General features: G+C 61.3%; 222 protein-coding genes and 1 riboswitch (1 of these 223 running past the window's edge). Of the genes, 118 read left to right on the top strand and 104 right to left on the bottom strand.

The window, feature by feature from the left end; translation table 11 throughout:
* From OOZ53_RS06410 to OOZ53_RS06395, 4 genes are all read left to right on the top strand, one after another.
* Positions 1 to 635 carry the 3' portion of an ABC transporter substrate-binding protein gene (locus tag OOZ53_RS06410; RefSeq protein ID WP_271088527.1) on the top strand. The gene continues 391 nt to the left of window position 1, outside the view, so only the last 635 of its 1,026 coding nucleotides appear in the window; its start codon lies beyond the left edge, outside the window; it ends in the stop codon at positions 633 to 635.
* Between the two features lie 92 nt (positions 636 to 727).
* Positions 728 to 2,263 (top strand): sugar ABC transporter ATP-binding protein, encoded by a 1,536-nt coding sequence (locus tag OOZ53_RS06405; protein WP_271088526.1) that lies wholly within the window; start codon positions 728 to 730, stop codon positions 2,261 to 2,263.
* A complete protein-coding gene (locus OOZ53_RS06400; RefSeq protein WP_271088525.1) occupies positions 2,260 to 3,234 on the top strand; it encodes an ABC transporter permease in 975 nt (324 codons plus the stop codon). Before OOZ53_RS06405 ends, OOZ53_RS06400 begins: the two co-directional genes overlap by 4 nt.
* Positions 3,231 to 4,211 (top strand): ABC transporter permease, encoded by a 981-nt coding sequence (locus OOZ53_RS06395; RefSeq protein WP_271088524.1) that lies wholly within the window; start codon positions 3,231 to 3,233, stop codon positions 4,209 to 4,211. The genes OOZ53_RS06400 and OOZ53_RS06395 overlap by 4 nt, the downstream gene beginning before the upstream one ends.
* A 3-nt stretch (positions 4,212 to 4,214) precedes the next feature.
* Here OOZ53_RS06395 and OOZ53_RS06390 read toward each other — a convergent pair whose 3' ends face one another.
* The gene (locus OOZ53_RS06390; RefSeq protein ID WP_271088523.1) at positions 4,215 to 5,312 is read right to left on the bottom strand and encodes a hypothetical protein; all 1,098 of its coding nucleotides are present in this window, start codon (positions 5,310 to 5,312) and stop codon (positions 4,215 to 4,217) included.
* Positions 5,309 to 6,331 carry a LacI family DNA-binding transcriptional regulator gene (locus OOZ53_RS06385; protein WP_271088522.1) on the bottom strand — a complete coding sequence of 341 codons (1,023 nt, stop codon included), beginning with the start codon at positions 6,329 to 6,331 and terminating at the stop codon, positions 5,309 to 5,311. The genes OOZ53_RS06390 and OOZ53_RS06385 overlap by 4 nt, the downstream gene beginning before the upstream one ends.
* A gap of 198 nt (positions 6,332 to 6,529) precedes the next feature.
* Here OOZ53_RS06385 and OOZ53_RS06380 point away from each other — a divergent pair, with 198 nt between their 5' ends.
* Genes OOZ53_RS06380 through OOZ53_RS06360 form a run of 5 tightly spaced genes read left to right on the top strand, consistent with a single transcriptional unit; the run spans position 6,530 to position 11,419 of the window.
* Positions 6,530 to 7,609, top strand: coding sequence for a fatty acid desaturase family protein (locus OOZ53_RS06380; RefSeq protein WP_271088521.1), 1,080 nt, complete (start codon positions 6,530 to 6,532; stop codon positions 7,607 to 7,609).
* Between the two features lie 28 nt (positions 7,610 to 7,637).
* Positions 7,638 to 7,955, top strand: coding sequence for a MocE family 2Fe-2S type ferredoxin (locus OOZ53_RS06375; RefSeq protein ID WP_271088520.1), 318 nt, complete (start codon positions 7,638 to 7,640; stop codon positions 7,953 to 7,955).
* 3 nt (positions 7,956 to 7,958) lie between these two features.
* The gene (locus OOZ53_RS06370; protein WP_271088519.1) at positions 7,959 to 9,179 is read left to right on the top strand and encodes an NAD(P)/FAD-dependent oxidoreductase; all 1,221 of its coding nucleotides are present in this window, start codon (positions 7,959 to 7,961) and stop codon (positions 9,177 to 9,179) included.
* A 51-nt stretch (positions 9,180 to 9,230) separates the two neighbouring features.
* Complete coding sequence (locus OOZ53_RS06365; protein ID WP_271088518.1) at positions 9,231 to 10,307, top strand: Gfo/Idh/MocA family protein; 1,077 nt, start codon at positions 9,231 to 9,233, stop codon at positions 10,305 to 10,307.
* Positions 10,304 to 11,419, top strand: a complete 1,116-nt coding sequence (locus tag OOZ53_RS06360) for a Gfo/Idh/MocA family protein (RefSeq protein ID WP_271088517.1) — start codon at positions 10,304 to 10,306, stop codon at positions 11,417 to 11,419. Before OOZ53_RS06365 ends, OOZ53_RS06360 begins: the two co-directional genes overlap by 4 nt.
* A 334-nt stretch (positions 11,420 to 11,753) precedes the next feature.
* On the opposite strand, the gene OOZ53_RS06355 is transcribed toward OOZ53_RS06360, so the two are convergent.
* Complete coding sequence (locus OOZ53_RS06355; protein WP_271088516.1) at positions 11,754 to 12,722, bottom strand: hypothetical protein; 969 nt, start codon at positions 12,720 to 12,722, stop codon at positions 11,754 to 11,756.
* Between OOZ53_RS06355 and OOZ53_RS06350 the strand changes: the two genes are divergently transcribed.
* Entirely contained in the window at positions 12,721 to 13,845 is a 1,125-nt protein-coding gene (locus OOZ53_RS06350; RefSeq protein ID WP_271088515.1) for a hypothetical protein, read from the top strand. The two genes, OOZ53_RS06355 and OOZ53_RS06350, sit on opposite strands and share 2 nt — an antisense overlap.
* A gap of 7 nt (positions 13,846 to 13,852) precedes the next feature.
* Here OOZ53_RS06350 and OOZ53_RS06345 read toward each other — a convergent pair whose 3' ends face one another.
* The 6 genes from OOZ53_RS06345 to OOZ53_RS06315 form a co-directional block, all read right to left on the bottom strand.
* Positions 13,853 to 14,356 (bottom strand): hypothetical protein, encoded by a 504-nt coding sequence (locus OOZ53_RS06345; RefSeq protein WP_271088514.1) that lies wholly within the window; start codon positions 14,354 to 14,356, stop codon positions 13,853 to 13,855.
* A gap of 489 nt (positions 14,357 to 14,845) precedes the next feature.
* Positions 14,846 to 16,435, bottom strand: coding sequence for an ATP-dependent DNA ligase (locus tag OOZ53_RS06340; RefSeq protein WP_271088513.1), 1,590 nt, complete (start codon positions 16,433 to 16,435; stop codon positions 14,846 to 14,848).
* The gene (locus OOZ53_RS06335) at positions 16,432 to 17,451 is read right to left on the bottom strand and encodes a ligase-associated DNA damage response exonuclease (RefSeq protein WP_271088512.1); all 1,020 of its coding nucleotides are present in this window, start codon (positions 17,449 to 17,451) and stop codon (positions 16,432 to 16,434) included. Before OOZ53_RS06335 ends, OOZ53_RS06340 begins: the two co-directional genes overlap by 4 nt.
* Before the next feature lie 117 nt (positions 17,452 to 17,568).
* Positions 17,569 to 18,633, bottom strand: a complete 1,065-nt coding sequence (locus tag OOZ53_RS26495) for a cupin domain-containing protein (RefSeq protein WP_333780588.1) — start codon at positions 18,631 to 18,633, stop codon at positions 17,569 to 17,571.
* Positions 18,634 to 18,721: 88 nt separating this feature from the next.
* Positions 18,722 to 19,429, bottom strand: coding sequence for a type 1 glutamine amidotransferase (locus tag OOZ53_RS06320; protein WP_271088511.1), 708 nt, complete (start codon positions 19,427 to 19,429; stop codon positions 18,722 to 18,724).
* Positions 19,430 to 19,436: 7 nt separating this feature from the next.
* Positions 19,437 to 20,102, bottom strand: coding sequence for a GntR family transcriptional regulator (locus OOZ53_RS06315; RefSeq protein WP_271088510.1), 666 nt, complete (start codon positions 20,100 to 20,102; stop codon positions 19,437 to 19,439).
* Between the two features lie 161 nt (positions 20,103 to 20,263).
* On the opposite strand from OOZ53_RS06315, the gene OOZ53_RS06310 reads away from it, so the two are divergent.
* From OOZ53_RS06310 to OOZ53_RS06290, 5 genes are all read left to right on the top strand, one after another.
* Positions 20,264 to 21,208, top strand: coding sequence for a class II glutamine amidotransferase domain-containing protein (locus OOZ53_RS06310; RefSeq protein ID WP_271088509.1), 945 nt, complete (start codon positions 20,264 to 20,266; stop codon positions 21,206 to 21,208).
* Complete coding sequence (locus tag OOZ53_RS06305; RefSeq protein WP_271088508.1) at positions 21,205 to 21,897, top strand: GltB/FmdC/FwdC-like GXGXG domain-containing protein; 693 nt, start codon at positions 21,205 to 21,207, stop codon at positions 21,895 to 21,897. Before OOZ53_RS06310 ends, OOZ53_RS06305 begins: the two co-directional genes overlap by 4 nt.
* Positions 21,882 to 23,303, top strand: a complete 1,422-nt coding sequence (locus OOZ53_RS06300) for an FMN-binding glutamate synthase family protein (RefSeq protein ID WP_271088507.1) — start codon at positions 21,882 to 21,884, stop codon at positions 23,301 to 23,303. Before OOZ53_RS06305 ends, OOZ53_RS06300 begins: the two co-directional genes overlap by 16 nt.
* Before the next feature lie 173 nt (positions 23,304 to 23,476).
* On the top strand, positions 23,477 to 23,962 hold the full coding sequence (locus tag OOZ53_RS06295) for a flavodoxin family protein (RefSeq protein WP_271088506.1): 486 nt from the start codon (positions 23,477 to 23,479) through the stop codon (positions 23,960 to 23,962).
* Positions 23,963 to 24,006: 44 nt separating this feature from the next.
* Positions 24,007 to 24,708, top strand: coding sequence for a glutathione S-transferase (locus tag OOZ53_RS06290; RefSeq protein WP_271088505.1), 702 nt, complete (start codon positions 24,007 to 24,009; stop codon positions 24,706 to 24,708).
* On the opposite strand, the gene OOZ53_RS06285 is transcribed toward OOZ53_RS06290, so the two are convergent.
* Both OOZ53_RS06285 and OOZ53_RS06280 read right to left on the bottom strand, forming a co-directional pair.
* A complete protein-coding gene (locus tag OOZ53_RS06285) occupies positions 24,705 to 25,859 on the bottom strand; it encodes a 6-phosphofructokinase (RefSeq protein WP_271088504.1) in 1,155 nt (384 codons plus the stop codon). The two genes, OOZ53_RS06290 and OOZ53_RS06285, sit on opposite strands and share 4 nt — an antisense overlap.
* 175 nt (positions 25,860 to 26,034) lie before the next feature.
* Positions 26,035 to 27,123: a class I SAM-dependent methyltransferase gene (locus OOZ53_RS06280; RefSeq protein ID WP_271088503.1), complete on the bottom strand. Its 1,089-nt coding sequence runs from the start codon at positions 27,121 to 27,123 to the stop codon at positions 26,035 to 26,037.
* Between the two features lie 193 nt (positions 27,124 to 27,316).
* On the opposite strand from OOZ53_RS06280, the gene OOZ53_RS06275 reads away from it, so the two are divergent.
* The 3 genes from OOZ53_RS06275 (at position 27,317) to OOZ53_RS06265 (ending at position 29,512) form a co-directional block, all read left to right on the top strand.
* Entirely contained in the window at positions 27,317 to 28,057 is a 741-nt protein-coding gene (locus OOZ53_RS06275) for a helix-turn-helix domain-containing protein (protein ID WP_271088502.1), read from the top strand.
* A 69-nt stretch (positions 28,058 to 28,126) separates the two neighbouring features.
* Entirely contained in the window at positions 28,127 to 28,507 is a 381-nt protein-coding gene (locus OOZ53_RS06270; protein WP_271088501.1) for a VOC family protein, read from the top strand.
* A 171-nt stretch (positions 28,508 to 28,678) separates the two neighbouring features.
* Positions 28,679 to 29,512: a class I SAM-dependent methyltransferase gene (locus tag OOZ53_RS06265; RefSeq protein ID WP_271088500.1), complete on the top strand. Its 834-nt coding sequence runs from the start codon at positions 28,679 to 28,681 to the stop codon at positions 29,510 to 29,512.
* Between the two features lie 23 nt (positions 29,513 to 29,535).
* On the opposite strand, the gene OOZ53_RS06260 is transcribed toward OOZ53_RS06265, so the two are convergent.
* The 4 genes from OOZ53_RS06260 to OOZ53_RS06245 all read right to left on the bottom strand — a co-directional run bounded on the left by OOZ53_RS06260 (position 29,536) and on the right by OOZ53_RS06245 (position 34,030).
* Positions 29,536 to 30,597 (bottom strand): NAD-dependent epimerase/dehydratase family protein, encoded by a 1,062-nt coding sequence (locus OOZ53_RS06260; protein WP_271088498.1) that lies wholly within the window; start codon positions 30,595 to 30,597, stop codon positions 29,536 to 29,538.
* Between the two features lie 124 nt (positions 30,598 to 30,721).
* On the bottom strand, positions 30,722 to 31,672 hold the full coding sequence (locus OOZ53_RS06255; protein ID WP_271088496.1) for an SDR family NAD(P)-dependent oxidoreductase: 951 nt from the start codon (positions 31,670 to 31,672) through the stop codon (positions 30,722 to 30,724).
* Between the two features lie 95 nt (positions 31,673 to 31,767).
* Entirely contained in the window at positions 31,768 to 32,748 is a 981-nt protein-coding gene (locus OOZ53_RS06250) for an AraC family transcriptional regulator (protein WP_271088494.1), read from the bottom strand.
* A 145-nt stretch (positions 32,749 to 32,893) separates the two neighbouring features.
* A complete protein-coding gene (locus OOZ53_RS06245; protein WP_271088493.1) occupies positions 32,894 to 34,030 on the bottom strand; it encodes an FAD-dependent oxidoreductase in 1,137 nt (378 codons plus the stop codon).
* 90 nt (positions 34,031 to 34,120) lie between these two features.
* On the opposite strand from OOZ53_RS06245, the gene OOZ53_RS06240 reads away from it, so the two are divergent.
* The 13 genes from OOZ53_RS06240 (at position 34,121) to OOZ53_RS06180 (ending at position 45,589) form a co-directional block, all read left to right on the top strand.
* Complete coding sequence (locus OOZ53_RS06240) at positions 34,121 to 35,416, top strand: glutamine synthetase family protein (RefSeq protein WP_271088492.1); 1,296 nt, start codon at positions 34,121 to 34,123, stop codon at positions 35,414 to 35,416.
* A gap of 3 nt (positions 35,417 to 35,419) precedes the next feature.
* On the top strand, positions 35,420 to 35,728 hold the full coding sequence (locus OOZ53_RS06235) for a EutN/CcmL family microcompartment protein (protein WP_271088491.1): 309 nt from the start codon (positions 35,420 to 35,422) through the stop codon (positions 35,726 to 35,728).
* Between the two features lies 1 nt (position 35,729).
* A complete protein-coding gene (locus tag OOZ53_RS06230) occupies positions 35,730 to 36,038 on the top strand; it encodes a BMC domain-containing protein (protein WP_271088488.1) in 309 nt (102 codons plus the stop codon).
* A gap of 45 nt (positions 36,039 to 36,083) precedes the next feature.
* Entirely contained in the window at positions 36,084 to 37,271 is a 1,188-nt protein-coding gene (locus OOZ53_RS06225; protein ID WP_271088487.1) for a hypothetical protein, read from the top strand.
* Positions 37,271 to 38,650, top strand: coding sequence for an aldehyde dehydrogenase family protein (locus tag OOZ53_RS06220; RefSeq protein ID WP_271088486.1), 1,380 nt, complete (start codon positions 37,271 to 37,273; stop codon positions 38,648 to 38,650). The genes OOZ53_RS06225 and OOZ53_RS06220 overlap by 1 nt, the downstream gene beginning before the upstream one ends.
* Positions 38,647 to 39,279, top strand: coding sequence for a BMC domain-containing protein (locus OOZ53_RS06215; RefSeq protein WP_271088485.1), 633 nt, complete (start codon positions 38,647 to 38,649; stop codon positions 39,277 to 39,279). The genes OOZ53_RS06220 and OOZ53_RS06215 overlap by 4 nt, the downstream gene beginning before the upstream one ends.
* The gene (locus OOZ53_RS06210) at positions 39,279 to 40,469 is read left to right on the top strand and encodes a malate dehydrogenase (protein ID WP_271088484.1); all 1,191 of its coding nucleotides are present in this window, start codon (positions 39,279 to 39,281) and stop codon (positions 40,467 to 40,469) included. The genes OOZ53_RS06215 and OOZ53_RS06210 overlap by 1 nt, the downstream gene beginning before the upstream one ends.
* A gap of 5 nt (positions 40,470 to 40,474) precedes the next feature.
* Positions 40,475 to 40,888: a Rid family hydrolase gene (locus OOZ53_RS06205; protein ID WP_271088483.1), complete on the top strand. Its 414-nt coding sequence runs from the start codon at positions 40,475 to 40,477 to the stop codon at positions 40,886 to 40,888.
* Positions 40,889 to 40,990: 102 nt separating this feature from the next.
* Positions 40,991 to 42,280: an ABC transporter substrate-binding protein gene (locus tag OOZ53_RS06200; RefSeq protein ID WP_271088482.1), complete on the top strand. Its 1,290-nt coding sequence runs from the start codon at positions 40,991 to 40,993 to the stop codon at positions 42,278 to 42,280.
* Between the two features lie 66 nt (positions 42,281 to 42,346).
* The gene (locus tag OOZ53_RS06195) at positions 42,347 to 43,198 is read left to right on the top strand and encodes a branched-chain amino acid ABC transporter permease (RefSeq protein WP_271088481.1); all 852 of its coding nucleotides are present in this window, start codon (positions 42,347 to 42,349) and stop codon (positions 43,196 to 43,198) included.
* A 1-nt stretch (position 43,199) separates the two neighbouring features.
* Positions 43,200 to 44,156: a branched-chain amino acid ABC transporter permease gene (locus tag OOZ53_RS06190; protein ID WP_271088480.1), complete on the top strand. Its 957-nt coding sequence runs from the start codon at positions 43,200 to 43,202 to the stop codon at positions 44,154 to 44,156.
* Positions 44,153 to 44,884 carry an ABC transporter ATP-binding protein gene (locus OOZ53_RS06185; RefSeq protein WP_271088479.1) on the top strand — a complete coding sequence of 244 codons (732 nt, stop codon included), beginning with the start codon at positions 44,153 to 44,155 and terminating at the stop codon, positions 44,882 to 44,884. Before OOZ53_RS06190 ends, OOZ53_RS06185 begins: the two co-directional genes overlap by 4 nt.
* Entirely contained in the window at positions 44,885 to 45,589 is a 705-nt protein-coding gene (locus OOZ53_RS06180; RefSeq protein ID WP_271088478.1) for an ABC transporter ATP-binding protein, read from the top strand.
* 12 nt (positions 45,590 to 45,601) lie between these two features.
* On the opposite strand, the gene OOZ53_RS06175 is transcribed toward OOZ53_RS06180, so the two are convergent.
* The 8 genes from OOZ53_RS06175 to OOZ53_RS06140 form a co-directional block, all read right to left on the bottom strand.
* Positions 45,602 to 46,582 (bottom strand): response regulator transcription factor, encoded by a 981-nt coding sequence (locus tag OOZ53_RS06175; RefSeq protein WP_271088477.1) that lies wholly within the window; start codon positions 46,580 to 46,582, stop codon positions 45,602 to 45,604.
* A 203-nt stretch (positions 46,583 to 46,785) separates the two neighbouring features.
* Positions 46,786 to 49,095 (bottom strand): N,N-dimethylformamidase beta subunit family domain-containing protein, encoded by a 2,310-nt coding sequence (locus OOZ53_RS06170; protein WP_271088476.1) that lies wholly within the window; start codon positions 49,093 to 49,095, stop codon positions 46,786 to 46,788.
* Between the two features lie 4 nt (positions 49,096 to 49,099).
* On the bottom strand, positions 49,100 to 50,620 hold the full coding sequence (locus OOZ53_RS06165; protein WP_271088475.1) for a branched-chain amino acid ABC transporter permease: 1,521 nt from the start codon (positions 50,618 to 50,620) through the stop codon (positions 49,100 to 49,102).
* A 4-nt stretch (positions 50,621 to 50,624) separates the two neighbouring features.
* A complete protein-coding gene (locus OOZ53_RS06160) occupies positions 50,625 to 51,554 on the bottom strand; it encodes a branched-chain amino acid ABC transporter permease (protein ID WP_271088474.1) in 930 nt (309 codons plus the stop codon).
* Positions 51,555 to 51,562: 8 nt separating this feature from the next.
* Positions 51,563 to 52,261 carry an ABC transporter ATP-binding protein gene (locus tag OOZ53_RS06155; protein ID WP_271088473.1) on the bottom strand — a complete coding sequence of 233 codons (699 nt, stop codon included), beginning with the start codon at positions 52,259 to 52,261 and terminating at the stop codon, positions 51,563 to 51,565.
* The gene (locus OOZ53_RS06150; RefSeq protein WP_271088472.1) at positions 52,254 to 52,991 is read right to left on the bottom strand and encodes an ABC transporter ATP-binding protein; all 738 of its coding nucleotides are present in this window, start codon (positions 52,989 to 52,991) and stop codon (positions 52,254 to 52,256) included. The genes OOZ53_RS06155 and OOZ53_RS06150 overlap by 8 nt, the downstream gene beginning before the upstream one ends.
* Before the next feature lie 5 nt (positions 52,992 to 52,996).
* Positions 52,997 to 54,256, bottom strand: a complete 1,260-nt coding sequence (locus OOZ53_RS06145) for an ABC transporter substrate-binding protein (RefSeq protein WP_271088471.1) — start codon at positions 54,254 to 54,256, stop codon at positions 52,997 to 52,999.
* A 169-nt stretch (positions 54,257 to 54,425) separates the two neighbouring features.
* Positions 54,426 to 55,028: a TetR/AcrR family transcriptional regulator gene (locus tag OOZ53_RS06140; protein ID WP_271088470.1), complete on the bottom strand. Its 603-nt coding sequence runs from the start codon at positions 55,026 to 55,028 to the stop codon at positions 54,426 to 54,428.
* A gap of 158 nt (positions 55,029 to 55,186) precedes the next feature.
* On the opposite strand from OOZ53_RS06140, the gene OOZ53_RS06135 reads away from it, so the two are divergent.
* From OOZ53_RS06135 to OOZ53_RS06095, 9 genes are all read left to right on the top strand, one after another.
* Positions 55,187 to 56,368, top strand: coding sequence for an efflux RND transporter periplasmic adaptor subunit (locus tag OOZ53_RS06135; protein WP_271088469.1), 1,182 nt, complete (start codon positions 55,187 to 55,189; stop codon positions 56,366 to 56,368).
* A gap of 3 nt (positions 56,369 to 56,371) precedes the next feature.
* Positions 56,372 to 59,497 (top strand): efflux RND transporter permease subunit, encoded by a 3,126-nt coding sequence (locus OOZ53_RS06130; RefSeq protein ID WP_271088468.1) that lies wholly within the window; start codon positions 56,372 to 56,374, stop codon positions 59,495 to 59,497.
* Positions 59,498 to 59,647: 150 nt separating this feature from the next.
* Positions 59,648 to 60,751, top strand: coding sequence for a hypothetical protein (locus OOZ53_RS06125; protein WP_271088467.1), 1,104 nt, complete (start codon positions 59,648 to 59,650; stop codon positions 60,749 to 60,751).
* Between the two features lie 227 nt (positions 60,752 to 60,978).
* Entirely contained in the window at positions 60,979 to 61,986 is a 1,008-nt protein-coding gene (locus OOZ53_RS06120; protein WP_271088466.1) for a zinc-binding dehydrogenase, read from the top strand.
* Positions 61,987 to 62,233: 247 nt separating this feature from the next.
* Positions 62,234 to 64,204: an asparagine synthase (glutamine-hydrolyzing) gene (asnB, locus tag OOZ53_RS06115; RefSeq protein ID WP_271088465.1), complete on the top strand. Its 1,971-nt coding sequence runs from the start codon at positions 62,234 to 62,236 to the stop codon at positions 64,202 to 64,204.
* A gap of 16 nt (positions 64,205 to 64,220) precedes the next feature.
* On the top strand, positions 64,221 to 64,484 hold the full coding sequence (locus OOZ53_RS06110; RefSeq protein WP_271088464.1) for an acyl carrier protein: 264 nt from the start codon (positions 64,221 to 64,223) through the stop codon (positions 64,482 to 64,484).
* A 35-nt stretch (positions 64,485 to 64,519) separates the two neighbouring features.
* A complete protein-coding gene (locus OOZ53_RS06105; RefSeq protein WP_271088751.1) occupies positions 64,520 to 66,070 on the top strand; it encodes a class I adenylate-forming enzyme family protein in 1,551 nt (516 codons plus the stop codon).
* Positions 66,071 to 66,072: 2 nt separating this feature from the next.
* Positions 66,073 to 67,089 (top strand): NAD(+) synthase, encoded by a 1,017-nt coding sequence (gene nadE / locus OOZ53_RS06100; RefSeq protein ID WP_271088463.1) that lies wholly within the window; start codon positions 66,073 to 66,075, stop codon positions 67,087 to 67,089.
* A 6-nt stretch (positions 67,090 to 67,095) separates the two neighbouring features.
* Positions 67,096 to 68,160, top strand: coding sequence for a polysaccharide deacetylase family protein (locus OOZ53_RS06095; RefSeq protein ID WP_271088462.1), 1,065 nt, complete (start codon positions 67,096 to 67,098; stop codon positions 68,158 to 68,160).
* Between the two features lie 12 nt (positions 68,161 to 68,172).
* Here the strand turns inward: OOZ53_RS06095 and OOZ53_RS06090 are convergent, their stop codons facing one another.
* Positions 68,173 to 69,144, bottom strand: coding sequence for a VOC family protein (locus tag OOZ53_RS06090; protein ID WP_271088749.1), 972 nt, complete (start codon positions 69,142 to 69,144; stop codon positions 68,173 to 68,175).
* Positions 69,145 to 69,335: 191 nt separating this feature from the next.
* Between OOZ53_RS06090 and OOZ53_RS06085 the strand changes: the two genes are divergently transcribed.
* The 5 genes from OOZ53_RS06085 (at position 69,336) to OOZ53_RS06065 (ending at position 74,080) form a co-directional block, all read left to right on the top strand.
* A complete protein-coding gene (locus OOZ53_RS06085) occupies positions 69,336 to 70,619 on the top strand; it encodes an aconitase X catalytic domain-containing protein (RefSeq protein WP_271088461.1) in 1,284 nt (427 codons plus the stop codon).
* Between the two features lies 1 nt (position 70,620).
* A complete protein-coding gene (locus OOZ53_RS06080) occupies positions 70,621 to 71,052 on the top strand; it encodes an aconitase X swivel domain-containing protein (RefSeq protein ID WP_271088460.1) in 432 nt (143 codons plus the stop codon).
* A 158-nt stretch (positions 71,053 to 71,210) separates the two neighbouring features.
* Positions 71,211 to 72,047 (top strand): hypothetical protein, encoded by an 837-nt coding sequence (locus OOZ53_RS06075; protein WP_271088459.1) that lies wholly within the window; start codon positions 71,211 to 71,213, stop codon positions 72,045 to 72,047.
* 4 nt (positions 72,048 to 72,051) lie between these two features.
* A complete protein-coding gene (locus OOZ53_RS06070; protein ID WP_271088458.1) occupies positions 72,052 to 72,795 on the top strand; it encodes a sulfotransferase-like domain-containing protein in 744 nt (247 codons plus the stop codon).
* 22 nt (positions 72,796 to 72,817) lie between these two features.
* Positions 72,818 to 74,080 carry a Coenzyme F420 hydrogenase/dehydrogenase, beta subunit C-terminal domain gene (locus OOZ53_RS06065; protein WP_271088457.1) on the top strand — a complete coding sequence of 421 codons (1,263 nt, stop codon included), beginning with the start codon at positions 72,818 to 72,820 and terminating at the stop codon, positions 74,078 to 74,080.
* Here the strand turns inward: OOZ53_RS06065 and OOZ53_RS06060 are convergent.
* Positions 74,077 to 75,000 (bottom strand): LysR family transcriptional regulator, encoded by a 924-nt coding sequence (locus OOZ53_RS06060; RefSeq protein WP_271088748.1) that lies wholly within the window; start codon positions 74,998 to 75,000, stop codon positions 74,077 to 74,079. The genes OOZ53_RS06065 and OOZ53_RS06060 overlap by 4 nt on opposite strands.
* A gap of 463 nt (positions 75,001 to 75,463) precedes the next feature.
* On the opposite strand from OOZ53_RS06060, the gene OOZ53_RS06055 reads away from it, so the two are divergent.
* Both OOZ53_RS06055 and OOZ53_RS06050 read left to right on the top strand, forming a co-directional pair.
* Positions 75,464 to 75,889 carry an antitoxin Xre-like helix-turn-helix domain-containing protein gene (locus tag OOZ53_RS06055; protein ID WP_271088456.1) on the top strand — a complete coding sequence of 142 codons (426 nt, stop codon included), beginning with the start codon at positions 75,464 to 75,466 and terminating at the stop codon, positions 75,887 to 75,889.
* Entirely contained in the window at positions 75,886 to 76,566 is a 681-nt protein-coding gene (locus OOZ53_RS06050) for an RES family NAD+ phosphorylase (RefSeq protein ID WP_271088455.1), read from the top strand. Before OOZ53_RS06055 ends, OOZ53_RS06050 begins: the two co-directional genes overlap by 4 nt.
* Positions 76,567 to 76,582: 16 nt before the next feature.
* Here OOZ53_RS06050 and OOZ53_RS06045 read toward each other — a convergent pair whose 3' ends face one another.
* Both OOZ53_RS06045 and OOZ53_RS06040 read right to left on the bottom strand, forming a co-directional pair.
* Complete coding sequence (locus OOZ53_RS06045) at positions 76,583 to 77,674, bottom strand: formylglycine-generating enzyme family protein (RefSeq protein WP_271088454.1); 1,092 nt, start codon at positions 77,672 to 77,674, stop codon at positions 76,583 to 76,585.
* An 86-nt stretch (positions 77,675 to 77,760) separates the two neighbouring features.
* Positions 77,761 to 79,125: a CoA transferase gene (locus tag OOZ53_RS06040; protein ID WP_271088453.1), complete on the bottom strand. Its 1,365-nt coding sequence runs from the start codon at positions 79,123 to 79,125 to the stop codon at positions 77,761 to 77,763.
* A gap of 77 nt (positions 79,126 to 79,202) precedes the next feature.
* On the opposite strand from OOZ53_RS06040, the gene OOZ53_RS06035 reads away from it, so the two are divergent.
* From OOZ53_RS06035 to OOZ53_RS06015, 5 genes are all read left to right on the top strand, one after another.
* Entirely contained in the window at positions 79,203 to 80,345 is a 1,143-nt protein-coding gene (locus OOZ53_RS06035; protein WP_271088452.1) for a citrate synthase family protein, read from the top strand.
* A gap of 135 nt (positions 80,346 to 80,480) precedes the next feature.
* A complete protein-coding gene (locus OOZ53_RS06030) occupies positions 80,481 to 80,921 on the top strand; it encodes a Spy/CpxP family protein refolding chaperone (protein ID WP_271088451.1) in 441 nt (146 codons plus the stop codon).
* Between the two features lie 123 nt (positions 80,922 to 81,044).
* On the top strand, positions 81,045 to 81,647 hold the full coding sequence (locus OOZ53_RS06025; RefSeq protein WP_271088450.1) for a Spy/CpxP family protein refolding chaperone: 603 nt from the start codon (positions 81,045 to 81,047) through the stop codon (positions 81,645 to 81,647).
* Positions 81,648 to 81,672: 25 nt separating this feature from the next.
* Complete coding sequence (locus tag OOZ53_RS06020; RefSeq protein ID WP_271088449.1) at positions 81,673 to 82,359, top strand: response regulator; 687 nt, start codon at positions 81,673 to 81,675, stop codon at positions 82,357 to 82,359.
* 34 nt (positions 82,360 to 82,393) lie between these two features.
* Complete coding sequence (locus OOZ53_RS06015) at positions 82,394 to 83,665, top strand: sensor histidine kinase (protein WP_271088448.1); 1,272 nt, start codon at positions 82,394 to 82,396, stop codon at positions 83,663 to 83,665.
* 84 nt (positions 83,666 to 83,749) lie between these two features.
* Here OOZ53_RS06015 and OOZ53_RS06010 read toward each other — a convergent pair whose 3' ends face one another.
* Genes OOZ53_RS06010 through OOZ53_RS06000 form a run of 3 tightly spaced genes read right to left on the bottom strand, consistent with a single transcriptional unit; the run spans position 83,750 to position 85,246 of the window.
* The gene (locus OOZ53_RS06010; protein WP_271088447.1) at positions 83,750 to 84,460 is read right to left on the bottom strand and encodes a DUF899 domain-containing protein; all 711 of its coding nucleotides are present in this window, start codon (positions 84,458 to 84,460) and stop codon (positions 83,750 to 83,752) included.
* Positions 84,461 to 84,471: 11 nt separating this feature from the next.
* Positions 84,472 to 84,918 (bottom strand): SRPBCC family protein, encoded by a 447-nt coding sequence (locus tag OOZ53_RS06005; protein ID WP_271088446.1) that lies wholly within the window; start codon positions 84,916 to 84,918, stop codon positions 84,472 to 84,474.
* Positions 84,902 to 85,246 (bottom strand): ArsR/SmtB family transcription factor, encoded by a 345-nt coding sequence (locus OOZ53_RS06000; protein WP_271088445.1) that lies wholly within the window; start codon positions 85,244 to 85,246, stop codon positions 84,902 to 84,904. The genes OOZ53_RS06005 and OOZ53_RS06000 overlap by 17 nt, the downstream gene beginning before the upstream one ends.
* 150 nt (positions 85,247 to 85,396) lie before the next feature.
* On the opposite strand from OOZ53_RS06000, the gene OOZ53_RS05995 reads away from it, so the two are divergent.
* The gene (locus OOZ53_RS05995) at positions 85,397 to 86,602 is read left to right on the top strand and encodes a YbfB/YjiJ family MFS transporter (protein WP_271088444.1); all 1,206 of its coding nucleotides are present in this window, start codon (positions 85,397 to 85,399) and stop codon (positions 86,600 to 86,602) included.
* Between the two features lie 121 nt (positions 86,603 to 86,723).
* Entirely contained in the window at positions 86,724 to 88,010 is a 1,287-nt protein-coding gene (gene sbmA / locus OOZ53_RS05990) for a peptide antibiotic transporter SbmA (protein WP_271088443.1), read from the top strand.
* A 16-nt stretch (positions 88,011 to 88,026) separates the two neighbouring features.
* On the opposite strand, the gene OOZ53_RS05985 is transcribed toward sbmA, so the two are convergent.
* Both OOZ53_RS05985 and OOZ53_RS05980 read right to left on the bottom strand, forming a co-directional pair.
* Positions 88,027 to 89,013, bottom strand: coding sequence for a polysaccharide deacetylase family protein (locus OOZ53_RS05985; RefSeq protein ID WP_271088442.1), 987 nt, complete (start codon positions 89,011 to 89,013; stop codon positions 88,027 to 88,029).
* A gap of 133 nt (positions 89,014 to 89,146) precedes the next feature.
* Positions 89,147 to 89,479, bottom strand: coding sequence for a TraR/DksA family transcriptional regulator (locus tag OOZ53_RS05980; protein WP_271088441.1), 333 nt, complete (start codon positions 89,477 to 89,479; stop codon positions 89,147 to 89,149).
* Between the two features lie 154 nt (positions 89,480 to 89,633).
* Here OOZ53_RS05980 and OOZ53_RS05975 point away from each other — a divergent pair, with 154 nt between their 5' ends.
* From OOZ53_RS05975 to OOZ53_RS05925, 11 genes are all read left to right on the top strand, one after another.
* Positions 89,634 to 90,218 (top strand): NnrU family protein, encoded by a 585-nt coding sequence (locus OOZ53_RS05975; RefSeq protein ID WP_271088440.1) that lies wholly within the window; start codon positions 89,634 to 89,636, stop codon positions 90,216 to 90,218.
* Between the two features lie 141 nt (positions 90,219 to 90,359).
* On the top strand, positions 90,360 to 91,034 hold the full coding sequence (locus tag OOZ53_RS05970; protein ID WP_271088439.1) for a tetratricopeptide repeat protein: 675 nt from the start codon (positions 90,360 to 90,362) through the stop codon (positions 91,032 to 91,034).
* Positions 91,035 to 91,073: 39 nt separating this feature from the next.
* Entirely contained in the window at positions 91,074 to 92,483 is a 1,410-nt protein-coding gene (gene der, locus OOZ53_RS05965) for a ribosome biogenesis GTPase Der (protein WP_271088438.1), read from the top strand.
* A gap of 155 nt (positions 92,484 to 92,638) precedes the next feature.
* Positions 92,639 to 93,814, top strand: a complete 1,176-nt coding sequence (locus tag OOZ53_RS05960) for a cell wall hydrolase (protein WP_425499114.1) — start codon at positions 92,639 to 92,641, stop codon at positions 93,812 to 93,814.
* 134 nt (positions 93,815 to 93,948) lie between these two features.
* Positions 93,949 to 94,614 carry a class I SAM-dependent methyltransferase gene (locus OOZ53_RS05955; RefSeq protein WP_271088437.1) on the top strand — a complete coding sequence of 222 codons (666 nt, stop codon included), beginning with the start codon at positions 93,949 to 93,951 and terminating at the stop codon, positions 94,612 to 94,614.
* Positions 94,615 to 94,895: 281 nt separating this feature from the next.
* Positions 94,896 to 95,303 carry an AtpZ/AtpI family protein gene (locus OOZ53_RS05950; protein WP_271088436.1) on the top strand — a complete coding sequence of 136 codons (408 nt, stop codon included), beginning with the start codon at positions 94,896 to 94,898 and terminating at the stop codon, positions 95,301 to 95,303.
* Between the two features lie 29 nt (positions 95,304 to 95,332).
* The gene (locus OOZ53_RS05945) at positions 95,333 to 96,082 is read left to right on the top strand and encodes a F0F1 ATP synthase subunit A (protein WP_271088435.1); all 750 of its coding nucleotides are present in this window, start codon (positions 95,333 to 95,335) and stop codon (positions 96,080 to 96,082) included.
* 66 nt (positions 96,083 to 96,148) lie between these two features.
* Positions 96,149 to 96,376, top strand: a complete 228-nt coding sequence (locus tag OOZ53_RS05940; RefSeq protein WP_131569648.1) for a F0F1 ATP synthase subunit C — start codon at positions 96,149 to 96,151, stop codon at positions 96,374 to 96,376.
* A 141-nt stretch (positions 96,377 to 96,517) separates the two neighbouring features.
* Positions 96,518 to 97,072, top strand: coding sequence for a F0F1 ATP synthase subunit B (locus tag OOZ53_RS05935; protein ID WP_271088434.1), 555 nt, complete (start codon positions 96,518 to 96,520; stop codon positions 97,070 to 97,072).
* Entirely contained in the window at positions 97,072 to 97,551 is a 480-nt protein-coding gene (locus tag OOZ53_RS05930) for a F0F1 ATP synthase subunit B (protein ID WP_271088433.1), read from the top strand. The genes OOZ53_RS05935 and OOZ53_RS05930 overlap by 1 nt, the downstream gene beginning before the upstream one ends.
* Positions 97,552 to 97,665: 114 nt before the next feature.
* Positions 97,666 to 97,831: riboswitch (FMN riboswitch) on the top strand.
* 95 nt (positions 97,832 to 97,926) lie between these two features.
* Positions 97,927 to 98,838, top strand: a complete 912-nt coding sequence (locus tag OOZ53_RS05925) for a DMT family transporter (RefSeq protein WP_271088744.1) — start codon at positions 97,927 to 97,929, stop codon at positions 98,836 to 98,838.
* A 9-nt stretch (positions 98,839 to 98,847) separates the two neighbouring features.
* On the opposite strand, the gene OOZ53_RS05920 is transcribed toward OOZ53_RS05925, so the two are convergent.
* Both OOZ53_RS05920 and OOZ53_RS05915 read right to left on the bottom strand, forming a co-directional pair.
* Positions 98,848 to 99,540 carry a ribonuclease HII gene (locus tag OOZ53_RS05920; RefSeq protein ID WP_271088432.1) on the bottom strand — a complete coding sequence of 231 codons (693 nt, stop codon included), beginning with the start codon at positions 99,538 to 99,540 and terminating at the stop codon, positions 98,848 to 98,850.
* Positions 99,541 to 99,744: 204 nt separating this feature from the next.
* Positions 99,745 to 100,902, bottom strand: a complete 1,158-nt coding sequence (locus tag OOZ53_RS05915) for a PA0069 family radical SAM protein (protein ID WP_271088431.1) — start codon at positions 100,900 to 100,902, stop codon at positions 99,745 to 99,747.
* Between the two features lie 173 nt (positions 100,903 to 101,075).
* On the opposite strand from OOZ53_RS05915, the gene OOZ53_RS05910 reads away from it, so the two are divergent.
* Positions 101,076 to 101,858 carry a crotonase/enoyl-CoA hydratase family protein gene (locus OOZ53_RS05910; RefSeq protein WP_271088743.1) on the top strand — a complete coding sequence of 261 codons (783 nt, stop codon included), beginning with the start codon at positions 101,076 to 101,078 and terminating at the stop codon, positions 101,856 to 101,858.
* Positions 101,859 to 101,861: 3 nt separating this feature from the next.
* Positions 101,862 to 102,665: an alpha/beta hydrolase gene (locus OOZ53_RS05905; protein ID WP_271088430.1), complete on the top strand. Its 804-nt coding sequence runs from the start codon at positions 101,862 to 101,864 to the stop codon at positions 102,663 to 102,665.
* A gap of 40 nt (positions 102,666 to 102,705) precedes the next feature.
* Here OOZ53_RS05905 and moaB read toward each other — a convergent pair whose 3' ends face one another.
* The 4 genes from moaB to OOZ53_RS05885 all read right to left on the bottom strand — a co-directional run bounded on the left by moaB (position 102,706) and on the right by OOZ53_RS05885 (position 107,309).
* Positions 102,706 to 103,251: a molybdenum cofactor biosynthesis protein B gene (gene moaB, locus OOZ53_RS05900; RefSeq protein WP_271088429.1), complete on the bottom strand. Its 546-nt coding sequence runs from the start codon at positions 103,249 to 103,251 to the stop codon at positions 102,706 to 102,708.
* The gene (locus OOZ53_RS05895) at positions 103,251 to 104,144 is read right to left on the bottom strand and encodes a 4-(cytidine 5'-diphospho)-2-C-methyl-D-erythritol kinase (RefSeq protein WP_271088427.1); all 894 of its coding nucleotides are present in this window, start codon (positions 104,142 to 104,144) and stop codon (positions 103,251 to 103,253) included. Before OOZ53_RS05895 ends, moaB begins: the two co-directional genes overlap by 1 nt.
* A gap of 38 nt (positions 104,145 to 104,182) precedes the next feature.
* Positions 104,183 to 106,180, bottom strand: coding sequence for a tetratricopeptide repeat protein (locus tag OOZ53_RS05890; protein ID WP_271088425.1), 1,998 nt, complete (start codon positions 106,178 to 106,180; stop codon positions 104,183 to 104,185).
* Between the two features lie 112 nt (positions 106,181 to 106,292).
* Positions 106,293 to 107,309 carry a polyprenyl synthetase family protein gene (locus OOZ53_RS05885; protein WP_271088423.1) on the bottom strand — a complete coding sequence of 339 codons (1,017 nt, stop codon included), beginning with the start codon at positions 107,307 to 107,309 and terminating at the stop codon, positions 106,293 to 106,295.
* A 235-nt stretch (positions 107,310 to 107,544) separates the two neighbouring features.
* Here OOZ53_RS05885 and OOZ53_RS05880 point away from each other — a divergent pair, with 235 nt between their 5' ends.
* From OOZ53_RS05880 to glyS, 6 genes are all read left to right on the top strand, one after another.
* Positions 107,545 to 107,775 (top strand): putative signal transducing protein, encoded by a 231-nt coding sequence (locus OOZ53_RS05880; protein ID WP_271088742.1) that lies wholly within the window; start codon positions 107,545 to 107,547, stop codon positions 107,773 to 107,775.
* A 14-nt stretch (positions 107,776 to 107,789) separates the two neighbouring features.
* A complete protein-coding gene (locus tag OOZ53_RS05875) occupies positions 107,790 to 108,608 on the top strand; it encodes a tRNA1(Val) (adenine(37)-N6)-methyltransferase (RefSeq protein WP_271088421.1) in 819 nt (272 codons plus the stop codon).
* 69 nt (positions 108,609 to 108,677) lie between these two features.
* Positions 108,678 to 109,538 (top strand): S49 family peptidase, encoded by an 861-nt coding sequence (locus OOZ53_RS05870; RefSeq protein ID WP_271088420.1) that lies wholly within the window; start codon positions 108,678 to 108,680, stop codon positions 109,536 to 109,538.
* 29 nt (positions 109,539 to 109,567) lie between these two features.
* The gene (locus OOZ53_RS05865) at positions 109,568 to 109,765 is read left to right on the top strand and encodes a hypothetical protein (RefSeq protein WP_271088419.1); all 198 of its coding nucleotides are present in this window, start codon (positions 109,568 to 109,570) and stop codon (positions 109,763 to 109,765) included.
* Between the two features lie 133 nt (positions 109,766 to 109,898).
* Positions 109,899 to 110,825 (top strand): glycine--tRNA ligase subunit alpha, encoded by a 927-nt coding sequence (locus tag OOZ53_RS05860; protein WP_271088740.1) that lies wholly within the window; start codon positions 109,899 to 109,901, stop codon positions 110,823 to 110,825.
* A gap of 38 nt (positions 110,826 to 110,863) precedes the next feature.
* Positions 110,864 to 112,981 carry a glycine--tRNA ligase subunit beta gene (glyS, locus tag OOZ53_RS05855; RefSeq protein ID WP_271088418.1) on the top strand — a complete coding sequence of 706 codons (2,118 nt, stop codon included), beginning with the start codon at positions 110,864 to 110,866 and terminating at the stop codon, positions 112,979 to 112,981.
* A gap of 93 nt (positions 112,982 to 113,074) precedes the next feature.
* On the opposite strand, the gene OOZ53_RS05850 is transcribed toward glyS, so the two are convergent.
* The 3 genes from OOZ53_RS05850 to OOZ53_RS05840 all read right to left on the bottom strand — a co-directional run bounded on the left by OOZ53_RS05850 (position 113,075) and on the right by OOZ53_RS05840 (position 116,159).
* Positions 113,075 to 113,680, bottom strand: a complete 606-nt coding sequence (locus OOZ53_RS05850) for a plant virulence effector HPE1-like domain-containing protein (RefSeq protein WP_271088416.1) — start codon at positions 113,678 to 113,680, stop codon at positions 113,075 to 113,077.
* 102 nt (positions 113,681 to 113,782) lie between these two features.
* A complete protein-coding gene (gene purD, locus OOZ53_RS05845; protein WP_271088414.1) occupies positions 113,783 to 115,057 on the bottom strand; it encodes a phosphoribosylamine--glycine ligase in 1,275 nt (424 codons plus the stop codon).
* 103 nt (positions 115,058 to 115,160) lie between these two features.
* On the bottom strand, positions 115,161 to 116,159 hold the full coding sequence (locus OOZ53_RS05840) for a helix-turn-helix domain-containing protein (protein WP_271088413.1): 999 nt from the start codon (positions 116,157 to 116,159) through the stop codon (positions 115,161 to 115,163).
* Positions 116,160 to 116,272: 113 nt separating this feature from the next.
* Here OOZ53_RS05840 and OOZ53_RS05835 point away from each other — a divergent pair, with 113 nt between their 5' ends.
* Together OOZ53_RS05835 and ubiA are read left to right on the top strand one after the other, a co-directional pair.
* Positions 116,273 to 117,283 (top strand): alpha/beta fold hydrolase, encoded by a 1,011-nt coding sequence (locus tag OOZ53_RS05835; RefSeq protein ID WP_271088412.1) that lies wholly within the window; start codon positions 116,273 to 116,275, stop codon positions 117,281 to 117,283.
* A gap of 128 nt (positions 117,284 to 117,411) precedes the next feature.
* Positions 117,412 to 118,371, top strand: a complete 960-nt coding sequence (gene ubiA, locus OOZ53_RS05830) for a 4-hydroxybenzoate octaprenyltransferase (RefSeq protein ID WP_271088411.1) — start codon at positions 117,412 to 117,414, stop codon at positions 118,369 to 118,371.
* Between the two features lie 30 nt (positions 118,372 to 118,401).
* On the opposite strand, the gene OOZ53_RS05825 is transcribed toward ubiA, so the two are convergent.
* Positions 118,402 to 118,734: an HPF/RaiA family ribosome-associated protein gene (locus tag OOZ53_RS05825; RefSeq protein ID WP_271088410.1), complete on the bottom strand. Its 333-nt coding sequence runs from the start codon at positions 118,732 to 118,734 to the stop codon at positions 118,402 to 118,404.
* A gap of 224 nt (positions 118,735 to 118,958) precedes the next feature.
* Here OOZ53_RS05825 and OOZ53_RS05820 point away from each other — a divergent pair, with 224 nt between their 5' ends.
* From OOZ53_RS05820 to OOZ53_RS05810, 3 genes are all read left to right on the top strand, one after another.
* Entirely contained in the window at positions 118,959 to 119,366 is a 408-nt protein-coding gene (locus OOZ53_RS05820) for a DUF3775 domain-containing protein (RefSeq protein ID WP_271088408.1), read from the top strand.
* Between the two features lie 155 nt (positions 119,367 to 119,521).
* On the top strand, positions 119,522 to 120,298 hold the full coding sequence (locus tag OOZ53_RS05815) for an ABC transporter ATP-binding protein (protein ID WP_271088406.1): 777 nt from the start codon (positions 119,522 to 119,524) through the stop codon (positions 120,296 to 120,298).
* Positions 120,298 to 121,824, top strand: coding sequence for a permease (locus OOZ53_RS05810; protein WP_271088405.1), 1,527 nt, complete (start codon positions 120,298 to 120,300; stop codon positions 121,822 to 121,824). The genes OOZ53_RS05815 and OOZ53_RS05810 overlap by 1 nt, the downstream gene beginning before the upstream one ends.
* A 94-nt stretch (positions 121,825 to 121,918) precedes the next feature.
* Here OOZ53_RS05810 and OOZ53_RS05805 read toward each other — a convergent pair whose 3' ends face one another.
* The 3 genes from OOZ53_RS05805 to OOZ53_RS05795 all read right to left on the bottom strand — a co-directional run bounded on the left by OOZ53_RS05805 (position 121,919) and on the right by OOZ53_RS05795 (position 125,079).
* A complete protein-coding gene (locus OOZ53_RS05805; protein WP_271088404.1) occupies positions 121,919 to 122,485 on the bottom strand; it encodes a DUF6101 family protein in 567 nt (188 codons plus the stop codon).
* Positions 122,486 to 122,694: 209 nt separating this feature from the next.
* Positions 122,695 to 124,119, bottom strand: coding sequence for an FAD-binding oxidoreductase (locus tag OOZ53_RS05800; protein ID WP_271088402.1), 1,425 nt, complete (start codon positions 124,117 to 124,119; stop codon positions 122,695 to 122,697).
* A gap of 189 nt (positions 124,120 to 124,308) precedes the next feature.
* Positions 124,309 to 125,079: a nuclear transport factor 2 family protein gene (locus OOZ53_RS05795; RefSeq protein WP_271088401.1), complete on the bottom strand. Its 771-nt coding sequence runs from the start codon at positions 125,077 to 125,079 to the stop codon at positions 124,309 to 124,311.
* Between the two features lie 185 nt (positions 125,080 to 125,264).
* Here OOZ53_RS05795 and OOZ53_RS05790 point away from each other — a divergent pair, with 185 nt between their 5' ends.
* Positions 125,265 to 125,642, top strand: a complete 378-nt coding sequence (locus OOZ53_RS05790; protein WP_271088400.1) for a winged helix-turn-helix transcriptional regulator — start codon at positions 125,265 to 125,267, stop codon at positions 125,640 to 125,642.
* A 127-nt stretch (positions 125,643 to 125,769) separates the two neighbouring features.
* Here OOZ53_RS05790 and OOZ53_RS05785 read toward each other — a convergent pair whose 3' ends face one another.
* Positions 125,770 to 126,663, bottom strand: a complete 894-nt coding sequence (locus tag OOZ53_RS05785) for a LysR family transcriptional regulator (RefSeq protein WP_271088399.1) — start codon at positions 126,661 to 126,663, stop codon at positions 125,770 to 125,772.
* 94 nt (positions 126,664 to 126,757) lie between these two features.
* Here OOZ53_RS05785 and OOZ53_RS05780 point away from each other — a divergent pair, with 94 nt between their 5' ends.
* Positions 126,758 to 127,705, top strand: coding sequence for a DMT family transporter (locus tag OOZ53_RS05780; protein WP_271088398.1), 948 nt, complete (start codon positions 126,758 to 126,760; stop codon positions 127,703 to 127,705).
* Positions 127,706 to 127,867: 162 nt separating this feature from the next.
* Here OOZ53_RS05780 and OOZ53_RS05775 read toward each other — a convergent pair whose 3' ends face one another.
* Positions 127,868 to 128,413, bottom strand: coding sequence for a helix-turn-helix transcriptional regulator (locus OOZ53_RS05775; RefSeq protein ID WP_271088397.1), 546 nt, complete (start codon positions 128,411 to 128,413; stop codon positions 127,868 to 127,870).
* Positions 128,414 to 128,554: 141 nt separating this feature from the next.
* On the opposite strand from OOZ53_RS05775, the gene OOZ53_RS05770 reads away from it, so the two are divergent.
* Entirely contained in the window at positions 128,555 to 130,072 is a 1,518-nt protein-coding gene (locus OOZ53_RS05770; RefSeq protein WP_271088396.1) for a multicopper oxidase domain-containing protein, read from the top strand.
* A 125-nt stretch (positions 130,073 to 130,197) separates the two neighbouring features.
* Here OOZ53_RS05770 and OOZ53_RS05765 read toward each other — a convergent pair whose 3' ends face one another.
* The gene (locus OOZ53_RS05765; RefSeq protein WP_271088395.1) at positions 130,198 to 130,542 is read right to left on the bottom strand and encodes an antibiotic biosynthesis monooxygenase family protein; all 345 of its coding nucleotides are present in this window, start codon (positions 130,540 to 130,542) and stop codon (positions 130,198 to 130,200) included.
* Between the two features lie 35 nt (positions 130,543 to 130,577).
* A complete protein-coding gene (locus OOZ53_RS05760; protein WP_271088394.1) occupies positions 130,578 to 131,369 on the bottom strand; it encodes a crotonase/enoyl-CoA hydratase family protein in 792 nt (263 codons plus the stop codon).
* Positions 131,370 to 131,469: 100 nt separating this feature from the next.
* Here OOZ53_RS05760 and OOZ53_RS05755 point away from each other — a divergent pair, with 100 nt between their 5' ends.
* The 5 genes from OOZ53_RS05755 to OOZ53_RS05735 all read left to right on the top strand — a co-directional run bounded on the left by OOZ53_RS05755 (position 131,470) and on the right by OOZ53_RS05735 (position 137,546).
* Positions 131,470 to 132,057 (top strand): TetR/AcrR family transcriptional regulator, encoded by a 588-nt coding sequence (locus OOZ53_RS05755; RefSeq protein WP_271088393.1) that lies wholly within the window; start codon positions 131,470 to 131,472, stop codon positions 132,055 to 132,057.
* Positions 132,058 to 132,235: 178 nt separating this feature from the next.
* On the top strand, positions 132,236 to 134,029 hold the full coding sequence (locus OOZ53_RS05750; RefSeq protein WP_271088392.1) for an FAD-dependent oxidoreductase: 1,794 nt from the start codon (positions 132,236 to 132,238) through the stop codon (positions 134,027 to 134,029).
* A complete protein-coding gene (locus OOZ53_RS05745; RefSeq protein WP_271088391.1) occupies positions 134,026 to 135,906 on the top strand; it encodes a 2-oxoacid:acceptor oxidoreductase subunit alpha in 1,881 nt (626 codons plus the stop codon). The genes OOZ53_RS05750 and OOZ53_RS05745 overlap by 4 nt, the downstream gene beginning before the upstream one ends.
* Positions 135,906 to 136,955: a 2-oxoacid:ferredoxin oxidoreductase subunit beta gene (locus OOZ53_RS05740; protein ID WP_271088389.1), complete on the top strand. Its 1,050-nt coding sequence runs from the start codon at positions 135,906 to 135,908 to the stop codon at positions 136,953 to 136,955. The genes OOZ53_RS05745 and OOZ53_RS05740 overlap by 1 nt, the downstream gene beginning before the upstream one ends.
* Positions 136,956 to 137,180: 225 nt before the next feature.
* Entirely contained in the window at positions 137,181 to 137,546 is a 366-nt protein-coding gene (locus OOZ53_RS05735) for a hypothetical protein (RefSeq protein WP_271088388.1), read from the top strand.
* Between the two features lie 173 nt (positions 137,547 to 137,719).
* Here OOZ53_RS05735 and OOZ53_RS05730 read toward each other — a convergent pair whose 3' ends face one another.
* On the bottom strand, positions 137,720 to 138,691 hold the full coding sequence (locus OOZ53_RS05730) for an L-threonylcarbamoyladenylate synthase (protein WP_271088385.1): 972 nt from the start codon (positions 138,689 to 138,691) through the stop codon (positions 137,720 to 137,722).
* Between the two features lie 213 nt (positions 138,692 to 138,904).
* Between OOZ53_RS05730 and OOZ53_RS05725 the strand changes: the two genes are divergently transcribed.
* Together OOZ53_RS05725 and OOZ53_RS05720 are read left to right on the top strand one after the other, a co-directional pair.
* A complete protein-coding gene (locus OOZ53_RS05725; protein ID WP_271088383.1) occupies positions 138,905 to 140,695 on the top strand; it encodes an acyl-CoA dehydrogenase family protein in 1,791 nt (596 codons plus the stop codon).
* A 14-nt stretch (positions 140,696 to 140,709) separates the two neighbouring features.
* Positions 140,710 to 141,483 carry a crotonase/enoyl-CoA hydratase family protein gene (locus OOZ53_RS05720; RefSeq protein ID WP_271088382.1) on the top strand — a complete coding sequence of 258 codons (774 nt, stop codon included), beginning with the start codon at positions 140,710 to 140,712 and terminating at the stop codon, positions 141,481 to 141,483.
* A gap of 3 nt (positions 141,484 to 141,486) precedes the next feature.
* Here the strand turns inward: OOZ53_RS05720 and OOZ53_RS05715 are convergent, their stop codons facing one another.
* The 12 genes from OOZ53_RS05715 to OOZ53_RS05660 form a co-directional block, all read right to left on the bottom strand.
* Positions 141,487 to 142,728, bottom strand: a complete 1,242-nt coding sequence (locus OOZ53_RS05715) for a class I SAM-dependent RNA methyltransferase (protein ID WP_271088380.1) — start codon at positions 142,726 to 142,728, stop codon at positions 141,487 to 141,489.
* Positions 142,725 to 143,489 carry a TlyA family RNA methyltransferase gene (locus OOZ53_RS05710; protein ID WP_271088378.1) on the bottom strand — a complete coding sequence of 255 codons (765 nt, stop codon included), beginning with the start codon at positions 143,487 to 143,489 and terminating at the stop codon, positions 142,725 to 142,727. The genes OOZ53_RS05715 and OOZ53_RS05710 overlap by 4 nt, the downstream gene beginning before the upstream one ends.
* A gap of 47 nt (positions 143,490 to 143,536) precedes the next feature.
* Positions 143,537 to 143,824, bottom strand: coding sequence for a hypothetical protein (locus tag OOZ53_RS05705; RefSeq protein ID WP_271088376.1), 288 nt, complete (start codon positions 143,822 to 143,824; stop codon positions 143,537 to 143,539).
* A 108-nt stretch (positions 143,825 to 143,932) separates the two neighbouring features.
* A complete protein-coding gene (dxs, locus tag OOZ53_RS05700; protein ID WP_271088375.1) occupies positions 143,933 to 145,855 on the bottom strand; it encodes a 1-deoxy-D-xylulose-5-phosphate synthase in 1,923 nt (640 codons plus the stop codon).
* Between the two features lie 158 nt (positions 145,856 to 146,013).
* Entirely contained in the window at positions 146,014 to 146,271 is a 258-nt protein-coding gene (locus tag OOZ53_RS05695; RefSeq protein ID WP_271088372.1) for an exodeoxyribonuclease VII small subunit, read from the bottom strand.
* A 2-nt stretch (positions 146,272 to 146,273) separates the two neighbouring features.
* Positions 146,274 to 147,200, bottom strand: a complete 927-nt coding sequence (locus OOZ53_RS05690; RefSeq protein ID WP_271088371.1) for a histone deacetylase family protein — start codon at positions 147,198 to 147,200, stop codon at positions 146,274 to 146,276.
* A gap of 58 nt (positions 147,201 to 147,258) precedes the next feature.
* Entirely contained in the window at positions 147,259 to 148,365 is a 1,107-nt protein-coding gene (ribB, locus tag OOZ53_RS05685; protein ID WP_271088370.1) for a 3,4-dihydroxy-2-butanone-4-phosphate synthase, read from the bottom strand.
* A gap of 21 nt (positions 148,366 to 148,386) precedes the next feature.
* Entirely contained in the window at positions 148,387 to 149,481 is a 1,095-nt protein-coding gene (aroC, locus tag OOZ53_RS05680) for a chorismate synthase (protein ID WP_271088369.1), read from the bottom strand.
* A 143-nt stretch (positions 149,482 to 149,624) separates the two neighbouring features.
* Entirely contained in the window at positions 149,625 to 150,239 is a 615-nt protein-coding gene (locus tag OOZ53_RS05675) for a histidine phosphatase family protein (protein ID WP_271088367.1), read from the bottom strand.
* A 32-nt stretch (positions 150,240 to 150,271) separates the two neighbouring features.
* Entirely contained in the window at positions 150,272 to 151,090 is an 819-nt protein-coding gene (gene fabI, locus OOZ53_RS05670) for an enoyl-ACP reductase FabI (RefSeq protein ID WP_271088366.1), read from the bottom strand.
* 139 nt (positions 151,091 to 151,229) lie between these two features.
* On the bottom strand, positions 151,230 to 152,222 hold the full coding sequence (locus OOZ53_RS05665) for a DnaJ C-terminal domain-containing protein (RefSeq protein ID WP_271088365.1): 993 nt from the start codon (positions 152,220 to 152,222) through the stop codon (positions 151,230 to 151,232).
* A 140-nt stretch (positions 152,223 to 152,362) separates the two neighbouring features.
* Positions 152,363 to 152,761, bottom strand: a complete 399-nt coding sequence (locus tag OOZ53_RS05660) for an RT0821/Lpp0805 family surface protein (protein ID WP_271088364.1) — start codon at positions 152,759 to 152,761, stop codon at positions 152,363 to 152,365.
* 105 nt (positions 152,762 to 152,866) lie between these two features.
* Between OOZ53_RS05660 and pdxH the strand changes: the two genes are divergently transcribed.
* Positions 152,867 to 153,490 carry a pyridoxamine 5'-phosphate oxidase gene (pdxH, locus tag OOZ53_RS05655; RefSeq protein WP_271088363.1) on the top strand — a complete coding sequence of 208 codons (624 nt, stop codon included), beginning with the start codon at positions 152,867 to 152,869 and terminating at the stop codon, positions 153,488 to 153,490.
* A gap of 21 nt (positions 153,491 to 153,511) precedes the next feature.
* On the opposite strand, the gene tldD is transcribed toward pdxH, so the two are convergent.
* Complete coding sequence (gene tldD / locus OOZ53_RS05650) at positions 153,512 to 154,927, bottom strand: metalloprotease TldD (RefSeq protein WP_271088362.1); 1,416 nt, start codon at positions 154,925 to 154,927, stop codon at positions 153,512 to 153,514.
* Between the two features lie 127 nt (positions 154,928 to 155,054).
* Here tldD and OOZ53_RS05645 point away from each other — a divergent pair, with 127 nt between their 5' ends.
* A complete protein-coding gene (locus OOZ53_RS05645) occupies positions 155,055 to 155,513 on the top strand; it encodes a DUF1801 domain-containing protein (RefSeq protein ID WP_271088361.1) in 459 nt (152 codons plus the stop codon).
* A gap of 15 nt (positions 155,514 to 155,528) precedes the next feature.
* Here the strand turns inward: OOZ53_RS05645 and OOZ53_RS05640 are convergent, their stop codons facing one another.
* Positions 155,529 to 155,990, bottom strand: a complete 462-nt coding sequence (locus OOZ53_RS05640) for an invasion associated locus B family protein (protein WP_425499116.1) — start codon at positions 155,988 to 155,990, stop codon at positions 155,529 to 155,531.
* A 422-nt stretch (positions 155,991 to 156,412) separates the two neighbouring features.
* Between OOZ53_RS05640 and coxB the strand changes: the two genes are divergently transcribed.
* The 11 genes from coxB to rnhA all read left to right on the top strand — a co-directional run bounded on the left by coxB (position 156,413) and on the right by rnhA (position 165,447).
* Entirely contained in the window at positions 156,413 to 157,303 is an 891-nt protein-coding gene (gene coxB, locus OOZ53_RS05635; RefSeq protein ID WP_271088359.1) for a cytochrome c oxidase subunit II, read from the top strand.
* A gap of 4 nt (positions 157,304 to 157,307) precedes the next feature.
* Positions 157,308 to 158,963: a cytochrome c oxidase subunit I gene (gene ctaD, locus OOZ53_RS05630; RefSeq protein ID WP_271088358.1), complete on the top strand. Its 1,656-nt coding sequence runs from the start codon at positions 157,308 to 157,310 to the stop codon at positions 158,961 to 158,963.
* A gap of 71 nt (positions 158,964 to 159,034) precedes the next feature.
* Positions 159,035 to 159,970: a heme o synthase gene (locus OOZ53_RS05625; RefSeq protein WP_271088357.1), complete on the top strand. Its 936-nt coding sequence runs from the start codon at positions 159,035 to 159,037 to the stop codon at positions 159,968 to 159,970.
* 2 nt (positions 159,971 to 159,972) lie between these two features.
* Positions 159,973 to 160,125 (top strand): hypothetical protein, encoded by a 153-nt coding sequence (locus OOZ53_RS05620; RefSeq protein ID WP_271088764.1) that lies wholly within the window; start codon positions 159,973 to 159,975, stop codon positions 160,123 to 160,125.
* A gap of 11 nt (positions 160,126 to 160,136) precedes the next feature.
* On the top strand, positions 160,137 to 160,736 hold the full coding sequence (locus tag OOZ53_RS05615; protein WP_271088356.1) for a cytochrome c oxidase assembly protein: 600 nt from the start codon (positions 160,137 to 160,139) through the stop codon (positions 160,734 to 160,736).
* 56 nt (positions 160,737 to 160,792) lie between these two features.
* Positions 160,793 to 161,671 (top strand): cytochrome c oxidase subunit 3, encoded by an 879-nt coding sequence (locus tag OOZ53_RS05610; RefSeq protein WP_271088355.1) that lies wholly within the window; start codon positions 160,793 to 160,795, stop codon positions 161,669 to 161,671.
* Positions 161,672 to 161,743: 72 nt separating this feature from the next.
* Positions 161,744 to 162,130 (top strand): DUF983 domain-containing protein, encoded by a 387-nt coding sequence (locus OOZ53_RS05605; RefSeq protein WP_271088354.1) that lies wholly within the window; start codon positions 161,744 to 161,746, stop codon positions 162,128 to 162,130.
* Positions 162,123 to 162,887, top strand: a complete 765-nt coding sequence (locus OOZ53_RS05600) for an SURF1 family protein (protein ID WP_271088353.1) — start codon at positions 162,123 to 162,125, stop codon at positions 162,885 to 162,887. Before OOZ53_RS05605 ends, OOZ53_RS05600 begins: the two co-directional genes overlap by 8 nt.
* 75 nt (positions 162,888 to 162,962) lie before the next feature.
* Positions 162,963 to 163,982 (top strand): 4-hydroxy-3-methylbut-2-enyl diphosphate reductase, encoded by a 1,020-nt coding sequence (gene ispH, locus OOZ53_RS05595; protein WP_271088352.1) that lies wholly within the window; start codon positions 162,963 to 162,965, stop codon positions 163,980 to 163,982.
* Between the two features lie 44 nt (positions 163,983 to 164,026).
* Positions 164,027 to 165,010, top strand: coding sequence for a homoserine kinase (locus tag OOZ53_RS05590; protein WP_271088351.1), 984 nt, complete (start codon positions 164,027 to 164,029; stop codon positions 165,008 to 165,010).
* Entirely contained in the window at positions 165,007 to 165,447 is a 441-nt protein-coding gene (gene rnhA / locus OOZ53_RS05585; RefSeq protein ID WP_271088350.1) for a ribonuclease HI, read from the top strand. The genes OOZ53_RS05590 and rnhA overlap by 4 nt, the downstream gene beginning before the upstream one ends.
* Positions 165,448 to 165,472: 25 nt before the next feature.
* Here rnhA and OOZ53_RS05580 read toward each other — a convergent pair whose 3' ends face one another.
* Complete coding sequence (locus OOZ53_RS05580; RefSeq protein WP_271088349.1) at positions 165,473 to 165,958, bottom strand: peroxiredoxin; 486 nt, start codon at positions 165,956 to 165,958, stop codon at positions 165,473 to 165,475.
* A 172-nt stretch (positions 165,959 to 166,130) separates the two neighbouring features.
* A complete protein-coding gene (locus tag OOZ53_RS05575; RefSeq protein WP_271088348.1) occupies positions 166,131 to 166,964 on the bottom strand; it encodes a protein-disulfide reductase DsbD domain-containing protein in 834 nt (277 codons plus the stop codon).
* Between the two features lie 268 nt (positions 166,965 to 167,232).
* Between OOZ53_RS05575 and OOZ53_RS05570 the strand changes: the two genes are divergently transcribed.
* Positions 167,233 to 167,844, top strand: coding sequence for a YqgE/AlgH family protein (locus OOZ53_RS05570; RefSeq protein WP_271088347.1), 612 nt, complete (start codon positions 167,233 to 167,235; stop codon positions 167,842 to 167,844).
* 12 nt (positions 167,845 to 167,856) lie between these two features.
* On the opposite strand, the gene OOZ53_RS05565 is transcribed toward OOZ53_RS05570, so the two are convergent.
* From OOZ53_RS05565 to thrC, 4 genes are read right to left on the bottom strand one after another with little or no spacing between them, the layout of a single operon-like run.
* Positions 167,857 to 170,754, bottom strand: a complete 2,898-nt coding sequence (locus tag OOZ53_RS05565) for an EAL domain-containing protein (protein WP_271088346.1) — start codon at positions 170,752 to 170,754, stop codon at positions 167,857 to 167,859.
* An 8-nt stretch (positions 170,755 to 170,762) separates the two neighbouring features.
* Positions 170,763 to 171,398 (bottom strand): GNAT family N-acetyltransferase, encoded by a 636-nt coding sequence (locus OOZ53_RS05560; protein WP_271088739.1) that lies wholly within the window; start codon positions 171,396 to 171,398, stop codon positions 170,763 to 170,765.
* Positions 171,398 to 172,693 carry a M16 family metallopeptidase gene (locus OOZ53_RS05555; RefSeq protein ID WP_271088345.1) on the bottom strand — a complete coding sequence of 432 codons (1,296 nt, stop codon included), beginning with the start codon at positions 172,691 to 172,693 and terminating at the stop codon, positions 171,398 to 171,400. Before OOZ53_RS05555 ends, OOZ53_RS05560 begins: the two co-directional genes overlap by 1 nt.
* A 14-nt stretch (positions 172,694 to 172,707) precedes the next feature.
* Positions 172,708 to 174,105: a threonine synthase gene (gene thrC / locus OOZ53_RS05550; RefSeq protein WP_271088344.1), complete on the bottom strand. Its 1,398-nt coding sequence runs from the start codon at positions 174,103 to 174,105 to the stop codon at positions 172,708 to 172,710.
* Positions 174,106 to 174,277: 172 nt separating this feature from the next.
* On the opposite strand from thrC, the gene OOZ53_RS05545 reads away from it, so the two are divergent.
* Both OOZ53_RS05545 and OOZ53_RS05540 read left to right on the top strand, forming a co-directional pair.
* Complete coding sequence (locus OOZ53_RS05545) at positions 174,278 to 174,859, top strand: hypothetical protein (protein WP_271088343.1); 582 nt, start codon at positions 174,278 to 174,280, stop codon at positions 174,857 to 174,859.
* Positions 174,860 to 174,949: 90 nt separating this feature from the next.
* Positions 174,950 to 176,068, top strand: a complete 1,119-nt coding sequence (locus OOZ53_RS05540) for a calcium:cation antiporter (protein ID WP_271088342.1) — start codon at positions 174,950 to 174,952, stop codon at positions 176,066 to 176,068.
* Positions 176,069 to 176,084: 16 nt separating this feature from the next.
* Here the strand turns inward: OOZ53_RS05540 and OOZ53_RS05535 are convergent, their stop codons facing one another.
* Complete coding sequence (locus tag OOZ53_RS05535) at positions 176,085 to 176,774, bottom strand: HAD family hydrolase (protein ID WP_271088341.1); 690 nt, start codon at positions 176,772 to 176,774, stop codon at positions 176,085 to 176,087.
* Positions 176,775 to 176,929: 155 nt separating this feature from the next.
* Between OOZ53_RS05535 and OOZ53_RS05530 the strand changes: the two genes are divergently transcribed.
* Entirely contained in the window at positions 176,930 to 178,066 is a 1,137-nt protein-coding gene (locus tag OOZ53_RS05530; RefSeq protein ID WP_271088340.1) for a site-specific DNA-methyltransferase, read from the top strand.
* Positions 178,067 to 178,093: 27 nt separating this feature from the next.
* On the opposite strand, the gene OOZ53_RS05525 is transcribed toward OOZ53_RS05530, so the two are convergent.
* On the bottom strand, positions 178,094 to 178,711 hold the full coding sequence (locus tag OOZ53_RS05525; RefSeq protein ID WP_271088339.1) for an HAD family hydrolase: 618 nt from the start codon (positions 178,709 to 178,711) through the stop codon (positions 178,094 to 178,096).
* The gene (gene mutY / locus OOZ53_RS05520; RefSeq protein ID WP_271088338.1) at positions 178,708 to 179,805 is read right to left on the bottom strand and encodes an A/G-specific adenine glycosylase; all 1,098 of its coding nucleotides are present in this window, start codon (positions 179,803 to 179,805) and stop codon (positions 178,708 to 178,710) included. Before mutY ends, OOZ53_RS05525 begins: the two co-directional genes overlap by 4 nt.
* Before the next feature lie 110 nt (positions 179,806 to 179,915).
* Here mutY and OOZ53_RS05515 point away from each other — a divergent pair, with 110 nt between their 5' ends.
* The 5 genes from OOZ53_RS05515 (at position 179,916) to OOZ53_RS05495 (ending at position 188,189) form a co-directional block, all read left to right on the top strand.
* On the top strand, positions 179,916 to 180,410 hold the full coding sequence (locus tag OOZ53_RS05515; protein WP_271088337.1) for a DUF721 domain-containing protein: 495 nt from the start codon (positions 179,916 to 179,918) through the stop codon (positions 180,408 to 180,410).
* A gap of 110 nt (positions 180,411 to 180,520) precedes the next feature.
* Positions 180,521 to 181,267, top strand: a complete 747-nt coding sequence (locus OOZ53_RS05510) for a DsbA family protein (RefSeq protein WP_271088336.1) — start codon at positions 180,521 to 180,523, stop codon at positions 181,265 to 181,267.
* 91 nt (positions 181,268 to 181,358) lie between these two features.
* Positions 181,359 to 184,823, top strand: a complete 3,465-nt coding sequence (gene smc, locus OOZ53_RS05505; protein ID WP_271088335.1) for a chromosome segregation protein SMC — start codon at positions 181,359 to 181,361, stop codon at positions 184,821 to 184,823.
* 121 nt (positions 184,824 to 184,944) lie between these two features.
* Positions 184,945 to 187,605, top strand: a complete 2,661-nt coding sequence (gene ppdK, locus OOZ53_RS05500; RefSeq protein WP_271088334.1) for a pyruvate, phosphate dikinase — start codon at positions 184,945 to 184,947, stop codon at positions 187,603 to 187,605.
* Positions 187,606 to 187,712: 107 nt separating this feature from the next.
* Positions 187,713 to 188,189, top strand: a complete 477-nt coding sequence (locus OOZ53_RS05495) for a tetratricopeptide repeat protein (protein WP_271088332.1) — start codon at positions 187,713 to 187,715, stop codon at positions 188,187 to 188,189.
* 91 nt (positions 188,190 to 188,280) lie between these two features.
* Here the strand turns inward: OOZ53_RS05495 and OOZ53_RS05490 are convergent, their stop codons facing one another.
* Complete coding sequence (locus tag OOZ53_RS05490) at positions 188,281 to 188,712, bottom strand: GFA family protein (protein WP_271088331.1); 432 nt, start codon at positions 188,710 to 188,712, stop codon at positions 188,281 to 188,283.
* Between the two features lie 202 nt (positions 188,713 to 188,914).
* The gene (locus OOZ53_RS05485) at positions 188,915 to 189,835 is read right to left on the bottom strand and encodes a PLP-dependent cysteine synthase family protein (RefSeq protein ID WP_271088330.1); all 921 of its coding nucleotides are present in this window, start codon (positions 189,833 to 189,835) and stop codon (positions 188,915 to 188,917) included.
* A 116-nt stretch (positions 189,836 to 189,951) separates the two neighbouring features.
* Here OOZ53_RS05485 and OOZ53_RS05480 point away from each other — a divergent pair, with 116 nt between their 5' ends.
* The gene (locus OOZ53_RS05480; protein WP_271088329.1) at positions 189,952 to 190,329 is read left to right on the top strand and encodes a winged helix-turn-helix transcriptional regulator; all 378 of its coding nucleotides are present in this window, start codon (positions 189,952 to 189,954) and stop codon (positions 190,327 to 190,329) included.
* Positions 190,330 to 190,378: 49 nt separating this feature from the next.
* Here OOZ53_RS05480 and OOZ53_RS05475 read toward each other — a convergent pair whose 3' ends face one another.
* The 5 genes from OOZ53_RS05475 to OOZ53_RS05455 all read right to left on the bottom strand — a co-directional run bounded on the left by OOZ53_RS05475 (position 190,379) and on the right by OOZ53_RS05455 (position 194,565).
* On the bottom strand, positions 190,379 to 190,984 hold the full coding sequence (locus OOZ53_RS05475) for an ATP-dependent Clp protease proteolytic subunit (RefSeq protein WP_271088328.1): 606 nt from the start codon (positions 190,982 to 190,984) through the stop codon (positions 190,379 to 190,381).
* Between the two features lie 42 nt (positions 190,985 to 191,026).
* Complete coding sequence (locus tag OOZ53_RS05470; protein WP_271088327.1) at positions 191,027 to 191,386, bottom strand: SRPBCC family protein; 360 nt, start codon at positions 191,384 to 191,386, stop codon at positions 191,027 to 191,029.
* A complete protein-coding gene (locus OOZ53_RS05465; RefSeq protein WP_271088326.1) occupies positions 191,383 to 191,697 on the bottom strand; it encodes an ArsR/SmtB family transcription factor in 315 nt (104 codons plus the stop codon). Before OOZ53_RS05465 ends, OOZ53_RS05470 begins: the two co-directional genes overlap by 4 nt.
* An 80-nt stretch (positions 191,698 to 191,777) precedes the next feature.
* Positions 191,778 to 193,082 (bottom strand): adenylate/guanylate cyclase domain-containing protein, encoded by a 1,305-nt coding sequence (locus tag OOZ53_RS05460; protein ID WP_271088325.1) that lies wholly within the window; start codon positions 193,080 to 193,082, stop codon positions 191,778 to 191,780.
* A gap of 100 nt (positions 193,083 to 193,182) precedes the next feature.
* Entirely contained in the window at positions 193,183 to 194,565 is a 1,383-nt protein-coding gene (locus OOZ53_RS05455) for an aminotransferase (protein ID WP_271088324.1), read from the bottom strand.
* Between the two features lie 171 nt (positions 194,566 to 194,736).
* On the opposite strand from OOZ53_RS05455, the gene OOZ53_RS05450 reads away from it, so the two are divergent.
* The gene (locus OOZ53_RS05450; protein WP_271088323.1) at positions 194,737 to 195,681 is read left to right on the top strand and encodes a DUF1499 domain-containing protein; all 945 of its coding nucleotides are present in this window, start codon (positions 194,737 to 194,739) and stop codon (positions 195,679 to 195,681) included.
* Position 195,682: 1 nt separating this feature from the next.
* Here OOZ53_RS05450 and OOZ53_RS05445 read toward each other — a convergent pair whose 3' ends face one another.
* The 10 genes from OOZ53_RS05445 to OOZ53_RS05400 form a co-directional block, all read right to left on the bottom strand.
* Positions 195,683 to 196,591, bottom strand: coding sequence for an MBL fold metallo-hydrolase (locus OOZ53_RS05445; protein ID WP_271088322.1), 909 nt, complete (start codon positions 196,589 to 196,591; stop codon positions 195,683 to 195,685).
* A gap of 30 nt (positions 196,592 to 196,621) precedes the next feature.
* Entirely contained in the window at positions 196,622 to 197,596 is a 975-nt protein-coding gene (locus OOZ53_RS05440; protein WP_271088321.1) for a KpsF/GutQ family sugar-phosphate isomerase, read from the bottom strand.
* Positions 197,597 to 198,463: a 3-deoxy-8-phosphooctulonate synthase gene (gene kdsA / locus OOZ53_RS05435; RefSeq protein WP_425499113.1), complete on the bottom strand. Its 867-nt coding sequence runs from the start codon at positions 198,461 to 198,463 to the stop codon at positions 197,597 to 197,599. It abuts the gene before it with no gap.
* A 104-nt stretch (positions 198,464 to 198,567) separates the two neighbouring features.
* A complete protein-coding gene (locus OOZ53_RS05430) occupies positions 198,568 to 199,686 on the bottom strand; it encodes an NAD(P)/FAD-dependent oxidoreductase (RefSeq protein ID WP_271088319.1) in 1,119 nt (372 codons plus the stop codon).
* 335 nt (positions 199,687 to 200,021) lie between these two features.
* Positions 200,022 to 200,711 carry a hypothetical protein gene (locus tag OOZ53_RS05425; RefSeq protein ID WP_271088318.1) on the bottom strand — a complete coding sequence of 230 codons (690 nt, stop codon included), beginning with the start codon at positions 200,709 to 200,711 and terminating at the stop codon, positions 200,022 to 200,024.
* Positions 200,712 to 201,127: 416 nt separating this feature from the next.
* Positions 201,128 to 202,444 (bottom strand): DUF6161 domain-containing protein, encoded by a 1,317-nt coding sequence (locus tag OOZ53_RS05420; protein WP_271088317.1) that lies wholly within the window; start codon positions 202,442 to 202,444, stop codon positions 201,128 to 201,130.
* 227 nt (positions 202,445 to 202,671) lie between these two features.
* Positions 202,672 to 203,268, bottom strand: a complete 597-nt coding sequence (locus OOZ53_RS05415; protein ID WP_271088316.1) for an FAD-dependent oxidoreductase — start codon at positions 203,266 to 203,268, stop codon at positions 202,672 to 202,674.
* 5 nt (positions 203,269 to 203,273) lie between these two features.
* Positions 203,274 to 203,975 (bottom strand): NAD(P)/FAD-dependent oxidoreductase, encoded by a 702-nt coding sequence (locus OOZ53_RS05410; RefSeq protein WP_271088315.1) that lies wholly within the window; start codon positions 203,973 to 203,975, stop codon positions 203,274 to 203,276.
* Between the two features lie 16 nt (positions 203,976 to 203,991).
* Positions 203,992 to 205,539 (bottom strand): trimethylamine methyltransferase family protein, encoded by a 1,548-nt coding sequence (locus OOZ53_RS05405; RefSeq protein ID WP_271088314.1) that lies wholly within the window; start codon positions 205,537 to 205,539, stop codon positions 203,992 to 203,994.
* Complete coding sequence (locus tag OOZ53_RS05400; RefSeq protein WP_271088313.1) at positions 205,536 to 207,956, bottom strand: GcvT family protein; 2,421 nt, start codon at positions 207,954 to 207,956, stop codon at positions 205,536 to 205,538. Before OOZ53_RS05400 ends, OOZ53_RS05405 begins: the two co-directional genes overlap by 4 nt.
* A 93-nt stretch (positions 207,957 to 208,049) precedes the next feature.
* Between OOZ53_RS05400 and OOZ53_RS05395 the strand changes: the two genes are divergently transcribed.
* Entirely contained in the window at positions 208,050 to 208,724 is a 675-nt protein-coding gene (locus OOZ53_RS05395; protein WP_271088312.1) for a TetR/AcrR family transcriptional regulator, read from the top strand.
* Between the two features lie 257 nt (positions 208,725 to 208,981).
* Positions 208,982 to 209,164, top strand: coding sequence for a hypothetical protein (locus OOZ53_RS05390; RefSeq protein ID WP_271088311.1), 183 nt, complete (start codon positions 208,982 to 208,984; stop codon positions 209,162 to 209,164).
* A 34-nt stretch (positions 209,165 to 209,198) separates the two neighbouring features.
* Here the strand turns inward: OOZ53_RS05390 and OOZ53_RS05385 are convergent, their stop codons facing one another.
* Positions 209,199 to 209,642, bottom strand: coding sequence for an acyl-CoA thioesterase (locus tag OOZ53_RS05385; RefSeq protein ID WP_271088310.1), 444 nt, complete (start codon positions 209,640 to 209,642; stop codon positions 209,199 to 209,201).
* Between the two features lie 81 nt (positions 209,643 to 209,723).
* Here OOZ53_RS05385 and OOZ53_RS05380 point away from each other — a divergent pair, with 81 nt between their 5' ends.
* Positions 209,724 to 210,272: a histidine phosphatase family protein gene (locus tag OOZ53_RS05380; RefSeq protein ID WP_271088309.1), complete on the top strand. Its 549-nt coding sequence runs from the start codon at positions 209,724 to 209,726 to the stop codon at positions 210,270 to 210,272.
* 11 nt (positions 210,273 to 210,283) lie between these two features.
* Here the strand turns inward: OOZ53_RS05380 and OOZ53_RS05375 are convergent, their stop codons facing one another.
* The 7 genes from OOZ53_RS05375 to OOZ53_RS05345 are packed head-to-tail and all read right to left on the bottom strand — an operon-like array spanning position 210,284 to position 216,587.
* Entirely contained in the window at positions 210,284 to 211,060 is a 777-nt protein-coding gene (locus tag OOZ53_RS05375; protein ID WP_333780587.1) for an HpcH/HpaI aldolase/citrate lyase family protein, read from the bottom strand.
* Positions 211,061 to 211,077: 17 nt separating this feature from the next.
* Complete coding sequence (hpaH, locus tag OOZ53_RS05370; RefSeq protein WP_271088308.1) at positions 211,078 to 211,884, bottom strand: 2-oxo-hept-4-ene-1,7-dioate hydratase; 807 nt, start codon at positions 211,882 to 211,884, stop codon at positions 211,078 to 211,080.
* Positions 211,881 to 212,744, bottom strand: coding sequence for a fumarylacetoacetate hydrolase family protein (locus OOZ53_RS05365; protein WP_271088307.1), 864 nt, complete (start codon positions 212,742 to 212,744; stop codon positions 211,881 to 211,883). The genes hpaH and OOZ53_RS05365 overlap by 4 nt, the downstream gene beginning before the upstream one ends.
* A 30-nt stretch (positions 212,745 to 212,774) precedes the next feature.
* Entirely contained in the window at positions 212,775 to 213,755 is a 981-nt protein-coding gene (gene hpaD / locus OOZ53_RS05360; protein ID WP_271088306.1) for a 3,4-dihydroxyphenylacetate 2,3-dioxygenase, read from the bottom strand.
* A 29-nt stretch (positions 213,756 to 213,784) separates the two neighbouring features.
* Positions 213,785 to 214,639, bottom strand: a complete 855-nt coding sequence (gene hpaD, locus OOZ53_RS05355) for a 3,4-dihydroxyphenylacetate 2,3-dioxygenase (protein WP_271088305.1) — start codon at positions 214,637 to 214,639, stop codon at positions 213,785 to 213,787.
* Positions 214,640 to 214,667: 28 nt separating this feature from the next.
* Positions 214,668 to 216,185 carry a 5-carboxymethyl-2-hydroxymuconate semialdehyde dehydrogenase gene (gene hpaE / locus OOZ53_RS05350; RefSeq protein WP_271088304.1) on the bottom strand — a complete coding sequence of 506 codons (1,518 nt, stop codon included), beginning with the start codon at positions 216,183 to 216,185 and terminating at the stop codon, positions 214,668 to 214,670.
* A gap of 12 nt (positions 216,186 to 216,197) precedes the next feature.
* Entirely contained in the window at positions 216,198 to 216,587 is a 390-nt protein-coding gene (locus OOZ53_RS05345; RefSeq protein ID WP_271088303.1) for a 5-carboxymethyl-2-hydroxymuconate isomerase, read from the bottom strand.
* A gap of 147 nt (positions 216,588 to 216,734) precedes the next feature.
* Here OOZ53_RS05345 and hpaR point away from each other — a divergent pair, with 147 nt between their 5' ends.
* Positions 216,735 to 217,172 (top strand): homoprotocatechuate degradation operon regulator HpaR, encoded by a 438-nt coding sequence (gene hpaR, locus OOZ53_RS05340; RefSeq protein WP_271088302.1) that lies wholly within the window; start codon positions 216,735 to 216,737, stop codon positions 217,170 to 217,172.
* 41 nt (positions 217,173 to 217,213) lie between these two features.
* Here the strand turns inward: hpaR and OOZ53_RS05335 are convergent, their stop codons facing one another.
* Complete coding sequence (locus OOZ53_RS05335) at positions 217,214 to 218,053, bottom strand: nuclear transport factor 2 family protein (RefSeq protein ID WP_271088301.1); 840 nt, start codon at positions 218,051 to 218,053, stop codon at positions 217,214 to 217,216.
* A 117-nt stretch (positions 218,054 to 218,170) separates the two neighbouring features.
* Here OOZ53_RS05335 and OOZ53_RS05330 point away from each other — a divergent pair, with 117 nt between their 5' ends.
* Positions 218,171 to 219,064, top strand: coding sequence for a LysR family transcriptional regulator (locus tag OOZ53_RS05330; RefSeq protein WP_271088300.1), 894 nt, complete (start codon positions 218,171 to 218,173; stop codon positions 219,062 to 219,064).
* A 122-nt stretch (positions 219,065 to 219,186) separates the two neighbouring features.
* A complete protein-coding gene (locus OOZ53_RS05325) occupies positions 219,187 to 220,329 on the top strand; it encodes a hypothetical protein (RefSeq protein ID WP_271088299.1) in 1,143 nt (380 codons plus the stop codon).
* Between the two features lie 174 nt (positions 220,330 to 220,503).
* Here the strand turns inward: OOZ53_RS05325 and OOZ53_RS05320 are convergent, their stop codons facing one another.
* From OOZ53_RS05320 to OOZ53_RS05300, 5 genes are all read right to left on the bottom strand, one after another.
* Positions 220,504 to 221,127 carry a glutathione S-transferase family protein gene (locus tag OOZ53_RS05320; protein ID WP_271088298.1) on the bottom strand — a complete coding sequence of 208 codons (624 nt, stop codon included), beginning with the start codon at positions 221,125 to 221,127 and terminating at the stop codon, positions 220,504 to 220,506.
* A 131-nt stretch (positions 221,128 to 221,258) separates the two neighbouring features.
* Positions 221,259 to 223,286 (bottom strand): methyl-accepting chemotaxis protein, encoded by a 2,028-nt coding sequence (locus tag OOZ53_RS05315; RefSeq protein ID WP_271088297.1) that lies wholly within the window; start codon positions 223,284 to 223,286, stop codon positions 221,259 to 221,261.
* A 638-nt stretch (positions 223,287 to 223,924) separates the two neighbouring features.
* Positions 223,925 to 224,110, bottom strand: a complete 186-nt coding sequence (locus tag OOZ53_RS05310; protein WP_271088296.1) for a hypothetical protein — start codon at positions 224,108 to 224,110, stop codon at positions 223,925 to 223,927.
* Positions 224,111 to 224,226: 116 nt separating this feature from the next.
* A complete protein-coding gene (locus tag OOZ53_RS05305; protein ID WP_271088295.1) occupies positions 224,227 to 224,532 on the bottom strand; it encodes a PepSY domain-containing protein in 306 nt (101 codons plus the stop codon).
* Between the two features lie 13 nt (positions 224,533 to 224,545).
* On the bottom strand, positions 224,546 to 225,175 hold the full coding sequence (locus tag OOZ53_RS05300; RefSeq protein ID WP_271088294.1) for a protein-methionine-sulfoxide reductase heme-binding subunit MsrQ: 630 nt from the start codon (positions 225,173 to 225,175) through the stop codon (positions 224,546 to 224,548).
* Positions 225,176 to 225,425: the final 250 nt, after the last annotated feature.

Below are 225,425 nucleotides of genomic sequence, written 5' to 3'. Positions count from 1 at the left end.
AAGAATACGCCTATCTCGGCGCCAAGTGGCTGTTCGAGGAAATCGGCGGCAAGGGCAGTGTTGTCTATATGCGCGGTGCCGCCGGTGCTGCGGCGGACGATGACCGCGACAAGGGCTTCAAGCGGGCACTGGCGGAATATCCGGACGTGAAGGTCGCGCATGAGGTCTTCACCGGCTGGCAGCAGGATCAGGGCAAGCAGCAGATCCTGGACTACATCGCCACCGGCATTCCGTTTGACGGCGTGTGGACCTCCGGCATCGACAATGTGATCGTTGATGCGTTTGTGGAGTCCGACGTGCCGCTTGTGCCGATCGTCGGGGCCGACAATGCCGGCTTCGTCGGCCAGCTCAACTCCGTCGACGGCCTTGTCGGAGCGGCGGTGACCAATCCGGGTTCCGTTGGCGGCGCTGGCGTGACCCTGGCGATCCAGTTGCTCGATGGCGACAAGCCCGATGCGCAGACCGTGCTGGTCGATCCGCAGCTCTGGGAAAACAAGACCGAGGAAGGCAAGGCGCAACTGGCAGCCGCAGCCGATCCGTCGCTCGATCCCGAGTGGCCGGTGAGCATCATGATTCCCGGCTGGACCACCTACAGCAAGGAAGACATCATCGCTTGCAAGGGACCGGGTGAGTAAAACCCGGCTCCTCCACCGGCGGCGGCGCTATCGGTCCTCCCGGGCGTCGCCGCGCCAATCCTTTCTCCGTTAGCCTCACGAGGGACACCGGCATGGCGACTGAGCCGCTTCTGGAAGCCTCCGGCGTCGTCAAGAGTTTCGGCGCCGTACTGGCGTTGCGGAACGCATCGCTGGAGGTTGCGCCGGGCGAAGTCGTCGCGCTGATGGGGGCGAACGGCGCCGGCAAATCAACGCTGGTCAAGATCCTTACCGGAGCGATCCGGCCCGACGCGGGACAGATCCGGATCAAGGGCAGGGACCACCGGGTCCATTCGCCCGCGCAGGCCAGGCAGACGGGGCTCGTCCCGGTCTACCAGGAACCCTCGCTGATCCCGGACCTGGATGTCGCAGCAAATCTGCGCCTCAGCAACACGCCGGTCGAACCTTTTCTCAAATGGGTCGAGGAGCTGGGCATTGCCGGCCTGCATCTGGACGAACCGGTTCTGCGCCTGCCGCTTGCGACACTGCGTATCCTCGATTTGGCGCGCGCACTCGCCAGCGAACCGGATGTGCTTTTGCTCGACGAGATGACCGCGGCCCTGCCGACCGATCTGGTCGAGCGCGTTCTCAAAGTGGTGCGCCAACAGTGCGAGCTGGACCGTTCGGTGATCTATATCTCCCACCGGTTTTCTGAAATTTCCAGCCTTTGCGATCGCGCGACCGTTTTGCGTGACGGCGAAACCGTTGGCACGGTTGAGGTCGGGCCCGGTTCCGAGGAGCGCATTGTCGAGATGATGCTCGGCGCGCCGGTGAAATCGGCCGAAGAGATCGTCCGCGCGACCGGTTCGGCCCTGCCGGTCCAGACGCAAGAGACACCGCGTCTTCGGGTCCGCAATCTGTCGTCCGGAACCAAGCTTTCCGACGTTTCTTTCGAAATGCGTGCCGGCGAGGTGCTCGGTGTCGTCGCGCTTGAAGGGCAGGGGCAGGACGAGCTCTTCGAGGTGCTGGCGGGTTTCGAGCGCCCCTCCGGCGGGCATATTGAGATCGACGGCAGGGATGTGCGGTTTCATCACCCCGCAGACGCGATCGCCGCCGGGCATGTCTATGTGCCGGGCGATCGCGCGGACGCGTTGCTCATGCAGCGTTCGGTGCGCGAGAACATCGCGCTGCCCTTCTATGCGCGGCCCTTCCGCTGGGGCAATATCAATATGGGCAAGGAAAAAAGCCGCGTCGGCGCCGCGATCGAACGCCTGCAGATCGACACCCGCGCGCAAGGCGAAGTGCAGCGCCTGTCAGGTGGAAACCAGCAGAAGGTGACCATTGCCCGCTGGATCGCGGCGGGCGTGCGCACGCTCTTGTGTTTCGATCCGACACGCGGCATCGACATTCGCACCAAGCGCGAAATCTATCCACTGCTGCGCGAACTGGCCGATCAGGGCTCGTCGGTCCTGCTCTACACCTCGGAACTGGAAGAGGTGCAGCTTGCCTGCGACCGCGCCGTCGTCATCTTCAACGGGCGCGTCGTCGATGTGATCGATGCGCATGATGCGGACGAGCCGACCCTCATGCGCGCCGCCTACGGCCTGACAGCCGGTGACGCCAATGCCAAGGCGCCGACCGGTGAAGCTGCGGAGGCATCGCCGTCGTGATCCGTTTCCTGCGCAGTCACTATTGGATAACCGGCCTTTTCGCGATCCTTGCCCTGCTGTTGGTCATTACAAAGATCATCCAGCCGGAATACGGCGCTTCGGGCATCGATTCCCTGGCCCGCGCCGCGCTGCCCTTCGCCTTTGCCGCGGCCGCGCAAACGGTGGTGGTGATCGCCGGCGGCATCGATCTTTCGATCGCTTCCATGATGGCGGTGACGAGTGTGACGGCCGCCGTCATGATGGACGGCGCCAGCGAGGAATACGCCATATTCGTAGTGATCTTCGTCCTGTGCCTCGGCGCTCTGATGGGCACAATCAACGGGCTCTTGATCGTTCTGACGCGCGTTCCGGATATCGTCGTCACGCTTGCCATGCTCTTCGTCTGGGAAGGCGTCGCGCTGATGATCCTCAAGGCGCCGGGCGGCGCCGCCGCCGAATGGCTCAAGGGGTTGCTCGTCGGCTCGCTCTCGATACCGGGCATACCGGACGCCGTCACGGTCTGGTTTCCCAAATCGCTGATTCTTCTTGCCGTCTGCCTGATGGCGGTGTGGATTCCGTTCCGCCGCTCGCGTTTCGGACTGTCCGTCTATGCGATCGGCAGCAACAGCCTCGCGGCGTTCCGCACCGGTGTCTCCGTTAATCGGGTCAAGGTCGGCGCCTACGCCATGGCCGGGCTTTTCGCTGCCATGGGCGGTCTTGTCCTGACCATGAGCACCGGCATCGGCGCACCGATCCCCGGTCCGTATCTGCTGGCGAGCGTTGCCGCCGTGGTTCTCGGCGGCGTTGTTCTCGGAGGCGGTCGCGGTGGCCTGCTCGGGCCGATTGTCGCGGTCTTTATCCTGCGCCTCGTGCGCACCGACCTGACATTCCTCGCCGTCGATCCGAACATCACCACCATTGTTGAGGGCACCATCATGGTCGTTGTCGTGATGATCGGCGGCCTGCTTGCCGTGAGGGGACGACGATCATGACCATGCCGGCGCAGGACGATCTCAGCATTGCCAAGCGTATCCGGCGCTTTCTGCGCGACCATCCGCTAGTGCCGCTGGTGGTGCTGCTGATCGCGCTCGTCGTCATCCTTGAGCTCATGCGCCCCGGCATCTTCAACGAGCGCTGGATCGGCAACACCATCAAATTCGCCATTCCGCTCGCCATGCTGGCCGCCTGCCAGACACTGACCATGCTGACAGGGGGCATCGATCTTTCCGTCGGCATTGCCGCGACCATCAGCGCCTTTGTGGTGGCGACACAGGTGGCGATCCTCGGAACGCCCGGCGCCATCGCGGTGTCGCTGATACCGGCCATTCTGATCGGCATTGCCAACGGCATCGGGGTCGGCCTGTTCCGCGTCCATCCGCTGATCATGACTCTCGGCACCGGGTTGATCGGCACGGGCTGCCTGCAGGTTTATCAGCGCACGGTCATTGCGACCGGCTCCAGCGTGCCGGATATACTGGCCTGGCTGGGCACGGGAAGGACCTTTGGTGCGCCCAATTCGCTGCTGGTCTTCGTGCCGATGGCGGCGCTCATCATCTATGCGCTGCGTCGCACCGGGTTCGGCAGGCTGCTCTATGCGCTCGGGGAGAACGAGGACGCTGCGCGCCTTGCCGGCGTGCGCTCCTGGCAGGTCATCCTCGCGCTTTACGCCTTGTCCGGCCTGATCGCAGGCATCACCGGGCTGATCTATGTCGGCCTCATCAAGGCGCCGTCGCTGTCGCTGGCCGTGCCGCTTCTCTTGCCGTCGGTCGCCGCTGCCGTCATTGGCGGAACCTCGATCTTCGGCGGGCGCGGTACCTATTCCGGCACCATCGTCGGCGCGCTGATCCTTACCGTGCTCACCACCATGCTGACGGTGCTGCAGATGCCGGAGGGGTCACGGCGGATCCTGTTCGGCCTGATCATCCTCGCCGTGACGGCCGTCTATGTGCGCATCACCGAGGATTCGTGAGGATCACAATCCGAAATGCGTGCCGTCGAAGGGCAGGGTGAGACTGTCACCGCCCGTATCGGTCATCATCAGTTCCGATCGCCTGACCCGAATGTCGGCAATCTCGGTCCAGCCCGCGGGCGCGGGAACGGCGCCGAAGCCGTAACGGAATTCCGTCTCTGCCCCCTCCTTGAGAACGAGCCCCGTCGCCAGCCCCTCGGATGACAGCGCGCCTGTGCTCTCGAAGTGCCGCGAAGCGTGGCAACCGGTCGCGGTCTCCTCTATACCGAGCACGTATGTATGCCGGCTCAGCCACGGTGCGTAGCTTCGTCCGCCATTGCTCATCCACAGCGTCGTCTCCGGCAGCCGGCGCGCATCCTTGACGGCGAAGAACAGGAATCCGTCCTTCTTGGCCAGCGCTGCGGACCATCCGATATCGCCATCCGCCTCGGCCATCACGAGCGTATCCTCATGGCCGCTGTCGAAAGGATAGCCGGCTGCGTCGACGGTTTTGCCGCCGGCCGTTTTGATCTGCGCCAGCGTGTTTATCCGCTGCGGATAGGAAAGCACAGAGCGGCCGCGCTCCGGATCCGACTCCGGCGCATTGTTGGGAGTCACGCAGAAGCGCTTGGGCGAAAAACTCAGCCGGGCGCCACCCGGCACGCGGATCATGGCGTGGTGCCCGACCGGCAAATGTCCCTGACCGCCGCGAAAGCGATGACATTGATAAAGAAATGGATGGCCGGGGCGCAGCGTGAGGTCTTTTGTGACGCTTGCGCCAGCGACATGCTCCTGCAGGCGATAGCTTGCCGTCAGCGAACCGTCCGCCCCATTTTCAGTGCCTGCTGGGAGCCAGGTGCCGTTTGCCGTCCAGCCATGGATCGGCGTGCCGGGCTGCTTGCCGAAGGGCGCGCAGAAGAAATCGCCGGCGAGGCTCCTCTCCACAAGGTCGATCGAATCCGGCAGGTCTTCTCCGGCATCCACCCAGGGTGCCTTGTGCAGGGGACGCAGGGCCGGCGTGCCATCGGACGGTTCGATGACCATCGCTTCGATCCGTCCGCCGATCGGATCGAAATCGATCGAGATTCCGTCGACCGCATGATGAATAAGACCGTCCTTCATGGTTCGACCGGTATGTTCTCGGGGAAGATCGCCTGGATGCGAATGGCCGGCAGGCGGTCCGGCGGCAATCCGTTCCGCGCTGCGACGAGACGCTCGATGGCCTGCTCGGCCATTACCGACGTGTCCTCATCAATGACCGCGTCCATGATGCCCTCCGTGAGATAGCCGCGCGTATCGTCCGAAAGGCCATGCGCCAGGAAAACAACGGAACCCGCGTGGCCGCTGTCTATCAAGGCGCGGGCAACGCCCGGCTGGCCCGCGCCAATGCAATATATGGCATCGAGATCCGGGTGTTCCTTCACGATGGCGGCGGTTTCGCGATAGGCCGTGTCCACGTCCTCGTGGACCTCACGCTCCGCGACAATTGTCAGACCGCTGAACCGCTCGCGCAACACACTGCGAAAGCCCATTTCCCGTTCTTCATGGCCGTGATAGGCGCGCGCGCCGAGGATCAGGGCAGCTTTCGCCTTCTCCTTGCACAACAGTCGTCCCGTCAGATGGCCGGCCAGCCGTCCCGCCGCACGATTGTCGACACCGACATAAAAGGCGCGCGGAACGTTCCTGATATCGGAGGCGATCGTTGCAATCGAAATGCCGCGTTCGCAAAGCCGGCGCACCGTCGCACGCACCCGGTGATGATCGAGCGCGATCAGCCCGACCGCATTGCTGGTTTCGCCGAGCCGGTCGAGCATGGCGGCGACGCCCTCGGCGCCGATATCCGCCAGGCGGTGGATGGTCACGCGCACATCCTCGCGGCGGCGGGCGCAGGCTTCGATATCCGCGATGAGTTGCGACATGAACGCGTTTCGGCTGTCGGGAATGACAAAATCAAGGGCGATTGCGTTGGCTCGCACCGGGTGGTCCGGGCTCTCGCCGGCAAGCGCCGCGGCAACAGACAGGACATGCCGCCGCGTGTGCTCCTGCACGCCGGACCGGTTGTTGATCACCCGGTCGACGGTTGCCTTGGAGACGCCGGCCTTCTCCGAAATCTCCCTCAGCCTCGGGCGACGAACTGTCAAACCGAATACCTCCGCTTTTTCTCGAATGTTGTTCTAGCGCATAAGTGTGGACGTGATAACCTCAAAATGAGGCTATTTGCACAATTCTCGCAATTTGGAGATCAAATTGATGGAATATTGGCGGGATGCTTCTTGACACGCATGGAAATCACTCCTTAGCTGCGCCGATAGGTATCAAATTGAGGCGACTTAGGCACCATGGAACCGACGCCGCGCGATTACAGCCTTGTGGGACGCGACAGCGAACTGGCCGAGAAAAACGGCCTGGCCTCGGCAAAATGGTATGCCTGCTCCATCGACCGCAAGACGATGAAGAGCCTGATGCGCCGGTCCGACGGGCCGGCGCTGCGCGACACGGCGATCTGGATTTCCGCGCTGGTATTATCGGGTGCGGGCGGTGTCTATTTCTGGGGCACCTGGTGGTGCGTGCCGTTCTTTCTCGTCTACGGCGTACTTTACGGCTCGTCCTCAGACAGTCGCTGGCACGAGAGCGGCCACGGCACGGCCTTCCGCACCCGATGGATGAATGACGTGCTCTATTATGTGGCGAGCTTCATGATTTTCCGCGAGCCGACGATCTGGCGCTGGTCCCACACGCGTCACCATACCGATACGATCATTGTCGGCCGAGACCCTGAAATCGCGGCGCCACGCCCGCCTGATATAACGGCGCTGCTGCTCAACCTCTTCGCCATCCGCAGCAGCTTCTACACGATCAGGGCATTGCTCATGCATGCCGTGGGTCGAATGAGCGATGAGGAAAAGACATTCGTTCCGGAGATGGAGCGCTGGAAAGTCTATCTTGTCGCCCGCATCTATCTGGCAATCCTCGCCGCCGTCGCGTTCGCCTGTTTCATCATGCAGTCGATCTTGCCGGCAATGCTGATCGGCCTGCCGACCATCTATGGTGGGTTCATGACGGTCTATTTCGGTGTCACGCAGCATGCCGGGCTCGCCGAGGACGTGCTCGACCACCGGCTGAATTCGCGCACCATCTACATGAACCCGCTCTTCCGGTTCCTCTACTGGAACATGAACTACCATATCGAGCATCACATGTTTCCGATGGTGCCCTATCACGCACTGCCGCGGCTCCATGAACACATCAAGGACGATTGCCCGGAGCCTTATCCGAGCACCATCGCCGCCTACCGGGAGATCATTCCGACGCTTTTGCGACAGGTGCGCGATCCGTCCCATTTCGTCGAAAGGGTTTTGCCGGAGGGCGCCAAATCCGTGCCGTACAATCACGGCACGCAATTCAAACCGGCCGAGTAAACAGGCCGGGCCACGGAGGGAGGCTGCATTGGAGGAGGGTTGGATCGACGCCTGCGCGATCGACGACATCGAGGAGGAGGATGTCATCGGTTTTGAACATGGCGGCCACGCCTATGCGCTCTATCGCACGCTGGACGACCGGTTTTTCTGCACGGACGGTCTGTGCACCCATGAGCAGGTGCATCTTTGCGACGGGCTGGTGATGGACACCATCATCGAGTGCCCGAAACACAATGGCCGTTTCGATTTCACCAACGGCAAGGCAAAGGGTGCCCCCGTCTGTGTCGATCTGAAAACCTACGAGACCGAGGTGCGGGACGGTCGCTTGTTCATCAAGGCGGGCTGAGCGATGGCACGGCCGGCAATGATCATCGTCGGGTCCGGGGAGGCGGGCGGTTGCGCCGCTGTGGCTTTGCGCGAAGCAGGTTGGGAGGGGCCGATCACGCTCTATGGCGAAGAGCGGCACGGTCCTTATGAACGGCCGCCCCTGTCGAAGGAACTGCTGACGGAGAAAGAGCCTCCGAAACCGCGACCGAGTGCCGAAGCCGGGCGCTTCGATGAACTCGGCATATCCCACCGGCCGAACAGCCGGGTCATCGATATCGATCCGGCCGGTAAGGAAATCAGCCTGCACTCCGGCCAAACGGCGCACTACGAAAAACTGCTCCTGGCGACCGGCGCCCGGGCGCGGCTGATGAGTGTTCCGGGCAGCGAATATGCGCTGACGCTCCGTTCATTCGAGGACGCCTGGGCGCTTCGGCACCTGTTCGGCGCCGGCGGTCATGCCGTCATCATCGGCGGCGGTTTTATCGGGCTCGAACTCGCAGCGAGCGCCATCAAGCTGGGTGGCCGCGTCACGCTGCTGGAAAATCAGGAGCGGTTGCTGTCGCGTGCGGTTCCGGCGGAACTGGCGCAGCGCCTCCATGAGGAACATGTCTGCCGTGGCGTGCGCTTCCATTTCGGTGCTTCGGTCAGCCGCGTCGAACGGCGGGCCGTCATTCTGGAGAATGGTGAGCGGATCGCCGGTGATGTCGTCATTTGCGGCATCGGTGCCGAGCCGGAAACGGCTCTGGCGCGCAAGGCCGGTCTGCGCGCTCAGAATGGCATCGTCACGGATGACAGGCTCTGCACGTCGAATCCCGCGATTTATGCCTGCGGCGACTGTGCGGCGAGCGTCCATCCGCAATTCAGCGATCAGCCGATGCGTTTCGAAAGCTGGCAGATCGCCCGCGAACAGGGCGCGCTGGCGGGACGCAACATGGCGGGCGCAAACGAACGGCAATCCATCGTGCCGTGGTTCTGGTCGCAGCAATACGATCTTCATCTGCAGATTGCCGGTCTGCCCGACCTCGGCAAATCAACCGTGGTGCGGCCTTTGTCTGATGATGCGGTTCTGCAATTCTATATCGACGGCGGCGGCCGGCTTGTCGGCGCCGCGGCGCTGGGCCAACTGTCGGATGTCGCGCGGGACATGCGGATCGCGCAAATGCTCATTGCAAGGAAAGCAACGCCGGATCCGGCGGTGCTGGCGGCAACAGAGCGGCGTCTCAAGACACTTCTGGCCGCTTAGGGAGCCGCAGGGAAATCGAAATGAGGTGGCGAAGGCCACCGGGGAGGAACAATGGCAAAGTGGCGTGTCGCGGGCATCAATTTCGACCACATGCATATGGGCGATCTGCTGCGCCAGGTCTTCGACCATCCGGATGCGGAAATCGTCGGCATTTACGACAAATCGCGCGAGCGCATGGCACAGGCCATTGCCGATTTTTCGATCCCTGACGAGCGGGTTTTCACCGATCTCGATGCCTGCGTCGAAACGTCGAAACCCGATCTGGCGATCCTCTGCGCCGCAACGGCCGAACATGCCGACCATGTTGAGCAGCTCGCAAGGCACAAAGTCCACATCATGGTGGAGAAACCCTTCGCGGCGTCGGTCGCCGACGCCCGCCGCATGCTTGCCGCCATGGACGGAACGGGCAGGAAGATGGCGATCAACTGGCCGCTGGCCTGGGTCGAGAGCCACGTCACCTGCAAACGGTTGATCGACGAGGGTGTCATCGGCGATCTGATCGAAGTGCATTTTTATGACGGCAATCGCGGGCCGCTCTACCATCTTGCCGACAAGGTTGAGGTCAGCGCCGAGGAGGTGGAACGGCAAAAGCCGACCTCCTGGTGGTACAAGCGCGCTTCGGGCGGCGGCAGCCTGCTGGACTATCTCGGCTATGGTGCGACGCTCGGCACCTGGTTCCAGAACGGCCGGATCCCGATCGAGGTCACATCGGTGGTTGACGAGACGCCCGGCATCGAGGTCGATCAGCATTCCGTCACGGTCTGCCGCTATGCGCACGGCCTTTCCAAGATGGAGACGCGCTGGGGCACCTTCAGCGATCCCTGGACCATCCAGCCGCAGCCGAAATGCGGTTTCGTGGTTGTCGGAACCGAGGGCACGATCGCCAGCTACGACTATGAAGACCATGTCACCGTCCAGACCCGCGACAAGCCGGAGCCGACGCCGATTGCGGTCGACGCGTTGCCGCCAGGCCGGCGCGGGCCGATCGAATATGTGCTCGGCTGCATCGAGCGCGACGAACCGATCGGCGGACCGCTCGATCCTGCGCTTTGCCTCGATGCGCAGCGCATCGTCGATACGGCCGCGCTTTCAGCACAACAAAAGCGCACATTGGAGCTGGTTCCGTGACAGATGAAAAGCCGGACACCGACACCTATGCTCTGACGGCAGCCGAAACGGCACGGGTCGATGCGCCGCAACTCAAATACCGTCCGCCACAGCCGCTAAACTACCGTCCGCGAATAGCACTCGTGGGCGCGGGCGGAATTTCGGCGGCCCATCTCGACGCCTACCGGACCGCCGGCCTCGATATTGCGGTCATTTGCAGCCAAACGCTGGCCAACGCGGTTTCACGGCGCGACGAATTCTTTCCGCAGGCCATCGCCACCGACAATTACGACGAGGTCCTGAAAGATTCGGCCATCGAGGTCGTCGACATCACCACGCATCCTGCCGAGCGTGTCGCGCTCATTGAGGCTGCGCTGAAGGCCGGAAAGCATGTGTTATCCCAGAAGCCCTTTGTCCTTGATCTCGACACAGGCGAAAGGCTGGTGCAACTGGCGGGTGAGAATGGCGTCTTTCTTGCCGTCAACCAGAACGGCCGTTGGGCGCCGCATCTTTCCTATATGCGCGAGGCAGTGAAGACGGGACTCATCGGCGATCTGATCAGCTGCCATATCGCCATCCACTGGGATCACGGCTGGATCAGGGGAACCGCCTTCGAGAAAATCGAGGACCTTGTCTTCTATGATTTTGCCATCCACTGGTTCGACTTCCTGGCGAGCATTGCCGGGGACCGGGCGCGCTCCGTCTTTGCCATGAAGGCGCGGGCGAGGGGGCAGGAGGTCGCACCGCCGCTGCTGGCGCAGTGCCTTGTGCAACTGGACGGCGGGCAGGCCTCTTTGGTCTTCGATGCCGCCACGCGCTTCGGTCCGCAGGATGCGACCTATATTGCCGGTACCAAAGGCAGCCTATCAAGCGCCGGCCCTGATCTCGGCCGGCAGCGTGTGACCCTGACGACCGGGGCAGGTCGGGCAGAGCCGGAGCTTGAAGGGCAATGGTTCAATGACGGTTTCCGCGGCGCCATGGGCGAGTTGCTCTGCGCCATCGAGGAAGGACGCGCACCGCTCAACGCGGCCTCCGGGAACCTCAAAAGCCTTGAGCTTGCCTTCAGCGCGATCGAGTCCGCGCGCACCGGAAGACTTGTAGAGGTCTCGACCGTCCGCCGCCTTCCGGGCTGAACGGAGCGGAGGGGCTGAGCGCCCAGCTTTCGTAAGGTGGAAGCTCACTGGAAGATTTTCGAAGAAGGGGGACACTGGCTTTGTGTTGGGCGTACGCCAGTTTTCGCAAGGCGCCTGAGGGGGCAATGTTGAGAAAACGGGTAGCATCCGAATTGCCAGTATGCCTGTCCACGGCAAGTGCAAGGAGCAGCAAATCCTAATCGTAAACCAAATTTCAATTGGAGTATTTGCTAACACTGAAATTTGGTAATTTTTGACGAAATTGTTCCTACAATGTAAATATATTAAATGTCTAAAATAAGCAATATTCTTCCAAAATATAAATCGAATTCACTTATTGACAAGCATCCACAGAAAATTCCAAAAAATTACTGGAGTCAAGCGCGTGCAGTGTTTTGAACAAAGCCGCAGATTGATATGCGCTTACGTAATCGATTTGATTGAATTGCGTACTAGCGACCAACAAATTTACTGTACTTAAATCCTGCATCAAAGTTTTGTCCAGAGAAGAAAATTCCGTCAATTTTGTCGAACCGAGTTTCTGCGAATAGGCTTCCACACGGACTACTTGTGTTTTCTGGTCAGAAAGCTGGCGCCAATAAAAGCGCAACGGCACGCCAGCGATTTCTACTTCGGTAGAACTTCTTACAAGATATGTCGTGATGTTAGACATCGAGTCAGTGTTAACATATGAATCCCATTCTGCAGTTAGTCCACCTATCACACCGTCGGTGAGCTTATTCACCTCGTTTCTGATCTGCAACTCCAGGTGATCTGGAAGCGGTGTAACTTCTGCAAAGTCCATACCAAATAGTAAAAATGGAAGTTCGTTTTCGAGAAACTCGCGCGCTATCCAGGATCCGGTGCGCCCAACTGGCACCAGCCCCATATTGCTCAGTAGTTCGGTTCCTAGATCTGATCTGTCTGACGGAATTGAATAAGCTAGGTTGGCTTCTCTAAGCGTAAATTTCGACAGTGGACAAACCAGTTCCGCATGCATGTCGTAGTTATATCGAACTCCCTTGTACAAAAGGAAAACGGACCCACTCGAATACTCCAACTGCAGCTCTCGCGAATTCAACCGGAACTTGCTATCTCCATCTTCAAGTACAAAGGTCGTAGTTCCATCAAAAAAAACGCCGCCACCGATACGGTGCTCCCCGCTATTGATGATTCTTGCTACCTTGTGAGCAGATTGAGGGTTCGCAACAGCAGAAATTGTGGTAGTTGTTCGCACCGCGTTGGCCAAAGAGGCAAAGATGCAGAACATGAACAAATAGGTAAAAAAAGGTAGGTATTTCATGTTCTTATATCACGCCTTTCCCCGCCCTCCAGCGGAACGCAAGTTAAAAAAGTATGACATTGATGTCGCAAAGTCAACTTTAAGTAGTATTGTGGAATTTGGGCTGCTTTGTACGCCAGAATATTTGGAAATTTATCCTGATCCCAACACGGAGTACGCGAAAAAACGAGTTCTCCTTTACACTGGTGAACCTGAAATCAAGCATATGCAATCTAGGGTGTGCTTTACACTTTGTTCCCCAAGTGAGCTCTATGAACCAACAGTTAGAGGGCTTACGCCGGCAGCTGCGGGTCCCAGGTATCAACCGGGAGCGCTTAGATCGCATTCGGACTTGTTTGGCCCTTTCGCCTTAGCAATTGATCCAATATCCGCACGTAGAATTGGAATCGTGCCGACCTCCTATTATTCACCAAATGACATATTCGGTGACAGTTTTTCAGCTGAACATGGTAGTATTCCAGGTCTTAATTTTCAAATTATTTCCCGCCTGAAGGAAATAAGAGAAATACTTATTGTCCTATCGTATATCGAAAGCGGAATAAAGAAAGACAATTATAAATTTCCAGAATATTCTGAACTTAAAGAAATTGATTTTGCTTTAAAATATAATGAAGATATATTAGAGCATATAACCTTAATGAGCAATGAAAAAAAGAAAGAATTATTTGGTTTATTCAATCTAGACCGTGAGCCAGGTTTCAATCTAGTCGGATTTGTAAATATGATGCTCAATCTCTTCCAACAGACTGACTCTTCAATAAATGAAGATATATTAGCGTTCTTCCATCAAAGAGAATTTCGGCTTATTCACCACATGCGTCAAGGTGCGATTTGGTATAGCCTTGGCAATCATCCAGAATTTTTGAATCCGTTGGCGAGTGAGAAATCCGACGAAATATCTTCACTCAAAGATGCTATAGTTCTGGGTAGAAAACGCCCGCCAAGAGATGAGTATTTTCAGCATTGTTGGCTACTTGAATCTGTCGATGGTTGGCATATTCGCAACTACATAGACCACGTCATTGCGCCAAGAAGTGAAAAAGAGTGGGTACGTTCAGAGTTTCTGAAGTTTGACGTTGAAGTGAATGTCTTCGAAGCCGAACAATTTGGGTACTTAAATTAGGCAGTGGTCATTCACCGTATAGAATGTGGAAAAGGAAAAGTGCCATAAAGCCTAAAACAAATGTAGCGTACATGGCGGACCAGAGTGTTGATACACGTATGCTAGATAGCCGCGATTTCTGATATTTATCGGTTTTTGACTGATCAATACGTCTTATAATATCGTTACCTATGCTGGAAAGGACATCCCTAGCCACACTGGCTTTGATTCTTTCGCGGGTTATCAGAGAAGCATGTTTTTGGGCAATCAGGAAAAATAAACATGCCAGCAACAAACCAGTTGCGGACGAAACCACAAGCATCGTAGGGCTAAACAGGTTGCTTCCAGTAAATGCAAATAATGAACCGAGGACAGCTACTGCCAGTCGATGTGTCCCAGTTCTCTCACCATCATAGTGTCGGATAGTCTGCACCGCGTCGAAGTAGTATTTAAGAGCGGTGTCCCGTTCGTCACTTAGAGATGCATTGATTTGATCATTCTGCGATTCATGCTCTATCGGTGTCTTGTTCATGTGTATATCTTCGTCGACTAGTAATACAGTGACTTAAACGCGCGCAATTAGTTCCTTTATTCACCCTATGCGGCGGATATTAACATCCAAAGCGATCCGTTTATGTGGCTCCAATGAACAGGTCGTGTCGCGCGGCTTTGATAATAAAGGGATATATGATGGAGGAGGTGTGCCCGTCGAGGGTTTTTTTAGATTGATGCCACCGACTTGATGGCGCGTCTAAGTAAATGCAGATTTGTTTGAATCGCCTGCGGTTGAGGTTGTAAAGCATCATCGGTATCTAGAAGGGGCCGATCGCGAGAAATACACAAAGGCAGACAGTATAACATTAACACTGATATTGCATCTCGCAGACCATGCACCATGGTGCCGCGAAATCCATCTAGGAATGCAGCTTGAGTTGAACTCGATGTTTCATGCCGGTGCCCTGGTGTATCAAATTGAAGCCATAGGTGACGGAAACTTCAATCGGTGATCCCCAACCGATTATCAAGCCGAAGCGTTCAAAAATCCGAACAGCTCTTCGATGGTCCCGGCCTCGACCGCCGGTTTGTCGCGGCGCCAGCGCCGCATGCGCGGGAAGCGCAGCGCGATGCCGGATTTGTGCCGCTTGCTTTTCTGAATGCCCTCGAAGGCGATCTCGAACACCAGTTCCGGCGTCACGCGCCGCACAGGCCCGAAATGCTCCAGCGTGTTGCGCCGCACCCAGTTGGTTATCTCGTTGAATTCCGCGTCCGTCAGGCCCGAATAGGCCTTGGTGAAGGGAACCAGTTCGCCGTCCTTCCAGACCGCAAAGGTGAAATCCGTATAGAGGTTGGCCCGCCTGCCATGGCCGCGCTGGGCATAGATCATAACCGCATCGACAGTCATCGGATCGACCTTCCACTTGAACCAGTCGCCCTTGCGCCGCCCGGTGTGATAAACGCTGTTCTTGCGCTTCAGCATCAGGCCTTCGCTGGCATGGGCGCGCGACTGCTCGCGTTCTGCCGCCAGCGCCGGCCAGTCGTCGAAAGCCAGCATCGGCGACAGGTGCAGCGCAGGCGAGGCAGCCTCTTCGACAATCTCTTCAAGGCGCGCACGCCGCGTCTCGAAGGGAATTTCGCGAATGTCCACGCCCCGGTCCTCCATGACATCATAGGCCATGAGGATGACCGGAGCGTCCTGAAGCAGCTTCTTGCCGACCGTCTTGCGCCCGATACGGGTCTGCAGGGACTGGAAATCCATGGGCCGCCCGTCGCGCCAGGGCAGGATTTCGCCGTCAAGCACCGTGCCGTTGGGCAGATGCTCCGCGAGCACATGGAATTCCGGGAACCGGTCCGTCACGAGTTCCTCGCCGCGTGACCAGACGAACACCTCGCCATTGCGGACGATCACCTGCCCGCGAATGCCGTCCCATTTGCGTTCCGCCAGCCAGTCGCCGGGCTCGGCCAGCTCATCGACATCCTCTTCCACGGCATAGGCCAGGCAGAACGGATAGGGCCGTGAGTGATCGTCATTGACGTCGCCTGACAGGATCAGGTCGCTGAAGGAAGTGGATTGCGGCGTCCAGTCGCCCATCAGCCTGTGCGCGATGACGGCCTCGTCGATCCCGGTCGCCTTTGACAGGGCGCGCGACATGAGTTTTTGCGACACGCCGACGCGAAAGCCGCCGGTGATCAGCTTGTTGAACAGGAAGCATTCGACACGGTCCAGCCGGCGCCAGGCGTCAGTTACGGCCGTCTTCCGTTCTTCCTCTTCGACATCACGCAACCCGATGATCAGATCGATCCATTCGGTCAGCGGAACGTCTGCGGCGTCGCAGTGTTCCGGCAGGACAAGCGAAATGGTCTCAGCGAGATCGCCGACAACCGGATAGGCTTCCTCGAAGAGCCAAAGCGGAATGCCGGCCGCCTCGGCCGCCCATTCGCGCAGCATCGTCGTGTTGACCGTCCGGCGCGGCCGGCGGTGCGACAGCAGCGCAATCGTCCACAGCTTGTCGTCATCGCTGGCGGCGGTGAAAAACTCAGACAGGGCGGCTACCTTGACGGTTGTCTTTGTCGTCCGGTCAAGCGCCGTGAAAAGCTCCGCGAAATCTCTCATGCGGATGCCCCTTCGCCCTCGGCGGGTTCTTCCAGGTCGTCGCCGCGGAACTCGGTCTCGACAATGCGCGCGTGGTATCCGCGCTCTTCAAGCCAGCGCCGGAAAATCTCCGTATAACCGTGCGTGACATAAGTGTTTTCTGCGCCCGTGGCTGCGATCGCCTCGTTCAGCTCCGTCCAGTCGCAGTGATCGGAAAGCACGAAGCCGCGGTCGACGGCGCGCCGCCGCCGCACGCCGCGCATGGCCATCCAGCCGGAGGCAAATCCGGTTGATGCTTTCGGAAACCGGCGCATCCAGTTCGAGCCAAGCGCTCCGGGCGGAGCGATGATGAGGGCGCACCCATAGTCGCCCTTGGATTGTTCGTCCGTCACCAGCGTCGTATCCGGCAGGGAAAGGCCCTGCGCCCTCAAGACGGCATTGGTGTTTTCCACCGCGCCGTGGGTGTAGATCGGCCCGATGCCTTCATCGATACCTGCGAGCAGGCGCTGTGCCTTGCCCAGCGAATAGGCACCGAGGACGCTTGTGCGTCCGGCCTCGGCATTCTCGCGCCACCAGTCGTTGATTTCAGCGAGCACATCTTCCTGAGGCCGCCATTTGAACACCGGAAGGCCGAAGGTGCATTCGCTGATGAAAGTGTGGCAGCGGATCGGTTCGAACGGCTCCGACAGATTGTCCGGCCGCACTTTGTAGTCGCCGGAAACGACCCAGACTTCACCCTTGTATTCCATCCTGATCTGCGCGGAGCCGGGGATGTGGCCGGCCGGATGAAACGAAATGTCCACGCCGTTGATCGTCCGGGTTTCACCGAAGCTGACGGTCTCCAACGCGATGTCGCCAAGCCGCAGGCGGATGACCGGGGCGGCGGCCTCGGTACAGAGATAGGTCCCGTGGCCGGGCCGTGCGTGATCCGCGTGCCCGTGCGTGATCAGAGCCCTTTCGACCGGCTTCCACGGGTCGATATAGACATCCGCCTGGCGGCAGAAGATGCCGCGATCCGTGAATTCCAGCAATGCCATGTGCGAAAGCGGTGCTCCGGCCAAAAAACTGCAACTGCCAGAAAATACATGGAACCGGACGGATGCAACGACAAGTTCGATGCGCGCGCAATGTATGTGCCGTTGCGTGGGAACGGGCTAGCCCGGCGCAGCAGCATCTTCCCTGGCGTTGCGGCCAGCCTTTGTTTCAGCGTCGTTCTCTGTGCTTGCCGGCTCCAGCAATACGACCGCGCAGCTTTCCGTCAGCGCGACCGGGCAATGTTCGACGCCGTGCGGAACAACGATGAATTCGCCTTCCTCGACGATTTCCTCACGGTCGCGAAAGCGCATCAGGAGACGGCCGCTGTGAACCAGCAGCAGCTTGTCCTCGCGCCGGTGGAAGCGCCATCCAAGGGCGCCTTCCAGCCTTTCGAGCTTGATCCGCATATCGTTGACCTGCCCCGCGACGCGCGGCGAGGCAGCCTCGGAAAGGCCACCGAAGGCAGCATCCAGGTTCTTCTTCCCGAAGGGAGACAGGTGCCCGTTCAACTCGGCGACATCGCGCACGATGCCGGAAAGCTGAGCTTCGAGACCCTCGCCATCCGCCGGATAAGCGCCGTCAAGCGCGGCGGTTCCGATGGTAAAGCCCGCCGCGCCCGCAGCGCGCACGGCGGAGATGCGCTCCTTGCTGGCAATGGATCCGGCGACGATGACGGGCTTGCCCGCGGCCGCGCAGACGGCCGCGATTAGCTCCGGCACGTCGGCGGTCGGCGAGCGGTAAGCCAGAAGATCAAGTCCGCTCACCCCGTCGCGCGAGGCCAGTTCGCGGCCACTTTCTGCAATTTCCCCGACAGTGCCTTCAAGAACGCTGGGATGGCCGACAATGCGCCCCGGAAACGGGAAATATTCGATGCCGGTCCCGCTCAGGATCGGCAGCACGTCATCGACGCGCGTGCCGCCCAGCAGGACATCGACCCCGATCTCGACGGCGGCCCTGGCCGAGGCCACTTCGCTGTCCCGGTCCAGGGATACGACCTCCAGGTAAGATGTCGCGCCCTTGGCCTTGATCGAGGCATTGAGCAATTTCAATTCGCTAACCGGCAGGCCGACATCCTTGAAGCCGATATGGCGCACGCCAAGGGACAGCGCCGTTTTCAGATGTTCCGCCGCATCCGGCACCGTCTGGTCGTTGCGGGTAAGCATGAAGATGAAGCGCAGGCCCATCGGAGCATCTCCGTTTCCGCCGTCCGATTTCAGTTAAGCGGCGGAAACGAAAAATAGCAATCGGCCAATGTGGACGTAGCGCGGTTGTTCAGCGCGGTAGTTCGAAGAAGCGCACCATCCAGCCGGCGAAATCATCGCCCTGATCGCTGCCCTTGATCGTTTCCCGCGCCTTGTCCACGGCTTCGGGTTCGGCAATGTCCGCGACAACTTGGACAAGATCGCTCATATAGCCGGGCGTGATTTCGGGGTGATGCTGCGTCGTGAAAATGTGCTGCCCAATGGCAAAGGCGCCAACCGGTGCGATCGGGCTGCTGCCGAGCACGGTTGCATCGTCCGGCAGTTCGAGTACCTGCTCCTTGTGCGCCGAATAGAGCTTCAGCTCGGCATGCGGCGGGTCCATCCAGCGCGTGTGGCGCATGAAGCGCGTCGGCTCGATACCGAGCCCCCAGCCATCCGGATTGCTGCCCACGCGCCCGCCAAGCGCCGCGGCGATGGCCTGGTGACCGAAACAGGCGCCTACCGTCGGGATCTTGAGCCGGTCGAGTTCGCGAATGAACTCCTTGAGGCGGATGATCCACGCAACATCGTCATTGACCGAGGAGGGGCTGCCGGTAATGACATAACCCTGGTAGTCGGATGCCGAGTCCGGAAAGACATCGTCCTTGACCGGGACGGACTCATAGATCCAGTCCGGACGGTGCCGACCCAAGAGCGCGCGAAATTTCTCGCCGTCATCCGGGTGGTTCCTCGAAAGGTCCGTATCGTCATTGTCGGCAAGCAGGATGGCAATGCGCATCGGCGGTTCAGTCCTTCACTTCCAGCGCTTCGAACTGCAGCTCAAGGCCGTGCGTGATATGGTCGATAATGGCGTCCATGGCGAAGGTCGGATTGCCGGTCTCGATCGCCTCGACCAGGCGGATATGGTCGCCGAAGGAGGCGGACAAATCGATCTTGTCGATCGCGGCGAAGAGATTGTAGGACACGCCCCGGTTCCAGATATTGTCGAACATCTCGATGAGGTAACGGTTGTCCGACAGCTCCACCAGACGCCGGTGGATCTTGCGGTTGGCCTCGAAATAGGCCCGGATCGAGGAAGACGAGATGTTCTCCTCGCGCTCGATCGTCGCGCGCAGCGCCTTGTTTTTCTCCGCATCGTTCTGCGCCGCAAGGATGCGCACGGCCTGGCCCTCGACGGCGGCGCGTGCCTGGTAGAGTTCCTTGACCTCGCTGTTGGTCATGCGGTGGATGGAAAAACCGCCGCGCGAAGAGGAGGTCAGGATGCCGTCCTGCTCAAGGCGCAGCAGCGCCTCGCGCACCGGCGTGCGGCTGATCTGCATCTCCTCGGCAAGCTTTTCCTGTACCAGCCTTTCATTGGAGGAAATGGTGCCGGACTGAATCGCCTCCAGGAGCTGGTCGTAGACGATATCTGCGAGCCTTTGCCGTTCATGTTTGATTTTTTTCAACGCCATAGGCGGTGCCTTCCCTCGGTCTTTTTTGCGCCCGTGAGTCGGGCGCGCTGTGTATACCGTATTCGAAAAACAGAAAAAATACCTGAATCCTGTTTCGTCCAGTTGCATCCGTCATGAATACTGAATACAGTATACACAAAAACGAGTTGAGGGAGAAATCAATGTGCGGAATTGCCGGGCGAATCCTGGCATCCCCCGGCCGGGTCGGCAATGACCTCGTCGAACTGATGGATGCGCAGGAGCATCGCGGTGCCGACAGCACCGGCTTCGCAATCTACGGAACACCACGTGACGAAGGCTATGTCCTGCGTGGCATGGGCTTCGACAAGACCGGCCTTGACGCGGATATGGAGCGGTTTCGCGACATTCTGCGCGAGCACGGCTCCGACTATCTGGAGGAGCCGGTCTTCGTTACCGACGACAACCCGCATTATTGCGTGCGCATGGTGATCAGCGATCCGCGCGACATCGCCGCCTGGATTCGTGACGCCGATACGCTGACCGACCGCTTCGAGGTTCAGTCCTGCGGCCGTTCGCTGGAGATCGTCAAGGATATCGGCGGGGCCGTGGCCGTTGCCGACAAGCACGGCGTGCGCGACATGGTCGGCACGCACGGGCTCGGCCATGCGCGCCTGGCGACCGAAAGCTCGGTACTGCCCAATGCCAGCCATCCCTTCTGGGCCCGTCCGTTCAGCGATGTCGCCATCGTCCACAATGGCCAGATCACCGATTACTATTCCTGGCGTGAGCGCCTGGAGCGCAAGGGCTACCGGTTCCTGACCCAGAATGACAGCGAACTGATCGCCGTCTGGGTCTCCGACCAGATCAGCCAGGGCCTGACCATGGCCCAGGCATTGCAGAAATCCATCCCATCCATTGACGGCGTCTTCACCTATATGATCGCACGGCCTGAAGGCATCGGCTTTGCCAAGGACCGTTTCGCCATGAAGCCGCTGGTGGTCATCGAGCAGGCCGGTGAACTGGCCGCCGCGACAGAGGAACAGGCGGTGCGCCGTGTCTTTTCCGACGAATGCGACGTCATCAATTATGACGGGCCGAGCCTGACGGGTATCTGGACGGTGGGCAACCGGAGGATGGCGGCGTGAGCGCGCGCGTCGTCGAGGCGGGTCAGCGCCACATCCGTGAAATCAACGACGAGCTTCAGAAGGCCGCGGCCGAGGGCCAGGAAGTGGTCGTCACCAACACACTGTCGCGCCACAATCTCGGCATCGGTCTTCCCAAGGGCGCCCATGTGCGCTTCGAGGGCAGCGTCGGCTATTACTGCGCCGGTCTCAATGACGGCGCGGTGATCGAGGTCGAGCGCAATGCCGGCTGGGGTCTCGCCGAGGGCATGGCGAGCGGCCATGTGACCGTCGGCGGCTATGCCGGCATGTCGGCGGGCGCTGCCATGACCGGCGGCACCATCCACGTAAAAGGCGACAGCGGACCGCGCTGCGGCGTCGCCATGAAGGGTGGCAACATCATCGTCGAGGGCAAGATCGGCTACCAGTCCGGCTTCATGGCCCATTCCGGCAAGATCATCGCGCTGGGCGGCGCCGGGCATTCCTGCGCCGACGCGCTGTGGGAAGGTGAGGTCTGGGTCGCCGGCGAGGTGGAAAGCCTCGGTGTCGACGTCAATGTGGTCGAGCCGACGGCCGAGGAGGTCGCCGAGGTCGATTCGATCCTCGAGCCGCTCGGGCTGGTCGACTCCTCAAGGAACTGGCGCAAGATGATCTCCGGACAGCGCCTTTGGTATTTCGAGAGCCGGGATGCGAACGCATGGCTGATGATCTGAACGACACCTACACATACCCTTTCGACATGCCGAGCGAGGAGGCCGTCAAGTTCTCCGACGGCGCCATTGCCGGCAAGCCTGCGGGCGTGCCGTCTTCTTACGCCGAAGGCGGCTCTACGCGCTGGACGCCGGAGGCAATCTCCGAGGTTCACGCGCTGGCCCAGCTCGGCCGCTACCAGGTGCGCGGCTACAACACCTTCAACAAGCGCATGCCGACCTTCGACGACCTGACCTTCGTGCCGGCGACGATGACCCGCCTGCCGCTGGAAGGTTACCGCGAGAGCTGCGACACCACGACGGTGCTCGGCGGCGGACGCGGCCTTGTCGAAAAGCCGGTGGAGCTGAAGATCCCGATCTACATTGCTTCGATGTCCTTCGGCGCGCTTTCGGCCAATGCCAAGGCATCGCTCGGCTATGGCGCCTCCAAGGTCGGCACCATGACATGCACGGGCGAGGGCGGCATGCTCGAGGAAGAGCGCGAGGCCTCTCAAACGCTGCTTTACCAGATGTCGCCGGCGCGCTACCGCATCGATCTCGACCATATCCGCCGCGCCGATGCGCTGGAGATCGTCGTGGGGCAGGGCGCAAAGCCCGGCACCGGTGGCCTGCTGCTCGGCATGAAGGTCAGCGAACGTATTTCCGAGATGCGTACGCTTCCCGTCGGCGTAGACCAGCGCTCGACCATCCGCCATCCGGATTTCCTCGGCGCCGACGACCTGGCGGTCAAGGTCGAGGAACTGCGTATCGCCACCAACTACCAGGTGCCGATCTTCCTCAAGATGGGCGCAACGCGACCGCGCTATGACGTCGCCATCGCCGCAAAAGCCGGCGTTGACGTCGTCGTCGTGGACGGAGCGGAGGGCGGCACCGGCGCGTCGCCCGAACTCCTGCTCAACCATACGGGCATTCCGACGATGAGTTCGATCCGCGCCGCCCGCGAGGCGCTCGACGAATGCGGCATGACCGGCAAGGTCAGCCTCGTTGCCGCCGGCGGCATCCGCTCGGGCGTCGACGCCGCCAAATGTCTGGCGCTCGGTGCCGACGCGGTGATGATCGGCAATGGCGCGATGATCGCGCTCGGCTGCAACTCGCCGCGCTATTACGAAGATTTCGCCAGGCTCGGTACGGCCCCCGGTGCGTGTCACCATTGCCACACGGGCCTTTGCCCGGTCGGCATTGCAACGCAGGACCCGGAGCTCGAAGCCCGCATGGACCCGCATGCCGGCGCCGAGCGCATCGCCCGTTACCTGACGGCCATGACCATGGAGATCACGGCATTGGCCAAGGCTTGCGGCAAGTCCTCTGTGCACAATCTGGAGGTGGAGGACCTCCGGGCCATGTCTTTCGAGGCCTCTGCGTTCACCGGCGTGAAGATGGCCGGCATCGACCGCGCTTTCGACTGGTGAACGCTCCTCCCGCCGGCGTCTGAGAGCGCCGGGGACAAGCAGAACGGGCGGCCCTCGGGCCGCCCGTTGATGTTTGAAGGAAACGCTTCGGACAAGGATGATCTGCCGGTCATTGGCATCGGCGCTCGCCCGCCCTAATGTCTGCGGGCAGGAAGATGCGGAATCGGAGCGAAATGGCGGAACTTCTCATCGTCTATCACTCGAAGACGGGCGGCAGCAGGCAGATGGCCGAGGCCGCGGCTGAAGCGGCGCGCGAGGAAACGACGACCGTCTTGAAAACAGCGGACAAGGCAGGGCCGGACGACCTGCTTGGGGCCGATGGCTATCTTTTCTGCGCGCCGGAGAACCTTGCCGCCATCGCCGGCGTGATGAAGGATTTCTACGACCGCTGCTACTATCCCGTGCTTGGCCGCATCGAGGGACGTCCCTATGCGCAGATGGTCTGCGCCGGATCGGACGGGGAAAATGCCGCGCGCCAGACCGCACGCATCGCCACCGGCTGGCGGCTGAAGGAAGTGCAGCCGCCATTGATCGTCTGCACCCACGCTCAGACCCCCGAACAGATCCTCGCCGAAAAAACCATCCCAGACGAGCAGCTTGCCCTTTGCCGCGACCTCGGCCGGGCGCTTGCGGCCGGCCTCGCCATGGGTGTTTTCTGACTGTGATCCGCGCGTAACGCTAATTCGACATGAAGGAAGCAGATATGCCCGATTATTCGCTCTATTACTGGCCGATCGCTTTCCGCGGCCAGTTTGTGCGCGCCGTGCTGGCCCATGTCGGCGCTTCATGGGATGAGGCGGATTTCAACACGATCGCGGCGCTGAAGAACAAGGCGCCGGCCGATCAGCCGATACCGTTTGTCGGGCCGCCCGTGCTTGTCGATCATGGGGCAGGGGTCTCCCTGTCGCAGATGCCGGCGATCCTGGGCTATCTCGGCAGGAAGCACGGGCTGATTGCCGGCGATCCTCTCAATCAGGCGATGACCGACAAGATCGTCGCCGATGCCAATGACGTGCTTTACGAAATGACGCTCTACAATGGCGCGCAGATGTGGACGCACGAGATGTGGGCGCAATTCCAGCCGCGCTTGAGGCGCTGGATGACGATCTTCGAGGAAACCGCCCGCCGTAACGGCATGACGGCGCAATCGGGCTATCTCCTTGGCACGGAAAGTCCCGGTATTGCGGATCTGACCGCCTGTATCCTGTGGGGCACGATGACCGACAAGCTGCCGCCGTTGCGGCCGGTGCTCGACGAGACGGCTCCGGCGATCGCCGGCCTGTCGGACCGGATCGCTGCGCTGCCGCAACAGGCCCGACTGCGCGAGCGCAGCGACGCCGAATACGGAAACGCCTGGTGCAGCGGCCAGATCGAAGCCTCGCTGCGAAAGGTGCTCAACGCCTAACGCAGATACATCGGTATGCCTTCGACCCGCGCGATCTTCGGGCGGTACTGGTCGATATCATAGAGCCCGTCGACATCGACGCGGTGCTCGCCTTTTGTGCTGATATCGGCGGGCTGGGTGGCATAGCAGCCGTCACGGATGCCGACCATCAGGCCGCTCTTTCCTTCCGCAATCAGTTGCACGCACATGGTCCCGTAATTCTTCGCGACGATCAGATCCACGGCATCGGGCCCGCCCGAGCGCAAAAGGTAACCGAGATTCTGCACCATGATATTGGTGCCGGTGAGCTGCTTGATGCCGGCTGCGACCCGCTCGCCGATACCGCCCAGCTTCTTGTGTCCGTATGCGTCTTCCTCGCCGCTTTGGATGATCTCCTCATTGATGATGCGCGCACCTTCGGAAATGACCGAGACCGTGTAGTTCGACGATTTGCGCGCCCGGTCCTCGGTCAGCAGATCGGCAAGGCGCTGCAGGTCGAAAGGAACTTCGGCGATCAGCGTGCGGTCGGCATCGGCGAGATAGCCGCCGGCAAGCGCCGTCAGCCCGCAATTGCGGCCGAACAGTTCGACGATCATGTTGCGCTCGTGACTTCCCGCCGATGTGCGCAGCCGGTTGATCATTTCCACGGAGCGCGTCACGCAGGTGGAAAAACCGATGCAGTAATCGGTTCCGAAAACATCGTTGTCCATGGTCTTGGGGATGCACATGGTCTTCATCCCCTCGGTGTGAATGCGCGCCGCGTAAGAGAGCGTATCGTCGCCGCCGATGGCGATCAGAAGGTCCATTTCCATGGTGTTCAGAACGCCAAGCACATGGGACGTGATGTCGATCCGACCATGCGCGTCCGGCTCGCGGTCGACCTTGACCCAGTCCGGTATCTCGTCCGGCTTCATCCGTGACGGATTGGTCCGCGACGTGTGGATGAAGGTTCCGCCGGTCCGGTCGACGGCCCGCACAAGGTCGGGCGTCAGAGCCATATGCGAATTCGGCGTCGCCGACGGGTCGGCGGCATCGGTGTTGACCGGCCCCGCCCATCCGCGCCGGAACGCGGTGACGCGCCAGCCCATCCGATGTGCTTCATTGACCACGGCCTTGATCGCCGCGTTGAGGCCGGGAACATCCCCGCCGCCGGTCAGAATCCCAAGATGCACGCCGAAATCCTCCTATCGATCCAAGTTCATCGGATCATAGGAGGGAAAGGTGATGACTCAAAGCTGCTTTTGCGATCTTGACGACGGTCCGAAGCGGAAAATCCGTCCGCGCCGTTACAGGCCGATCGGTCTTACCCGGGCCGTCCACACATCGCCCTCAACGCCGCCGCAGCGGTCACGATTTGCGCAGGATGACCGCCAGATACCAGGTTTCTCCGGCATGTTTTCCGGGCTCTGCCCGGTAGAGAGCGTCCAGCCGGCGGTAGAATTCCTCGGCGGTGCTTTCCGCGCTCCGGCCGTTCATCGCACCCGGCTCGAACAGATAGTTGTGCAGGGTCGAATGGCCGAAGCCGCGCACATAGCCCACATAGAGCCGGGCATACTCGGCCGGATCGGCAATGAAGTCGGCATAGATATCAAGCGGGTTGCGCGGCGCCGGCACGACCGCGATCTCCTCGATTTCAAAGGCCTCGGCCAGTTCGGGGTCCGACTGCAGGGGCGCTTGCGCCTCCCTGGCCGTCATGAACCAGACTCCGAAAACAAAGCGGTCGAGGACGGTCTTGTCGATCAGCCCGTCCTGCGCCATGTCCTGCGCGACTGCATGAATGGCCCGGTAGACGGCCCGGCCGGATGCCGCGATGCCGTTGATCTCGCCCGCTTCCGGTACGGCGCCGAGGCAGGAGACCAGCAGAAAACCGCCGCTGCGCAGCTCCCGGGCCCGGCATTGCAGGAACCGCGTCCAGTCCCTGCGCGCCCGTTCGGCCATCTCCACTCTCGCCGCGCCTTGCAGATCGGCGAACCAGACGGAACCCGGCGCATCGAGACTGACGGCGTGGCTGAGCCAGTGACTGGCCATGAAGCAGGTCGCAAGGTCAACCGAGTTTTCAGCTGCCATGCGGTCATAGAAACTGCCGACAGCCGCGCCGGTGCGGATGAAAGGCGCTGTATAACCCGTCGGTCCCGGAATGAGCTGGAACAGGCCATTCCAGTCATTGCCCGGCTGATCTGCGTGGCAGACCGAAATCGGCGCATCGGAAAATTGTGCGCGGTAGGTGTCGATTGCCGGTGCGACCGCCTCGATGGCGCTCTGTCCGGGGCCGCAGCCATAATCGACAATGCGCAACTCGGGTTCGACCCGTCCCAGCCGCCGGACCAGTTCGCCGAGACGCTCCGCATAATGGTTGACGAGCTGCTGCTGCATGGCGGAGTTCCTGTTGTAATCGACCATGCCTTCCGTGGATCGTCTGTCTTCAGGCGTGGTCATGCAGGGTCTCCGCTACGGGCATTTGCGTTTTCCGAAGCCGATTGATTGAACGGAATGGCCAGCAATGCAAGATCAATATGGCCGCGCCGGAACCGGCCGGCGGCCTGCTGGATTGAATAAAGGAATGGAACCCGGCGTCCTTATTGTCCAAAATCGGATGACGGACACACAAGACCAATCAAGCGAGCGTTGCATGTATGATCCGAAGGGAAACGGCAGGGACAGGGCGGTCGATGATGTGCAGTTTCTCGAAGCCGAGCCGCCTGACCATCTGAAAGGTGTCGTGCATCGGTTCCTGGAACTGCGCACACTGTCGCCGCTGGCCGAAGACTACCGTTTCCACGCGCTGCCGGATGCGTGCACCTATATTGTCTTCGATCAATGCGACCCGAATGTCACGGGAGTGACGCGGCTGCGTGCCTCATCCGAAGAGCTTGATCTCGGCAGGTCCTTTCACTTCTTCAACATCCGGCTTTTGCCGGGCGTATGGCAGGCAAGCCGCGCCGCGACGTCCTATGGTCTGGTGAAGGAAGCCTATGTAGGCGCGCTGCCGTTGGTTGCCGTCAACAAGAGCCTGATGGGGAAGGAATTTGCGGTCAAACAGACGATCCTGTGCAGCTTCATTGAGGACCTGATCGAAAACAAACTGCTGGTCGCCAACAGGGTCACCGAGAAGATATTCCGGCATATTGACGACATTCATTCGGTTGCGGATATGGCAGCAATATCAGAGCTTTCACCGCGCCAGCTGCAACGGGTTCTGAAGAAAACAACAGGTTTTGCCCCGCACGATTTTTTCAAAGTGCTTCGGCTGCAGCAATCCCTGAATGGCGAGCCGTCGCTTGCATATGCCGACCAGTCCCACTTCATTCATTCGTTTCGCAGGGCGACCGGCTACACGCCGGGGCAATACTCGAAAAAATTCGATGTCTGAAATCCACAATACGGATCGTTGGTGACCCGGTAGCCAATGGACATTCGCGACAACAAACAGGAGTTGAAGATGTCCAAAATGAACGCTGTCGGATGGTTCGATATCTATGTGGATGACATGGATCGGGCGGTCGCCTTTTACCAGACCGTGATGGATTGCACGCTCGAGCCCATCGGTGATCCCACCGGCGAAAGCCGGATGATGAGTTTCCCGGCGGATATGAGTGCCTATGGCGCCGGCGGCGCGCTGACGAAGTCGGCCCACGCGTCTCCCGGTGCGGGCGGGACCATCGTCTATTTCTCGGCGAAGGATTGCGCGGTCGAGGAGGCTCGTGTCACCGACGCCGGCGGAAAAGTCGTCAGGCCGAAATTCTCGATCGGCGAATATGGATGGGTATCGTTGTGCCAGGACACCGAAGGCAACCTGTTCGGCATCAGTTCGATGGCGTGATGCCGGACTGTGTCTCCGGGGTGGCGAACGGGGTCAGGCTGGCTTGAGACGGCATCCGCCATCCACGCCTCGTCAGCTTCCCGACCCGGGCGTCATCACCCACGATCTTGTAAATCTGCCCGCATTTGCGTTTCATTGCCGGCATGCAGGGTCAGCAAAAGGGGAGCGCTGATGGCGAATGAAGATGACGCGAACAGTTTTGCCGCACTTGAGAAGCGCGAGTGGTCGGACGCAGGTGTGGCGCGATCCTATGCGCGGGCTTTCGCACAGGCGGCCGACATGGTGGTGCCGTATCTGGTTGCGGCGGTCGGCGTCAATTCGGACGCCAGGGCGCTCGATCTTTGCTGCGGGCATGGCAATGTGACGGCCGGATTGGTGGGGGCAGGGGCGAATGTGACCGGCCTCGACTTCTCGCCGGCGATGCTGGAAATGGCGCGAGAGGCAGTTCCCGACGCACGCTTCATCGAGGGCGACGCGATGAATCTCGGCTTTGATGCCGGCACGTTCGATGCGGTCACCATTGGTTTCGGAATGCCGCATGTTCCAGATCCCGTGCGCGTGGTCGAGGAGGCGCGCCGGGTCTTGCGGCCCGGTGGACGGCTGGCGTTTTCCGTCTGGTGCGGACCTGAAATCGACAGCGCATTCGGATATGTCTTCGGCGCGATCAATGCGCATGGGCATCCCGACATTGCCCTGCCGCCGGGACCGGGCGCCAACGATTATGCGGATCCCGCGATAGCCTTTCCGGTTTTGACAGCAGCCGGCTTCACGGATTGTCACTGCACAACAGTGGCTTCGATGTGGCGCGTGGACGATCCCGGCACGCCCTACGATTTCTTTCGCGAGGGAACGGCGCGGGGCGGAGCGCTGCTGCGGCCCCAACCTGAGGCGAATGCTGCCGCGATCCGCAAGGCAGTGGCGGCGAAGGTTCTGGAAAAGCACGGCGACGGGCCTCGGTGGGACGTGCCCATTCCGGCGGTCGTGACAAGCGCGACGGCAATCTAAACCAGATACGCTCTAAGATCGCCTCAGGCTTTCTTGAACGCGCCCGCCTCGATCATCTGCTGGAACATTTCGGTCAGGCTGTCCTTCATCGGCCGGTAGGATACGCCGAGCGCCTGTCTGCTCTTGGCATTGTCCGCCTTCCACGGATGGTTGACGTTGCGTGCGATGAATCTGCGCGTCAGGGACTTGTTCACGAACGGTCCGATCAACCACAGGACGGGCTTCGGCAGGGCCTTGGTGGGCAGCGGATAGTCCTTGCCGAAGGTCTCGGCGAGAGCCTGCCCGATTTCGACGAAATCGGTGTTCGTGCCGTTCAGAATGTGCCGGCCTTCCGCTTCGGGTGTGAATGCCGCGTTGATATGGGCCTGCGCGACCTCGCGGACATCGACAACGCCGATTCCCACCCGTGGCGCTCCCGATTTCAAAGTGCCGTCGCCCATCTGCCTGATCGTCCGGAATACTTCCGACGTCGCGTCGGGTCTGGTTCCCGGCCCGATGATCAGCGACGGATTGATCACCACCAGGTCCCAGCGCGACTGGGCTGCGGCGATCTCCCAGGCCGCCTTTTCGGCTTCGGCCTTGGAGAAGGAGTAGGGCTGATGCGTCAGCGACGAGGATGTATTCCAGACGGCCTCGGTCAGAATGCCGCCCGGCGCATGTGCGCAATCGGCGGCATCGCCATATATGGCCGCGCAGGAAGACGTCAGCACAACGCGTTTGACCGATTGCGTGCCGTTCACCGAGTTCAGGACGTTTGCGGTGCCTTTTACTGCGGGATCCACCAGATCGCGCTGCGGGTCCGCCACGTCGATCACGAAGGGAGAAGCCGTGTGGAACACGATCGAGCAGCCGTTCATGGCCGCGCCATAGGAGCCTTCGTCCAGCAGATCGGCCTTGAAGAAGCGGATGCTCCCGGGCGCATCGGCTGCCATGTCCGCAAGGTGCTGCACCTTTGCCGCACTGTCCGGGTCGCGGACGGCGGCGTGCACCGTAAGGCCTGCGTCAAGCAAGGCCTTTACGATCCAGCCGGCGACATAGCCTGTGGCACCGGTCACCATCACCGGGGAAGACGTGTCGATATCCATTGCTGCTCACCTCGATCCGGATTGGCGCAAGGGCCTCATCCTGCGCCGACACCTGCCCGGGGCGGGAGTCGCCGACCGGGCAGGTTCGTGTTCAAAATATCACGTGCCGCCGTGCATGATGGTTTTATGCGGGGAAGCGCGCATTGGCGGCCGCGCCGATGTCTACGACCTCGCCCGAGATGAATTGCGCGCCATCGCCGCACAGGAAGGCGACTGTGCGACCGACCTCGACCGGTTCGTAAAAGCCGACATCCATCGGGTGAATCTGCTGATTGGCGAGCGCGTCGAATTGCTCGAAGGTCACGCCCTGACCCGGGGCCAGGGCGTTCAGCACATATTCGTTGTCCAGAAGCTTGGTGCGCACCAGCGTCGGGCAGACCGCATTGACCGTAATGTTCAGTGGAGCAACGGTCAGCGCGGCGCTTTTGGCAAGACCGATCATCGCCCACTTGGTCGCCCCGTAAAGCGGGAAATTATCGCTGCCGGCGCGTCCCGTGGTCGAGGCCATCAGGATAATGCGCCCGCTTCCCTGTTCCTGCATCATCGGCATTGCAGCCTGCATTGTATTGATTGAGCCGATCAGGTTGATGTCGGTTATGGTGCGCACTTGTTCTTCATCGAATCCGCCCAGCCGGCCGGGCTGGGTGATTCCGGCATTGACGATCAGGAAGTCCAGGGAACCGAATTCAGATTGGGTCTGCGCCACCGCCGCCTGCAATGCGTCGAAATCGCGCACATCGCCCTTGATGGCCAGGCACTTTACCCCGTGCGATTCAACCGTGGCCTTTGCGTTGGCCAGATCCTCTTCCGTCGCCATCGGATAGGGAATCTCGGCAGGCTGCGCGGCGATATCGTAAAGCACGACATTCGCGCCACCCTTGGCGAGTTCCTCGGCGCAGGCAAGGCCGATGCCGCGCGCGCCGCCGGTGATAAAGGCGGTCTTGCCGGCGAATGCGCCGCCGGCCTGCTCCTGGGCATGTGCGCCTGTCGCGGAGAGCGTCGCTGCTGCCAGGCCGATACCCGCCGCGCCGGCCAGAACCTGGCGGCGGGACGCAGTTTTGAGATCTTCTGTCATGTCGGGAGTCCCTTGTTGAAAACCGCCGACAGGTTAGCCGCTCGCCTGGTGCGATACACTCGCGAGCCGCGCATATTCTCTAGCGATATGCGCAATCAGTGCAGATTGCGCGCCTCGGCCGGCGTCATGCCCGTCCAATCGCGGAAGGCGCGGTAGAAGGAATTGGGATCGGAAAATCCAAGCAGGTAGGACACCTCCTCAACGCGCATCGTATCGTCACGCAGATAGGAGACGGCAAGCTCACGGCGCAGGTTCTCCAGCACGTCGCGAAAACTCGTGCCGTCCCGGGCGAGCCTGAGCTGCAGATTGCGCCGACCGACGCCCAGCCGGCCGCACACATCGTCGATCGATGATCTTCCCGAGGGCAGCAGTTCGATCAGTTCGGCCCGGACGCGATCGGCCGCGCGGGCTTCCCGGTTCATTTCCAGCATCCGCTTGCTGAGTATCGGCTCCAGCCCCTGCCAGATGTCCGCGTTTTCCGAAATCAGCGGCAAGTCGATATCGGCAAGACGAAACAGGATTTCAGGCGCGCCGCTGGTGCGTGGTGCAATACCCAGAAAATCTCTGAGGGCCGGTGCCGGAGCAATGGTGCCGACCTTGAGCGGTGAAACATCGCGGCCGGTCAGCAGGCGACAAAGTTCAACAAAGTAGCTCACTTCGAAATTCGACAGAAGCGCACTGAAATGCAGACTGTCATCAAGCGGCAGGAAACGAACCATATAGCCTTCAGCCGTTTCCCGGTGTTCGATCCTGATGGGCGCAATCAGCGGCTTGAACAGCGTCAGCCGGTCGAGGCCAGTGCGGATCGTGTCGGCGCAGGAAAAGGCCACCAGAGCCGAGCCGAAGGGCAGATGCGGCATCTTGCGCCCCAGCATCACCCCCAGATCGGGGTCGTTCGACAGCCCTTCGGCTGCTGCCCAGATTGCAAAATACTGCGCGGGCTCAACCTCGGCATCCGGATCGTCGAAAAAGCGGACCGAAAGTCCGGCGCGCCGAAGAACCGCTTCCGGCTGCACCCCGATGACCGCGGAGGCCGCCTTGATCTGGTTGCCGATCCGGTAGTGATGCTTGCTCATGATGACGCCCTGATCTGCGACTGTCGTCAGAACGTCTCAACCACGACGGCCGAATGCAATAGCAAAATGTGAATATGCACTTGCAGAATGTGCAAGGTATGGCGGCTTGTCGGGAAACGGACGGTGAAGTCCGCCCGGATTTTCCCTACCGTCCCGACGGGCTTTCCTTCGGCGACAGCTTCTTTCGGCCGGCGATCCTGAAGCGGTCGGCGGTGCCGAAATCCTTTACGCCGACACCGGCGACGAAATCGCCGAAAACCGGGCCGTGCTTGAAGAGATGGCCGGAGCAGCCGCCGGCAAGCAGCACGTTTTCGTGCTCGGGGTGCCGGTCGACGATGAAATGCGTATCAGGCGTCAGCACGATCTGGTTGAATTTCGAATCCACCACCTTCTCGCCGACGAGGCCCGGCAGGCGTTTCTTGATGTAGCTGCGTGTCCGGTTCAGCGTCTGGCGGCGGATCAGCCGCTCGTCCTGGTCGAGATCGATCGTGTCGGGTATGACCACGGCGGCTTTCACACCGGAGCCTTCCGTCGAGGGCAGGCCGAACGAGCCCTGTCCGTGGTCGATCCAGCAGGGCATGTTCTCCTGGTCGAAGGCGGTGCTGCCGTCAGGCGTCGAGGTATAGAGTACATTGACACCGACGACGCTTGAGATCGGCTTGACCGTGCGCGGGAACATGTCGCCCATCCAGGCGCCCGTGGTGATCACGATGACGTCGGCCTCCAGCGGCTTCCCCTCCAGCATCGGCCGCTCGGTCCTGTCTGTCTCCACACGCCCGCGTATCACCGTGCCGCCGGCTTTTTTGAACAGGTCGATCGTGGTGATGACGGCGCGGTGCGCCATGATCATGCCGGCTTCCGGCTCGTAGAGCCCATAGGAGATGTCGTGTGGATCGAACTGCGGAAACCGCACGGCAATTTCGTTGGGCGAGAAGCGGTGGAAGGGCACGCCGAGTTTCTGGAAGGTTTCGGCCGTCGCATCTTCCCAGTCGCAATGGCCGGCCGTCGCCAGCACCAGCGCGCCGCATTCGTAATAAAGGCGCTGGCCCGTCTCGGCCTGCATCTCCAGCCAGCGCTCGCGCGATTCACGCGCCCAGCGCGTGTAGAATTCGTCGCGGCCGTGGATCGAGCGGATGACCCGGTTGTAGTCGGTGGACGATGCGCGCGAATGGCCGGGCTCCCAGCGGTCGACCAGCGTTGTCTTGATGTTGCGGCGCGCCAGGGCAAGGGCAGTCATGGCGCCGGCTATACCGCCGCCGACGACAATCGCTTCGCTACGCATCCTGATTTCCCTCTTGCTTTGTTATCGATTTCTGAATACTGTATTCAGAATACGAACGGTCTTCAAGACCGCATTTGGGAGGGAACGATCTTGTCGGGTGCATCATTCACCTTGCCGGAAGGCACGCACACCGTGGCCATGGGCCTGGGCGATCTCAACGGAATCATGCGCGGCAAGCGCATCCCGTCGACTCACTGGGACCACATCTGCAACAGCGGCAACGCGCTTTCCATCGCGCTCTTCGCCATCGACATGACCAGCGATGTCTGGGACACGCCCTATGTCAATTTCGACAATGGCTATCCCGACATGCACATGTTCCCGATCACCCAGCCGGTGCCGCTTCCGTGGGAGCCGGGCGTGGCTTTTTGCCTTGCCCGCGCCGAAGGCATGGACCACCAGCCCATTCCCATCGATCCGCGCAACGCGCTGGTCAAACAGGTCGAGCGGGCCGCCGGGATGGGCTTCGAGGTCAATGTCGGCACGGAGCTTGAGTTTCACCTGCTCGATCCCGAGACCCGTCAGCCACGCGATGAGGGCATCCAGGTCTATTCGCTCGCCCGCGCCGCCGAACTGGAACATGTCCTGGGGCCGATCCGACAGCAGATCAACGAGGCCGGCATTCCGATCGAGCAGTCCAACCCGGAATATGCGCCGGGCCAGGTGGAGGTGAACATCCGCTACGGCGGCGCGCTGCAGGCCGCCGACCGGGTCGTCATGTTCCGCTCGCTGGTCAAGCAGCTTGCCGGCGCGCATGGTTATCTCGCGACCTTTATGGCGAAACCCTTCATCGATCAGTCGGGCAACGGTTTCCACACCCATTATTCCCTCTGGAAGGATGGTGGCAACGTCTTCTCCGAGGGCGGCAAGCTGAGCGCGCTCGGCCGCAATTTCGTCGGTGGACTGCAAAAGCGCATGGCCGAAACGGCGCTTTGCGGCGCGACCACGCCGAACGCCTTCCGCCGCCGCCAGCCCTATACATTCTGCCCGATCAATACGAGCTGGGGCATCGACAACCGCACCGTCGGCATCCGCATCATCGAAGGCAACGACAGCGCCGTGCGCGCCGAAAAGCGTGACGGTAGCGCCGACTGCAATCCCTATATGCTGATCGCCGCGGAGCTTGCGGCGGGGCTCGACGGCATCGAGCAGGGGCTTGAGCCGTCCGAGATCGCCACCGGCAACGCCTATGAAGAAGCCGATGCCGATCCCATCCCGACCGATATCCGCGATGCCGTAGAGCAGGCGCGGGGATCGGACTTCATGAAATCGGTCTTCGGCGATGATCTCTTCGAACTGCTCGTCCAGCAGGCCGAGCGCGAGATCGGTTTCTTCGACGAGCAGGTCACCCAGGTCGAAATCGACCGCTACATGACGAATTTCTGAGCCATGAAGATCGCACGCATCACCGGCACGGTTACCGCCACCGTCAAGGAAGCAAGCCTCTCGGGCACCGCCCTTCTTCTCGGCAATGTCGAGGACGGAGCCGGCGCCGTGCTGGAAAAGGCGGTGGTCGCCGCCGATACTTGCGGTGCGGGACCGGGCGACCTCGTCCTGCTTGCCACGGGTTCGGCGGCGCGCCTGCCGGCAAAGATCGGCGGCCTGCCGGTCGACGCGGCGGTCGTCGCCATCATCGATCACATCGACATCAAGGCGGGCGGCGCCCGTCCCACCTCTTCCAACAGAAGGAAATCGTAAAATGGCTAAACCCGTAAGCGGCCAGGCGGCCCTTGGAATGATCGAAACACGCGGCCTTGTCGCCGCCATCGAGGCTGCCGATGCCATGGTCAAGGCGGCCAGCGTCACCATCATCAGCCAGACGAAATCCGGCGGCGGCCTGGTTTCCACCCTGGTTCGCGGTGAGGTTGGCGCCGTCAAGGCTGCTGCCGATGCCGGTGCCGTGGCGGCCAACAAGGTCGGCGACGTGGTTGCGGTCCATGTCATTCCGCGCCCGCATGACGAGCTTGAGACGCTTATCTCCTCGCTCGGCGGTGGCTCCGCCGAATAGTCCGCCCGCGGTTCCTGATACGACCAAAGGGAAAGACATCTCATTATGGACAGCGGGTTCCAGGAATTTGCCGAGGCGGTCGCCGCCCGGCCGCGCGCCAGCCATGCCGCGGCGCCGCGTTTCGAGCGCGTCACCGTGCTCGGCGGCGGTGCCGATGCGCAAATGCTCTGCGCACTCTGCCTTGCCGAGGGTGCCGCGGTGACGATGTTCTCCGCGTATGGCGCCGAACTCGATGCGCTGCGCACGGGCCACGGCATTTCGCTGCGCGGCGCCGGACCGGTCGGCAATTATCAGGTCGACCAGGCGGATACGCCCTCGATCGCGACGACAGCGGAGCTTGACCGCGCGGTCGCCGGCGCCGAGGTGATCTTCCTGACCGGACCCGTGCACAAACAGCGCACCTACGCCATGGTGCTCGCCGATCATGTGCGGGACGGCCAGATCCTGGTTCTGGCGCCGGGCCGTTCCTTTGGCGCCGCCGAAGCGGCCTGGCTGCTGCGTGTTGGCGGCGCGACCGCCGACTATACCATCGTGGAAGTGCAGGGCCTGCCGTACTGGTTCCGGGTGGCCGGCAACCAGTTTCACCTGTCCGCCGCCGCGACGGTCAAGGCCGCGACGCTTCCGGCGGGGCGGGAGACGGTGCTTGAGGGGCTGCGGCCGTTTCTTCCGAATATCGAACCGGCCATCAACACGGTGCGCAGCAGTTTCGACGACGGCTCGGGGCTGGTTGAGGTGCCGGCGCTTCTGCTCGGCGGCCCTGCAACCGTGAACGGTCTGCCGGCGATACCCGACGAGGCCGTGGCGCTGCCTGAGAACGACACCTTCCGCGCACTCATCGGTCCGCAGCATGAGGCGATCATGGGTGCCATGGCGGATGAGCGGCGTGAGGTCGCACGCCGGTTCGGCGTCCGCGATCTTCCCGCGCTTGCCGATTGGCAGGAACGCCATGCCGGTGTCCTGAAAGGCGAGGGCAGCCGTCCGGTGCCCGCCTTCGGTGAGGCGCAGAAGATCGTGCGCTGTGCGACCATCGGCTCGCTGGTTCCGCTGGTTTCGGCGGCCGCAATTGCCGGTGTCCCGGTTCCGGCCACGGAATCGATGGTAACGCTTGCCGGCACCGTGCTGGGCGCTGATCTGGGCCCGGCGGGCAGACGGCTGGAGACGATCGGCATCGATTCCGGCGCCATCGAGGATGCCCGCCGCCTTCTTGACGACATTGCCGGTGGAGCGCGCTGATGGACGCTGATCTGAAATCCATTGCCGCCGCGCGGCGCTGCGCCGAATCCGCCTTCGAGGCCTATCGCGGCTTCCTCGGCACGGACCCGGCCGCCATCGACGCCATGGTGGACGCCATGGCCCGCGCCATTGAGCCGGAGGCCAAGCGTCTCGGTGAACTGGCCGTCGAGGAAACCGGTTATGGAAACGTGCCCGACAAGCGGGTCAAGAACCTCTTCAATTCCCTGTCGGTTGCCGACTATCTGCGCGACATCACCACGCTTGGCGTGCTTTGGCGCGACGATGCCGCCAAGATCGCGGCGATCGGTGAGCCGATGGGCGTGGTCGCGGCGCTGATCCCGGTCACCAACCCGACCTCGACCATCATCTACAAGGTGCTGTCGGCGGTCAAAGCCGGCAATGCGATTGTCTGCGCACCGCATCCGCGCGGCGTTCAGTGCGGTCTTGAGACCGTGCGCATCATGGCCGAAACGGCCGAGCAGATGGGCGCGCCGAAGGGGCTGATCCAGTGTCTGGATCAGGTGACGATCCAGGGCACCGCGGAACTGATGCGCCATCGCAGGACGTCCGTCGTCATGGCAACCGGCGGGCCGGGCATGGTGCGTGCCGCCTATTCGTCCGGCAAGCCGACGCTGGCCGTCGGCGCCGGCAATGTTCCCTGTTTTGTCGACGACTCGAAGGCCGACCAGCTCGGCGAGGTCGCCGAACAGATCGTCACCTCCAAATGTTTCGATTACGGCACCGCCTGTGTCTCCGAACAGGCCGTCATCGCCAGCCGCAGGATCGCGCGGGAACTGCGCCACGAGATGAAGCTCAAGGGCGCCTATTTCTGCACCCCGGCGGAAGCGGACCGGCTCGCCGGCGTCATCTTCTCCGGCAAGCAGGCAATGGACCCGCAAAATGTCGGCCAGTCGCCGCACAGCCTCGCCGACAAGGCCGGCTTCTCAATCCCGCCGAACACCCGCTGTCTCGTTTCCGAAGAGACAGAGATCGGCTGGCAGCGCCCGCTTTCGGCGGAAAAGCTCAACCCCGTGCTTGCCTTCTACGAGGCCCGCGACGTCGATCACGCGATCGAACTGTCGAACGGAATTGCCCGCTTCGAGGGCTGGGGCCACTCCTCGGTCATCCATTCGGACGATCCGCAGGTCGTCGCCCGCTACAGCGCCATTCCGACCGGGCGCGTTCTGGTCAACACGCCGGCGATCATGGGCGGCATGGGTTATTCAACCGACCTGGAGCCGAGCTTCATGCTGGGCACCGGCACCTGGTCCGGCTCGATCACCTCGGACAATGTCACGGCGCTGCACCTCATCAATATCAAGCGCGTCGCCTATGAGAGCCGTCCGTGGCGCGACATCTACGATGAATACGGAGAATGAGTTTGGGTAACGAGATCACCATACGGGCGCTGATGCAGATCGATAATCTGCAGCCGAAATTCGCCGCTTATAACGGCGCGACCGTGCAGGGCTCCGTGCCGCTCTCCGGCGATACGGTCCTGATCGGTGAGTTCGCCCCCGGCAACGGCGTTTTCACGCTGATCGACCGGGCGCTGAAAGCCAGCGCCGTGGAGGCGACGACCCAGCTTGTCGAGCGCGAATTCGGTTTCTTCATCCTGCGCTCGCCCTCCAATGCCGAGGTGAGCGCCGCGCGCGACGCGATCCTGTCCGAACTCGGCGCGTCCATGAGCGACCGGGTCAAGCCATCCGTCGCCTCGACGCAGATCATCACCTCGGTCGAGCCCTACCAGGCGCAGCTTCTCAACAAATGGCGCAAGGGCGCGCTGCTTGTTCCGGGCCAGACGCTCGGCATCATCGAATGCGCGCCTGCGGCCTATATTTCCATCGCCGCCAACGAGGCGGAAAAATCCGCCGATGTCGACATCGTCGAAGTGCGGGCGGTCGGCCGTTTCGGGCGGCTGTTCATTTCCGGCAGCGAGGATTCGGTGAAGACCGCCATAGAGGCCGCAACGGTCGCTATTGACAGCGTCGACGGGCAGGACGGCTGATGATGAATTCGGGCCGACGCGTCATCGGATCAGAGCATGTCGCCGAGACGCGCGCCAAGGGGCGCGTCGTTATGGAGATCATGCCCACCGATATCGTCACGGCCCAGGCACAAGAGACCGCGGCAAGGCTCGGCATCAAGCTGGTTCCGGGGCCGCTGGAGCGTCCACAGGTCCATAAAACCGACGGCGCGACGTCGCTGCGGCGCACGCTTTATCGCCGCTCGCCGCGCTGGATCGCACCGCAGAGGCCAAAGAACGGCACAGCATCGCCGATCCGCAAGCTGGCGCTCATCGGTGCCGGTGGCGTCGGCGCCAATATCGGGCATCTGGCTGCAAACGCCGGGTCCGCCGATGAGATCGCCCTGATCGATGTCGTTCCAGGGCTCGCCGCTTCGGTGGCGCTCGATCTCAACCATGCAAGCGGCGTTTCGCGCAGCCGCAGCCGCGCTTCGGGGGGAGAGGACCTTTCCGCCGTTGCCGATGCCGATGTCGTCGTCGTGACTGCCGGAAGACCGCGCACGCCCGGCATGACCCGTGCCGACCTGATCGACGTGAACCGCCGCGTCATCCACACGACCGCCGAAGCCATTCGCACCAAAGCGCCCGGTGCCGTCGTCATTGTCGTGACCAATCCGCTCGACGAGATGACGGTGGAGATGCTTCGGGCGACGGAGTTTCCGCGCGAGCAGGTGCTCGGCATGGCCGGAACCCTCGACAGCAGCCGGTTCCGCAACGCGCTTGCCATGGCGGCGGGTGTCTCGTCCGGCGATGTCGAGGCGATCACCCTTGGCTCCCATGGCGATGAGATGGCGCCCATCGTCTCGCGCGCACGCATCAAGGGCCGTCCGCTCGATGTCTTTCTGGACGGGAAACAGATCGACGCCTGCGTCAAGGATGCGGTCACGGGGGGAGGGCAGGTCGTCGCCCTGCGCAAGACCGGCTCGGCGACGATCGCGCCGGCCCATGCATCCATCGAGCTCATCGATCACATACGCGGCGCACGCACCGGACCGGTTCCTGCATCTGTCATGCTGGACGGGGAATTCGGAATTTCCGGCGTCGTGCTTGGCGTGCCGTGCCATCTTGGAAGTAACGGCCTGATCTCGGTCAAGGAACTGCCGTTGTCGCGATCCGAGCTGGACGCGCTGCAGGCCGCCGCCGAAGCCATCCGCGAACGGCTCGAGGCGTAGCAGCCATGATCATCGAGACCGTCAAGACGGGTGGGCGCTTCGAGGAGATCGGCGCCTATGCGCGGGTCAAGCGCGTCGGCCCGTTCGTCTATGTGGCCGGCACGACGGCGGTTGAGCCGAATGGCAGGCTGCATGCGCCGGGCGATACCTACGCGCAATCGATCTTCATTTTCAAACGCATCGAGGAGGCGCTGGCCGAGGCGGGAGCCGAGATGCGCCACGTGGTGCGCACGCGGGCCTTTCTGACCGACATGGCGGCGGGCGGAGGCGCATTCGTGCGCGCCCATGGCGAGGTCTTTCGCGGCATCGATCCGGTGACCAGCGGCGTCGAGGCGGGCCTGACCATGCCCGGCATGATGATCGAGATCGAGGCGGATGCGCTGATCAGCGACGAACTGGGAGCGGTTTTCGGCGAATAGGCGATTTAGAAGCGGTCAAAAAGGTTGATCGTCTTCGAATTCTGTGTACTGTATACAGGATACAATAATAACAATATTGGGCCAACCTTCTGGAGGAAGAACATGTCTGGGATACTAAGAAGCGCCGCGGCTGCGGGCGCGCTGCTGTTTGCTGTTCAGGCCGCGCAGGCCGAAGTCAAAATCGGTTTCATTGGATCGCTTTCATCGGATACGGGGCTGAGCACCTTGCGCGGCGCCGAACTCGCCATTGAGGAACTCAACGCCGCCGGCGGCGTTCTCGGCGGCCAGCAGATCAAGCTGATCAAGGCCGATACGGGCGAGGACGTCACCGAAGGCATCAAGGCCTATGAATATCTGGCCGAGAGCGAAGAGGTCGATTTCATCGTTTCCGGATCCATCGACGACGTGTCGCTCGGCTGGCTGCCGCGCATGGTCGAGTACCAGATCCCGACGCTCGACACCTGGACGTCCTATATCGGCATCATCGACAAGCTGGTCGAGGACTATGACAGCTACAAGCCCTACTTCATGAACATCGCCTCCGACGAGGCGCTGGCGACGCTCTATATCGACTTCGGCAAGGACGTTCTGGCTGACAAGATGGGCTGGAAATCGGTCGTCATCCTGCAGGAGGACACCGCCTTCGGAAACGCCATCAACGGTCTCGTTTCCGAAGCGCTGGCGCCCAATGCCGGCATCGAAGTGGTCGACACCATCGTCTACGACATCGCCACGGTCGACTTCGCGCCGTTGTTTAACAGGGCCGTCGATTCAGGCGCCGACTTCATCTACCTGATCTCGTCGGTCAACTCGCAGGTCGTCTCTTCGCAATATGTGAAACTGCAGGTGCCGATGGGCATGACCGGCGTCAATGTCGCGGCCCTCGGCCAGGAATATTGGGAAGACACCGGCGGTGCCGGCGGCGGCATCTCGACGCTGAGCCCGGTCCCGTCCGTTGGTTTCGCGCTCGATCCGAAGTCGCAGGAATTCGTCGATAAATATGTCGCCAAATATGGTGACAGCCGGCCGAAATTCCCGCATTTCAACGGCTTCAATGCCTATCATGGCGTCAAACAGGCCTTCGCGGCCGCCGAAGAGGCGGGCGGCTTCAACAATTCGAGCTGGGTCGATGCGATGCAGAAGCAGGATCTGATCCTGGAGAAGGACGGCCAGATGTGGCTGCGCTACGGCTTCTGGGGACGCGACGAGGTCGAGCCGCGCACCGGCCGTACCTACCCGCACAATGCCCGTTTCGACATCACCGATCCCTATGATGACGGATCGCCCTCGATGGTCGTCATCCAGTGGTACGAGGACGGCACGGCAGCGGTCGTCTATCCGGAAAAATACGCAACCGGCGAATTTCAGGTCCCGTCCTGGGTCAAGAATTAAGCTGATCGAGAAGGCGGCGCTTCATAAGGAGCGCCGCCGGACATTCCGGAACCGCGATATCTGACCATGAGCCAGATCATTATCCAGGGGCTGCTCTTAAGCGGGCTCTACGCGCTGATTGCTGTCGGTTTTACCCTGATTTTCAGCATCGGACGCGTTCTCAACCTGGCCTACGGCGCCTATCTGATGATCGGCGGCTATGTCTACTATCACTTCACCCAGGTGCTCGGCATGCCGCAGATCGCCGGCATCCTTCTGGCGGCCGTCTTCGGCAGCGTGATCGGCATCCTGAAATACCGGCTGATCGTCAAGACGCTGAAGGGCGATCATGTGGCGGTGGAGATTTCGACGCTCATCCTGGCGGTCGTCATCCAGGCCGGCATCGTGCTCATCTTCAATGACAGCTCCAAGATCCTGCACCCGATCGTGCCGGGCGTCTGGCGCATCGGCGGCGCCACGGTGACCTTCAACATCCTGACGGCGGCGCTTGCAAGCTGGGCGATCATCATCGGGCTCTATCTCTTCGTGCGCAACACCCATATCGGGCGCGCCATGCAGGCGGTTTCGATGGACGTCAAGGGCGCGGCCATTTCCGGCGTCGACCCGGACCGCATCAACCTCATCACATGGGGCATTTCCGGCGCGCTCGGCGCGGTCGCCGGCGTCTTCTTTGCGAGTTACACGCAGCTCAACCCGTCCATGTGGGTGGCGCCGCTCATCATTGCCGTCGCCGTTGTCATTGTCGGCGGCATCGGCTCCATCATCGGCTCGCTGATCGTCGCCCACATCATCGGCTTCATGGAGATCATCTCCACGACCCTGATTGCCGCCGAACTGCGCGGCGTCTTCACCATGCTGCTCATCATCGGCGTTCTTGTCCTGCGCCCGCGCGGTCTGTTCGGCCGGGAGGAGTTGTGACATGGGCATCCGCTGGCAGCACATCGCGCTCTGGCTCGCGTTCATCGTCTTCATGCTGGCGCTGCCTGAATTGGTATCCAAGGGAACGCTCCGCACCATCATCTTCGCCAACTTCCTGGCGATCTTCGCCATAAGCTGGGACGTGCTTTCCGGCAGGACCGGCTATATCAGCTTCGGCCATCCCTTTCTGGTCGGCATCGGCGCCTATACCTCGGCAATCCTGTCCTACCGTTTCGGCTTCCCGATCGCGGCGTCGATACCGCTCGCGGTCATCGCCACCATGATCGGCGGAACGCTCTTTTTCCTGCCGGCGCTGCGCATCAGGGGCAGCTATTTCGCCCTCGTGACGCTCGCCTTCATGGAGCTCATGTACCAGCTCGTCCAGGTGATCCGTCCCGACCTGACCGGCGGCACGCGCGGCATGTCGGGCATCGAGACGATCACGCGCGGCGCGGTGAACAATTATTACCTTTCCTTCAGCCTGATGATCATCATCGCGCTGGCCATGTGGCTGGTCATGAAGACCCGCCTCGGCACCGCGCTGAGCGCCATCGGCATGAATGAGGAATCGGTGCGCGGCAGCGGGCTCGACACGACCAAGCTGAAGCTCGCCGCATTCATGATCGCAGCTTTCATCGCCGGCCTCGGCGGTGCGTTCTATGTCCATTATCTGGGCTCCATCGCGCCGCGTGCGCTGTTCGACATCAATTTTCTCTTCACCATCATCGTCGCCGCGCTGATCGGCGGCGCGTCCACGATCATCGGTCCGATGATCGGCGCATTCTTCCTGACCTTCCTGCTTGAATATCTGCGCCCGGTTCTGCCCGGCGCCGAGCGCTATTTCATCTATGGCGGCATCGCGCTGATCCTCTACATGTACCAGCCGAAGGGCATCTACGAGGTCGCGAAACAGGGCTGGAGCCGGCTGCGGGCGGCGCGGGCAGGGGCCGGCCCATGAGCTATCCCCTGGAACTGAAGGATGTCGTCAAACGGTTCGGCGGGCTGACCGCAACCAATCACATGTCCTTTGAAGTCAATGACGGCGAGTCGCTGGGACTGATCGGCCCGAACGGGGCCGGCAAGACGACGATCTTCAGCCTGATCATGGGAGAGCACCGCCAGACCAGCGGCGAAATCCTGTGCAACGGCGAGGACATCTCGTCCCTGCCGACCTATGCCCGCATCGGCCGCGGCGTGTGCCGCACATACCAGATACCGCGCCCGTTTTCCGAGATGGACGTGCTCGAAAACATCCGTCTTGGCCTGATGCCCAACAATTTGTGGCAGATGCTGACGCGCAATCCCGACCGCTACAGGGAGATCGAACTGGCCCTGAGCGTCGGTTTCAGCGAGGACGATCTGCACCGCCACCCGGCGGAGCTGTCGATGGGCGATCTGCGCAAGCTGGAACTCGCCCGCACCCTGGCCACCGATCCGTCGATCATGCTGCTGGACGAGGTTTTTGCAGGGCTGACGGCCGGCGAGATCGCCCAGATTGCCGAGCTCATCAACAAGAAGCGCGCCGAGGGCATGACGCTCATCATCGTCAGCCACGACCTGCGCTCGCTGGAGCCGCTGATCGACCGTGCGATCGCCATGAATCACGGCTCAATCGTCGCGGAAGGCTCGTTCGCAAAGGTCATGGCCGATCCGGATGTGCGCGCATCCTATCTGGGGGGCGAATAGATGGCGTTCCTGGAGATCGAGGGCCTGTCGGCCTATTACGGCAAGGCCCGCGCGCTGCACAATGTCGACATCGCCGTGGAAAAAGGCGAGATCGTTGCCGTTGTCGGCGCCAATGGCGCCGGAAAATCGACCCTGCTCGATTCCATCATGGGCCTGACGACGATCAAGGGCGACATCCGCCTTGGCGGCGATTCGCTGGCGGGGCTTTCGAGCCGCGCCATCGTCGAACAGGGCGTCGGTTACGCGCCGGAGCGTTTCAATCTCTTTCCCTATATGTCCGTGCTCGACAATCTGCTTGTCGGCGCGTTCACGGCGCGCGAGGAGGCGGACCGGAACCTGCAGCTTGTCTTCGACCTGTTCCCGCGTCTCGCCGAGCGGCGCAGCCAGGAGACCTATACGCAAAGCGGCGGCGAGCGGCAGATGGTCTCGCTCGGCCGTGCGTTGATGACCGGCCCGAGCCTCCTGCTGGTCGACGAGCCGACCATCGGCCTCGCGCCCAAGGTCTGCCTGGATATTGCCGAGTCCCTCAGACGCCTCAATGGCGAGACCGGGTTGACCATCGTCATCACCGAACAGAACGCCAACTTCGCCATGAGCCTCGCCAGCCATCTGCACATTCTGGAGACCGGCGAGTTGAAGATGAGCGGCACCGCCGAGGAACTCGGTTCGGACGAGGAATTGAACAAGGCCTATTTCGGCCACTGAGATCAATCGCGCTCAGAGGTCCTGCACTTCCGGAACCATGTTCGACAGGCTGGCGCGGTTGCCGATGCCGAGCTTGGCGTAGATCGCCTGCGTCTGGTTGCGGATCGTCGCCGGCGCGACGCCGAGGATGCGTGCGGCCTCCTTGTGGCTCTTGCCGGCGGCCAGGGTGCGGGCCACCTCGCGCTCCCGATGGGTGAGCAGATCGAACGGGGTCAGCCGGCGCAATGTCAGCTTCTTCAGGCCCATGCCTTCGAGGCCGGGCGCATTCTCGCACTGAACGACGAGGCCGCGATCGGTGAGGATGTGCTCGCCCGGAACGCCGATCAGGCTTTGCAGCCGGTCCGGCAGATGGTCGCCATCCCATTCGGGCCAGATCTCGCCGAGCTGTTCGCGCAGGTTCGAAAGACCGAGGATGCCGATGCCGTTCTCATTGACGAATATGGAAACGGCGCCCGGTTCCTGTGCCCGTCCGGGCTCGGACGTCGAGAGCTTCATTGCGGCCGAGAGCTGGTCGACCGCGCATTGCAGGAACTCCTGCTCGGCGTCGGACCATTCCCGGGAGTGGCGTCCGACCCGGTAGCTCGACAGATAGAATGAGGCAATGCGCCCGGGGCGCGTATGCATGGCGGTGGCGAGCTTTTTCAGCCCGTATTTGTCGGCGAGATAGACCATGCCGTCGGTCTGCAGCCTGTCGGTCCGGTTATAGGTGGCGACGCCGTCCGGAACTTCGAGGAACTTTGCCGCCAGCAAATCGTCTTCCGACATGGTCAGCCAGGTGTCGTAATAATTGTCCGGCAGGTTGAGCGAGGCATTGGCGTGGATATTCACGCCCTCCGGCCGGATATCGGCCCATCCATACCAGGCGGCGTCGAAACCGAGTGTCTCGGACAGTTCCCCGACCGCCCAGCGGGCAAGGCCCTCGGCATCGTCGGTGCGCACGCGCTCGTGCATTTCGGACACGAAGTTCGAAAATTCATTGAGGCTGTTCTTCATGCACTCCTCCCCAGTGTGGTGGATTTGAAGTTCCTCTCATTGTCTGCAGCGCTCTCAACAAGGAACTTCAAATCCGTAAACCACACTAGAATCATAATGTTGCTAGTGTCCTGATTGAATCTGAAGTTCGTTCAGAGGGTGCTGCTTAATGTGGCGAACTTCAGATTCAGGACACTAGGTGTGCCGGCGTTAGAACCGAATTGCTAACGCCACAGCTTTTCATCGCCAGTATACTGCGATCCCGGCAATTTCCCATCTTTGGTGAAGGCGTCGAGCACATTGCGCATGATCTGCCCGACATTGTTCTCGCCGCCATTGCAGGGCAGGGCCTGTGACCAGGCGATGGAGCCGGCGGCGAAGACGGCGCCGTCATTCGGCGTGGTGAAGTAGATCATGTCGCCGCGCACCTGCGCGTCCTGCGTGCCGCCGCGCCCCGGAAACGCATAGGTGATCTCCTCGGAGACCAGCGGATAGTTGTCGGAATGGCCCCAGCTCGACGCAAGCAGCATGGCGTGCGGCGGGGTTCCAAGCCCCAGCTCGTAGCGGTCGAGCTCGACGCCGGCGCAGCCGCCCGCCGCCAGGCCGAAATCGCCGATCGGCTCCTCGTCGCCAATGCCCTGCATGATCCACGACACGCGCTTGTGGAAGGAATCGGGCATGCGCTCATAGGGCTGGCTTTCGTCCATGCCCTCGGTGGTGAAACCCAGGCCGACGATCTTCTGCGGCGCGCGCCCGCGCGAGCGCCACAAGCCTGACCGCTCGCCGGTGCAGGCCAGATGCCCTTCGCCGGGTTCGGCCTGCCAGGCGCGCGAGCCGGTATCGAGCTTGCGCACCTCGATACAGTGCGGCTCGCCCGCGCGCAGGCCCGTCACCCAGTAATAGCCATTGCCGCCGAGATACATGACCCGGCCGCCTTCGCGCAGATAATCCTCGGTGCCATCCATCATCTCTTCTGAATAATATTCCGGATGCGTTCCGTTGAGCACGACCTTGTAGGGTTTCAGCGCCTCCGCGCCCTCGGCGTGCAGGTCGTGATCAGTCAGGATTTCGTAGTCGTAGCCTGCATGTTCGAGCCACCACAGCAGCGACAGATCCGCCGGCAGCGCCCAGGGGAAATTCATTGCCGGCATCCGGTAGCGCGGCCGCAGCGAGATGATCGGCCGCCGCCACGAGCTATGGCAGCAGCCCGCGCCGTCGCTGTGATGGTCGTAGGTCGAGAGCCCGAATTCTTCGAGCTTCTTGTATTCGAGATCCTCGGCAACGATCACCGGCGTGTGCGCGACAATCGCCTGGGCGATGGGCGCTTCATAGGCCAGGTGCTCATTGGCATAGGCGAGATAGGTGAAGGTCGGCATCAGCACGGCGATCTTGGCAGCCGGCTTTTTCGGCCGGACGAAGAACGGGACATGATCTTCCATGCCGCCGGCGCGCAGGCGCAAGGCATAGACGCCGCTGCGAAGGCTCTCGGGAAGCTTGAGACTGTGAGATACCTCCCAGCCGCTGTCGGTCAGCGCATCGTCATGGAAATGCACGCCGCCATAGGTTTCCGGCGCAAGGCGGAAGCTGTCTGCGCCCGCCCAGTTGAAGCCGGTCATCAGCCGCACCGGGCGGTTGACACCGGCAAGGTCGAGACCGTGCGGTTCGGTATCGGCGATCCTGTCATCGACACCCGTTTCGGTAATGCCCACGGTCGGATCCCAATAGGCGACAAGACCGTTCGTCGCCGGTGCCGCACCGCCGGACAATGCGGTGACCTCGTCGCGTGAAAGCACCCGGTCATAGACGCCCGAGCGATCGATCTTGCCGTTGAAGAGGAACGAGGCGTAGAGACCGCGCTGCCGGTTCCAGGCCGTCGCGGCGGCCAGTTGAAATATGGCATCTTCTTCGGTCGCCACAGGTTTGACGCGCAATTCCTCCTGGATCCAGCTATCGTCCTCGAAGGGAACAACGGTGGATATGCGTGAGTTCCAGGCATTGACGCAGTTGATCACGTGCAACTGCGCTTCGCCGCTTTGCCCGTCAAAGCTCGCGGCAACGAAATACCAGGCGCGCGGAACCAGCGGAATCTCGGTGGTGATCTGATCGACGCTGTCGCCATCGCCGAGCCACAGCGAGACATGGCCGTCGGGATCGATGCCCAGCCCGTAGCCGCGGTTTCCCTCGATGGCCCAGCGGCCCATCACCATCTGCCGCTCCGCCTTGGGCAGTGTGGGGTAGATATGGGCAAAGAGGGTGAAGCTCTGAAGCCCGTCCAACTTTCCGTCCGGATCATTGCAACGGGCAAATGAGCCGACCTGCGTATATTGCCGCTTCACATCCAGCCAGCTCGGAAGGTCGACATCGATTTCCTCCTCGATGAAGCCGGGACCGTCCGGGTTCTCGTCGCCATGGATCAGCCGGACAAGCTTGGCTTCCACCTCATGCCGGCCTTCGACCGAGATCATGAAATCGACGCTGTCGCCGGCCTTCGCGTTCAGCGGGTCGGCATAGCCGAATATGCGGGTATTGGTCATTGCGTCAGCTTTCCAGCAGGTCATTCACACGCAGCAGGAAGACCGCGTGATAAGCCTCGTTGATATCTTCATAAATCCGGTCGTCGACAAGCCGCGGCGGCGCGCCGCGTTCGCCCGAGAACGCCACAATCTTGTAGCGGTGGAAGCCGTCCGGCTGGCGCATGATGGCGTATTTGTCCGCCATCTCGCCACGGCGGAAATAGTTGAGCACCCGGTTCAGCGCATCGGAATGCTTGCCGAGCGGGCTCTTGCGGTGCTCCTCGATCAGTTCGTCGGTGATGAGCGTCTTCAGATGGTCCCGCAGGCGCTTCTGGAAGCGGCGGTAGTAGATCTCCTGCTTGTCGGTGAATTCGATGGCTTCTTCCGGCATGACCTCACCTCCCTTTTCGGTGCGGCGCGCGCGCGCCTCTGATTTCTTGCGGTTGCGGTAGTTGCGGAACTGCTCGCGGATGCCAACGAGCCCGTTATTGGCAAACAGCGTCACGACGAGCATGATCGCGGCGATGAGCAGGATGCGCAGCGGCCCGAGTTCCAGCATGCCCTTGTCGATCAGGACGACGACGGCGGTGCCGATCACGGCGCCCTCGGATCGTCCCAGCCCGCCGATGACGATCATGGCGAAGAGCAGCAGCAGTTGATCGAGCGAGAAGATCGAAGGCGAGATCGACATGTAGAACATTGCGTAGAAAGCGCCGATGACCCCGAGGCTGCCCGATGTGATCAAGAAGACATACATCCGCGCGCGGCGGTAATCGATGCCGACGGCTTCCGCATAGGCTTCCTCCTCGCGCGCCGTCTGCAGCAGCATGCCCAGCCGCTCGGAATTGACGATGCGGAAGATCAGCAGCGACAGAAGCAGTAGCAGAAACGCGCCGCCGAAACCGAGCAGCAGGCCCGGACGCTGCAGGAACCAGTCCTTCGGAATGAAGCTGCCGACATTGTTGATCGAGCCGTTTGTCGGCCCCAGCGCCTTGAGCTGCACGACGAACACCCTGCAGATTTCCGCAAAGCCCATGGTCAGCAACGCATAATAGAGCCCGTCGAGACGCGTCGAGGGCAGGGCGAGAAAACCGCCGATGAGCAATCCGGCAAGGCCGCCTGCAACGAACATGAGCGGCCAGGGCAGGCCCAGCCACACATTCAAAGCAGCGGCGGCATAGCCGCCGATGCCGACAATGGCGAGCGTCGCCAGCGAGAAGATGCCGGCCGTGCCGATCACCAGCGTCCACAGCACGTTGATCGCGGCGAACATGCAGAAGATCGCGGCGATGGTGATCATCGAGTTGGACAGGAAAGGTGTCGCGATCACAAGCGCGCCGAGGCCGATTGCCCACCACAGCGGACGCTTGTCCGCCAGCCGCCGCTCCTGCTGCAGCGTCTTCGGGTTGGCTCTGCTGCGCCATTTGAACAGGTGCCGGCGGGTGCCGGGCAGGCGTCGACGCCGCAACGGTTCGTCGCCCGGCGGATAGAACAGCAGCTCATGGGGGCGCTGGCCGATGGGATAGTATTTCTTGTCCTGTGCCATGCCGCTACTCCCGCGTTTCGTCCAGCAGGCCGCCGAGACCGCGCGGGCGGATGATCAGCACCGTGATGATGAACAGGAACTGGGCAAACAGCACATAGCGCTGCCCGAGGAAGGGCAGGGCGCCGACGGTTGCCTCGAGGAAGCCGATCACCACCGCGCCGGCGACAGCGCCGGGAACGGACCCGAGGCCGCCGAGCAGCGCGATGGTAAGGCCCTTGATCAGCGGCAGGGCACCCGCCGTCGGGCTGACGAAGATCGTTTGCGACAACAAGATTGCGGCAAGGCCGGCAAGCGCGCCGGTCAGCATGGTGACGGGAAGCGCCGTCCAGCGCACCGATATGCCGGAAAGGACCGCGCCTTCCGGGTTCTGCATCATTGCCCGGATTTCAAGGCCCTTGCGCGAGACGCGCAGCCAGAAGAGCACAAGCCCGAGAATGATGGCCGTCGACAGGATCGCGCCGGCCTGATCGTAGCGGATCGGCACGCCGAGGATTTCGAATTTTCCGAAGCCGAACAGCTTCGGCAGACCCCGCTGGCGCGGTCCGAAGAACCACAGCAGGATCTGCACGGTCGCCAGGTTGATCGCCAGCGTGACGATCAGCGAGCGGACCGCGAAATTCGGCTTGTCATGGATTGGCAGGAAGGCAAGCAGATATATGATCGCGCCGAAGAGTGCGCCGGCCAGCGTTCCCGCGCCGACCGTCACGCCCGCCATGGCGAGCTTCGCCATCAGCGTCTTTCCGAACGCCGCCGCGATCAGCGGCTTTGCCGCCCCCGCGACGATCCAGGCCGCGTAGCCCGAAACCGCGAATGTCGCGCCATGCGCCATGTTGATCATGCCGACGGACGACCACAGGATCGAAATGCCGATCGCCATCAGCCCATAGATGGCGGCAAGGTTGAGGCCGTGGATGATGGTTCCCAGGATATCCATGCCGGCCTCTATTCCAGTCCCACATGGCCGACATCGCCGCGCAAGCGCCCGGCATGCATGCCGATCATGCGGTCGACCCGGCCGGTCAGAAGCGCCACATTCTGCTCGGCGATCACCATCGCCCGGCCTTCCGTCGGCAGTGAGAAGAGCGCCTCGATGACCGATGCGGAGATTTTCGGCGCCAGTCCCAAAGACGGCTCGTCGACGAGGTAGAGCGAAGCCTCGACCATCAGCGCGCGGCCGACCGAAACCATGCGCCGTTCGCCGCCGGAGAGCTTGCCGACCAGCGCGTCCTCCAGCTTTCGCAGCGGCGGAAAGATGTCCATCACCGTGTCGCGCCGCCGGCGGCGCTCGCGCCAGGCAAGTCTGGAGTAGGCGCCGCAGTCGAGATGCTGGCGCACGGTCAGGCCGGGGAAGATCGCATCGCCTTGCGGCGTCATTGCAAGGCCCTTGCGCACGATTCCTGAGGTTCTGCGGCCCGGTCCCAGCGAGCGTGTTCCGCCGATTTCCTCGCCATTCAGCTTGATCGAGCCGCTCTGCCAGCCGACCAGGTGCGAAACGGCGCGAAACAGCGTGGTCTTGCCGTGGCCGTTGAGGCCGACCAGCCCGACGCGTTCGCCTTCCTCGACATTGAAATCGATCTCGTGAAGAACGCGCAGCGGCCCATAGCCCGCCGTCAGGCCTGTGATCGACAGCACCTCAGGCATGGGCCGGTTCCTCGAAATAGGCGGCCAGGACGCGCGGATTCTCGAACACCTCGCGCGGTGTTCCGGTGGCGATCACTTCGCCGAGATCGAGCACGACGGTGCGGTCGGCGATCGCCGAAAGCAGTTCGAGCCGGTGCTCGATCAGGATTGCGCCGATGGCGTATTCATCGACCAGTCGGCGAATGACGAGATCGAGCTCATCGATCTCCGAATTGATCAGCCCGGATGCCGGCTCGTCCAGGAGCAGCACGGCCGGCTTGCGCATAAGCAGGCACGCCAGCAGCAGCTTGCGCCGGTCGAATGTGTCGAGCGCGCCGGCCGGTGTGTCCCAGCGCACCTGGAAATGGGCGAGATGGCAGCCCCATTCGGCATCGAACCGAGTCAGATACGGCCTGTGAGCAAACCGGGCGGCGCGGAACACCTCGGCAACGCTCATCGCCGAGGGCACGACCGGGCTCTGATAGGTGCGGGCAAGGCCCTTGCGGGCGCGGTCGTGCACGGAAAGCTGCGTGACATCATCGCCGCCGAGCCACACCTGGCCGGCACTTGGCGTGTAACGGCCGCACAGGACCTCGAAGAGCGAGGTCTTGCCGGCCCCGTTCGGACCGACCAGGCCGAGCACCTCGTGGTTGTCCACGTGCAGACCGACCTGTTTGAGGATCGGCCGGCCGCCGAAGGATATGTCGATCCCCCGGCAGCCGAAGATACTCGTATTTTCGGCCCTGTTCACCGGAACTACATCCAGAAGGCGGGCTCGAAATCCACTTCGTTGAAGGGCGGTGGCGAGATGATGCGGTGCTCGCCGTCCTGCACCTGGAAGATCAGATGCGCCTGGCCGGCCTCGGGATCATCCGTCTGGTTCGGATAGCTGGTGCCGGACTGGCTGTCATTGTCGAACGTGTAGGTGCCCGCCGTGCCACGATAGGTGATGCCGCGCACGGCGTCCCCGACCGCATCGAAATCCGATGGATCGGTGTTTTCCCAGACCTGCGCCAGGAGTTTGGCCGTGTCATAGCCCGAGCCGGTATAGACCATGCCCATCGTTCCCGGGAAACGTTCCTGGTACTTCTTGCGGAAGGCCATGCCCTGTTCATCCGCATAGGTGCCGATGACCGATCCCCAGATGAATCCGTTGGCCGCTTCGCCCGCGAGATCGAGGAATTCCGGCTGTGAAGGCCCGTATTGCAGGTAGACGAGCGATCCTTCGACCGGATCGACGGCGAATGTCTGCGCAAAGGCTGCAAGTTCGGCGGCCACCCAGTGGTCGATCATGATGATGCCGGCGTCCGTTTCCTTGAGCGCCCGCATCACCGGCGACCAGTCCTGCACGGGGAACTGGATATCGGTGACTGCGCCCAGTTCCCATTCGCCGCCCGAGGCGGCGATGGCGTCCTGTGTCGCCTTGGAGATCACCTGCGTGTAGGCGATCTGCTCCTGAACGATATGGACCTTGTTGTTCTTCGGCGTCCACTGGCCGGAAGCCTTCAGGTTCGAAAGAAACTTGATGAAACCGGAACCGTACCAGGTCTCCGCCACGTCGATCTGGAAGATATTGCGGTATTTCTGCGGGTCCGACTTGAAGAGATCCAGGGAAGCGGTCTGTGTGTTGCCGTGCAGATAGGGAACGCCCGATGCCGCGGCGGCATCCATGGCCGGCTGCGGAATGAGCACGAAGGACGAGGCGATGGCGTGCACGCCCGATTCAGCGAGGTTCTGGAAGGCTGCGACCGTGCCCTCCGGAGTCAATATGTCGATATCGACCACCTTGGTTTCGATCATCCGGCCATTGACGCCGCCGGCGGCATTGATTTCATCGACCGCGAGCGTGATGCCGTTCAGCCAGTCCTGCTGATCGGCAACGCCGACCGGGCCGGACTGCGCGGTCGGAACGCCGAGAACGATCGGATCGGCGGCAAGCAGCGGGGTGGCGACGGTGGCGGCTGCGATGGCTGCGACCGACGACTTCAAAAGGCGCCTTCTGTTGATTTTGAACATGTTTCTTCTCCCTCATCTTTTCGGGAAAGGAAACTTCAAATGGCCTTGTACAGTCCATGAGCCAAATGAACTAAAACGACAGCGCTGGCGCTGCGACTAGGCTGTTTTGCCGGCATTTGCGGAGGTTGTTTTGGGGCGGTCGAAGGCCGAATGTCGACCGCTGACAAACCTATTTGCGGGTGGCGTGGCCGATAAAATCCTGCAACGCGTCTATGGCGGCGCTTTTTTTCTTCTCGCCATCGGCGAGCAGAAGCCGCAATCCCAGGCTCTCAAGCAGATCCATGATCATTTCGGCGGTCTCGTCGGGGTCGGAGAACGCCCGGAAACATCCGTCGGCCATGCCCGCTTTCAACAGGTTCTTCAGCGCATCGACGAGCGATGTCCAGTTTTCACTGAACAGCGCGGCGATTTCCGGATTGTGCACGGATTCGCCGACAAGTTCGGTGGTGAGCACAACGTTCTCGGGCTGCGCCGAATAGTCCGCATAGGCGGAGACAAACCGCTTGAGCGTTTTTTCCGGTTGCGAATGATCGGCAAGCAGATCCAGAAAGGGCTGCGTTTCCTGACGGTCCAGCGCCGCGATTTCCGCCAGGACGGCTTCCTTGCCCGGGAAGTGATTATACAGGTTTCCCAAGCTGATACCGGCTTTTCTTGCGATATCGCGTACGCCGGTCTGATGGTAGCCGTTCTCCAGAAAACAGGTAAGGGCCGCATCCACGATGCGCATTTTCCGCTTTTGCAGCGCTGCCGTTTTGTCCTCGGGCGCATTCATGGCTTGAAACCTCTCCCGCAGCCTATTAACTAGAGTGAACGATCGTTCGTTCATAGTATGTCATTGTTACTATTTTGTCGCCTCCGGAGAGAATTCAAGATGCTCCATAACAATGCCGACGGCAATCTGTCGAACAAATACCTGCCGGGATGGCGGTCATGACGGAATCCGGAGGGACCAGACCCGATACCGGATCGGACGGAAACGAACGAAGGCCTTCGACCTTGCAGCGCTGGGTCTGGATCCTTGTGTCCATCGTCGTTTTCAGCACCGTTGTTGTGTTTCTCATGTCGGCCGAAGACACCGTGGACGTTGAGCAGGTGACGACGGCGCCGCCATTGCAGCAGGTCTCCGTCGAAATCCGGCCCATGAGCGAGGAAACGGCTGAGATAACCGCCTTTGCCGAGGTGAGACCGCGCTGGTCGGCGCAGTTGCGTGCCGCGGTCTCCGGGCGCGTGCGCGATGTCACGCAAAGTGCCCTTGTCGGCGAGCGCGTCGAGAGCGGCACCACGCTTGTAACCATCGAAGACAGCCGCTACGTCGCCGAGCTCAGCGCCGCCGAGCTCGCGCTCAAGCAATCGCAGCTCGAGCTTCGCCGGGCGCAGAACGCCAACACGCTCGCCGTAAAGGAGCATGAACGGAACAAGGTCACGCCGCCCAACGACCTGGCGCTGCGGTTGCCACAGCTCGAGATCGCCAAAAGCGCCGTGAGTTCCGCCGAGGCACGGCTTGCCGCCGCGAGCCAGCAGCTTGACGATGCAACGGTCGATGCGCCGTTCTCGGGTTTCGTGACGGAGCGTTTCGTCAGCCCCGGACAGACGGTCAATATCGGCGATCCGCTGGTCAAGCTGGTCGACGACCGCACCTTCGAGCTGACCGTGGAGGTCAGCGCGCGCGACTGGGCGCTGCTTCGCCAGCCGCTCGCCGGCATGCCGGCGGACGTCCGCGACCAGAACGGCAGGACCATTGCGCAGGCGACCGTACGCAAGGCGGGCGGTTTCCTGGACGAGACAACGCGGCAATACAAGGTTTTCCTGGAAATCGACGAGCCGGAAGAGGGGACCGTGCTGTCCGGCGACTTCGTCCAGGTGGTTCTGCCGGGCGTGACCTTGCCCTCTGTCCTGAACATCGCCGCGTCTGCGCTCACAAAGGAGGGCGATGTCTGGTTCCTCGACGAGAGCGACCGGCTGCAGCGCATGAAGCCGCGGGTTCTGTTCCGCCGCGGCAACCGGATCATCGTTGAAACGGACACGGACGCGGATAATTGGCGGGTTGCCACGACCCCGCTCGTATCGTTCCTGCCGGGCCAGAAGGTCCGCGCCGTCGAGACGGGGAACTGATCCATGCACGCCCTGACCGGATGGTTCATCCGCAATCCCGTCGCAGCCAATCTTCTGATGCTGTTCATACTCTTCATCGGGACGATGACGGCGCTGTCGATCCGCATCGAAGGTTTCCCCCGCGTTCCCCCGGACAGCATTTTCATATCCACCGACTACCGCGACGCGCCGGCTGCGCAGGTCGACGAACTGGTAACGCGCAAGATCGAAAAGGCGCTTGAAGGCCTGGAAGGCGTTCGCAGCATTACCTCCCGGTCCGACAACGGTCTTTCAACGGTGACGGTGCGCCGCGCCGGCGGACAGGATCTGCAGAAGCTGCTCGACAAGGTGCGTCTCAGAATTGACGCGGTCTCTGACCTGCCGGCGTCGGTCAAGCGGCCGGTCATCGATTCAAGCGGCTATGACTTCCCGGCCCTTTACATCAACATTCACGGCCAGACCGACCCGTTGACGCTGCAGACGCTGGCCGAACGCTTTCGGGAGGAGTTGCTCGCCGAACCCGAACTTTCGCGCCTCAATGTCTGGGGTCTGCACGATCGCGAGATGCGCATAGAGGTCGAGCCGCGCACGCTCCAGCGCTTCAACCTGACGGTCGCCGATGTGGTCGGCCTGATACGCGCCAGTTCGCTCGATTTCCAGGCCGGAACGCTGCGCACGCTGGGCGGCAACATTTTCCTGCGCGCCGATGACCGCGCCCGGTTCTCGACCGAATATGCCCGCATCCCGGTCATTGAGCGCGCCAATGGCACTTCTGTGCTGCTGGGAGACATCAGCACCATCCGCGATACGATCAAGGAGGGCGAGTATCTTTTCCGCTTCAACGGCGCCCCGACGGCTGGCATGGAAATCCTTGTCGGGCGCAAGGAGAACCTGCTTCGCATTTCGGAAGTGGTCCACGAGGTGGTCGAGGCGTTCGCGCCGCAACTGCCGCCTAATGTTGCGATATCGGTTTGGGGCGATTCTTCGGACTACATCTCCGATCGTCTCAAGCTTTTGCGCAACAATGGCATTCAGGGATTGCTTCTGGTTGTCCTGATCCTGTCGCTGTTCCTCAATCTGGGTCTGGCCTTCTGGGTGGCGATGGGCATTCCCGTTTCGGTCATGGGCGCCCTTGCGGTCGCCGGGTCCAAATGGGTCGATTATTCGCTCAACGACGTCACAACATTCGGCCTGATCCTGGCTCTTGGCATCCTGGTCGACGATGCCGTGGTCGTGGGCGAGAGTGTCTACGAGGAGCGGCAGCGAAATCCCGACCCGATCCGAGGCACGGAAGACGGCGTTGCCAAGGTCGCCGTGGCAACCGTGTTCGGTGTCCTGACGACGATTGCCGCCTTTTTCCCGATGCTGCTTCTGGACAATCCGCTGGGCAAGGTGCTGGCGGGCTTTTCCGGCATGGTCATCTTCGCATTGATCTTCTCGCTGATTGAAAGCAAATTCATCCTGCCGGCACATTTGGCCCAGATGGATTTGAACCGGAAGCGGCACTTCTTCATTGCGCGGCTCTGGGGACGTGTCCAGGCACTTGCCAGGGGCGGCCTGATCTGGTTCCGCGACCGGATCTACGCACCGCTGCTGAAGAGCGCGATCCGGCACCGCTATGCTACCCTGATCCTTTTCTTTGCAGCCGGAACGTTGGGGCTTGGCCTCATCGGGCTCGGCAAGGTCAAGACCGTGTTCTTTCCCGATGTGCCGGGACAGATCATTACGGTGAGCCTGAAGATGGATGCGCGCGCGCCGTTCCGCCTGACGCGGTCGAACATCGAACGCATCGATGCGATCGGTGCCGACCTGAACGAGGAGCTGCAAGTACGGTACGGTCTCCGGAATGCCCCGATCCGCACCACCTTCCTGACGATCTCGGACGCCGGTTCGGCGGAACTCTATGCCGAACTCACGCCGGTGGCGGAGCGGCCGGAACTGGGCGTTCTGGACATTTTGAACGAATGGCGCGCCCGAACCGGTCCGGTCGAGGGTGCGACAGAGCTGCAATTCACCGGATCGGAAGAACTGGCGGGCGGCTTCAGGATTCGCCTGTTCTCGAAGGACGTGGAACTGTTGCGCCGCGCCAGCGCTGACGTGCAGTCCTATCTCGGTTGGATCGAGGGCGTCGACAATATCCGCGACAGCATGGAATCCGGTCAGCCGCAACTGGAAATCAAGGTGAGGCCCGAAGCGCGCAATCTGGGCTTCGACGCCGAGACCCTGGCCTCCCAGATCGGCTATTCCTTCGGCGGGGCGGAGGTGCAAAAGGTCAACCGCAACGGAACCGAATTGCGGGTCATGGTGCAGAATGAAAGCAGCGCGCGCGACACGGTGGACGATCTACTGCAGACACGGGTTCGCAGCAAGAACGGGCGGTGGATCCCGTTGCCTTCCGTTGCGGAGGTCAACAGCGGTTACGTGGATGGAACCATCCACCGGCGAAACGGCAAGCGCGTCAACACCATCGCGGCATCGATCGACCGCTCGATGGTCGCGCCGGAGGAGGTCGCTCAGGCCGTGTTCGAGCAGCTTGTTCCGGAACTTGCCGCGCGCTATCCCAGCGTGCAGATCGAAAAGGCCGGCGAACTGGAGGAAATGGGCGAGATCCGCGGCGGCATGCTGCGCGCATTGCTGCTGGCGGCCGTGCTGATCTATGTGCTGATGGCCGTGCCGCTCAAATCCTACTGGCAGCCCTTTGTCATCCTGGCCATCGTCCCGTTCGGCTTCGTCGGCGCGGCCATGGGCCATCTGATCATGGATATTCCGCTGTCGCTGCTGTCGTTTTTCGGCATGCTGGCGCTGACCGGTGTCGTGGTCAATGACAGCCTCGTCATGATCACCCGCTACAATCAGGGACGTGAGGCCGGGCTTTCCGTGGCGGATGCGATCCATGACGCCGGGACCGGCCGCTTCCAGGCGATTTTCCTGACGACGGCCACCACGGTGATCGGCCTGATGCCTCTGCTGACCGAAACGTCCGAACAGGCGCAATATCTGATCCCGGCAGCTGTGTCGCTGGCCTATGGCGAATTGTTCGCGACGGCTTTGATGTTGCTGCTGGTGCCGGTGCTCCTGGCAATAACCGAGGATGTGAAGGGCCTTTTCGTGGCTGGGCAGCCCGCCGGAACGGACCGGGCCAGAGCCTGACCGGCCCAGGGCAGGCGTTGGTGCGCCGCACCGACTTAACCACTATTTAATCGGAGACTGAGACGATCCTGGCGGGCGGACAAAGCCGGGCCGCGACCGGTCATTCAGGACAGACAATTGCTGCACGTCGAAAAACAAGGGAACGCGCCGTTGGCATCGGCGGCCGATATCCGGCCGTTGGAGCGGTCTGACATTCCCTCCGTTGCAGCGCTTTACCAGAAGGTCCTGTTGCGTTCGAATAAGCCTGCGCCCACCTCCCTGGGAACCTATCTTGAAGAGGTTTTCCTCGATCATCCCCGCTTCGATGCGGAGTTGCCTTCCCGGGTCTGCATCGACGCAAAGGGGGCTGTCGACGGTTTTATCGGGGTGCTCCCGGCACCCATGATGCTCAATGGAAAGTCCGTTCGCGCTGCGGTCGCCGGCTCACTCATGGTCGGCAATCCGGCTGAAAATCCGCTTGCCGGCGCACGTCTGCTGCGGTCTGTCCGCTCCGGACCGCAGGACCTTTCCATCAGCGAGACCGCCAACGACGTTTCCATGGGCATGTGGGAACAGCTCGGCGATCCTGCTCTGCCGCAATACAGCCTGCAATGGGTGCGGGTCTTTCGTCCCGCCGGCTTCGCCACCGCCGCGCTTGCGGAGCGTTTCGCTGCGGCGCGGCTGTTGCGACCGATCGCATCCCTGACGGATACCGTCGCCAGACCCCTCTATCGTGGTGCGCTGGCAACGGACGAAAAACCGAAGCGGTATCGCTTGAAGCCGCTTGAAGGTCCGGAACTGATTGCCTGCCTGCTCGAACTGTCAAAGCTGCATGCGCTTCACCCCGATTGGGACGAAGAGGCGCTGCACTGGATGCTCGATCACGCGGCGTGCAAGCGGCGCCATGGCGCGATGCACAGCCATGCCGTTGAATCGCCAGGCGGCAAGCTGCTCGGCTGCCACATCTGTTTCGCACGCCCGGGCGGTATCGCCTGGACCTTGCAACTGCTCGCCGCTCCGAAAGCCGAGGCGACCGTCATTGCCAGCCTGCTCGATCACGCGCAGCAAACCGGTGCGGTCGCCATTCGCGGGCGCGTCATGCCGCGCATGGTGGGGCCGCTCATGCGGCAAAAGGCATTCTTCCTCTGCAATGCCTCGACCGTCATCCACACCAAAAATGCGGAGATTCAGGCCACTATCGATGCCGGCGATGCCTTCATCACGGGCCTGGCCGCCGAATCCTGGATCAGGCTGATCGGCGACCGGTTCGAATAACCGCACAGACGCCGATCGATCTCCCGATTGAAATCGGCATCCCTGCGCCAGGAAAGTTCCAACCGGCCTGATGTTTTTCCATGTCTATTCGCGGTTGCTGCCCGCTCTGATCTGAGTTTGCATAATGTTTGTATAATTTATTGCATAAAGTTTGTATAATTATTAGTATGACGCACCGCCGCGTCGGGAAGCACGAAGAAAAACGAATAAGCAGGGAGCCGATATCAATGTCACAAACCAACCGCGAATGGGTCATCACCGAGTATTCGGGAATATCCGGGCTTGAATTGCGTGAATACACGCCGGCCGATGCAGGTCCGGGCGAGGTCCGCTTGCGGACCGAGGCATTTGCCCTGAACTGGGGCGATATGGACCTGATGCAAGGCCGCTACTCATTCAACTTCAGCCAGCTCCCCGCGCGCATCGGCTGCGAGGCGGTGGGGATCGTCGATCAGATCGGCGAGGGCGTGACGAATATCGAGATGGGCGCGCGCTACTGCACGCTTCCCTATTTCTACGACATGAAGGGCGCCAGCGGCGACACCGTGTTGATCGATGCCCGCTATCTGACAAAAGCGCCGGATGGCTTGAGCGCCGTCGAGGCCGGCTCCATCTGGATGCAGTTCATGACGGCCTATTATCCGATCGCTGAATTGGCCAAGGCTGGTCCCGGCGTCAATATTCTGGTCACCGCCGCGACGAGCACCGCCGGCAGTTCGGCGCTTCAGATCGGCAAGATGCGGGGTGCCAACATGATCGGCACCTCGCGGTTTGACTACAATCGCGACTACCTTCGGGAAGCCGGCGCCAGCCACGTCTATTTCGGCGAGGGCGAAGGCCTGCCCGATGCGATCATGGAATTCACAGGCGGCGAGGGTGTTCATGCCGTCTTCGATTCCATCGGCGCCGGCATGATCGCCCAATACAGCAAGGCCCTTGCGAAGAATGCGCAGATTTTCACCTATGGTACGCTCGATGAAAAACTTCCCGAACTGCCGATGATGGACCTTTACCAGGCCAATGCGACCTTCAAACCCTATTCGCTGTTCAATTATATCGAGGACGCCGCGTGGAAGGAAAAGGGCCTTGGATTTGTCTATGCGGCCCTTGCGTCGGGGCAGATCCAGCCTTTTGTCGACAAGGTTTTCCCGATGGAGGAATACAAGCAGGCCTGGGCTTATCTGCGTGAACCGCGCAAGAGCCACGGCAAGGTCATGATCAAGGTCTCCGACTGATCATGTGACGCCGGATCGGGAATCTGTGCGCGTTTCACCGGGGTGATGTTTTTTGGTGTGCACCGAACAGAGCGGGCTGTGACCCTTACGTTGGAATGGCGTTAACCAAATAGAGCTTTCCGCTCCAAATGAACGGATTTGCAACCTTTTTCTGCGATCCTTCCGCATTGTGTAACCGTGATCGCGCCGCCCCGCTGGTTCGGCCGATAGACGTTGTGTGCGTAAAACCGGCGGTTGGAGGCGTGCGATGTGTGGCATCGCCGGCTATTTCGGTAAACCGGCAACGGTGCTCCCGGAGGCCAAAATCCTGGACGGAATGGTTGGTGCCATCGCGCACCGGGGCCCTGATGCGCGCGCGACCCGCGTGCTTGCCGGCGCCGGCCTTGGCCATGCACGCCTGAGCATTATCGATCTTGCCGGCGGCGCTCAGCCGATGGCAAGCGAAGATGAATCCGTCTGGCTGAGTTTCAACGGCGAGATATTCAATCACGTCGAACTGCGGGACGCCCTTGTGGATCAGGGGCACCGGTTCCGCACCAAGTCCGACACGGAAGTGATCCTTCGGCTCTACCTGCAAAAAGGCCTCGACTGCGTCGAGGACCTCAATGGCGATTTCAGCTTCGCGATCTGGGATGCGCGGAAGAAACGGCTGATGATCGCGCGCGACCGTATGGGCGTGCGTCCGCTGTTCTATACGCAGAACAATGGCTGTCTCTACTTTGCGTCCGAGGTCAAGGCGCTGCTGCAGGTTCCGGGCATCGCAGCCGAACTCGATCCCGTCGCGCTTGACCAGATCTTTACCATGTGGTTCCCGCTGGCGCCGCGCACGGCCTTCAAGGGCATCTCCGAATTGCCGCCCGGCCATGTTCTGACCGCGACGCCGGACGCAATCAACGTACGCCGCTACTGGCAGCTCGACTATCCCGATGCCGATGGCGAAGGGTCCTTTGCCGGGCGCAGCGAAGCCAGCCTCGCCGAGGAACTGCGCGCCCTCTTGTTCGATGCGACGCGGATCCGTTTGCGTTCCGACGTGCCGGTCGGTGCTTATCTCAGCGGCGGTCTCGATTCATCGATCATTACCGCGGCCGTCAAAAAGATCACGCCCGACGCGCTGCGCACATTCTCGGTCGCATTCGAAAGCGGCGAGTTCGACGAGCGCGAACAGCAGCAGGAGATGGTGGCGGCACTCGATACGCGGCACGAAGAGCTGATGTGCACGCAGGCCGATATCGCCGATGCGTTCCCGTCCGTAATCCGGCACACGGAAACGCCGATTCTGCGCACGGCGCCGGCACCGCTTTTCGGCCTTTCCGGGCTGGTGCGCATGTCGGGTTTCAAGGTCGTATTGACGGGCGAGGGGGCCGATGAGGTCTTTGCCGGCTACGATATCTTCAAGGAGGCGAAGCTGCGCCGCTTCTGCGCCAGCCAGCCGGATTCGCGTTTCCGCCCGCTGCTCTATCGCCGCCTCTATCCTTATCTGCCGCAACTGCAGAACCAGTCACAGTCATCGCTCGCTGCGTTCTTCAGCGCCGGCGGTATGGCGCTGGACGACCCGCTCTATTCGCATCTGCCGCGCTTCCGCACGACGTCGGGCACGAAGCTGTTTTTCTCGGAGCAAATGCGGAGCGAACTGGGTGATTACGATGCGCTGGCCGATCTGCGCGAGAACCTGCCGGCCGATTTCACCCGCTGGCATCCGCTGTCCCAGTCGCAATATCTGGAAGCAGCCCACCTGCTTCCCGGATACATCCTCTCCTCGCAGGGCGATCGCATGTCGATGGCTCATTCCGTTGAGGGGCGCTATCCGTTCCTCGATCACCGGCTTGTCGAGTTTGCGGCGCGTATTCCGCCGCGAATGAAGATGCGGGCACTGCGCGAGAAGCACATCCTGCGCGAAAGCGTCAAGGATCTCCTGCCGCAAACCATCTCCGACCGACCGAAACAGCCTTACCGCGCGCCTGACAGTCAGTGTTTCACCGGTGCGGATGCGCCGGCCTATGTCGATGATCGGCTGTCCAGGCCGGAGATCGAAACCGCCGGCTATTTCGATGCCGGTGCGGTGGAAAAACTGCTGGCCAAATGCCGCAAGCGCCCAAATGTCGGAACGCGCGACAACATGGCGATGGTCGGAATCATTTCAACCCAGCTTTGGCACCACGCCTTTGCCGAACGTGCCGAGACGGAACACGCACGCGCCGAGCCAAGGGCCGTCGCTTAAATACAGGAGCTTAAGAATGCAGGTCGATGTCAGATCCGATGTCCGCGAATTCATCGTCGACAATTTTCTCTTCCGGGAAGACCGCGAAACCGTGTCGGACACCGAATCGCTGCTCGAGAACGGTTTGATGGATTCGACCGGAGTCCTTGAACTCGTTGCCTTTTTGGAGAGCGATATCGGTATTGAGATCCAGGACAATGAGATCGTCCCGGAGAATTTCGATTCCATTGAAAACATCTCGAACTACGCCAACGCCAAGCTGTCGAAGAACAGCAATTAAGCGGCCGCGGGTCGCAGAAGTGACAGGGATCAATGATGCGCGTTGAAGACTATCTGCGGGCGAATGCCCGGCGGTATCGCGACAAGGAAGCCCTTATCGCGGGGCCGGTGCGGCTGACCTATGGCGAGATCGATGCCGCTTCCGACCGGCTGGCCGCCGCCATGGCGCAGGCGGGCCTGAAACGCCATGATCGCGTCGTCGTGTTCATGGACAATTGCTGGCAGGCAGTCGTTGCGATCTTCGCGGTTCAGAAGGCCGGCGCCGTGGTCTCGCCGGTCAATCCGTCGACCAAGGCCGACAAGCTCGCCTATATCCTCGACAATGCCGGTGCCGCAGGCATCATCACGCAGGCGCGCCTCACAAGGACCGCTGATCAGGCGGCGGAGCAGGCGCCGTCCGTAACGCTGAAGATCGCATCGGACGAAAAAGGGCAGGGCCTGCCCGCCGGCTATCTGACTCTCGAGGAAATCCTCGATGACGATAGAGGTCTTGAATTGCCGTTCGCCGGCATTGTCACGGATCTTGCCATGCTCGTCTACACATCCGGGTCGACCGGCTTTCCGAAGGGCGTGATGATGACCCATCAGAACGTCGACGCTGCCGCCGGTGCGATTACCACCTATCTTGAAAACACCGCGGACGACGTCATCCTGAATGTCCTGCCGATTTCCTTCGATTACGGCCTGTACCAGATCCTGATGGCTTTCCGCGTCGGCGCGACGCTGGTGCTGGAGAAATCCTTCGCCTTTCCGCAGGTCATTCTCGACCGGATGACCGAGGAAAAAGTCACGGGTTTTCCGATCGTTCCGACCATGGCTGCGCTGATCCTGCGCATGAAAAGCCTGGAAGCCGGTTCCTTCCCGCATCTTCGCTATATTTCAAGCACAGGCGCGGCGTTCGCGCCGGCCGTGATCCAGCAGATGCGGACGCTGTTTCCCGGTGCGCAAGTCTATTCGATGTACGGCCTGACCGAATGCAAGCGCTGCACCTGGCTGCCGCCATCCGAACTCGACCGCCGGCCGGGCTCCGTCGGTATCGCCATTCCGGGCACCGAAGCCTATGTCGTCGACGACGACGGTCAGCGGCTTCCCGCCGGCAAGGTCGGCGAACTCGTCATTCGCGGTCCGCACGTCATGAAGGGCTACTGGCACAATGAAGAGGCAACCGACAAGGCGCTGAAGACGGGCATCTATCCCTGGGAGAAGGTGCTGTACACCGGCGATCTCTTCCACGCGGACGAGGATGGCTTTCTCTATTTCGTCGGCCGCAAGGATGACATCATCAAGACGCGTGGCGAGAAGGTCAGTCCGAAGGAGGTCGAGAACGTCCTCTACGCGATGCCGGAAATCAGCGAGGCGGCGGTCCTGGGCGTGACCGACACGGTGCTCGGAAGCGCCATCAAGGCCATTATCGTTGCCGCGCCCGGTGCGCAGCCGACGGAAAAGGACGTGCTGCGGCACTGCGCCCGGCACCTTGAGGATTTCATGGTGCCGAAACAGGTCGAGTTTCGCGATTCGATGCCGAAGACCGATTCCGGAAAGATCAGCCGGCGGCTTCTTCAGGAAACACTGGAAGCGGGGGAGTGACCATGAACCTGGTCGAACCACACCTGTCAGCGAAGAATGCAAGCCGGGATTTCTCGGCGCAAACGCTGGTACTGGACGCGCCTGCCGAAACCGACAGGATCGCGGCGCGGATCCGCGAGCAGGTCCTGCGCGATCTTCGCCGTCGTGGCGTCGTCGTCGGTCTTTCCGGCGGCATCGACAGCAGCGTGACCGCCGCCCTGTGCGTGAAGGCGCTCGGTCCGAAGAAGGTCATTGCGATCCTCATGCCCGAAAAGGATTCCGAGGATGAAAGCCTGGTGCTCGGCAAGCGCGTTGCCGACGAACTCGGCATTGAATGCGTAACGGAGAATATCGAGCCCATACTGACGGCGGCCGGCTGCTATCGCCGCCGCGATGCGTTCATCCGCAAGCTGGTTCCCGAATTCGGCCCCGGCTGGGGCTGCAAGATCGTGCTTTCCAACGCGCTTGAGAGCGGCGGCATCAACATCTCGCAATTGGTGGTGGAATCGCCCGAGGGCGAGCAGCAGAAGATGCGCATGCCGCTTGATGTCTATCACGGCGTCGTCGCGGCGGCGAACATGAAGCAGCGCACCCGCAAGCAGCTTGAATATTACCACGCCGACCGGCTCAATTGTGCAGTCGCCGGCACGCCCAACAGGCTCGAACACGATCAGGGCTTCTTCGTCAAGAATGGCGATGGCGCGGCGGATCTGAAACCCATCGCCCATCTCTACAAGAGCCAGGTCTATCAGCTCGCCGAGCATCTTGATGTGCCCGAGGATATACGGCAACGCCCGCCGACGACGGACACATGGTCGCTGCCGCAGTCGCAGGAGGAGTTCTATTTCGCGCTCCCCTATCAGCAGATGGATCTGTGCCTTTACGGCCTCAACAACAATATCCCCGAAGAGGCGGTTGCCGGGGCTGTCGGGCTGACGAGCGAACAGGTTCAGCAGGTCTGGCGCGATATTGCCGCCAAGCGCCGGGTCGCGCACTATCTGCATGCCGCTCCGCTGCTTGTTGAGTACGCGCAGGAGTAGTCCGGCATGATCGACAACAAGGAAAAGCTGCGGAAAATAGTCTTCAGGAGCCTGAGCGCCAGTCGCCTGCCGCAGATGCTGCGGCCGTTGCTGGGTGGAGAGGGCGCGATCCTCATGGCGCACCGGGTGACCGCCGCGCCGGGAACGAAATACGGATTCAACAGCAACCTGATTGTTCATCCCGAGTTCCTCGATGAACTGATCGCCGAAATGAAGGCGCAGGGCTTCGGTTTTGTTTCGCTCGACGAGGCTGTCGATCGTATCGGCAAGGGCAGGGATGGCGGGCGTTTCGCCGCGATTACGCTGGATGACGGATTTCGCGACAATCTGACGGAAGCGCTGCCGGTGTTTGAGAAACACGGCACGCCGTTCACGGTTTTCATCGCGCCCGGCCTGACCGATGGCGACGTCGAGCCCTGGTGGGAGATCGTCGAGGCGGCGGTCGAACGCAGTGATAGCAATGCCCTGGAAATGGCGGCATCCGGTGGTGTCCTTTCGTTTGATTGTTCCACCGATGAAGCCAAGGCCGATGCGTTTGAGGAAATCTGCCGCGTCCTTTCCGAGGAAATCGACGAGGCGGATCAGGTTGCGGCGGTCCGCGGCCTGGCGGGCAATGCCCGCGTCGATTGCGGCAACTTCCGCCAGGCCCATCTGATGAACTGGGATGAAATTCGCGGCCTCTCGGCGCATCCGCTGTGCGCCATCGGCGCGCATACGATCAACCACTACAATCTCCGGCGTCTTTCGCGGGAAAACGCGCTCTGGGAAATGTCGGATTCGGCTGCGGTCCTGGAAGAACGTCTGGGTGAGCGCCCCCGCCATTTCGCCTATCCTTACGGGTTCGAGAAGGCCGTGGGCGAACGCGAGGCGCAGCTTGCGAAGCTTGCAGGGTTCAAATCGGCGGTGACCACGCGTCATGGCGTGATCCAGAAGGAGCATGCCGGACATCTGCACACGCTGCCGCGCATATCGGTCAACGGCCGCTACCAGAACATCGACTATCTCAACGCCATGCTTTCCGGCGTGACGACGCCCATGGCCAATCGTGGCCGCACGGTGGTGACCGTCTGACGGTCTGCAGTTTTAGCGACGATTGATCTCGCCGTAGAGCCACGGGCATTCGACGATCGGCGGCGCGCGCTGGCCGCTTGCGGCGGTGTCGAGCCGCATGTTGCGCATCCGGGCGCGCTCGTCATCCGGCAGGTAGAGCCGTTCGTGACCCCAGAAGCTCGGCCCCACATGGGTTTCGTGCGGCTCCCAGGTGGCCGGATCGATAACCCTGCCGCCCCAGCCGCTTTCGACGAAGAAACCGGACGGCGAATTGGCGTAGTAGCTCGTCATGTAATCGTTGGTGTGCCGGCCGAGCGTGTAGGCGATGCGGCCTTCCTCGAGCTGTGCCAGATCGTAGCCCTGGCCGACATCATCGAGGTTCTGGAACTCGACCATGAAGTGATGAAAGCCGGTCCGGCCGGAGCCGACCATCGCAAAGCTGTGATGGCGGCCGTTCACATGGAAGAAATAGAGCGGATAGGGCGTCAGTCCGTAGTCGCTCAGGTGAAAGCCCAGCAGGTCCCGGTAGAAGGGCAGAAGCGCGTCGATATTGGCGACATGCAGCACCGCGTGGCCCATGCCGAACGGGCCGGTGGTGAAGCCATCGATCGGGCGGCCCGGCCGGAACGGTTCGTCGGCGCGCATCGGGTTCCAGACAAGTTCGATCCGGTTGCCGTCAGGATCGTTGAAGACGATGAGATCTTCGACGAAACGCCGGTCCGCGAGCGCTCGGGAGCCGCGTGCTACCTGATGGCCCGCGCCGTCGAGGTGCGCGGCAAAGTGTTCCAGATCCTGATGGGTATCGACCTCCCAGCCGATAAAGGCCAGCGTGTCGCCGGGTTCGTTGGTCACCAGCAGCCTTTGTTTCCGGTCATCCATGCGAAAGGCAAGCGCTGTCCTGCCCCGGTCGATTCTCTGCATGGCAAGCAGCCGGCCCGCGAAATCGCCCCACTCATCGAGCCGGTCCGAGCGGATGCCGAGATATCCAAGCGCATGTATGGCCATTTCGCAGTCCTCAAATGCCGGCAGTCCGCTGAGCGAAAGATAAAAGCCGGCGGGCAGGCAACAAATATCAGGAATTCGGGTGTCCGTCTGCCGGACATTGCCTTGCGTGCAGGTAAAGGCAAAGACGGGCTTGGCGCGGGGCGTCTTTTGCATCATGTTCGCCGGATGAATGTGTCCTTTTGCGTTTCACCATGCACCTTGAGCTGACCGACAAGGACCAGGCGCTGCTTGACGGGGATGATGGCCCGCTTGGCCGCTTTGCCATGAATATTGTCGTCCGGGCGGCCGGGATTGCCGGTGCGCCATGGCTTGCCGATGTCTCCTTCGCCCATATCGACGCCTGTCATTACTACGGAACCGCGCATCTCGATTTCGTGCGCCGCTTCGCCGAGGCCTCTGCCCGGTTTCCTGTTCCGGTCTGGACCAACACGATACCCGTCAGCCTCCGGCGCCCGGAAAATCGTGCCGACGCCGGCGCGCGCTTCAACGAGGAGGCGAGGGAGGTCGCGCGGCTCTATGGCGAAATCGGCTGCCGTCCGGTCTGGACCTGCGCGCCCTATCAGATTCCGGGCGGCCCGGGTTTCGGCGACCAGATCATCGGTTCGGAATCCAATGCGGTCGCCTATTACAATTCCGTCGTCGGCGCCCGCACCAACAAATATGGCGACTTCCTCGATGTCTGTGCCGCCTATGTGGGCCGGGTGCCGTTTTCGGGCCTGCACACGGATGAGGGCAGGCGCGCAACGGTCGAGTTCGACCTGACCGGCCTGCCCGAAGAGGTGCGCCGGACGGAGATGTTCTGTCATGTCCTCGGCCACCTTGTGGGCGCGCACGCCGGCTCGAGGGTACCGCTGATCACCGGTTTGCCCGACGACACGCCGAAGGACAGCCTCAAGGGCATCAGCGCCGCCGTCGCCGCATCGGGCGGTGTCGCGATGTTCCATGCTGTCGGCGTGACGCCGGAAGCGCCCGACAGGCAGGCAGCCCTGCAGGGGCGCGATGCGGACGAGATCATTGTCGTCTCACCGGATATGGTCAGAGCTTCCTGGCAGTCCCTTTCACCGGCATCCGACGGCCCGCTCGATATGGTGGCGCTCGGAACGCCGCATTTTTCCGTTTCCGAGTTCGAGCGGCTGGCAAGGCTCGTCGACGGCAGGGCGGTTCATCCGGATGTGACCTTTTATGTCTCGACGAGCCGCTTCGTAGAGCAGATTGCTAAAGAGAAGGGATTCCTGCGGCCGATTGCCGAAGCTGGCATCGACGTGCTTGTCGATACATGCACCTACTTCTCGCCCGCAGTGCGAAACTGCCGCGGCCGGGTGATGACGAATTCGGCCAAATGGGCCTATTACGCGCCCGGCATGCTGTCGGTGGAGGTCGTCTTCGGAAGCATGGAAGATTGTGTGTTGTCGGCGACGACCGGTGAGGTCCGCCGGGAAACCGCGACCGCGCCCGGCAAGTTCTGGGACGTTTGAAATGAGCGGCCAATCCATCACGCGCATTCAAACAACGGTCCTCACTCCCGGCAGCGCTTCGGCGGAACTGCTGGTTCTGGATGAGGCGCTGAGTTTCTGGGGCGGTTTCGATCCGGTAAACGGCACCATCCTGGACCGGCATCATTCGCAGGCCGGCCGCTCGGTTTCCGGCAGGATCATCGTCATGCCGTCCAGCCGCGGCTCGGCCGGCACGCCGGCCGGGGTCGCAGAGAGCATCCGGCTGAACACCGGGCCGGTCGCCATCATACTTCGGCACCGCGATATCAATATCGCGATCGGCGCCATGGTCGCGAACGAGCTTTACGGAACGAGCGTGCCGGTATTGACAGCTGGAGAGATCGAATACCAGCAGTTGATAGATGGGCTGCATGCCGAAATCGCCACGGACGGCACTGTCCAGATCACCGGATAAGGCACCCGTCATCATATCAATTCTGATATCACAAGACGCGCAATAGGCATTGGCAAAGCATGGCCGGTTCTGCCAAGCTCGGTGTGCCGGGCCGTGTCGGCAACACGGCCCCCCAACAAGACGGGCAGGCCGATGCGCTGCCCCGCGGGAGGGATATCATGGGTTATGTGAAGCCCGCGGTCTGGGCTGATCCGAAGAACAAGCTGTTTCCTTATCAGGTGGGCTTTACCTGTCCGCCGCATGATTTCGATGCCGCACCGTCCGATTTCCTGCGCATGGCGCCCGAAACCGTCGGCGTGCATGGCCGCATGCTGCACGTGCCCGACTATGAGCACAGGCTCGACCAGCGCAAACGGAATTTTGGCCTGCTCGAGGAGTTCGTCGAATGCATGGCCAACAACGGCGCCGATGTCTGTGGCCAGGTCGGCTCCAACTGGGTTCACGCCAGCGGCCTCGGCGTCGACGGTATCCGCGATCATTGCGCGATGCTCAGCGACAAGTACCAGACGCCGTTCCACATGGCCGGCTACGCCATGGTGGAGGCACTGCGCGCGATGAATGTCGAGAAGGTGGCGCTCAACGCAGTCTATCACTGGCCCGACTGGTGGCAGGGGACAGCCGGCTTTCTGAGGGAAGCCGGTTTCGATGTTCTCTGGGCCGGCAATTTTGTCGACCAGGGCTTCATCGCCACCCAGGAAGAGTGCAATGCTCGGCGGTGGTGCTTCGACGGCGAGCTGGCCGCAAAATCCATGCTGTATGTGGCCGAAAAGGCGCCGGGTGCCGATGCTTATCTCGCCAATGGCATGTGCAATTTCCGTCGGCCGGGCGACGGTCTCGCCCAGCGCTTCGTTTCGCTTGAAGTTGAACTGGAAGCGCTGCTGGGCAAGCCGGTAATCACCCACGACAACGCGCTCTACTGGCGCTTGTTCAAGACCCTCGAAATTGCGCCAGTCACCCGCCAGGGCGCTCTTTTGTCAACGCTTTACAACGGATAGGCCAATGCACAAGATCCTTGTTTTATGGGCTGTGCCCCGATCGACCTCGACCGCTTTCGAATGGATGATGCGCCAGCGCGGCGATCTGGAATGCCTGCATGAACCCTTCGGCGAGGCCTGGTACCAGGGCGAGGCGCCGCTGTGGCCACGCCTGACCGCGGACAGTGTGAGGACGCCCGGCCTGACACTGGATTCGGTCTGGGAGACGCTTGCGGCGATGGCACGCGAGAAGCCTGTCTTTTCCAAGGATTTCCCGCATTATATCGAGCATATGTGGACAGACGACCGGCTGGATATGTTCAACCACTCGTTCCTTATCCGGGACCCCGCGAAAACCATCACCTCCATGTATTCCAAATGGCCCGACTTCCATGAAAAGGAAGTCGGCTTTCTTGAGCAGCGCGCCTTGTTCGATCGTCTGGCGGATCGGGACGGCAAGGCGCCGCCGCTGATCGACAGCGACGATCTGCTGGAGGCGCCGCACCGGATCGTCGCTGCCTGGTGCGAGGCCGTGGGTATTCCGTTCATCGAAGATGCGTTGAGCTGGCAGCCCGGCGCCCGCGACGAGGTGAGCTGGTGGGACGGCGGTTCGTTCCACGCCAATCTGCGCAATTCCGACGGCCTCAAGCCGCAGACGCGCCGCCACATCGATATTGCTGATGCGCCGGACCGTGTCAGGGAGGTCCATGAGAAGGTGCTTCCCCACTATGAGCATCTTTACGCGCACCGCATTACGGCCGATGCTTAGAGGGCGCGCGTGATGAGGAACAATGACGCCTGAGGACAGATTCTACCGCATTGTCGAAAGCGGCCTGTGCATTGGCTGCGGCCTGTGCCAGTCGGTTGCCGGCAAGGGGGCGGTCCGCATGGACAAGGCCGAAAATGGCGAGTTGCGGCCCCATGTCCATGGCACGCTGACTGATGATGCGGTCGATGCGGTTTACCGGACCTGTCCCGGCACACGGGCGGAAGGATTGCCGGAAAGCGTGGCAAAGCAGGCGCCGCATTCCGATACTGTCTGGGGGCCTTATCACGCAATGGCGCTCGCCTGGGCCGCCGAGCCGCAGACACGGCACGAGGGATCGGCCGGCGGCGTCCTGACAGCGCTGGGCCGCTATCTTCTCAGTAGCGACAGGGTGTCGTTCATCCTGCATGTGAAGGCGTCGGCCACGGAACCTTCCTTTGGCGAGAGAACGCTGAGCTTCAGCGAGGCGCAGGTCCTTGAAGGCGCCGGCTCGCGCTATGGGCCGACAGCCCCGCTGGTCGATTTCGAGGACGCCCTGGCGCACGGCGAGCCTTTCGCGCTGATCGCCAAGCCGTGCGATCTCAATGCCGTGCGCAATCTCGCGCATCACGATCCGCGCGTGAACGCCCTTGTGCGCTATTGGCTCAGCCCCGTTTGCGGCGGCTACATGCCGACCGAGGCGATGCACCGGTTCATGGGCGAGCACGGTATCGAGCGGTCGAATGTCGCCGCATTGCGCTATCGCGGCTTCGGCTGTCCCGGACCGACGACGTTTTCAATGCAAAGCGGTGAAGAACGCTCGTTCCACTATCTCGATTTCTGGGGCGAGGACGAAAGCGCCTGGTCGCTGCCGTTCCGCTGCAAGATTTGCCCGGACGGCATCGGTGACGGCGCCGACATCGCCGCGGCCGATATCTGGCCCAATGCAACCCCGGACAGGCTCGGCTCGCAAACCGATCCGGGCTTCAACTCGATCATCGTCCGCACGGCGGCCGGCATTGAGCTGGTGGATGCGGCCGTCGATGCCGGCTTTCTCGCCATGGGAGAGCAAGTCGGGCCGGATTTCATGAACGACACACAGCCGCATCAGAAGAAGAAGAAACTTGCCGCCGGCACCCGTCTCGAAGCCATCGCCCAATCGGGCCGCCCGAGGCTTGAAACCGTCGGATTGCGCCTGGAGGAGCTGGCGGCGCTGAATGGCGATAAAAACAACCGCCTTGAGCGCGAGGGTACAGCGCGCCGCTTGCGCGAGGGGCAGGGCATGGAACAGCGGCCGGGCGGCGGCTAATTGCCCTGCGCCATCGTAGGGGCATCGCCCTGCAACTGCCGCATGATGCGCAGCGCCGCCGCATTCTCCAGTCCCTTGGGCGTCAGCCGCGCCCACAATTTGGTCCGGCGCTCGATCCATCGGTCTTCGATCTGAACCAGCGCGCCGTCGGCGAGATAACGGTCGACAAAACCGCGCCAACCGAGCGCCAGCCCCTGGCCGTTCACCGCGGCCTCCAGCAGGTAGACATAATTGTCGAAGGTCTCGACGGTTATCCCGCGAACGGCGATGCCTCGCGCCTCGAACCAGTCGTCCCAGACGGCCCAGCCGTAATTGGTTTTCGAAAGGGCGAGCAGCGGCACGTCGCCCCAGCCCGCCGCCGGGTCCTGAAGTTTTGAGCGCAGTTGCGCGACGAGGTCAGGCGCGCCCACGGGCGTGATCAACTCTGGCGTGACGATGGTGGCATTCTTTCGGTCCTGCGCGTCGGAATATTCGAAGACAAGATCCACACCCGTATCGAGGATCGACGGGACCAGGCTGTATTCGCTGGTGATGATGCGGATGTCGGCCTTGCCGCCCAGCGCGCGCTTGAGATTGGCGTAGCGCGGCATCACGAACAGATGCGACACTTCGTGCGTGCAGGCGATCGTGACGTCGTTCTGCTCGGATAGCAGCGAACGTTCCGCATTCTGCACTTCTTCCAGCGCCGAGGTCACGGCGCCGAAATAGAGTTCTCCTGCCCGCGTCAGCGCAACCCGCTTGCCGGCCCGGTCGAAGAGTTTCACACCGAGCCTTGTTTCGAGGTTGCCGATATGCCGGCTGACCGCCGATTGCGACGTGTTCAGCTCTTCCGCCGCGCGGGCAAAGCCGCGCAGGCGGGCAACGCTCTCGAAGGCCGTCAGGCTGCTTGTCGATGGGATTGTATAGCGCCGGCTGCTCATGGCCGACACGATATTGCGGCCCGCGCGAATTGCAACGCCGACCTGCCGGGTTGTCTCTGCCGGTAAGCTGGAATCGGGGAGGCTCCAGGCCGCCGTTCCAGGCAAAACCGTTATGGCTCAGCGGACCGGGAGCCCTTGCCGTCATAAGCTTCACCACATCATCCCGCTTCCGGGGGCGTTCGCGGCGATCACTGATCGCAGCAGATGCTGTTTTACGGCTTGACGCACAGTGTGACTGACTGATTCATATTGATAGAAAACTCGTTTAGAGATTTGAAAATAAAAGATAATTAACTGAGGTTCCTTTGCAATTATCTGCGTCTGCATTCGTAACCGCCACATTGCTGACATTGGAGTCTGATGCAGCCTGAACGGCTGAATTTCGAAATATCGTTTTGCGCAAGAATCCTTGAAATATGCCACAAGGCACATTATTATTAGACACATGGCAAGGAAACCGAATATGGTACTGCAGGCTGTGCAGGAGGATTTCGCCGGACCGGGAGCCGGCCTGTCTGCCTACGACGACGACCGCGTCGCGGCGGTCGCCGCCAAGGCCTATGCGCGGATCGTCGCTGCCTGGAAACTCAACAACAGGCTCGCTGCGGACCTTATCGCGGTCAGTCCGCGCACCTGGGCGCGCATGAAGAGCGGGCAGTGGTCCGGCCGGCTGAACCGCGATCAGCTGATGCGCGTCAGCGCCATAACCGGCCTCTACAAGGCATTGCATCTTTATTTCAGCGATGCGCTGGCGGACCGATGGATCGGCCTTCGCAACAGCGGCCCGCTATTTGCCGGGCATGAGCCGATTGAAACAATGATCGAGGGCGGTCTGCCGGCGATCATGGAGACGCGCAACTATGTCGACGCCCTGCGGGGTGGGGCGTGACACCACCGCAAACGACCATCTGCCAGCAGGCGACCATCCGCCTTGTCCCCACAGCCTATTACAAGCCGCCCGTTCTGGCGCCGCTTGTCGACGGTGACGAGGAGCTTGCGATCCTGGCCGAGATCGAGGGGTTGACGAACCGCCGGCTGAAGGCGCAGAGCACCGGCCTTCCGGCGCTCGACCCGCGCGAGCTGGCTTTCAATGTCTGGGGCCAGTCCTATATCAACGCCGCCTTTGCCTATACGAGGGCCGGCGGCAACCGCTTCAACGATGAAAGCCGCGGCGCGTGGTATTGCGCGTTCGAGGATCTGACGGCGATTGAGGAGGTGGCGTTCCACAAGACGCGCGAACTCGCCGCGATCGGCGTTTTTGAAGAACAAACGGTCTATCAGAGCCTTCTTGCCGCCTTCATAGGCGATTTTCACGACATGCGCGAGGTGGAAGGCAATCCAGCCTGTCTCGGCAAGGATCCGCACACCGCCTATCCGGAGGGGCAGGCCTTTGCTGCCGCGTTACGGAAAGATGGCGCTCGCGGCGTCATCTACCCCTCGGCGCGGCGCAAGGGCGGCACCTGTCTCGTCGCCTTTCATCCGCATCTCGTTCAGAACGTGCGTCCCGGCGCCCGCTGGAAGCTGATCTGGGACGGATCGCCCGACTACACGGCCGTTGCGGAGTGAAACCGCAAGTCCGATCTCAGCGCTTGTCCCAGGCGGTATCGTCCAGAGACACCACGACGCGGAAACCCATGACATTGCTGCGACCATTGTCGCCGGCATCCGGTCCTTCCACGGCGTTCGATTCAGGTACGTAGCCGTAGAACAGCCTTTCCGAGGCGCGCATCGAGACGTGCAACAGTTGATAATCGCCTCCGCGCGCGACGTAGAGGGAGCAATCCTTCTTCAGTCGTGGCGCACCGTCCGTCGGCGCGCCTTCATAGCTGTCGAACCAGCAATCGGCAGTGAGCTCCTGGACATTGCCCGCCATGTCATGGATGCCCCAGCCATTGGGCTTGTAGCTGCCGACCTCAGCCGTCCATTCCGGCGATATGGCTTCACCGCAAGGTGCGGCCATTCCGGCCTGATAGCCTGAATTGCGGTCGCCGAAATTGGCGTAGTCGCAGGCTTTGCCGAGATCATCGCCCCAGAAGCCGACGGTCCTGGTTCCCGCCCGGGCCGCATATTCCCATTCGGCTTCGCTTGGGAGACGATAGCTGCGGCCGGACTTTTCGCTGAGCCAGTCCAGATATCCCTGAATCTCCAGCCGGGAAACGCAAACGGCCGGCTGGTTGCCCGTGACAGGAAGGCCGGGCTGTTCGAATGAGCCGTCCGAAATGAAAACGAAAAACGGTCCCGTGGGTACCTTTCCGTCGTCGGGATGCCGGGTCCCGCTAAATTTCTTTGCCAGCTTGCCCTTCTCCATCAGGCGGATGCCGCAGGTGCCACCGACCTGCGCGCCGGTCTGCTGCACATAGGCGGCGAATTGATCGGTCGTGACTTCGAACCGGCCGATTGCAAACGGATAGCCGATGCTGACTTCGCGGACCGGATGCTCTGAGGGGACGAAACCGATAAACATGTCCTTTTGTTCCTGGTCGGTCGCACCCATCATGAACGTGCCGGTGGGAAGAACGACCATCTCCGGACATTCGTCACAATCGCTGAATTTCGAAAGCGGTTCCGGCAGCGTTTCGCTGCGCGCACCGCCGGCAAAGGGCAGGTTCAGACAGACCAAAGGCGTGATCAATAAAGCCGCGCGGCAATACCGCGACATGTTTTGCCAGATCATCGTTTCCTCCGCGATGCATGGTTTCCGACCGTCTGAAGCAGCGTAAAGAGCCGGTCAATATTGAGCAAGCGGCGCCGTCCTGTCCGCTAAGACCTGTCCCTCCATGCGGGCTCTGCTGCGCGCAATTGGCCCGCCGGGGTGTCCCAGGCGTGGTCAATGCCGCCGATCTTCAGCGGAAAACGCACGCGCCGCGCAGGGCCCCAGTCCGTTTTCTCGATTGTCGGATCGAGATCATCCGGCGTTTCGGGCGCCATCGATCCAGCTGGAGCGGCCAGCTTCGTGGTGCTCAACAGATGCGCCATCCGTGCCAGCGACAGGCGTGCGGAGGCCACGCGACCGCTGACATCGCGATCATGCAGGGCGTGCAGCACGGCCGCGGCAAGCAGATAGCCGGTCGCGTGGTCGAGCGCCTGAACAGGAAGCGGAACGGGCTTGTCCGCATCATTAGCCTTCATGCCGTGATCGGCAATGCCGCTGCTCATCTGCACGAGACTGTCGAAACCGCGCCGCCCGGACCAGGGACCCGACCAGCCATAGGCGTTGAGGCACACATCGATCAGGCGTGGATTGATGTGTCGTCGAGCCTCCTGTGGATAGCCCAGATTGTCGAGCGCGCCCGGCCTGTAGCCGTGCAGGAACACATCGGCTTTTGCCAGCAGGTTTTCGAACCGCAAGCGGTCTTCGGCGGATTTCAGGTCAAGGCCGGCGCATCGTTTTCCCAGCGTGACCTCCGGAACGACACCGGGCTCGTCCCAGTCTGGCGGATCGATGCGCAGAACGTCGGCGCCATAGGCGGCCAGGAAGCGTCCGGCCACCGGGCCGGCCAGCACGCGCGTCAGATCGAGCACCCTTATACCTTCGAGCGGCCGGCCTTGTGTTTGCGAGCGCTTCGCCGCTTCGCCAGCGCCATGATCCTTCCAGTCAATCAGCGGTTCCCTCGCAACGGCCAATCCCTGCGGATGCGCGGCCCAGCCCTGGAGACTATGCATCTGTGCGGCGCAGCCGCCCGCCGCGACAATGGCCGTTTCGAGTTCCTCAGCCTTCCACGCGGCGACAAGGGGCTCGAGTGCCTTGCGATCGGAGGCGGGGCCAAGGACGGACAGGGCGGCTCGCCGATGATGCGGTGCGTTCGTGTGCAGGCGGATCCAACCGTCGGCAGTGCGGTAGTCACCGGCGACAGGGTCCCAGGGGGAGGGCATCTGCCAGCCGGTCGGGCGCAAAGTCATGTCGAACCACAATGAAGCCAACCTGCGATCGACCGCGACATCCGGCGGTGGCTCGTCCTCCGGCGTCGCCAGCCGCGCAAGCTTGCTTGCCGCTACGCCGACAGCGGCAACCGCCAGATCGCTGACCGCGAAACAGGATGGCAGGGCGCCAGCGCCCGTTATTGTCAGCGCAAGATCCTTTTTTTCGCCCGGAAACGCCTGTGCAATCGTGTCAATCAAAGACATTTCGGATCCTTTCCTGTCGATGCGCCGCAATAGACCGGTGGTTTGACATCGGGTCAATCTTGATCAAGATAATCAATATGAAAAATCCGGCGGACAGCGATTTCTGCACCGTTACGGCCCCTGAGGCATGCGCAATGCTCGGCATTTCCCGGGACACGCTCTACGCCTATGTCAGCCGTGGGCTCGTGCGGACCATCGCGCATCCGGACGACGCCCGGCGCAGCCTCTACGACAGACGCGACATCGAATCTCTGAGCACGCGAAAACGGCGCGGCCGATCCCGCCGCGCTGTCGCCGAATCCACCATCAACTGGGGCGAGCCTATCCTCACCTCAAAGATCACCCGCATCGCCGACGGCCGCTTTTACTATCGTGGGAAGGACGCCGTTGTGCTGTCGAGGACCGTCACGCTTGAGGCGGCGTTGATACTGCTTGCGGGCGTTCACATGCGCTCCCCATACAGTTCCGTTGCCGATCGGCCGATGAAGGAAGAGCGGACGCCTTTCGATCGCATTCTGCTGGAGATGGCACGGCAAGCCGTTGGCTCGCGCGGTGGAGATGGTCGCCCGCGCGCCGGGGAACTGATGCGATTGACCGCGCTGGCCGCGTCCAGTGGGAGCGACCGGCCGGACTTGCCGATGCATCAGCTCCTGTCACGCGCGTGGTGCAATAATCCGTCCGCCGCAGATCTCATGCGCCGCGCTCTGGTCTTGTGTGCCGATCACGAACTCAACGCGTCGACCTACGCAGCACGGGTTGCTGCGTCCGCCGGCGCCTCGTTGCCGGCGGCATTGCTGGCCGGTCTTTCAACGCTGTCCGGCACCGGTCATGGCGGTATCACGACCCGCTGCCGGCGCTGGATGGACGATGTGGAAAGTCGGGCTCGGCAAAGCGTCCCGGATGTCGCAACGGACGGAACGCCGCCGCCCGGCTTTTCCCATCCGCTCTATCCCGACGGCGATCCGCGTGCCGCAGAACTTCTGACCCATATCGGAATATCGGACAGATGGCAGCGGATCGTCGAGGAGGTCCATCGGCGGACCGGCTCCCATCCAAGCCTCGATTTTGCACTTGCCATGCTGGAACGCCGGCTGCGGCTTGTCGAGGGCGCGGCGCTTGGCATCTTTGCGGTCGGACGCATGGCGGGCTGGCTTGCGCATATATTCGAACAGAGACGCAGCGGCAGGCTGATCAGACCGCGTGCGCAAACAGGCGGATAGTCCGGCCGCCGCTCCGGCTTTACATAACTTTACATTGACGAAAAACGCCCGAAACGGCGGCGGCATAGAACTGCTTTTGTGAAATCCGGGACACTGCGCCGGCGATCCGCCGGCCTTCGCACAGAAAGCAATCTCATGACCCAGAAACCCCCAGTCAACACAGTCCGATTGATCTTTCTCGGCGGGTTCTACCTGTTTCTGCTGCTTCTTTACGCGACCGCCGCGCCGGCGCAGGAAAACGCGGCGTCCGGCAGACCGGCCGCTGCCGAACAGATCAGGGCCATGGCCGATCAGCTGAACTTGAGCGATCAACAGCGCCAGGCGCTGATACCGATCCTCCAGCAGCATGGGCAGGCGACAAAGGCGATCCTCGAAAAACACGGGATCGATCCGGCTTCGGGAGAACGCCCGCCATTGCGCAAGATGCTGTCCGTTCGCGGCGATATGAAGAAGAACCGTGCAGCGTTCGAGAAACAGGTGGCGGCGATCCTGTCGCCTGCCCAGATGGATACGTTCAAAAGGCTGCAGGAACAGCAGCGCCAGGCCCTTCGGGCGCGCCTGACCGGCGCGGACTGATCCGCCGGGGCGGAATTTACATTTCTTTACCTGGCGGAAAAGCCCGCGAAACTTCAGCACACCAGATTTGATGACAAGCCTCGAGGCAAGGTCTCCGTGGCGACGACAACAAAGGAGCAAGACATGTCCAACGAGCAGCAAAATCCGAACTCCGGCCGCTTCACGAAAGGCAACCGCCTGGCGATCGCGCTGATAGCCGGCGCAGGCATCGCGGCAGGCGGCATATTCACCGTTCAGGCCGTGGCCGACAGCAAGACCTATCAGCATGTCCGTATGCTGACTTCGGATGGCGGCGCTGAATTCACCAAGGCGGCCTGGGGCGGACACCGCCGCCGCGGACCGAACTTCTCCGAAATGTCCGATACGGAAATCGAAAAGCACATCACGCGCGCGGTCAAACATCTGGCAATCGAGATCGACGCGACCGAGCAGCAGCAGGAACAGATCGTCGCTCTGGTTCTGCCGGCGGCCATCAACATGAAGACCCTGCGCGGCGAGATGCGCGGCACGGGCCAGGAGTTCGCCGAACTGCTGACCTCTCCCACGGTCGACCGCGCAGCGATTGAGGAACTGCGTGCCGAAAAGCTTGCGGAGGCCGATCAGATCAGCAAAGAATGGGTCAACGTTGTGACCGATGTCTCCATGGTGCTGACCGCGGAGCAGCGCGATACGATCAAGGAACGGTTGGATCAGTTCCGGTCGATGCGTGGCGGATGGCGCCACTGAAACCGGTCTGCTCGACAAATTTTGAATGACCCAACAGATTCTTCTTATTGAAGACGATGCACGGCTCGCCGAGATGGTCAGGGACTATCTCGGCGAATCCGATTTTGCGGTTACGATCGCGGCAACCGGCGCGGAAGGCATTGCCCTGCAGCGCCAGCGTGGTTTTGATGCCGTGCTGCTCGATCTGATGCTGCCGGACACGGACGGTCTGGAGGTTTGCCGCACCATTCGTGCGAATGACCGGGTGCCGATCCTGATGCTGACAGCCAAGGGTGAGCCGATGGACCGCATTGTCGGCCTTGAGCTCGGAGCCGACGATTATCTCCCTAAACCGTTCGAGCCGCGCGAATTGCTGGCGCGGCTGCGCGCGATATTGCGTCGCGGCAGGGGCAACGAGCCGGCGGAGATCCTGCGTTTCGGCAGCCTGGAGATCGATGCGCACGCCATGGAGGCGCGTGTGGGCGGGCGGATCTGCAGCCTGACCCCGCACCAGTTCAAACTGTTGCAGATCATGGCCGGAAGCGCCGGCCGGGTGCTCAGCCGCGACTACATCATGAATGCGTTGAAGGGCGAGGATCTTGCCGCCTTCGACCGGTCGATTGACGTGCATGTTTCTCGTATCCGCGCCGAGATCGAGGAGGACCCGAACAAGCCACGCCGGCTGATCACCGTGAGGGGAGCGGGCTATGTGTTTGCCCGGTCGCAAGACTGATGCGGTCCGGTTCCCAGGCTGAGGGGCGCAGAGCATGCTGAGGCGGCGGCTGTATCTGCAGATCTACCTGACGCTGATCGCCAGCCTCGTTCTGGTGGCGATCCTGTCGGGCATTTTGTGGAACGCATTCGGTCGCGATGGCGACGAGCGACGCATCCTCGACGTTGCGGGCCGTTTCGTTGCGCTTGCCTTGCCTGCCGCCGATGCACCGGATAGCGAGCAGCAGGCGGCTGTCAGCTCGCTCGGCCGGGAACTCGATCTCGACATCAGCCTGTTCGACCCGCAGGGACGGCTCATCGCCGCCCATGGCGAGCCGAGAATCCTGCGTGCCCGTCATCGCGATCGCAGCGGCTGGCGGCGTACATCGGGAGGGCCGGCCTTTTCCCTGCAACTGCCCGACGGCCGGTCGGTGGTTGCCGCTCCGGCAGAGGACGGCCCGTTCGAGCCGTTGCGCGATTTGCTGCTGGCCCTGTTGCTTGTCGCGGTCTGCGTCGGCCTTGCGGCGTTTCCTCTGGTGCGGCGGCTGACAAAGCGGCTGGAAATCCTCCAGCGCGGTGTCGAACGGATCGGCGCCGGCGATTTGAGCGCCCGTGTCGAGGTGCGTGGCCGCGACGAGGTGGCGAAGCTGGCGGAGAGTTTCAACGAGGCGGCCGAGAAAATCGAGAAGCTTGTGGGCGCCCATCGTCTGCTGCTCGCCAATGCGTCGCACGAGCTGCGCACACCGCTTTCGCGCATCCGGCTCGGCCTTGAAATGTCGAAGGGCGAACAGGACCCGAAGCGCAGGCAGGCGCTGCAGCAGGACATAGCTGAACTCGACAACCTCATCGACGAGATCCTGCTCATGAGCCGGCTGGACGCGGGCGCCAATGTCAATCTGGACCAGGCCGTCGATCTCGTTGCCCTGGTCGCGGAGGAGTGCGCACGCTTTGACGATTGCCGCATGTCGGGCCGGGTGCCCGAGATCACGGGCGATCCGCGCCTGCTTCACCGCCTGCTGGCAAATCTTCTCGAGAACGCCCACAAGCACGGCGTTCCGCCCGTGACCGTCGAGATGGATGCAGACGATGACGCGGTCACCCTGACCGTCCGCGACAGCGGGCAGGGCATTCCCGAAAAGGATCGCGAAAAGGTGTTTCAGCCGTTCTACCGGGGCGCCGACAGGCAGAATGTCGACGGCTACGGCCTCGGCCTGCCCCTGGTCGAGCAGATCGCCAAGGCGCATGGCGGTTCCGTATCGATCCTTCCGCCCGCGCAGGAAAAATCGGCGATACGGGTCCGGCTGCCGCGCAACGCGCCCGGAAAATAACCGCGCCGATCGTAAGGCGCGGGAACGCCACAAAAGCATACAGGCCGCGATGCGGCCTGTATGAAGCGGTCTCATGAAAGCCCGCTACGCCTTGCCGTATTCGTCGCGCAGGCGAATCCAGTCCATGGTGTAGGGCAGGCCGTCCTCGTCACGCCCCTTCGGGACGAGGTCGAGGAAATGATAGCAGGCAATCAGCATGTCGAGGCCCCGCGCATAGGTGGAATAGGTGTGATAAACTTTCCCGTCCGCGTCCTTGTAGAAGACGCTGGCGCCCGGTGCCTCGTCCGCCGGAAACGTGCTGGGACGATAATTATACCGTATGGAGCCGTCTTCCCGCGCTTCCTTGCTGAAAGAGACGTCGAAATCGTAGTTGAAGTCGCTGCCGAGCGAGGATACCCAGTCGAAGCTCCAGCCCATGCGCTTCTTGAAGGCATTGAGCGTAGCGAGCGGCGCGCGCGAGGCGGCAACGAGCCTGACGTCCCGTGCTGCAAGATGCACGACGCTGCGGTCGAAACTGTCGGCAAGGAAAGAGCAGCTTTTGCACCCCGCCTCCCAGTCCGGCCCGTACATGAAATGATAGACAATGAGCTGGCTGTGACCGCCGAACAGATCGCTCAGCGATTTCCTGCCTGCGTCGGTGTCGAATGCGTAGTCCTTGCTCACCTCCACCCAGGGCAATGATTGTCGTTCGCGGCTAAGTGCATCGCGTTCGCGGTTGAAGGCTTTCTCGCGCTCAAGCAGCGCAACGCGCGCCTTCAGCCACTCGTCGCGGGAAACGACGGCATGATCCTGCATGGCTTTTCTCCCTATTCAAACAGCCGGTCGAGACAGTTGAAGCTCGATTCCCAGCCCATCCGGTGATTGTCGCGGTTGCCCACCTCGGAGAAGGCGCGCTGATCCAGCATCATTTTCGTGCCGCCCTCGACCGCTTCGAACGTGACCGTGATTTCCGTTTCTTCTCCGCGCGAGCCGTCGGGCTGACGCCAGGCCCAGGTGAAGACAAGCCGGTTCGGGTGCTCGATCGCCTTGTAGACCCCGGAGACGAACACCTCGCCGCCTTCCGCGTTGCGCATTGTCGTCTCCCATGCGCCGCCCACCCGCACATCGAGTTTGTGCTGGGGAATGCTCATGCCTTCCGGTCCCCACCATTGAACCAGCATGTCCGGGTTCACCCAGGCGTCGAACACCTGTTCGGGCGGCGCTGAGATCGTGCGCTCGATATAGAGAACCTGGTCGTCAATCACGGTCGGCATCTGTGTTTTCCTCTTCCTTCTTGTCCTGCAGAACCTTTTCCAGACGATCGAAAGACGTCTGCCAGAAGCGGCGGTAGCGCCCGATCCAGTCATCCAGGCTGCGCATGCTTTGCGGGCGCACCCGGAAAGACCGGAACTGCCTGTCGATCCGCCGTTCGATCACGCCCGCTTCCTCGAGGACCTTCAGATGTCTGGAGATAGCCGGTTTCGAAATGTCGAAGGGCTCGGCAAGTGAGCCGGCCGTCTGGTCGCCCTTTTCCAGCAGTTGTTCGACAATGGCGAAGCGGGTCGGATCCGACAGGGCGGAGAATATGGTCTGGACGTTCATTATTTGCCTCATTTGTTAAATAACACTAAGGTTAATTATTGGGCGTGTCAAGCGGCAACCCTGCCGGGCACGATGCGCTGGACTCTCGGTGCATGACCTATACGCAAAACCGGCCTTGCGCGCAGCGCGACGGAATGCCATAGCTCGCGCATGTTTCGCCGCTCCCGGAAGGCGGAAGCGTTTCCCGCCGGATCCCAATCGAACACGTCGGTCGTCTGGCTTGCCGCGGGCGGGCTGGTCGCCATGGCCGTTGCCATGGGGCTCGGCCGCTTCGTCTATACGCCGCTCCTGCCGGACCTCATGCTGGGTCTCGGCCTCAACCCCGCCGACGCGGGGCTGATCGCATCGGCCAATTATCTCGGCTATCTGCTCGGCGCCGTTCTGGCCGCCTATGGCTGGGCGGCAGGCATCGAGCGGCTGGTGTTTCTGGGCGGCCTGGCCGCGACGACGTTGCTGCTCGCCGCCGTTGCCTTTGCCGATGGCGTATTGGCGCTTTCCATCATCCGTTTCGCGGCGGGCATAGCCAGCGCCTTTGGAATGATCTTTGTGAGCACCATCATATTCAGCCATCTCGATGCGGCGAACCGCCACGATCTGCAGGCTGTTCACTTCAGCGGTGTCGGGCTTGGCATGATCATTTCAGCGCTGCTGCTGCTGGTGCTCCTGCGGCTCGATGCGCCTTGGCAGGTCGGCTGGTATGCGTCGGCGGCGATTGCGCTGCTCGGCACGCTCTTTGCGGCCGTCATTATCCGGGCCGAACCCGTGCGTTCCGCGAATGGGAACAAGGAGCCGCCGCTCGTGTGGGACCGGTCCCTGGTCCTGATTTCGATCGCCTACGGGCTTTTCGGCATGGGCTATATCGTCACCGCGACATTCCTCGTTGCCATTGTCCGCGGCGATGCCGGACAGTCTCCGCTGGAAGCCTGGGTCTGGATGGCGACGGGCGGCGCGGCCGCGATCTCCCTCTTTGCGTGGGCGCCGTTTCGCAGGCGTTTCAGCCTGTTTGCCGCATTTTCCACGGGCTGTGTCATCGAGGCGGTTGGCGTGGCGGTCAGCGTGCTGGTCCCGCTGCCTTTCGGACCGTTTGTCGGCGGTACATTGCTGGGCGCCACTTTCGTCGCGATCACCGCCTTCGGCCTTCAGGCGGGAAGGTTGCTTGCCGGCCAGTCGCCGAGGCGTGCATTGGCCATCATGACCGCCTGTTTCGGCACAGGCCAGATCATCGGCCCGGTTGTCGCCGGCTTTCTGGCCGAGCTGTCGGGCAGCTACACGTCGGGCAGCCTCGTGGCCGCATTGGCACTCATTGTGGCGGCCGCATTGGCGACATTGGCGGCGACACACGCGCCGGGAACGTAATTGTGATATGCAAAGCGCGGTTTACGGCCATAGGTATTCGTTCCAGGTAAAATGCGTTAATGGGCGGTCAGACTTTTCGATCCCGTCAACATAACAAGCAGACAACCGGAAGAGACGAGCCGTGTTCAAATCCTTCTTTCCCCAACCAAAGGTGTTTTTTCTGTCGGCAGTCGCCTGGTCTCTGATATCAGCGTTTGTCTGGTACATGTACGGCACCGAGATCGGCACGGCATTGGGATTTGAGTTTGGGGAGGATGATGGGCAGGTCGTCGGCATCCGCTATTTCTGGACGCAGAGTTTCCTGTGGTTCTATGTTTACTACGCCGCGGTTGTCGTGGTCTTCGCGGCCTTCTGGTACCGCTACGCGCCGCATCCCTGGTTCATATGGTCTGTGCTCGGCTCGGCGCTGATTCTGTTTTCCACCTATTTCTCCGTCCAGGTTTCGGTCGCGCTGAACAACTGGCGCAGGCCCTTCTTCGATTCGGTTCAGTCGGCGCTCGACGGCGAGGGTACGGTAACGGCGGCCGATCTCTACGGACTGATCATGATCTTCGGCTACATCGCCTTCATGGCCATGGCCGTATTCGTCGCAACCCGCTTCCTGGTCAGCCACTATATTTTCCGTTGGCGCACGGCCATGAACGACTACTACATGTCCCGCTGGAAAGAGGTGCGGCACATCGAGGGGGCATCGCAGCGCGTACAGGAAGACACGATGCGTTTTGCCGGCATCATGGAGGGTCTGGGCGTCAGCATGGTCGATTCCGTTATGACGCTTTTTGCGTTCCTGCCGGTCCTGTGGAGCCTTTCGGGCTATGTCACTGAACTGCCGATCATTGGCGCAATCCCGTCGCCCTTGTTCACGGCAGCCATTTTCTGGTCACTCTTCGGAACCGTCCTGCTGTCTGTTGTGGGGATCAAGCTGCCGGGTCTCGAATTCAAGAACCAGCGTGTCGAGGCGGCCTACCGCAAGGAACTGGTTTATGGCGAGGACGATGAAGACAGGGCGCAGCCGCCAACGGTCGCCGAACTGTTCAACAATGTCCGCAAGAATTATTTCCGCCTCTATTTCCACTACATGTATTTCAACATCGCACGCGGCTTTTATCTCCAGGCCGACAACATCTTCGCCTACTTCATCCTGATTCCGACCATTGCTGCGGGCAAGATCACGTTGGGTCTTATCCAGCAGATCCTGACGGCCTTCGCGCAGGTGTCGAATTCCTTCCAGTATCTCGTGAATTCCTGGACGACGATTGTCGAGCTGATGTCCATCTACAAAAGGCTGAAAGCCTTCGAAGCGGCGATCAGGAACGAGCCGCTGCCGGACATCGATCAGGCCTATCTGGCGCGCGTCGATTCCTCCTCGGACCCGCTTTCAACGGCGATCGAGGCCGAGCGGCCGTGATTTTCGGAGACTGACGTCAGGCGCCATCGACGCGGCTCTGCGCCTTGATGGTCTCGAGCGCCTCGGCATAGGAGATGCAGGCAACGTCTTCCCGGTCGCAGACCTCGGACAGCAGCCGCTCCATGGCCCGCCAATAGGCGCCGCCATTCATTTCCACGAAGTGAAAGCCGATCTGCAGCGGCCGGCGCCGGCCTTCATACTGACGGTCGAAGGCGCGCCGGAAGGCGCTATAGGCGCGCGCTTCATAGATCTCCGACCTGGCAGCATTCTCGACGCCGGCGGAGTGGCGCACGAAAAGATTGTAGTCCATGGCGATCACCCGGCGGTTGCGCGGCCCTTCCGGAATGAGCGGCAGGTCGAATGTGCTGAAGGCAAGGCCGGTGCGCGGCTGTTCAGGATCGCGCGAGACGCCGCTGGCGTCATAGGTGTAGCCGGCTTTCTTCAAAGCCGGGTTCAGGTTGCTGTTGGTGGAAAGATAGGGTGCGCGGAAGCCGGTGACGTCGTCGCGCACGAAGGATCGCCAGCCTTCCGGCTCCTTGTCTTTCGCGCCGGCATTCGACCATGCATTCTCCAGCGTTGACGAGAAGGCCGAAAGCTCGGCGCGCCATTGCCTCTCGCTCCAGTCGCCGCCGTCGAAATGACCGCAGGCGTGGCTGCCCATCTCATGGCCTTCGCTACGCGCCTGCCATATGTGATCGAGCCGCTTCAGCACCTCGGCCTCATTCCTTGCAAATCCGATATTCGAACGTCCGGCCTTCTGCGCCGGACCCTGATAGGACCAGCGCTGGTCGCGCGTCATGAGAAACGTGCAGGACAGGAAATAGGTGAAACGGGCGCCCGTGCGCTGTGCTATGTCCCGGCTCTTCTGCCACAGCCTGTTGTCGTGCGCACCATCGAACGAGATGATGACAAGCTGGTCGGGCCTGGCGTCATTCGCCTGTGTCTGAGGGACGGAAAGGGCACAAAAAACGGCGACTGCGGCGAAGCGATACGATTTGAACATGAGGCCCTTCGACAACGGAATCAATCACAATATCACGCGGCGGCTTGATGCAGCGCTGGCCGAGCGACGACGGTAGAACGGCGAACTTGATCGGGCAATTTGCTCAAGCAGCGCTGTCGGATCTGCGCTTCCGCTACGAAGCACAATGCACACATTTTTCAGCCATTGGGTCGATTTCAAGGCGGCCGTCCGGAATCTCCTCGTCGCATTCTGCACAATAGCCGTAATCGCCCTCCTTGATCCGCCGTTCCGCCATTTCTATGCGCACCAGGTCCCGCTGCCGCTGTCGCTCCTGGGCCTCGGCCATGGCCTGTTGCTGCATCGAGTCCATGCGCGACAGTCGGCCAACGGCCTGTTGATCGAGCACGACGGTCGAGCGCGATTCCTCCGAGAGCTCCGAAAGGGCCTCGATTTCGGCCTTGCGATCGGCGAGCCGTTTTCTTGCAATTTCAAGATCAATCGCCATTTTCCTATGCTAAGGAGGCGATTCCGGTGGCGCAAGTTTCGTCCGGTGCGATAGTAAACGTACCGGCATGGTGCTTGCCGAAACCCGGAAGCCAGCGGTGGGCACGGTCTTGGCTGTTTGCGGCGGTGACCCGAGCAAGCAAATTGGGGGTTACATGCTGATACTGATACTGGGATTGATCCTTTTTCTGGGCATGCATTCGGTCCGCATCGTCGCACCGGAGTTCCGCGACCGGGTGATCGCAACCCGCGGCGAAAACGCCTGGAAGGGACCTTATTCACTCGTCTCGCTTGCCGGCTTCGTGCTGATCGCCTGGGGATTCTCGATGGCCCGTTTCGAGGGCCCGATCCTCTACACGCCGCCGATCTGGATGGCGCATATTGCGCTCTTCCTGATGCTTCTGTCCTTCATATCGCTTGCGGTGTATGGCGTTCCGGCCGGCCGGCTGAAGGCTGTTTTGAAGCACCCGATGCTTGTGGCAATCAAACTGTGGGCTTTGGCCCACTTGCTTGCAAATGGCGATCTTGCATCGCTGCTCCTGTTCGGCACTTTTCTGATATGGGCGGTGGCCGACCGTATTTCGGTCAAGCGCCGTGTGCTCGAAGGCCAGGTCGAGGACATCGAAACCGGTCCGGTGCGCAATGATGTCATCGCCGTCGTCTCGGGCTTTGTCCTTTATGTGCTGTTCGTCTGGAAGCTGCACGAATGGTTGATCGGCGTGCCGCCCGTGGTGCTTTAGCCCGCAGGCTTTGCCGACCGCTTTATATTTTTCCTTACATATGCGGCAAAATCGGCTACAAGGCGCGCCTGAACAACAAGAGACAATAACCGCGGGCCATGGCCCGCGCCGAGATGAGGGCCGGTAGATCCGGTAGACACCATGTCCGATGAAAGTTTTATCCGTGAGGTCGATGAGGAACTGCGTTCCGATCGGATGAAATCGATCTGGAAGCGGTTCGGCATATACATCATAGGCCTTGCAGTGCTGGTCGTGGTCGGCACGGCCGGCGTGCGCGGATATGAGTACTGGCAGCAGACCGAGGCATCGCGGTCGGGCGATGCGTTCCTGGCAGCGCTCAATCTTGCCCGCGAGGGCCGCCAGGACGAGGCGCTTGTCGCGCTGCGCGAACTCGAGAAGAGCGGTTACGGATCCTATCCGGCGCTGGCGCGCATGCGGGCCGCGACGGTACTCGCCGACTCCGGCGAACATGAAGCGGCAATCGCGGATTTTTCGACCATCGGCAACGACCGCAGCGTGCCGGCGGCAATTCGCGACATAGCCCGCATCCGCGCGGCCTACCTGCTGGTCGATTTCGGTTCCTATGACGATGTCGCGGTCCAGGTCGAACAATTGAGCGGCGCGGAAAACCCGATGCGGCACTCCGCCCGGGAAGCGCTCGGCCTGTCGGCCTGGAAGCAGGGTGACTTCGTTCAGGCGCGGCAATGGTTCGAGCTGATTGCCGGCGATACCGGCGTCCCGGGCGGCATCTCGCAGCGCGCGCAACTCATGCTGGATGTTATCGCCGCCAGCGGGCAAGGCGGACAGCAGTCCTGATCCGCTGGACCGCTGTGTCGACGTGAGACGGTCGCACACATGACATTTTCCGTTGCAATCATCGGGCGCCCCAATGTCGGCAAGTCGACATTGTTCAACCGGCTTGCCGGACGCAAGCTCGCCCTGGTCGACGACACGCCGGGCGTGACCCGCGACCGCCGCCCCGGCGAGGCGCGGCTTGTCGATCTCAAATTCGGCATCATCGACACCGCCGGGCTTGAAGAATCGGGACCCGATACGCTCGAAGGACGCATGCGCGCCCAGACCGAGGCCGCCATTGACGAGGCCGATCTGTCCCTGTTCCTCATCGATGCCAAGATGGGCCTGACGCCGGCTGACGAGACGCTGGCGACGATCCTGCGCAAGCGCGGCAAACCGGTCGTGCTCGTCGCCAACAAGGCGGAGGCGCGGGGTTCCGAGGCAAGCCTTCTTGACGCATTCCGTCTCGGCCTTGGCGAACCCTGTCCGATTTCTGCCGAGCACGGCGAGGGCATGCTTGATCTTCGCGATGCGATTGTCGCGGCGATCGGCGAGGAGCTGGCGCTGCCCATCGAGGACGAGGAAGCCGAAACGGATGTCGCGGTGTCCGACGAGGGCGAGGACGCGGGCGACGACTATGATGAAAGCAAACCCCTGCGCGTTGCGATCGTCGGCCGTCCCAATGCCGGCAAATCGACACTGATCAACCGCTTTCTCGGCGAGGAGCGGCTTTTGACCGGACCGGAAGCGGGCATTACGCGCGACTCCATATCCGTCGAATGGGAGTGGAGGGGCCGGCGCATCAAGATGTTCGACACGGCGGGCTTGCGTCGCAAGGCGCGTGTCCAGGAGAAGATCGAGAAGCTTTCCGTGGCCGATGCGCTGAGGGCGATTCGTTTCGCCGAGGTGGTCGTCATCGTGCTCGACGCCGACGTGCCGTACGAGAAGCAGGACCTGCAGATCGCTGATCTGGTCATTCGCGAGGGCAGGGCGCCGGTCATCGTTTTCAACAAATGGGACAGGATCGAGGACCGGCAGCAGGTGCTCGCCGATCTTCGCGAGAAGACCGAGCGATTGCTGCCGCAGGTGCGGGGCATCCGGGCCGTGCCCGTTTCCGGTCTGACGGGCACCGGCCTCGACAAGATGATGCAAGGCGTCGTCGACACGCACCGGGTCTGGAACCGGCGCATTCCAACCGCGAAGCTCAACCGGTGGCTGGAGTCGATGCAGGTTCAGCATCCGCCGCCGGCCGTCTCCGGGCGCCGCATACGCTTGAAATACATGACGCAGATAAAGGCCCGCCCGCCGGGATTCGTCATTTCCTGTTCGCGTCCGGAAGCCTTGCCGGCTTCCTATACGCGCTATCTGACAAACGGGCTCCGCGAGGATTTCGATCTTCCCGGCGTGCCCGTGCGGGTCTCCTACCGCAAGGGCGACAATCCTTACGCGCCGCGCAAGAAGCGCCGGTAGCGGAGCGCGGCGGCTGACCGAATGCTACACGTGTGAAACAATTTTTTATCCGCAAGTCTGTGAAAAAAGGCGGGCCTGCCCGATTAACGCTCCATAAAGGTTAATACTCCATCATCCGAACAATAGTGTTCAGTACGGGTGCGCGGAGTAGGGTATTGCGTCAAAGATTTGCCGATTTGGGCCGGCTGGCGTCATTGGACCGTGGCTGGACAGCCCCCCTTGCATTTGGGGTGCTGGGTTTATTCCTTTCGACATCGCCTACGGAATATTCGGATATGGCCAGTGTTGTCGCGGGAGCGGCGACCAGCGACTCCCGCTGGCAGACCTATCTCGTTGACGCGCCCGCGGGCTCGATCCACGAAGCCGAGCTGGTCTTCGTCGATCCGATCACCACCGGTTCCACAAAGGGCGTCAGCATGAAAACGTCGGACGGGCGCACGATCGCGTTCCGTCACAAGAACGGCCATACGGATGCCGGGCCGGATGAGGACCGGGTCACGCGCGATCAGAAGCGCGGCAGGGTGACGAGCACCGTGCCGGTGGCCCCGCCCAGGAATTTCTCGGCCGGATCGATTCTCGAACGCCGCAGCATGGTGACCACGCCCGCCGACCTCGACGGGCTGCAGATGGCCTTTGTCGAGCCGGATATACGCGGCCGCGAAGTAGCGATCGCGACGGCGTTTCACAGCCGCACGGAGCCGAAAGCCGCCGGCAAGGTGCCGGTCATGCTGGCCAGCCTGGTCAACAACGACAAGCCCGATGTGCTGGCCACGGCCTACGCGCCGGAAGGGCCCGACTATGCAAGCACGTCGCCCTTTGAGTCGATCCTGCGGACCGAGGAAGAGAGCGGACGGTTCTTTCCGCCCGTGCCGAAAAACGACCACGCCTGGGCCGGCAATGCGCTGCCGCCGCATGTCTTCACCGACCGCGAGCAGCAATGCCTGGCCTCCGGCGTCTATTTCGAGGCGCGTGGCGAGCCGGTAAAGGGCCAGGCGGCCGTTGCCCAGGTCATTCTCAACCGGGTTCGCAATCCGGCCTATCCCGACACGATTTGCGGCGTCGTCTACCAGAACAAGCGCTGGCGCAATCGCTGCCAGTTCTCCTTTGCCTGCGACGGGATTCGCGACCGGGTGCGCTCGCGGCACCACTGGTCGATTGCCAAGGACGTGTCCATGGCCGTGACGGCCGGCAAGATCTGGCTCGATGAGGTGGGTTCGTCCACCCACTATCACGCAACCTATGTACGCCCGAAATGGGCACGCCGCATGAAGCGCGTCGGCCGTATCGGCCTGCACATCTTCTACCGCACCCACGGCGGCGGCTGGAGCTAGCGAACAACTGCATTTGATCGGATTGATCTTGCCCGGCGCTTGCCGCCGGGCGCGAGCGTGTCTATCTGTGACGCGGCACGCGCCGTTCGACGGTTCCGCGCCCGATGATGTGAACGTGTTGAAAAGGCAAAGCGATGGCGACCTGCAATATCTGCGGCGGCACAGAATTCAAACCGGGCCCGTCGGGCAGGATGGCCAAGAACGGCCAGGCGCCGCGCTGCGTGAACTGCAAGTCCCTCGAGCGCCATCGCATCATCCGGCAGGTCTATGACGTGCTCCCCGATGCATTGCTGGCGAAAGCGGCCGCATTGCAGTTCTCCCGCGATATCGCCGCGCCGAAGGAGCGTTTCAAATCCTTCGAGATTTCCGTCTTCGAAGAGGAAAACAGCCTCGATCTGAGCGCTATCGACCGTCCGGACGAAAGCTACGACTGGATTATCGCGAACCATGTGCTGGAACATGTCGAAGATGATTTCGCCGGCATGCGCGAGCTGTTTCGCGTGCTGAGGCCGCAGGGTGTTCTTCAGATCACCGTCCCGGTGACCGCCTTTTGCGTCGAGACCTTCGAACTCGGGCGGGCGGCCCCGGAAAGCCACTATCACTGGCGCGGTTACGGCAGCGATCTGCCACTGCGTTTCAAAAGGGAACTGGACGGAATATACGGCCTGTCGGCCATCGGCATGGACGCGATGACGGAACGCTGGGATGTCGTGTACCTGTTTACACCGGCCCATGCGGTCATGCGGGAAATGAGCGAGGCCATGTTCGCCGCCAACATGCCCGTCCTGCGCTGTTGCTGAAGCGCGTTTCGCTGCAAACGAAGAATGCGTGCAAATCGCTGGAAAAGCACCCGCCGTGACCGCCACGCCGCGGGCAAAGTGCCGCATTGCGGAATGATTCTGTGACACTTAAGTCTGAGAATTGGCCGGATGCGATCTAATTATATGATTTTATTGAAAAAAAATATAACTTTGCCGGTTGCGAAGCTGCCTTGACTTGGCATGAGCGTAAAACTATGTTGCGCCCGACTTCGGAACGGTCCGGTTCTCGATCGTCAGGCACCTTGTGGAGCGCGACTTTCATGAGAAAACCAGCGCAAAACAGAGGAACAGATAAAACTGCTCCTGACGATGGCGAACGGAATGATCAGGCCGATGGTCTTGAAGAGCGCCGCAGGCAGTTGGAGGCCGAACTTGCCTCCCGCCGACCGGCGGACAAACCGGGCAGGGAAGCCGAATGGGCGGGCAAGTCGTCCTACGCCAAGGCGTTTCAGCTTTCAACGGAGTTTGTCGCCGCGATCTTTGTCGGAGCACTTCTTGGCTATCTGATCGACCGCTTCCTGGGGACGACGCCGTGGGGAATGATCCTGTTTCTTCTCCTTGGTTTCGTCGCGGGGGTCCTGAATGTGATGCGTTCGGCCGGTCTGGTGGCGGATAACCGCCTTGATCCTAAGAACGGCAGGGGCAACAACCATAACGCCGATGGCTGAACAGGCCGGCGCAAAGAGAGAGGCACAAGGTGGCTAACGATCCTATCCACCAGTTCCACATCAGCAAGATCATTCCGATCGAGGTCGGCGGTCTGGACTTCTCCTTCACCAATTCGTCGCTGTTCATGGTTGCCACGGTTGCCGCGGCTTCCGGCTTCCTGTTTCTGACGACTTCCAACCGGGGCATGGTCCCGAGCCGTCTGCAGTCGGTGTCGGAGATGTGCTACGAATTCGTGGCGTCGATGCTGCGCGACGGGGCAGGGTCCGCCGGGATGCGCTTCTTCCCGATGGTGTTTTCGCTGTTCATGTTCGTGCTGGTCGCGAACCTGCTCGGCATGTTCCCCTATTTCTTCACCGTTACCAGCCACATCATCGTCACCTTCGCGCTTGCGATGCTGGTGATCGGAACCGTGGTGGTCTACGGCTTCATGAAACACGGCCTCGGCTTTCTGCACTTGTTCGTCCCGAGCGGCGTGCCCGGGGTGCTGTTGCCTCTGGTCGTTGCCATTGAGGTCATTTCCTTCCTTTCACGTCCGATCAGCCTGTCGGTTCGTCTGTTCGCCAACATGCTGGCCGGGCACATCACGCTGAAGGTTTTCGCGGGCTTCGTCACCTCGCTGAGCGCGCTGGGCGCGCTTGGAATCGGCGGCGCCATCCTGCCATTGATCATGACGGTCGCCCTGACCGGTCTGGAGTTCCTGGTCAGCTTCCTGCAGGCCTATGTCTTTGCGGTGCTCACATGCATGTACCTCAACGACGCCCTGCATCCCAGCCACTAGGAAAAGAACCCGGCGGTTGAGCCGCCAAACAGTTAGCCGCAATTATCCCATTCGAAGGAGTTCATCATGGAAGCGGAAGCAGCAAAATACATCGGCGCAGGCATTGCTTGTCTCGGCATGGGCGGCGCAGGCATCGGCCTGGGCACCATCTTCGGCAACTACCTGTCGGGCGCACTGCGCAACCCGTCGGCAGCCGACGGCCAGTTCGGCCGCCTGATCTTCGGCTTCGCCGTTACCGAAGCTCTGGGCATCTTCTCGCTGCTCGTTGCACTGCTCCTCCTGTTCGCCGTCTGATCCAGCGTTCGGTGCATCAGGCCATGCCTTCGGGTGTGGCCCGGAGCGGGTCGCCGGCAGGCGTATCGCTCCCGTTTATGGACCGCAGTGCCCGGGTGCCGATGAGCGCCCAAGGCGTTGCGGAACTCTTTGGAGGCAATCATGCTCGTAACAGCGGCCCATGCAGCCACTGAACAAGCTGCTGAACATGCGGCGGAGGGAAACTTCCCGCCGTTTGACAGCTCCACATTTGCTTCGCAGCTCCTTTGGCTGGCGATTACATTCGGCCTGTTCTACCTGTTCATGTCCCGGGTCGTGTTGCCGCGCATCGGCAGCATCCTCGAGACACGCCGCGACCGGATCGCCCAGGACCTCAACGAGGCCGAACGGCTGAAGGAAGAGGCGGATCAGGCTTTTGCCGCCTATGAGCAGGAACTGGCCGACGCCAAGTCCAAGGCGCACGATATCGCCCAGGCCGCGCGCGATGCGGCCAAGGCCGATGCTGACGAGGAGCGGGCGAAGGTCGAGGCCGATGTGACCGGCAAACTCGAAAAGGCGGAAGCCGAAATCGCCAACGTCAAGAAAAAGGCGCTGGCCGAGGTCGATGCGATTGCCGCCGACACGACGGCCGCCATCGTCAGCCAGCTGATCGGGGGCACGGTCACCAAGGCGAAGCTGAACGCGGCCGTCAAGGTTGCCGCCGAGGGGAGGGAATAATGGACGCCTCATTCTGGGCCCTGATTTCGCTCATCCTGTTCCTCGGGCTGATCGCCTATCTGAAGGTTCCCGGCATGCTGGCCAGGTCGCTCGATGACCGGGCCGACAAGATCCGCAACGAGCTGGACGAGGCGCGGCGTCTGCGCGAAGAGGCGCAACAGCTCCTTGCCGAGTATCAGCGCAAGCGCAAGGATGCCGAGAAGGAAGCCAGCGAAGTGATCGCCGCCGCCGAGCACGAGGCCGCCGGCCTTGTCGCCGAGGCCCGTGCCAAGACGGAGGAATATGTCACCCGCCGCACCGCCATGGCCGAGCAGAAGATTGCGCTCGCCGAAGCCGAGGCGGTTAACGAGGTGCGCCAGTCGGCCGTCGATATCGCGGTCGCCGCTGCTCAGAACCTCATTGCCGAGAAGGCCGATGAGAAGAAGACGGCGGAACTGTTCAAGGCGTCCGTGGCGGAGTTGAAGGATCGCCTCAACTGACGCAATCCGTCATTCGATCTTGCACTGGACAAGGCCGGGTTTTCCCGGCCTTTTCTTTTTCCCGGCTTTGCTGTATCGCTTTGTCCGCGCCGTCTGCGGTTTGGCTGCCGGCGCATTCGTTCTCAGGGCGGGGTGAAATTCCCCACCGGCGGTGACGAAGCTTTTGGCGCAAGCTGCAAGGTTTCGAAGCCCGCGAGCGCCCGGTCCGCACGGTCCGGGGTCAGCAGATTCGGTGCAACTCCGAAGCCGACGGTTACAGTCCGGATGGAAGAGAGCGGGTCAGGACACGGACGTATTCCGCCTGCGGAATGCCGATGGTCATGCCTGTATGCCCTGATTCTTATAGGTTCTTTGAAGGAACATGTGATGAATCAGATGAATTCCCACTCAAATTCGATTTCTCATCTGCGCAATCCTGCGCTGGCCGGCGCTGCCTATATGGTGCTCGGCGGGGCGGCCTTTGCGCTGGTCAATGTCGGCCTTCAGGCCGTGACCATGCGTTTCGGCATGCTGCCCGCATCGGCGGCTTTCTGGCAATATCTGATCGCCATGCTGTGCGGCCTGCCATGGATCGTCCGCACCGGTTTCGGCGTCTTGAGGACGGAAAATGCCGGCGCCCATATTGTGCGCGTGGCCCTTGCCGCGATCGGTGTCCAGTTCTGGGTCGCCGGCCTTGCATCCGTGCCCATCTGGCAGGCGATCGCGCTGATCATGACGTCGCCCTTCTTCGTCACGCTTGGCGCCGGCTTCCTGCTTGGGGAGCGCGTCGGCCCAGCGCGCTGGTTGGCGACGCTCATCGGCTTTGCCGGCGGCATGATCATCCTCGCGCCCTGGTCCGATGCCTTCACCGGCGCGACATTGCTGCCGGTCGCGGCGGCGGTGTTCTGGGCCGCGACATCCTTGATGACCAAGAAGCTGACGGAAACCGAATCCTCGCGAACGATCACGCTCTACATGCTGCTCCTGCTGGCACCCATCAATGCGGGTCTTGCAACGACGGCTGGCGGTTTCGCCATTCCCGGCATGGCCGCGGCGGCACTGATCGTTGGGGCTGGTGTGATGACCATGGCAGCCCAGTTCTTCATCGTGCGCGCCTATGCCAGCGCGGATGCGGCCTATGTGCAGCCCTTCGACCACCTGAAGCTGCCGCTCAACGTGCTGGCCGGCTGGATCGTCTTCGGATTCGTTCCGACCGGGAACCTGTGGTTCGGCTCGCTGCTGATCGTCTCCGCATCGATCTATATCGCCCACCGCGAAGCGCGCGCTCCGGCCGCCCAGGCGGCTTGATCGAGACGCTTAGGGATTGCGCCGCATGGGCCTGAAGCTCATGCGGTGTAGCGGGCAGGGGCCATTGTCGGTGATCGCCTTGCGGTGTGCAGCGGTGCCGTAGCCCGCATGGCGCTCGAAACCGAAAGCCGGAAAGTCGCCTGCCGCCCGTGCCATCATCCGGTCGCGGGTGACCTTGGCGACGATCGAGGCCGCCGCGATCGACAAGGATCGCGCATCCCCCTTGATTATCGCGCCCGCCGGGCAGATGAGGCCGGGCGGTACATCCCGTCCGTCGATCAGCGCGTGGTCTGGCCTCTCAGGCAGGGCTGCGATGGCCCTGCGCATGGCGTCGAGGCTGGCCTTGCGGATGTCGGTCCGGTCGATACGGGCAGGGCCGGACGATGCGACGGCCACGATGGCGGATGAGAGGATCCGATCGAACAGCGACTCGCGTCTCGCCTCGGACAGCTTCTTCGAGTCATCGAGCCCTTCGGGAATACTGTCCGGGCAAAGGATGACCGCAGCCGCGACGACCGGTCCTGCCAGCGGCCCGCGACCGGCCTCGTCGGTGCCCGCAATCAGCCGCGCCGGCGAGCCGGCTTCACGCTCGAGGGAAAAATCGGGGCCGTTTTCCGGCAGTGCGAAAAGTGTCGTCTGCTGTGAATTCTCGGTGCTGACGCGGGCTTTGCGCGAACGGGAATCAGGTGGGGTGCGAGACATGTGCGGCAAACTCGCACGCCCACCCGATCCCCTGCAAGTCCCTCCGGGAAGGAGCATGGTCCGGACGGCAGAGACCGGACCGTCTGCTCCCCAAAGACCGGGTTCCCGTGTAAGGCACGGTGGCGGGAACCCGGATGCGGCTTGGGGGAGGGAGCCGCCGTCATGAACGCAGTCGGGGTGGAACGGTCATGACGGAACAGGGACCTACAAGAGATTGAGCTGCACGCCGGTGCCGTGCGGCGGCGTAAACAGATCGGTACGCAAGGCGCGCCATTTCCTGTCCAGCCCAAGCTTCTTTGTGGTGATCTCGAAACGCCGCGCCAGTTGCCAGGCATAGGGACCGCTGCCCTTCATGCGCTTGGTGAACTCGGCGTCATAATCCTTGCCGCCGCGCATGGAGCGCACCAGCGACATGACGTGGCGGTAGCGGTCCGGGTAGTGGCGCAGCAGCCAGTCGCGGAAGAGCGGGCTGACCTCGAGCGGCAGGCGCAGCAGAATATAGCTTGCCGTAGAGGCGCCGGCGGCCTTTGCCGAATCGAGAATGCGCTCCATCTCGTGATCGTTCAGTCCCGGAATGATCGGCGAGGCCATGACGGCCACGGGAATGCCGGCTTCGGAAAGGCCCTTGATCGCCTCGAGCCTGCGAACCGGCGTCGAGGCGCGGGGCTCCATGGTCCGCGCGAGCTGGCGGTCCAGCGTGGTTACGGAAACAGCGACCTTGACCAGATCCTTCTCCGCCATCTGCGCCAGGATATCGATATCGCGCAGCACGGTCGCCGATTTCGTCACGATGCCGACCGGATGGTTGCAGGCGTTCAGCACCTCCAGGATCTGGCGCACGATCCGCCATTTCTTCTCGATCGGCTGATAGGGATCGGTGTTCGTGCCGATGGCGATGTAACGCGGCTTGTAGCCGGGTTTGGCAAGTTCCCGTTCCAGAAGTTTCGGCGCGTCCGGCTTGGCGAACAGGCGCGACTCGAAATCCAGGCCCGGAGACAGCCCCATGAAGGCGTGGGTTGGCCGCGCGAAACAGTAGATGCAGCCATGCTCGCAGCCCCGATAGGGATTGATCGAGCGGTCGAACGAGATGTCCGGCGATTCGTTGCGCGTAATGACGGTGCGCGGCCGCTCCACCTGCACCTCCGTCTTGAAGGCCGGAAGGTCTTCCAGTGTCTCCCAGCCATCGTCAAAGACATGACGGCTTTGCTGTTCATAGCGGCCGCTCGGATTGATGCCGGCGGCGCGTCCGCGGCGGCGGTCGATATCGATACGCATGCCGGATCGGGCGGCAAGTGCGTCGGCGACATCGGCCCGGTTTGCGGGATCGAGCGCGTTCTGCCTGAAATGCTCCAGTTCGCTCATGGAAACAGCCTTCCGTCTGCATGTGGTTTGTGAATTTATTCCTAACAAAGGAATGAGAACATATCAAGAACAAAAATGATGCCTGTGAACAGAAGTTTCAAGCCCCGACGTTGACCGCCTTCGGTGCCGGTGCCAGCATCTCGCCGGTGGAAGCCGAAATCATGGAGTGTGCGATGGACGAGGCGTCACGAAACAAGGTCCGGGTCGAACAAAGGGGGCCGGTCACGATCGTGACCATCGACCGGCCCGAACGGCGCAACGCGGTCGATCCGGAAACCGCCGGACTCCTGCGCGCCGCCTTCGAAGCGTTCGAGGCGGACGACGGCCAGTCGTCCGCCGTGCTTTACGGCGTCGGTGGCACGTTCTGCGCCGGCTTTGATCTTCACACCGTCTCCGGCGGCGAGCTGGAATATGATCCGGTGGGCGAGGGGCCGATGGGCCCGACGCGGCGGCTGTTGTCCAAGCCCGTCATTGCCGCGGTGGAAGGGCACGCGGTGGCCGGCGGCCTGGAACTGGCGCTCTGGTGCGATATGCGTGTGGCGGCGCAAAGCGCCGTCTTCGGCGTGTTCTGCAGACGCTGGGGCGTGCCGCTCATCGATGGCGGCAATGTGCGCCTGCCGCGGCTGATCGGCCACAGCCGCGCCATGGACATGATCCTGACGGGACGCCCCGTGGCGGCCGAAGAAGCGCTTTCCTTCGGCCTTGCCAATCGGCTCGTCGCCGATGGAAAAGCGCTGGAGGAAGCGATTGCGCTGGCGAACGATCTTGCGCGCTTCCCGCAGACCTGCCTCAGGACCGACCGGATGACCGCCTATCGTCAGTGGGGCATGGATGTCGGTGATGCGCTGCGCCTTGAGGGCATGGAGGGCGAGAAACCCGTGCGAGAGGAGGCGCGGAAAGGGGCATCGCGCTTCTCTTCGGGCAAGGGCCGGTCGGGCAATTTCGAGGAAATCTGAAAATTGATATGGACGCTCAAGATCGCGATGGTGCTGGCCGGCCTTTATGCGGCGATCGTCGTCGCGGCCTATTTCCTGCAGACGCAGTTGATTTTCCCGGCCGGCCTTGTCGGACAGGGCGGCGGCGCGCCGCCGAACAGCAGCAATGTCGAATTGAAAACACCCGACGGAGAAACGGTTGTCCTGGTGCGCATGTCGCCGATAGCCGGTGAAGCCGGAGAGCGGCCGATATTGCTCGGCTTTGGCGGCAACGCCTGGAGCGCCAACGCTCTTGCCGCCATGCTGCATCAGATGTTTCCGGAATACGAAATCGCGGCGATGCACTATCGCGGATATGGGCCAAGCAGCGGCCGGCCCTCGGCGCGCGCGCTGTTTGAGGACGCCGCCCTTGCTTATGATCACCTGAGCGGGCAGGCGGGGGTGGTTGCGGTCGGCCTCAGCATCGGCGCCTCGGTCGCCGTCGATCTGGCCGCGAACCGGCCCCTCAAGGGGCTCGTCCTTGTCACGCCCTTCGATTCGCTGAAGGAACTCGCTGCAACCCATTATCCATGGCTGCCGGTGCGCCTGTTCCTGCGCCATCGCATGGAAAACGCCGCGACACTGCGCGACCTGAAACTGCCCGTCGCAATCATAACCGCCGAACACGACATTGTCGTCCCGGATGCGCGTTCGAAGCCGGTTCGCGAGGCGTCGGCCGATCTCCGCGCGGATATCGTCATCGACGGCGCTGGCCACAATGACATCTACGAACGGGCCGAATTCGAGGCGTCGCTGCGCAAATCGGTCGCGGCGGTTTCCGCAGACTAGGGAAAAAGTACCCGAACCTCGCAGGTTCGGATAGCGGCGATCATTTGCCGCGTTTCAGATGCTCGTCCAGCCGCGGCATGATCTCGATGAAATTGCACGGCATGTGCCGGTAGTCGAGCTGCTGCTTGAGGATCCCGTCCCAGGCGTCCTTGCAGGCGCCCGGCGAGCCCGGCAGGACGAACACATAGGTCGCGTTGATGACGCCGCCCGTTGCCCGCGACTGGATGGTTGATGTGCCGATCTTGTCGTAGGAAATGCGGTGGAAGACCTCAGAGAAACCGTCCATTTGTTTCTCGAACAGCGGCGTGACGGCTTCCGGCGTGACATCGCGGCCGGTAAATCCGGTGCCGCCGGTGGTGATGACGACATCGATGTCAGGATCTTGCGCCCAGCCGCTGACGCGGGCGGCGATCTTTTCCACATCGTCGGTAACGATATCGCGCGTCGCCAGCGTGTGGCCGGCGTCCTCGATGCGGCCCGCCAGTGTGGCGCCCGATTTGTCGTCCTCCAGGCTGCGGCTGTCCGATACCGTCAGCACCGCGATCTTGACCGGGATGAACGGACGCGATTCGTCAATTCTCGACATCAGCCGTCTCCTGTTGCTCCGGGCGTGCCGCCCGTCATTGTGGAACGCACCCACCAGTGCGGATATCTGTCGCGCAGCAATTCGCCCGCAAGCCGTGCCTCGACCGGATCATGGAATATGCCAAAGCAGGTCGCGCCGGAACCCGACATGCGCGCAAGCAGCGGATGGCAGGCTCCAAGCGCCGCAAGCACTTCATCGACAACCGGCGCGATATGCGCGGCCGGCAGTTGCAGATCGTTGCGTGTGGCCGCGAGCGCTGCAACGATGCCATTCAAGTCGCCTGAAATGTCAGGAAGGTCCAGCACATCGTTGTTTTTATTGGTCAGTTCCGCGAACACATCCGCAGTCGCAACCGCTTCCAGCGGATTGACCAACACAACCGGTAAAACCGGCAGTGTGTCGATGGCTGTGATGTTCTCGCCCGCACCGCGCGCAATCAGGGGCCGGGAGACGAGGCACATCGGAACATCGGCGCCGAGGCCCGCAGCAATGGCCGGAAGATCGATATCGTCGGGCGACAGATCCCACAGGCGCATGAGCCCGCGCAGGCAGGCCGCCGCATCGGCCGACCCGCCGCCGATCCCCGATGCGACCGGCAGGTTCTTCTCAAGACCTATCGCTGTGCGGGGCGCTGGAAGGCCGCGTTTCTCGGCCGCCCGGCGCAGGCTGCTTCGGGCCTTGAAGACCAGATTATCTTCATTTGCTGCGAGTTCGCCGGCAAAGACACCGCTGATCGACAGGCTGTCATGGTTGCTCGTCCGGAATGTCAGAACGTCGCCGAGCTCGGTGAAGGCGACAAGGCTTTCAATCAGATGATAGCCATCAGCGCGCCGACCGGTGACATGGAGCGCAAGATTGATCTTCGCCCGCGCGGTTTCGACCGTCTCGTCCATGGCGCTACAGGTCCAATCCAACCCGGATTTGCTTTAATTCACGGCAGCCGGATGATTTGTCCCGGATGGATGACGTCGGCACCTTCCTTCAGCGAAGGATTGAGCAGAAGGATTTCACGATATCGATTGCCGTCGCCGAGCACTTCGTCGGCAATTGTCCAAAGCGTCTGTCCGGGCTTGACCTTGTATTCCGTCGTCGTTTTCAGCGGCGCGTTGTCCAGCTGGCTCTTTTTGGGCTCATCATCGGATTTCATCGAGCCGTCGACATCGTTCTTTTCACCGTCGGTATTGGCGGCGGATGGCGCCTTGGGAGCCAGGTCCGGCAGTCCCTTTTCCAGCTTTGACCGGATTTTGGGGATCTCGGTGAGTTCGGGTTCCATGGTCAGCGACCGCTCCCACTGATAGCGGGCCTCGAGGCGCCGGCCGGCACGCCAGTAGGCATCACCGAGATGGTCGTTGATGGTCGGATCGCCCGGGCGAATTTCCACGGCGCGTTCCAGTTCCTGCACGGCGTTCTCGTAGTCGCCGAGGCGGTAATAGGCCCAGCCGAGCGAATCGACGATATAGCCGTCATTCGGGCGCAGCCGCACCGCCTCCCGGATCAGATCCATACCCTTTTCAAGATGGATGTTCATGTCGATCCAGGAATAGCCGAGATAATTCATCACCTGCGGCTGGTTCGGATAGAGTTCCAGCGCCCGCTCGAAGTTCGGTTCGGCCTTTTCCCATTCCTTCAGCCGTTCATAGGCGATGCCGCGCTGATAAAAGATGTTCCAGTGCGAACGGTCCGGCAGGACGCCGATTGCCTGCACGGCGCGGTCGTAATTGTCCGCCATGGCCCGGTAGTCCTTGGCACTCGAAAGCACGCTGCCATAGGCGATATAGGAGCGCATGTCGGACGGGTCGTCCTCGATGAGCTTCACCAGGTGCTGCTTCGCTTCGTCCAGGCGCCCGAGATCGGCGAGATTCAGGCCGAGTTGCAGCTCTGATTCCCGGTGCAGGAGCGAATCCTCCGGAATGCTCTGGTAGATCGCGATCGCTCTTTCCGGTTGACCGTGGTTTTCCGCAAGGCTGCCGAGCATGATCAGCGTTGCCGCATTCTTCGGATCGAGCACCTTTGCAAAATTCAGGTACAGGGAAACGAAATCCTCGGCTCCGCTGCGATTAAGGGCGCTGCCGATCGTATAGAGGACCGCCGACGCGCCTTCGGACGCAGTGCGTATTTCGGCGCGCGGAAGGTTGTCGGCTTCGATGCGCTCGCCCATCGTCTTCAGCGGCGCGTAGCCGGGAGCAAACGCGCTTCCGGTCGCAATCGCGTCGAGCGCCTTCTGTTTGCCGCCCGCGCGCGCCTCCATGCCGGCCAGCGCCATGGCGGCGCGGATATAGGTGTCCGGCGCCATGCCGGCGCTGTTCTGATCGGTGATCACCTCGGTATAGAGGCGTCGTGCATCCTCATTGTTGCCGAGCGCCTCCTGCAGGGCCGCACTGTGAAAACCCTTGAATATGCCGTACCATTCCGGACCTTCCAGCGCATCGATGATTTCCTGCGCCTTTTCGCCCTGGCCGTCGCCGAAATAGGCCCAGGACTGCAGCAGGCCGTGCAACAGGCGCTCCAGATCGCTGACGCCGGAATAGTCCAGCAGCGTTTGCGCATTCTTGAATTCGCGCTGCCGGATCGCGTTGATGCCAAGTGCCAGGCGGGCGGTGCTCTCGATCACCGGATCGCCCTTGAGGCCCTCGGCGAGGGCCACACCCTCATCGAAATCGCCATTGTTGAAGTAAAGGACCATCAGCCGCTGCTTGATGTCGGAATTGTCCTCTTCGAAATCGAGCGCCTTGCGGTAGAGGTCGATGGCGGTTTTCGTGTCGCGATCGGCCTCGGCCGTGCGTCCCGCCAGAATTGCGCCGGCGAAGCTGTCCACGGTTCCGGTTCTGAAGTCGTCCGCGTTGCGTTCGCCCTCGGCCGCCGCTGGCAGAGCAATCATCAGGCTGATGACTGCTGCGCTGGCGGTCATGGAAAGTGATTTAAGCCGCATCTGATCCTGTTCCCGCTCCAATTGTCAGCAAAAGCGATTCCTTGTCTTTGGGCCAAAGCATGGCCTTTTTCGGCCTGCGCGGCAAGCACGCGGGATAAGTGACCGTTTTCGGTCAGTTAACGCGGCTGATGCAGAAATCAATGACTTCGAGCAGCGCCGACTTGGCCGGCGTATCCGCCATCGGCGCAAGCGCGTCGCGCGCAATCGCGCCATAGTGCTCGGCGCGCGCGATCGTGTCCGTCAACGCGTTCGATTGCGCGATCAGCGAAAGCGCCTTGTCCAGCGCCGCATCGTCATTGTTGCCGTTTTCGATGGCCGACCGCCAGAAGGTCCGTGCCTCGTCATTGCCGCGGCGGTAGGAAAGCACGACCGGCAGCGTGATCTTGCCCTCGCGGAAGTCGTCGCCGACATTCTTGCCGAGATCCTGCGCCGAGCCGCCATAGTCGAGCACATCGTCGACAAGCTGGAAGGCAAGGCCCAGATTGGTGCCATAGGAGCGCAGGGCATCGCGGTCCGCCTTGGTCGCGCCGGCGATAATCGGACCGACCTCCGCCGCAGCCGAAAAAAGCGCGGCGGTCTTGGCGCGAATGACGGCGAGATAGTCGTCTTCCGTCGTCTCCATGTTCTTTGCGACCGAAAGCTGAAGGACCTCGCCCTCGGCAATGATGGACGCGGCATTGGAAAGCACGTCCAGCGCGTCGATCGAGCCGACCTCGACCATCATCTTGAACGCCTGGCCGAGCAGGAAATCGCCGACCAGCACGCTGGCCTGGTTTCCCCAGATCATGCGGGCGGTGGATTTGCCCCGGCGCAGGTCGCTTTCATCGACGACATCGTCGTGCAGCAGTGTCGCCGTATGCATGAACTCGACGCTGGTGGCGAGTTTGACGTGGCCGTCGCCCCGGTAGCCGAACATGTTCGCCGCGGCCAGGGTCAGCATGGGCCGCAGCCGTTTGCCGCCCGACGAGATCAGGTGGTTCGCCACTTCCGGGATCATTTCGACGTCCGATCCCGCCTTGGCAAGGATCAGCTGGTTGACCATCCCCATATCGGATTTGGTCAGTTCGACCAGCGGCTTCACCGACGCGGTATTCTTGCTTTTGTCCTCGAGCGGAACGACAACACCCAAAATGCAGACTCCTCAAATGCTTCGACAGACAATAGAAACTGGCCGGTTCGGGTACAAGTGAAGAATCGCCGCACCACCTTGTTTCAAGCCGACTTTCGCTCACATTTGCGTGCCGACGGCCATCGCTGATGACAAATGGGCCGCAGTTCTGCATATAAGGGCGGATACCCCGGCGGCAATGGTTCCCGGGCCGGTCGCCACGCAATCGTCAAACAATCCGAAAGGCCTTGAAAACATGGAGGAATTGATCCGAACCAACAATGTCGTCACGCTCTCCTTTGTCGGATCGCTCCTCAAGGAGGCCGGCATCCAGTATTTCATCGCAGATGAGAATATGAGTGTGCTGGACGGATCGATCAACGCGCTTTCAAGACGGCTGCTCGTCGACGCCGAGCGCGTCGAGGAAGCGCGCAGGCTTGTTGAAGGCGCAGGTCTTGGCGACGAGCTCCGACAGCCGGGCTTATGACGGAACGGCCGGATATGGCCGCAAAGGCAGCGCCAGAGGCGCCGGAAACCACGGTCGACGCATTTCACCGGGGCCGCTTTTTCCTCGTTCAGCCGAAGGGCAGGGGCCACCGCGCCGGTGTCGACGCCATGCTGCTGGCGTCGCTGGTTCCCGGCGATACGACCGGCAAGCTGGCTGATTTCGGTGCAGGCTCCGGTGCGGCCGGCATGGCTGTCGCAAGCAGAAACGACGCTATGGACGTGGTCCTGATCGAGCGCTCGCCGCAAATGGTGCAGCTGGCGCGGAAATCCGTCCTGTTGCCGCAAAATGCCGGCTTTGCGGGTCGCGTGACCGTGCTTTCCGCCGATGTGACCCTGACCGGGCGTGAACGCCTTGCCGCAGGGTTGGAAGACGTCTCGTTCGACCACGTCATCATGAATCCGCCTTTTAACGATGTGAACGACCGGGCGACACCGGATGCGCTGAAGGCGCAAGCGCATGCGATGACGGACCAGCTTTTCGAACGATGGATCAGGACGGCGAGCGCCGTTTGCAGACCGTCAGGCCAGTTGTCGCTGATTGCGCGGCCGCAATCGCTGCTTGAAATCCTGCATGCCTGCCGCAACCGTTTCGGCGGGTTGCAGGCGATCCCGGTTCATCCGCGCCCCGACGAGGATGCCATTCGCATATTGTTGACAGGCATCAAGGGTAGCCGGGCGCGATTGACGTTTCGCCCGCCGCTTTTCGTTCACGAGGCGGGCAAACAGGCGTTTTCTTCCAAGGTCGACGACCTGAACAATGGCCGCGCCACCATCAGCCGCAATTCCAACTCGCTTGACCGGCTCCGCCTTTGACCGGCCATTGTGTTTTGCCGGAAATGACTTACATCAGGCGGCAGACAGTCAAGCAACAGGGCAGATTTAATGGCGTCCTTCAGGTCTCTACTCCCGCGGCGTTTCAGGCGCAGCGATATCACGATACCAGTGGTCCGGCTTCAGGGCGCGATCATGGCCGGCGGGTCGCAATTCCGGCCCGCTTTGAACATGGCGACGGCGGCGCCGCTGCTTGAGAAGGCCTTTGCCGACAAGCGGGCGCCCGCCGTTGCCATCATCGTCAATTCACCCGGCGGCTCACCCGTGCAGTCGCGCCTGATTTTCCGACGTATCCGCGATCTCGCGGAGGAGAAGGAAAAGAAGGTCTATGTCTTTGTCGAGGACCTGGCAGCTTCCGGCGGCTACATGATTGCAATTGCCGGCGACGAGATCATCGCCGATCCCTCTTCGATCGTCGGTTCCATCGGAGTCGTATCGGCGAGTTTCGGTTTTGACGAGATGATCAAGAAGATCGGCGTTGACCGGCGCGTCTATACGGCCGGAAAGAACAAGGTGACACTCGATCCGTTTCAGCCGGAAAAGAAGGCCGATGTCGATCACCTCAAGAGACTGCAGCTCGAGGTCCACGACGTCTTCATCAATCTGGTCAAGGAGCGCCGCGGAACGAAGCTTGCCGACGATGACGACCTCTTCTCCGGCCTGTTCTGGTCGGGCCTGAAAGGCAAGGAACTCGGCCTTGTCGATTCGCTTGGCGATCTGCGGAGTGTTCTGAAGGAGCGCTACGGAGAAAAGACGCAATTGCGGCTCATCACCATGCCGCGCGGCCTTTTCGGCCGCAGGATGGCCGGCGCAGGATTGGGCGACATGTCCACGCGGATTGCCGGCACCGCTGCCGCCGGCCTTATGGAAGCGGTCCAGGAAAGGGCGCTCTGGGGGCGCTACGGCCTTTAGGCTGTGGTGTTCCAAAGGGGGAGGCAAAGATGGTTCAGATCCTGCTTTTGATCGCCGTGCTTATCGTCGGCTGGATGGGATACAAGCGTTTCCTGAAAGAAGCCGAGCGGGTCAGCAAGTCGGTGCGGCGGCACGAGAAGGAAGCCAAGACCGGAGCGCAGGGGACACTGGTCGAGGATCCGAAAACAGGCGAATACCGCCTCGAGAAGGACGAGGACGGGAATTAGCGTCCAACGCGATCCATCATTGCCGGACGTAAACCCTTGACCGCGCAGGGCGCGCGTGGCACCTGTCGCGCCGAATTCCATTTGTGTCCGGAACCGATCCATGACTTCGTCAGCGCGCGCAGAGGCGTCCTCACTGCATCCGAGCCGTTCGTTCCAGGGGCTTATCCTGGCCCTGCATAATTATTGGGCCGAATATGGCTGCGTTATCCTGCAACCCTATGACATGGAAGTGGGCGCAGGCACCTTCCACCCGGCGACCACGCTTCGCTCACTCGGCCCGCGCCCGTGGAACGCCGCCTATGTGCAGCCCTCGCGCCGGCCGACCGACGGCCGCTATGGCGAGAACCCCAACCGTCTTCAGCACTATTACCAGTATCAGGTGCTCTTGAAGCCGTCTCCGCCCAATCTGCAGGAGCTGTATCTCGGATCGCTGGAGGCGATCGGTATCGACCCGCTGCTGCATGATCTGCGCTTTGTCGAGGATGACTGGGAAAGCCCGACGCTGGGCGCCTGGGGTCTCGGCTGGGAGTGCTGGTGCGACGGCATGGAGGTTTCGCAATTCACCTATTTCCAGCAGGTTTGCGGCATCGAATGTTCACCGGTTTCCGGCGAGCTCACCTACGGGCTTGAGCGTCTGGCGATGTATGTCCAGGGTGTCGACAATGTCTACGATCTCAACTTCAATGGCGGCGCGGACAATGACAGGGTGACCTATGGCGAGGTCTTCCTGCAGGCTGAGCAGGAATATTCGCGCTACAATTTCGAGTTCGCCAACACACAAACCCTGCTGCGCCATTTCGATGACGCCGAGGCGGAATGCCGGGCGCTGCTGGAGCAGGGGGCCGCTGGACTCGATCCTGCGCAGGCACACAAATGCGTGCTGCCGGCCTACGATCAGTGCATCAAGGCATCGCATGTTTTCAATCTGCTCGATGCGCGCGGGGTCATCTCGGTGACGGAACGCCAAAGCTACATCCTGCGCGTGCGAAACCTCTCGAAAATGTGCGGCGAAGCCTTTCTGAGGACCGAGGCCGGCGGTTTTTCCGCCGACGCGGCCTGATCCGGTCCCGATCGTGATTATTTGGAAATGAGTTGAAGATGCCTGACCTGTTGCTCGAACTCCGCTCCGAGGAAATCCCGGCCCGCATGCAGCGCAAGGCCGCCGGCGACCTGAAGAAACTGGTCACGGACGGGCTGGTCGACGCCGGACTGACCTATGAAGCGGCCCGGGAATACTGGACGCCGCGGCGGCTGACGCTCGACGTGCGCGGCGTGACCGCGCGCTCGGCCGATATCCGCGAGGAAAGGAAGGGGCCGCGTACGGACGCGCCGGAAAAGGCGATCGCCGGTTTCCTGCGCGGCGCAGGGCTCGAATCCATCGAGCACGCAACGGTCAAATCCGATCCGAAAAAAGGCGATTTCTATGTTGCCGTGATCGAAAAGCCGGGCCGTCCCGCCGAGGACATTGTCGCCGACATCATGCCCGGCATCATCCGCGATTTTCCCTGGCCGAAATCCATGCGTTGGGGCGAGGCTTCCGCACGGCCCGGATCCCTGCGCTGGGTGCGTCCGTTGCAGTCGATCGTCTGCACCTTCGGTCCGGAAACCGAGGAGCCTGTTGTCGTGGAATTCGAGATCGGTGCTCTGAAGTCGGGCAATGTCACCTACGGACACCGCTTTCACGCGCCCGGACCGATTACGGTGCGCCGCTTCGACGACTATGCCGAACAGCTTGAAAAGGCCCGGGTCGTTTTGGATGCAGACCGCCGCCGCGAGATCATCCTGTCCGATGCGCGAAACCTTGCCTTTGCACAAGGATTCGAACTGGTTGAGGACGACGCGCTGGCCGATGAGGTGTCCGGTCTTGTCGAGTGGCCGGTGATCCTGATGGGCGAATTCGAGGAGGACTTCCTGTCCATTCCGCCCGAGGTTGTCCGGCTGACCATCAAGGAAAACCAGAAATGTTTCGTGCTTCGCCCGCAGGGCCGGCCCGGCGAACTCACCAACCGATTCATCATCACGGCGAATATCGAGGCCAGCGACGGCGGCAAGGAGATCGCCCATGGCAACGGCAAGGTGGTGCGCGCCCGTCTTGCCGACGCGCTGCACTTCTGGAAGACCGACCAGGCCGATCTGCCCGACCTCGACACGCTATCGGCATCCGCCGCGAGCCTTGGTCTTGATCTTGCAAAGCCGCTCGACCAGCGCATGGCGAAGCTCGATGCCCTTAATGTGACGTTCCATGCGAAGCTGGGAACGCAGGGGCAACGCATTGGCCGTATCCGCAACCTGGCAAGGCAGCTTGCGCCGGTTGTCGGTTGCGACGTGCAAACGGCGGACCGGGCGGTATTGCTGGCAAAGGCGGATCTGACGACCGAAGCGGTCGGCGAGTTCCCGGAACTGCAGGGCACGATGGGCCGCAAATATGCCCTGCTGCAAGGCGAGCCTGCCGAAGTGGCCGCCGCGATCGAGGAACACTACAAGCCGCAGGGACCGTCCGACGACGTGCCCTCAAGTCCGGTTTCCGTCACCGTGGCGCTGGCCGACAAGCTCGACACCTTGAACGGTTTCTGGTCGATCGACGAGAAACCGACCGGATCGAAGGATCCCTATGCGCTGCGGCGCGCGGCGCTGGGCGTGATCCGGCTGGTGCTGGAAAACGAAATTCGCCTGCCGCTGTCCGGTTTCGGCGTTTCTGAGGATCTCCTGGCGTTCTTTCACGACCGCTTGAAAGTCTATCTGCGGGACAAGGGCGCGCGACACGATCTGATCGATGCAGTGATATCTCCGGATGAGGACGATCTCCTGATAGTCTGCAAACGGGTCGAGGCCCTTGCTGAACTGCTGGAATCCGATGACGGGAAGAACCTGCTGGCGGGGACCAAGCGGGCTGCCAACATTCTTGTCGCGGAAGAAAAGAAGAAGACCCATATCGCACACGATGTGGATGCGGCGCTGCTGACCGAGCCCGCCGAGAAGTCATTGTCCGATGCGATCGACAAGGCCGAAGTCAGTGCGGCAGCGGCCGTCGGGAACGAGGATTTTGCCGGCGCGATGCGTGCGCTCGGAAGTTTACGGCAACCGGTGGACACGTTCTTCGACGACGTGCTGGTCAATGCCGAGGACGATGCGGTGCGCGCCAACCGTCTGGCGCTGCTGCGCCGCATCCGCGCGGCTACGGAAACGGTCGCGGATTTTTCAAGGATCAACGGATAGCGCAAACCAAAGGGCGCCCGACATGAGCGCCCATGCAAAAAGGGGTGAAACGATGTTCACCCCTTTGACAAGTGTGCAGACCTGAACGCCCGGCTATTGGGTCGGGCGCAACTCGATGATTTCCGGACCGTTATTGTGCGGCTGTTGGCCGCCCTCGGGCGCCTGTTGGCCGGCATTGTCGTGCTGCGCGTCGTTCATGTTCACAGAAGACGTCTGCGAGGCACCGTCGACACCGTCCCGGCGGATGTTGTTTTCGCCGACTTCCTCGACATTGAACTCGCCGCCGCCTTCGAAAGTGGTGCCGCTGTCGGCAACAATCGGCTCGGCGCCGGGCTGAATGTGGATCGTGCCGTGATGTTCCGAGGCCACGGTTGTGCCGGCCTTCGTATGGGTAACGGTTTCACCGGCAAATTGCGGGCTGGAATGCGATGCCTTTACGGTGCGCACGGCACTGCCGCCCATCATGTTGTCGGTCTGGACGGTTTTCTTTTTGCCGCCGATTTCCGCTTCGATCACCTCGACGCCATGGACGTCGGGACCCGTTTTCTTCGGCTTCAAAGGCGGACAGGTCGAGCAGTCGACCTCGATGACACTGCCCGCGCCGAGCGCATCGGAAGTTACGTTGATGACCGAGTCGCCGGCCAGCGCCGGACCAACGGCCAGTGCCAGAAACGATGTGAATGCGATAAGCCGCGTCATGTCATTCTCCAGGGTTTTCCCCCTGAAGTTAGCAGACAAGCCTTTTCAACCGGTTTTCAGGCATGGTTAACGTTCCGCAAACGCGAAAGCGCCGAAATCCGCCTATTTTTCGCGGGCGATGGCCCGCCAGCCGATATCGCGCCGGCAGAACCCTTCAGGCCAGTCGATCAGGTCGACCGCCATATAGGCCTGGTCGTGGGCTGCCTTGACATTGGCGCCGAGCGCCGTGACGCCGAGGACCCGGCCGCCATTGGCGACGATCTCATCGCCGTCGAGCGCCGTCCCGGCATGGAAGATCTCGACATCATGCAGGGCGGAGGCCGCTTCGAGATTGCGGATCTTCGAGCCCTTTTCGTAGGGGCCGGGATACCCCTTTGTCGCCATCACGACACACAGGGCGGCCTCGTCGATCCAGCGCGCACTCATGGTCCACAGCAATTCATCGGCCGCCGCTTTCATCAGCATCAGGATGTCGTCCTTCAGACGCATCATCAGAACCTGACACTCGGGATCGCCGAAACGGACATTGTATTCGATGAGCTGCGGGCCGGATTCCGTGATCATCAGGCCGGCGTAGAGTACGCCGGTAAAAGGCGTGCCGCGATCGGCCATGCCGCGCAGCGTCGGCTTGATGATCCGCTCCATTGTCTGCTCGACAAGTTCATCCGTCATCACGGGAGCGGGTGAGTAGGCACCCATGCCGCCGGTGTTCGGCCCGGTATCGCCGTCGCCGACGGGCTTGTGATCCTGCGCCGTGGTCAGGGGCAGGGCGTTGGTGCCGTCGCAGATGCAGAAAAAGCTGGCTTCCTCGCCTTCGAGAAATTCCTCGACAACGACTTCCGCGCCCGCTTCGCCGAATGCGCCCTCGAAACAGTCATCGATCGCAGCCAGTGCCTCTTCGACGGTCCTTGCGACGGTCACCCCCTTGCCGGCGGCCAGCCCGTCGGCCTTGATGACGATCGGCGCACCCGTTTCCCGCGTATAGGCCTTGGCCTTCGGCGCGTTGTTGAAGCGCATATAGGCGCCGGTCGGAATGTTGTAGCGGTCGCAAAGATCCTTGGTGAATCCCTTCGATCCTTCGAGCTGTGCTGCTGCCGCCGTCGGGCCGAATACGGGAATCCCGGCTTCGTGGAGGGAATCGGCGATGCCCGCGACGAGCGGCGCTTCAGGGCCGACAACCACGAGGCTGACTTCGTTCTCCGCGCAGAACACGACCACGGCGTGGTGATCGGAAACATCGAGATCCACGCACTCCGCCTCCTGCGCGATCCCCGGATTTCCGGGGGCGCAGTAGAGTTTTTGAAGAACCGGCGAGGCCGCGATCTTCCAGGCAAGGGCGTGTTCGCGGCCACCGGAACCAATCAAAAGCACATTCATTGCCGCTATCCCCCGTGTCGCGTTTTGTCACCGCGCATCGCGCTGTTCCCGATCCGTCAGACCGGCCAACGAGGTAGCATGCTGTGACGTGCGGTCAAGTGCTTCAATCGCGCGCGGACTTGCGCTGGCGCGGCCGCCCGGCGTGCCTGGCAAGTTCCGTGCGGTTACGCGCGCCAAGCTTGCGCAGGCTGTTTCCGACATGGGTCCTGACAGTCCAGAAAGCGATGCCGAGTTCGTTTGATATCTCACGGTCGGTTAGGCCCTCGGCAACTAGGGCGGTAACCTGTTCTTCTCGCATCGTCAGACCCGGCTGCCGCAAGCCCTCGTTTCCGGACCTCGGGATGACGGTGCAAAGGATGGCGCAGTCCGAGTGAACAGGGACGTTGCGCCAGCCGATTCGCAACTCGAAACGCGGGAAGGAGGCCGTGTTCTTCTTGCCGCGGACGGTAGCCAGTACGGCATTCTTGAACGCGCTTTCGCTGAGGTCGTTCTGATGTGCGATCCAGTCGATGAGTGCCGGCGAGCAGATGTACCGCTGAAGATCGGCGGACATGGCGACCGCGAGCAGTCCATGTCCGCTCACAGCCTGCTCCAGATCATCGCCATAGGGCATTGTGCTGTATGCATTTTTGAGCATCGGGTGCAGCGCACTCAGGAGATGTTTTTCCCTGCGCCCGAATTCAAAGGATGCCGACTTTCGCCACACCCGGAAGTCGCCGATGATCCGGCCGTCCTCGAACAGGTACTGGTCGAGCCCGTGCGAGACGCCGTGGGGCTGGAGGAAATCGCAATAATATTCGCTGCGTTCCAGCCGCCGGCGCGAGATGACCTCGTAGGTGGACGTCGCTTCGCGGCGCGTGCGGATATGCTTCGAGATCGGATCGCAATGCTGGTAATAGGCTTCGAACTCCCACGACATGCGCTGGTCGCGATTGTAGCAGAGCGGCTTTTCGAAGACCCCTTTCTCCGGGTTCCACTGGGTCTGGCCGAGAAAGTCGGCGCGGAACAGCGAAATCAGCCGTTCCGACAGCTCACGGCGCGCCAGGATCGGCCTTTGATCCGGCTGCGCGAGCGCATGGGCCACATGCGCGAGATCCTTCATGTCCTGCGAGTTCAGTATCGGCGCATCCTCCCATGGCCGGTCCCTATTTATAGCGATTGCCGCCGTTCGGATAAAGCGCCTAGCCTTGCCGCCACAATTTTGGGAGGTATCGAATGAAACGCATGACAACGTTGCTGGCAGCCGCGGCGGCGGCGCTGACCCTGGCAATGCCGGCCAGCTCCGAACAATTGGCGGGACTTGTCCCGTCAACGGTGACATCGCCTGATGGCGTGTCGATCGCCGTCGTGGAAAGCGGGGAGACGACAGGCCCGGCCGTTCTCTTCGTGCACGGCTTTTCGCAAAGCGCCGCGGCCTGGCGAAAACAGATGCTGGGCGATCTTGCAAAGACCCATCACCTGATTGCATTCGATCTTCGCGGCCACGGCTACTCGGCAAAGCCGGAAGATCCGAAGCACTATGTGAGCAGCAAATTGTGGGCCGACGACATCGCCGCCGTCATTGCCGAAAAGGGGCTGGACGATGTCGTGCTGGTCGGCTGGTCCTATGGCGGATTGCCTGTTCTCGACTATGTTGCCGAGCATGGCGAGGGTAAACTGGCGGGCCTTGTATTCGTCGCCACAGGGTACAATCTCGACCTGCGTCCGCCGGATGCCGGCGGACCGGAACTGGTGCTGGGGCCGGGCGTGATCGAGAATACCGGGCCGATGGCCGGCATTCCCGCAGGGCCGCCCGATGCCGATCTCGACGGTTGTGCCGCCGCCGGCACCTGCGGCGCCTATGGCCGCCAACTCGCGGGAACGAAGCGCTTTCTGGAAATGGTTCCGGGGTCGCCGATGTCAGAAGCCGCCATGGCCGAGGCGCTGGCCTACAATCTGCAGACGCCGCCCTATGTGCGGCGCGCCATGGTAATTGACCGGTTCGTCACTGGCGGTCCGCTCGATCACGCGCCGACGCTTGGGACGATCAAGGTGCCGGCGCTGCTGCTGCATGGCGCGAAGGACCAGCACGTTCTTCCGCGCTCGACGGAAATCATGCAGGAACTGATCGAAGCGGGCGGCGGCACGACGCAGCGTATTGTCCTGGAGGGCATCGGTCACGCACCGTTCCTGGAGGATCCGGCCCGGTTCGACAGTGCGTTGAAAGCCTTTGTTTCTGGGCTTTAGGGCGGATATCGCAGTCCAGATGCGCGGCCGCCTTTGGCGGCCGTCTTGCCTTTTGGGGATCGGCTTTGCCTTTCCGGGCCGCCGCGACGGGCTTGACTTTTTGCTCGTCGTGCTGGCACCAAATCCGCATGCAGGACCTGTCGACAGAGACCGGCCGTGTCGCGGACGCACCGTCTGACAATCTGGCCTACCGGCTGCTGCCGCCGTGGCTGTGGCCCTATGCCCAGCTGGCCCGCTGGGACCGCCCGATCGGCTGGCAGTTGCTGTTGTGGCCATGCTGGTGGTCGACCATGCTGGCCGCCAACGCGCAGACGCTGTCAGGGCCGCTTCAGCCGGGGCTGGTGATCGGCCATCTGCTGCTTTTCCTCATCGGCGCTGTCGCCATGCGCGGTGCGGGCTGCACCTATAACGACCTTGTCGATCACGATATCGACATGCAGGTGGCACGCACGCGCTCGCGCCCGCTGCCGTCCGGTCGCGTGACCCGCATGCAGGCCAAGGTCTTCATGGTCGTGCAGGCGTTTGTCGGTCTCGTCGTGCTGCTACAGTTCAACCTGTTTGCCATCGTGCTCGGCATCTGCTCGCTGGCGGTGGTGGCCATCTATCCCTTTGCCAAGCGGTTCACCGACTGGCCGCAATTCTTTCTCGGTCTGGCCTTTTCCTGGGGCGCGCTGATGGGCTGGGCAGGGGCCTTCGGCAGCCTCGGAACGGCGCCGGTGGCGCTCTATGTCGGCGCGGTGCTCTGGACGATCGGCTACGATACGCTTTACGCCCATCAGGACAAGGAAGATGATGCGCTCATCGGCGTGCGTTCAACGGCGCGGCTGTTCGGGGATCGCACCAAGGCGTGGCTGACCGGCATCTACGCGGCGTCGATCTTCTTCATTGCCCTGTCCATATGGCTGGCCGGCGCATCTTGGCCGGCCTACGCGGGGCTTGCCGTCGCCGGACTGATGCTCGCATGGCAGATCGCCGTCGTCGATATCGATGACGGCGACCAGTGCCTGGCGCTGTTCAAGTCCAACAACCGGGTCGGCCTGGCAATTTTCCTCGGACTTTGCGCCGGGGTTGGCGTCAATCTGATCTAGACGACGTCGTTACCGACGTTGCGTGTTCCTCTACGCGGAAGCAGCTCTTTTCCCGAAATGGTCCTCGAGTTGCCGATGGGCCGCGTTGAAGGCATCGCGGACCGCCACATAGACATCCTCATGGGCGTGATTCTTGCCGGGCTCCCGGTTGACGATGATTTCGCGGCCGGGCACACCCACGTCGATACGCACGTCGAAGATCTTGCCCTTGCGGCTGTGCCGGTGCGGCGCCGAGATCGCGACGCGGCAGGACACGATGCGTTTGTGATACTCCTCCAGCTTTTCGATGCGCTCCATGACGCGGGCTTCCACCGCCGGTGAATGATCCATGCCATGAAAACTGATTTTCGGCTGAACTTGCATATTCCTGTACTCCGCATTTCAAAGCTGTTGCCGGCGATCCTGCGCGCTCGCGCAGCCGGCTGCTTTGATTTGGATCAAGACCATCCGCGCCCGTCATCAGCTGCAGGAAACAGATAGTCGATTTGACCCATCTCAAATCTGCCGCCCTCAATTTCATGTAGTTTTTCTGAAAGGCACCGCAAGCGTGCGGGCCGTCCGATTGCCCTCGCATGGAGGATTGCAAAATGCTGGAAATTTCCACGGAAAAGGTTTGCTTCACGATTATCAAGGCCCGTGCATTCGACGTGAAGGATGCCGTCACCGATCCCGACCCGGGATCGAATGCCTCTGACGATGCAATGTACGCGGTGCTTGAGAGCCATCGCGACGACCCGGTCGAAGAAGAACTGACCTCGTTCATTTCATCGCTCACTGTCGATGAGCAGATCGATCTCGTGGCGCTTGCCTGGCTTGGACGCGACGACGATTACGACCGCAATGACTGGGACGATATTCGCGCCCAGGCGACGGACGCGAGTAACGATCGCACGGCGCAATATCTGCTCGGAATGCCCATGCTTGCCGATTATCTCGAGGAAGGGCTTTCCGAGCTCGGGCTTTCCTGCGACGAGTTCGAATTCAGCCATCTGTAGCACTTGCGCCTGCGGAACCTGTCTGGCTGTTGCCGGCTGATGCCTCGGATTTGAAACGCGCCGTTTACCTGGTCTCAACGCGCTTGCGCTAATTCTCAAACGCGGACCGGCGGTGCAATCCCGCGCCGGCCGGCCCAGGTGGTTCGGGAAAACGCATGACTGTCCAGCAGCCAGACGCGCCGGCTTTGTCCATAGCCGGTCTCCACAAGAGTTTCGACAAGCCTGCCGTTTGCGGGCTCGACCTGAGCGTTGCCGGCGGCGAGTTCTATGCGCTGCTCGGCCCGAACGGGGCCGGCAAGACGACGACGTTGCGCATGGTCGCGGGCCTGCTGCCGCCCGATTCCGGTTCCATCTCCATTTACGGCATCGACGCCCTGTTCAATGCCGTGGAAGCCAAGCGTGTCGTCGCCTGGGTCTCCGACGAGCCGATGATCTACGACAAGCTGTCTCCTTACGAATATCTCGAATTCGTCGCCGGGCTCTGGAGTGTCGATCCGCGCATTGCCGAGGCGCGCAGCGCCGAACTGCTCGAACTTCTGGGGCTTGCGCCCCATGCCCATGAGCGTTGCGGAGGATTTTCCAAGGGCATGCGCCAGAAGGTGGCGCTTGCCGGCGCGCTGGTGCACGAGCCGCGGCTGATCATCCTTGACGAGCCGCTCACCGGGCTCGATGCCGGCTCCGCCCGCCAGGTCAAGAGCGTGTTGCAGGAGCGGGTCGCCGGCGGTGTCACCGTCATCATGACCACCCATATTCTGGAAGTCGCGGAGCGCATGGCCCGCCGCATCGGCGTGATCGATCGCGGCCGGCTGATTGCGGAAGGAACGCTGGAGGAACTGCGCACCAGATCGGGCCGTGACGGCTCGAACCTCGAGGAGATCTTTCTCGACTTGGTTGCCGAGGGCGGTCAGGAAGCCGGCGAGGCGGCCGCGTAATGTCCAGCGCCTCGCTCGCCTGGTTCGCGCGCCACGAGATCGGCCTTTTCTGGCGTGACTGGACGGCTCTTGTCCTGCGCGGAAAGCCGCGCCGCAAGATTTTTGTCGGCCTTGCGCTGGCGGGTTTCCTCATCGGCATGCATGTCGTCGCCTGGTTCACGGTGACCGATACGGTCAATCTTGCAGAGACCGATCCGCGTGCGGTCTTCATCTTCGTTTCGGGCTGTGCGCTGGTTTCGCTGAGCCTGATGGTGTCGCAGTCGCTCGAAATGGTGACCCGTGCATTCTACGCGCGTGCCGACCTCGATCTCATTCTGACGTCGCCCGCGCCATCGGCGCGTATCTTCATCGTGCGTTTCTGCGCGGTGGCATTGATGAGCGTTGTCATGTCGGCCGCCCTCGTCGCGCCGTTCTTCAACGTCATGGCGGTGCTGGAAAGCCCGGTCTGGCTGCTCGGCTATTTTGCGCTGCTGTCCATGTCAGCCATCGCGACGGCGATTGCCCTCATTGTCGCCGTTGTCCTGTTCCGCACGGTCGGACCCCGGCGCACCCGCTTTATCGCCCAGATCATTGCCGCAGTTATCGGTGCCGGCTTCGCGATCGCCATGCAGCTCGTCGCCATCGTCTATTTCGGCAATCTGTCGCGCCTCAGCGTCCTGACCTCGCCGGAACTGACCGTCAGCCTTCCCGGTCCCGCTTCGCCCATCTGGATACCGGCGCGCGCAATGCTGGGCGATGCTTTGGCGGTGCTGGCCTTCTGTGTCGCAGGCTTCGGCATTCTGGGCCTGTCGATCTGGGCCTATTCCTCGCGCTTCGCGGCGCTTGCGCTCTCGACGGTTGGCGTCAGCGAACACAACACGGTCAATGCGCGGCGGCCGGCGCGGTTCCGCGCCGGGACGGTTCGCCGTACGCTGCGGCGAAAGGAACTGGTGCTGCTGGCGCGCGATCCATGGCTGTTGTCGCAGACACTCATGCAGATGCTGTATCTGCTGGTGCCGGCCTTCCTGCTTTGGCGCAATTACGGATCGGATATCGGCGCCGTCATCGTCGTCGTGCCCGTCGTCGTGATGGCATCGGGCCAGCTCGCGGGCGGGCTCGCTTGGCTGACCCTTTGCGGCGAGGATGCGCCGGATCTCGTGGAGACCGCGCCGATGTCCTCCAATGTCGCCCTGCAGGCCAAGATCGAGGCGGTGCTCATCGCCGTGGGCCTTGCCGTTGCGCCGATTGTCCTGTTCCTCGGCCTTGTCGATTTGCACGCCGCGCTGATCACCGCCATCTGCCTTGTCCTGTCGGCCTCCGCTGCCACCGCGATGCAGGTCTGGTTCCGTGCCCAGGCGAAGCGAAGCCACTTTCGCCACCGCCATGCCTCCTCGAAGATCGCGACACTGGCCGAAGCGTTTTCATCCATCAGCTGGGCGGGAACGGCCGCGCTTGCCGCGCTCGGCAACGGGCTGGCTGCCGTGTCCGCCCTGATGGCGGTTGGCGTCCTTGTCTTCGTCTGGACGATCCGGCCGCGCGAAGCCTGACGGCGGAAAGCCGCAATCGACCGCAAAACAAAGCCGCGACCGCACGGGCTGTGCGATCGCGGCTCATTTGTTTGAAAGTTGATGTCCGGCCGTTCTAGCGGCGAGCGATGATTTCCTCACCCTTGATCGCCATGCGCACGCCCAGCGTACCGGTGCTGCGGCGCATCAGGAAGCGCGGCCGGCGGCCGGACAGCGCGGCATGACGCCTGCGCGGCTTTGTATCTTTCTTCTTGATCGGCCCGAGCTGATCGTCCAGCGGGCTGGCCGTCCCATCCGCATCGATCATCAGCATCGGCAATTTGTAGATCTCCGACCAAGTGTGCCAGTCGGCGGCAATGTCGTCGAGATCATGCGCGACCAGCAGCGGCACGCACAGATCGTTGTCCTGGTGATGCAGTTCCAGGGTCACGGTCACCGTGCCGTCGCCGTGATCCATGGCGCGCGCGGCAATGCCCTTGAAGGCCCGCGCCGGCAAGGCGATGGAAAGCGGCAGGCCGCTTTGCGGCAGCGTCCGGCGCAACACCGCGCCGCGCTTGTCCAGCGTGAATGTGACCCCGTCCGTATCCTGCCGCGACGCATAGGTGACCTGCTGCGGAAAACGTGCCGGGTCCAGTCGCAATTCGTCTCCGGCCCAGGCCGGTTTGCGCAATGTGTTCGTCATAATTGCCTCTGTCTCTTCTGAGAGCCGGATCAATCCGGTGCGGGACTTTTGTCCTCTTGCAATCAGCAACTTACGCGAATTCCCTTCGACCCGGCTTAATATCTACGGTTAAGAAAATGCTGCTTTCGCAAATGGTTAGCGAATTCAAACAGGCGATAATCTTTTTTTAATCGGGACGGTTTCGGCCGGCTGCCGTGCGGCGGAACCGGTCAGTCGGGCAGGGCGACCACCTTGCCCGGATTCATGATCCCCGCCGGGTCGAAGGCCGCCTTGATGCGCCGCATCAGGTCGATCTCGATCGGTTCGCGGATTGCCGCCAGCCGGTCGCGCTTCATCTGCCCGATGCCGTGTTCGGCCGAGATCGACCCTCCGAGTTCGAGGGCAATGTCGTAGACCAGCGCGTTGATCTCGAAGCGCCGCGCGAGATAGGCCTCGGGGTCTGCGCCTTCCGGCTGCGAGATATTGTAGTGGATATTGCCGTCGCCCATATGGCCGAAGGCGAAGAGCCGCGCATCCGGCATGGCGGCGCGCACCGCGGCGTCGGCCCTGGCCATGAAGTGCGGGATCTCGGCCACCGGCACCGAGACGTCGTGCTTGATCGACGCGCCCTCGTGTTTCTGCGATTCCGACATGGTTTCGCGCAGGCGCCAGAATTCCGCGCGCTGCGTGTCCGACTGGGCGATGACCGCATCGCCGATCAGCCCCCCGGAAAGTGCGTCTTCCAGCACCGCCTGCATCATGGCATCGGCTGCGTCCTGCGACTGCCCGGACGAGATGTCGATAAGCACGTACCAGGGGTATTTGCCGGTCAACGGGTCGCGGTTTCCGGGAATATGCGCGACGGTGAACTCCACGCCGATGCGCGGCATCAGCTCGAAGCCGGTGAGGGCGCCGCCACAATGCCGCTCCGCCAGTTTCAGCACCTTCAGCGCCGTTTCGGGACTGTCGAGCCCGGCAATCGCCACCTGATGGCCTTCCGGGACCGGGAACAGCTTCAGCACCGCCGCGGTGATGACACCGAGCGTTCCTTCCGCGCCGATGAAGAGGTCGCGCAGATCGTAGCCCGTATTGTCCTTCTTCAGCCGGCGCAGCCCGTTCCAGATCTCGCCGGTCGGCAGCACGGCCTCGAGACCGAGGCAGAGCTGCCGCGTATTGCCATAGGCGAGCACCGCCGTGCCGCCGGCATTGGTCGAAAGATTCCCGCCGATCTCGCAACTGCCCTGCGAGCCGAGCGACAGCGGAAACATGCGCTGAACTTCGCTGGCGGCCTTGTGAACATCCTCCAGAACACAGCCGGCTTCCACCGTCATGGTGTTGCCGGTCGGATCGACCGCGCGGATTTTGTTGAGGCGCGAGACGGACAGGATAATCTGGTTTTGCGTTCCCTGAAGCGGGACCTGGCCGCCCACATGGCCGGTATTGCCCGCTTGCGGCACGATCGCCGTGCCGGTCTCGGTGGCAAGTCTCAGGATCTGCGACACCTCTTCGACCGATCCGGGCTTCAGCACCATCGGTGTCTTGTCGTGATAGAGTCCGCGCGGCTCAACAAGGTACGGGGCGGCGTCATCCGCGCTGCGCAGCGCGTTCTTTGCGCCGACGATGGCGGCGAACCGGTCAAGAATGTCTTTCGTCATGCGCCATTAATAGCCGCCGCGCTTGCGCCGGTCTATCGGGCCGGCTGTATATGGGGCACCGGATTCCTGATTGCGGCGTCGTCGAACGATGGTCTGTAGCTCTTCCGGTATACTAATCCCAAGCCCGTCGATGTCTGATCGCACAACGGGCAGGCTTTCGGTCGCTGCCCATCGTGCATTTCTGAGATGTCAGAACTTGCCGTTGTCGTGCGCCATTTCCGACGGGATCGGCGAAACCACATCCCAGTGCTCGACGATTTTGCCGTCTTCCACCCGCCAGAGATCGAAGAAAGCCCATGGCTCGCCACCCATGATCGCGTCGGATGCGACGAAAACGAAGTTCCCCTCGGCGACGGCGAATTGCGGTTCGAATTTGGTGATGACCTGTCCTTGTGCAGCAAAGGTCTCGATTGCGGCCATCAACCCGGCCAGCCCGTCGTCGATCATCGGATTGTGCTGCATGTAAACGGCCGGGTCCATGTATTTGGTGACATTTTCCGGTGCCGCACCACCGAGGACATCACGGACAAAACCGACAACGAGCGCCTTGTTTTCTCCAGTACGATCGAGATCCGTGATTTCCGTCGGTCCATCCGTCATGCCGCGCCCGGACACAGTGGTTTCGGGTATGGGTTGGAGATTGTCCCAGTGCTCGACCACCTGTCCGTCTTCGACCCGAAAAACATCGAAGGCCGCCAGCGAGGGAGCGCCAAAGGCATCGGCGTTTTCATAGGTGTTGTGCAGCACCACCAAATTGCCTTCCGTGATGACCCGGTGCGTCGTGACCGTCATGCCGGATTGCTCGACAAGCGGGATAAGGCCGATCAGCCCTTCAACGCCGGTGGGAACCTGTGGATTGTGCTGGATATAGGCGGGGGCCGCCAGTTGTCGCACAGCCTCCGGATCGTGATCGACAAAGGCCGCCATGAAGAGCGCGAGGACAAGTTCTTTGGGTGTCATGGAATGTCTCCTGAATTAAAAATCGCATACGCAGATAAAAGGTATGTAAAACGCACCAAGTTTCAATTACGCACTTAAAGGGAACATGGTTGTGTAGAGCATACCGCGATTGAATTCAGGCACTTGCCATCGGTCGACATGGTACTAATATGGATGCTGGTATCCATTATGCACCGGAGGTCGCCATGTTGCCGGTTGGCGTGGCAAGCAAAGCCGAAGCTTCGAACTGCTCAATCCGCTCCGTACTCTCGAATGTCACGGGCAAATGGCGGATGATCATCGTTCTGGCGCTGGAAGACGAACCCAAACGATTTGGACAGATCAAACGTTGTATCGGTGATGTGACACAACGCGTTTTGACAGAAAACCTGCGCGGTCTTCAGCGTGACGGATACCTGACCCGAACGGTCGATCCGGGGCCGCCGGTAGCGGTCACCTATGAGCTGACACCGCTTGGCCGCAGCCTGTTGGAGATGCTGAAGCCGCTTGTCTACTGGTCACATGAGCACATGGATCAGGTGCGGTCGGCGCGCCTGGAATACGAACGAACGCAGGTAAGCTGACCTGATATCAGCCTGAATTCCCGGCGGGTTATGCAATCGGTCTTCTGAAGCCGCAAGCTGTGGTGACGTTGCCCCCGCCGCGCCAGGCGCCGGTGGAAGAGGCCGAGAATAGGCGATGCTTTACGGACTAACCGCCAATCGCGAAGTGATCGATGAACGCCCGCAGCCGCGCCATGTTTTTCAGCTGTCTCGGAAAGTACAGGTAGAAGCGGGGACGCGAGGGCGTATAGTCGCGCAGAACTTCGATCAAATCGCCAGCTTCAATCTGCGCTGCAACGCCATCCCGGAGCGACCAGCCAATTCCAAAGCCCTGAGCTGCCGCGTCCACAACCAGCCTGAGATCGTTGAACACGAGCCGCCCTGAAACATCGACGCGGGTTTCCGTCCCGTCGACATCGAACAGCCAGGGCGCGATCTGCCCCGCGGAGATCTGGCGGTATCTGATGCACTCATGTTTCAGCAGGTCGGCGGGCTCCTTTGGGACGCCATGCCTTTCCAGGTAATCCCTGCTTGCCACGAAGGCGCAGTCGAGCGGTTTGGTCAAAGCGACCGCGATCATCTCGTCTGCAAGGTAATCTCCCAGACGGATCCCGGCGTGAAAACCGCTTGTGACAATGTCCGCCAGTTCCTCGTCGATGGACAGGTCGAGTTCGATGTCGGGAAAGCGATCCTGAAAGGCGGCGATACGCGGTGCAAGCGCCAATTGCCATGCCCGATAGGGCAGGGTGATCCGCAACTGCCCGGATGTGGAGCGCGCCACGCGCCGCGTCGCATCCAGTGCGGCATCGATTTCGTCCATGAGGTGATGCGTCCGCTCGTAAAGCGCCCGGCCTGCGTCGGTGAGCAACACTGATCGTGTGTTGCGCACGAAAAGGGCGCTGCCGAGGATCTCTTCGAAAGCCTTGAGCTTCTGGGACACGGCAGACGGGTTCACGCCCAGATCGCGGCCCGCTGCGCGCAGGGTGCCATTATCCGCAATCGCCAGGAACGTTCTCAGGCCGCTCAGATCCGCACGGTTCATTATGTCATTTCTCTAATCATTCTATTTAGATTATAGTAGATAGGCACACAATCAATACCCGGTATCCTGCGGTCTCCTCATCGAAAGACCGCAGATGACCGACCCTCGCAAAGAAACGCGCGCCGTCCTGACCGGGATCGTAACGATCCTTCTCACAGTGTTCGCAATGGCGCTGACCGACGCCTTCGTCAAATTCTCCAGCGCCGACATGACGCTGTGGCAGATTTATGTGTGCAGGTCCGCCATTGCGCTTCCGTTGCTCCTATTGCTTGGCAGAGGCGGAGTGTTGCCGAAGGCCATTGGCTGGGTGGCCCTTCGCAGCCTCGCGCTGGTCGCCATGTATCTCGCGATCTATGCGGCGATCCCGTTGCTTGATCTCTCCGTCATTGCCGCGTCGCTCTATACCGGGCCATTGTTTATCGTCCTGCTGTCCGCGGTCTTTCTGCATGAGCGGGTCGCGCCACAGCAATGGCTTGCGGTCGCGCTGGGTTTCGTCGGCGTTCTGTTCGTGGTGCGGCCGAATGGAGCCGATTTCACGGCCCTGTCGCTGATCCCGATCATCGCCGCGCTTCTCTATGCGCTGGTAGCGGTTCTGACGCGGGCAAAATGCGCCGATGAGACACCGGCCTCGTTGGCCGCCGGCCTGAACGTCGGGCTCATTGCGTTCGGAGGCGCTGCCAGCCTTTGGTTTTGGGTCTCGCCGTCGGACCATGCCGAGACCTATCCATTCCTGTTCGGCACGTGGTCGTCTTTCGGTGCCGGGACGATCGGTATCCTGTGTGTGATGGCGGTTCTGATCGTTGGGGTCAGCATTGGCCTGGCCAGGGCCTATCAATCGCCGCGCCCGCAGATAATCGCGACTTTTGACTATGCCTATCTGATCTTTGCCGCATTCTGGGGCTTCGTGTTCTTCCGCGAAGTGCCGGACGTCTGGACCGTCGCCGGTATCGCACTCATTATCGCTGCGGGCGTTCTGGTTCTCGTCCGGCGGCCAGATGCGCAAGCATCCAGGCTGGACAAACTGCCGGACACTGGAACCTGAGGACGCCGCCGTCCGGCAAGGGTCGCTGCCTGTTCGATGGGAACCCCCAGCCTGTTCGGCCGGTGCCGCGCTTCAAGAAGTTGATCAAGTTGGCTGCCGTCTTGCTCCAGCACCGGTGAGGGGGCGAGAATGAGCGCTTTTGAGCCCAAAGCGTACAAGAGGTCAGGTGCTCACTTGATGATCGAACTGTGGGCCCAGCAGATCATCGAAAAACCATGCCGCAAGTTCGGTCCGACTTCCGACGCCTGCCTTCTGATACACGCTTGATGCTTGCTGGCGTACGGTCTTTTCCCTCGTTTCCCTCAGTTTTGCGATCTCCCGAAACGACAATCCCTTCAGCAACATTAGTACGACATCCTGTTCACTTGCCGTCAGGCGCCATGCATCAAACTGCTGCTGCATCACCGCACGGTACTGGCGTGCGATAATCTGTGATTGAGTATCGAAGCGTGCCAACTGGCCACGGGCCATTTCCAGTTGCCCACGCAGATCAGCGAGTGCCCGCTGCTGTGCCAGGTAATCGCGAACAAACACCAAAAGGACAACTCCGCTGAAGATGAGCCGAAGCAGGTCGTCCGCCATCGAATCCAGGGTCTCTCCTGCGGCAAACTCCAAAACAACCTCGATGCCGCTGGTGCCGAAAACGAAGAGCACAAAGACCGCAAACAGAGTGCGTTGGAAAGAAGCCTGTCCAATCGTGTCGATCATGGTCTGTTCCTATTGGCTTCCCGCACTCGAGTGTTCGATGCGGGACGGCATCGCCAAGATATTGACCTTATGCCGCACATGAATAGACGCACATCCGACATTTGTCCGATAGCGCGTTTGATGCCGATCAGATAGCCAAAGTTGTTCTTTTTTTGGTTTCGGCTTGAGGAAAAAATGTCGATTAAACTCACCCGCAGGCAGTTTGCTGCCGGCAGTGTTGCCCTTCTCTCCTGCGGCTCTTTCAACAGGGCGTGGGGGAAAACTGCAAATACCAAACTGCCGATACCGCCGCTTTTGGATGGAACCGCTGCAGAACCGATAGACCTGCAGATCCGCGCCGGTCAGTGGTCCTTTATGCCGGGCATCAAAACGCCCACTCTTGGATTTAGCCAGGACTATCTGGGACCAACCATTCGGACACGCCAGAACAGTGAACTCAATTTGAACTATGAAAACACCCTGGATGAAGGTGTGGCGATTCACGGTCATGGTCTGCATGTTCCGGGTGCGGTGGATGGCGGACCACAGCTTGAGATCGCGCCGGGTGGCAGGTGGCAACCGACCTTGCCCATCGTACAGCCGGCCGCAACTTGCTGGTATCACTCCCATACCCATGGCAGGACGAGCCATCAGGTCTATCATGGGTTGGCGGGCATGATCATCATTGATGACGATTTGAGCCGGGCAACCGATCTGCCTTCCCGATATGGTGTTGACGACCTGCCGGTCATTGTTCAGGATCGGACCTTTGATGAACGTGGCCGGTTGGTTTACTCGCTGAGCGATGCGGGCGAGGATGGCTGGTATGGCGAGACTGTTGTTGTCAACGGCGCAATGTCACCCGTTGCCCATGTTCCCGCGGGAAAGGTTCGGCTCAGGTTACTCAATGGGGCAAATGCCCGTTTTTACATTGTTGCTTTTGCTGACAACAGGTCCTTTCACAAAATAGCCGGCGATGGCGGTTTCCTGGAAGCGCCGGTACAGATGACGAGCATGGAAATGGCGCCGGGCGAACGGTGCGAGATCATTGTCGATCTTGAAGACGGCGCTCCGGCAGAACTTCTCACCCTGTTCGAAGATGAGTTCGAGGGTGAGGGGCCTGTCGGCGATTTGCTGAAGCTTTTATCTCGAAACAGAAGGCCTGCGCCGTCGCTCATTCTCCGCGTTGACACATCACTTCCTGCCAACACCGCTCCGCTGCCGGAAAAACTCGCAGCCATCGCGCGGCCCCTCCAGTCGGAGATTGTGCGAACGCGTGATTTTGTGCTCGACATGGATGATGGTGGGAGCGGCACACATGACTCCACGGGCAGCCATGCGATGATGGACATGACCATAAATGGCGCAGCGATGGACATGAACGTCATCAATGAGCGGGTCAAACGAGGCGTCTGGGAACGTTGGCGTATTCGCTCCAATCAAGGCGAACATCCGTTTCATGTACACGGGTGTTCATTCCTGATCGAAAAAATTGCGGGCGAGGCACCGCCGCCGGATCAACAGGGTTGGAAGGATACGGTGGTTTTGGATGACGACGGATGGTCAGAAATAGTCGTTCAGTTCAATCACCTTGCGACCGATCAGTACCCTTACATGTATCACTGCCATATTCTCGAGCACGAAGATCGTGGGATGATGGGGCAGTTTACCGTCAGCTGATATGGCGGCTGAATCGCCGTTGGAGCGGATGCCTCGGCGGCAACATTGTCCGCATAGCCGACTTCGAAGGTGAATTCCATGCAAGGGAATAAACTGCTCTGCGGCCCGCCTGTTTTATGGGAGCCTCACCCATGCGCCTTGACGCTGTCGGCGGGCGCCTCGGCGCGACCGGTCATGCTGTAGTCGCGTATCACTTCCGCCACACGCATGTGATAATCGTCGAAGATCGACTTTCGGCTTCCGTCCTGAATCCGTCGATGTTCGACAACGTTTCGCCACGCCGCAACAGCCGCTTCATCGCGCCAGAACGAAAGGGCCACGAATTTGCCCGGTTCGACCACGCTTTCGAAGCGTTCGATCGAGATGAAGCCGTCAAATCCTTCGACAAGGGACATCATGCGTTGCCCCATCTCCAGATAGGCCTGCCCCTTGTCGGGTTTCGGCCAGGATTCGAATATGACAACAATCATGACGATGGTTCCTTTCAGTCGCCGGTCACCACAGTCTAGCAGCCTGTGTAATTGGGTTCACGTCTTGCGATCCATGCATCGAGACCTTCCACCGCATCGTGGGTGGCTGCCATTCGGGCGAACTGTTCGCGCTCGATCTGAAGGCCTTCGGCAATCGTGGTGTTGATGCCCCTTGTCACGGCGCTGATGATCCGCGAAGCCGCAAGGGGCGAGTGCGCAATGATACGCTTCGCCAGGTCAAAGGCCGATGAAAGCAATCGGTCATGCGGCACGACTTTGTTGACCAGTCCCAATTCGCAAGCCCGTTGCGCAGAGAAGGTCTCCCCGGTCAAAAGAAGCTCAAGCGCTCTTTTTCGGCCGGCCAGACGGGGCAGCCTTTGCGTTCCGCCGAATGTCGGCGGAATGCCGATATTGATCTCGGGTTTGGCAAAGAGTGCCTTCTCGCTGGCCACGGCCAGGTGCACGGCTTCCGTGATCTCGCATCCGCCGCCAAAGGCGATGCCGTTCACGGCGGCAATGATCGGCTTGGGGAAGGATTCCAGCCGCGCCGTCATGGTCTGGCCGCGCCTGCAGAATTCCGTCACGGCAATGTCGACGCCATTCTTGATGCTTTGCGTGAATTCGTGAATATCTCCGCCTGCAGAGAATGCCCTGTCTCCGGCACCGGTAAGGATCACCGCCCGGACGCTCTGGTCGTTTTCGATGCCGTCCAGCAGTTCGAGCAACCGGTCGTTCGTCGCATAGTTAAGGGCATTCAGCTTTGCCGGCCGGTTTAGTGTAAGCAGCGCGATTGCGTCGTTTTTTTCGAAGTTCACAATGTCGGACATGCGGGCCTCCAAACTGCGTTGAAAACGTAATTTCCACTCTGCTTGGAAAACAATAGGCGCATTGTGGACATGTGTATACTCACTGGTTAGTATACATACCATGCCAGAAGAAAACTCTTCCGCCAAAGACCGCATTCTCGATGCGGCGAACCGCCTGTTTTACGCAGAGGGCATTCGCGCCGTCAGCGTGGATGCGATCGCGTCCCAGGCCGGGATCACCAAGAAGACGCTCTACTATCACTTCAGGAGCAAGGACGACCTGATCGAGGCTTATCTGGCGTCCCGTGATCAACCCAATCTCGCTCTGTTCAAATCGTGGTTCGACGGGACGGCGGGTGCTCTCGAAGACAAGGTCGAGGCCATTTTCCTGAACCTGGCAAATTCGGCCCGTCATCCGAAATGGAAAGGCTGCGGGTTCCTGAGAACGGCCGCCGAGCTCGCCAACATGCCGGGCCATCCGGCAATGAAGGTTGGCGCCGCGCACAAGCGGAAATTCGAGGAGTGGCTCTCGGAGATTTTTCGCCGCGAAAATGTTGCATCTCCGCACGAGACGGCAAGGCACATTGTCCTTTTGATGGATGGCGCATTTTCAACCGTTTTGGTCCACCGCGATCCCGAATATATCGAAGCGGCGGGGCGCGCCGCACGGGCGATTGTCTCACGGGCCGCACATCACGTTTCCTCATGAACCGGCCCGGTATTTGCACCTGATGCGTGTGCCGCGCGGGCCGCGAGCCGTGCGTTTTCAAGAATCTCGAATTAACAAAACTTTCCGGAACTGGCGATGTAACCTTTACACGGGCCTTCTCACCACGTTTTAATTTAACCGGCCAAGTGCATTGGACTTGATTGGAAGGGAAAAGGACGTGCAAGCCACCGACACGACGGACCCGGAATATTTCCACAAGGTCGTCGACTGCCAGTATGCCTGCCCGGCGCACACGCCGGTGCCCGCCTATATTCGCCTGATCGCTCAGCAACGCTACACGGACGCCTATCTGATCAACTGGGAAAGCAATGTTTTTCCCGGCGTGCTTGGACGCACTTGCGACCGGCCGTGTGAGCCCGCCTGCCGGCGCGGCCGCGTCGAAGAGGAGCCCGTGGCGATCTGCCGGCTGAAACGCGTTGCCGCCGATTTCAAGGACGAAGTCGCGGACATGCTTCCCAAGGCGGGCCCTCCCAACGGAAAGAAGATCGCGTTGATCGGGGCGGGCCCGGCTTCCTTGACCGTGGCGCGCGATCTCGCGCCGCTCGGCTACGAGCTGCATCTCTATGACGAGCAGGCCAAGGGCGGCGGCTTCATGCGCAGCCAGATACCGTCGTTCCGGCTGCCCGAAGACGTGCTCGACGAGGAGATCGGCTACATCCTCAACATGGGCATCAGGACCGTGTTCGACACCTATGTCGACAGCATGGCCGAGATGCTGACCAAGGGATATGACGCCATATTTGTCGGTTCCGGCGCCCCGAAGGGACGCGACCTGCCCAAACTGCCCGGCCGCAAGGAGGCTGATGAAAATATTCACATCGGCATCAACTGGCTGGCCAATGTCGCCTTCGAGCACACCAAGAAGATCGGCAAGCGCGTGATCGTGCTCGGCGGCGGGAACACCGCCATGGATTGCTGCCGCACGTCCCGCCGCCTCGGCGGGGAGGACGTCAAGGTCATCGTCCGCAGCCCCTTTGCGGATATGAAGGCATCGCCCTGGGAAAAGGAAGATGCCATGCATGAGGGCATTCCGATCATCGACAATCACGTGCCGCGTGAATTCGTCGTCGAAAAGGGCAAGCTCGTTGGCATGACCTTCGAGAAGGTTGAAGCGGTCTATCACCCCGATGGGCGCCGTGAACTGACGCCGACCGGCGAAGACCCGGAGTTCGTGCCCTGTGACGACGTGCTGGTCGCCATCGGACAGGAAAATGCCTTTCCCTGGATCGAAAAGGAGACGGGTATCCGCTTCACAAGCTGGGGAACGCCGATCATCAACGATGATGAAACGTTCCAGTCCACGCGCAAGGAGGTGTTTTTCGGCGGAGACTCGGCCTTCGGACCGTCGAATATCATCACCGCCGTCGCGCATGGGCACAAGGCAGCGGTGTCGATCGACCTTTATTGTCGAGGCAAGGATATCTCCAAACGGCCACCGCCCGACGTGACCCTCGTCGGACAGAAAATGGGCATTCATGAATGGAGCTACGATTCCATCCCGATCGCCGATGAGCGCAAGATCGTTCCGCTGGAAGATCTCAAGAAATCACTCAGCGACCGAATGGTCGAGGTCGAACTGGGCTTTGATGCCGAGGCCGCCTTCATCGAGGCGGAGCGCTGCCTGAATTGCGATGCGCAGACGGTGTTCACAGATGTCGAGTGCATCGAATGCGATGCCTGCACGGATATCTGCCCGACGAGCTGCATTACATTCACCCACAACGCGCCGGAAGACGAACTGCGCGCCAAGCTCCTGGTTCCTGCCGAAAACAGGGAGCAGGATCTTTACGTCTCGGGCCCGCTGCGCACCGGCCGCGTGATGATCAAGGACGAAGATGTCTGTCTGCATTGTGGCCTGTGCGCGGAGCGGTGTCCGACGGCCGCCTGGGACATGCAGATGTTCCTCTACAACGTGACAAAGGCGACGCCCAACCTGGTGGATATCAAATGAAGCAGATCAAGGGCGTCAACGATTTCGTGGTCAAGTTCGCCAATGTGAACGGCACCGGTTCGGCTTCGGCCAACCACCTGTTCGCCAAGGCGATCTTTCGCATGGGCGTTCCCGTCAGCCCGCGCAATATCTTTCCGTCCAACATCCAGGGCCTTCCGACCTGGTATGAGGTCAGAGTCAGCTCCAAGGGCTATCTGGGCCGTCGCGGCGGCGTCGACCTGATGCTGTGCGTCAATCCGCAAACGATGGAAGACGACGTCGCCAGCGTCGAGCCCGGCGGTTACTTCGTCTACGATTCCACACGGCCGCTGGCGCCGCATCTCAAACGCGACGACATCAGCTATTTCGGCGTCCCGCTGACGGAAATGTGCATGCGCGAATTCAAGGTCGCGCGCCTGCAGCAGCTTTTGAAGAACGTCGTTTATGTGGGTGCAATGGCGGCGCTCCTGGACATCAATTTCTCGATCCTCAAGGATCTTCTGAGCGACCAGTTCAAGGGCAAGGAAAAGCTGATCATGCCCAATGTGCACGCGCTCGAGATGGGCTATCAGTTCGCCCAGGACCATTTCAAATGTCCGCTGCCGATCCGTCTGGATCCGAGCATCAACGAAGCGCCGCATATACGCGAAAGCCAGCACATCCTGATGAACGGGAACACCGCCGCCGCCCTTGGCGCAATTTACGGCGGTGCAACCGTTGCCGCATGGTATCCGATAACCCCGTCGACATCCGTGGTCGATGCCTTCTCCAAATATGCGGAACGCATGCGCATCGATCCGGGCACCGGCAAGCGGAACTTCGCGATCCTGCAGGCCGAGGATGAACTGGCGGCAATGGGCATTGTCGTCGGCGCCAGTTGGAATGGCGCGCGGGCCTTCACCGCCACCTCGGGACCCGGCCTGTCGCTGATGAGCGAGTTCCTGGGCCTTGCCTATTTCGCGGAAGTCCCGGTGGTGCTCATCGACGTCCAGAGGTCCGGGCCGTCGACCGGCATGCCGACCCGCAGCCAGCAGTCGGACATTCTCGCCGCCGCCTATGCCAGCCATGGCGACACGAAACATGTGCTGCTCTTTCCGGCGACGCCGCGCGAATGCTTCGACATGACCGTCCAGGCGTTCGATCTTGCGGAGCAGTTGCAGACGCCGGTGATCATGATGTCGGACCTTGATCTCGGCATGAATGACTGGATGTCTCCGCCGCTTGAGTGGGACGACGATTATGAAATGAACCGCGGGAAGGTCCTGAACGCGAAGGCGCTGGAAGAGGCGGAGAGCTGGGGCCGCTATCTCGACGTGGATGGCGACGGGATCTGCTACCGCACATTGCCCGGCACCCATCCGGACAAGGGCGCTTTCTTCACCAGGGGCTCCTCAAAGAACGAAATGGCGGTCTATTCGGAAAAGGGCGAGGACTATGTCCGGAACGTCGACCGGCTCTTGCGCAAGTTCGAGACCGCCAAATCCTATGTCCCGGTTCCCAAGGTCCATGATCCGATCCCGGTCAAGAAGCCGAAGACCAAACTGAAACTCGGCGCGCTCTTCTTCGGCACCTCGGCTTCGCCATCATATGAAGCGGTCGAGATACTGGCCGCCGAGGGATACCCCATCGATGTCATGCGCATTCGCGCCTTTCCGTTTCACCAAAGCCTCGACATGTTCGTTCATGAGCACGACATCGTCTTCGTGATTGAGCAAAATCGCGACGGCCAGATGCGCCAGCTCATCATGAACGAATGCCATATCGCGCCTGACAAACTGACGTCGGTCCTGAACTACTCGGGAACGCCCATCACTGCACGCACGATCGCCGACCAGATCCGTCAGGCGCTCAAGACCACCAGCGCCGAAGTCGTCGCGCTGCATCCGGAGACCACGTAATGTCCTATTACAAGCCGAAATTCCGTCACCCGAGTCTGCCGGAGAACGAGCTGGGCTACACGGTTGCCGATTATGATGGCGCGGTCTCGACGCTTTGCGCGGGATGCGGTCATGACAGCATTTCGGCGGCAATCCGAAACGCCTGTTTTTTGTCCGCGATACCGCCCCACCGCATCGCCAAACTGTCCGGCATCGGCTGTTCTTCCAAGACGCCCACATACTTTCTGGGCAGGAGCCACGGATTCAATTCCGTGCACGGGCGCATGCCGTCCGTCGCGACAGGCGCCAGCGTCGCCAACCGGGACCTCATCTATCTTGGCATATCGGGCGACGGCGACACCGCATCCATCGGGATGGGCCAGTTCGTCCACCTGATCCGGCGCAACGTCAACATGACCTATATCGTGGCCAATAATGGCTGTTACGGATTGACCAAGGGACAGGACAGCGCGACCGCCGATCTTGGATCGGTCGGCAAATCCGGGGTGAAGAACCAGTTTGACGGCATCGATCTTGCCAGTCTCGCCGTCTTGCAAGGGGCGAGTTTCGTCGCGCGCAGCTTTTCCGGCGACAAGGAGCAGCTGGAGCCGCTGATCCGCGCCGCCATGGCGCATAAGGGCTTTGCGTTCATCGATGTCGTATCGCCTTGCGTGACCTTCGCGAACAATGTCGGTTCCACGAAAAGCTATGCCGCCACGCGCGATAATCTTGAGGTGATGCCGCTGGATTTCGTGCCGATGCGCGAAGAGATCCGCACGCAATACAAGGAGGGATCGAGCCAGGCGGTGACATTGCATGACGGTTCGATCATCCATCTGCACAAGGCGAGCAAGGACTACAAGGCCGACAGCCGCGAAAGCGCTCTGATCGCGCTTCAGTCGGCCAATGAAACCGGAAAGGTTCTGACCGGGCTTCTCTATATCGACCCGAACTCGCAGGACCTCAACCACACCCTGGAACTTGCCCCCAAGCCGCTGAACAGCCTGGGCAAGGACGAGCTGTGCCCCGGCAGCCGTGTTCTCAACAGCATCAATGAGGGATTGCGGTAGGCATTACGGAATTAAAGACCAACGCTGTAAGCAAATCCGCTTCTGCTTGCAGATCGTCAATTGATGCCAGACCCGAAAAGTAGGAGTTGGTTGGCCTGTCTGCTCGGAGACGCGAAAAACATAGTAACGCTGCTTTGGTTCTATAAATGAACTCCGGAGGCAAAAGCCATCGTCGTGCGAAGACTAGCATTGGTAATCTCCTGTACGGTGCTGTCTGGATGCATCGTGCCGCTGCCTCACATCACATACATTGCTCCCTTGATTGTCGGTACGGTCAAGGACGGAGACAAGGTACTGGCGGATGTGGAAGTGGAGTTGGCCGCATTTCGCGGAGATACAAAATGGGCGAAATCTGATGAATCGGGAGCTTTCCAGATTGGGCCAATAGCACATACGGAATTATTCGTAATGCTTGGCGCAGACCATTTCAGCAATTACACATTGTACATCAAATACGAAGGTAAAAAATATAAGGGTTCATCAGGGCCATTCGGACATGAACCGATTTATTTGGAATGCGATATTTCCAAACGAGAAAGTATTGAAAGCCCGCAGGGGTTGTGTGAACTGATGGCCGACAATTTTCAATAAACTCGTTGGTTTTCGGTTTCAATCAGCTGCCAGCGCACCATTTCTGAAGTCGATTGTGTTTGCCTATCGCCGTTGGCGTCTTCAAAATTCAAGCGGGTACCGGATTATCCGCGTAACATCGCTCACCATCATCGCTCTATCCGACTTCTGCCCGGCATCGGCGTTTCATTTTACTAAACTCGCGGCGCCGCTGCCCGTTCCAGCCGGTCGTTGATCGCTTCTCCGAGCCCTTCTTTCGGGATCGGTGCGACGACGATTTGATTCCGGGCGGCCGTGTCGGCGCGCTTCATGAAGTCGAACAGATTGGCCGCCGCCTCGCGCAGATTTCCGGAAGGCGACAGGTCGAGCACGATCGATGCATGCTCGTCGCCGGGGATGGCTTTGCCGGCAAAGGTGATGACCGCGTCGCCCGCCGCCGCCGTCTGCGCATTGATGCGCAGATGCGCGCCGGGCGCATAGTGCGAGCGCAGCATGCCGGGCGCTTCGATGGCCGGTGCGGCTTCTGTCGACCGCGTGAGGCGCATGCCGCTGGCCGCCTCGATTTCCGCTGCCGCAAGACCGCCGGGCCGCAGGAGTTCGATCCCGGTCTTTGTCGGCTTCACAATGGTCGACTCAAGCCCGATCGCCGCCGGACCGCCATCGAGGATCAGCCGCACCCTGTTGCCGAGATCGGCCGCGACATGATCCGCCGTGGTGGAACTCACCTTGCCGGACGTGTTGGCGCTGGGCGCCGCGAGCGGTCTGTCGAATTCGGCGATCAGACCTTGCGCAAAACCCGTCGGGACCCTGACCGCAAGCGTATCGAGGCCGGCGCAGGCCAGCGGATGAATGGCGGCGTCCGCTTTCAGCGGCAATACGAGCGTCAGCGGGCCTGGCCAGAAGGTTTCGGCAAGGCGTTCCGCCATCGCATTGAACTCCACATAGCGCCGGGCCATGGCGATGCCGCTCATGTGGCAGATAAGCGGGTTGAAGCGCGGCCGGCCCTTGGCCTCGAATATGCGCGCCACCGCTTCTCCGTTGGTGGCATCGGCGGCAAGGCCGTAGACGGTCTCCGTCGGCAGGGCGACGAGGCCGCCCTCCGACAGGATCCCGCACGCATCCTTGCGCGCGCGGTCCTCGTTCTGTGCGATGCTCAGTATGGTCATATCTGCACCCGTTCGCTGCGCAGATAGCAGGCTTCAGACCGGTGCTCAACGGGGCAGGGGACTATGCGTCGGAGATTGTTCAACCTTGCTGAATTTAATTGACGTTTACGTAAAAATCACCTTAAAGGTCACTGGAGGTCTGTTCAGGATGGACAGGGCCGCTGAAGCCTGCTGTTTTGGCATCGGCAAATTTCCAAAGAAGGATCGAGCGACATGTACCGCGCACCCGTAGAGGATATCGCATTTACCCTCAAACACGTCGCCGGCCTGCAGGCGGCGATCGATGCCGGACATCTGGGCGATCTGACGGACGATCTTGTCGACGCCATCCTGAACGAGGCCGGGCGCTTTGCCTCCGAAGAGGTGGCGCCGTTGGCGCAAGAGGGTGAAAAGGGAACGCCCCTCAAGGACGGGGTGGTGACGACGCCGCCCGGATGGGCCGGGCTCTACCGCAACTGGATTGACGGCGGCTGGAACAGCCTGACGGGCACGCCCGATTATGGCGGGCAGGGCCTGCCGACCATGCTTTCCGTCGCCACCAGCGAGATGTGGAATTCCAGTTCCATGGCCTTCAGCCTGTGCTCTCTATTGACCATGGGTGCCGTGGAGGCCGTCGAGGCGCATGCCGACGAGACACTGAAGCAGATTTACCTTGAGAAACTGATTTCCGGCGAGTGGACCGGAACCATGAACCTGACCGAACCGCATGCCGGCTCCGATCTTGGCGTTCTGAAGACACGTGCTGAGCCGGTCGGCGACGGTTCCTACCGCATCTTCGGCCAGAAGATTTTCATCACCTATGGCGAGCACGATTTCGCCGACAACATCATCCATCTGGTGCTGGCGCGCCTGCCCGACGCGCCGCCCGGAACGAGGGGCATTTCCCTGTTTCTGGTGCCGAAATTCCTGGTCAACGCGGATGGAAGCCTCGGTGCGCGCAACGATTTGATCTGTCACAGCGTCGAGCACAAGCTCGGCATACACGGTTCGCCGACATGCACGATGATCTATGGCGACGGCAAGTTCGGCGATGAACCCGGCGCGCTCGGCTGGCTGATCGGTGAGGAAAACCGCGGCCTTGCCTGCATGTTCACCATGATGAACAACGCCCGCCTGAATGTCGGCATTCAAGGCGTTGCCGTTGCGGAGGCGGCCTATCAGAAGGCGCTGGAATACGCCAATGAGCGCACCCAGGGCAAGGCGCCCGGCTGGCAGGGCGAGGGCATGAGCCCCATCATCGAACACCCGGATATCCAGCGCGATCTGCTCACCATGAAATCCTTGGCGCAGGCCTCGCGCGCCATTGCCTTCAGCTGCGCCCATGCAATCGACATGGCTGACAGCGCGGAGGGACGCGGCGATGCCGACGCCGCCAAATTCTGGCGCGAGCGCGCCAATCTGCTGACGCCCATCGCCAAGGCATTTTCCACTGATATCGGCGTCGATGCGGCCTCCATCGGTGTCCAGGTGCATGGCGGCATGGGCTTTATCGAGGAGACGGGGGCCGCGCGGCTGCTGCGCGACTCGCGCATTGCACCCATCTATGAAGGCACCAACGGCATTCAGGCCATCGATCTCGTGACCCGTAAACTGCCGCAGTCTGGCGGCGAGCACGTCAAGGGCTATATCGGCGAACTCCGGGAGATCACCGCCGAGGTGGGCCGCAAGAACAATCCCGATTTCGGCATGACGGCGGACAAGCTCGACGAAGCACTGGCCGATCTGGAAACGGCGACGGACTGGCTGCTACAGGCGCTGCAGGACGGTCGCATACAGGAGGCGCTCGCCGGCGCGACGCCCTATCAGCGCCTGTTCGGCCTGACATCCGGTGCGGTTTATCTCGCCAAGGGCGCGCTGGTCGAAACCGGTGACGCGCTTGAGAACGGACGCATCGCGCTTTGCCGTTTCTGCGCCGAGAACCTGCTCGGAGAGACATCTGCGCTCCGCAATGCCGTTACACAAGGCGCGCAGAGCCTCATTCAAGCACGCAGTGCGCTGGGCTAACGAGGGAGAACATCGTGAGCGAACATATCATCGTCGAGCGGCCTTCGGAGCATGGCGGCGCAGTCCAGGTCATGCGTTTCAACCGGCCGGACAAGAAGAACGCCATCACCCAGGACATGTACCGGATCATGGTCGAGGCGATGCGGGCCGGCGACGCCGATGACGATGTGCGCGTCCATGTCTTCCTCGGCTCGGAAGGCTGCTTCACGGCCGGCAACGACATGCAGGACTTCCTGTCCTATGCCATCAATGGCCGCCTCGGCGAGGGCCATGTCGGCCAGTTCCTCAAGGCGCTGGCCACGGTCAGGAAGCCGATGATCTCCGGTGTCGACGGTCTTGCGATCGGTATCGGCACGACCATGCACTTCCATTGCGATCTGACATTTGCGACGCCGCGTTCGGAGTTTCGCACGCCCTTCGTCGATCTGGCCCTTCTGCCGGAAGCCGGCTCCAGCCTGCTCGGACCGGACGTGATGGGCTATCAGCGCGCCTTCGCCATGCTTGCCGCCGGCACGGGGTTTTCCGCCGAAGAGGCACGCGAAGCCGGCCTGATCTACCAGGTCGTCGGCGAAGAGGCGCTGGAAAGCGTCACTCTCGCGGCGGCAGCCAATATCGCGTCCAAGCCGCCGCAGGCCATGCAGCTCGCCCGCGACCTTCTGCGCCGTGGCGACCGTTCGGCCATTGTCGCCCGAATCGAGGAGGAATCGGCACTGTTCGGCGAGCGGCTTTCCTCGCCGGAAGCGCGGGCGGCCTTCGAAGCCTTCATGGCGCGGAAAAAAAGCGCTTAGGGGCTAACGCTCAAGAAGGGCGATCGCCTCGACATGCGGCGACCACAGAAACTGGTCGATCGGCAAAACCGAGACAAGCCTGAAGCCGCCATCGATAAGGATACGCAGATCCCGCGCCAGCGTCGCGGGATTGCACGAGACCGCCGCCACTTTTGAAACACCGGACGCCGCGATTTCGCGTGCCTGCGCCTGCGCACCGGCGCGTGGCGGGTCGAAAACCACGCCATCGGTCTTCTTGAGCTCCGCAGTCGAAAGCGGCCGCCGGAATAGGTCACGCCGCTCCACCGTCACGGGTTTCAGGCCGGGCGTGTGGCGGGCCGCCTGATCGAGCGCCTTGAGCGCTGCACCGTCGTTCTCGGCCGCATCCACCGCCGCCTGGCGGGCCAGCGGCAGGGCGAACGTGCCGCAACCGGAAAAAAGATCGGCAATCCTTTTCGCACCATTCAGATGCGCGCCGACGATGTCGATCATCGCTTCCTGGGCCTCGGTGCTGGCTTGCACAAAGCCGGTCGGCGGCGGCAAGACGTCGATGCCGGCAAATTTGAGGACCGGCTTGCGGGCCTCCACCAGGATCTCGGTGCCGAGCGACAGGCGCGCATAGCTGAGCGTGAGCGCTTGCCCAATGGCGTCCTGTCGCGCCTTTTCACGGATTTTGCCTATGCCGTCGACGGCCACGTCAAGGCCCGTCAGGCTTTCAAGCACCTGAATGCGGAACGGCTTGCCGCCATGCGCAAGAATACCTGCGAGCTTGCGAAGACCGGGAAGGGCGGCGACGATGGCCGGCGAAAGAACCGCGCATTCCTCGATGCTCGCGATGATATGGGTTCCCGTCTGATTGAAGCCGAGGACAAGACCGTTCTTGACCGCACGGGCCGAAAAGACCGCGCGGCGTCGGCTGCCGGGTTGGCAGGTGATTAGCGCTTTGATATCCGCATCGATGCCGCGCGCTGAAAGCGCGTCGTTCACAAGCTGTTTTTTCCAGTCATTATAAGCTGTTATGTCCAAGTGCTGAAGCGAGCATCCACCGCATCTATCGCCTTGCGGCCCGAAATGGCGGCAGGGCGGATCGGTGCGCGCCGATGACGGTTCTTCGACCGATACCAACGCTCCCCTGGAGCCGGTCCGCCTGATTGCCACCGTTTCGCCGGGCAGCGCGAAGCCGACATAAAGCGCCTCGCCGTTGATTGTGGCGATGCCGTCGCCCTGCGCGCCGAGCCGCTCGATGGTAACGGATTCCACATTCATTCCTTAACGCCTCCCAGCAGGAACTCGCGATTGCCGTCGCCGCCCTCGATCGGCGAAGGGCACGTTCCCCGGCTTTGCCACCCGGGTTGCGAGCCGAGCCAGTCGGAGAGTTCGGATGCGATCTGCGGACCGAGGGAAGGGTCCTTCAGCAATCCGGCCTTGCCCAGCGCATCCTTTCCCGCCTCGAATTGCGGTTTGACCAGAAGGACGCAGAAACTCCCCTTTGCGGCGAGTGCCAGGGCCGGCGGAAGCGCCAGCCGCAGCGATATGAAGCTCACATCGCTGACAATGGCGTCGATTTCGCGCCCGCCAATGTCATCGCGTGTCAGATAGCGGGCATTGATGCCCTCATGATTGCTCAGGCGCGCATCGTTTCGAAGGCTGTCATGCAGTTGGTCGTGCCCGACATCCACGGCGCAGACATGGACCGCGCCGCGTTCCAGCAGCACCTGCGAAAAGCCGCCGGTCGACGCACCGATGTCGAGGGCATTGCGGCCCGCCGGGTCGAAGCCGAAATGATCGAGGCCGGCGATCAGCTTGAGAGCTGCACGCGATACATATTTTTGCGCTTCATCATTGACGGTGACTGCGGTGCCGGGAACGAAACGGGTGCCGGGTTTCCTGTAGATGGTGCCATCGACAGCAACCGTTCCCCGTGCAATCGCATCGCGTGCCCGTGCCCTGGTCTCGAACAAACCGCGCTCAACGAGCAGCAGATCGAGGCGCATCCTGTCTGGAGAATTGGAGTTTTCGCCACCCATCGCCTCTCATGGCCGCTGTATGGCCCGGAGGCAAGCCTTTTCGAACCTTAGCGCTCAGCGAAGCCGTCGAAGTCTATGGCGAACACTCCGGCGTCGGGAAGTGGCGCGGGCTCCAGTGTGCCGTCCTCGGCACTTCGCGCATGGATCGGCGGATAAAGATAGTGTGGCTCGCCGATCTTGTGCGTGCCGCGGATCATTCCGAGCTTGCCGGCAACGATCGTGATGGCCGCCTGTTCGATCTTGCGGTCATATTTCGGACCGGCATGAGCCGGCGTTGCGGCGCCCGTGCAAAGGCACAGCGCACTGATTGTGGTGGGCAGAACGATTTGCCGCATCTTCCGCATCCCTGTTTGGTTTGCGGAAGAATTTAACAAAATCAGCGTCTAAATGGGTGACTTGCCGTTTGTACGGTTAACACATGGTTCCCGGCAAGGGCGTCGAATTCACGCCTGAGTGGACGTGGATACGAGCCGCTCGTTGCCGAGTGCCTGGAAAGCGGCTTTGACAATGCCCTCACGGTCAAGCCCGGCACGGGCATACATGGCCTCCGGCTTGGCCTGCTGCATGAAGTAGTCCGGCATAACCAATGGCCGGAATTTCAGACCATTGTCGAGCAGGCCTTCATGGGCAAGGAACTGCATGACATGGGAACCGAAGCCGCCGACCGCGCCTTCCTCGACGGTGATCATCACCTCATGGTGCCGCGCCAGTTGCAGGATCAATTCGTGATCCAGCGGTTTTGCAAAGCGGGCATCGGCGACCGTTGCCGGCAGCCCGGCAGCATCGAGGTCCTCCGCCGCGAGCATGCAATCGGCGAGCCGCGTTCCGAAGGAAAGGATGGCCACCTTGCCGCCTTCCTTGATCAGCCGCCCCTTGCCAATTTCAAGCAGCGAGCCGCGTTCTGGCAGATCGACGCCGGCGCCTTCGCCGCGCGGATAGCGGAAGGAAATGGGGCCCTCGTCATAGGCCGCCGCCGTGCGCACCATGTGTTTGAGCTCGGCCTCGTCCGCCGCCGCCATGACGACGAAGCCGGGCAGGGTGGCAAGATAGGTCGTGTCGAACGAACCCGCATGGGTCGGTCCGTCCGCGCCGACGAAACCCGCGCGGTCGATCGGAAAGCGCACCGGCAGCCCCTGAATGGCCACGTCGTGGACGACCTGGTCATAGGCGCGCTGCAGGAATGTCGAATAGAGCGCCGCGAAAGGCCGGTAGCCTTCCGAGGCAATGCCGGCGCAGAAGGTGACGGCGTGCTGCTCCGCGATGCCGACGTCGAAGCAGCGCTCCGGATAGACCTCCAGGAATTTGTCCAGCCCGGTGCCGGACGGCATGGCGGCGGTGACGGCGACGATTTTCTCGTCATGTGCCGCTTCCTCGATCAGCGCGTCGGCAAAGACGCGCGTATAGCTCGGCGCGTTCGGCGGCGCCTTGGCCTGCGCGCCGGTGATGACGTCGAACTTCGACACGCCGTGATATTTGTCGGCCGCTGCCTCCGCGGGGGCGTAGCCCTTGCCCTTTTGCGTCACCACATGGATGAGAACCGGGCCCTGCGCATTGTCGCGCACATTGCGCAGCACCGGCAAAAGGTGGTCGAAACTGTGCCCGTCGATCGGCCCGATATGGTAGAAGCCCAGCTCCTCGAACAGCGTTCCGCCGGTGACGTAGCCGCGTGCATGCTCCACCGCCCGCGTAATCGCGCGGTCAACGGCCTTGCCGAGATAGGCGGTGAGCTTCTTGCCGAATTCGCGCACGCCCATATAGGTACGCCCGGAGGCGAGCCGTGCGAGATAGGCACTCATCGCCCCGGTCGGCGGTGCGATCGACATGTCGTTGTCATTGAGTATGACGATCAGTCGGGCATCGAGCGCGCCAGCATTGTTGAGCGCTTCGTAGGCCATGCCCGCCGACATCGCGCCGTCGCCGATAACCGCGATCACGTTACGCGGCTCCTCCGCCATGGCGCTCGCAACGGCCATGCCGAGGCCGGCCGAAATGGATGTCGAGGAGTGCGCCGCACCGAAAGGGTCGTATTCGCTCTCGGCGCGCCTGGTAAAGCCGGAAAGCCCGTCTTCCTGCCGCAAGGTACGAATACGGTCGCGGCGACCGGTCAGGATCTTGTGCGGATAGCACTGGTGCCCGACATCGAAGATCAGCCGGTCGTGCGGCGTGTCGAATATCTTGTGGATGGCCAGTGTCAGCTCGACGACGCCCAGCCCGGCACCAAGATGGCCGCCGGTAACAGAGACCGCGTCGATCATCTCGGCGCGCAGCTCATCTGCAAGCTGCGGCATGTCCCGATCATCGATGTCTTTAAGGTCCACGGGCACATGCACGCGGTCAAGAAGGGGAGTATCGGGCCGATCGCTCACTATTGCTGCTTCCGTGTCATTTGTCGGTTAACTAGCGCAGTCGCGCATATTGTTAACCTTTTGAGGTATAGCAAGTGCCCAATCGCCGCAAGCTGAGGCGGCCGGTCTGAGGCCCGGTGCACCGAAATTCATCCGAATATGCGGCAAATCTGCACAGCCTAATCGGCGTCGAGCGGCTCCGTTCCGGCGGCCGCGCCGCTGCGGTCCAGGCGAATCTTTTCGATGCGGTCTTCCGCTGCTTTCAGCAGTCTTTCACAGTGCAGTTTCAACGCTTCGCCGCGCTCGTATATCTCGATCGACTGGTTGAGCGGCACATCTCCTGTCTCGAGGCTGGCGACGATCTTTTCAAGCTGGTCCATGGCCTGCTCGAAACTCATCGCGGCAATGTCTTCATTGCCCTTGTTTTCCTTGCTCATGACTAACCCTTCATCAGGCGCTCAACATGCGATGCGGCCGACTCGGCCAAACCCGTGAGATCATAGCCGCCTTCAAGCATGCTTACGAGGCGATTGTCGCAAAAACGCCCTGCGATCTCCATGAGCTGGCCCGTTGCCCAGTCGAAATCGTCTGCCGTCAGGTTGATTTCGGCGAGCGGATCGCGGTGATGCGCATCGAATCCGGCCGAGACGATGACAAGATCGGGGCGCATGTTTTCCAGAGCCGGCAGGACCCGCGTCAGGAACGCCTCGCGGAATTGCTCGCTGCCTGTTTGCGGCGACAGCGGCGCGTTGACGATGTTGCCGGCGCCGGTTTCTTTCCTGGCACCGGTGCCGGGATAAAGCGGCATCTGGTGGGTCGAGCAGTAGAGCACGCTCGCATCCTCCCAGAATATGTCCTGTGAGCCGTTGCCGTGATGCACGTCCCAGTCGACGATGGCGACCCGCTCGGCGCCATGGGTCCGCTGTGCGTGGCGCGCTGCAATGGCTGCCTGGTTGAACAGGCAAAAACCCATCGCCTGGTTCGCTTCGGCATGGTGTCCGGGCGGTCTTGCGGCAAGGAAGACATTGTCCGCCGCGCCGCCAAACACATCGTCGACGCCGGCGATTGCTCCGCCGATGGCAGTCAGGGCCGCCTCCAGGCTCTTGGGGCTGACGCTGGTGTCTTCATCGACCGGAGCCAGGCCTTCCTCCGGGATGGCCGCCTTGACCCTCGCGAGGTGTTCCTCCGGGTGGGCCAGCAGCACGGCATCCTCGTTCGCCGCGTCCGGTTGCTGGCGGTCAAGCGCATCGAAGCGCGTGTCGGCGAAAGCTTCCCCCAGCGCGCGCAGCCGGTCCGGGCGCTCGGGGTGCCCAAGCGGTGTCAGATGTTCAAGATAGATCGGGTGCGTGTAAAGACGTGTTGTCATGTCGCTCCAGACTTTGCTGCAAAATCAGCGCGTTGAGCCCTTTTCCGGAATCTTCTTCTCAGCCTTCGATAACGGTGGTCCTGGAGATCGCGATGCCGAAACCCTCAAGACCGACATAGTGGCGTTCGCGCGATGCGAACAGCTCGATCGACGCGATCCCGAGATCTTTCAGGATTTGTGCGCCAAGCCCGATTTCCAGCCATTCGTTCTCGCGTGCGCGCGCTTCCTCGTGAAATTCACGCTCGCCTGCCGCCTTGCGGCCATTGCCGAAATTTCCGACGCCGACCGAGCCCTCGCGCAGATAGACGATTACGCCGCGCCCGTGCTCCGCGATACGTTGCATATAGTCGTTGATCGGCCGCTCCTGACCGAAGACATCGTCGACGACCGATTCCAGGTGCAGCCGCACCGGTATATCGACACCGTCGCGAATGTCCCCGAATACGATTGCGATATGCTGCATCGGGTCCCAGGGCAGGGAATAGGTGTGTGCGGTCGCTTCCCCGAACGGGGTATCAACGCTGAAGACATCACCCTGTTCGATCAGCGTTTCCTGGCGTTGCCGATAGGCGATGAGATCGGCGACGGAGACCTGTTTGAGTCCGTGCCGTTCGGCGAAATCTGCCACCTGCGGACCGCGTGTCACCGTGCCGTCATCGTTGACGAGTTCACAGATCACACCGACCGGCGGCAGTCCGGCCAACCGGCACAGATCGACCGCGGCTTCCGTGTGGCCGGAACGCATGAGAACGCCGCCCTCGCGCGCAACCAGAGGGAAGATATGGCCGGGCCGCACAAAATCCGCCGCGCCCGCATTCGAATTGGCGAGATTGCGCACGGTCAGGGTCCGGTCATCGGCAGAGATACCGGTCGTCGTACCGTGTTTGTAATCGACCGAGACGGTAAAGGCCGTCGCGTGGGGCGCGTCGTTCTCCGCCACCATTGCGGTCAGGTTGAGCCGCTTGGCATCGGCCCGTGTCATCGGCGCGCAAACAATGCCGGACGTGTGCCGAACGATAAAGGCCATCTTCTCGGGCGTACAGTGAACCGCGGCGATGATCAGATCGCCCTCGTTCTCGCGGCCATCGTCATCGGTGACGACGACGATTTCGCCAGCTTCAAAGGCGCGCAGTGCTTCCACGACCCGTGTCTGATCATATGACATGATGCGTTCTGTTTCCCGATCCTAAAGGCGGCCGGTCTGGCCCCTGTGCCGCAAATAATGGTCGGCAAGCGCGCAGGCAAGCATCGCTTCGCCAATCGGAACTGCCCTTATGCCGACGCAGGGGTCGTGCCGTCCCTTTGTGCGCACGTCGACCTCGTTGCCGTCGGCGTCGATGCTGCGCCGTTCGGTCAGGATCGAGGATGTGGGCTTGACCGCAAATCGCGCGACGATCGGCTGGCCGGTGGAGATCCCGCCCGCGATGCCGCCGGAATTGTTGGACAGGAACACCGGATTTCCGTCGGCGCCCATGCGCATTTCGTCGGCATTTTCCTCGCCGGTAATCGAAGCTGCGCCGAAGCCGTTGCCGATCTCCACGCCCTTGACCGCATTGATCGACATGAGGTTCGAGGCGATATCCTGGTCAAGCTTGGCATAGACGGGGGCGCCGAGCCCGGCGGGAATGCCTTCTGCAATCACCTCGATAATGGCGCCGACCGAGGAGCCCGCCTTGCGCACATCGTCCAGATAGTCTTCCCAGCGCGGCACCGTGTCGGCGTCCGGGCAGAAGAAGGGGTTGTCGGCGACGTTTTCCCAGTTCCAGTTGTCGCGGTTGACGGAAATCGTTCCGATCTGCACCAGGGCGCCGCGCACCGTCATTCCAGGTACGATCTTGCGCGCCAGACCGCCGGCGGCAACCCGTGCGGCGGTTTCCCGGGCGGATGAGCGGCCGCCACCGCGATAGTCGCGGATGCCGTATTTGGCGTCATAGGTGTAGTCGGCATGGCCCGGCCGGTAGCGCCGCGCGATCTCGGAGTAATCCTTCGACCGCTGGTCGGTGTTCTCGATCATCATGGAAACAGGCGTGCCCGTGGTCACGAGTGTTTCGCCATCGTCTTTCGGCATGAAGCCGGAGAGCACCTTGACCGCATCCGCCTCGCGGCGCTGCGTCACGAAACGCGACTGTCCGGGCTTGCGCCGGTCGAGCCAGTGCTGCAGCTCCGCGACCGTGAATTCGATACCGGGAGGACAACCGTCGACAACACAACCGAGGGCAGGGCCATGACTCTCGCCCCATGTGGTGACTCGGAACAGGTGACCGAACGTATTGTGTGACATGTTTCCTGCCTGGAATTGACGCGGCGGCGGCACGTCCGCCGACGGAGCATTGTCCGCGATCCTCATGCACCGTCTAGGCAGTTTTTTTCGGCGGGTCAAATGCTTCGGCGCCGGCCGAAGCGAGCCAGCCGATTGAAAAAGCGCTATCGGGCGGGCGGGGCCAGCCAGTCGAGCGCACCGTCTTCGATTTTGAGAACACGATCTTGCGGGACCGACAGGTCAGCGGCTTGCGCGCCGGGTACGCCGGCGACGATGTGAAACAGCGTGCGAATGACGCCGCCATGGGTGACGCATACGGTCGGCGACGCGATGTCGTTGACCCATGCGGCGACCCGCCAGCTCAGGATTTCATAGCTTTCCGCATTCTCGCCGCGCGGCTGGAAATTCCACTTGTCGCGCACGCGTTCATCGACATGACCCGGGACTGTCTTGACCAACTCTTCATAGGTCTGACCCTCCCAGTCTCCGAAACAGACCTCGATCAGACGTGTGTCGGTGCGGTAGCTGTCAGGCTCGAGGTCCATCGCGCCGCGCAGCAGTTCCATGGTCGCGCGTGTTCGGTTCAGCGGGCTGGAAACGAAATCGTATTTGTCCGTGTGCTCGCCGATCAGCGCTTGAAGGGCGCGGCCGTTGTCAGCCGCCTGCCTGCGTCCGGTCGCGTTGAGAGGAATGTCGCGGGCACCCTGGAAACGACCTTCTATGTTCCAGTCCGTCACGCCGTGCCGGACCACATAAAGCGGCGGCAAAGAAAGTGCCATGATCAACAGCCTCCGTTACAACCGGAGCCGTATCAGTCTTTGATGACGGAAATATCCGGTGCGTCCACAGACTTCATGCCGACCGTGTGATAACCGGAATCTACGTGATGCACTTCGCCGGTCACGGCCACGGACAGATCCGACAGCAGATAGAGCGCCGATGCGCCGACTTCATCGGTGGTGACCGTGCGCTTGAGCGGCGCGTTATATTCATTCCACTTCAAGATATAGCGAAAGTCGCCGATGCCGGAGGCTGCCAGTGTCTTGATCGGGCCGGCTGAGATTGCGTTGACGCGGATGCCGCGACCGCCGAGGTCGACGGCCAGATAGCGGACGCTGGCTTCCAGGGCTGCCTTGGCGACGCCCATGACGTTGTAGTGCGGCATCACCTTTTCAGCGCCGTAATAAGTCAGCGTCAGGATCGAGCCGCCATCGTTCATGATCGCTTCGGCGCGCCTTGCCAGCGCGGCCAGAGAATAGACGGAGATTTCCATTGTCCGGCAGAAATTCTCGCGCGTCGTGTTGACGAAGCGGCCGGTCAGTTCTTCCTTGTCGGAAAATGCGATCGCGTGCACCAGGAAGTCTATCTTGCCCCAGCGTTCTTCCAGGTCGGCGAACACCGCATCCATGCTGGCGGGATCGGTTACGTCGCAATGGCCTGCAACATGGGCTCCAAGCTCGGAAGCGAGCGGTTCGACGCGCTTCTTCAGCGCTTCGCCCTGATAGGTCAGCGCCAGCTCGGCTCCTGCATCGGCGCAGGCCTTGGCGATTCCCCAGGCAATCGATCGATTGTTGGCGACGCCCAAGATAACTCCGCGCTTGCCTTTCATCAGACCCGCACCCAGAACCATATCCCACTCCTTGCTTCTTGCTAACTTGGCTATGGCACAGAGGACAAACGCGTTCAAGACGCTTGCGCTCCACGGGCAACCATCTTGTGCTGCTGCCGGCGGTCGGGCCGGTGCGCTCACCGCCGCGTTGCCATCACGGTCAATCCGTTGATTTGGCGTAGGCGAGCAGGGCGTCGTCCGGGTCTTCCGGAAGCAGGAGCTTCACATTGATGTACAGGTCGCCGCGCCGTTTGTTGCTGTCCGGCAAGCCCTTGCCGCGAATGCGCAGCACACGGTCGGAACCGGACCAGGGCGGAATGGAAACCAGGAGCTTTCCGTCGAGGCCCTCGAACGGCACCTTGGCGCCGAGTATCCCGTCTTTCAGAGGCACCGGCAGGTCGGCCACGAGATCGACACCGTCGGTGCGCAAATACTTGTGCTTCTTGTAACGGATCGTGATGAGGGCATCGCCCATTTTGTCTTCGGGCAGATTTTTGCCCTTGCCGTGCAGGCGCAGAACCCTGCCGTTTTCGATTCCCGCCGGCAGATTGACCTTCACGGTCCGGCCATCGGGAAGGGTGACGCTTTCGCTTGACGTTTTCAGCACACGGTCGAGTGAAATGGCCAATTCCGCATGGATATCGGCCTCATCGACCTGTTGGGTTTCCGGTTCCGGCTCGGGATGGTCATCAAGGCCCGGCGCGTCCTCCGCGGTCTTGCGCACGAAGGATTCGCCGAAGATCCGCTCCATGATTTCCTCGTGGGAATCGTTCTCGAACCCGCCTTTGTCCGCTTCACTGGCCGCATCCGCCGGCTTGTCCCGTTTTGCCTCGTCCGCGGCGGCACTGCTGTTCTTGCTCCGCTTGAAGCTGAATCCATTCCACGGATTGACGCCGGCAAATCCCGAGAAGACGGATTTCCTGGGTGTCGCGCGGCCGGACGAATCGATCTGGCCGCTGTCGAAAAGACGCCGCTTCTTCGCATTGCCGAGGATCTCGTAGGCGTGGTTGACATCGTTGAACCGCGAAGCAGCCCGCGGATTGTTCTGGTTGCGATCCGGATGGCTGGACTTGGCTTTTTTGCGGAATGCGGCCTTGATCTCATCGCCGCTGGCGGTTTTCGGAATACCCAGAACCGCATAGGGATTACGCATGGGACGACCCACCTGAACTCGGACGCCGAACCGGTCGGCAAGGGAACATTGCTACAGGTCGTCGATTCTAGGGCCAAGTTATGAAAAAAGGCTTGATTCCGTCGCTGCCCCGATGTTGCCGTATCGTGCCCGGAAGGTGGCTAGCTCTGCTGGCTCAACGATTTGAGCGACCAGGACTTGGTCAGGCGGGTGCGGCAGATTTCGCCGGTATATTGCGCAACGCCGTCATAGCTGTGCTTGGAGACGATAAAGTCGCGGCAGACTTTTCCGACGGAGCTGCTTTCGCGGATAAAGCTGACCGAGCCGAAATTGCCGGTTGTTGCGTTGTTCCACGGAATGTCCTGAACATGGCCCGGTCTGATTTTTGCCTCGGCGACGGTGTCGGCTATGATCATGTCGTCGGAAGAGCTGTCGACCGCAGGATCGATGGAACCGGACAAGAGGCTGGTATCGGGCTTGTCCTCGACTCCGAGGTCCAGGCCTGAACTCACGCAGCCCGATGCCGCGACAAGCACAGTGAGCAGAACAGCACGAACCATGAAAGAACCCGATTGTCTCTCACGCGATTTTCTGTTCTCTACACACACAAGCTTCAACTGGGTCACTCGAAACAACCACTCAACAGTTCTGACGGTTAACGTACAATGACTAACAACACATTGTTAACGAAAGATGATTTTACCCTTTCCGAGGAGCCGCTCAACCTTTTCGGCGAATGGCTTTCCGACGCGCAGGACAGCGAGTTGAACGACCCCACCGCCGTGTCGCTGGCTACGGTCGACGAGGACGGGTTGCCGAATGTGCGGATGGTTCTGCTCAAGGGATTCGATGAACGCGGCTTCACCATCTACACCAATTTCGAAAGTCAGAAGGGGACTGAATTGTTGGCCTCAAAAAAGGCGGCAATGTGTTTCCATTGGAAATCCCTGCGCCGCCAGGTGCGGCTGCGCGGCGATGTTTCCGTGGTCAGCGACGAGGAGGCCGACGAATATTTCGAAAGCCGGCCGCGCGGCAGCCGCATCGGCGCCTGGGCGTCCAAACAGTCGCGTCCTTTGGAGGGCCGTTTCGCACTGGAAAAATCGGTTGCCGAATACACGGCCAAATATCCGGTCGGCGCGATTCCGAGGCCGCCATACTGGTCCGGCTTCCGGCTGTCGCCCGTGTCGATCGAGTTCTGGCATGACCGCAAGTTCCGGCTGCATGACCGCATCGTGTTCACACGCTCGTCCAAAGGCGGGGGCTGGACGAAGACGCGGCTTTATCCGTAACCGGCCGGACCGGAATGCCGGTCAGGCCTGCGTCCCGCCGACGGTCATCTGGTCCATGCGCAGGTGCGGTTGGCCGACGCCGACGGGCACACTCTGTCCTGCTTTGCCGCACATTCCGATACCGTTATCGAGTTTCGAGTCGTTTCCGACCATCGAAACCCTGTGCATGGCGTCCGGACCATTGCCGATCAGCATTGCGCCCTTGACCGGCGCGCCGACCTTGCCGTTCTCGATAAGATAGGCTTCCGTGCAGCCGAACACGAACTTTCCGGAGGTGATGTCGACCTGACCGCCGCCGAAGGAGACGGCGTATATGCCCTTGTCGACGGAAGCGATGATTTCCTCCGGCGTTTTGTCGCCGCCAAGCATATAGGTGTTGGTCATGCGCGGCATGGGCCGGTGCGCATGTGACTGGCGCCGCCCGTTTCCGGTCGGCTCCATCCCCATCAGCCGCGCGTTCTGGCGGTCCTGCATGTAGCCGACCAACTTTCCGTCCTCGATGAGCACATTGTAGCCCGAGGGCGTGCCTTCATCGTCCATCGTCAGCGACCCGCGCCGCTCGCTGATGGTTCCGTCGTCGACGACCGTCACGCCCTTTGCAGCGACCTGCTCGCCGAGGAGGCCGGCAAAAGCGGATGTTTTCTTGCGGTTGAAGTCGCCTTCGAGGCCGTGGCCGACGGCCTCGTGCAGCATGACGCCGGGCCAGCCGGCTCCCAGTACGACATCGAGGGTACCTGCGGGCGCCGGGATTGCCTCAAGGTTCACGAGGGCCTGCCGCAGCGCCTCGTCGGCGCCGGCCTGCCAGCTGTCCTCGGCGATGAATGCGCCGAAACCGCGCCGCCCGCCGGCTCCGTAGCTGCCGCTTTCCTGTCTGTCGCCGTCGCCGACGACGACACTGATATTGAGCCGCGTGAGCGGCCGGATATCGCGCAGGATCTGCCCGTCAGCCCGCAATATGTTGACCACCTGCCAGCCCGCGGCGAGGGACGCCGTCACCTGCCGGACCTTTTCGTCCTTGCCGCGCAGGTATCCGTCGACCTCTTGCAGCAGCGCCACCTTTTCCGCAAAAGCCGGCGCGCCGATGGGGTTTTCTTCGCCGTAAAGGTGCTTGTTGGTTCGAGCCGGCGCATCCGAATAGGCGCCGCTGTGACCGCGCGTCACGGCGGCCACCGCGTCGCTTGCCCGTTTCAGCGCGGCTTCCGAAAGATCGCCCGAATGGGCATAGCCGACCGCCTCATCGGCAACGGCGCGAAGACCGAAACCCTGATCGCACGAGAAGTTTCCGGCCTTCAGCCTTCCGTCGTCGAAGGTGAGCGCTTCCATCTGGGCGTGTTCAACGAACAGCTCGCCATCATCTGCGCCGGCAAGGCTGTTCTTCACGATCTCCGATACGCGCTCGTCCGAGCAGTCGAAGGTCTTGAGCAAGTCGGTATTCATATCGTCATCCGGATGCGATGGAGCCGAATCGGCGCCATCCTGTTTCGGGAAATGCTGTTCTCCATATATGGTATAGCGCATTCATATCCAATGCGAAGGACGACGCGAGCCGCCGGGAGGCTTTGCCTTGGCTGACAAATCGGGAAAGACGACATCTTCAAAACGGACCGTCGCTCTGAAGACGCGACCGGGCAACGGCGACGTGGATGCATTTCTGGCAGGTATCGAGGATGAGGCGAAGCGCGCGGACAGTCAGGTCCTGATGGACATGATGAACCGCGTGACCGGACGGGATGCCGTCATGTGGGGCTCTTCCATCATCGGCTTCGGAACCTACACCTACACCTATGCGGACGGCCGCTCCGCCCAGTGGATGGTAACGGGATTCTCGCCCCGCAAGACCGCCTTGACGGTCTATGTCATGCCGGGTTTTTCGGCCTATGACCGTCAGTTGTCACGACTCGGGCGCTACAAGACCGGCAAATCCTGCCTCTACATCAAACGCCTGTCGGATGTTGATCTCGATGTTCTCGAAGCGATCGTGGCGGATGCCTACCGGCACATGAAGGAAAACTATCCCGACTGACCGGGTGCGCATGCTTCAGGGCAGGGCGCCGAAACCGTCGGTGAAGCCGGCAAGGTCAACAGGAATCCCGATCCCTTCCTCCGGTGTCTGAAAGACGATGAACGTGGCGATCGTTCCTGCTTTGAGCGTATTGAGCAATGCATCCTCGAGGATCACCTCCGCATAGCAGCCATCAGTGAAGCAGCGTACGAAATAGGCTCTTCCGATATCCTTGCCGTCAACATTCAGTCCAAGACCGTTGGGAAGCAGCACACCGAGCGGCGCGAGCACACGCAGCACACGTGCCTGCTTGTCCGCGGTCTTGAGCACGACCACCGAAAGCCCGATTTCCGGACGGTCTTCGGCAATGACGTTCTGCATCAGAGCGCATTGCTCGCTGGAAGCGCCGGCCGGCTGGTCGCATACAATCGACCAGGCCCCGTGATTGGAACGAACGGTTCCCGGTTGCTGGGCGACGGCCGATACGGTCAGACCCATTGCCGAGACCGCAAATGCAATGACGGCAAGTTTCAGTTTCTTCAGTTGCGGCATGTTTGCTCCAGCGCTACCCGAATCATTCGCGTTATTGTGTATTCGCCCATTGGCAATTGGAAGGTTCATGTTCCTACGGGCTTGTCGGAGGCGGGCCTAGTGCACAAATGCGGCGACAATCGCGCAGCGAACGGTCCCTCTGCATTGAAGGGATTTTCAGATTGATCAATTTGGCTTTTTTTGCACATGCGGCACGCGCATATCAAGGCGGCATGCGCATTTAGCCGGTTCAATTGCTTAAAATGTCGCACCGAAAGGTCTGTCAGCCAGTTGCGATTGGCTCTAAACTATGATTTTAAGCGCAGTCAATCAGAGGGAAAAATGCGCCTCCGCGAGACCGGCCGGCGTATGCTCGAGGGAGAATTGTCGTGAAATTTCTCATCCAGGCAGTTTGGGCGCTGCTTGCCACATGGCTTCTGGCAACCCAGGCGCACGCCGCGCAGCCGGTAGACTGGCAGTTGGGTTTCCAGCCGGCCGTTACCGATATCATGCGTGAGATCGACTGGTTCAATACCTACACATTGTGGTTCATCATTCCGATCTCCTTGCTGGTGCTCCTGCTGCTGGTTATCGTCATCCTGCGTTTCCGCAGGGGCGCGAACCCCAATCCCTCGAAAACGAGCCACAACACCACCATCGAAGTCATCTGGACAGTCGGGCCGGTGATCATCCTGCTGTGTCTGGCCATTCCGTCGTTCCAGTTGCTCAATGCCCAGTATTCGCCGCCGGAGGAACCGCAGCTCACGATCAAGGCGACAGGCTACCAGTGGTACTGGGGCTATGAATACCAGGTTGAGGAAGAGGTATCTTTCGATTCGATCCTCCTGGCCGATGATGACCGCGCCGACTATGGCAAGGAAGATCGCGGTGAATATCCCAGGCTTCTGGCCGTCGACAACGAGATGGTCGTCCCGGTCGGCATGACCGTGCGCCTCCTGGTCACTGCAGGTGACGTCATTCACTCCTACGCCATGCCGGCCTTCGGCGTGAAGATGGACGCCGTTCCCGGCCGCATGAACGAAACATGGTTCAAAGCCGACCGCGAGGGTCTCTATTACGGCCAGTGTTCGGAACTGTGCGGCAAGGATCATGCCTATATGCCGATCGGCGTGCGTGTCGTGTCAGTGGAGCAATACGGTGCCTGGCTCGCCGCGGCCGCTGACGATGTCGAGGCTGCCAACGCGCAGCTGATGGCGTCGATCGAAGCAGAAAAAACCGTTGAGCTCGCTGCCAACGAAGCACAGAAGATCGAGGAGTAAACCCATGGCCGGAGCTACAGCAGCACACGATGCTCACGATCATAAGCCGGTCGGCTTTATCCGCCGCTGGGTTTATTCGACGAACCACAAGGACATCGGCACGCTCTATCTGATCTTTGCGATCATTGCGGGTGTTATCGGCGGTGCGCTGTCCATCTTCATGCGCTGGGAGCTGCAGGAGCCGGGGATCCAGATCTTCCACGGTCTCGCGGCCATGGTTTACGGCTTCGAGGGTGATGCCGCGATTGACGGCGGCAAGCAGATGTACAACGTGTTCACCACCGCGCATGGCCTCATCATGATCTTCTTCATGGTCATGCCGGCTTTGATCGGGGGTTTTGCCAACTGGATGGTGCCGATCATGATCGGCGCGCCGGACATGGCGTTTCCGCGCATGAACAACATCTCCTTCTGGCTGCTGCCGCCGGCCTTTATCCTGCTGCTGCTGTCCATGTTCGTGGAGGGACCGACTGGTGCCTACGGTGTCGGGGGAGGGTGGACGATCTACCCGCCATTGTCGACGACCGGGCAACCGGGGCCGGCGATGGATTTCGCCATCCTGTCACTGCACATCGCCGGCGCCTCTTCGATCCTCGGCGCGATCAACTTCATCACGACGATCTTCAACATGCGCGCCCCGGGCATGACGCTGCACAAGATGCCGCTGTTCGCCTGGTCCGTGCTGATCACCGCCTTCCTGCTGCTTCTGTCGCTGCCGGTTCTGGCGGGTGGCATCACCATGCTTTTGACCGACCGAAATTTCGGCACGTCCTTCTTCTCGCCTGAAGGCGGGGGCGATCCGATCCTGTTCCAGCATCTGTTCTGGTTCTTCGGCCATCCGGAAGTGTACATTCTGATCCTGCCTGCCTTCGGCATCGTCAGCCACATCGTCGCGACCTTCTCGCGCAAGCCGGTCTTTGGCTATCTCGGAATGGCCTATGCCATGGTCGCCATCGGTGCCGTCGGCTTTATCGTGTGGGCGCACCACATGTACACGGTCGGCCTGTCGCTTGACGCGCAGCGTTACTTCGTCTTCGCGACGATGGTGATCGCCGTTCCGACCGGCGTGAAGATCTTTTCCTGGATCGCGACCATGTGGGGCGGCTCGCTGACCTTCCGCACACCGATGTTGTGGGCGCTCGGCTTCATCTTCCTGTTCACCGTCGGCGGCGTGACCGGCGTTCAGCTGGCCAATGCCGGTCTCGACCGCGCAATGCACGACACCTACTACGTGGTGGCCCATTTCCACTACGTGCTGTCGCTCGGTGCCGTGTTCGGCATCTTCGCCGCCTGGTACTACTGGTTCCCCAAGATGACGGGCTACATGTATAACTCATGGATCGCCAAGACCCATTTCTGGGTCATGTTCATCGGCGTGAACCTGGTATTCTTCCCGCAGCACTTCCTGGGTCTGGCGGGCATGCCGCGCCGCTACATCGACTACCCCGATGCCTATGCGGGCTGGAATGCCGTTTCCTCATACGGTTCGTACCTTTCAGCGATCGGCGTGGTTATCTTCCTGTTCGGCGTATGGGAGGCATTTGCCAAGAAACGCCAGGCGGAGGACAATCCCTGGGGCGAGGGCGCGACGACCCTGGAATGGAAGCTCAGCTCGCCGCCGCCGTTCCACCAGTGGGAACAGCTGCCGCGCATCAAATAGATACATCCGATTGGCGGAGCCGCATACGCGGCTCTTGCCTGTAACGACAACGGGAAATCAAGTTCACAGCAATGGCGATAACCGGCGAACAGGGCGCATTGAACGGAGCGGAACTCGGCCTTTCCCAGGCCGAGCCCGGCGATTATTTCGCGCTTCTGAAGCCGCGCGTCATGTCGCTGGTGGTGTTTACCGCCTTCGTGGGCATGATCATTGCCCCCGGTACGATCCATCCCTTCCTCGGCATGGTCTCCATCCTGTGCATAGCCGTTGGTGCCGGCGCTTCGGGCGCGCTGAACATGTGGTACGATGCCGACATTGACGCCGTCATGTCGCGGACCGCATCGCGTCCCGTTCCGGCCGGTCGGGTCGGACCCTCCGAGGCGCTTGCCTTCGGCCTGGTGCTTTCGGCGTTTTCGATCCTGACACTCGGATTGCTGGTCAACTGGCTTTCAGCCGCGCTGCTTGCTTTCACGATTTTCTTCTACGTCGTGATCTACACGATGTGGCTGAAGCGCTCGACGCCGCAGAACATCGTCATCGGCGGTGCCGCCGGCGCGCTGCCTCCGATGATCGGCTGGGCCTGTGTCACCGGTTCGGTCTCGTGGGAGAGCTTCGTCCTGTTCCTGATGATCTTTCTGTGGACGCCGCCGCATTTCTGGGCGCTGGCGCTTTTCAAGCAGGGCGACTACCACAAGGCCGGGGTTCCGATGCTGCCGAATGTTGCAGGCGTGAAATCCACCAAGCGGCAGATCTTTGTCTATGCGATCATCACGGCGCTGGTCGGCGTTCTGCCCTATTGGATGGGCTTCGCCAGCGCCGCTTACGGCATCCTTGCGACCGGATTGGGGCTGGGCTTTGTCTGGTACGCCTACAAGGTGCTGCGCATGAGCCCGGCGGACGAGAAGATGAAGCCGGCCAAGGCAATGTTCGGATTCTCGTTGATCTACCTGTTCGCCCTGTTTGCCACACTGCTCGTCGACGGCCTGACCCAGGGTGCCGGAGCATGAGCATGATTGAACGCGTGGATCTCACCGACCAGCAGAAGCGTGCCCGCCGCCGCCGTTCGATTGCCCTTGCGCTCGTGCTTGCAGCGCTTGTGGTGCTCTTCTACGTCGCAACGATCGTCAAGTTCGGCCCGGCCATACTTGACCGGGCGCTATAACGGGTTGTGCGATGAGCGATAGCGGAACCAACAAGAACAAAGGCAACTGGCGTGTCCCGGCAGCGTGCGTCGGCGTTGTCGTCGCGATGGCCGGCATGTCCTATGCTGCGGTTCCGCTCTATCAGCTTTTCTGCCAGGTGACCGGCTATGGCGGCACGACACAGCGCGCCGAGCAATATTCGGACACGATTCTCGATCGCAAGATCACGGTCCGTTTCGACGCCAATACGGCGGGTGGACTGGGCTGGGACTTCAAACCGGTTGAGCGCGAAGTCGTATTGCGTATCGGCGAGACGAAGCAGGCATCCTACGTGGCCCTGAATGTCGGAAGCGCCGCAAGCTCCGGGCAGGCGACATTCAATGTCACGCCGCAGTCGGCGGGCGCCTATTTCAACAAGGTCGAATGCTTCTGCTTCACCGAAACGGAACTGGCGCCGGGCGAAAGCCTCGACATGCCGGTCGTCTTTTTTGTCGACCCGGCGATCGTCGACGCGCCGGAAACGAAGAATATCAACGCGATAACGCTGTCCTACACGTTCTATCCGCTGGACACGGAAAAGCCGGTGGCCGAGGCCGTGACCGGCGAAGCGGACGACAAGGACAGGCTTTAGAAACGATGCTGCAGCAGATTGCAGCCGTAAGGAAAAGGTAGTTCGGGGACTTGAAAATGGCTGATGCGCATCAAAAGCAGCATGATTATCACATAATCGATCCCAGCCCGTGGCCGTTCATCGGCTCGGTCGGCGCTTTGATTATGGCCATCGGCGGCATCGTCTACATGCGCTACCTGGCAGGCGGGTCGCTGGAGATATTCGGCATCGAAGCGGCCAATCCCTGGCTGTTCTTCATCGGCCTTGCCATCGTCCTCTACACGATGTTCGGGTGGTGGTCGGATTGCATCAAGGAAAGCCACGAAGGTCACCATACGCGGGTCGTGTCGCTGCATCTGCGCTATGGCATGATCATGTTCATCGCCTCCGAGGTGATGTTCTTCGTCGCCTGGTTCTGGGCTTTCTTCGACGCCGCGATCTTTGCAGGAGAGGCAGCGCAGGTCGCCCGTGTCGAACATACGGGCGGACAATGGCCACCGGTCGGCATCGAGGTGCTGGATCCGATGCACCTGCCGCTCTACAACACGATCATCCTGCTTCTGTCCGGAACGACGGTGACCTGGGCGCACCATGCGCTGTTGCATGATGATCGGCGCGGGCTGGTGACGGGCCTGGTGCTGACGGTTGTGCTGGGTGTCCTGTTCTCCTGCGTCCAATACTACGAATACGTTCACGCCCCGTTTGCCTTCCGGGATTCGATCTATGGCGCCACCTTCTTCATGGCCACCGGTTTCCATGGTTTCCACGTTCTGGTCGGCACCATCTTCCTGATCGTCTGCCTGATCCGTGCGGCTGCCGGGGATTTCACGCCGAAGAAGCATTTCGGCTTCGAGGCCGCGGCCTGGTACTGGCACTTTGTTGACGTGGTATGGCTGTTCCTGTTCTTCAGCATCTACATCTGGGCCTCCTGGGGCGCAGAGATCGCCGCGCACTGACGAAAGCGGCATGCATTTTGGGAGGGGGCGCCGCGCCTGACGCGTGCGCCCCCATTTCTTTGGAGCCGCTGCATGAGCACTGACGACAGCAGACAATATCCGCCGGTGGATCCGTACCGCGCCGGCATCTTCGGTCGCTGTCCGCGCTGCGGCAAGGGCCGGCTGTTCGACGGCTATATCAAGGTCGGGACGTCCTGTCCGAATTGCGGCCTGGATTACGGCTTTGCCGATGCCGGAGACGGTCCTGCCGTCTTTGTCATTCTGCTGATCGGTTTCCTTGTGGTCGGCCTTGCGCTGTGGGCGGAGGTCTCCTTTTCGCCGCCTCTGTGGCTTCATCTGCTCATATGGATCCCGTTGAGTGCGGGCCTCTGCCTGCTGCTGCTGCGCGCCCTTAAGGGTGTGCTGATCACCCTGCAATACAAGAACAACGCCCATGAGGGCGAACTCGACAATGGCTGACGACAAGCCGAAAGCCCCTGAAGCTGCCGCACCCGGCCGTGGGCGTTCCGTGGCGGTTGTGCTGGCCTTTGCGCTTCCGGCACTTGCCTTCCTGTTGCTGCTCGGCAATTGGCAACTGAACAGGCTTGCCTGGAAGGAGGGGCTGCTCGCCACGATCGAAGAACGCATGGTCCGGTCTCCGGAACCCGTTGACGCGGTTCTTGCCGAATGGGAACGCTCCGGCGATGTCGACTACATGCCCATGCGCGCGGACGGCGTGTTCCTGCACGAGGCCGAACAGCATTACCTGGCGACCCATGAAGGGCAATCGGGCTGGTATATCTATACGCCGCTCACACTGGCCGACGGACGGACCGTTCTCGTCAATCGCGGTTTCGTCCGCTATGACATGAAAGATCCGGCGAAACGCGACTGGCAGCCGGTCGGGGGTCAGGTATCAATCGTCGGATTTGCCCGTAACCCGCTCTCGGAAAAGCCGGGACGGCTTGTACCCGACAATGAGCCGGCGAACCGCATCTGGTACTGGAAGGATTTCTCCGGCATGGCGGATGCCATGGGGTTGGACGAAACAAGCCTTGTGCCGTTCTTTGTCGACGCGGCGACGACAAACGGTGCGACGGCGGCGGGTCCTGTGGGCGGCGTCACGCGTGTGTCACTGCCCAACAATCACCTGCAATATGCGATAACCTGGTTCGGACTGGCCGCGGCCCTGCTGGCCGTTACCGGCATATATCTGTGGCGCCTGCTGCGGCGATAGGATCGAAATAGGGGCGGGGTGTTTCTTCATCGAAACACTTGCTCTACAAGTTTTGCAGACTATTTCGGAATAGCGATGACCAAGCTTTCGAAGCCACCATTGACCATCCGCCTGTGCGGCCCGCGCGGTTTTTGCGCCGGCGTTGACCGCGCTATCCAGATCGTTGTCCTGGCGCTGAAGAAATACGGAGCGCCGGTCTATGTCCGGCACGAGATCGTTCACAACCGTTATGTCGTCGAGGGCCTGCGCGAGCGGGGCGCCGTCTTTGTCGAGGAACTGGACGAAATTCCGCCCGAACACAGCGGCCAGCCGGTGATCTTCTCGGCCCATGGCGTGCCGAAGTCGGTTCCGGCCGACGCCGCGGCCCGGAACCTGTTCTATCTCGACGCAACCTGTCCGCTGGTATCCAAGGTTCACAAGCAGGCCATGCGCCACCAGCGCCTCGGCAGGCATGTGATCCTGATCGGCCATGCCGGTCATCCGGAAGTGATCGGCACAATGGGGCAGTTGCCCTCCGGCGCCGTAAGCCTGATCGAATCGGAAGAGGATGCCCGGGAATACGCGCCGGCCGATGCCGACAATCTCGGCTTCGTTACGCAAACGACACTGTCCGTCGAAGACACGGCCGGCATCATCGATATTTTGCAGTCGCGTTTTCCGATGTTGGCCGCGCCAGCGGCCGAATCCATCTGCTATGCGACGACCAACCGGCAGGAGGCGGTCCGGGCGGCTGCGCCCGGTTGCGATCATTTCCTCATTGTCGGGGCTCCCAACTCGTCCAATTCGAAGCGCCTTGTGGAGGTCGCTTTGCGCTTTGGCGCTCACAATGCTCTGCTCGTCCAACGCGCTTCCGAACTGCCATGGGGCGATCTGGACCCGGACCGGACCCGGACCATCGGCTTGTCCGCCGGCGCATCGGCGCCGGAGATCATCGTTGACGAGATCATCGAGGCTTTCCGCGAACGCTTCGAGGTCACCATCGATCTCGCCGAGACGGCTGTGGAGGACGAGAACTTTCTGGTCATGCGCGACCTTCGCGATATTGAGTTGACCGGCGCGGACATGGCATTTGTCAATGGCGGCGGTCAGGGGTAACACCGGCGCAAGACATTCGTCCCGCGGGTTTGAAGGACCGGAATTTGGCAGTCTATACCGACATCACCGAGGCTGAACTGCGGGCGTTTCTCGAGCCATACGATATCGGGGAACTTCTGTCCTATAAGGGTATTGCCGAGGGCGTCGAGAATTCCAACTTCCTCATGCACACCGAGAAGGGCTCGTTTATCCTGACGCTTTACGAAAAGCGCGTCGATCGCAACGACCTGCCGTTCTTCCTCGGCCTCATGGAACATCTGGCGGAAAGCGGGCTGACATGCCCTTTGCCGGTTCACCGCCGCGACGGCATAGTCCTCGGCGAATTGGCCGGCCGTCCCGCAGCCGTCATCACGTTTCTGGAAGGCATGTGGCCGCGCCGTCCGACGCCCGACCACTGCCGCGAGGTCGGCAAGGTTGCGGCCATGCTGCATCTGAGCGGACGCGGCTTCGACCGCAGCCGGAAAAACGCTCTGTCCGTGCGCGCCTGGCGCCCGCTGTGGAACCAGTCGGCCGCGAGAGCCGACGAGGTCGAGCCGGGCCTGTCGCGGGAAGTCGAGGCGGACCTTGAGCGGCTGGAGGAAAACTGGCCTGACGGACTGCCGTCGGGGGTCATCCACGCCGATCTCTTCCCGGACAACGTGTTCTTTCTCGGAGAGACGCTTTCCGGGGTCATCGATTTCTACTTCGCCTGCAACGACCTGTTTGCCTATGACGTTGCCGTTTGCCTCAACGCCTGGTGTTTCGAGCGGGACGGCGCGTTCAACATGACCAAGGGCCTGGCGCTGCTTTCCGGGTACCAGTCGGTGCGGCCCGTGACCGCCGCCGAAGCCGAGGCGCTTCCCATGCTGGCGCATGGCGCCGCGCTGCGCTTCTTCCTGACCCGTTTGTACGACTGGCTGAATGTGCCGGATGGCGCCATGGTGGTGAAGAAGGACCCGATGGAATATCTGCGATACATGCGCTTTCACCGCAATATAGGCAGTGCTGCCGAATACGGTCTGCGCCAATCGGGAGCGGAATCGCATTGAAGCACGTTGAGATCTTCACCGACGGCGCCTGTTCGGGCAATCCCGGGCCGGGCGGCTGGGGCGCCATCCTGCGATATGGCAGGATCGACAAGGAACTGTCCGGCGGCACGGCGGATACGACCAACAATCGAATGGAACTGACTGCCGCGATCGAGGCTCTGAATGCGCTCAAGGAGCGTTGCCGCGTCGATCTCTACACCGATTCATCCTACGTCAAGGACGGTATCGGCGGCTGGATCGAGGGCTGGAAGCGCAACGGCTGGAAGACATCGGCCAAAAAGCCGGTCAAGAATGCCGATCTGTGGCAGGCGCTGGAGGAGGCGCGCAACCGGCACGACGTGACCTGGCACTGGATCAAGGGCCACGCCGGTCACCCGGAGAATGAGCGGGCCGACGAGCTTGCCCGCATGGCCATGGCGCCCTTCAAGGCGCCATAGCGAGGGCAGGGCGCAACAGGAGGCGCTAAAGCTGTTCGATGAGGGCGGCAGCGCCGGACGTCACCGCTTCTCCCGGCGAATCCTCGACATTCAGCGACACCACCTTGCCATCGTCGACGATCATGGAATAGCGCTTGGAACGGATGCCCAGCGTCCCGGCGGAAAGGTCGGCATCCATGCCGATGGCCTTGGTGAATGCGGCGTCCCAGTCCGCAAGATAGCGGATCTTGCCTTCGCCGCCGGTTGCCGCGGCCCAGGCGCCGACGACGAAGGCGTCATTGACCGACAGAACGACGATTTCATCAACACCCTTTGCCAGGATCGTATCGCGGTTCTGCAGATAGCCCGGAAGATGATTGAGGTGGCAGGTGGGCGTGAAGGCGCCGGGAACGGCGAACAGAACCACCTTCTTGCCGTCGAAGATGCTCGAGGTGGAGACTTCATTCATGCCTTCGGAGGTTGCCTCTTTCAGGGTAAGCTCGGGCAGTTTGTCGCCAACGGAAATTGTCACGGTCGTATTCCTCCAAAAATCTGGCGCGGTGCCAATCGGTTGCAATTATGTAAGGCAGGAGCGCCCCTGGGGCAGGGCGCCATACAAGGCCAAAATAGGAATTCCGGCGATCATGTCTACAGCATGTCGCCGGCTTTTCTCCGAACGGAGGGAATTGGAGCGGAAACCCCGATCAGGGCAGCCTGATCCGCGTTTCCATGCTGCGGCCGGACGCGTTGACAATAACGTCCAGGGTCTGGCCGGAAAGACCGCCTTCGCCGTCAACCTCAACGTGGAATGTCGCGACATTCGCGTCGAGACCGGTAAGCCGCGGCGTGTGGAACCGCCATCCCTGCGGGCCGGTGACGAAAAGTTCGCTGTTCTCGTCGGCCTGCGGAAGCGCTACCGAAACGGTGAACCCGTCATTGCCTTCGCCTGTCCTGGCGTCGACAACATCGAAATCGTCACCCGGTGCTTCGGGCAGGGAGGCAAAGGCCTTCTTGACGAGACGCCTCTCGAACGCGTTGGCCGGTTTCCCCGGATCGACGGTGAGCGAGAAAGTCGTCTGGAGCGGGATACAGACGGATTCGCAGATGCCAAGGAACACATCGGCTTCAACGAGGCTTACTTCACCCGCTTTTGTCTGCTTCATCGTGATCGGAAGCACCACCGGATAGCTGTATCCGGCCCATGTCGAATAGGCGTCCTTGATGCGTTCAGGCGCCGGAAAATGGATCTGCGCCGATTGGATATTGTCGCTGCGATCGACCTTGAATGAAGGCGGCACGCCGGACTCGCCCGGATCGCGCCAATAGGTTTTCCAGCCCGGCAGGAGCTCGATATCGAGCGCCGCCCTGATGGTCCCGTCCGCCGACGGCTCCAGGGCCGATACGCGGATTCGGCCGCCCTCCGTCTCAACCCAGGCGCTCGATGCGGCTGTTGCGGACATGGGCGCCAATGCGAGACACCAGACCAGGCCGGGAGCTGCCAGTCCGGCAATGCGGGGCGTGAAATGATAAGTGATCATGGTGGCAATCTATATGCAGGCACCTTGCCAAACCAGTAACGAGCAATGGCGGTGCGATCATATTCCGGTGATCGGGTTGTGGGTTGCGAACCCTTCAAACCCCGTCGAGCGGGCTGGCAAGCCGGATCGCGTCGGATCCGGCCGTGGCGCCGTGCGACGCGCTGAACAGGATGCGTCCCGGGGTCCGGTTTCAATTGGCCGGGAAGCCCGAGAACATTCATGGCCCCCGCTGTTTCAATTTGATCGTCAATTGCGTTAAGCTGCCTTCATGGACATTCTTCACGAAAGTCTCCTTGAGGACGGGGAGCGCGGTTGTTTCGACGGGCAGTTCCTGCTCGCCATGCCCGGCTTGTCCGATTCGAATTTTTCACGCACAGTGATCTACATCTGCGCCCACAACAGCAGCGGCGCCGTCGGTTTCATCCTCAATCGACCGCAGTCGATCTCGTTCAGCGAATTGATGATCCAGCTCGAATTGATCCAGCCGGATGATGCCTCCAGCCTTCCACGTGCGGCGCTTGAACTGAACGTGCAGGCCGGCGGTCCGGTCGAGACGGGCAGGGGGTTCGTCCTGCATTCCGACGACTACCACAGCGAGGCGACGCTGCCTGTATCGGAAGAGCTGTCACTAACGGCCACCGTCGACATTCTGCGCGCCATCACCGAGGACAGAGGCCCCAAACGGGCAACCATGATGCTCGGCTATTCCGGCTGGGGTGCCGGACAGCTTGAAGACGAGGTCAGCGCCAATGGCTGGCTGACATGCCCCTCCGTTGACGACATCATCTTCGACGATGTGCTTGAGACAAAATACGAGCGCGCATTCGCCTCGATCGGGATTGATCCTGCGATGCTCTCCAGCGAGTGCGGCCAGGCCTAGCCTGAAAGCGGTCTACATGACCGGAAAATGCTCACGCAGCAGCTTGAGAACGGAATTCGCTCCGATGGGCGGCCCGAACAGAAAGCTCTGTGCATAGTCGCAGCCCAGCTCCGCCAGTTCCTCCGCGTCCTCTTCCGTCTCGATGCCTTCGGCAACGATATTCATCTCGAGATCGCGCGCCATCGCGACGATGGAACGCAGGAGCACGAGCTGTTTCTCGTTCGTAGCGCGCACCAGCGACTGGTCGATCTTGATCGTGTCGAACGGGAAGCGCGTGAGATAGGACAGCGAGGAATGCCCGGTTCCGAAATCGTCGAGCGCCAGTTGCAGCCCGAGATCCTTCAGGCGCGCCAGCACCCGCGCGGCCTGTTCCGGATTGTGCATGACGACCGATTCCGTCAGTTCCAGCTTGAGCATCGGCGGCTTGCAGCCGGTCTTTGTCAGCACCGAGCGGATATCGTTGTAGAGATCGTTGCGCAGAAGTTGCGCGCTCGACAGATTGACCGACATGAAGATCGGGATCTGGCCGAGCGCCCGGTACCAGGACGCGATGTCCTCGCAAGCCTGCTGCAGCGCATACATGCCCAGCTCGACGATCAGGTCTGAGCTTTCAGCGACCGGAATGAACTCCGACGGCGGAATGTTGCCCTTGCGCGGATGATCCCAGCGCATCAGTGCCTCGAAGCCGGCGATCTCGGCGCTCTCTATGTCGACGATCGGCTGGTACACCATCGTCAGTTCATTGCGTTCCAGCGCCCGCCTGAGGTCGGATTCGATCTGCAGCTTGTCGGCGCCGGCGGCGCGGAATGCCGGGCGGTAGGGTTCGATCCTGTTCCCGCCGACACGCTTGGCCTGATACATGGCAAGCTCGGCGTCCTTGACGAGTTCCAGCGGCGAGGCCATGTCGTCGACCCAGGTGACGAGGCCGATCGAAGCCGTCAGGATGATTTCCTTCTGGCCGAAATTGATCGGCACCATGATCGCCTTGGCGATGCTTTCGGAGAAGGCCGCAACCTTGGGCGGCTCCTGTTCCGAAAGGAGAATGAGGCCGAACTGGTCGCCGCTGATGCGGGCCAGCGTGTCTTGCGGTTTCAAAAGGCGCTTGAGCCGGCGGGCGATCGTCAGGAGGATGGTGTCGCCCGCGGAAATGCCGAGCTCGTCATTGACCTGCTTGAACCGGTCGATATCGATGGCGAAGATCGTCGGCCGCACCGTCTCTTCGGCGTTTGCAAGAGCGATGATGGCATCGAGCCGGTCGACGAAAAGCTCGCGGTTCGGAAGGCCCGTGAGATTGTCGTGAACCGCGTCGTGGAGGAGCCGCTCCTCGGAGCTTTTCTGCTCGGTCACGTCGATCAGCGTGCCCACGCAGCGGATCACCTCGCCATCCGAGCCGACCACCGGACGGGCGCGCAGCGCCAGCCAGTGGTAATGGCCATCCTCGGCGCGGATGCGGAACTGGTGATTGAGCCGGCCGCGCCGGTGTTCAAGGACAACGTCGAGTGTCGTGCGGAAGCGGTCGCGGTCGTCCGGGTGAATGCGCGGCAGCCAGTTGCGCGCCGGTCCGAACAGACTGCCCGGCGACAGGCCGAGCTGCCGGCTGACATCCGGCATCGTGACGATGCGGTCGCGCGAGACGTCCCAGTCCCAGACAATGTCGCCGGAGCCCGTCAGCGCCAGCGACTGGCGTTCGAGATCGCTGAACAGCCCCTGTTGCGCACCGCCGCCGGCAAAGGCGTGCTGCATGACCGTAAAGCCGATCAGGAGCACGATCAGCACCAGCCCGCCGCCGAGTGCCGGCTGGACGATGTCGTTGGAGAGCTGTCCGGATACGGTAAGCCATGCGCCGAACAGCCAGCAGATGATCAGCACCCAGGTGGGGATCAGCATGATGGCGCGGTCGAAGCGGTTGAGGCCGAGATAGGCAATCAGACCGGTTCCCGCGATGACGGTCGCGGCAAAGGAGAAGCGGGCAATACCCGTCGCGATCACCGGATCGTAGACGGCGAAGGCCGAAAGGATGCCGAGACCGACGATCCAGGCAAGGGTCGCGAAACTCAGATTGGTATGCCAGCGATTGAGGTTGAGATAGGTGAAGAGAAAGATCACAAGGCCGGCTGCAAGCGTGATTTCCGTGCCGGCGCGCCAGATGCGCTCGTCGGTCGGCGTTGTCTGGACGAGCTGCGACAGGAAGCCGAAATCGACGCAGATATAGGCAAGCACCGCCCAGGCAAGCGCCGCCGTCGCCGGCAGGACGGAGGTGCCCTTGACCACGAACAGGATGGTGAGAAACACGGCCAGCAGGCCGGCGATACCCAGCACAATGCCCTTGTAGAGGGTGAAGGAGTTGACGGTATCCTTGTAGGCCTCCGGCTCCCAGAGATAGAGCTGCGGCAGGTCCGGGGACGACAGCTCAGCGACAAAGGTAATGATGGCGCCGGGGTTGAGGGTGATGTGGAACACATCCGCCTCGTCGCTCGGGACCCGATCGAGTGCAAAGCCCTCGCTGGGCGTGATCGAGACGATCCGCTCCGAGCCGAGGTCGGGCCAGAAAAGGCCGGAATTGGCGAGTCGGAAATGTGGCGCGACGATCAACCTGTCGAGCTGCTCGTCCGAGACGTTGGCGAGCGAGAATTCGGCCCAGTCGCCGCTGTGCCGAACTGAGCTCGCGCGCACCTCGATGCGCCGCACGATTCCGTCCGTGTCGGGCGCGGTCGATGTCTGGAAAGCGTTGCCGCGGTCGGTATGGACATCGGTCGTCGCAGTCAGGTCGAGCGCCGTGTCGTCGCGGGATATTTTGACGGTTTCGGCAGAGAATGCCGCCAGGGCCGAAAGCAGCAGCGCGAGCAGTGCGCAGGCCGTAACCGCGAGGCTGCGCAAAACTGCTGGTGACTGGCGAGGCTGACAACGCATGGTGCTAACTATGACCCGGTATTTTCTTTTGTTTTAGCCGTTGCAGGGCCATCCAGCGCCGGATCGTCGGCAAGCAACGCATACATGTGATGATCACGCCATTTGCCATTGATCTTAAGATAACCTCGCAAATAGCCTTCATACTGAAAATTGGCCTTTTCAAGGAGCCTGACTGAACGTTTGTTCTCCGGAATACAAGCAGCTTCTATCCGGTGCAACTGCAACCTTTCAAAGATATACGGAATTGCCGCTCGCAATCCCGCGAGCATGAGGCCTTTTCCGGCGTTTTCCTCTGACATCCAATAGCCGATCATGCAGCTTTGCGCTGCGGCCCGCCTGATGTTTCCGATGTTCAGGCCGCCGACCAGCTGGTCGCTGTCCGACAGGAACAGGAACAACGCAACGGCCCTGCCTTCGCGGTAATCCTGTTCGTAGCGGTCAATACGCCGATTGAAGGCTTGGCGTGTCAGGTCGTCATGCGACCAGAGCGGCTCCCAGGGCTCCAGAAAACGCCGGCTTGATCCACGCACATGCGACCACATGGCATAGTCCCGCCTGGAAGGGAAACGAAGGTAGACCCCGTCGCCGTCAATACGCAGCGCAGCTCCGCGCCTTGGCAGGAAACGAAGCGGCGACACGGCGATTATCCGATGGCGGCCCGACGCATGCGTCCGGTTGCCAGGCCGGCTCCGATCTCTTCAAGATCCATCAGCTTGTCCAGCGGTCCGACGGCAGACAGTGTCACCGGCGTGTCGAAGAACAGCCGGCCCGACAGATCGGTCAGGCGCTGCGGGGTGATATTGCCCAGCCGCTCCATCAGTTCGTCGTTCGGAATGGGGCGCCCGTAAAGCAGCATCTGCCGGGCAATCTGGCTGGCACGCGCGGCAGGGCTTTCGTGCGCCATCAAAAGGCCGGCCCGGAATTGCGCGCGCGCCCGTTCGATTTCCGATTCATCGACCCGATCGGCCACCTTGCGCAATTCGTTCAGGATAACCGGGACAAGCTCCGGAATGTCTTCCTCGCCGGTTGCCGCGTGGATGCCGAAGACGCCGGTGTCGGAGAAACCCCAGTGCAGCGCGTAAACCGAATAGCAAAGGCCGCGATGTTCGCGCACCTCCTGGAAAAGGCGTGACGACATACCGCCGCCGAGCACATTGGCGAGGATCTGCGATGCATAGAAATCACGCGCGTGATAGGGGCGTCCCTCGAAGCCGATGAGCAATTGCACGTCCATCAGGTCGCGTTTCTCGCGGTATTCGCCGCCCGTGTAGCGCGCCACCGGTTCCTCCGGCATCACGTCGGGCGAGGCGGGAATGCCGGCAAAGCCTTCTTCCACCAGCCGAACGAGTTCCGCATGATCGACGGCCCCGGCCGCCACGATGATCATCTTGTCGGCGGTATAGTTGCGGTTGAGGTATTTGCGGATCTGGTCCGGTGTGAAGGACTGCACAGTCTCGGGCGTGCCGAGGATGGACCGGCCGATGGTCTGGTCGCGGAATGCGGTCGAGGAGAACTTGTCGAACACGACATCGTCGGGCGTGTCCATCGCCGCCCCGATCTCCTGCAGGATGACGTGCTTCTCGCGGTGCAGTTCGGTTTCGTCCATCACGGAGTTCGTCAGGATGTCGGCCAGGATATCGATCGCGAGCGGAACGTGGTCCTTCAGGATACGTGCGTAGTAGGACGTGGTCTCGACCGACGTCGCGGCGTTCACCTCGCCGCCGACATTTTCGATCTCTTCCGCGATCTGCCTCGCAGACCGTCTGGCTGTGCCCTTGAAGGCCATGTGTTCCAGCAGGTGCGCGATACCGTGTTCGCCTGCCGTCTCGTCCCGTGAGCCTGATTTGATCCACACGCCGAGAGCAACGCTCTCAAGGTGGGGCATGGTCTCCGTTACAACCGTCAACCCGCTTGCAAGACGGGTACACTCAACGCTCATTTTTTGTTCCGGTACTATGCTGCAGCGCGCGCATTTCGGGCAATGTAGGTCTCGACCTCCTCGAGATCCGGCTGCAGTCTTTCATAGGTCTCCTCCCGATGCATCAGATCAGAAAGCCACGATGGAAGGGCCGGGTCAATGCCGCTCGCCGATTTTACTGCGCCGGGGAACTTGGCCGGATGGGCCGTCGCCAGCGTCACCATGGGCGCGCGGGGCTTTTCAAACCTGCGTGATACATGCACGCCGGAAGCGGTATGCGGGTCGAGCAGGTAACCGGCTTGTTCGAGCATGTCCTTGATCGCCGCGGCGGCCTGCCGCTGCGTCGCCTTGCCGGCGCCGAATTCCTTCTTGATCGCTTTCAGCGCATCGGGATCGATCGTGAACGCGCCCGACTGCCTGAGCCCGCTCATGCACTGGCGCACCGCGTCTGCATCGCGATCGAAGGCGTCGAACAGCAGTCGCTCGAAGTTCGACGAGATCGCGATATCCATCGAAGGCGAAGTCGTCGGCACGACCGGGCGCATCTCGTAGCGCCCGCTGCGCAGCGTGCGCGCCAGGATGTCGTTTTCATTGGTCGCGACAACGAGCTTTGCCACGGGCAGCCCCATGCGCTTGGCGCAGTATCCGGCGAAGATATCCCCGAAATTGCCGGTCGGCACGGTGAACGAGACCTTGCGGTCCGGCGCTCCGAGCGCAATGGCGCTTGTGAAATAGTAGACGATCTGGGCCATGATGCGAGCCCAGTTGATCGAGTTGACGCCCGACAACCGGACCCGGTCGCGAAACGACATGTCATTGAACATCGCCTTGACGAGGTTCTGGCAGTCGTCGAAATTTCCTTCGATCGCCAAGGCGCGCACATTTCCCGCATCGGATGTCGTCATCTGACGCTGCTGAACAGGCGATACGCGCCCGTGCGGGAACAGGATGAAGATGTCGGTATTGTCGCGTCCGGCGAAGGCGTCAATCGCCGCGCCGCCGGTGTCGCCGGATGTGGCGCCGACGATCGTCGCCCTTTGTCCGCGCTCGCGCAGCACATGATCCATCAGGCGCGCCAGCAGCTGCATGGCGACATCCTTGAAGGCGAGAGTCGGTCCGTGGAAGAGTTCCATAATGAAGCTGTTGGCGCCTGTTTGCACCAGAGGAACGACCGCCGGGTGACGGAATGTGCCGTAGGCGGCGTCGATCATGGCGCGGAACTGATCGTCCGGTATCTCGCCGTCGACGAAGGGCTGCAGCACGGTGAAGGCGATATCCTGATAGGATTTTCCGCGCATGGCGCGAATGTCCCGTTTGGAAAACTGTGGCCATTGCGCCGGCACATACAGACCGCCGTCGCGGGCAAGGCCCGCCAGGAGTGCATCGCTGAAGCCGAGGGAGGGGGCTTCACCTCTTGTCGAGATGTATTGCAACTGTCTGTTCCTGTGAGCTTTCACCCGCAGCCTTGCGGATGGTGTTGTGATGAAATAATCCGCTGGTATAGAACATCGTCAGGACTCGTTAAAGAGCGTAGGCCTGGTGATCACAATATGGTCCAGCTTCGCTCCTAGCGTGTCGGGTCATTTGGATTGAGAGGGACGGGAAGTGGCATCTGATAATCTGGTTCGTCTGATAATGATGGCGGCGCTAGCTGCGCTGGTCGCCGGCTGTAATTCTTCCGGCGTAAGCGGGCTCAATCTCGGCCAGGGCGGCAGTGGCGGCCAGCCGGGCGGCGCCGTGGACCAGTCGACCGGTTCGAAGGTGGTTCAGGGCACATGCCCGAAGATCGAGCTGCGCGAGGGAACCGCCTATTTCAGGAAGTACGCCCGTGGCGGTGAGGATGATCCTTCGCAGGTTCTCTACCAGGCGGCCATTGCCAACACGACGCGCCAGTGCAGCGTGACCGGCGACCAGATGACGATCCAGGTGGTTGCCGCCGGCCGCGCCGCGGCCGGACCGGCCGGCAAGGCCGGTCCGATCAAGATGCCGATCAGGGTTGCCGTCGTCGAGAAGGGAACCAACAAGGTCATCTATTCCGAGTTGGCGCAATTCGAGACGACCCTGCCTTCCGGGGCGCCGACCACCCAGTTCCTGTTTACCGATCCGGACGTGAACATACCGATCAACGCCTCGAGGTCGGTGAGGATCTTCGTCGGTTTCGATGAGGGACCTTACGAACAGGGCTGACATCCTCACCCGGTTCATCGCCGTTCAGTTGGTTAAACGTCCATGATTGTGCGACAATCCGGCCCCACGATTATTGATCGACGGTGAGGAATGGCAGTCTACCGCAAGGAAGCCGCGACGGTCGTGGCGATTGTCGCGCTGATCTTCTTCTACCTTTTCGGTGGCACGCTGACCCCTGAAATTGTCGGTCCCGCCACGTCGATGCTGCTGCTGGTCATTCTGTTCTGCGTCATGCTGTGGGCGGCCTTCAGCGTTGTTCGTCATGCCGAGTGCCTTGCGGTCATTCTCGGCGAGCCCTACGGCACGCTGATCCTGACGCTGTCGGTCATCGGCATCGAGGTGGCGCTGATCGCGGCGATCATGATCGCCGGAGCCGACAAGCCAGCTCTCGCACGCGACACCATGTTCTCGATCATCATGATCGTCCTCAACGGGCTCGTCGGGCTCAGCCTGGTTTTCGGCGGCCTGAAGCACCGGCTGCAGGAATACAATCTCCAGGGCGCAAACGCTTATCTGGCGGTGCTCATGCCATTCGCGCTGCTCGGGCTGGTCTTGCCGAGTTATACGCAATCGGCGCCCGGCGGGCAGCTTTCGGTTCTGATGGCGGCGTTTCTGATCGTCATGTCGGTGCTGTTGTACGGCATATTCCTCGCGGTGCAGACAATCACCCACAGCGACATCTTCAAGCATCGTGTTTCGACAGCGGCCGGCGCGGAAGCGGATGATGACGACCACCATGGCGACCATGTCAGGTCCATACCGTTTCATTCGGCCGGCCTGATCGCGGCTTTGCTTCCGATCGTCCTTCTTTCAAAGCAACTGGCGGTCTATGTCGATTTCGGCATCGGCGTGCTCGGCGCGCCGCTGGCCTTTGGCGGTTTTCTGATCGCCGCGCTGATCCTGACCCCGGAGGCGCTCAGCGCGATCCGTTCAGCCAGAAGAAAGCAGCTCCAGCGCTCGGTGAATATCTGTCTTGGTTCGTCGCTCTCGACGATGGGGTTGACCATTCCGACCGTGCTCGTCATCGGCTGGATCATCAATGAGCCGGTCGAACTGGGGCTTGAGCCGACGGAGATCGTCATGCTGGCCGCCACACTCGCCGTCAGCCTTGTCACCTTCATCAGCCGTCGTGCCCACGCGCTGTTGGGCGCGGTGCATCTGTCTCTGTTCGCGGCTTATGTGGCTTTGCTGTTCGACGGCTCGGCCTGACGAACCGGTAACGGATTCACGCGAATTCCGACCAGCCGGACAACGCTTCGACGACCGGCGGCAGGTCGGCGAGGCGATTGATCACGGTTTCCGCGCCGGCTTCCGTCAGCCTGTCGGCATGTGAGGGATAGGTATGGGAAGCGCCGGTGAAGCCGACCACGCGCATGCCGGCGGCGCGCGCGCCCTCGATGCCATGGACGGAATCTTCCAGGACGATGGTCCGCGCGGGATCCGCCTTCATACGGTCGGCCGCATGGTTGAACACGTCCGGAGCCGGCTTCGGGCGTTTCTCGCCGAGGTCAAGCGCGGAAAATATGTTCGGTGCGAACAGATCGAGATAGCCGGCGCGTTTCAGCATCGCCTCGATGCGGTGCGGCTTGGAGTTCGAGCAGATACAGCGGGGCAGACCGATGCGCGCCACGGCTTCGCGCGCACCACCGATTCCTTTCACCGATCTGGCAAGCTTCTGATCCAGCATCTTCTCGGACCGGTCGAGCAGGCTTGCCTGCAGCAGCAGGCCGGCTTCCTTCTCGACCGTCAGAAGAATGGTTTTCCAGTCCATGCCGGCAAATCGTTCGGCAAGCTCGCCCGCTTCGATCGGATAGCCGGCCTCGGTCAGCAGCTTGGCCTCAAGTTGCGCGGCGATGATCTCCGAATCGACCAGAACGCCATCGCAATCGAAAATAATGAGGTCGAAGCCCGCCATGAAGAGTCCCTGCAATAAGTGAGAATGGCCGCGCTGATACACCATGGACGTCAGCGGCACAATGTCGGCGCCCTAAATCGTGCCGCGTTTTCGATTTGATAACCATATTGCGCAACCATGGCCCGAGTTTTTGAGTAAGCGTATTCGGGTATCCCATGTCTGTTCTGTCCCTTGCCGACATCCAACGTGCGCCGCATTCGCACGCTTCCGCACTGACCGACACCATCATCAGGGGGGACTGTGTCGCGGCGCTGGAAGCGCTTCCGGAACAGTCGGTCGACGTGATCTTTGCCGATCCTCCCTACAATTTGCAGCTCGGCGGCGATCTGCACCGTCCGGACCATTCGAAAGTGGACGCCGTCGACGATGCCTGGGACCAGTTCGATTCTTTTCAGGCCTATGATGCCTTCACCCGCGCCTGGCTGCTGGCTTGCCGTCGCGTTCTCAAGCCCATGGGAACGATCTGGGTGATCGGCTCCTACCACAATATTTTTCGTGTCGGCACGGTGCTGCAGGATCTGAATTTCTGGATCCTCAACGACATTGTCTGGCGCAAGACCAACCCGATGCCGAATTTCCGGGGTCGGCGCTTTCAGAACGCGCATGAAACCATGATCTGGGCCAGTCTCGGCCAGAATGCCAAGGGATACACCTTCAATTACGAAGCCATGAAGGCGGCGAACGAAGACGTCCAGATGCGCTCGGACTGGCTTTTCCCGATCTGCAGCGGCTCCGAACGCCTGAAGGGCGCCGATGGCAAGAAGGTCCACCCGACCCAGAAGCCGGAAGCCCTGCTGGCACGTGTTCTGATGTCCTCAAGCAAGCCCGGCGACACGGTGCTCGATCCGTTCTTCGGCTCGGGAACGACGGGTGCGGTGGCCAAGCGCCTTGGACGGCATTACATCGGCATCGAGCGCGAGCAGGACTATATCGACGCCGCTTCCGAGCGTATTGAACGCATCGAGCCGCTCGGCAAGGCGGAACTGACGGTCATGACCGGCAAGAAGGCCGAGCCGCGTGTCGCCTTCAATATCCTGATCGATGCCGGGCTGCTGAAGCCGGGCACACGCCTCCATTGCGCCAAGCGGCGTCACAGCGCCATTGTGCGGGCCGACGGAACGCTGGCCAGCGGCGATGAATCCGGTTCGATCCATCGCCTGGGCGCCAAGCTGCAGGGGCTCGATGCCTGCAATGGATGGACATTCTGGCACTTCGAAAAGACCGGCGAACTGCAGCCGATCGATGCCCTCCGCCGCATCGTCCGCGACGAGATGGCGCGTGCCGGTGTTTGACTGAGGGGCCAGTAAAGAAAAGTATTTTCAGTAATTTACGCCGAGTTTCTCGAGGTCGGATGCGAGTTGGTCTGCGCCCGTGAAATGCACGGCATGCCATCCCGCCGCCCGGGCGCCCTCGACATTGGCCGGGCTGTCATCGATGAAAAGCGTTTCTGCCGGTTCGAGCGCAAAGCTGGCCACATGGCTGTCGTAAATCTCGCGCTGGGGCTTGATGACCCCGATATCGCCTGACACGGTTACGCCGCGGGTTTCATTGAGAAAATCGAACCGCTCCTGAACCTCGCGAAACGTGTCCGACGCGAAATTCGTCAGCATGGTCACATCGTGCCCGCCCTCCATGAGACCGCGCATGATTTCGACGCTGCCCTCATAGGCATGCGGCACCATCTCATGCCAGTTGCTCCTGAAAGCGCGGATATTCTCCGCGTGATCGGGATGGATCTCGATCAGCAGCTGTTCGGCCTCCTGCCAGCCGCGCCCGCGATCCTGCTCGATATTCCAGTCGTGGGTGCACACGTTCTCGAAAAACCAGCGCCGGTCGTGTTCGTCGGGGATGATGCGGCTGAACGGGATTTGCGGATCGTAGTGCAGCAGCACCCGCCCGATATCGAAAACAACGTGATTGATCGTCGGTTGCGTCAAAGCAGAAGTCCTTTTCGGGAGAGATTCGTCTCAGGTGCCGTTTCAATAGCCGCGGCAATTGCCTTTTTCATGACAGTCGGCAGGGCTTCGCCGGAAAGCGTCGCTTGCGCCGACCACCAGCCGCCTTCGAGAGGTGGTCTGTCCGTAAAGTCGGCCCTGTAAACGTCGAGCCGCAACTCGAAATGGGTAAAGATATGCCGGATGGTGCCGGCCTCCTTCCAATCGCCGTCAAAGGGCGCCGCCTGTGCGCCCAGTTCTCCATCCTTGCGCGCTGTCCAGGCACTGCCGGGCACTTCCGTCATACCGCCCAAAAGGCCGCTTTCTGCGCGTTTGCGCAGCAGGATGGAACCGTCGCTTGCGACCGCCACGAAGGCGGTGCCCCGGCGCACCGGTCGCTTTGCCTTCGCCGGCTTGACCGGAAAGGCTTCCGCGTCGTCCCGGCCGGCGACTGCGCAGTCCGCGTTCAGCGGGCAAAGGCCGCAGGCCGGACGTTTCGGTGTGCAGATGATCGCGCCGAGATCCATCATCGCCTGCGCGAAATCGCCCGGCCGGTCCTGCGGCGTCAGGCGGGACATTTGCTCCCTGATCGGCGCTTTGGCTGCGGGCAGCGGCGTGGAGATCGCGAAGAGACGCGCCACGACACGCTCGATGTTGCCGTCCACGACTGCGGCAGGTCGGTTGAACGCGATCGCCGCGATTGCGGCGGCCGTATAGTCGCCGATGCCGGGCAGGGCCTTGAGGTCGGCGACATTGTCCGGAAAGTAGCCATTGTGGTCCGATACGATCTGTTCGGCGCATTTTTTCAGGTTGCGGGCGCGGGAATAATATCCGAGCCCCGCCCAGGCCTTCATGACATCCTCATTGTCGGCCGCCGCCAGCGCATGCACGTCCGGCCAGCGTTCGACAAAAGCCAGGAAATACGGGCGCACAGCCTGCACGGTGGTCTGCTGCAGCATGATCTCCGACAGCCAGACATGATAGGGCAAGGGGGCGACGCCGCGCGCACGGTCCGCCGGCGAAACGCGCCAGGGGAAGATCCTGTGGTTCGCATCGTACCATTGCAGCAAAGCGACCGTGATATTGCTGTTCGCCATGGTCTCCTGCGGGCGTTGCGGCAATCCCCATGGAGTTGTAAGCTTCAGCGGCGGCGTGGCAAGTTCCGGCGCGACGATAAGCGGATCAATTCACAGGGCAGCGGCAGTCCATGGCAGACCGCAAGGGCATTGTACAAATCAGCGAAATCGCCAATGGCATGCTCGATCCCGTGCTCGCTAGGCGTGCGGGCATGAACACCATGCTTCTCGGCATGTGGGACGAGATTGCGGGTCCGGATTTCGCTGATTGCACCCGCCCGGAAAAGATCAAATGGCCGCGACGCACGGCAGGCGATGATTCCTTCGTGCCCGGTACGCTGACAATCGCCTGCGAAGGCGCGCGCGCGTTGTTCCTGGTGCACACACAGGATCAGCTCATCCAGCGGCTCAACAGCGTTTTCGGTTTTCCGGCGATCGACCGCATCAAGATCGTGCAGAAGCCCGTTTCCGACCAAAGGCCGCGCGCCAGGCCGGTGCGCCAACTTCCTCCTGACCGCCAGCAGCGTCTGGACGATCTCGTCTCCGGTATTGAAAGCGACAAGCTGCGCGACGCGCTGGCTCGCCTCGGCAGGGGCGTGTTGGGAAAGACCCGCAACAGCGGGTAACATGGTTGTGAAGCCGGATGCCCTAAAATGGTTGTTCTGCCACAATAGTGGCGATAACTAACAAGCAGCAGAAAACCGACAATTGCAGGATTCCGAGAAAGGCCGTCCGAATGCTCCAGTCCACGAAGTCCGCCACCCGCACAATGTCCAAACTGGTCGCCGGTGTGGCGCTGGTTGCCCTCGTCGCGGCATGCAGCGACAGTGGCCAGGACACGACACGCATATCCGAAGCCGATAACGCGGCAACGACGGCCGAGGCCGGGATCGACCCTGTGACGACCGCCGCCGTGGAACTGCCACGCGCGTCCGGCGATGTCGATATGGAAGAAGTCATGAAGCCGGGGCCCATGGAAGAGATGTATCTCGGCGACCCGGATGCACCGGTTAAGATCGTCGAGTACATGTCTCTGACCTGTCCGCACTGCGCCAATTTCCACAACGACACCTTCAAGCAGATCGTCACCGACTATGTCGACACCGGCAAGGTCCAGTTCATTGTCAGGGAGTTTCCGTTCGACCCGCGCGCCACGGCCGCAATCATGCTTGCCCGCTGTGCGCCGGACGGCAAATTCTTCCCCATGGTCGACGTCCTGATGCAGCAGCAGGCGAACTGGGCCCGCGCCGAAGACGCTGCCGCGGCGCTGTTCAACATCTCCAAACTTGCCGGTTTTACACAAGAGTCCTTTGAGGCCTGCTTGACGAACCAGAAGCTTGTGGACGATGTGAATGCAGTCAGGAGAAAGGCGGCGGAGGAATTTGGGGTGAATTCGACGCCGACATTCCTGATCAACGGGAAGCGGTATCCGGGGAACATGTCGGTTGAAAGCATGTCGGCACTCATCGATAGCCTGCTTTAGCCCCGATCAACCGGAAAAGGTGATCGGGCGCGGCGCGCAGCGTTTTTTCGCGGCGCGCGGCCACCCGGAATTGGCCGCAGGGTGACATGATATGAAGTTCACCAAACTGCGGCTTCTGGGTTTCAAGTCTTTCGTCGAACCGACTGAATTCGTTATTGAAAACGGGCTGACAGGTGTTGTCGGTCCGAACGGGTGCGGCAAGTCCAACCTCGTCGAGGCCATGCGCTGGGTCATGGGCGAGAACTCCTACAAGAACATGCGCGCCTCCGGCATGGACGACGTGATTTTCTCCGGTTCCGGCAACCGCCCGGCGCGCAACACCGCCGAAGTCGGCCTGTTCCTGGACAACCACGACCGCACCGCACCGCCGGCCTTCAATGACAGCGACGAGGTGCAGGTTTCGCGGCGAATCGAACGCGAATCAGGCTCCGTTTACCGCATCAACGGCAAGGAAGCGCGCGCCAAGGACGTGCAATTGCTGTTCGCCGACGCCTCGACGGGCGCGCGCTCGCCCTCGATGGTGGGACAGGGCCGCATCGGTGAATTGATACAGGCAAAGCCGCAGGCCCGCCGCCAGCTTCTGGAAGAGGCCGCCGGCATTTCCGGGCTGCATTCGCGCCGCCACGAGGCGGAGCTGCGCTTGCGGGCGGCGGAAACCAATCTTGAGCGCCTGGACGACGTGACCTCGGAGCTGGAAAGCCAGATCGAGAGCCTGAAGCGCCAGTCGCGCCAGGCCAACCGTTTCAAGACGCTGTCCGAAGACATCCGCAAGGCAGAGGCGACTTTGCTGCATATCCGCTGGACCGAGGCCAAGACAGCCGAAGGCGAGGCCGAATCCGCGCTGTCCAAGGCAACCGCAGAGGTGGCCGAGCGGGCGCAGGATCAGATGGAAGCGGCAAAGCAGCAGGCGATTTCGGCGCAGAAACTGCCTGCCTTGAGGGATCTCGAGGCAAAGGCCGCCGCCGCACTGCAACGGCTGCAGATCGCTCGCGGCCAGATCGAGGAAGAGGCGCAACGCATTGCCGGACGCAAGGCCGAGGTCGAGCAACGCCTGGCACAGCTCAAGGACGATATTGCCCGCGAACAGCGCCTGATTGCCGACAATGCCGGCATTCTGGAGCGGCTGGATACCGAAGAAAAGGAACTGACGGGCGCGCTGGCGGATGCAGGCTCCCGCGCCGACGCCGCCGAGGCTGCCTTTACCGAAGCCGAGGCGAAACTGAAGGAAAGCGAGGCGGCGCTTGGCGCCGCGACGGCCGAACGCGCCGAAGCCGCGGCCGCGCGCAGCCAGCTCGAACGCACCATCCGCGAAGCGGGTGAACGCCGCACGCGCCTCGACCGGCAGATGGCGGACGGCCAGGCGGAGCTGTCCGAGATTGCCGGGAAGATATCGGGACTTCCGGACCCCAGCGAAAAGAAGGCCGCTGTCGAGATGGCCGAGCAGGCGGTCGCCAGGCTCGAGGCCGGTCTTGTCGAGATCGAGGAGGCGATCGAGGCCGAGCGGCGCAACGAGGTTGCCCTGCGCCAGCCTGTCCAGGAGGCGCGCTCCAATCTGAACCGCATCGAGACAGAGTCGCGGACGATCTCGAAAATCCTCAATTCCGGCGGCGGCAATGATCTGTTTCCGCCGGTGGTCGAGCGGATGAAGGTCGATCGCGGCTTCGAGGCGGCTCTCGGTGCCGCTCTTGGCGATGATCTCGACCAGCCCGACGATCCGGCGGCGCCGGCGCACTGGCGCCTGATCGAAGCGCTTGCGGATGACCCGCAACTGCCGGGCGGAATCAATGCGCTGTCCGAATACGTTGCCGCGCCGCCTGCGCTCGCCCGACGCCTTGCGCAGGTCGGCATCGTCGCAACACAGGAAGAGGGCGATGCCCTGCGATCCTCGCTGCGGCCCGGCCAGCGACTGGTCAGCCGCGAGGGCGCGCTGTGGCGCTGGGACGGGTTCACGGCCGGAGCGGACGCGCCGACGGCGGCCGCGCAGCGCCTGGAGCAGAAGAACCGCCTTGCCGAGCTTGATGACGAGGCCGTCAGCGCAACCAAGGTGCTGCGGCTGGCCGAGGAAAACCTCAAGAAGACCGAGGAAGAACTCAAATCCCGTGAGGCGCTGCTGCGCGAGACGCGCGAGACCTTGCGCGAGGCCCAGCGCGCCCAGACGCTGGCACGCGAAGCCCATGCGGCGGCCGAAAAATCCTCCGGTGAATTTGCCAGCCGCCGTGCGGTATTGACTGAATCGCAGAAGCAATTGACGGCGCAGGCCGAAGAAGCGGCCACCCAGTTGCAAGAGGCTGAAATCGCGCTGGCCGCGGCACCGCAGATCGGGGCCCTGGAGGAAAGCCTGCAGCGCCTGACGGCGGAGGTCGCCACCGACCGGGCGGGGTTGGCGGAAGCGCGCGCCGGCTTCGAGGGGCTGCGGCGCGAGAACGAAGCCCGCGAGCGGCGTCTCAAGGCCATCGGTAATGAGCGCGACAGCTGGACGGAAAGGGCAAGCAGCGCCGAAGGACACATCACCACGCTCAGGCAGCGTCTTGAGGAGGCCGAGGCCGAGGCGCTCAAGATCGCCGACGCGCCGGACGAGATCGACCGCCAGCGTCGCGCCCTGATGAACGAGCTTTCAAAGGCCGAAGAGCAGCGCAAGGAAGCCGCCGACATTCTCGTTACCGCCGAGGAAACCCAGCGTCAGGCCGATCAGGCCGCCGCAAAGGCGGTCGAGGCCCTGTCACAGTGCCGCGAACAGCGCGGCCGCGCCGAAGAACGCCTGACCGCCGCGAAAGAGCGGCGCACGGATGCGGAAGGCCGGATCCGCGAGGCTCTGAACTGCGCCCCGCACGAGGCAATCAGGCAAAGCGGCCTGGAGCCGAGCGAGGCGCTACCGGACCCTGATCAGGTGGACCGCAGGCTGGAGCGGTTGAAGATCGAGCGCGAGCGGCTCGGCGCCGTGAACCTGCGCGCCGAGGAGGAGCAGAAGGAACTGGCGGAGCGCCTTGAGACGATCGTGGTCGAGCGTGAGGATGTCATCGAGGCGATCAACAAGCTGCGCGTGGCCATCCAGAATCTCAACAAGGAGGGCAGGGAGCGCCTGCTCAAGGCCTTCGATGTCGTCAACGACCAGTTCCGGCGTCTGTTCACGCATCTGTTCGGCGGCGGCACGGCGGAATTGCAGCTGATCGAATCCGATGATCCGCTCAATGCCGGCCTGGAAATTCTGGCGCGGCCGCCGGGCAAGAAACCGCAGACCATGACGCTGCTTTCCGGCGGCGAGCAGGCGCTGACCGCGATGGCGCTGATTTTCGCGGTGTTCCTGACCAATCCCGCGCCGATCTGCGTGCTCGACGAGGTCGACGCCCCGCTCGACGACCACAATGTCGAGCGCTTCTGCAACCTGATGGACGAGATGGCCGCGTCCACCGAAACGCGCTTCATCCTGATCACCCACAATCCGATCACCATGGCTCGCATGAACCGTCTGTTCGGCGTGACCATGGCGGAGCAGGGGGTCTCGCAACTGGTATCGGTCGATCTGGAAACCGCCGAACAGATGCGCGATGCGAGCTGATTGCGAATTCTTGTCTGATTTCAATCGATAATATTGTGCCTATGACCGTATGTCCTATGGCTTTTTCGCCCGCCGATCGGCTATCAGAACTCCGGCGGCTCATCCCGGTTGGAGAGGAACAATGACCAAGTGGGTCTACACGTTCGGCGACGGAACGGCGGAAGGAAGCGCGCAGGATCGGAACCTGCTCGGCGGCAAGGGCGCGAACCTTGCCGAAATGAGCAATCTCGGCCTGCCGGTGCCGCCCGGCATGACGATTTCCACCGAGGTCTGCAGCTGGTTCTACAAAAATGACCGCGCCTATCCGGACGAGCTTTCCGAACAGGTGAATTCGGCGCTTGCGCATGTCGGCAAGTTGACCGGACGCACCTTCGGCGATGCCGAACGCCCGCTGCTTCTTTCGGTGCGCTCAGGCGCCCGCGCCTCGATGCCGGGCATGATGGACACGGTGCTCAATCTCGGCCTGAATGACCAGTCGGTGCAGGCCATGGCCCGTGACGCCGGCGACGAGCGCTTTGCCTATGACAGTTACCGCCGCTTCATCCAGATGTATGCGGATGTCGTCATGGGGCTCGACCACGAGGTCTTTGAGGACATTCTGGAGGATGAAAAGGCCCGTTTCGGCCACGAGCTCGACACCGACCTGTCCGCTGAGGAATGGAAAACGGTCATCGCCCGCTACAAGCAGACGATCGAGGAGGAACTGGAGCAGCCCTTTCCGCAGGACCCGGTCGAGCAGCTCTGGGGCGCGATCAGTGCTGTTTTTTCAAGCTGGATGACGGCCCGCGCGGTGACGTACCGCCAGCTTCACGACATTCCGTCCGACTGGGGCACGGCGGTCAATGTCCAGGCCATGGTCTTCGGCAATCTGGGCGATACGTCCGCCACCGGCGTTGCCTTTACGCGCAACCCGTCCACCGGCGCCAACGAGCTTTACGGCGAATTCCTCGTCAACGCGCAGGGCGAGGACGTGGTGGCCGGTATCCGCACGCCCCAGAGCCTGACCGAGCAGGCGCGGCTGGAAGCGGGTTCCGACCGCCCGTCGCTGGAAAAACTGATGCCGGATGCATTCGAGGAATTCCGCGCCATCTGCGACCGGCTGGAAAAACACTATTGCGACATGCAGGACCTCGAATTCACCGTCGAGCGCGGCAAGCTCTGGATGCTGCAGACCCGCGCCGGCAAGCGCACCGCCAAGGCGGCGCTGAAGATTGCCGTGGAACTCGCCGATGACGGCGTGATCACCACGCAGGAAGCCATCAGGCGCATCGATCCGGCTTCCCTCGATCAGCTGCTTCACCCGACCATCGACCCGCGCGCCGTGCGCGATGTCATCGGCAGCGGCCTGCCGGCGTCGCCGGGCGCAGCGACCGGGGAAATCGTCTTCACCTCCGAGGAGGCGGTCGCCAAGGCGGAGGCGGGCCACAAAGTTATTCTGGTGCGCGTCGAGACCAGCCCCGAGGACATTCACGGCATGCATGCGGCGGAGGGCATCCTGACCACCCGCGGCGGCATGACCAGCCATGCGGCTGTGGTGGCCCGTGGCATGGGAACGCCCTGCGTTTCGGGCGCCGGCAGCCTGCGTGTCGATATGCGGACCGAAACGCTGCTGACGGTTTCGGGACCACTGAAGAAGGGCGACGTGATTACCGTCGACGGCTCGACCGGCCAGGTGCTCAAGGGCACGGTTGCCATGCTGCAGCCCGAGCTTTCCGGCGATTTCGGCCGCATCATGGAATGGGCCGACACGGCGCGGCGCATGAAGGTGCGCACCAACGCCGAAACGCCAGCCGATGCGCGCGCGGCACGGTCCTTCGGCGCGGAAGGCATCGGCCTTTGCCGCACCGAGCACATGTTCTTCGAAGGTGACCGTATCGTCGCCATGCGCGAGATGATCCTGGCCGATACTGAAGACGGGCGCCGTTCGGCCCTTGCCAAGCTCTTGCCCATGCAGCGCTCGGACTTCACCGAGCTGTTCGAGATCATGAAGGGCACACCGGTGACGATCCGGCTGCTCGATCCGCCATTGCACGAGTTCCTGCCCAAATCGGACGAGGAGATCGACGAGGTTGCCGCCGCCATGGGCGTGCCGGCAGACCAGCTGCGCGAGCGCACCGAGGCGTTGCACGAGTTCAACCCGATGCTCGGCCATCGCGGCTGCCGGCTGGCGATTTCCTATCCCGAAATCGCCGAGATGCAGGCCCGTGCCATCTTCGAGGCGGCGATCCAGGCAGGCGAGGACACCGGCGAGCATGTGGTGCCGGAAATCATGGTGCCGCTTGTCAGCCTTCGCGAGGAACTGCGCTTCGTCAAGGGACGGATCGATGCGGTCGCGGGCGAGGTCATGCAGGAGGCCGGTCAGAAGATCGACTATCTCGTCGGCACCATGATCGAATTGCCGCGTGCCGCCATACGCGCGCATCGGATCGCCGAGGAGGCGGAGTTTTTCTCCTTCGGAACGAATGACCTCACGCAGACGACCTTCGGCATATCGCGCGACGATGCGGCCGCCTTCCTCGGCACCTACCAGAAGAAGGGCATCATCGAACAGGACCCGTTCATTTCGCTGGATCTCGACGGCGTCGGCGAACTGATCGCGATTGCCTCGAACAAGGGCCGCGAGGCGCGTCCCGAGATCAAGCTCGGCATTTGCGGCGAACATGGCGGCGATCCGCTGTCGATCCATTTCTGCGAGAAGATCGGCCTCGACTATGTCTCCTGCTCCCCCTTCCGCGTGCCGATCGCTCGGCTGGCGGCAGCCCAGGCGGCGCTGGATGGGTAGGGCGGGATTCGTAGCCGGCCGAACGTTCGAGCGAGAACGTGCCTGACACATTCTGATTGTACAATGGTTCTGGCAGCGCGCTTCAAACGCAGTTCGGGCTATGGGATATGCACGGTCTTTCAGGACGCTTCATTGCGGTCATTTTCTTCTTGCTTCTTTTGCCGACGGTCGCCGTTACAGCGCCGGCCGAGGATCACTGGAGCCACACGCCGGACGAAGCGGCCGGAATCCTTCTGGATGAAGCGCATACCTACATAAAACAGGGCAGGTTCGACCTCGCAATGGCTGTCCTTGCTGATGCCGCCGAAGTAAGCCCTGACAATGCGGATGTGTGGAACCTGATCGGCTACAGTCAACGCAACCGCGGCAAGCTGGAAGAAAGCGCGCAGGCCTATGCCAAAGCGCTCGATCTGAAGCCGGATCATCTGGGAGCGTTGGAATATCAGGGCGAACTGTTCCTGTTGACCGGTGACATCGCCTCTGCCGAGGGCAATCTTCAAAGGCTGCGGGAGCTTTGCCCGCAGGGATGCGAAGAACGGGATGAATTGGCGGAAGAGGTCCGTGCGTTCCGCAAGAAGGACTAGCGATCCGCGGATGAATTGCCGGGTGCAATCCCCGTTTTACCTGAGCGCCGCGCAACTCGGCTAAAGCGGCTTATCTTATTGCCCGCAGGCGCTATTGCGATCCGTAATCCCTGAGATCGTCCGGTGCGTTGAGCAGGGTGCCTTCATATTTCGGAAGATCGTCATTCATCTGAAGCCAGGGAAGCTTGCTTTCGTAATTGACGTGGAAGGTGGGCTCGAAGTCCTCGGGGTTTTCAAGGGACGCGGCATAAAGATGCATGCCGCCCGGATAGTGCTCGGCTTCAAATCCCATCGGAGAACCGCAGGTTTCGCAAAAGTGCCGTTTTACGCCCTTGGAACTCTCAAGCGTTTTCGGCGCATCGCCCAGCCACCGGAAGTTCCGCACCGGCACGCCAAGCCACGCGACCACAGGCGCGGCGCAGTTGCGGCGGCAATCATCGCAATGGCAGTAGCAGGCCCAAGTGATTGCGCCTTCAAATTCCCAGCCTGTTCTCCCGCACAGGCATCGGCCTCGCTTTGTCAATTTTGCCTCCAGACATCGCCACAGGCTACCTGAACGTGGACCAGAGGCTTGGACCTATGGTTTTTACGCCTCGATGAACAGCAAATAGACCCGAATCCGGATAAGCGTACTTCCAAATGCGACATACTTGCATGCTCGCCAATCGTTTGTGCGCGACCTTGGAATCGAAACCGCCCCGGCGCAGCGAGCGGATCAGCAGCCCTCAGTCGCTTGCTCGGTAGAGATCGCTGTTGAGATAGCGCAATCCGCTGTCGATGATGACCGTGACGATCGTCTTTCCCGGTCCGAGTTCCCTGGCGCGCCGCAGCGCGGCCCAGACATTGGCGCCCGAGGTGATGCCGCCGATCAGGCCTTCCCGGCGCGCCAGCAGCCGTGCACCCGAATAGGCGTCCTCGTCCCTGACCGCAATGACATCGTCGATCAGATCCCTGCGCATGATGCGTGGCACAAAAGACAGGCCAATGCCTTCCAGCTTGTGGGTGCCGCCGGTGTTTCCGCCCGACACGTTGCGCACGTAATAGGGTTCCACCGCCACGACCCGCGTATCGGGATTGTGTTCCTTCAATATTTCCGCGTTGCCGGATATGCAGCCCCCGCCGCCGGCCGCCATCACGAATTCGTCCGGCGGTCCGTCCAGTTGCGACAGGATCTCGCGGGCCATCCCGTGATAGCCGCGCTTGTTGTCCATATTGTTGACCTGGTCGGGCCAGAAGGTGCTCGGCTCGCAGCACAACGCCTTCGCCCGGGCAATCATTCGGTCAAGCACATCCGCGGTGAGCCTTCCGCCATCCGCATGGACGATCTCGAGCGTTGCTCCGAAGGCCTGCATCGTTTGCAGCTTTTCCTCGGAGAATCCGTTTGAAGTGACGAAATGGGCCGCATAGCCGCGCACGGCGCAGACCATGGCCAGTGAACTGCCGGTGCTGCCGCCGGTATACTCCACGACCCGTCCGCCTGGTTTCAGATCGCCGCGCCGCTCTGCGGCCTCGATCATCGAAAGGGCCATGCGGTCCTTCATGCTGCCCGTGGGGTTCGCCCCCTCCCATTTGACATAGACGTCCGCGCTGTCCGGGCCGGTCAGCCTCTTCAGTTTGATCAGCGGCGTGTTTCCAATACCCTGCATATCGAACCCGCTCTCTAGAGAACACAGTAACTTTCATATCGAAAGTCACTAGATAGGTCAAACTTTCAATTCGAAAGTTACTTGGGTATAGATGAGCGGAATTTATGAGGCCGACCATGACACAGACCGCACACGAATTTCGCTCGCGCTGCTCCATCGCCCGCAGTCTGGAGATCCTGGGCGACAGGTGGACCCTGCTGGTGGTCCGCGATCTCATGTGGCACGGCAAGCACACCTTTCAGGAGCTGCAGAACAGCGAAGAGCGCATGCCGACCAATCAGTTGTCGCAGCGCCTCAAGCGGCTGATGGACTGGGGCCTGGTTTCACGCAAGGCCTATCAGGACCGGCCGGTGCGCTATCGCTACGAACTGACCGGGAAGGGCAGGGCGCTGGAACCGCTTCTGCTGCAGTTCATGCACTGGGGCTACGACAATCTGGGTGGCGGCTTCTACGATCCGGTCCACAAGAAAAGCATGTCCCCCAAGAAGTCCTGAAATTTGCAGGCCGGCAAACGCCGGCAGGCCCTTGCTCGAGTGCCCGAAGTCACGCGGCCATGTCGCGTTCGCCGAGGATGCGGTCGATCAGGCCCCATTCAAGCGCCTGTTCGGCCGTCATGAAGTGGTCGCGGTCCAGTGCGCGTTCGAATTCCTCGTAGGTCCGGCCGCAATGTTCGGCATATAACCGCGTCATGCGCCGCTTGGTGCGCTGCGTTTCCTCGGCGTGAATGAGAATGTCCGATGCCTGGCCCTTGAAGCCGCCTGACGGCTGGTGGATGAGAATGCTCGCATTCGGCAGCGCGGCCCTTTCGCCCTTTTCCCCGGCCATCAGCAGAAACGAACCCATCGAATAGGCCGTACCCATGCAAAGCGTATGCACGGGTGGCTGGATGTATCGCATCGTATCGTACATGGCGAGGCCGCTTGAGACGACACCGCCCGGCGAGTTGATGTACAGGAAGACCGGCTTCTTGGGGTTCTCGGCTTCCAGCAGCAGCAATTGGGCGCAAACCAGCGCGGAGACGTCATCATTGACCTCGCCATTGAGGAAGATGATCCGTTCGCGGAGCAGGCGGGAATGGATGTCGAACGAGCGTTCGCCGCGGCTCGACTGTTCAACGACCATGGGGACGAGTTGCATCGCTTCGCGCATCGGCGAACTCCTTGAAGTTTCGATTTTGTCTGGTGCCTGTGTTCAGGCGGCAAGCATGAGAGACGGCCCGTTGCTGTTGGCGGCCTGCGGTATTGACCTGCCCGCCCGAGCGCCTGTCAGTTCGTGAATGATGCGCAAGATCGTGCCGCCATTCCGGTGGGGTCTGACCCGAAACGTCACCGCGCTTTTCAGAAAGGGCGGCTCATGCTCGCGCATATGGAAACGGATTTCCCCGTCGGGCTCGGAAATGTCCGGCTCGGCATCCGCCACGTCTTTGCCGGGCAGCCATTTCTCGCGGTACTCGGGTATGGTGATCGCGCGCCAGACCTTTTCCGGCGGCGCATCGAGTGTGTAGCTGAAGACCAGCCCCTTCGCCTTTTCTTCGCTTTCCGGATCGTTCATTGGTCCATGTCCTTCAAAAGGTCCTTGAGTGCATCAATGCGCGCCGGCCAGTAGGCGCGGTATTTGGCAAGCCATCCGGCGATCAGCGCCAGCCCTTCCGGGTCGACCTGGTAGTTGACGAAGCGGCCCTGGCGCTCCTCGCGCACCAGCCTTGCCTTGCGCAGCACGGCAAGGTGCTGGGACATTGCCGGCTGGCTGATCGTCATGCCTTGGCGCAGGTCGCTGGCATTCATGCTGCCATGAGCCAGCTTCTCGAAGATTGTCCTGCGGGTCGGATCGGCAAGCGCTTTGAAGAGGTCGTTCTCGATCATGACAACATATAAGCACACACTTATTTGATTCGCAAGACTGCCGCAGATTTGGAGGCGGGTTCACGGCCTTGGTGTTGTTTTCAGCCGCCCTGCGGCGCGTCGCGCAGCGCAAAAACCGAAACCGGCTCGTCCAGACCCTTCAGTTGGAATTCTCCCAGGGAATCGAAGTCTCTGGAGGACAATGCGCACACCGCTGCGGTGACAAGCAGGGGATGACCCGTCGATTTGCAAAGCCCCTCGACGCGGCTGGCCGCATTGACCGCCATTCCGATGACTGTGAAGTCCAGTCGCGCCGGCGCCCCGACATTGCCGAAAAAGACTTCGCCGCGGTGAAGGGCGATGCCGGTCCGCAAGGGCCGCCAACCGGCCACATCGGGAAGCGCCTCGGCATCGGTGTTCAGCCGTTCCAAGGTCGCAAGCGCCGCTTCGGCGGCCTGCACGGCAGCGTCCGCCGCGTGCTGATGCGTTGCAAATGCATCGAAGGGAAATACCGCAAGAAGACCATCGCCGATGAATTTCAGAACTTCGCCGCCATGGTCGATGACGGCCCCGGCGACCTGCTCGAAATAGGCGTTCAGAACCTCCGTCAGTGCCCGCTCGTCGAGCGTGTCGGCAAGCTCGGTGAAGCCGCGCAGGTCCGATGCCCAGATGACCGCGTCGATCGCCTTGCCCGCGCCGCGCTTGATCGAGCCGCTCAGGACCTGGCCGCCGGCTTCGGCGCCGAGATAGGTGGTGACGATGTTTTCAGCAATATTCGCAGCGATGTGACGGTCGACATGCAATGCGAACACATGCAGAAGGCGCTCGATTTGATCGAATTGTCCGGCGGTGAACCCCCCATCCGCACGTGTCGCCAGCGTTGCCGCGTTGTGGAACTTGCCGTGCGCTTTCAGGGGCAGGGCCATATATTCGGTGATCCCGATCTCCTTCAGCTCCTTCAACAGGCCGCTCTCGGTTCCATCGAGCGTTTCGGTCATGACCCGGATGTGTTCGCCGCCTTCAACCACACGAAACAGCGGGTTCTTTCGGTAGGCATCGGTCGAGAGCACCGATTCATCGACCTTGACCTCATCGCAAAGGCCGTCGTCGCTGTTCCAGTTCCAGGCGTAGCCGTAAAGCTGGGGGTGCAGCGTGCCGACGTGAAGGCTTGCCCTGACAATCGGGATCCCTGCCGCCACAAGCCGCCAAAGGAACCCCTGGTAAAGAAGCAGGAAGTCATCTTCGTCCATGGCCGCGTCAAGCAGCCACGCTTCGACCTCGGCTGCCGAAAGAGGGCCGATTTCCGAAGATGTCCACCGGCCCCTTCGCAGAAGCTCGACCATCTTTGGATAGCTTCGCGGCGCCGGGTCTTGCGGGTTCTCTTCGATTGACGCCGTTGCTTGCACTGCCTGCTCCATAAGGGTTCAATGTCCTCGGTCAATCGCGCATTCGAAACAGCCTGAAGGCGCTTTGCTGCCGGGATTACGGATCGGGAACGTTACAAATTCACCCCCGCAGGCCTTCCTTCTCCACCCAGCCCTCCGCCTCGTCCAGTGCGCCCTCCAGACGGTCGAACAGGGCGTTGAGTTCGTCCTCCTTGATGATCATCGGCGGGCACATGGCGATGGTATCGCCAAGCGGGCGCAGGATCGCGCCGCGCTTTTCGATCAGCGACGAGACTTTCGCGCCGACGCCGTGGGACGGGTCGAAGGCGCGTTTGGTCGCCTTGTCGGCCACCAGTTCCAGACCGCCGACAAGGCCGGAGAAGCGTGCTTCGCCGACCAGCGGGTGTTCGGTGAGCCCGGTGAGTCGCCGCTCGAACAACGGTGCGAGCGCGCGCACATGGCTCAGAATGTCGCGCTTCTGATAGATTTCGATCGCCTTGACGCCGAGCGCGCAGCCCAGCGGATGGCCGCCATAGGTGAAGCCGTGGCCGAACGTGCCGAGGCGCGACGTGTAGTCCACGAAGGCCTGGTAGATATCGTCCGGCACCATCACCGCGCCGAGCGGCGCATAGGCTGATGTCAGCTGCTTGGCGACGGACATGGTCGTCGGCACCATGTCATGCGTTTCTGCGCCCCACCAGTTGCCGGTGCGGCAGAAGCCGTTGATGACCTCGTCGTCGATCAGCATGATGTCGTGTTCGTCGAGGATCGGCTTGATTGCCGGGAAATAACCCTTCGGCGGCACGATGACGCCGCCGGCGCCCATCACGGGCTCGGCGATCATCGCGGCAATCGTCTCCGGCCCCTCGCGCTCGATCAGCGCGCGCAGGGAATTTGCCATGCGGGCTGTGAATTCCTCTTCCGTTTCGCCTTCCAGGCCATTGCGGTAGAAATGCGGGCACTCGGCATGCAGGACACCGTCGACGGGCAGGTCGAAGCCCTTGTGATTGGGGCCGAGGCCGGTCAACGAGGCGGCCATGATGGTCACCCCGTGATAGGCCTTCTGGCGGGAGATGATCTTCTTTTTCTCCGGCCGGCCGAGGGCGTTGTTGTAGTACCATGCAAGCTTGACCTGCGTGTCGTTCGCCTCCGAACCGGACGAGGTGTAGAACACTTTCGAGATCGGCACCGGCGCCAGTTCCTTCAGTTTCTCGGCAAGCTCGATCGCCGGTTCCGTGCCCCGGGCGGCAAAGAGATGATAATAGGGCAGGGCGCGAAGCTGTTCGGTTGCCGCGTCGATCAACTCCTCGTCGCCGAAGCCGAGGCCGGCGCACCACAGGCCGGACATGCCCTCGATATATTCATTGCCCTGCGTGTCGTAGATAAAGACGCCCTTGCCATGGTCGATGACCAGCGTGCCGGTCTCGCTCAGCTTGTGAAGCGGCGTATAGGGATGAAAAACGGAATCGATGTCGCGTTGTTGCACATTGCTGAGCGGTGGCATGGGCGTCGTCCTGTCGGGAGGTTGCTCGTCTAGGACGAATCCTTACGCCCAATCGGAACATCCGGCAATATTTCGGCGCCTGCCGGTCCATTTTGTTGCGCTCGCCGCTATTCCGATAAATTGGGACTTGCGCTATTGCTTGGGGCAAATGCGCACCGAATCTGTCCGCCAATGAAGATCCGTTACGAACGCCCGGTCTGCCATACTGCCTTCTGGTCGCACCGGCTGGGCCTTTTCGCGCTTGTGCTGTTTGCCATTTCGGCCGGCCTGCATCGTTTCGGCATCATGGAAACGGAGATTTTCGTGGTCCTCTTCACCATCTGCGCCGGCCTGGCGCTGCTTGCCTTCCTGATGGCGGCCTACGGCATCCTGCGGCTGTGGATGGTCGGTGCGGAGGGCGGCCGCGCCTCTGCCAAGGGCAGCCTCTACGCGTTGCTTGTCCTGATACCGGCCGGCATAGCCGGGTTTCGGGCCGCCACGCTGCCGCCGCTCTACGATATCTCCACCAACACGTCCGATGTGCCTGTCTTCCTGGAGCCGGTCGCCCATGGCCCGGAATGGTTTCCGCACGTCCCGTTTCTGCAGGTCCCGCCCTATGCGGGCCAGGAGAAGGCCTATCCTCAGGTCACCGGCCGGCGCTACGAGGGCGCCCTCGACCGTGTCCTCGAAGCGGTCCGCCTCGTTGCCGAGAACGAGGGCATCAGGATTTCCGTGACAAAGCTGCCCGAGCCCGAGGAGGCCCCGGTCCCGACAGCGCGCGAGCCGGCCGCCGGTGCGCCGGAGGCCATCGGCGAAGTCGAGGCGCCGGCGGAGGAGCCGGACGATGACAGTGTGATCGGGCTTTCGGAACTGATCTCCGACGACGATCCGGCCGCCGCCGCAGAGCCCGTGATCCTGAAACAGGCACAGATTGTCATTCAGGGCGAGACGCGCACGCCGATCTTCGGCTTCACCTCCGATGTCAGCATTCGCCTGAGCGAAGAGGCGGAGACGACATTCGTCGACATGCGTTCTCAGTCGCGCTTCGGCCCGCACGATCTCGGCACCAACGCCCAGATCATTGCCGGGTTTTTGCGCGCGCTGGACACCGAACTCGTCGGCATTTCGGTGCGCTGAGCTATTTCAGCCTGTAAACGCCGTCTATGGACGGTGCGCCGTCGGTTTCGACATCGCCGCGCCCGACAAGGTCTTCCAGATGCGCGAGCAACGACAGGGCCGCCGCCTTGTGCAGGCGCGGGTCGGTGTCCCGGTAAATCACCTCGACCATGTCGGCGATCTTCCGGTCGCCCTTCTGCAGGCGGTCGAGCACGGCCGCCTCGCGCATCTTGCGGTGCGTGCGCAGGGCCCGCACGAACTTCGCCGGATCGGTCACCGGCCCGCCATGGCCCGGCAGGTAGAGCCGGTCGTCCCGCTCGAGCATCTTGTCGAGCGAGGCCATATAGTCGCTCATCGAGCCGTCGGGCGGCGCCACGATCGAGGTCGCCCAGACCATCACATGGTCGGCGGAAAAGACGATGCCGCTGCCCTCGAGTGCAAAGGCCGCATGGTTCGCCGCGTGCCCGGGCGTCTTGATCATTCTCAGCGACCAGCCGTCGCCCTCGATTATCTGGCCGTCGGAGGCCGCGATATCCGGTTCGAAGTCCGTATCGGAACTTTCCTGTAACGGGTTGATTTCGCCGGTGTAAAGCGGTCTGGCCGGCCGGTGCTTTCCTTCCGCTATGATGGTCGCGCCGGTGTCCGTCGCAAGCCGCCGTGCCAGGGGCGAGTGGTCCTTGTGCGTATGGCTGACCATGATGTGGGAAACCTTGCGGCCATCCAGCGCCGATTTCAGCGCCTGATAGTGGCTCTCGATTTCCGGGCCCGGGTCGATCACCGCGACACTGTCATTGCCGACAATGTAGCTGTTGGTGCCGTGAAAGGTGAGGGGACCGGCATTCGGCGCCGTGACCCTCTGGATGCCGGGCGCGACCGGGACGGCTAAACCGTGCGCCGGGTCGAATTCCGTCTCGAATTTCGGTGAGGCCATGGGTTAAAAATCCGCCTTGCGCCGATCCGGTCAGGCAGCGCCGATGCGCAGCATGTCGAGAACGTGGATAACGCCGACGGCCTGGCCGTCTTCCTCAACGACCAGCGCGCCGACTTGGTGGTCCTGGATCATTTTCAGGGCCGCGGCAAGCAGCATGTCCGGCTCGACGGTCAGGCCGCCGACCGTCATGACCTTGTCGACCACTGTCGTTGCCGCATCGACATGGGCGTTGCGCCGCAGGTCGCCATCGGTGATGACGCCCTGCATCTTGCCGCCTGCATCGGCGACGATGGTCAGGCCGAAACCCTTGGCGGATATGGTGTCGATGGCTTCGATCAGCAGCGTGCCCGACTGCACCACCGGCAGTGCGTCGCCCGCATGCATGGCATCGCGCACAAGCGTCAGGCTGGCGCCGAGCGTGCCGCCCGGGTGGAAGTGCCGGAAATCGCGTTCCGAGAAGCCGCGTCGCACCAGAAGGCCGATGGCGACCGTGTCGCAGACCATCAACTGCATGAGCGACGACGTCGTCGGTGCGAGACCCAGCGGGCAGGCTTCCTCGACGCCGGGCAGGACAAGCGCAACGCTCGCATTTTGCGCCAGCGTGCTGTCGGCCCTTGCGGTAACGGCGATCAGCGGAATATCGGCGCGCTGCGCATGATAGAGAACGTCGGACAGTTCCCTTGTCTCGCCCGAATTCGAGATGGCCAGCACGCAGTCCTCGGCGGTGATCATGCCGAGATCGCCATGGCTCGCCTCGGTGGCGTGCACGAACTGGGCCGGCGTTCCCGTCGAGGCGAAGGTGGCGGCCGCCTTGGCGCCGATATGGCCGCTCTTGCCGACGCCGGTGACGATCAGGCGGCCGGTCTTGCCGGCAATCAGCTCGATGGCTTCAAGCACGGCGTCGCCGAGTTCTCCGTCGAGCCCCTTGACGATGGCATCGGTGCCGTTCGCGGATGTCTGCGCCGCCTTGAGGATTTCCGCACGTATATTGCGTTCCGGAGACATCTAGCTTCCCTGGTCCTTTGCGACCGCATCGAAGGCCTTGAGGCGCGCCAGCAGCGCCTTCATTTCATCCAGCGGGATCATGTTGGGCCCGTCGGACGGAGCCGTTTCCGGATTGTCATGGGTTTCGATGAAGAGGGACGCGCAGCCGACGGCCAGCGCCGCCCTTGCCAGCACCGGTGCGAATTCGCGCTGCCCGCCGGACGAGGTGCCTTTGCCGCCCGGCTGCTGCACCGAGTGGGTGGCGTCGAAAACGACCGGATAGCCCGTTTCGGCCAAGGTCGGCAGGCCGCGGAAATCGGTGACCAGCGCATTGTAGCCGAAGCTGGTGCCACGCTCGCACAGAAGAATGTTGTCATTGCCGGTCGCGGCGATCTTTTCCGCCACGTTCTTCATGTCCCAGGGCGCCAGGAACTGGCCCTTTTTGACATTGACGGCCTTGCCGGTCTCGCCGGCGGCGAGCAGCAGGTCCGTCTGGCGGCAAAGATAGGCCGGTATCTGCAGGATATCGACCGCCTCAGCGACGATCGCCGCCTGCTGGCGCTCATGGATATCCGTGATCACCGGGCAGCCGAATTTTTCGCGCACGTCGGAAAGAATCTGCAGGCCTTCGTTGATGCCGGCGCCCCGGCCGCCCGACACCGACGAGCGGTTGGCCTTGTCGAAAGAGGACTTGTAAACGAGAGGAATGCCCAGCTCGCCGGTGATGGCGACCAGTTCCGCGGCGATATTCATCGCATGATCGCGGCCCTCGATGGCGCACGGTCCCGCGATCAGCGCGAAGGGTGCGTCATTGGAAAACGTGACCGGTCCGACCCGCACGGATCTGCTTTTCGCCAACCGAACTCTCCAGTGTGCCGTTAGCCCCATCTGCCTCCCGGAAGCGGCGACGGGTCCACGACAGTGCCGTATTCCATAAATCGCGCCAGTTCAAGCAATTGGAGAAAATGGCATGTGCATTACGTCGTGCGCCGTCAAAGTTCCTCGCCGGCAAGGTCTGCGACATGCTCGCCGATGACGAGACAGGAGGTGAGGGCGGGCGATTCCATGCCGAAAAGCTGTACAAGGCCCGCTATGCCGTTTTCGCGCGGCGATTGCACGAGAAAATCGGCGGGCGCGTGGCCGGTGGGCACCATTTTCGGCCGGATCCCGCAATAGGACGGCATCAGCGCATTGTCCGGCAGTCCCGGCCAGTAGGTCCGGATCGCCTCGGCAAAGGCCTGCTCCTGGCCGGTCACGACCGTATAGTCGAGTATTTCGCCTGCCATCCAGTGCACATCCGGACCGAAACGCGCCTGGCCGGCCAGATCGCGGGTGAAATGGATGCCGAGCGATCCGTCGCCCGGCACCGGGTAGATAAGCTGGCTGAACGGGCTTTTGTGCCCGCTGAGTGCGTAATAATTGCCCTTGGAAAGATAATGCGGCGGGATGCGCTCTTGTGCGAGGCCGTTGATCGTCCGGGCGATGGCCCAGGCCCCGTGGCCGCCGGCGTTGATGAACGTGTTGCAGGAGAGTGTGTAGGCCCCGTCGCCCGCGACATCGACCACGAAACCGTCCGCTTGCGGATGCACCGCGACGATCCGGCTGTTGAAGGCAATCATCGTTCCGGCATCCTCGGCCTCGCCCTGCAGCGACAGCATCAGCGCGTGGCTGTCGACAATGCCGGTGGAGGGTGAATGCAGCGCGCTGACGCAGAAGAGCTCCGGCTCGCAATCGATCGCTTCCTCGGGTGAAATCGCGCGAATATCGTCCACCCCGTTGGCAATGGCGTGTTCATGGATCGAGTTCAGCGTTGCGCGCTGCCCGTCATCCGTCGCGACGATCAGCTTGCCGGTGCGTTCATGCGGGATGCCGCGCTCTGCGCAATAGGCATAGAGCGCCTTTTTGCCCGCAACGCAGAACCGCGCCTTCAGGGAACCTTCCGCATAGTAGATGCCAGCATGGATCACTTCCGAATTGCGTGAACTCGTCTGCGTGCCGATCATATTCTCGGCTTCGACGACAACCACATCGCGCCCCCGCAGCGCCAGCGAGCGGGCAATGGCAAGGCCAAGCACCCCGGCGCCGGCGACGATACAGTCGACATGATCCATTCGGTTTGCGTTCCGTGACTACGTGTTGACCGGCAAGCGGTAGCGCGGGGTGGAGCGATGGGCAAGGGGGTTTTGCCGCAGCCGCGTTAGTCGGCACTGCTGCTCAATCAAAACGTGCGGCAAGATCCCGGTGCCGATGCCAGGCAATCGGAACGACCCCTGTTTTTCCGAACCGAAGGACGCTCACTCGGTGAACCCCAAATGCGTGCGCACCATGATCGAGCGGCTCTACCCAGATGTTCCCAAGCTCGAACCATTGGCCTGAGGGCCGGTCGCCGGCTGGACCGTATGGGGCAATCTGTCGGGGGGAATGGATGAACGAACGGTCAAATGGCCTAGCGATCGTTTACAGGCTGAGAAGTGCCGACAAATCCGCTTGCGTCGAGTATAAGATCCACAAGTGACTTCGTTTCGAATGTTTCCAGACGTTTCAGGTTGCCGGCGATAACAATGTTTCGGTATATCCGCAGATTTACAGAAATTCGCGTCAAGCCTTCAACGTAGATATCCACGATTTTGGACACCGTCTCGATGCCGAAACTATCCAATGGAGTCCTGTCTATTTGCCGCGCACGGTTGTTGTCGGATATCTCAACAGCACTCCTTGCTATGATCTCGTCGATCTCGTGTGCCAGCGCGGTTTCGCACAATTGGCTTAACTCCTGAAAACTTTCGAATGTCCTGGTCATCTGACCAAAGTCGTATTTGAACAGCGGTTCGTATTCTACCTCCTCATGCCAATACGCTGGATCAAATCCGGACATCCGCTGCCTGATATCGACGATTTGTCTGACCGGCTGTCCTTCTGCGAGGTTTCTGGATGACTGATTGATGGTAACTGTGTGCTCAATTATTTTCTGATCAAGCTCTCCTACCTCACGGTAGAAATAACGACGCAGATCAAGTGTCTGCAGGTCCATTTGCTCGCGATGTTGGCGTTGAGCAGTTCGAACCTGCACCGAAACAAAAATATCGTCAAAAACCCGCCAAATATGGCGGCCGCGGATATCCAATTGCGCGCGCATACGACATGCGATTCATTAGTAAATTCACAAAGCCCAACACCTGCAGGAATGTCGAAATATGCCGCTGTGCCGAAGGCGATTGCTATTGCAGTCGCGGCAACGAGGATAACCGTGGCGGAAATCTCCAAAAAACGCGCCATTTTTATCCCTCCTCGACTGTAACTTTAACAGGTGCCGAGTTAATATAACAGCCTGTGGCTGTGGGTGGTAAGCGCGCCATGCCTGATGTCGCGACGCGGCACACCTCATCGGAGACGCTGATCAAGCGCTCATTCGCAGTCAATGCGCTTTGGTGCGCCGGCATGCTCGACACGATGGACATCACCGAACTGCTGTCGCCGGAAGAGGCGAAAGTCAGCCGGACCATTCACCGTTTTTCGGGGCCGGGAGAGGGTAGGCGCAATATGGTGATCACTTTACGTCTTGTCGGACTTGCCAAGCGTCAGATTCATCATGTCGACCATACTTGCGGGTTCGGTGGTGTCTGGCCCCTGTCCCGGCGCCCGCCTGAACAATGCTTCAAGAAGAATAGCGCGATCTTGATGTTCTGCGGCATTCTCCGCAATCAGGTGCAAGTAGGTGTCCATCGTTGTCAAGCGTTGACGTGCGTCATCCAAAAGAACCAGGGAGCGAGTGTAAAACCTTACAAGAAGGCGAACCATCCAAATGTAAAGTCCAAATGGTGCTCCGATGATCGCGATGCGACCGATTGCGCTGATTGTTGCGGCTATTTGCCCCGAGCCATCTCCGGCAGCCGTGATTGCTTCAGTTTCTATCCGCAGCAAAATACCCCAAATCTGCTGGTAGAAGAACGCAATGAAAACAACAAATGTAATGAAGGAAAGCGCGAGCAGGATAATCGAAAGACGGAGTGCAGATTTGTATTGTCCTTCCCGCTTGTGCCAAAGGTTTCGGGCTTCGTTCAGATTTACTTTTTCAAGGGCTGCATTAACGGGCCCGTCGAGTTTGTCGATCTTTGTGTGAATTTCCGACGACTTCGTTTCAATGCTTTTCAAACTGTCTTCAGCAACCTTCTTGGTGGTCTGCAGACCGCCGATTTGCTTTTGAAGCTCGGCTACGATTCCAATGCACTCAGCAACGTCCGTTTTCAAACTTTCCATGCGATTGTCCGAGAGTTCCGATGGCAGGATTGGATCCTGTGCAACAATCTTGGCCACTTCAAACGCAGCCAACCGAGAATTTGTAAATCGGATGCCTGTTTCAAGTGGCGAGCCGCTTGGAGTGACGATCTGGTTTGTCAAATTCGGATTGTAGTGCCGGTACGCAGCGATAAAGCTGATAGCGACGGTCTGTATTGCTTGCCGCTTGCCGCCGTCATTTGCAAATACATTGTCAAGCGACACAAAAAAAGCGGTTCGGACGTCTTCGGTTATAAAAGAAGCGTCAAGCTCCAGCAAAGTACCATCTCTGTATACCTTTGGTTGTTGCAGCAAATTGGGCAGTTGGTTGGCGTCGACAAGATTGCGCAGCGTGTCGCGGATTTCTTGATCCAGTGGTACAGCATTAGTACTCAACCAATTAGCCATCGATTTGATGAATTCTATATGATTTTGCATGATTGTACGCTGATAAAGGGACTGAGACTCGAAGTTCCCTTCTCCGTGCAATATTCCCATCTTGAGGGACAGAAACTCCCAAAAAACACGTTCCGCCCGGACGGTCAGTTCGGCATCCGAGGCTTCATTCCAAGCAGCTTCAATTGTATCGTTCAAATCGTCATTCCATTGTCCAGTCGGCCGGATCCACGGCTGTATAGATTCGATGCAGCAAACCATACCCACAACCATGGGTATTTGACAATTTCCACAAATCAGCGCGTGTGACTACTGCGGCAGGCCCATCGAACTTGTGCAGCCCCCGCTCTAACGCTTAAACAAATTCTCTCCTGTAGCAGAGATTTTGACTGACTCGTAGAGATCAAGGCAGTCGCTTTGGCCAGCTACCCCAGCACCGAGAAGCTGCTTTCCCTGTTGATCTCGCGTTTGCGCGAATAGAAGCCGACATCGATGGTCCGGCCGATATAGGGCAGGTCGAATTGCAGCGGGCTGGCGTCGTGGTCGTTTCCGGCCTCGCAATATTCAACGAGGGCCGCCATCATCTTGCCGGCGATGGGTGCATTCTTGAACTGGTTGCCGCTGGAGCCGATGGCCATGTAGTAGCCGGGGACCTGCGACTTGTCGTAGATCGGGATCCAGTCATCGGACACGTCATAGAGATCGACGACGCCCTTTGTCCGGTTCGGAATGCCGAGGCTCGGCACACGCTGCGCATAACGCTGCGCCTGATGCGTCCACTGGTCGGTGAAGTTGGTGTCGTAATCGTCCGGATCGACCCATTCGCGCGGATCGCACTCCGGGTCCTCGCTGCCGACAAGGATGAAATTGCCCTTTTCCGGCCGGCAATAGCAGGCGATGTCGCTGTCGGAGGTCACGAACGCGTTGCCGAAGAAATCGAAGCCTTCCGGCGCCGGCACGTGGACGACCTCCTGCCGCAGCGCATTGGTGCTGATCGTCATGTCGTCCAAGGCGCCGGCCATGGCATTCACCTGGCCGAGTGCGGCCCGGCGACATTGATGACGACCGGGGCATGGATTTCCGTACCGTCGTCGAGCTTGACGCCGGCGACACGGCCGTCCGCTTGCAGGATTTCCGTGACCGCCCGGTTGAACAGGAACGTACCGCCGGCCGCTTCCGTGGCGCGCTGCAGATTGTGCGTCGCCAGTTGCGGATCGGTGATGTAGCCGGCGGTTGGAAAGTGCACGGCCTCCTCGACATTGCCGGCGCCCGGCTTGCCGAAATCCGGATCATCCATGCGCTTTGCCGGGAAATAGCTCTTCAGGTCGTAGATCGGCAGCCGCTCCAGGATCTTCTGTGCGTTCCAGCGCTCGAAGGGAATGTCGAGCTGCGCGCACAGTTCCGTGTGCTTTTGCATGTGGCCGTTCTGCTCGGTGCACATGACCAGGCAGCCGGTCTCGCGGAATTCGGCAAGGCCGCGCTCGTCGTCGGCCGCCAGATAGTCGGCCCAGTCGCGCCAGTAGTGATAGCCCTCATAGGCAAAGGCCGTGCCCTCCAGCGTCGAATAGTGAACGCGGATGATGGCGCAGGAACCGCTGGTCGAGCCGTATCCGGCGGCCGGGTTCTTATCGACCGAGATCGTCCTGATGCCTTTGCGGTTGAGTTCCAGCGCGGTCGCCGCGCCGATAATGCCTGCGCCGATGATGATGGCGTCGGTGGTCTGCGACATGAGGATTTCCTCCAGATTAGTCGATCGGCGGCGCGCCGCCTTCGCGGATGCGCCTTTCCACGAATGCGGCGAGCGCCTCGCTGCGGTCCGGTGGCAGTTGCGGCGGTGTGAACTCGGCGAGCGTCTTTTTCCACATGGCCTGCGCCTGTTCCACCGTCTGAACGCCGCCGGCTTCCTCCCACTGGCCGAAATTCGACCAGTCGCGGATCAGTGGCTCGTAAAACTGGTTGGAATACCGCGCCATGGTCTGCCGGGCGTCGAAAAAATGACCGCCGGGCTGCACTTCGGCGATGGCGTCGAAGCCGAGCGCTTCCGGTGTCGCCTCGACCGGTTTCATCACCTGGGCGATGGTCTGGCAGACCTCAAGGTCCATGATGAATTTTTCGTAGGAAATGGTCAGCCCGCCCTCCAGCCATCCGGCCGAATGGAAGATCACATTGGCCCCGGCGAGCACCGCGCCCCACAAACCGAGCTGGGTTTCGGCGGCGCTCTGCACATCCGGCGCGTTGCCGGCGGTGCCCGTAGCCGAGCGCCAGGGGATGCCGATATGTCTTGCCAGCTGGCCGGCGCCCAGATTGGTTCGTATGTGTTCGGGCGTGCCGAAGACCGGAGCGCCGGATTTCATGTTCACGTTCGACGAAAATGCCCCATAGAGCACCGGCGCGCCCGGATTGGTCGCCTGGGCGAGGGCAATGCCGGCCATGGCCTCGGCATGGCTCAGTGTCAGAGAACCGGCCTCGGTGATCGGTGCCATGGCGCCCGACAGGCAGAAGGGCGTGATCACCGTCGGCTGACCCCAGCGGGCGAAATCGATAATGCCCTGCGCCATCGGAATGTCGATCTGGCGCGGTGAGTTCGTGTTGATGACGGTGTAGCACCAGATTTTCTGCTTGAATTCGTCTTCGCTCAAGCCGCGGGCAATGCGGATGATTTCAAAGGAATCCAGTACTTGGCCAGTGCCGCGCGCAAAGACCCAGGGCACCTTGACGGAATTCTCCACCTGCACCTTTGCGGTAATCAGATGGCGCTCATGGACGGGAATGTCCTGCGGTTCGATCGACGGTCCGAGAAACGGGATGATGTCGAAATGCTGCTGCAGTTGCGTGAAATCGACATATTCCTTCAAGGACCCCGCGCGACGGCCGCGCTCCACATCGGTAACGTTCGGACAGCCGGCGCCCGGCCCGAAGTGCAGCGTGTCGGGACCGATCTCGATGGCCAGGCCTTCGCCGCCATGCCAGACCATCGACCGCGGCGCCTTGGCCACCAGCTCGGTAACGAGATCCGATGGAAAATGCACCATCATGTCGTCACGGAGCTCACAGCCGGCCTTTGCCAGCAATTCGCGCGCCTCGTCGTTGAGCACACGTATGCCCAGCTCTTCCAGGACGCGCAGCGACGTCCGGTGCAGGCTTTCCAGCTCATCTGCCGACAACACCTCCGCCCTCGGCAAGGTGTTGCGCACTGCGTGGTAGAAGGCCGCATCGGCCCCGGACTTGTCTGTTTCCTGCGCCAGCCTTCGGCGGCCCCGGCGGCGGCCCGATGTTGCGGTTTCGGCTGTCATAGGCGCATCTTTTCCCCGTTCGGATCGAACGGGCTTGAAGAGATCACACGGGCCGCACGTTCGCGCCCGACAATATGGGCAGTGAGTTCGGTTCCGGGTTCGCAGAATTCCGGGTTTACCAGCGCCATGGCAAGGCTCTTGCCGATATAGTGGCCATAGCCGCCGGACGTGATGAAGCCGACCCGCGTGCCGTCCTTCCACACCGGTTCGTAACCGGATGCATCGGCGTCATCGGCATCGATGTCGAGCGTCACCAGTTTCTGCGGCGCGGTGTTCTGCTGCTTTTCCTTCAGTGCCGCTTCCTTGCCGATAAAGCCGTCCTTCTGAAAATCGATCCAGCGATCCATGCCCGTCATGCCGGGTGTGTATCCTTGCGTGAATTCAGCCGACCAGATGCCGAAGCTCTTCTCCAGCCGCAGGGAGTTGAGCGCGTAATAGCCGAATTCGCACAGGCCGTGCGCCTTGCCCGCTTCGAGCAGTATCCGGCGCAGCGTGATGTGTTCGGCGGCCCCGCAATTGATCTCGAAGCCGAATTCCCCTGTCACCGACAGCCGCCCGACCTTGGCCCGGATCAGCCCCACATCCATCGTCTTGCAGCCCATGAAGGGCAGGGCTTTGTGAGAGATATCCTCATGGGTGAGGGCGGAGAGCACATCGCGGGACTTTGGCCCGGCGAGTGCAAAGCCGGCCACGTCGTCAGAAATGTCGCGCACGCTGACATCGCTGTCCTCAGCGCCCAGGTGCTGGTGGAACCAGCGCATGTGCCATTCGCGCAGGTAATAGGATCCCATGATCCACCAGATGCCGTCGCCCCAGTTGAAGATGGTGAGATCGCCCTTCAGACGGCCGTCCTGGCCCAGCATCGGTGCAAGCCGCGCGCGGCCGGGTTTCGGTAGGCGGCCAGCCATCACGCGGTCGAGCCAGGCCTCTGCGCCGTCGCCACGCACTTCGTAGCGGGAAAAACCGGTAATATCGATGAGGCCGACACCGTCGCGCACCGCGCGGCATTCCTCGCCGACGATGTCGAATGCGTTGGAGCGCCGCAATGTCGGGTTTTCCTCAAAACCCTCGGGCGCGAACATCAGCGGCACCTCCAGCCCCCAACTGCAGCCCCAGACGGCCCCGGCGGCATCCATGCCGTCATGGGCGGGCGCCTTTTTCAGCGGCCTGCCGGCCGGCAACTGTTCATTCGGATAGGTCATGACGAAGCGGCGGGAATAAAATTGCCCGGTCGTCTGCTTGATGTATTCGCGGTTGGAAGCGAAGTCGCCATAGCGGGCGATATCCATCGGCCAGGCATCGGCCTCCGGCTCGCCATGGATCATCCATTCGGCCAGCGTCTTGCCGACGCCGCCGCCCTGCAGGAAACCGGCCATCACGCCGCAGGCCAGCCAGTAATTCTTGACGCTGCGCACCGGTCCGACCAGCGGGTTGCCGTCGGGCGAGAAGGTGAAGGCGCCGTTGACCCAGTTTTTCACCCCTGTCGTTTCCAGGCAGGGGTAGCGCTGGAAGGCCATGACGAGTTCATCGGAAATCCGGTCGGTGTTTTCCTGCAGCAGCTCGATGCCGTATTTCCAGGGCGCGCCGTCGACGCTCCAATGGGCATAGTTGGTCTCGTAAATGCCGACCAGAATGCCTTTCTGGTCCTGGCGCATATAGGTGAAGCCCTCGAGATCCACCGTCATCGGCAGCTCGAAATCGAGCGCCGCGACTTCAGGGATCGTCTCGGTCAGAAGGTAATGGTGCTCAAGCGGCGTGACCGGCAGTTCGAGCCCCACCATGCGCCCGACCTGCTTGGCCCAAAGGCCGCCCGCATTGACCACGTGCTCCGCATGGATCGTGCCCTTTTCGGTGATCACGTCCCAACTGTGATCGGGCCGCTGACGAAGCTCCAGCACCCGGTTGTGCTCGATGACGGTCGCGCCGTTCTTCTTGGCCGCGCCCGCATAGGCCTGCACGGTTCCGGTGGTGTCGATATAGCCTTCCCGGTCGGCCCACAGCCCGCCGATCACGCCGGTCGTGTCCATGATCGGGCAGCGTTCCTTGATTTCCTCCGGCGTCATTAGCCAGCAATCCTCGATGCCGATGGTCTGGAAGATCCGGTAGGCCGATTGCAGCCACTCCCAGCGTTCCGGCGCCGAGGCGACGGTGATGCCGCCGGTCATGTGCAGGCCGATATCCTGGCCGGATTCCTCCTCGATCTTGGCGAGCAGGTCGATCGTGTAGGCCTGCAGGGCCGCCATGTTGGGATCGGCGTTGAGCGCATGGATGCCGCCTGCGGCATGCCAGGACGAGCCTGCCGTCAGAACCGAGCGCTCGATCAGGCAGACATCGCTCCAGCCGAACTTTGCCAGGTGGTAGAGGACCGATGCGCCGACGACACCGCCACCGATCACGACGACACGATAATGATCCATATTTGCCTCCCGATGGACCCGTCAGAAACCGGACAGTAGCGTAATTCGGAAAAATGTTCTAGACATATATGTACAGAAACGGAATCGAAAAGCATGACAACCAGCAATGTGGCTGAAACGGCCGAAGCGGACGCCGAAGCCGGCAGGCGCACAACACGCGAAGACTGGCTGGATCTCGCCAAGGACATCCTCGTCAGCGAAGGTGTCGGAAGCATCAAGGTACTCGCATTGGCGCAAAGGCTGGGTGTCTCACGCTCCAGTTTCTACTGGTTTTTCAAGAGCCGGCGCGACCTGCTCGACCAGCTCTTGCACTACTGGGAGCACAAGAACACGGCCAGCATCGTCGAACGTGCGAAGCGACCGTCCCATTCGATCGTCGAGGCCGTCTTCAATCTCTTCGAGTGCTGGGTCGACGAGGCGCTTTTCGATCCGGGCCTTGATTTCGCCGTGCGGGAATGGGCGAGGCGGTCTCCGACAGTCCGGGAGCTGGTCGACAGGGCGGACAATGAACGGGTCGCGGCGATCACCGGCATGTTTGCCAATCACGGTTATGAGGAGCCGGAAGCCTTTGTGCGCGCCCGCGTCATCTATTTCATGCAGATCGGTTACTATGCGCTTGGCGTGCGCGAGCCTCTGGACGTGCGCCTTTCCTATTCCGAGGCCTATGTCCGCAGCTTCACCGGCAAGGATCCCACCACGACGGAAATGAACCGTTTCCGCAACCTTGCGAAAAAGCTCGCGGCTTCGGCGAACGGTAAAAAAACATAGACGCCCGGCATCGTGCGGTGCAGAGATGTGACACAAAGTATTGTACAGTTATGTACAGAAGCACCGCTGCTTGAACCGTTCAGACACGGGTGCTTCCAGCCGCACCTCCACTCACACGTGGTACCGCAAATGTGATTGCGGGCATCTGATGCCGACACAATTGGTCACTACGTCCCGGTCATACCCCATCGTTGTCAAAAGCTGAAAGCTTTTCAACGCGTTGGTTGTTCCAACTGTGTTTGAGAAAGGACAAGACCATGGCAACCCAACAGGAAATCACTGGCCACGAGGCCAGGCTTCAGATGATCCAGGACGAGATCGATCGCCGCCACAGCCGCATCGATGCGGATGTGGGTCGCGCGCGGAACCTGGAGAAGATCCGGGAACTGCGCGCTGAGAGAGACCGGCTGCGCAAGTGGTTGGCGGCATTCTCCCGGTGAGCGCCCCGTCAGCGCATGCCGGGCTGGCCAGACGTTACCGGGAAGCGACTGAGAGCGCCCGCTCCAGCACGGCGCGCGCATCATCCGACGGCGCCGTCGACCGCCGGGTCTTCGGATCGAAGAACACATTGACCGATTCCGACACCACGCAGCATTTGTCTTCCTGAAAAATGGCATAGTGTGTGGTGATCGACCGGTCGCCGGCCGCAACCAGCATGCCGCCGACCTCGACCGTGCCCGGAAAGGTGATTTCGTGCAGGTAGTCGATGGTCAGACGTGCGAGCACCAGCCCTCTGGCGGGGAGCTGGCTTTCGGAAAACATGTGTCCGAAAAGTCCCACGCGCCCGGATTCCAGGAACGCAGTGATGGCGACATTGTTGACATGCTCCATCGGGTCCTGATCTGAGAAGCGAATGGAGACGGGCGTCCAGCACGTGTAGGCCGCGCGGTCGCGCGATATCGATTTGTTTGTCGGCATGCGGAGGCTGTCCTCTCCGATACGGTTTGAATATGGGCGGGGCCGCGCCGGTCCCGCCTTGCGATCTTGAAGGAGTGCCATATGGCCTTTGAATATCCGTTCTACTTTCTACGTCACGGTGAAACGGAATGGAACCGCACGCATAGGACGCAGGGCCAATATGACTCACAATTGAACGAAACGGGCCACGCACAAGCCTTGCGCGCGGCTGAAATGCTCAAGGGCGAGCCGATCGAGCGCATCGTTGCAAGTCCGCTGTCGCGCGCGCGCCATACGGCCGAAGCGGTGGCGGAACATCACGATGTCGCCTTGTCGTTTGACGACCGTCTGATGGAGTGCCATCTCGGCGATCATCAGGGCGAACCGCACGGGCCGTGGCTGGCGCAATATTGGGAAGGCCGATACGACCCGCCAAACGGCGAGACCTATCGCGAATTCTGCGAACGTGTCTGGAGTGCCCTGCGACGGACCGTCGCGCTCGGCCCCAACACGCTGATCGTGGCCCATGGCGGATTGTGGAAGGCGGCCAGCGAATATGTCGACATGGAGCCGAACCTCATTCCGCTGCCCAACGCCGTTCCCATCCACGTCACGCCCGAAGACGGGCGCTGGCATCAGCGCCTTCTTTAGGATCCGGGTGTTCAGCCGCGCAGCTTCTGCGCGTCCGCCGCGGCGCCCCGAACCGCGTTCGCGAAAAGCGTGACATCCATGGCCGTTGCCACGAAGGTGGCGCCGAGATCAATGCAGTGTTTTGCAAAAGCCGGGTCCGTCGCCAGCGTTCCGGACGCCTTGTCGCTGCGTGCGATACGCTCGAACGTCTCCTTGATGGCCGCCTGAACCTCCGGCGCGCCTGGATTGCCGAGATGGCCGAGATCAGCCGCGAGATCGGCCGGACCGATGAAAACGCCGTCAACACCGTCTACGGCCAGGATATCGTCGAGCGCGGCAAGGCCGGCGCGGTTTTCCACCTGCACAAGCAGGCAGATCTGTTCGTCTGCGGTCGGGATGTAATCCTTGATCTGGCCGAACCTCGAAGCCCGCGCCGTCGTCGGCCCGACGCCGCGCATGCCCGCCGGCGGGTAGCGCACGGCCCGCACGAGCTGTTCGGCCTGCGCGCCCGATTCTACCATCGGCACCAGTATGGTCTGCGCGCCGGCGTCCAGCATCTGCTTGATGATCCAGGCCTCGCCGACAGGCACGCGCACGGCGGGATGCGAATCCGACGCATCGATCATCGTCAGCTGATCGCGGGTCGAGCGCAGATCGTTCGTCGCATGTTCATTGTCGATCAAAAGCCAGTCGAAGCCGGCCGTCGCCGAAATCTCCGCCGCATAGCCATTGGCCATCGACAGCCAGCAGCCGATCTGCAACTCGCCATTCTTCAGTGCGGCCTTGAACGGATTGATGGGTGCGGGCATGGAATGGTCCTGTCGTTTCAAGCAAATGACTGCGTTACGGTTCCGAACGGGCCGAAATCGGCGTGGAACCTGTCTCCCGGCCGCGCCTCGACCGGGCGGATGAACGATCCAGATAGCACCACATCGCCGGCACGGATAGACTGGTTGTAGGCGGCAAGCCGCTCGACGAGCCAGATGATGCCCGCGACCGGATCGTTCAGCACACCGGCGCCAAGGCCGGTTTCCTCGACTTCGTCATTGCGCGACAGGATGGTGCCCGCCCAGCGCAGGTCCACTGCCGCCGGATCGTGCCGCTGTGTTCCAAGCACCAGGCCTGCATTGGCTGCATTGTCGGCAATGGTGTCGACGATCGATCGGGTCTGGCCGGTGGCGGGGTCGGCGCGCAGGATGCGCGTATCGAGAATTTCCAGGGAAGGGGCCACATAGTCGGTCGCGGCAAGGACATCGTCACGGGTGATTGAGGCGCCGGAAAGAGGCCCCTTCATAATGAATGCGATCTCCGCCTCGATGCGCGGCTGGATGAAGCGGCCGGCGAGCACCGTGCCGCCATCCTCGAACAACATGTCATCGAACAGGATGCCGCTGTCGGGAATATCGATCTTGAGCGCGTCCTGCATGGCCTTGGAGGTAAGGCCGATCTTCCAGCCGATGATCCGCCGGCCGGCCTCGCGTTTGCGTTCAACCAGCGCCGCCTGGACCGCATAGGCATCGTCCATGGTCATCTCGGGATGGCGAAGCGACAAAAGCCCGATCTGCGCGCCCGCCCGCTCGGCCTCGAAAAGGTCCGTGGCGGCGGCGGCGATCTCGTCCTGCGAAAGGCTCATGTCTCGTCCTCGACCGTGTTGCGGAGCAGTCCGATTCCTTCGCCTTCGATCTCGATGACATCGCCCGGCTTGAGGTAGCGCGGCGGATCGAAACGCGCACCGGCGCCGGTCGGCGTTCCGGTGACGATGATATCGCCCGGCACAAGCGTCGTGAATGCCGAGATATAGGCGATCTGGCGCGGGATCGGAAAGATCATCCGGCTTGTGCGGTCATCCTGGCGGGTTTCGCCGTTCACACGCGTGGTTATGCGCACATCTTCAAGCTGCGCATGATCGCGGAAGGGCACGAGCCAGGGGCCGAGCGCGCCCGAACGGTCGAAATTCTTGCCCTGCGTGACATTGAACTTCGCGTGGCGAACCCAGTCGCGCAGCGTCCCCTCGTTGCAAAGGCTGATGGCGGCGATATGGTCATAAGCCTGCTCTTGCGGGATATGCCGGCCGCCCTTGCCGATGACAATGGCGATCTCGCCCTCATAGTCGAGCTTGTCGGAAGCCTTCGGCCGGATCAGCGGCCGGTCATGGCCGGTGAAGGAGCGCGGGAAGCGGATGAACAGCGACATGTTCTGCGGCAGATCCTTGCCGTCCTTGTATTCCGCGTTGCGGTCCGGGAAGTTGACGCCCACGCAGATGATCTTTTCCGGGTTCGCCAGCGGGATCTCGTAGTCGAACGTACCGGCTTCGTGCGTGATCGGCCGGCCCTCGGCTGCTTCAAGGAGCCGGTCCAGCCCGCCCGCCTCGATAACGGCCCGCAGGTCGGGCCATTGCGGAAAATCAGGGGAAAGAGCGATCATCCCGTCGTCCCGGACCGCGCCGTAATAATGCGTGCCGTCAACCGAATAGCTGGCCAGTTTGCCGTTCATTTCAAACTCGTTCCTTCGTTTGCTCGGCGCTCAGGGCGCAATGATCGGCTGGGATTTCAGGTCGCTTTCGGCCGTGGTCGCCCCTTCGAACAGGCTGCCATGCTCGAACCAGGAACGCGGCGCCGGCGCGCCCCATAGGGTCTGGCGCTGCGGGTCCTTCAGATCCCAGCGGATCGGCTCCAGATCCGGATCAACCGTCTGATAGTCCGAATTGTAGATCTCGATCCGGTTGCCATCCGGGTCCAGCACATAAAGAAAGAAGGCGTTTGATATGCCGTGACGGCCGGGGCCGCGCTCGATATTGTCGAGATAGCCGGTCGTCGACATGATATCGAGCAGGTCGATGATGCACAGCGGGTTGGGCACCCAGAAAGCGGTATGGTGCAGGCGCGGGCCGAGCCCGTTGGTGAAGGCGACGTCATGAACGCCGCCCTTGCGGTGCATCCATGCGGCCCAGATGCGGCCGGTTTTCTGATCGTCCGTATATTCCGTCGTGCGGAAGCCCATCTCATTGTAGAAATTGACCGCCTCGTCGACATTCGATGAGAACATGTTGAAATGGTCGATGCGCAGCGGGCGCACGCCGTGATAGAGCTTGTAGTGCTGGTGGATCGGCTCCAGCCTGTCCATTTTCACGTAGAATTCCAGCGGAATGCCCCATGGGTCACGGGTGCGCAGCGTCCGGCCCATGAAAGGCCGCTCCACCCAGTCCACAGGCAATCCCTTGGCTTCGAAGAACGCAGCCGCCTTGTCGAGGTCCGGCTCGTCGAAGAGTTTGAAGCCGAGCACATAGACGCCCGGCGTCTGCGATTTCACCAGCGCAATGCAGTGATGGCCGCGCTCTTCGAGCGCGCGCAGATAGATCCGGTCATTGCCCTCATGGGTGACCTGCAGGCCGAGCAGATCCGCATAAAAGGCCTTGGACGCATCAAGATCGGCAACCGCATATTCGACATGGCTCAGCCGCACGATGTTGAAAGGCGGATAAAGGACGGGCGAGGGGACGGGCATGGAAGGTTCTCCTGAAATGCGGCGGTGTTTTACTGCACCGGGAATACGACATTGGCCTGGCCGGTGCCGGAACTCGGGAAATATTCGCCGATCAGCTCGCCCTTGCCGGTGTATCCGTCCCAGCCGAGCGCCGCGAACAGCATGACCGTATCGTGCATGCTGCCTTCGCCGCAGCAATAATCGGCATATTCGGGCAGCATCTTCAGAAAGGTCGCGATTTCACCCTTCTGCCAAAGGTTCAGCACGTGCAGATCGACCTGGCGGTTGAACTCGGACGAGATGGTGAAGGTGCCGTTGTTGGCCTCATATTCGTCATTGCCCCATATCTTGTGGCTGAGCGAGCCCGAGGCCAAGAGCAGCACTTTCGAATCGCTTTCCTCGATGGCCTCGCGGATCGCTTCGCCGAGCTTGCGCGAGGATTCGTATGAATGCACCGTGCACCAGGCTGCGACCGAAACCACCTTGAAATCGCCCTCGCTCGCCATGTAGCGCATCGGCACGAGCGTTCCGTATTCGAGATCAAGGCTGTCGATCTGGTGCGACAGGGTGAATGCGCCCCTGGCCGTGGCCTTTTCGGCGATCAGGTCGCCCAGCGCCGCATTGCCCTCATAGGCATATTCCAGACCCTGGATGAATTGCGGGAATTCATGGCTGGTGAAAACGCCCTCGAATTTGTGGTTGGCGTTGATGTGGTAGCCGGCATTGACGCACCAGTGCGTGTCCAGCACGACGATGGTGTCGGCGCCGCACGCCTTGGCGCGACGGGCGATTTCCTTGTGGCCGTCGATTGCCTGCTGGCGGCAGCCATGCAGGCGGCCCGGCTGTTCCGACATGATCATGGTCGGCACGTGGGTGATCTTGGCGGAAAGGACGATCTCTCCCATTTGTTCCTCCCTGGATTCCTTGAAGCGGTCAGTTTGCGCCGAGCTTCGGTATGGCGTGTTGACCCAGAGCAAGCCCGATGTGCTTTTGCTCCATGTAGAATTCGAAGGACCAGTCGCCGCCGTCGCGGCCGATGCCGCTGGCCTTCACGCCGCCGAAGGGCGTCGGCAGGTGGCGGACATTCTCCGAGTTCACCCAGATCATCCCGGCCTCGAGCTTGTCGGTGAAGCGCAGCGCCCGGGTAATGTCATTGGTCCACACATAGCCGGTCAGGCCGTAGGCGACGCCATTGGCGATCTCCAGCGCTTCCTCTTCCGTCTCGAAGGGAATGGCCGTCAGCACCGGGCCGAAAATCTCCTCCTGCGCAATGCGCATGTCGGGCCGCGCATCGGTGAAAAGGGTGGGGGCGACATAATAGCCTTTGCTTTCGGGCGTTGTGCCGCCGGCGGCAATCGTCGCACCGTCCTGTCGGGCGACATCGAAATAGGATGTGACCTTGTCGTAGTGCACCTTGTGGATCAGCGGCCCGATTTCGGTGGCCGGATCGAGCGGATGGCCGACGCGGATCCTGTTGACGCGTTCCACGAGCTTCGCCTGGAATTCCTCGGCAATGCTGCTTTGAACGAGCAACCGGCTGGAGGAGGTGCAGCGCTCGCCATTCAGCGAATAGATCATGAAGACCGCCGCATCCAGCGCCCGGTCGAGATCGGCGTCGTCGAAGACGACGACCGGGTTCTTGCCGCCGAGTTCGAAATGCACGCGTTTAAGCGTGTCCGCGCCCTGTTTCATGATCATCGAGCCGGTTCGGCTTTCGCCGACGAAGGCAATGGCCTTGATGTCGGGATGTTCGGTCAGCGCCTTTCCGGCATCCTCGCCGAAACCGTTGACGAGGTTCCACACGCCCTTCGGCAGGCCCGCTTCGTCGGCGATCTCCATCAGGATGCGTGCGGTCAGGGGCGAGAATTCCGCGGGTTTGTGGACGACCGTGCACCCTGCGGCCAGCGCCGGCGCGATCTTCCAGGTCGACAGCATGAAGGGTGTGTTCCAGGGCGTGATCACACCGACCGGGCCGATCGGAACGCGCGTGGTGATGTTCATGAGCGTGGCCGAGGGCAGGGACTGACCATCGCGCGCGGCTGTTGCTTTTTCTGCAAAGAACCGGAAGTTCTCGGCTCCGCGCAGCGCCGCTTTCGACATGAAGCGCAGCGCCTGGCCCGTATCCCAGCACTCGCAAAGGGCGATTTCCTCCGCGCGCTCGACGATGGCGTCGGCGATGCGGTTGAGGATTGCCTTGCGCTCGCTCGCCCTCATGTCGCGCCAGGCGGGGAAGGCAGCCTTTGCGGCCTTTGCCGCCGCGTCGATGTCCTGCGCTCCGCCCTTCGCAACGCCGCAGATCAGGCTGTTATCGACCGGCGAGCGCGTCTCGAAGCTCTCGCCGGAAGATGCGGCAACGCTTTGCCCGTCGATATGGTTGCGGATGCCGTCCTGCCGGAAACGGGCAAGATAACCGTCGAGCTTCGTCAGGTTTTCGTCCAGGTTGGTGCTCATTGCCGTTTTCCTTCAATTGTCGCTGCCGATATGGTCGCGGATCGTACTCAGTTTCGGGCTCAGTTCCGGGTCGATATTGCGCATCTCCAGGGATAGAGCGACCGGGCGCGTTTTGATCAGTTCTTCCAGGAATTCGCGTGCCGCGGCAAAAATTGCCTCGGTCGCCGCCTTGCGCGCTTCGAGCGGGCGGCCGCCGCGCAGCCGCACCGAGATATCGATGAAGCCATGATCCGGCTTGCCGTCCGCGATTGCATAATGCTCGCAGCGGATGGCGCGCACGCGGATTCCTGCCATTGGAAAGATTCCCGTCTCGATGCCGGCCAGCCGCAAATGCTCGCAAAAGGCGCCCATATCGACATGCGCGTCCAGATTGGCGGAATATTCGATCGAGAAGTGCGGCATCGCGGTTGTTCCTCTCTCGTTTATATTTAACATGTTAATCATATTGCCAGGATGATGTCAAGTGGATATGCATGTTCGACCGGCTTGCGAAGTGCAGAATGATCGGTGATGGTTATGCGGAGCAAGATTGAGCACCGGGGCAGGATAATGAGCGACAAGGATCTGCGCGCCACATCGAGGGCATTGCCCATCGCCCTGTTGAGGGCCCGCGAAACGGTGATGGCGCAGATCCGGCCCATGCTTGCCGACACGGGCGTTACGGAGCAGCAATGGCGAGTGCTGCGCGTTCTGGCAGAAGACGGCGGCATGGATCCGACGGACATTGCCGAAAAATCCTGCCTGCTCCTGCCCAGCCTGACCAGGATTTTGAAGTTTCTTGAGGAAAACGCACTGGTGACGCGCAAACGCCACGAGACCGACGGGCGCCGGCACGTCGTGGAGATCACCGACAAGGGCAGGGGATTGATCGACAGGAATGCCCCGGCCAGCAACCGGATCTACGCGGAGCTGGAGAAGTCATTCGGAACTAAGAAGATGAACAGGCTTCTCGATCTGCTCGACGAGCTTGCACACCTGAAACTCTGAACCGGCGGATTGTTGTCCGCCGGCCGCAGTTTCGTTTGTTGCTAGAACTTTCCGTTCGGGTTCGCCGCTTCCGAGTCCGGCAGGATCGGCGCGATCACGTCCCAGTGCTCGGCGATCTTGCCGTCATCCACGCGGAAAAGGTCGTAAAAGGCCATCGGTTTGTCGCCGATGACACCCTCGGACATGGCCAGCACGAAATTGCCGTCCGCCAGCACCTTGTGGTTTTTCGTGAAGCGCATGCTCATGCCGGCCGCAGCCATTTTCTCAAGGGCCGAACCCAGGCCGCTCAGCCCGTCACCGATTTTCGGGTTGTGCTGGATGTAGTTGTCGCCGTCGAAATAGGCCGGCATCTTGTCGTAGGCGCCGCCGATCAGCACCGTGTCGATGAATTCCTTGACCAGCGCCCGATTGGTCTCGGTCCTGTCGCGATCCGTGATTTCCGTCGGCCCGTCGGTCTGCGTGCGGCCTGAAGGGTTCGGCGCTGCAACCGGCTCCAGATTGTCCCAGTGTTCGACGATCTTGCCGTTCTCGACGCGAAAGACGTCAAAGGCGACCAGCGGAACGGGGCCGAAGCCCTTATAGACGCCGTGGACGAAGCCGATATCGCCGTCGGCGAAGGCGCGGACCATCGTATACTCGAAATCCGGATTGTCTGCGATGACCTGACCAGCCAGTCCCTTGAGGGCCTCAAGCCCGGTCGGAACCTGCTGGTTGTGCTGGATATAGGGTTCGGCAAAATAAGTATCGATCGCGCCGACATTCCTGTTGATCATCAATTCGGTCATGGCGCCGGTGACGATGTCCCTCGTGTCCGCCGCCGGGGCCGCGGTCGATGTCATGACGAACGCCAGCGCGGATGCTGCAAAGGTGCGAATAATCATCTGTCTGTTTCCTTGTGGGCCGGCACAGCGCCGGATACCCGCAATATGATGCGTTGATCAAATTCGCATAAGATGGTTTTATTGAGTTTCATTATTCGATAATTTGATGGAATTGGCATGCTTGATCACCTCAGGGCCATGGCCGTCTTTTCCGCCGTCGCCGAAGCGGGTTCGTTCCGCGCCGCGGCCGGCAGGCTCGGCATCTCGCCATCGGTCGTCAGCCATCACGTCACGGCGCTCGAGCGCCATCTCGACACACCGCTGATCTATCGTTCGACCCGCAGGCTGAGCCTCACCGATGCCGGCCGGCGGCTGGCCGTGTCGGCACAGGCCATGGTGCGCGCCGCCGAGGAAGGCTACCAGGCAATCGGGCACGAGGCGGAAAGCCCGTCGGGCATGCTGCGGGTGACCGCGCCCGCCGTTTTTCAATACGCCTTGTTCGTCAAGCGCGTTGCCGAATTCATGAAGCAGCATCCCAAGGTCGAGATTTCCGTGAATTTTTCCGACCGCTGGCGCAACCTGGTGGAGGAGGGGCTCGACCTGGCTTTTCGCATCGGGCCGCTGCGGGATTCGTCGCTCAAGGCGCGCAAGCTGGTCGACGGGCGGCAATTCCTTTGCGCATCGCCGTCCTATCTGAAGGTCAGGCCCGTGCCGAAGACCCCCGCGGATCTGGATGAGCTGGAGATGATCGGTTTTGCCGGACGGTCCTATACGATCGGGCGGACCGGCAAGGGCGGAAAGGGCGGCAAGGCACAGCACCGCTTGCGCATGCCCGGCCGCCTGGTGGTCGATTCGGGCTTTGCTGCTATGCGCCTTGCCGAGGAGGGCTGCGGCGCTACCGTGCTTCCCGATTTCCTGGCGCGCGCGCCGCTGGAGGCCGGTCGGCTGGTCGAGGTCCTGCCCGGCTGGACGGTGCCCGGCTTCGGCATCTATGCCGTTTGGCCGGACAATCCGGGAACCAATACCCTCAGGGCTTTGTTCGTCGACTTCATTGCCCAGATCGGCAAATGATCGATGAGACGGCTTTGCTCCGGTCCTGCGAGGATGCACGTTTTGCAGGTGGAATAGTGTTCGACTCAGCGTCCGCAATGCGGCCTAATGGCAAGGCAAACACCGGGGGAGCCGCCTTGCGCATGAAAACAGCCGGCATCGGTCTGTTGCTGGCCGCCATGGTCTGTCAGACACCGCACGCCTCGGCCGATTGCGCAGCCTGCATGCGTTTCGAGGTGCTCAGGCCGGACGGCGGATCGATGCTCTTCGACGATATGCTGAAGGAGCTCGAGGAACGGCCGGTCGCGATTGTTGCAGTAAAGACCGGTCCTTTTTGCGATGAAGGGCCGGGGGCAACCGTGGCAGCGGAACTCCAGGCGGCGAGCGAACGACAGCTTGTGCGGGCGGAGGCCATCGCTCAAAAGGTCGGGCAATGCCCGCGCACATGCGCATCGACTGTGAACGAGGCGCAATATTGTGCCTATAGCGACCGCCTGGTCGCCGACCGGTACCGGCTCGGCGCCATCGGCCTGAGACTATCGGAACTGCTTCACATCTATGAGCAGGCGGGCAAGCTGGCCGAGCATCCGATCGGCGTGCTTTTTGCGGATGTCGAACTTTTCGGCGACGAGGCGCTGGAAACTCTCCGACAGGCGCAGCGGGCGCTGGAGAATGGCGATGCGAGCGCGCTGCCCGACGTCCGATGGCAGGCGAGTGAAACGGAAATCAATCGATTGTTCGGCGTGGTTTCGCTGCTCGTCGATTTTGCGTTGATCGAGGGTGATACCGAACAGGTCGAACAGGCACTCGAAGCAGCGACAGGGGAACTAAGGGCCATCCACAACGACCTCTCACGCGCATTGACCCGTACAAGGGTCATGGAGCCGCATGAGCGGACTGCTTTTGAAGAACGGATACTGACGGCTGCCTCGAATGTTTCTTTTGCTATCGCCAGTTTTGAAAGGGCAGCCGCCGCCAGCGGAGTGGCGACGCAGACCGGGACTTCGGCAGATGTCAAAGCAATCCCGCCGGGACTGAATTCCACCGCAGTGCAGGAAACGGTCGGTTGCCTGAACCGCCTGTTGCTGAGCGCGATGACGGGTTCGCAAGCGCCGGCCCTGGCGCAGAACACCCTGCAGGAATGCCGCTCATTCGATGCTTGCGGCGATCGCGGGTCCGTCGATTTGCCGGCTAATATGTCGCTCCTGAAGGCGTTTCTGGCAACGCAGGAGGAGGCCGGAAAACAGACAATGGCATTTTTGAACACCATTTGTTCTTCTAACTGACAGCCCTGTGGATAATTACACGGGTATTATATTTCGGTAGCGAAACGACAGCTTTTTATTCTGTGCTTGGCACGGAGCCGAAATTCCAGGGTCGACCTGTGGATCATACCGGCCGGGCAGTGGTTCGCATGACTGGCCCCGCATGGTGCTGCATCCAGTCAACACCGTTTCTCCCTAGCCTTCCGTATTCGGCATGGCCGCGTCGTCGCGTTCCGCAGCGCGGCGAAATGCCGGCCTGTCCGTGACCCGGTCGCGATAAGCGCGAAAGGCGGCGCGGTCTTCGATGGTCTCGAATTGCAGGCCCCAGCTTACATGCGAGCCGACATAGACATCCGCCGCCGAGAACGTTTCGCCGGCAATATAATCGGATCCCGATACAGCCATTTCCAGCGCATCCATCACGCGGGAAAAATTGCCGTAGCCGACTGTGCGTTCCCGCTCGCGCGGCACTTCGAATCCCATCGCGCGGTTGACGGTTGCCGCTTCGAGAGGGCCGGCCGCAAAAAACAGCCAGCGATAATAGGCGCCACGCCGGTCGGTCGGCGGGGCAAGGCCGGCGTCGGGAAATGCGTCTGCGAGATAGGCGCAGATCGCGGCGCATTCGCTCACAACCGTGTCACCATGGACCACCGTCGGCACTTTTCCCATCGGATTGAGCTTGAGATAATCCGGCGCTTTCATGTCGCCGTCATAATCCAGGATCCGGGTTTCGTAGGGAGCGCCGGTCTCTTCAAGCATCCATCGCGCAATGCGCCCGCGCGACATCGGGTTTGTGTAGAATACCAGGTCCTTGCTCATACCAAACTCCCGCTGCATTCGCAGAGCAGGTTATTCCCCCATGTCGACATTGTCATGTTGAGGCGCTGGAAAACAAAATGGAAAAGCCGGCCCGGGGGCCGGCTTTGAGCAATGACGCCTGTGTGTGTCGCTCAGAACTCGTCCCAGTTTTCATTGTCTGCGGCAAGGGCTGTATTTCCCTCAAATCCGCCGCTCAGGCGCACCGTCGGCTTGTTCGCGGAATGCCCTTCCTTCCCGGAGACGCTTGCGCTTTCAGCTTCCGGTTTGGCAGCGCGCGCCAGATTGCCGGTGTCGAAGGCGCTCAGCATCACGTTTACCCGGCCAACCTCCTCGGCAAGCATCTGGCTGGCTGCGGAAGCTTCTTCCGACACGGCGGCATTTTGTTGCGTGCCCTCGTCGATATTGTTGACCGCGCCGTTGATTTCCTGGAGCCCGACAGCCTGTTCCTTTGCGGAACCGGAGATCGACTGAACGTGAAGATCGATTTCCTTGACCTGCGCGACGATTGTTTCGAGCACCGAGCCCGTCTTGTTGACGAGCGTGACGCCGGCGCGCACATCTTCGCTGGACGAGTCGATCAGCGTCTTTATCTCCTTGGCGGCGTCGCTCGAACGCTGCGCCAGTTCGCGAACCTCCTGGGCGACGACCGCAAAGCCCTGGCCGGCTTCGCCCGCACGCGCCGCCTCGACTCCGGCATTGAGAGCCAGCAGGTTCGTCTGGAACGAGATCTCATCGATGACAGCGATAATATTCGTGATTTCCTCGGCGGATTGCTCGATTTTCGTCATCGCGTCGATCGCATCCCTGACAACGATACCGGATTGTTCGGCATTGTCCCGCGCTTCGGACGCCAGGCTGCTTGCCTCCACGGCCCTCTCGCTGGCGGATTTCATGGCCGTTGTCGTTTCGCTGACTGCGGCCGCCGTCTCTTCGACCGATGCGGCCTGCTGTTCGTTGCGGCGCGCAAGGTTGTCCACCGCCGAATGGATCTCACGCGAACCGGACAGCATTTGCTCCGATGCCGTTCCGATCGCCTGCATCGTGCTGGAGAGCTTCTCCATCGCATTGTTGAAATCATCCTTGAGCGACTGGAAGGCCGGCGGAAAATCGCCGCTGATGCGGAAGCTCAGGTCGTTGGCGGCCAGGCTGGACATGGCCGAGCTGAAGGATTGGGTGACCGCTGCCTGTTCACGGGCCCGGGCTTCGGTCTCCTGCTTCTCCCGTTCCTCTTCTTCGCGCTGCCTCTGTTCCTGCGCCTTCTGCTCCGCCTCCAGTTCACGTGACCGGATCAAATTGTCTTTGAAGACGCTGTAGGAGTCCGCGATCATGCCCATCTCGTCATTGCTGGCGACGTGGACATCCACGGAAAGGTCATCATTGTTCAGCGCGTCCAGACCGCCGACGATCTGGCGCAACGGACCGGTGATGTTCCTGCGCACGAGCATGATTGAAAGAAAGAGGGAAAGGACAATCGCGACGATGGTGATACCGGTCATCAGTTGCTGCGCGAATATTTCGTGCTCCTCGGCTTTCAGTGCCGCCTCGACAGTGAACTCCTCGATCTCGAACAGCAGTTCTTCAAGGTCGTGGTCGAGTTTGTTTTGCAGCGTCTCGACGCCTTCAATTTTCGGAAAAGCCTCTTCCAACGCGCCGCGTGAGGCCAGTTCAAGCGTTTCGAGAGCTTTGGTATCGAACTCCTTGTGCAGTTCAGCCAGTACGGAAAGATCCCTGTCGATATGTTCGAAGATATCGCGCTCTGCGGGCGTGTTGGACGCCTTGGCCGCATGTTTGGCCAGCGCGATCGTGTCGACGAATTCCGTGTCGACAAGGGTGGCGAATTTCCGGAAATGGTCGATGGTGTTGTCGAGCTCGCTGCGCATCTCCGGATGCCGCTCGAGTTCCTCCGCAAGGCGCATGCCGCGCTCGAAATCGATCGCCTGTTCAAGCTGGTGAACCGTGAGTTTCGTAAGGCTGGCGATCATCGCGGTGTCGCGTTCGGCAATCGCCTCAATTTCCTTGCCCACCGACCGCATCTGCCAGATACTGGTGCCGGCGACCGCGAACATGAGAACAAGGCAGAGCCCGACGATCGCGTAAATCTTTGTGCCGACGCTGAGGGATTTGCCGCCCCTGCGATCGTTGCCGGAAACCATATCCATTCATCCGCTCCAATTCAGCCCGCTTGCCGAATAGCGCGCCCGGAGCGAGATTGATCGCCCGGTGGCTGCGCAAGATCAGCCCGGTCATCCGTGTGCCTTCGCCATCGGCGAAAGACTTCAGGTGTTTTCATGAGTCATGTTGGGCTGAGACCGACCCGGCCGCCGAGCGTCATGCGATTGGATCAGTAAATCCAAGCAACCGTGATGTATATTTCTCGCGTCATGGTTTCCAATTCGTTAAAGACTGGGAAATTCCATATATCGCGTGCGCCTGGACAGGATTTTTCGCACTTATAGTATGCAATACAGAGTCAAAGATGCAATTTTCAGTTGGTACTGCGTGGATGCCAGTGGAGGCCGCCGTGAGGGTGGATAGGGTAATTAAGCAAATAATTACAGAGGAATAGCAAGCGAGCAAAGTACAAGCCGTAACCCGCAGATCCACCTTGCTGCATAAAATATCAGTGATCGGCCCTGGTTTTTTCTGCCGTTGCAAACTACCGATTGCTTTGATCGGGCTGCTCAACTTTTCGGCGCAAGAACAGGGTGCGGCGACCGGTACCGTGCGGATTGCACAGGCAGCCTCTGGCAAAAGTATATCTCTGCGGCCCGACTTTCCTTTCGCGCGGGCCCGGCATTCAGAACCGCAGGTTCTGAACGTCCCAGCCTTTCTGCGCGAAAATGTCCTCAATACCGAGATCTTCGAGGTCCCGCCGGTCCGGATAGCGGCCCGACTCGATGGCGTTCGCAATCCGCGAAGCCGAGCGGATGTCGCCGACAATATCGAATATGGCGCGGGCAGGTCTGAAAGAGCGTATGGCCATGTCAATTCTCCTTATCCAGGATGGAATCTAGTCAACATGGCCCAGGATAAAACCGCGAATTCCGAATAGCTCATGCGCGTCCCGCGCATGGCTGATGGTTTGTAACCGGTCGGGTTTTACTCCTGTTTCTGATAGAGGATTTCGCCGCGTCGCGCGACGAGCAGCATCTCGAGGGTCACCGGATCGAAATAGGCTTCCACCCGCTCGCCTTCGGGGCTCGTCCCATAGGCTTCATAGCAACCGCCATCTTCCTTGATGCGTCGGACCTGCCAGCCTTCCGCGGTCATCTTCTCCTCAAGCTCGCCCATCGTCTTCCAGCCGGCCTGATCGCCGGATTCACAGGTGTGGAGTCCCGTTGCGAATGACGGTTCAACGGCCAGGGTAACAAGTGCCGCGAGTGCGGCGAAAGCTGATTTCTTCATGGGGGGTCCCTTCCTAGTTGATCTCCACCGGGCCGGCAGGGGCGGCTGGTCTCGGCGGGTTGTACGTTCTCCAGATGCGATAGATTTCAAGCAGTGCCAGCGGAACGAAATGCACAAGGGCGGGGCCCAGATTGTTGTGAATGAAGATCCAGTGCAGCAGTGTCAGGACCGCTGCCGGATATACGAGCCGCTGAAGGCGTTTCCACCAGAGCAACAAAGTACGCTGCGAGGCGTCATTGCTGGTGGCGGCAAGCACGATGAACAGCGCGAATGCCGCCCAGCCGGTCCAGATGCCGAGTGCTGTGATTTCAGCCAGGATCAGTTGCAGCGACCCCATGTCGACGACATAGAGAATTGTGTGAAACAGGGCGTAGGCGAAGACCGCGACACCAAGATAACGCCGCCGCCGCGCCAGCCAGATGAGGAACCCCGCCTTGGGGAACAGCATGCGCAGCGGTGTCACCAGCATTGCGATGATCATGAAGCGCGCGGCGAATTCTCCGGTAGGATGCAAAAGCACTTCCGTCACCGGCCGCCCGTCCGGCGCAGCTTCGCCGCCCGCCAGCGCCAGCACCATAGGAATGGCGGGCAGGGTGAGGATCGCCCAGAAGAAGTATCGAGAATTGAGAGTCCGCTTAAGCATCGTTGCCCCATCGTCAATGCAATGCGCACGACATTAGGCGCAAGTTGCACCAGAAGTGTGCCGGCAGGAGTGGAATTTGTCGCAAAATGTAACGAGACGGGCATGGCGGTGTGCGCCCGCGTGGGCAATGGTCAGCCAATCCGTCCGCTCGCCGGTTTCATTTTCTACATTTGTGCCCGGCCTGAGAGATAGGTAACAAAACGTACCGGACACATAGGTAACACTTTTCGCTTTTGCGTGAGGTGTCGAT

Origin of the sequence: Allohoeflea poritis, assembly GCF_027889715.1 — a bacterium.
GTDB lineage: Bacteria > Pseudomonadota > Alphaproteobacteria > Rhizobiales > Rhizobiaceae > Hoeflea_A > Hoeflea_A poritis.
This window is presented reverse-complemented; position numbering and strand designations above follow the sequence as displayed.

Excerpts from the sequence above, each read along its gene's own strand:
- kdsA (WP_425499113.1), bottom strand. The coding sequence starts at position 198,463 with ATGGGGCTAACGGCACACTGGAGAGTTCGGTTGGCGAAAAGCAGATCC.
- OOZ53_RS06105 (WP_271088751.1), top strand. The coding sequence starts at position 64,520 with ATGCGCGTTGAAGACTATCTGCGGGCGAATGCCCGGCGGTATCGCGAC.
- OOZ53_RS06175 (WP_271088477.1), bottom strand. The coding sequence starts at position 46,582 with ATGAAGAACAGCCTCAATGAATTTTCGAACTTCGTGTCCGAAATGCAC.
- OOZ53_RS05380 (WP_271088309.1), top strand. The coding sequence starts at position 209,724 with ATGGCCTTTGAATATCCGTTCTACTTTCTACGTCACGGTGAAACGGAA.
- OOZ53_RS05480 (WP_271088329.1), top strand. The coding sequence starts at position 189,952 with ATGACACAGACCGCACACGAATTTCGCTCGCGCTGCTCCATCGCCCGC.
- tldD (WP_271088362.1), bottom strand. The coding sequence starts at position 154,927 with ATGAATACCGACTTGCTCAAGACCTTCGACTGCTCGGACGAGCGCGTA.
- OOZ53_RS06320 (WP_271088511.1), bottom strand. The coding sequence starts at position 19,429 with ATGCGCATTGCCATCCTGCTTGCCGACAATGACGATACGGACCTTTCG.
- OOZ53_RS05875 (WP_271088421.1), top strand. The coding sequence starts at position 107,790 with ATGGCCGCAAAGGCAGCGCCAGAGGCGCCGGAAACCACGGTCGACGCA.
- OOZ53_RS05330 (WP_271088300.1), top strand. The coding sequence starts at position 218,171 with ATGCTTGATCACCTCAGGGCCATGGCCGTCTTTTCCGCCGTCGCCGAA.
- hpaR (WP_271088302.1), top strand. The coding sequence starts at position 216,735 with ATGAGCGACAAGGATCTGCGCGCCACATCGAGGGCATTGCCCATCGCC.
- OOZ53_RS05695 (WP_271088372.1), bottom strand. The coding sequence starts at position 146,271 with ATGAGCAAGGAAAACAAGGGCAATGAAGACATTGCCGCGATGAGTTTC.
- OOZ53_RS05390 (WP_271088311.1), top strand. The coding sequence starts at position 208,982 with ATGGCAACCCAACAGGAAATCACTGGCCACGAGGCCAGGCTTCAGATG.
- OOZ53_RS06035 (WP_271088452.1), top strand. The coding sequence starts at position 79,203 with ATGAAAAATCCGGCGGACAGCGATTTCTGCACCGTTACGGCCCCTGAG.
- OOZ53_RS06080 (WP_271088460.1), top strand. The coding sequence starts at position 70,621 with ATGAGCGGCCAATCCATCACGCGCATTCAAACAACGGTCCTCACTCCC.
- ctaD (WP_271088358.1), top strand. The coding sequence starts at position 157,308 with ATGGCCGGAGCTACAGCAGCACACGATGCTCACGATCATAAGCCGGTC.
- OOZ53_RS06340 (WP_271088513.1), bottom strand. The coding sequence starts at position 16,435 with ATGAGAGATTTCGCGGAGCTTTTCACGGCGCTTGACCGGACGACAAAG.
- OOZ53_RS05790 (WP_271088400.1), top strand. The coding sequence starts at position 125,265 with ATGTTGCCGGTTGGCGTGGCAAGCAAAGCCGAAGCTTCGAACTGCTCA.
- OOZ53_RS05760 (WP_271088394.1), bottom strand. The coding sequence starts at position 131,369 with ATGTCCGACATTGTGAACTTCGAAAAAAACGACGCAATCGCGCTGCTT.
- OOZ53_RS06135 (WP_271088469.1), top strand. The coding sequence starts at position 55,187 with ATGACGGAATCCGGAGGGACCAGACCCGATACCGGATCGGACGGAAAC.
- OOZ53_RS06370 (WP_271088519.1), top strand. The coding sequence starts at position 7,959 with ATGGCACGGCCGGCAATGATCATCGTCGGGTCCGGGGAGGCGGGCGGT.
- OOZ53_RS05675 (WP_271088367.1), bottom strand. The coding sequence starts at position 150,239 with ATGGCACTTTCTTTGCCGCCGCTTTATGTGGTCCGGCACGGCGTGACG.
- hpaE (WP_271088304.1), bottom strand. The coding sequence starts at position 216,185 with ATGAGCACCAACCTGGACGAAAACCTGACGAAGCTCGACGGTTATCTT.
- OOZ53_RS05300 (WP_271088294.1), bottom strand. The coding sequence starts at position 225,175 with ATGCTTAAGCGGACTCTCAATTCTCGATACTTCTTCTGGGCGATCCTC.
- OOZ53_RS05925 (WP_271088744.1), top strand. The coding sequence starts at position 97,927 with ATGAATTCCCACTCAAATTCGATTTCTCATCTGCGCAATCCTGCGCTG.
- OOZ53_RS05890 (WP_271088425.1), bottom strand. The coding sequence starts at position 106,180 with ATGCGGCTTAAATCACTTTCCATGACCGCCAGCGCAGCAGTCATCAGC.
- OOZ53_RS05470 (WP_271088327.1), bottom strand. The coding sequence starts at position 191,386 with ATGAACGATCCGGAAAGCGAAGAAAAGGCGAAGGGGCTGGTCTTCAGC.
- OOZ53_RS06020 (WP_271088449.1), top strand. The coding sequence starts at position 81,673 with ATGACCCAACAGATTCTTCTTATTGAAGACGATGCACGGCTCGCCGAG.
- OOZ53_RS06290 (WP_271088505.1), top strand. The coding sequence starts at position 24,007 with ATGCCCGATTATTCGCTCTATTACTGGCCGATCGCTTTCCGCGGCCAG.
- OOZ53_RS06085 (WP_271088461.1), top strand. The coding sequence starts at position 69,336 with ATGCACCTTGAGCTGACCGACAAGGACCAGGCGCTGCTTGACGGGGAT.
- OOZ53_RS05375 (WP_333780587.1), bottom strand. The coding sequence starts at position 211,060 with ATGCCCGCACCCATCAATCCGTTCAAGGCCGCACTGAAGAATGGCGAG.
- OOZ53_RS05740 (WP_271088389.1), top strand. The coding sequence starts at position 135,906 with ATGTCCTATTACAAGCCGAAATTCCGTCACCCGAGTCTGCCGGAGAAC.
- OOZ53_RS05765 (WP_271088395.1), bottom strand. The coding sequence starts at position 130,542 with ATGATTGTTGTCATATTCGAATCCTGGCCGAAACCCGACAAGGGGCAG.
- OOZ53_RS05450 (WP_271088323.1), top strand. The coding sequence starts at position 194,737 with ATGAAGATCCGTTACGAACGCCCGGTCTGCCATACTGCCTTCTGGTCG.
- OOZ53_RS06335 (WP_271088512.1), bottom strand. The coding sequence starts at position 17,451 with ATGGCATTGCTGGAATTCACGGATCGCGGCATCTTCTGCCGCCAGGCG.
- OOZ53_RS06110 (WP_271088464.1), top strand. The coding sequence starts at position 64,221 with ATGCAGGTCGATGTCAGATCCGATGTCCGCGAATTCATCGTCGACAAT.
- OOZ53_RS05865 (WP_271088419.1), top strand. The coding sequence starts at position 109,568 with ATGGTTCAGATCCTGCTTTTGATCGCCGTGCTTATCGTCGGCTGGATG.
- OOZ53_RS05415 (WP_271088316.1), bottom strand. The coding sequence starts at position 203,268 with ATGGCCGGCGCCTTGGACGACATGACGATCAGCACCAATGCGCTGCGG.
- OOZ53_RS05815 (WP_271088406.1), top strand. The coding sequence starts at position 119,522 with ATGACTGTCCAGCAGCCAGACGCGCCGGCTTTGTCCATAGCCGGTCTC.
- fabI (WP_271088366.1), bottom strand. The coding sequence starts at position 151,090 with ATGGTTCTGGGTGCGGGTCTGATGAAAGGCAAGCGCGGAGTTATCTTG.
- OOZ53_RS05955 (WP_271088437.1), top strand. The coding sequence starts at position 93,949 with ATGGCGACCTGCAATATCTGCGGCGGCACAGAATTCAAACCGGGCCCG.
- OOZ53_RS05785 (WP_271088399.1), bottom strand. The coding sequence starts at position 126,663 with ATGAACCGTGCGGATCTGAGCGGCCTGAGAACGTTCCTGGCGATTGCG.
- OOZ53_RS05405 (WP_271088314.1), bottom strand. The coding sequence starts at position 205,539 with ATGACAGCCGAAACCGCAACATCGGGCCGCCGCCGGGGCCGCCGAAGG.
- OOZ53_RS06065 (WP_271088457.1), top strand. The coding sequence starts at position 72,818 with ATGACGCCTGAGGACAGATTCTACCGCATTGTCGAAAGCGGCCTGTGC.
- OOZ53_RS06220 (WP_271088486.1), top strand. The coding sequence starts at position 37,271 with ATGGACGCTGATCTGAAATCCATTGCCGCCGCGCGGCGCTGCGCCGAA.
- OOZ53_RS05755 (WP_271088393.1), top strand. The coding sequence starts at position 131,470 with ATGCCAGAAGAAAACTCTTCCGCCAAAGACCGCATTCTCGATGCGGCG.
- OOZ53_RS06390 (WP_271088523.1), bottom strand. The coding sequence starts at position 5,312 with ATGAAGGACGGTCTTATTCATCATGCGGTCGACGGAATCTCGATCGAT.
- OOZ53_RS05615 (WP_271088356.1), top strand. The coding sequence starts at position 160,137 with ATGAGCGATAGCGGAACCAACAAGAACAAAGGCAACTGGCGTGTCCCG.
- OOZ53_RS06265 (WP_271088500.1), top strand. The coding sequence starts at position 28,679 with ATGGCGAATGAAGATGACGCGAACAGTTTTGCCGCACTTGAGAAGCGC.
- OOZ53_RS05915 (WP_271088431.1), bottom strand. The coding sequence starts at position 100,902 with ATGAGCGAACTGGAGCATTTCAGGCAGAACGCGCTCGATCCCGCAAAC.
- OOZ53_RS05535 (WP_271088341.1), bottom strand. The coding sequence starts at position 176,774 with ATGGCGGGCTTCGACCTCATTATTTTCGATTGCGATGGCGTTCTGGTC.
- OOZ53_RS05825 (WP_271088410.1), bottom strand. The coding sequence starts at position 118,734 with ATGCAAGTTCAGCCGAAAATCAGTTTTCATGGCATGGATCATTCACCG.
- OOZ53_RS05820 (WP_271088408.1), top strand. The coding sequence starts at position 118,959 with ATGCTGGAAATTTCCACGGAAAAGGTTTGCTTCACGATTATCAAGGCC.
- OOZ53_RS06310 (WP_271088509.1), top strand. The coding sequence starts at position 20,264 with ATGTGCGGAATTGCCGGGCGAATCCTGGCATCCCCCGGCCGGGTCGGC.
- OOZ53_RS05795 (WP_271088401.1), bottom strand. The coding sequence starts at position 125,079 with ATGACACCCAAAGAACTTGTCCTCGCGCTCTTCATGGCGGCCTTTGTC.
- OOZ53_RS06355 (WP_271088516.1), bottom strand. The coding sequence starts at position 12,722 with ATGAAATACCTACCTTTTTTTACCTATTTGTTCATGTTCTGCATCTTT.
- OOZ53_RS05620 (WP_271088764.1), top strand. The coding sequence starts at position 159,973 with ATGATTGAACGCGTGGATCTCACCGACCAGCAGAAGCGTGCCCGCCGC.
- OOZ53_RS05540 (WP_271088342.1), top strand. The coding sequence starts at position 174,950 with ATGGCAGTCTACCGCAAGGAAGCCGCGACGGTCGTGGCGATTGTCGCG.
- OOZ53_RS05975 (WP_271088440.1), top strand. The coding sequence starts at position 89,634 with ATGCTGATACTGATACTGGGATTGATCCTTTTTCTGGGCATGCATTCG.
- OOZ53_RS06015 (WP_271088448.1), top strand. The coding sequence starts at position 82,394 with ATGCTGAGGCGGCGGCTGTATCTGCAGATCTACCTGACGCTGATCGCC.
- OOZ53_RS06225 (WP_271088487.1), top strand. The coding sequence starts at position 36,084 with ATGGACAGCGGGTTCCAGGAATTTGCCGAGGCGGTCGCCGCCCGGCCG.
- OOZ53_RS06000 (WP_271088445.1), bottom strand. The coding sequence starts at position 85,246 with ATGAACGTCCAGACCATATTCTCCGCCCTGTCGGATCCGACCCGCTTC.
- OOZ53_RS05455 (WP_271088324.1), bottom strand. The coding sequence starts at position 194,565 with ATGCCACCGCTCAGCAATGTGCAACAACGCGACATCGATTCCGTTTTT.
- OOZ53_RS05310 (WP_271088296.1), bottom strand. The coding sequence starts at position 224,110 with ATGGCCATACGCTCTTTCAGACCTGCCCGCGCCATATTCGATATTGTC.
- OOZ53_RS06270 (WP_271088501.1), top strand. The coding sequence starts at position 28,127 with ATGTCCAAAATGAACGCTGTCGGATGGTTCGATATCTATGTGGATGAC.
- OOZ53_RS05980 (WP_271088441.1), bottom strand. The coding sequence starts at position 89,479 with ATGGCGATTGATCTTGAAATTGCAAGAAAACGGCTCGCCGATCGCAAG.
- OOZ53_RS06275 (WP_271088502.1), top strand. The coding sequence starts at position 27,317 with ATGTATGATCCGAAGGGAAACGGCAGGGACAGGGCGGTCGATGATGTG.
- purD (WP_271088414.1), bottom strand. The coding sequence starts at position 115,057 with ATGAATGTGCTTTTGATTGGTTCCGGTGGCCGCGAACACGCCCTTGCC.
- OOZ53_RS05910 (WP_271088743.1), top strand. The coding sequence starts at position 101,076 with ATGGACGAGGCGTCACGAAACAAGGTCCGGGTCGAACAAAGGGGGCCG.
- OOZ53_RS06070 (WP_271088458.1), top strand. The coding sequence starts at position 72,052 with ATGCACAAGATCCTTGTTTTATGGGCTGTGCCCCGATCGACCTCGACC.
- aroC (WP_271088369.1), bottom strand. The coding sequence starts at position 149,481 with ATGTCACACAATACGTTCGGTCACCTGTTCCGAGTCACCACATGGGGC.
- OOZ53_RS06075 (WP_271088459.1), top strand. The coding sequence starts at position 71,211 with ATGGGTTATGTGAAGCCCGCGGTCTGGGCTGATCCGAAGAACAAGCTG.
- OOZ53_RS05870 (WP_271088420.1), top strand. The coding sequence starts at position 108,678 with ATGGCGTCCTTCAGGTCTCTACTCCCGCGGCGTTTCAGGCGCAGCGAT.
- OOZ53_RS06405 (WP_271088526.1), top strand. The coding sequence starts at position 728 with ATGGCGACTGAGCCGCTTCTGGAAGCCTCCGGCGTCGTCAAGAGTTTC.
- ppdK (WP_271088334.1), top strand. The coding sequence starts at position 184,945 with ATGACCAAGTGGGTCTACACGTTCGGCGACGGAACGGCGGAAGGAAGC.
- OOZ53_RS05950 (WP_271088436.1), top strand. The coding sequence starts at position 94,896 with ATGAGAAAACCAGCGCAAAACAGAGGAACAGATAAAACTGCTCCTGAC.
- OOZ53_RS05840 (WP_271088413.1), bottom strand. The coding sequence starts at position 116,159 with ATGAAGGATCTCGCGCATGTGGCCCATGCGCTCGCGCAGCCGGATCAA.
- OOZ53_RS06205 (WP_271088483.1), top strand. The coding sequence starts at position 40,475 with ATGATCATCGAGACCGTCAAGACGGGTGGGCGCTTCGAGGAGATCGGC.
- OOZ53_RS06230 (WP_271088488.1), top strand. The coding sequence starts at position 35,730 with ATGGCTAAACCCGTAAGCGGCCAGGCGGCCCTTGGAATGATCGAAACA.
- OOZ53_RS06190 (WP_271088480.1), top strand. The coding sequence starts at position 43,200 with ATGGGCATCCGCTGGCAGCACATCGCGCTCTGGCTCGCGTTCATCGTC.
- OOZ53_RS06295 (WP_271088506.1), top strand. The coding sequence starts at position 23,477 with ATGGCGGAACTTCTCATCGTCTATCACTCGAAGACGGGCGGCAGCAGG.
- OOZ53_RS06185 (WP_271088479.1), top strand. The coding sequence starts at position 44,153 with ATGAGCTATCCCCTGGAACTGAAGGATGTCGTCAAACGGTTCGGCGGG.
- OOZ53_RS05895 (WP_271088427.1), bottom strand. The coding sequence starts at position 104,144 with ATGGACGAGACGGTCGAAACCGCGCGGGCGAAGATCAATCTTGCGCTC.
- OOZ53_RS05810 (WP_271088405.1), top strand. The coding sequence starts at position 120,298 with ATGTCCAGCGCCTCGCTCGCCTGGTTCGCGCGCCACGAGATCGGCCTT.
- OOZ53_RS05395 (WP_271088312.1), top strand. The coding sequence starts at position 208,050 with ATGACAACCAGCAATGTGGCTGAAACGGCCGAAGCGGACGCCGAAGCC.
- OOZ53_RS06345 (WP_271088514.1), bottom strand. The coding sequence starts at position 14,356 with ATGAACAAGACACCGATAGAGCATGAATCGCAGAATGATCAAATCAAT.
- ubiA (WP_271088411.1), top strand. The coding sequence starts at position 117,412 with ATGCAGGACCTGTCGACAGAGACCGGCCGTGTCGCGGACGCACCGTCT.
- glyS (WP_271088418.1), top strand. The coding sequence starts at position 110,864 with ATGCCTGACCTGTTGCTCGAACTCCGCTCCGAGGAAATCCCGGCCCGC.
- OOZ53_RS06250 (WP_271088494.1), bottom strand. The coding sequence starts at position 32,748 with ATGAGCAAGCATCACTACCGGATCGGCAACCAGATCAAGGCGGCCTCC.
- OOZ53_RS06140 (WP_271088470.1), bottom strand. The coding sequence starts at position 55,028 with ATGAATGCGCCCGAGGACAAAACGGCAGCGCTGCAAAAGCGGAAAATG.
- OOZ53_RS06395 (WP_271088524.1), top strand. The coding sequence starts at position 3,231 with ATGACCATGCCGGCGCAGGACGATCTCAGCATTGCCAAGCGTATCCGG.
- OOZ53_RS05690 (WP_271088371.1), bottom strand. The coding sequence starts at position 147,200 with ATGACAACACGTCTTTACACGCACCCGATCTATCTTGAACATCTGACA.
- nadE (WP_271088463.1), top strand. The coding sequence starts at position 66,073 with ATGAACCTGGTCGAACCACACCTGTCAGCGAAGAATGCAAGCCGGGAT.
- OOZ53_RS05775 (WP_271088397.1), bottom strand. The coding sequence starts at position 128,413 with ATGATCGACACGATTGGACAGGCTTCTTTCCAACGCACTCTGTTTGCG.
- OOZ53_RS06300 (WP_271088507.1), top strand. The coding sequence starts at position 21,882 with ATGGCTGATGATCTGAACGACACCTACACATACCCTTTCGACATGCCG.
- hpaD (WP_271088306.1), bottom strand. The coding sequence starts at position 213,755 with ATGCCCGTCCCCTCGCCCGTCCTTTATCCGCCTTTCAACATCGTGCGG.
- OOZ53_RS06005 (WP_271088446.1), bottom strand. The coding sequence starts at position 84,918 with ATGCCGACCGTGATTGACGACCAGGTTCTCTATATCGAGCGCACGATC.
- OOZ53_RS05995 (WP_271088444.1), top strand. The coding sequence starts at position 85,397 with ATGTTTCGCCGCTCCCGGAAGGCGGAAGCGTTTCCCGCCGGATCCCAA.
- OOZ53_RS05880 (WP_271088742.1), top strand. The coding sequence starts at position 107,545 with ATGGAGGAATTGATCCGAACCAACAATGTCGTCACGCTCTCCTTTGTC.
- OOZ53_RS06145 (WP_271088471.1), bottom strand. The coding sequence starts at position 54,256 with ATGTTCAAAATCAACAGAAGGCGCCTTTTGAAGTCGTCGGTCGCAGCC.
- OOZ53_RS06245 (WP_271088493.1), bottom strand. The coding sequence starts at position 34,030 with ATGCGTAGCGAAGCGATTGTCGTCGGCGGCGGTATAGCCGGCGCCATG.
- OOZ53_RS05365 (WP_271088307.1), bottom strand. The coding sequence starts at position 212,744 with ATGAACGGCAAACTGGCCAGCTATTCGGTTGACGGCACGCATTATTAC.
- OOZ53_RS05835 (WP_271088412.1), top strand. The coding sequence starts at position 116,273 with ATGAAACGCATGACAACGTTGCTGGCAGCCGCGGCGGCGGCGCTGACC.
- OOZ53_RS05850 (WP_271088416.1), bottom strand. The coding sequence starts at position 113,680 with ATGACGCGGCTTATCGCATTCACATCGTTTCTGGCACTGGCCGTTGGT.
- OOZ53_RS05400 (WP_271088313.1), bottom strand. The coding sequence starts at position 207,956 with ATGGATCATTATCGTGTCGTCGTGATCGGTGGCGGTGTCGTCGGCGCA.
- OOZ53_RS06120 (WP_271088466.1), top strand. The coding sequence starts at position 60,979 with ATGTCACAAACCAACCGCGAATGGGTCATCACCGAGTATTCGGGAATA.
- OOZ53_RS06130 (WP_271088468.1), top strand. The coding sequence starts at position 56,372 with ATGCACGCCCTGACCGGATGGTTCATCCGCAATCCCGTCGCAGCCAAT.
- OOZ53_RS05665 (WP_271088365.1), bottom strand. The coding sequence starts at position 152,222 with ATGCGTAATCCCTATGCGGTTCTGGGTATTCCGAAAACCGCCAGCGGC.
- OOZ53_RS05970 (WP_271088439.1), top strand. The coding sequence starts at position 90,360 with ATGTCCGATGAAAGTTTTATCCGTGAGGTCGATGAGGAACTGCGTTCC.
- OOZ53_RS05780 (WP_271088398.1), top strand. The coding sequence starts at position 126,758 with ATGACCGACCCTCGCAAAGAAACGCGCGCCGTCCTGACCGGGATCGTA.
- OOZ53_RS05530 (WP_271088340.1), top strand. The coding sequence starts at position 176,930 with ATGTCTGTTCTGTCCCTTGCCGACATCCAACGTGCGCCGCATTCGCAC.
- OOZ53_RS05510 (WP_271088336.1), top strand. The coding sequence starts at position 180,521 with ATGCTCCAGTCCACGAAGTCCGCCACCCGCACAATGTCCAAACTGGTC.
- OOZ53_RS05800 (WP_271088402.1), bottom strand. The coding sequence starts at position 124,119 with ATGACGAAAGACATTCTTGACCGGTTCGCCGCCATCGTCGGCGCAAAG.
- OOZ53_RS05625 (WP_271088357.1), top strand. The coding sequence starts at position 159,035 with ATGGCGATAACCGGCGAACAGGGCGCATTGAACGGAGCGGAACTCGGC.
- OOZ53_RS06280 (WP_271088503.1), bottom strand. The coding sequence starts at position 27,123 with ATGACCACGCCTGAAGACAGACGATCCACGGAAGGCATGGTCGATTAC.
- OOZ53_RS05920 (WP_271088432.1), bottom strand. The coding sequence starts at position 99,540 with ATGTCTCGCACCCCACCTGATTCCCGTTCGCGCAAAGCCCGCGTCAGC.
- OOZ53_RS06060 (WP_271088748.1), bottom strand. The coding sequence starts at position 75,000 with ATGAGCAGCCGGCGCTATACAATCCCATCGACAAGCAGCCTGACGGCC.
- OOZ53_RS06200 (WP_271088482.1), top strand. The coding sequence starts at position 40,991 with ATGTCTGGGATACTAAGAAGCGCCGCGGCTGCGGGCGCGCTGCTGTTT.
- OOZ53_RS05465 (WP_271088326.1), bottom strand. The coding sequence starts at position 191,697 with ATGATCGAGAACGACCTCTTCAAAGCGCTTGCCGATCCGACCCGCAGG.
- OOZ53_RS05305 (WP_271088295.1), bottom strand. The coding sequence starts at position 224,532 with ATGAAGAAATCAGCTTTCGCCGCACTCGCGGCACTTGTTACCCTGGCC.
- OOZ53_RS05935 (WP_271088434.1), top strand. The coding sequence starts at position 96,518 with ATGCTCGTAACAGCGGCCCATGCAGCCACTGAACAAGCTGCTGAACAT.
- OOZ53_RS06195 (WP_271088481.1), top strand. The coding sequence starts at position 42,347 with ATGAGCCAGATCATTATCCAGGGGCTGCTCTTAAGCGGGCTCTACGCG.
- OOZ53_RS06055 (WP_271088456.1), top strand. The coding sequence starts at position 75,464 with ATGGTACTGCAGGCTGTGCAGGAGGATTTCGCCGGACCGGGAGCCGGC.
- OOZ53_RS05745 (WP_271088391.1), top strand. The coding sequence starts at position 134,026 with ATGAAGCAGATCAAGGGCGTCAACGATTTCGTGGTCAAGTTCGCCAAT.
- OOZ53_RS06040 (WP_271088453.1), bottom strand. The coding sequence starts at position 79,125 with ATGTCTTTGATTGACACGATTGCACAGGCGTTTCCGGGCGAAAAAAAG.
- OOZ53_RS06215 (WP_271088485.1), top strand. The coding sequence starts at position 38,647 with ATGAGTTTGGGTAACGAGATCACCATACGGGCGCTGATGCAGATCGAT.
- OOZ53_RS05715 (WP_271088380.1), bottom strand. The coding sequence starts at position 142,728 with ATGAATGTGGAATCCGTTACCATCGAGCGGCTCGGCGCGCAGGGCGAC.
- OOZ53_RS06350 (WP_271088515.1), top strand. The coding sequence starts at position 12,721 with ATGTTCTTATATCACGCCTTTCCCCGCCCTCCAGCGGAACGCAAGTTA.
- OOZ53_RS05570 (WP_271088347.1), top strand. The coding sequence starts at position 167,233 with ATGGACATTCTTCACGAAAGTCTCCTTGAGGACGGGGAGCGCGGTTGT.
- smc (WP_271088335.1), top strand. The coding sequence starts at position 181,359 with ATGAAGTTCACCAAACTGCGGCTTCTGGGTTTCAAGTCTTTCGTCGAA.
- OOZ53_RS06030 (WP_271088451.1), top strand. The coding sequence starts at position 80,481 with ATGACCCAGAAACCCCCAGTCAACACAGTCCGATTGATCTTTCTCGGC.
- OOZ53_RS06045 (WP_271088454.1), bottom strand. The coding sequence starts at position 77,674 with ATGATCTGGCAAAACATGTCGCGGTATTGCCGCGCGGCTTTATTGATC.
- OOZ53_RS05660 (WP_271088364.1), bottom strand. The coding sequence starts at position 152,761 with ATGGTTCGTGCTGTTCTGCTCACTGTGCTTGTCGCGGCATCGGGCTGC.
- OOZ53_RS05600 (WP_271088353.1), top strand. The coding sequence starts at position 162,123 with ATGGCTGACGACAAGCCGAAAGCCCCTGAAGCTGCCGCACCCGGCCGT.
- OOZ53_RS06010 (WP_271088447.1), bottom strand. The coding sequence starts at position 84,460 with ATGCAGGATCATGCCGTCGTTTCCCGCGACGAGTGGCTGAAGGCGCGC.
- OOZ53_RS06155 (WP_271088473.1), bottom strand. The coding sequence starts at position 52,261 with ATGCCTGAGGTGCTGTCGATCACAGGCCTGACGGCGGGCTATGGGCCG.
- OOZ53_RS06160 (WP_271088474.1), bottom strand. The coding sequence starts at position 51,554 with ATGGATATCCTGGGAACCATCATCCACGGCCTCAACCTTGCCGCCATC.
- OOZ53_RS06380 (WP_271088521.1), top strand. The coding sequence starts at position 6,530 with ATGGAACCGACGCCGCGCGATTACAGCCTTGTGGGACGCGACAGCGAA.
- OOZ53_RS05730 (WP_271088385.1), bottom strand. The coding sequence starts at position 138,691 with ATGACCATACTGAGCATCGCACAGAACGAGGACCGCGCGCGCAAGGAT.
- OOZ53_RS06260 (WP_271088498.1), bottom strand. The coding sequence starts at position 30,597 with ATGGATATCGACACGTCTTCCCCGGTGATGGTGACCGGTGCCACAGGC.
- OOZ53_RS05485 (WP_271088330.1), bottom strand. The coding sequence starts at position 189,835 with ATGCAGGGTATTGGAAACACGCCGCTGATCAAACTGAAGAGGCTGACC.
- OOZ53_RS06090 (WP_271088749.1), bottom strand. The coding sequence starts at position 69,144 with ATGGCCATACATGCGCTTGGATATCTCGGCATCCGCTCGGACCGGCTC.
- OOZ53_RS06235 (WP_271088491.1), top strand. The coding sequence starts at position 35,420 with ATGAAGATCGCACGCATCACCGGCACGGTTACCGCCACCGTCAAGGAA.
- OOZ53_RS06025 (WP_271088450.1), top strand. The coding sequence starts at position 81,045 with ATGTCCAACGAGCAGCAAAATCCGAACTCCGGCCGCTTCACGAAAGGC.
- OOZ53_RS05940 (WP_131569648.1), top strand. The coding sequence starts at position 96,149 with ATGGAAGCGGAAGCAGCAAAATACATCGGCGCAGGCATTGCTTGTCTC.
- OOZ53_RS05610 (WP_271088355.1), top strand. The coding sequence starts at position 160,793 with ATGGCTGATGCGCATCAAAAGCAGCATGATTATCACATAATCGATCCC.
- OOZ53_RS06255 (WP_271088496.1), bottom strand. The coding sequence starts at position 31,672 with ATGACAGAAGATCTCAAAACTGCGTCCCGCCGCCAGGTTCTGGCCGGC.
- OOZ53_RS05495 (WP_271088332.1), top strand. The coding sequence starts at position 187,713 with ATGCACGGTCTTTCAGGACGCTTCATTGCGGTCATTTTCTTCTTGCTT.
- OOZ53_RS26495 (WP_333780588.1), bottom strand. The coding sequence starts at position 18,633 with ATGGGCCTGCGCTTCATCTTCATGCTTACCCGCAACGACCAGACGGTG.
- OOZ53_RS06095 (WP_271088462.1), top strand. The coding sequence starts at position 67,096 with ATGATCGACAACAAGGAAAAGCTGCGGAAAATAGTCTTCAGGAGCCTG.
- OOZ53_RS05320 (WP_271088298.1), bottom strand. The coding sequence starts at position 221,127 with ATGAGCAAGGACCTGGTATTCTACACAAACCCGATGTCGCGCGGGCGC.
- asnB (WP_271088465.1), top strand. The coding sequence starts at position 62,234 with ATGTGTGGCATCGCCGGCTATTTCGGTAAACCGGCAACGGTGCTCCCG.
- ispH (WP_271088352.1), top strand. The coding sequence starts at position 162,963 with ATGACCAAGCTTTCGAAGCCACCATTGACCATCCGCCTGTGCGGCCCG.
- OOZ53_RS05565 (WP_271088346.1), bottom strand. The coding sequence starts at position 170,754 with ATGCGTTGTCAGCCTCGCCAGTCACCAGCAGTTTTGCGCAGCCTCGCG.
- der (WP_271088438.1), top strand. The coding sequence starts at position 91,074 with ATGACATTTTCCGTTGCAATCATCGGGCGCCCCAATGTCGGCAAGTCG.
- OOZ53_RS06365 (WP_271088518.1), top strand. The coding sequence starts at position 9,231 with ATGGCAAAGTGGCGTGTCGCGGGCATCAATTTCGACCACATGCATATG.
- OOZ53_RS06165 (WP_271088475.1), bottom strand. The coding sequence starts at position 50,620 with ATGGCACAGGACAAGAAATACTATCCCATCGGCCAGCGCCCCCATGAG.
- OOZ53_RS06315 (WP_271088510.1), bottom strand. The coding sequence starts at position 20,102 with ATGGCGTTGAAAAAAATCAAACATGAACGGCAAAGGCTCGCAGATATC.
- OOZ53_RS05805 (WP_271088404.1), bottom strand. The coding sequence starts at position 122,485 with ATGACGAACACATTGCGCAAACCGGCCTGGGCCGGAGACGAATTGCGA.
- OOZ53_RS06180 (WP_271088478.1), top strand. The coding sequence starts at position 44,885 with ATGGCGTTCCTGGAGATCGAGGGCCTGTCGGCCTATTACGGCAAGGCC.
- ribB (WP_271088370.1), bottom strand. The coding sequence starts at position 148,365 with ATGTCATATGATCAGACACGGGTCGTGGAAGCACTGCGCGCCTTTGAA.
- hpaH (WP_271088308.1), bottom strand. The coding sequence starts at position 211,884 with ATGAGCCTTTCGCAGGACGAGATCGCCGCCGCCGCCACGGACCTTTTC.
- OOZ53_RS05385 (WP_271088310.1), bottom strand. The coding sequence starts at position 209,642 with ATGCCGACAAACAAATCGATATCGCGCGACCGCGCGGCCTACACGTGC.
- OOZ53_RS05705 (WP_271088376.1), bottom strand. The coding sequence starts at position 143,824 with ATGCGGCAAATCGTTCTGCCCACCACAATCAGTGCGCTGTGCCTTTGC.
- OOZ53_RS05515 (WP_271088337.1), top strand. The coding sequence starts at position 179,916 with ATGGCAGACCGCAAGGGCATTGTACAAATCAGCGAAATCGCCAATGGC.
- OOZ53_RS06210 (WP_271088484.1), top strand. The coding sequence starts at position 39,279 with ATGATGAATTCGGGCCGACGCGTCATCGGATCAGAGCATGTCGCCGAG.
- OOZ53_RS05555 (WP_271088345.1), bottom strand. The coding sequence starts at position 172,693 with ATGAGCGTTGAGTGTACCCGTCTTGCAAGCGGGTTGACGGTTGTAACG.
- hpaD (WP_271088305.1), bottom strand. The coding sequence starts at position 214,639 with ATGGGAGAGATCGTCCTTTCCGCCAAGATCACCCACGTGCCGACCATG.
- OOZ53_RS05605 (WP_271088354.1), top strand. The coding sequence starts at position 161,744 with ATGAGCACTGACGACAGCAGACAATATCCGCCGGTGGATCCGTACCGC.
- OOZ53_RS05410 (WP_271088315.1), bottom strand. The coding sequence starts at position 203,975 with ATGTCGCAGACCACCGACGCCATCATCATCGGCGCAGGCATTATCGGC.
- mutY (WP_271088338.1), bottom strand. The coding sequence starts at position 179,805 with ATGGCGAACAGCAATATCACGGTCGCTTTGCTGCAATGGTACGATGCG.
- OOZ53_RS05575 (WP_271088348.1), bottom strand. The coding sequence starts at position 166,964 with ATGATCACTTATCATTTCACGCCCCGCATTGCCGGACTGGCAGCTCCC.
- OOZ53_RS05440 (WP_271088321.1), bottom strand. The coding sequence starts at position 197,596 with ATGTCTCCGGAACGCAATATACGTGCGGAAATCCTCAAGGCGGCGCAG.
- OOZ53_RS05475 (WP_271088328.1), bottom strand. The coding sequence starts at position 190,984 with ATGCGCGAAGCGATGCAACTCGTCCCCATGGTCGTTGAACAGTCGAGC.
- OOZ53_RS05445 (WP_271088322.1), bottom strand. The coding sequence starts at position 196,591 with ATGGCCTCACCGAAATTCGAGACGGAATTCGACCCGGCGCACGGTTTA.
- OOZ53_RS05930 (WP_271088433.1), top strand. The coding sequence starts at position 97,072 with ATGGACGCCTCATTCTGGGCCCTGATTTCGCTCATCCTGTTCCTCGGG.
- OOZ53_RS05425 (WP_271088318.1), bottom strand. The coding sequence starts at position 200,711 with ATGCGCGCGCAATTGGATATCCGCGGCCGCCATATTTGGCGGGTTTTT.
- OOZ53_RS06170 (WP_271088476.1), bottom strand. The coding sequence starts at position 49,095 with ATGACCAATACCCGCATATTCGGCTATGCCGACCCGCTGAACGCGAAG.
- OOZ53_RS05985 (WP_271088442.1), bottom strand. The coding sequence starts at position 89,013 with ATGTTCAAATCGTATCGCTTCGCCGCAGTCGCCGTTTTTTGTGCCCTT.
- OOZ53_RS05430 (WP_271088319.1), bottom strand. The coding sequence starts at position 199,686 with ATGGATCATGTCGACTGTATCGTCGCCGGCGCCGGGGTGCTTGGCCTT.
- OOZ53_RS05640 (WP_425499116.1), bottom strand. The coding sequence starts at position 155,990 with ATGGGTCTGACCGTATCGGCCGTCGCCCAGCAACCGGGAACCGTTCGT.
- OOZ53_RS05315 (WP_271088297.1), bottom strand. The coding sequence starts at position 223,286 with ATGGATATGGTTTCCGGCAACGATCGCAGGGGCGGCAAATCCCTCAGC.
- OOZ53_RS05325 (WP_271088299.1), top strand. The coding sequence starts at position 219,187 with ATGAAAACAGCCGGCATCGGTCTGTTGCTGGCCGCCATGGTCTGTCAG.
- OOZ53_RS05725 (WP_271088383.1), top strand. The coding sequence starts at position 138,905 with ATGTACCGCGCACCCGTAGAGGATATCGCATTTACCCTCAAACACGTC.
- OOZ53_RS05345 (WP_271088303.1), bottom strand. The coding sequence starts at position 216,587 with ATGCCGCACTTCTCGATCGAATATTCCGCCAATCTGGACGCGCATGTC.
- OOZ53_RS05335 (WP_271088301.1), bottom strand. The coding sequence starts at position 218,053 with ATGATTATTCGCACCTTTGCAGCATCCGCGCTGGCGTTCGTCATGACA.
- pdxH (WP_271088363.1), top strand. The coding sequence starts at position 152,867 with ATGACTAACAACACATTGTTAACGAAAGATGATTTTACCCTTTCCGAG.
- moaB (WP_271088429.1), bottom strand. The coding sequence starts at position 103,251 with ATGTCGAGAATTGACGAATCGCGTCCGTTCATCCCGGTCAAGATCGCG.
- OOZ53_RS05710 (WP_271088378.1), bottom strand. The coding sequence starts at position 143,489 with ATGGGTGGCGAAAACTCCAATTCTCCAGACAGGATGCGCCTCGATCTG.